Source organism: Histidinibacterium lentulum (assembly GCF_003789055.1).
Lineage (GTDB): Bacteria > Pseudomonadota > Alphaproteobacteria > Rhodobacterales > Rhodobacteraceae > Oceanicola > Oceanicola lentulus.
On the sequence record NZ_ML119083.1, the window covers coordinates 109,778 to 332,490 of the forward strand.

211 protein-coding genes, 3 tRNA genes and 1 pseudogene (2 of these 215 running past the window's edge) are annotated in these 222,713 nt (G+C 68.3%); 80 read left to right on the top strand and 135 right to left on the bottom strand.

Going from position 1 to position 222,713, the window contains the following annotated elements:
• Positions 1-373, top strand: the 3' portion of a protein-coding gene (locus EAT49_RS06410) for an ABC transporter ATP-binding protein (RefSeq protein WP_123641477.1). Its footprint begins 305 nt before the window's first position; 373 of the gene's 678 nt are visible here — the last part of the coding sequence; its start codon lies off the left edge, out of view; its stop codon occupies positions 371-373.
• Positions 373-1,680: an ABC transporter permease gene (locus EAT49_RS06415; RefSeq protein ID WP_342773819.1), complete on the top strand. Its 1,308-nt coding sequence runs from the start codon at positions 373-375 to the stop codon at positions 1,678-1,680. The genes EAT49_RS06410 and EAT49_RS06415 overlap by 1 nt, the downstream gene beginning before the upstream one ends.
• Here EAT49_RS06415 and EAT49_RS06420 read toward each other — a convergent pair.
• Entirely contained in the window at positions 1,670-2,692 is a 1,023-nt protein-coding gene (locus tag EAT49_RS06420) for a LacI family DNA-binding transcriptional regulator (protein WP_123641479.1), read from the bottom strand. The genes EAT49_RS06415 and EAT49_RS06420 overlap by 11 nt on opposite strands.
• 115 nt (positions 2,693-2,807) lie before the next feature.
• Between EAT49_RS06420 and EAT49_RS06425 the strand changes: the two genes are divergently transcribed.
• Positions 2,808-2,884 (top strand) — tRNA-Arg (locus tag EAT49_RS06425).
• Positions 2,885-2,910: 26 nt separating this feature from the next.
• Here EAT49_RS06425 and EAT49_RS06430 read toward each other — a convergent pair.
• From EAT49_RS06430 to EAT49_RS06465, 8 genes are all read right to left on the bottom strand, one after another.
• Positions 2,911-5,010 carry a bifunctional sugar-binding transcriptional regulator/dihydroxyacetone kinase subunit DhaK gene (locus EAT49_RS06430; RefSeq protein ID WP_123641480.1) on the bottom strand — a complete coding sequence of 700 codons (2,100 nt, stop codon included), beginning with the start codon at positions 5,008-5,010 and terminating at the stop codon, positions 2,911-2,913.
• On the bottom strand, positions 5,010-5,669 hold the full coding sequence (dhaL, locus tag EAT49_RS06435) for a dihydroxyacetone kinase subunit DhaL (protein ID WP_123641481.1): 660 nt from the start codon (positions 5,667-5,669) through the stop codon (positions 5,010-5,012). The genes EAT49_RS06430 and dhaL (EAT49_RS06435) overlap by 1 nt, the downstream gene beginning before the upstream one ends.
• A 47-nt stretch (positions 5,670-5,716) precedes the next feature.
• Positions 5,717-6,346: a dihydroxyacetone kinase subunit DhaL gene (dhaL, locus tag EAT49_RS06440; protein ID WP_123641482.1), complete on the bottom strand. Its 630-nt coding sequence runs from the start codon at positions 6,344-6,346 to the stop codon at positions 5,717-5,719.
• Positions 6,343-7,347 carry a dihydroxyacetone kinase subunit DhaK gene (locus EAT49_RS06445; RefSeq protein WP_123641483.1) on the bottom strand — a complete coding sequence of 335 codons (1,005 nt, stop codon included), beginning with the start codon at positions 7,345-7,347 and terminating at the stop codon, positions 6,343-6,345. The genes dhaL (EAT49_RS06440) and EAT49_RS06445 overlap by 4 nt, the downstream gene beginning before the upstream one ends.
• A gap of 31 nt (positions 7,348-7,378) precedes the next feature.
• A complete protein-coding gene (locus EAT49_RS06450; protein WP_123641484.1) occupies positions 7,379-8,128 on the bottom strand; it encodes a GolD/DthD family dehydrogenase in 750 nt (249 codons plus the stop codon).
• A 61-nt stretch (positions 8,129-8,189) separates the two neighbouring features.
• Positions 8,190-9,179: a substrate-binding domain-containing protein gene (locus tag EAT49_RS06455; RefSeq protein ID WP_123641485.1), complete on the bottom strand. Its 990-nt coding sequence runs from the start codon at positions 9,177-9,179 to the stop codon at positions 8,190-8,192.
• 61 nt (positions 9,180-9,240) lie between these two features.
• Complete coding sequence (locus EAT49_RS06460; protein WP_123641486.1) at positions 9,241-10,269, bottom strand: ABC transporter permease; 1,029 nt, start codon at positions 10,267-10,269, stop codon at positions 9,241-9,243.
• A gap of 36 nt (positions 10,270-10,305) precedes the next feature.
• Positions 10,306-11,787, bottom strand: a complete 1,482-nt coding sequence (locus EAT49_RS06465; RefSeq protein ID WP_123641487.1) for a sugar ABC transporter ATP-binding protein — start codon at positions 11,785-11,787, stop codon at positions 10,306-10,308.
• Positions 11,788-12,114: 327 nt separating this feature from the next.
• On the opposite strand from EAT49_RS06465, the gene EAT49_RS06470 reads away from it, so the two are divergent.
• Complete coding sequence (locus EAT49_RS06470; RefSeq protein ID WP_123641488.1) at positions 12,115-12,474, top strand: hypothetical protein; 360 nt, start codon at positions 12,115-12,117, stop codon at positions 12,472-12,474.
• A gap of 154 nt (positions 12,475-12,628) precedes the next feature.
• Here EAT49_RS06470 and EAT49_RS06475 read toward each other — a convergent pair whose 3' ends face one another.
• A complete protein-coding gene (locus EAT49_RS06475) occupies positions 12,629-13,330 on the bottom strand; it encodes a winged helix-turn-helix domain-containing protein (protein ID WP_123641489.1) in 702 nt (233 codons plus the stop codon).
• Complete coding sequence (locus EAT49_RS06480; protein ID WP_123641490.1) at positions 13,302-13,589, bottom strand: hypothetical protein; 288 nt, start codon at positions 13,587-13,589, stop codon at positions 13,302-13,304. The genes EAT49_RS06475 and EAT49_RS06480 overlap by 29 nt, the downstream gene beginning before the upstream one ends.
• A gap of 162 nt (positions 13,590-13,751) precedes the next feature.
• On the opposite strand from EAT49_RS06480, the gene EAT49_RS06485 reads away from it, so the two are divergent.
• The 4 genes from EAT49_RS06485 (at position 13,752) to EAT49_RS06500 (ending at position 16,984) form a co-directional block, all read left to right on the top strand.
• Positions 13,752-14,276, top strand: a complete 525-nt coding sequence (locus EAT49_RS06485; RefSeq protein WP_123641491.1) for a hypothetical protein — start codon at positions 13,752-13,754, stop codon at positions 14,274-14,276.
• 112 nt (positions 14,277-14,388) lie between these two features.
• On the top strand, positions 14,389-15,018 hold the full coding sequence (locus EAT49_RS06490; RefSeq protein ID WP_123641492.1) for a ribonuclease HII: 630 nt from the start codon (positions 14,389-14,391) through the stop codon (positions 15,016-15,018).
• Between the two features lie 87 nt (positions 15,019-15,105).
• Positions 15,106-16,209 carry a site-specific DNA-methyltransferase gene (locus EAT49_RS06495; protein WP_123641493.1) on the top strand — a complete coding sequence of 368 codons (1,104 nt, stop codon included), beginning with the start codon at positions 15,106-15,108 and terminating at the stop codon, positions 16,207-16,209.
• Positions 16,210-16,348: 139 nt separating this feature from the next.
• Positions 16,349-16,984, top strand: coding sequence for an NAD(P)-dependent oxidoreductase (locus tag EAT49_RS06500; protein ID WP_123641494.1), 636 nt, complete (start codon positions 16,349-16,351; stop codon positions 16,982-16,984).
• A gap of 62 nt (positions 16,985-17,046) precedes the next feature.
• Here the strand turns inward: EAT49_RS06500 and EAT49_RS06505 are convergent, their stop codons facing one another.
• The gene (locus EAT49_RS06505; RefSeq protein ID WP_185020681.1) at positions 17,047-17,292 is read right to left on the bottom strand and encodes a hypothetical protein; all 246 of its coding nucleotides are present in this window, start codon (positions 17,290-17,292) and stop codon (positions 17,047-17,049) included.
• Between the two features lie 339 nt (positions 17,293-17,631).
• Here EAT49_RS06505 and EAT49_RS21795 point away from each other — a divergent pair, with 339 nt between their 5' ends.
• On the top strand, positions 17,632-18,033 hold the full coding sequence (locus EAT49_RS21795) for a type II toxin-antitoxin system PemK/MazF family toxin (protein WP_123641496.1): 402 nt from the start codon (positions 17,632-17,634) through the stop codon (positions 18,031-18,033).
• Positions 18,034-18,190: 157 nt separating this feature from the next.
• Here the strand turns inward: EAT49_RS21795 and EAT49_RS06515 are convergent, their stop codons facing one another.
• Positions 18,191-19,330 (bottom strand): alkane 1-monooxygenase, encoded by a 1,140-nt coding sequence (locus EAT49_RS06515; protein ID WP_123641497.1) that lies wholly within the window; start codon positions 19,328-19,330, stop codon positions 18,191-18,193.
• 55 nt (positions 19,331-19,385) lie between these two features.
• A complete protein-coding gene (mutY, locus tag EAT49_RS06520) occupies positions 19,386-20,444 on the bottom strand; it encodes an A/G-specific adenine glycosylase (protein ID WP_123641498.1) in 1,059 nt (352 codons plus the stop codon).
• A 74-nt stretch (positions 20,445-20,518) separates the two neighbouring features.
• Between mutY and EAT49_RS06525 the strand changes: the two genes are divergently transcribed.
• Both EAT49_RS06525 and EAT49_RS06530 read left to right on the top strand, forming a co-directional pair.
• Positions 20,519-21,025 carry a DUF721 domain-containing protein gene (locus tag EAT49_RS06525; protein ID WP_123641499.1) on the top strand — a complete coding sequence of 169 codons (507 nt, stop codon included), beginning with the start codon at positions 20,519-20,521 and terminating at the stop codon, positions 21,023-21,025.
• A gap of 28 nt (positions 21,026-21,053) precedes the next feature.
• A complete protein-coding gene (locus EAT49_RS06530) occupies positions 21,054-21,722 on the top strand; it encodes a DsbA family protein (RefSeq protein ID WP_123641500.1) in 669 nt (222 codons plus the stop codon).
• 557 nt (positions 21,723-22,279) lie between these two features.
• Here EAT49_RS06530 and lpxK read toward each other — a convergent pair.
• From lpxK to EAT49_RS06545, 3 genes are read right to left on the bottom strand one after another with little or no spacing between them, the layout of a single operon-like run.
• Positions 22,280-23,284: a tetraacyldisaccharide 4'-kinase gene (gene lpxK / locus EAT49_RS06535; protein ID WP_123641501.1), complete on the bottom strand. Its 1,005-nt coding sequence runs from the start codon at positions 23,282-23,284 to the stop codon at positions 22,280-22,282.
• The gene (locus tag EAT49_RS06540) at positions 23,284-24,411 is read right to left on the bottom strand and encodes a 3-deoxy-D-manno-octulosonic acid transferase (protein WP_148078730.1); all 1,128 of its coding nucleotides are present in this window, start codon (positions 24,409-24,411) and stop codon (positions 23,284-23,286) included. Before EAT49_RS06540 ends, lpxK begins: the two co-directional genes overlap by 1 nt.
• 41 nt (positions 24,412-24,452) lie before the next feature.
• The gene (locus tag EAT49_RS06545) at positions 24,453-24,698 is read right to left on the bottom strand and encodes a DUF4170 domain-containing protein (protein ID WP_123641503.1); all 246 of its coding nucleotides are present in this window, start codon (positions 24,696-24,698) and stop codon (positions 24,453-24,455) included.
• A 137-nt stretch (positions 24,699-24,835) separates the two neighbouring features.
• Between EAT49_RS06545 and ribA the strand changes: the two genes are divergently transcribed.
• Positions 24,836-25,918 carry a GTP cyclohydrolase II gene (gene ribA / locus EAT49_RS06550; protein WP_123641504.1) on the top strand — a complete coding sequence of 361 codons (1,083 nt, stop codon included), beginning with the start codon at positions 24,836-24,838 and terminating at the stop codon, positions 25,916-25,918.
• A gap of 84 nt (positions 25,919-26,002) precedes the next feature.
• Here the strand turns inward: ribA and EAT49_RS06555 are convergent, their stop codons facing one another.
• Genes EAT49_RS06555 through EAT49_RS06565 form a run of 3 tightly spaced genes read right to left on the bottom strand, consistent with a single transcriptional unit; the run spans position 26,003 to position 27,229 of the window.
• Positions 26,003-26,227, bottom strand: coding sequence for a hypothetical protein (locus EAT49_RS06555; RefSeq protein WP_123641505.1), 225 nt, complete (start codon positions 26,225-26,227; stop codon positions 26,003-26,005).
• Positions 26,212-26,862, bottom strand: coding sequence for a hypothetical protein (locus tag EAT49_RS06560; protein ID WP_123641506.1), 651 nt, complete (start codon positions 26,860-26,862; stop codon positions 26,212-26,214). The genes EAT49_RS06555 and EAT49_RS06560 overlap by 16 nt, the downstream gene beginning before the upstream one ends.
• 4 nt (positions 26,863-26,866) lie before the next feature.
• Entirely contained in the window at positions 26,867-27,229 is a 363-nt protein-coding gene (locus tag EAT49_RS06565) for a spore germination protein GerW family protein (protein WP_123641507.1), read from the bottom strand.
• A 177-nt stretch (positions 27,230-27,406) separates the two neighbouring features.
• On the opposite strand from EAT49_RS06565, the gene EAT49_RS06570 reads away from it, so the two are divergent.
• Positions 27,407-27,913, top strand: a complete 507-nt coding sequence (locus tag EAT49_RS06570; protein ID WP_123641508.1) for a L,D-transpeptidase family protein — start codon at positions 27,407-27,409, stop codon at positions 27,911-27,913.
• Here EAT49_RS06570 and EAT49_RS06575 read toward each other — a convergent pair.
• A complete protein-coding gene (locus tag EAT49_RS06575) occupies positions 27,910-28,569 on the bottom strand; it encodes a YggS family pyridoxal phosphate-dependent enzyme (RefSeq protein ID WP_123641509.1) in 660 nt (219 codons plus the stop codon). The genes EAT49_RS06570 and EAT49_RS06575 overlap by 4 nt on opposite strands.
• A 182-nt stretch (positions 28,570-28,751) precedes the next feature.
• On the opposite strand from EAT49_RS06575, the gene EAT49_RS06580 reads away from it, so the two are divergent.
• The 5 genes from EAT49_RS06580 to holA all read left to right on the top strand — a co-directional run bounded on the left by EAT49_RS06580 (position 28,752) and on the right by holA (position 34,787).
• Positions 28,752-29,978 (top strand): porin, encoded by a 1,227-nt coding sequence (locus EAT49_RS06580; protein ID WP_246003777.1) that lies wholly within the window; start codon positions 28,752-28,754, stop codon positions 29,976-29,978.
• A 167-nt stretch (positions 29,979-30,145) separates the two neighbouring features.
• Positions 30,146-30,625, top strand: a complete 480-nt coding sequence (locus EAT49_RS06585) for a DUF3576 domain-containing protein (RefSeq protein ID WP_123641510.1) — start codon at positions 30,146-30,148, stop codon at positions 30,623-30,625.
• Positions 30,626-30,704: 79 nt separating this feature from the next.
• Positions 30,705-33,281: a leucine--tRNA ligase gene (leuS, locus tag EAT49_RS06590; protein ID WP_123641511.1), complete on the top strand. Its 2,577-nt coding sequence runs from the start codon at positions 30,705-30,707 to the stop codon at positions 33,279-33,281.
• Entirely contained in the window at positions 33,268-33,762 is a 495-nt protein-coding gene (lptE, locus tag EAT49_RS06595; RefSeq protein WP_123641512.1) for an LPS assembly lipoprotein LptE, read from the top strand. Before leuS ends, lptE begins: the two co-directional genes overlap by 14 nt.
• Positions 33,759-34,787, top strand: coding sequence for a DNA polymerase III subunit delta (gene holA, locus EAT49_RS06600; RefSeq protein ID WP_123641513.1), 1,029 nt, complete (start codon positions 33,759-33,761; stop codon positions 34,785-34,787). Before lptE ends, holA begins: the two co-directional genes overlap by 4 nt.
• A 97-nt stretch (positions 34,788-34,884) precedes the next feature.
• Here holA and EAT49_RS06605 read toward each other — a convergent pair whose 3' ends face one another.
• From EAT49_RS06605 to EAT49_RS06620, 4 genes are all read right to left on the bottom strand, one after another.
• Positions 34,885-35,142, bottom strand: coding sequence for a hypothetical protein (locus EAT49_RS06605; RefSeq protein WP_123641514.1), 258 nt, complete (start codon positions 35,140-35,142; stop codon positions 34,885-34,887).
• Between the two features lie 107 nt (positions 35,143-35,249).
• A complete protein-coding gene (locus tag EAT49_RS06610; protein WP_123641515.1) occupies positions 35,250-35,501 on the bottom strand; it encodes a hypothetical protein in 252 nt (83 codons plus the stop codon).
• Between the two features lie 90 nt (positions 35,502-35,591).
• Positions 35,592-36,248, bottom strand: coding sequence for a YjbF family lipoprotein (locus EAT49_RS06615; protein WP_123641516.1), 657 nt, complete (start codon positions 36,246-36,248; stop codon positions 35,592-35,594).
• Positions 36,245-38,374: a YjbH domain-containing protein gene (locus tag EAT49_RS06620; RefSeq protein WP_123641517.1), complete on the bottom strand. Its 2,130-nt coding sequence runs from the start codon at positions 38,372-38,374 to the stop codon at positions 36,245-36,247. Before EAT49_RS06620 ends, EAT49_RS06615 begins: the two co-directional genes overlap by 4 nt.
• 218 nt (positions 38,375-38,592) lie before the next feature.
• On the opposite strand from EAT49_RS06620, the gene EAT49_RS06625 reads away from it, so the two are divergent.
• Both EAT49_RS06625 and EAT49_RS06630 read left to right on the top strand, forming a co-directional pair.
• The gene (locus EAT49_RS06625; protein ID WP_123641518.1) at positions 38,593-39,177 is read left to right on the top strand and encodes a glutathione S-transferase family protein; all 585 of its coding nucleotides are present in this window, start codon (positions 38,593-38,595) and stop codon (positions 39,175-39,177) included.
• The gene (locus EAT49_RS06630; protein ID WP_123641519.1) at positions 39,177-40,073 is read left to right on the top strand and encodes a glutathione S-transferase family protein; all 897 of its coding nucleotides are present in this window, start codon (positions 39,177-39,179) and stop codon (positions 40,071-40,073) included. The genes EAT49_RS06625 and EAT49_RS06630 overlap by 1 nt, the downstream gene beginning before the upstream one ends.
• Here EAT49_RS06630 and EAT49_RS06635 read toward each other — a convergent pair.
• A complete protein-coding gene (locus tag EAT49_RS06635) occupies positions 40,054-41,244 on the bottom strand; it encodes a TIGR03862 family flavoprotein (protein WP_123641520.1) in 1,191 nt (396 codons plus the stop codon). The genes EAT49_RS06630 and EAT49_RS06635 overlap by 20 nt on opposite strands.
• A gap of 38 nt (positions 41,245-41,282) precedes the next feature.
• Here EAT49_RS06635 and EAT49_RS06640 point away from each other — a divergent pair, with 38 nt between their 5' ends.
• Positions 41,283-41,588, top strand: a complete 306-nt coding sequence (locus tag EAT49_RS06640; RefSeq protein WP_123641521.1) for an HNH endonuclease family protein — start codon at positions 41,283-41,285, stop codon at positions 41,586-41,588.
• A gap of 70 nt (positions 41,589-41,658) precedes the next feature.
• Here the strand turns inward: EAT49_RS06640 and EAT49_RS06645 are convergent, their stop codons facing one another.
• Entirely contained in the window at positions 41,659-42,411 is a 753-nt protein-coding gene (locus EAT49_RS06645) for an SDR family oxidoreductase (protein ID WP_123641522.1), read from the bottom strand.
• 127 nt (positions 42,412-42,538) lie between these two features.
• Between EAT49_RS06645 and EAT49_RS06650 the strand changes: the two genes are divergently transcribed.
• From EAT49_RS06650 to EAT49_RS06705, 12 genes are all read left to right on the top strand, one after another.
• Entirely contained in the window at positions 42,539-44,056 is a 1,518-nt protein-coding gene (locus EAT49_RS06650) for a DUF2125 domain-containing protein (RefSeq protein ID WP_123641523.1), read from the top strand.
• A gap of 76 nt (positions 44,057-44,132) precedes the next feature.
• Entirely contained in the window at positions 44,133-45,695 is a 1,563-nt protein-coding gene (locus EAT49_RS06655) for a hypothetical protein (protein WP_123641524.1), read from the top strand.
• 70 nt (positions 45,696-45,765) lie between these two features.
• Complete coding sequence (locus EAT49_RS06660; RefSeq protein WP_123641525.1) at positions 45,766-47,109, top strand: TldD/PmbA family protein; 1,344 nt, start codon at positions 45,766-45,768, stop codon at positions 47,107-47,109.
• Positions 47,096-47,878, top strand: a complete 783-nt coding sequence (locus tag EAT49_RS06665; protein ID WP_123641526.1) for a 3'(2'),5'-bisphosphate nucleotidase CysQ — start codon at positions 47,096-47,098, stop codon at positions 47,876-47,878. The genes EAT49_RS06660 and EAT49_RS06665 overlap by 14 nt, the downstream gene beginning before the upstream one ends.
• Before the next feature lie 124 nt (positions 47,879-48,002).
• Positions 48,003-48,689 carry a response regulator transcription factor gene (locus EAT49_RS06670; protein ID WP_123641527.1) on the top strand — a complete coding sequence of 229 codons (687 nt, stop codon included), beginning with the start codon at positions 48,003-48,005 and terminating at the stop codon, positions 48,687-48,689.
• A gap of 285 nt (positions 48,690-48,974) precedes the next feature.
• Positions 48,975-51,038, top strand: coding sequence for a calcium-binding protein (locus EAT49_RS06675; RefSeq protein WP_123641528.1), 2,064 nt, complete (start codon positions 48,975-48,977; stop codon positions 51,036-51,038).
• 130 nt (positions 51,039-51,168) lie between these two features.
• Complete coding sequence (gene rfbC / locus EAT49_RS06680) at positions 51,169-51,741, top strand: dTDP-4-dehydrorhamnose 3,5-epimerase (protein WP_123641529.1); 573 nt, start codon at positions 51,169-51,171, stop codon at positions 51,739-51,741.
• Complete coding sequence (rfbB, locus tag EAT49_RS06685) at positions 51,738-52,778, top strand: dTDP-glucose 4,6-dehydratase (RefSeq protein ID WP_123641530.1); 1,041 nt, start codon at positions 51,738-51,740, stop codon at positions 52,776-52,778. The genes rfbC and rfbB overlap by 4 nt, the downstream gene beginning before the upstream one ends.
• Entirely contained in the window at positions 52,775-54,433 is a 1,659-nt protein-coding gene (locus tag EAT49_RS06690; protein ID WP_123641531.1) for a class I SAM-dependent methyltransferase, read from the top strand. Before rfbB ends, EAT49_RS06690 begins: the two co-directional genes overlap by 4 nt.
• Positions 54,430-55,290, top strand: a complete 861-nt coding sequence (gene rfbD, locus EAT49_RS06695; RefSeq protein WP_123641532.1) for a dTDP-4-dehydrorhamnose reductase — start codon at positions 54,430-54,432, stop codon at positions 55,288-55,290. The genes EAT49_RS06690 and rfbD overlap by 4 nt, the downstream gene beginning before the upstream one ends.
• A 33-nt stretch (positions 55,291-55,323) precedes the next feature.
• The gene (rfbA, locus tag EAT49_RS06700; RefSeq protein ID WP_123641533.1) at positions 55,324-56,199 is read left to right on the top strand and encodes a glucose-1-phosphate thymidylyltransferase RfbA; all 876 of its coding nucleotides are present in this window, start codon (positions 55,324-55,326) and stop codon (positions 56,197-56,199) included.
• A gap of 45 nt (positions 56,200-56,244) precedes the next feature.
• Positions 56,245-56,910, top strand: a complete 666-nt coding sequence (locus EAT49_RS06705) for a sulfotransferase family 2 domain-containing protein (protein WP_123641534.1) — start codon at positions 56,245-56,247, stop codon at positions 56,908-56,910.
• Here EAT49_RS06705 and EAT49_RS06710 read toward each other — a convergent pair.
• Positions 56,880-57,656, bottom strand: coding sequence for a sulfotransferase family 2 domain-containing protein (locus tag EAT49_RS06710; protein WP_185020682.1), 777 nt, complete (start codon positions 57,654-57,656; stop codon positions 56,880-56,882). The genes EAT49_RS06705 and EAT49_RS06710 overlap by 31 nt on opposite strands.
• A gap of 306 nt (positions 57,657-57,962) precedes the next feature.
• On the opposite strand from EAT49_RS06710, the gene EAT49_RS06715 reads away from it, so the two are divergent.
• Positions 57,963-61,139: a glycosyltransferase gene (locus EAT49_RS06715; protein WP_185020683.1), complete on the top strand. Its 3,177-nt coding sequence runs from the start codon at positions 57,963-57,965 to the stop codon at positions 61,137-61,139.
• Positions 61,140-61,169: 30 nt separating this feature from the next.
• Positions 61,170-61,871 (top strand): sulfotransferase family 2 domain-containing protein, encoded by a 702-nt coding sequence (locus tag EAT49_RS06720; protein ID WP_185020684.1) that lies wholly within the window; start codon positions 61,170-61,172, stop codon positions 61,869-61,871.
• 58 nt (positions 61,872-61,929) lie between these two features.
• On the opposite strand, the gene EAT49_RS06725 is transcribed toward EAT49_RS06720, so the two are convergent.
• The 5 genes from EAT49_RS06725 to EAT49_RS06745 all read right to left on the bottom strand — a co-directional run bounded on the left by EAT49_RS06725 (position 61,930) and on the right by EAT49_RS06745 (position 69,300).
• Positions 61,930-63,597 (bottom strand): glycosyltransferase 61 family protein, encoded by a 1,668-nt coding sequence (locus EAT49_RS06725; protein ID WP_123641538.1) that lies wholly within the window; start codon positions 63,595-63,597, stop codon positions 61,930-61,932.
• A 70-nt stretch (positions 63,598-63,667) separates the two neighbouring features.
• A complete protein-coding gene (locus tag EAT49_RS06730) occupies positions 63,668-64,327 on the bottom strand; it encodes an ABC transporter ATP-binding protein (RefSeq protein WP_123641539.1) in 660 nt (219 codons plus the stop codon).
• Between the two features lie 20 nt (positions 64,328-64,347).
• Positions 64,348-65,595 carry a KpsE/RkpR family capsule polysaccharide export protein gene (locus EAT49_RS06735; protein ID WP_123641540.1) on the bottom strand — a complete coding sequence of 416 codons (1,248 nt, stop codon included), beginning with the start codon at positions 65,593-65,595 and terminating at the stop codon, positions 64,348-64,350.
• 94 nt (positions 65,596-65,689) lie between these two features.
• Positions 65,690-66,889: a glycosyltransferase family 61 protein gene (locus EAT49_RS06740; protein ID WP_123641541.1), complete on the bottom strand. Its 1,200-nt coding sequence runs from the start codon at positions 66,887-66,889 to the stop codon at positions 65,690-65,692.
• Positions 66,886-69,300 carry a sulfotransferase gene (locus tag EAT49_RS06745; RefSeq protein WP_185020685.1) on the bottom strand — a complete coding sequence of 805 codons (2,415 nt, stop codon included), beginning with the start codon at positions 69,298-69,300 and terminating at the stop codon, positions 66,886-66,888. Before EAT49_RS06745 ends, EAT49_RS06740 begins: the two co-directional genes overlap by 4 nt.
• Before the next feature lie 113 nt (positions 69,301-69,413).
• Between EAT49_RS06745 and EAT49_RS06750 the strand changes: the two genes are divergently transcribed.
• The gene (locus EAT49_RS06750) at positions 69,414-70,343 is read left to right on the top strand and encodes a glycosyltransferase (protein ID WP_123641543.1); all 930 of its coding nucleotides are present in this window, start codon (positions 69,414-69,416) and stop codon (positions 70,341-70,343) included.
• Here the strand turns inward: EAT49_RS06750 and EAT49_RS06755 are convergent.
• The 4 genes from EAT49_RS06755 to EAT49_RS06770 form a co-directional block, all read right to left on the bottom strand.
• On the bottom strand, positions 70,340-71,467 hold the full coding sequence (locus EAT49_RS06755) for a polysaccharide biosynthesis/export family protein (RefSeq protein WP_123641544.1): 1,128 nt from the start codon (positions 71,465-71,467) through the stop codon (positions 70,340-70,342). The genes EAT49_RS06750 and EAT49_RS06755 overlap by 4 nt on opposite strands.
• 154 nt (positions 71,468-71,621) lie before the next feature.
• Entirely contained in the window at positions 71,622-72,362 is a 741-nt protein-coding gene (locus EAT49_RS06760) for a CatB-related O-acetyltransferase (protein ID WP_123641545.1), read from the bottom strand.
• Positions 72,363-72,423: 61 nt separating this feature from the next.
• Entirely contained in the window at positions 72,424-73,689 is a 1,266-nt protein-coding gene (locus EAT49_RS06765; protein WP_246003778.1) for a CAP domain-containing protein, read from the bottom strand.
• Positions 73,690-73,847: 158 nt separating this feature from the next.
• On the bottom strand, positions 73,848-76,364 hold the full coding sequence (locus EAT49_RS06770) for a glycosyltransferase (RefSeq protein ID WP_123641546.1): 2,517 nt from the start codon (positions 76,362-76,364) through the stop codon (positions 73,848-73,850).
• A gap of 189 nt (positions 76,365-76,553) precedes the next feature.
• Between EAT49_RS06770 and EAT49_RS06775 the strand changes: the two genes are divergently transcribed.
• Complete coding sequence (locus EAT49_RS06775; RefSeq protein ID WP_246003779.1) at positions 76,554-77,375, top strand: ABC transporter permease; 822 nt, start codon at positions 76,554-76,556, stop codon at positions 77,373-77,375.
• Positions 77,376-77,378: 3 nt separating this feature from the next.
• Here the strand turns inward: EAT49_RS06775 and EAT49_RS06780 are convergent, their stop codons facing one another.
• From EAT49_RS06780 to EAT49_RS06790, 3 genes are all read right to left on the bottom strand, one after another.
• Positions 77,379-80,144 carry a calcium-binding protein gene (locus tag EAT49_RS06780; protein ID WP_123641547.1) on the bottom strand — a complete coding sequence of 922 codons (2,766 nt, stop codon included), beginning with the start codon at positions 80,142-80,144 and terminating at the stop codon, positions 77,379-77,381.
• 118 nt (positions 80,145-80,262) lie between these two features.
• A complete protein-coding gene (locus EAT49_RS06785; RefSeq protein WP_425459513.1) occupies positions 80,263-82,221 on the bottom strand; it encodes a polysaccharide biosynthesis protein in 1,959 nt (652 codons plus the stop codon).
• 161 nt (positions 82,222-82,382) lie between these two features.
• Complete coding sequence (locus EAT49_RS06790) at positions 82,383-83,168, bottom strand: DUF2793 domain-containing protein (protein WP_123641548.1); 786 nt, start codon at positions 83,166-83,168, stop codon at positions 82,383-82,385.
• Between the two features lie 179 nt (positions 83,169-83,347).
• Between EAT49_RS06790 and EAT49_RS06795 the strand changes: the two genes are divergently transcribed.
• Positions 83,348-84,136 (top strand): exodeoxyribonuclease III, encoded by a 789-nt coding sequence (locus EAT49_RS06795; protein ID WP_123641549.1) that lies wholly within the window; start codon positions 83,348-83,350, stop codon positions 84,134-84,136.
• A 28-nt stretch (positions 84,137-84,164) separates the two neighbouring features.
• Here EAT49_RS06795 and EAT49_RS06800 read toward each other — a convergent pair whose 3' ends face one another.
• From EAT49_RS06800 to EAT49_RS06825, 6 genes are all read right to left on the bottom strand, one after another.
• Positions 84,165-85,154: an ABC transporter ATP-binding protein gene (locus EAT49_RS06800; RefSeq protein WP_123641550.1), complete on the bottom strand. Its 990-nt coding sequence runs from the start codon at positions 85,152-85,154 to the stop codon at positions 84,165-84,167.
• A complete protein-coding gene (locus tag EAT49_RS06805; protein WP_123641551.1) occupies positions 85,147-86,139 on the bottom strand; it encodes an ABC transporter ATP-binding protein in 993 nt (330 codons plus the stop codon). Before EAT49_RS06805 ends, EAT49_RS06800 begins: the two co-directional genes overlap by 8 nt.
• On the bottom strand, positions 86,136-87,050 hold the full coding sequence (locus EAT49_RS06810) for an ABC transporter permease (RefSeq protein ID WP_123641552.1): 915 nt from the start codon (positions 87,048-87,050) through the stop codon (positions 86,136-86,138). Before EAT49_RS06810 ends, EAT49_RS06805 begins: the two co-directional genes overlap by 4 nt.
• A complete protein-coding gene (locus EAT49_RS06815; RefSeq protein WP_123641553.1) occupies positions 87,047-88,030 on the bottom strand; it encodes an ABC transporter permease in 984 nt (327 codons plus the stop codon). The genes EAT49_RS06810 and EAT49_RS06815 overlap by 4 nt, the downstream gene beginning before the upstream one ends.
• 55 nt (positions 88,031-88,085) lie before the next feature.
• A complete protein-coding gene (locus EAT49_RS06820; protein ID WP_123641554.1) occupies positions 88,086-89,669 on the bottom strand; it encodes an ABC transporter substrate-binding protein in 1,584 nt (527 codons plus the stop codon).
• 314 nt (positions 89,670-89,983) lie between these two features.
• Positions 89,984-90,068, bottom strand: a tRNA-Leu gene (locus EAT49_RS06825).
• Positions 90,069-90,191: 123 nt separating this feature from the next.
• Here EAT49_RS06825 and EAT49_RS06830 point away from each other — a divergent pair.
• A complete protein-coding gene (locus tag EAT49_RS06830) occupies positions 90,192-91,190 on the top strand; it encodes a complex I NDUFA9 subunit family protein (protein ID WP_123641555.1) in 999 nt (332 codons plus the stop codon).
• Between the two features lie 153 nt (positions 91,191-91,343).
• Here the strand turns inward: EAT49_RS06830 and EAT49_RS06835 are convergent, their stop codons facing one another.
• Positions 91,344-92,147, bottom strand: coding sequence for an undecaprenyl-diphosphate phosphatase (locus tag EAT49_RS06835; protein ID WP_123641556.1), 804 nt, complete (start codon positions 92,145-92,147; stop codon positions 91,344-91,346).
• Between the two features lie 223 nt (positions 92,148-92,370).
• On the opposite strand from EAT49_RS06835, the gene EAT49_RS06840 reads away from it, so the two are divergent.
• From EAT49_RS06840 to pncA, 13 genes are all read left to right on the top strand, one after another.
• Positions 92,371-93,861 carry an NAD(P)-dependent oxidoreductase gene (locus tag EAT49_RS06840; protein WP_123641557.1) on the top strand — a complete coding sequence of 497 codons (1,491 nt, stop codon included), beginning with the start codon at positions 92,371-92,373 and terminating at the stop codon, positions 93,859-93,861.
• A gap of 97 nt (positions 93,862-93,958) precedes the next feature.
• Positions 93,959-94,654 (top strand): hypothetical protein, encoded by a 696-nt coding sequence (locus EAT49_RS06845; RefSeq protein WP_123641558.1) that lies wholly within the window; start codon positions 93,959-93,961, stop codon positions 94,652-94,654.
• Positions 94,651-95,340: a hypothetical protein gene (locus EAT49_RS06850; RefSeq protein WP_185020686.1), complete on the top strand. Its 690-nt coding sequence runs from the start codon at positions 94,651-94,653 to the stop codon at positions 95,338-95,340. The genes EAT49_RS06845 and EAT49_RS06850 overlap by 4 nt, the downstream gene beginning before the upstream one ends.
• Positions 95,337-96,059 (top strand): hypothetical protein, encoded by a 723-nt coding sequence (locus tag EAT49_RS06855; protein ID WP_123641559.1) that lies wholly within the window; start codon positions 95,337-95,339, stop codon positions 96,057-96,059. The genes EAT49_RS06850 and EAT49_RS06855 overlap by 4 nt, the downstream gene beginning before the upstream one ends.
• Positions 96,059-96,490: a GFA family protein gene (locus tag EAT49_RS06860; protein WP_123641560.1), complete on the top strand. Its 432-nt coding sequence runs from the start codon at positions 96,059-96,061 to the stop codon at positions 96,488-96,490. The genes EAT49_RS06855 and EAT49_RS06860 overlap by 1 nt, the downstream gene beginning before the upstream one ends.
• Before the next feature lies 1 nt (position 96,491).
• Complete coding sequence (gene gltB / locus EAT49_RS06865; RefSeq protein ID WP_123641561.1) at positions 96,492-101,030, top strand: glutamate synthase large subunit; 4,539 nt, start codon at positions 96,492-96,494, stop codon at positions 101,028-101,030.
• Positions 101,031-101,567: 537 nt separating this feature from the next.
• Positions 101,568-102,194, top strand: coding sequence for a monofunctional biosynthetic peptidoglycan transglycosylase (gene mtgA / locus EAT49_RS06870; protein WP_342773820.1), 627 nt, complete (start codon positions 101,568-101,570; stop codon positions 102,192-102,194).
• A gap of 93 nt (positions 102,195-102,287) precedes the next feature.
• Complete coding sequence (gene fzlA / locus EAT49_RS06875; RefSeq protein WP_123641563.1) at positions 102,288-102,953, top strand: FtsZ-binding protein FzlA; 666 nt, start codon at positions 102,288-102,290, stop codon at positions 102,951-102,953.
• A 110-nt stretch (positions 102,954-103,063) separates the two neighbouring features.
• A complete protein-coding gene (gene queG, locus EAT49_RS06880; RefSeq protein ID WP_123641564.1) occupies positions 103,064-104,155 on the top strand; it encodes a tRNA epoxyqueuosine(34) reductase QueG in 1,092 nt (363 codons plus the stop codon).
• Between the two features lie 56 nt (positions 104,156-104,211).
• Complete coding sequence (locus EAT49_RS06885) at positions 104,212-105,402, top strand: PQQ-dependent sugar dehydrogenase (RefSeq protein ID WP_123641565.1); 1,191 nt, start codon at positions 104,212-104,214, stop codon at positions 105,400-105,402.
• A 104-nt stretch (positions 105,403-105,506) separates the two neighbouring features.
• Positions 105,507-106,436, top strand: a complete 930-nt coding sequence (locus tag EAT49_RS06890; RefSeq protein ID WP_185020687.1) for an App1 family protein phosphatidate phosphatase — start codon at positions 105,507-105,509, stop codon at positions 106,434-106,436.
• 9 nt (positions 106,437-106,445) lie between these two features.
• A complete protein-coding gene (locus EAT49_RS06895; protein ID WP_123641567.1) occupies positions 106,446-107,369 on the top strand; it encodes a DMT family transporter in 924 nt (307 codons plus the stop codon).
• Positions 107,370-107,404: 35 nt separating this feature from the next.
• Positions 107,405-108,004, top strand: coding sequence for a bifunctional nicotinamidase/pyrazinamidase (gene pncA / locus EAT49_RS06900; protein ID WP_123641568.1), 600 nt, complete (start codon positions 107,405-107,407; stop codon positions 108,002-108,004).
• 131 nt (positions 108,005-108,135) lie between these two features.
• Here the strand turns inward: pncA and mtaB are convergent, their stop codons facing one another.
• A complete protein-coding gene (mtaB, locus tag EAT49_RS06905; RefSeq protein WP_123641569.1) occupies positions 108,136-109,389 on the bottom strand; it encodes a tRNA (N(6)-L-threonylcarbamoyladenosine(37)-C(2))-methylthiotransferase MtaB in 1,254 nt (417 codons plus the stop codon).
• Positions 109,390-109,392: 3 nt separating this feature from the next.
• Complete coding sequence (gene dapF, locus EAT49_RS06910) at positions 109,393-110,241, bottom strand: diaminopimelate epimerase (RefSeq protein ID WP_246003780.1); 849 nt, start codon at positions 110,239-110,241, stop codon at positions 109,393-109,395.
• An 84-nt stretch (positions 110,242-110,325) separates the two neighbouring features.
• Between dapF and EAT49_RS06915 the strand changes: the two genes are divergently transcribed.
• A tRNA-Lys gene (locus tag EAT49_RS06915) sits at positions 110,326-110,401 on the top strand.
• A 127-nt stretch (positions 110,402-110,528) separates the two neighbouring features.
• On the opposite strand, the gene EAT49_RS06920 is transcribed toward EAT49_RS06915, so the two are convergent.
• Positions 110,529-111,539, bottom strand: coding sequence for a GlxA family transcriptional regulator (locus tag EAT49_RS06920; protein WP_123641570.1), 1,011 nt, complete (start codon positions 111,537-111,539; stop codon positions 110,529-110,531).
• Between the two features lie 167 nt (positions 111,540-111,706).
• Between EAT49_RS06920 and EAT49_RS06925 the strand changes: the two genes are divergently transcribed.
• Positions 111,707-112,003: a DUF4242 domain-containing protein gene (locus EAT49_RS06925; RefSeq protein WP_123641571.1), complete on the top strand. Its 297-nt coding sequence runs from the start codon at positions 111,707-111,709 to the stop codon at positions 112,001-112,003.
• Between the two features lie 123 nt (positions 112,004-112,126).
• On the opposite strand, the gene EAT49_RS06930 is transcribed toward EAT49_RS06925, so the two are convergent.
• The 7 genes from EAT49_RS06930 to EAT49_RS06960 all read right to left on the bottom strand — a co-directional run bounded on the left by EAT49_RS06930 (position 112,127) and on the right by EAT49_RS06960 (position 118,884).
• Complete coding sequence (locus EAT49_RS06930; protein WP_123641572.1) at positions 112,127-113,404, bottom strand: hemolysin family protein; 1,278 nt, start codon at positions 113,402-113,404, stop codon at positions 112,127-112,129.
• A 97-nt stretch (positions 113,405-113,501) separates the two neighbouring features.
• Positions 113,502-114,470: a DUF6635 family protein gene (locus EAT49_RS06935; RefSeq protein ID WP_246003781.1), complete on the bottom strand. Its 969-nt coding sequence runs from the start codon at positions 114,468-114,470 to the stop codon at positions 113,502-113,504.
• A 141-nt stretch (positions 114,471-114,611) separates the two neighbouring features.
• Positions 114,612-115,331, bottom strand: coding sequence for a sulfate/molybdate ABC transporter ATP-binding protein (locus EAT49_RS06940; protein WP_123641573.1), 720 nt, complete (start codon positions 115,329-115,331; stop codon positions 114,612-114,614).
• Positions 115,332-115,346: 15 nt separating this feature from the next.
• Positions 115,347-116,210, bottom strand: coding sequence for a sulfate ABC transporter permease subunit CysW (cysW, locus tag EAT49_RS06945; RefSeq protein ID WP_425459514.1), 864 nt, complete (start codon positions 116,208-116,210; stop codon positions 115,347-115,349).
• Positions 116,203-117,042 carry a sulfate ABC transporter permease subunit CysT gene (gene cysT, locus EAT49_RS06950; RefSeq protein WP_123641574.1) on the bottom strand — a complete coding sequence of 280 codons (840 nt, stop codon included), beginning with the start codon at positions 117,040-117,042 and terminating at the stop codon, positions 116,203-116,205. Before cysT ends, cysW begins: the two co-directional genes overlap by 8 nt.
• A 3-nt stretch (positions 117,043-117,045) precedes the next feature.
• The gene (locus tag EAT49_RS06955; RefSeq protein WP_123641575.1) at positions 117,046-118,239 is read right to left on the bottom strand and encodes a sulfate ABC transporter substrate-binding protein; all 1,194 of its coding nucleotides are present in this window, start codon (positions 118,237-118,239) and stop codon (positions 117,046-117,048) included.
• A 177-nt stretch (positions 118,240-118,416) separates the two neighbouring features.
• A complete protein-coding gene (locus EAT49_RS06960) occupies positions 118,417-118,884 on the bottom strand; it encodes an RrF2 family transcriptional regulator (protein WP_123641576.1) in 468 nt (155 codons plus the stop codon).
• Between the two features lie 171 nt (positions 118,885-119,055).
• Between EAT49_RS06960 and EAT49_RS06965 the strand changes: the two genes are divergently transcribed.
• Positions 119,056-119,547, top strand: a complete 492-nt coding sequence (locus tag EAT49_RS06965) for an Lrp/AsnC family transcriptional regulator (protein WP_123641577.1) — start codon at positions 119,056-119,058, stop codon at positions 119,545-119,547.
• 58 nt (positions 119,548-119,605) lie between these two features.
• Here EAT49_RS06965 and EAT49_RS06970 read toward each other — a convergent pair whose 3' ends face one another.
• The 18 genes from EAT49_RS06970 to EAT49_RS07055 all read right to left on the bottom strand — a co-directional run bounded on the left by EAT49_RS06970 (position 119,606) and on the right by EAT49_RS07055 (position 137,818).
• On the bottom strand, positions 119,606-120,601 hold the full coding sequence (locus EAT49_RS06970) for an ABC transporter ATP-binding protein (RefSeq protein ID WP_123641578.1): 996 nt from the start codon (positions 120,599-120,601) through the stop codon (positions 119,606-119,608).
• Positions 120,602-120,603: 2 nt separating this feature from the next.
• Positions 120,604-121,431 carry a carbohydrate ABC transporter permease gene (locus EAT49_RS06975; protein ID WP_123641579.1) on the bottom strand — a complete coding sequence of 276 codons (828 nt, stop codon included), beginning with the start codon at positions 121,429-121,431 and terminating at the stop codon, positions 120,604-120,606.
• Entirely contained in the window at positions 121,428-122,297 is an 870-nt protein-coding gene (locus EAT49_RS06980) for a carbohydrate ABC transporter permease (protein WP_123641580.1), read from the bottom strand. The genes EAT49_RS06975 and EAT49_RS06980 overlap by 4 nt, the downstream gene beginning before the upstream one ends.
• A gap of 55 nt (positions 122,298-122,352) precedes the next feature.
• The gene (locus tag EAT49_RS06985; RefSeq protein ID WP_123641581.1) at positions 122,353-123,651 is read right to left on the bottom strand and encodes an extracellular solute-binding protein; all 1,299 of its coding nucleotides are present in this window, start codon (positions 123,649-123,651) and stop codon (positions 122,353-122,355) included.
• Between the two features lies 1 nt (position 123,652).
• Positions 123,653-124,507: an ROK family protein gene (locus tag EAT49_RS06990; protein WP_123641582.1), complete on the bottom strand. Its 855-nt coding sequence runs from the start codon at positions 124,505-124,507 to the stop codon at positions 123,653-123,655.
• Positions 124,504-125,184: an N-acetylmannosamine-6-phosphate 2-epimerase gene (locus EAT49_RS06995; protein ID WP_246003782.1), complete on the bottom strand. Its 681-nt coding sequence runs from the start codon at positions 125,182-125,184 to the stop codon at positions 124,504-124,506. The genes EAT49_RS06990 and EAT49_RS06995 overlap by 4 nt, the downstream gene beginning before the upstream one ends.
• A gap of 49 nt (positions 125,185-125,233) precedes the next feature.
• A complete protein-coding gene (locus tag EAT49_RS07000; protein ID WP_123641583.1) occupies positions 125,234-126,010 on the bottom strand; it encodes a GntR family transcriptional regulator in 777 nt (258 codons plus the stop codon).
• Positions 126,011-126,274: 264 nt separating this feature from the next.
• Positions 126,275-127,087: a transglutaminase-like domain-containing protein gene (locus EAT49_RS07005; protein ID WP_123641584.1), complete on the bottom strand. Its 813-nt coding sequence runs from the start codon at positions 127,085-127,087 to the stop codon at positions 126,275-126,277.
• A gap of 174 nt (positions 127,088-127,261) precedes the next feature.
• Entirely contained in the window at positions 127,262-127,987 is a 726-nt protein-coding gene (locus EAT49_RS07010; protein ID WP_123641585.1) for a ThuA domain-containing protein, read from the bottom strand.
• A gap of 225 nt (positions 127,988-128,212) precedes the next feature.
• Positions 128,213-129,040, bottom strand: coding sequence for a 3-oxoadipate:acetyl-CoA acetyltransferase (locus EAT49_RS07015; RefSeq protein WP_123641586.1), 828 nt, complete (start codon positions 129,038-129,040; stop codon positions 128,213-128,215).
• Complete coding sequence (locus EAT49_RS07020; RefSeq protein ID WP_123641587.1) at positions 129,037-129,927, bottom strand: intradiol ring-cleavage dioxygenase; 891 nt, start codon at positions 129,925-129,927, stop codon at positions 129,037-129,039. The genes EAT49_RS07015 and EAT49_RS07020 overlap by 4 nt, the downstream gene beginning before the upstream one ends.
• An 11-nt stretch (positions 129,928-129,938) precedes the next feature.
• On the bottom strand, positions 129,939-131,696 hold the full coding sequence (locus EAT49_RS07025; RefSeq protein WP_123641588.1) for an FAD-dependent oxidoreductase: 1,758 nt from the start codon (positions 131,694-131,696) through the stop codon (positions 129,939-129,941).
• A 2-nt stretch (positions 131,697-131,698) separates the two neighbouring features.
• The gene (locus EAT49_RS07030; RefSeq protein ID WP_246003783.1) at positions 131,699-132,757 is read right to left on the bottom strand and encodes a branched-chain amino acid ABC transporter permease; all 1,059 of its coding nucleotides are present in this window, start codon (positions 132,755-132,757) and stop codon (positions 131,699-131,701) included.
• The gene (locus EAT49_RS07035; RefSeq protein ID WP_123641590.1) at positions 132,754-133,620 is read right to left on the bottom strand and encodes a branched-chain amino acid ABC transporter permease; all 867 of its coding nucleotides are present in this window, start codon (positions 133,618-133,620) and stop codon (positions 132,754-132,756) included. The genes EAT49_RS07030 and EAT49_RS07035 overlap by 4 nt, the downstream gene beginning before the upstream one ends.
• 229 nt (positions 133,621-133,849) lie before the next feature.
• The gene (locus tag EAT49_RS07040) at positions 133,850-134,647 is read right to left on the bottom strand and encodes an ABC transporter ATP-binding protein (protein WP_185020688.1); all 798 of its coding nucleotides are present in this window, start codon (positions 134,645-134,647) and stop codon (positions 133,850-133,852) included.
• On the bottom strand, positions 134,644-135,363 hold the full coding sequence (locus tag EAT49_RS07045) for an ABC transporter ATP-binding protein (protein WP_123641591.1): 720 nt from the start codon (positions 135,361-135,363) through the stop codon (positions 134,644-134,646). The genes EAT49_RS07040 and EAT49_RS07045 overlap by 4 nt, the downstream gene beginning before the upstream one ends.
• Positions 135,364-135,435: 72 nt before the next feature.
• Positions 135,436-136,713, bottom strand: coding sequence for an ABC transporter substrate-binding protein (locus tag EAT49_RS07050; protein ID WP_123641592.1), 1,278 nt, complete (start codon positions 136,711-136,713; stop codon positions 135,436-135,438).
• Between the two features lie 31 nt (positions 136,714-136,744).
• Complete coding sequence (locus tag EAT49_RS07055) at positions 136,745-137,818, bottom strand: maleylacetate reductase (RefSeq protein ID WP_123641593.1); 1,074 nt, start codon at positions 137,816-137,818, stop codon at positions 136,745-136,747.
• A gap of 87 nt (positions 137,819-137,905) precedes the next feature.
• On the opposite strand from EAT49_RS07055, the gene EAT49_RS07060 reads away from it, so the two are divergent.
• Positions 137,906-138,847 (top strand): LysR family transcriptional regulator, encoded by a 942-nt coding sequence (locus tag EAT49_RS07060; RefSeq protein ID WP_246003784.1) that lies wholly within the window; start codon positions 137,906-137,908, stop codon positions 138,845-138,847.
• 6 nt (positions 138,848-138,853) lie between these two features.
• On the opposite strand, the gene EAT49_RS07065 is transcribed toward EAT49_RS07060, so the two are convergent.
• From EAT49_RS07065 to EAT49_RS07080, 4 genes are all read right to left on the bottom strand, one after another.
• Positions 138,854-140,206, bottom strand: coding sequence for an amidohydrolase family protein (locus EAT49_RS07065; protein ID WP_123641595.1), 1,353 nt, complete (start codon positions 140,204-140,206; stop codon positions 138,854-138,856).
• A gap of 10 nt (positions 140,207-140,216) precedes the next feature.
• Complete coding sequence (locus EAT49_RS07070; RefSeq protein ID WP_342773821.1) at positions 140,217-142,064, bottom strand: TRAP transporter large permease subunit; 1,848 nt, start codon at positions 142,062-142,064, stop codon at positions 140,217-140,219.
• A 121-nt stretch (positions 142,065-142,185) separates the two neighbouring features.
• The gene (locus EAT49_RS07075; protein ID WP_123641596.1) at positions 142,186-143,271 is read right to left on the bottom strand and encodes a C4-dicarboxylate TRAP transporter substrate-binding protein; all 1,086 of its coding nucleotides are present in this window, start codon (positions 143,269-143,271) and stop codon (positions 142,186-142,188) included.
• A 252-nt stretch (positions 143,272-143,523) separates the two neighbouring features.
• A complete protein-coding gene (locus EAT49_RS07080) occupies positions 143,524-144,078 on the bottom strand; it encodes an NADPH-dependent FMN reductase (protein WP_123641597.1) in 555 nt (184 codons plus the stop codon).
• A gap of 197 nt (positions 144,079-144,275) precedes the next feature.
• On the opposite strand from EAT49_RS07080, the gene EAT49_RS07085 reads away from it, so the two are divergent.
• From EAT49_RS07085 to EAT49_RS07115, 7 genes are all read left to right on the top strand, one after another.
• A complete protein-coding gene (locus tag EAT49_RS07085; protein ID WP_123641598.1) occupies positions 144,276-144,887 on the top strand; it encodes a ribonuclease D in 612 nt (203 codons plus the stop codon).
• Positions 144,884-145,855: a KpsF/GutQ family sugar-phosphate isomerase gene (locus EAT49_RS07090; RefSeq protein WP_123641599.1), complete on the top strand. Its 972-nt coding sequence runs from the start codon at positions 144,884-144,886 to the stop codon at positions 145,853-145,855. The genes EAT49_RS07085 and EAT49_RS07090 overlap by 4 nt, the downstream gene beginning before the upstream one ends.
• Before the next feature lie 9 nt (positions 145,856-145,864).
• Positions 145,865-146,470, top strand: a complete 606-nt coding sequence (locus EAT49_RS07095) for a hypothetical protein (RefSeq protein ID WP_123641600.1) — start codon at positions 145,865-145,867, stop codon at positions 146,468-146,470.
• Positions 146,467-146,952, top strand: coding sequence for a lipopolysaccharide transport periplasmic protein LptA (lptA, locus tag EAT49_RS07100; protein WP_123641601.1), 486 nt, complete (start codon positions 146,467-146,469; stop codon positions 146,950-146,952). The genes EAT49_RS07095 and lptA overlap by 4 nt, the downstream gene beginning before the upstream one ends.
• The gene (gene lptB, locus EAT49_RS07105) at positions 146,949-147,713 is read left to right on the top strand and encodes an LPS export ABC transporter ATP-binding protein (protein ID WP_123641602.1); all 765 of its coding nucleotides are present in this window, start codon (positions 146,949-146,951) and stop codon (positions 147,711-147,713) included. The genes lptA and lptB overlap by 4 nt, the downstream gene beginning before the upstream one ends.
• A gap of 188 nt (positions 147,714-147,901) precedes the next feature.
• Entirely contained in the window at positions 147,902-148,480 is a 579-nt protein-coding gene (gene hpf, locus EAT49_RS07110) for a ribosome hibernation-promoting factor, HPF/YfiA family (protein ID WP_123641603.1), read from the top strand.
• Positions 148,481-148,513: 33 nt separating this feature from the next.
• Positions 148,514-148,978, top strand: coding sequence for a PTS sugar transporter subunit IIA (locus EAT49_RS07115; RefSeq protein WP_123641827.1), 465 nt, complete (start codon positions 148,514-148,516; stop codon positions 148,976-148,978).
• A gap of 10 nt (positions 148,979-148,988) precedes the next feature.
• Here EAT49_RS07115 and EAT49_RS07120 read toward each other — a convergent pair whose 3' ends face one another.
• From EAT49_RS07120 to cysQ, 9 genes are all read right to left on the bottom strand, one after another.
• Positions 148,989-150,410 carry a sulfotransferase family 2 domain-containing protein gene (locus EAT49_RS07120; RefSeq protein WP_123641604.1) on the bottom strand — a complete coding sequence of 474 codons (1,422 nt, stop codon included), beginning with the start codon at positions 150,408-150,410 and terminating at the stop codon, positions 148,989-148,991.
• Between the two features lie 3 nt (positions 150,411-150,413).
• Positions 150,414-152,120 (bottom strand): DUF5927 domain-containing protein, encoded by a 1,707-nt coding sequence (locus EAT49_RS07125; RefSeq protein WP_123641605.1) that lies wholly within the window; start codon positions 152,118-152,120, stop codon positions 150,414-150,416.
• A complete protein-coding gene (locus tag EAT49_RS07130) occupies positions 152,117-153,127 on the bottom strand; it encodes a glycosyltransferase family 2 protein (RefSeq protein WP_123641606.1) in 1,011 nt (336 codons plus the stop codon). The genes EAT49_RS07125 and EAT49_RS07130 overlap by 4 nt, the downstream gene beginning before the upstream one ends.
• A 54-nt stretch (positions 153,128-153,181) precedes the next feature.
• Complete coding sequence (locus tag EAT49_RS07135) at positions 153,182-154,372, bottom strand: glycosyltransferase family 4 protein (RefSeq protein ID WP_123641607.1); 1,191 nt, start codon at positions 154,370-154,372, stop codon at positions 153,182-153,184.
• Positions 154,350-155,339 carry a UDP-glucose 4-epimerase GalE gene (gene galE, locus EAT49_RS07140; protein ID WP_123641608.1) on the bottom strand — a complete coding sequence of 330 codons (990 nt, stop codon included), beginning with the start codon at positions 155,337-155,339 and terminating at the stop codon, positions 154,350-154,352. The genes EAT49_RS07135 and galE overlap by 23 nt, the downstream gene beginning before the upstream one ends.
• A gap of 15 nt (positions 155,340-155,354) precedes the next feature.
• Positions 155,355-156,251: a UTP--glucose-1-phosphate uridylyltransferase GalU gene (gene galU / locus EAT49_RS07145; protein WP_123641609.1), complete on the bottom strand. Its 897-nt coding sequence runs from the start codon at positions 156,249-156,251 to the stop codon at positions 155,355-155,357.
• Between the two features lie 149 nt (positions 156,252-156,400).
• On the bottom strand, positions 156,401-157,645 hold the full coding sequence (locus EAT49_RS07150) for a glycosyltransferase family 2 protein (RefSeq protein ID WP_246003785.1): 1,245 nt from the start codon (positions 157,643-157,645) through the stop codon (positions 156,401-156,403).
• Entirely contained in the window at positions 157,642-158,442 is an 801-nt protein-coding gene (locus EAT49_RS07155) for a 3-deoxy-manno-octulosonate cytidylyltransferase (protein WP_123641610.1), read from the bottom strand. The genes EAT49_RS07150 and EAT49_RS07155 overlap by 4 nt, the downstream gene beginning before the upstream one ends.
• A 3-nt stretch (positions 158,443-158,445) precedes the next feature.
• Positions 158,446-159,246, bottom strand: a complete 801-nt coding sequence (cysQ, locus tag EAT49_RS07160; protein ID WP_123641611.1) for a 3'(2'),5'-bisphosphate nucleotidase CysQ — start codon at positions 159,244-159,246, stop codon at positions 158,446-158,448.
• A 142-nt stretch (positions 159,247-159,388) separates the two neighbouring features.
• Here cysQ and EAT49_RS07165 point away from each other — a divergent pair, with 142 nt between their 5' ends.
• Positions 159,389-160,210: an ABC transporter permease gene (locus tag EAT49_RS07165; RefSeq protein ID WP_123641612.1), complete on the top strand. Its 822-nt coding sequence runs from the start codon at positions 159,389-159,391 to the stop codon at positions 160,208-160,210.
• Positions 160,207-160,809: an SH3 domain-containing protein gene (locus EAT49_RS07170; protein ID WP_123641613.1), complete on the top strand. Its 603-nt coding sequence runs from the start codon at positions 160,207-160,209 to the stop codon at positions 160,807-160,809. The genes EAT49_RS07165 and EAT49_RS07170 overlap by 4 nt, the downstream gene beginning before the upstream one ends.
• 4 nt (positions 160,810-160,813) lie before the next feature.
• Here EAT49_RS07170 and EAT49_RS07175 read toward each other — a convergent pair whose 3' ends face one another.
• Positions 160,814-161,428, bottom strand: coding sequence for an alpha-ketoglutarate-dependent dioxygenase AlkB family protein (locus EAT49_RS07175; protein ID WP_123641614.1), 615 nt, complete (start codon positions 161,426-161,428; stop codon positions 160,814-160,816).
• Between the two features lie 193 nt (positions 161,429-161,621).
• On the opposite strand from EAT49_RS07175, the gene dnaK reads away from it, so the two are divergent.
• The 3 genes from dnaK to radC all read left to right on the top strand — a co-directional run bounded on the left by dnaK (position 161,622) and on the right by radC (position 165,653).
• Positions 161,622-163,532 (top strand): molecular chaperone DnaK, encoded by a 1,911-nt coding sequence (dnaK, locus tag EAT49_RS07180; RefSeq protein ID WP_123641615.1) that lies wholly within the window; start codon positions 161,622-161,624, stop codon positions 163,530-163,532.
• Between the two features lie 81 nt (positions 163,533-163,613).
• Positions 163,614-164,759, top strand: coding sequence for a molecular chaperone DnaJ (gene dnaJ, locus EAT49_RS07185; protein ID WP_123641616.1), 1,146 nt, complete (start codon positions 163,614-163,616; stop codon positions 164,757-164,759).
• Positions 164,760-164,900: 141 nt separating this feature from the next.
• A complete protein-coding gene (gene radC / locus EAT49_RS07190) occupies positions 164,901-165,653 on the top strand; it encodes a RadC family protein (RefSeq protein ID WP_123641617.1) in 753 nt (250 codons plus the stop codon).
• Positions 165,654-165,756: 103 nt separating this feature from the next.
• Here the strand turns inward: radC and EAT49_RS07195 are convergent, their stop codons facing one another.
• From EAT49_RS07195 to secA, 3 genes are all read right to left on the bottom strand, one after another.
• A complete protein-coding gene (locus tag EAT49_RS07195) occupies positions 165,757-167,343 on the bottom strand; it encodes a substrate-binding domain-containing protein (RefSeq protein WP_123641618.1) in 1,587 nt (528 codons plus the stop codon).
• Positions 167,340-168,587, bottom strand: a complete 1,248-nt coding sequence (locus EAT49_RS07200) for a hypothetical protein (protein ID WP_123641619.1) — start codon at positions 168,585-168,587, stop codon at positions 167,340-167,342. The genes EAT49_RS07195 and EAT49_RS07200 overlap by 4 nt, the downstream gene beginning before the upstream one ends.
• Before the next feature lie 154 nt (positions 168,588-168,741).
• On the bottom strand, positions 168,742-171,465 hold the full coding sequence (secA, locus tag EAT49_RS07205; protein WP_123641620.1) for a preprotein translocase subunit SecA: 2,724 nt from the start codon (positions 171,463-171,465) through the stop codon (positions 168,742-168,744).
• 192 nt (positions 171,466-171,657) lie between these two features.
• Between secA and EAT49_RS07210 the strand changes: the two genes are divergently transcribed.
• The 4 genes from EAT49_RS07210 to EAT49_RS21090 all read left to right on the top strand — a co-directional run bounded on the left by EAT49_RS07210 (position 171,658) and on the right by EAT49_RS21090 (position 174,478).
• The gene (locus EAT49_RS07210; RefSeq protein WP_246003786.1) at positions 171,658-172,524 is read left to right on the top strand and encodes a peptidylprolyl isomerase; all 867 of its coding nucleotides are present in this window, start codon (positions 171,658-171,660) and stop codon (positions 172,522-172,524) included.
• 4 nt (positions 172,525-172,528) lie between these two features.
• A complete protein-coding gene (argJ, locus tag EAT49_RS07215; protein WP_123641621.1) occupies positions 172,529-173,743 on the top strand; it encodes a bifunctional glutamate N-acetyltransferase/amino-acid acetyltransferase ArgJ in 1,215 nt (404 codons plus the stop codon).
• A 1-nt stretch (position 173,744) separates the two neighbouring features.
• A complete protein-coding gene (gene mutT, locus EAT49_RS07220) occupies positions 173,745-174,164 on the top strand; it encodes an 8-oxo-dGTP diphosphatase MutT (RefSeq protein ID WP_123641622.1) in 420 nt (139 codons plus the stop codon).
• Between the two features lie 176 nt (positions 174,165-174,340).
• Positions 174,341-174,478, top strand: coding sequence for a hypothetical protein (locus tag EAT49_RS21090; protein WP_185020689.1), 138 nt, complete (start codon positions 174,341-174,343; stop codon positions 174,476-174,478).
• A 296-nt stretch (positions 174,479-174,774) separates the two neighbouring features.
• Here EAT49_RS21090 and EAT49_RS07225 read toward each other — a convergent pair whose 3' ends face one another.
• The 7 genes from EAT49_RS07225 to pip form a co-directional block, all read right to left on the bottom strand.
• Positions 174,775-175,695, bottom strand: a complete 921-nt coding sequence (locus EAT49_RS07225) for an aminoglycoside phosphotransferase family protein (RefSeq protein ID WP_123641623.1) — start codon at positions 175,693-175,695, stop codon at positions 174,775-174,777.
• A 137-nt stretch (positions 175,696-175,832) separates the two neighbouring features.
• Positions 175,833-178,187 carry a translation initiation factor IF-2 gene (gene infB / locus EAT49_RS07230; protein WP_123641624.1) on the bottom strand — a complete coding sequence of 785 codons (2,355 nt, stop codon included), beginning with the start codon at positions 178,185-178,187 and terminating at the stop codon, positions 175,833-175,835.
• Entirely contained in the window at positions 178,184-178,813 is a 630-nt protein-coding gene (locus EAT49_RS07235; RefSeq protein ID WP_123641625.1) for an RNA-binding protein, read from the bottom strand. Before EAT49_RS07235 ends, infB begins: the two co-directional genes overlap by 4 nt.
• A gap of 121 nt (positions 178,814-178,934) precedes the next feature.
• Complete coding sequence (gene nusA / locus EAT49_RS07240; RefSeq protein WP_123641626.1) at positions 178,935-180,722, bottom strand: transcription termination factor NusA; 1,788 nt, start codon at positions 180,720-180,722, stop codon at positions 178,935-178,937.
• Between the two features lie 3 nt (positions 180,723-180,725).
• On the bottom strand, positions 180,726-181,304 hold the full coding sequence (rimP, locus tag EAT49_RS07245; protein ID WP_123641627.1) for a ribosome maturation factor RimP: 579 nt from the start codon (positions 181,302-181,304) through the stop codon (positions 180,726-180,728).
• 126 nt (positions 181,305-181,430) lie between these two features.
• Positions 181,431-182,159: a periplasmic substrate-binding domain-containing protein gene (locus tag EAT49_RS07250; protein ID WP_123641628.1), complete on the bottom strand. Its 729-nt coding sequence runs from the start codon at positions 182,157-182,159 to the stop codon at positions 181,431-181,433.
• A complete protein-coding gene (gene pip, locus EAT49_RS07255) occupies positions 182,156-183,145 on the bottom strand; it encodes a prolyl aminopeptidase (RefSeq protein WP_123641629.1) in 990 nt (329 codons plus the stop codon). Before pip ends, EAT49_RS07250 begins: the two co-directional genes overlap by 4 nt.
• 64 nt (positions 183,146-183,209) lie before the next feature.
• Here pip and ubiG point away from each other — a divergent pair, with 64 nt between their 5' ends.
• Positions 183,210-183,971 (top strand): bifunctional 2-polyprenyl-6-hydroxyphenol methylase/3-demethylubiquinol 3-O-methyltransferase UbiG, encoded by a 762-nt coding sequence (gene ubiG, locus EAT49_RS07260; RefSeq protein WP_123641630.1) that lies wholly within the window; start codon positions 183,210-183,212, stop codon positions 183,969-183,971.
• Between the two features lie 39 nt (positions 183,972-184,010).
• On the opposite strand, the gene EAT49_RS07265 is transcribed toward ubiG, so the two are convergent.
• Genes EAT49_RS07265 through EAT49_RS07285 form a run of 5 tightly spaced genes read right to left on the bottom strand, consistent with a single transcriptional unit; the run spans position 184,011 to position 187,123 of the window.
• Positions 184,011-184,796, bottom strand: coding sequence for a GNAT family N-acetyltransferase (locus EAT49_RS07265; RefSeq protein ID WP_148078732.1), 786 nt, complete (start codon positions 184,794-184,796; stop codon positions 184,011-184,013).
• A gap of 60 nt (positions 184,797-184,856) precedes the next feature.
• On the bottom strand, positions 184,857-185,306 hold the full coding sequence (locus EAT49_RS07270; RefSeq protein WP_123641632.1) for a MarR family winged helix-turn-helix transcriptional regulator: 450 nt from the start codon (positions 185,304-185,306) through the stop codon (positions 184,857-184,859).
• Entirely contained in the window at positions 185,303-186,133 is an 831-nt protein-coding gene (locus EAT49_RS07275) for a carbon-nitrogen hydrolase family protein (RefSeq protein WP_123641633.1), read from the bottom strand. The genes EAT49_RS07270 and EAT49_RS07275 overlap by 4 nt, the downstream gene beginning before the upstream one ends.
• Positions 186,130-186,387 carry a glutaredoxin 3 gene (grxC, locus tag EAT49_RS07280; RefSeq protein WP_123641634.1) on the bottom strand — a complete coding sequence of 86 codons (258 nt, stop codon included), beginning with the start codon at positions 186,385-186,387 and terminating at the stop codon, positions 186,130-186,132. Before grxC ends, EAT49_RS07275 begins: the two co-directional genes overlap by 4 nt.
• A gap of 28 nt (positions 186,388-186,415) precedes the next feature.
• Positions 186,416-187,123 (bottom strand): ComF family protein, encoded by a 708-nt coding sequence (locus EAT49_RS07285; protein WP_123641635.1) that lies wholly within the window; start codon positions 187,121-187,123, stop codon positions 186,416-186,418.
• A gap of 29 nt (positions 187,124-187,152) precedes the next feature.
• Here EAT49_RS07285 and EAT49_RS07290 point away from each other — a divergent pair, with 29 nt between their 5' ends.
• Both EAT49_RS07290 and hemH read left to right on the top strand, forming a co-directional pair.
• Positions 187,153-187,986, top strand: coding sequence for a methyltransferase domain-containing protein (locus EAT49_RS07290; protein WP_123641636.1), 834 nt, complete (start codon positions 187,153-187,155; stop codon positions 187,984-187,986).
• A 62-nt stretch (positions 187,987-188,048) separates the two neighbouring features.
• On the top strand, positions 188,049-189,122 hold the full coding sequence (gene hemH, locus EAT49_RS07295; RefSeq protein ID WP_123641637.1) for a ferrochelatase: 1,074 nt from the start codon (positions 188,049-188,051) through the stop codon (positions 189,120-189,122).
• 48 nt (positions 189,123-189,170) lie between these two features.
• On the opposite strand, the gene EAT49_RS07300 is transcribed toward hemH, so the two are convergent.
• Together EAT49_RS07300 and EAT49_RS07305 are read right to left on the bottom strand one after the other, a co-directional pair.
• Complete coding sequence (locus tag EAT49_RS07300) at positions 189,171-189,362, bottom strand: hypothetical protein (protein ID WP_123641638.1); 192 nt, start codon at positions 189,360-189,362, stop codon at positions 189,171-189,173.
• Between the two features lie 45 nt (positions 189,363-189,407).
• Positions 189,408-189,989: a L,D-transpeptidase gene (locus EAT49_RS07305; RefSeq protein ID WP_123641639.1), complete on the bottom strand. Its 582-nt coding sequence runs from the start codon at positions 189,987-189,989 to the stop codon at positions 189,408-189,410.
• A gap of 163 nt (positions 189,990-190,152) precedes the next feature.
• Here EAT49_RS07305 and dalA point away from each other — a divergent pair, with 163 nt between their 5' ends.
• Positions 190,153-190,707 (top strand): divisome-associated lipoprotein DalA, encoded by a 555-nt coding sequence (gene dalA / locus EAT49_RS07310; RefSeq protein ID WP_123641640.1) that lies wholly within the window; start codon positions 190,153-190,155, stop codon positions 190,705-190,707.
• A gap of 4 nt (positions 190,708-190,711) precedes the next feature.
• Here dalA and EAT49_RS07315 read toward each other — a convergent pair whose 3' ends face one another.
• The 9 genes and pseudogenes from EAT49_RS07315 to hslO all read right to left on the bottom strand — a co-directional run bounded on the left by EAT49_RS07315 (position 190,712) and on the right by hslO (position 199,513).
• On the bottom strand, positions 190,712-191,206 hold the full coding sequence (locus EAT49_RS07315) for a L,D-transpeptidase family protein (RefSeq protein WP_123641641.1): 495 nt from the start codon (positions 191,204-191,206) through the stop codon (positions 190,712-190,714).
• A gap of 77 nt (positions 191,207-191,283) precedes the next feature.
• Positions 191,284-192,492 carry a class I SAM-dependent RNA methyltransferase gene (locus EAT49_RS07320; RefSeq protein WP_246003787.1) on the bottom strand — a complete coding sequence of 403 codons (1,209 nt, stop codon included), beginning with the start codon at positions 192,490-192,492 and terminating at the stop codon, positions 191,284-191,286.
• Positions 192,489-194,342, bottom strand: a complete 1,854-nt coding sequence (locus EAT49_RS07325) for an ABC transporter ATP-binding protein (RefSeq protein ID WP_123641642.1) — start codon at positions 194,340-194,342, stop codon at positions 192,489-192,491. Before EAT49_RS07325 ends, EAT49_RS07320 begins: the two co-directional genes overlap by 4 nt.
• Positions 194,339-196,189: an ABC transporter ATP-binding protein gene (locus tag EAT49_RS07330; RefSeq protein WP_123641643.1), complete on the bottom strand. Its 1,851-nt coding sequence runs from the start codon at positions 196,187-196,189 to the stop codon at positions 194,339-194,341. The genes EAT49_RS07325 and EAT49_RS07330 overlap by 4 nt, the downstream gene beginning before the upstream one ends.
• Before the next feature lie 39 nt (positions 196,190-196,228).
• The gene (locus EAT49_RS07335) at positions 196,229-196,804 is read right to left on the bottom strand and encodes a LysE family translocator (RefSeq protein ID WP_123641644.1); all 576 of its coding nucleotides are present in this window, start codon (positions 196,802-196,804) and stop codon (positions 196,229-196,231) included.
• Positions 196,801-197,472 carry a tRNA nucleotidyltransferase/poly(A) polymerase-related protein gene (locus EAT49_RS21800; RefSeq protein ID WP_425459516.1) on the bottom strand — a complete coding sequence of 224 codons (672 nt, stop codon included), beginning with the start codon at positions 197,470-197,472 and terminating at the stop codon, positions 196,801-196,803. The genes EAT49_RS07335 and EAT49_RS21800 overlap by 4 nt, the downstream gene beginning before the upstream one ends.
• Before the next feature lie 84 nt (positions 197,473-197,556).
• Positions 197,557-197,949: pseudogene (locus EAT49_RS21805) on the bottom strand (CCA tRNA nucleotidyltransferase); the annotation flags it as partial.
• Positions 197,946-198,530 (bottom strand): CoA pyrophosphatase, encoded by a 585-nt coding sequence (locus EAT49_RS07345; RefSeq protein ID WP_123641646.1) that lies wholly within the window; start codon positions 198,528-198,530, stop codon positions 197,946-197,948. The pseudogene EAT49_RS21805 and the gene EAT49_RS07345, both read right to left, overlap by 4 nt.
• Positions 198,527-199,513 (bottom strand): Hsp33 family molecular chaperone HslO, encoded by a 987-nt coding sequence (hslO, locus tag EAT49_RS07350; RefSeq protein ID WP_123641647.1) that lies wholly within the window; start codon positions 199,511-199,513, stop codon positions 198,527-198,529. Before hslO ends, EAT49_RS07345 begins: the two co-directional genes overlap by 4 nt.
• A 69-nt stretch (positions 199,514-199,582) precedes the next feature.
• Here hslO and EAT49_RS07355 point away from each other — a divergent pair, with 69 nt between their 5' ends.
• The gene (locus tag EAT49_RS07355) at positions 199,583-200,035 is read left to right on the top strand and encodes an NUDIX domain-containing protein (RefSeq protein WP_123641648.1); all 453 of its coding nucleotides are present in this window, start codon (positions 199,583-199,585) and stop codon (positions 200,033-200,035) included.
• A 12-nt stretch (positions 200,036-200,047) separates the two neighbouring features.
• Here EAT49_RS07355 and EAT49_RS07360 read toward each other — a convergent pair whose 3' ends face one another.
• On the bottom strand, positions 200,048-200,848 hold the full coding sequence (locus EAT49_RS07360) for a hypothetical protein (RefSeq protein ID WP_123641649.1): 801 nt from the start codon (positions 200,846-200,848) through the stop codon (positions 200,048-200,050).
• Between the two features lie 126 nt (positions 200,849-200,974).
• Here EAT49_RS07360 and EAT49_RS07365 point away from each other — a divergent pair, with 126 nt between their 5' ends.
• Positions 200,975-202,198: an argininosuccinate synthase gene (locus tag EAT49_RS07365; RefSeq protein ID WP_123641650.1), complete on the top strand. Its 1,224-nt coding sequence runs from the start codon at positions 200,975-200,977 to the stop codon at positions 202,196-202,198.
• Positions 202,199-202,237: 39 nt separating this feature from the next.
• Here EAT49_RS07365 and EAT49_RS07370 read toward each other — a convergent pair whose 3' ends face one another.
• The 3 genes from EAT49_RS07370 to EAT49_RS07380 form a co-directional block, all read right to left on the bottom strand.
• Positions 202,238-202,654, bottom strand: coding sequence for a DUF7282 domain-containing protein (locus EAT49_RS07370; protein ID WP_123641651.1), 417 nt, complete (start codon positions 202,652-202,654; stop codon positions 202,238-202,240).
• A 74-nt stretch (positions 202,655-202,728) separates the two neighbouring features.
• Positions 202,729-203,436: a sulfotransferase-like domain-containing protein gene (locus tag EAT49_RS21095; RefSeq protein ID WP_185020690.1), complete on the bottom strand. Its 708-nt coding sequence runs from the start codon at positions 203,434-203,436 to the stop codon at positions 202,729-202,731.
• 67 nt (positions 203,437-203,503) lie between these two features.
• Complete coding sequence (locus tag EAT49_RS07380; RefSeq protein ID WP_123641652.1) at positions 203,504-204,406, bottom strand: aminotransferase class IV; 903 nt, start codon at positions 204,404-204,406, stop codon at positions 203,504-203,506.
• A gap of 124 nt (positions 204,407-204,530) precedes the next feature.
• Between EAT49_RS07380 and msrA the strand changes: the two genes are divergently transcribed.
• Entirely contained in the window at positions 204,531-205,205 is a 675-nt protein-coding gene (msrA, locus tag EAT49_RS07385; RefSeq protein ID WP_123641653.1) for a peptide-methionine (S)-S-oxide reductase MsrA, read from the top strand.
• 3 nt (positions 205,206-205,208) lie between these two features.
• Here the strand turns inward: msrA and EAT49_RS07390 are convergent, their stop codons facing one another.
• From EAT49_RS07390 to bchF, 16 genes are all read right to left on the bottom strand, one after another.
• Positions 205,209-205,967 carry a glutaredoxin family protein gene (locus EAT49_RS07390; protein ID WP_123641654.1) on the bottom strand — a complete coding sequence of 253 codons (759 nt, stop codon included), beginning with the start codon at positions 205,965-205,967 and terminating at the stop codon, positions 205,209-205,211.
• Positions 205,968-206,116: 149 nt separating this feature from the next.
• A complete protein-coding gene (locus EAT49_RS07395) occupies positions 206,117-206,593 on the bottom strand; it encodes a c-type cytochrome (protein WP_123641655.1) in 477 nt (158 codons plus the stop codon).
• 85 nt (positions 206,594-206,678) lie between these two features.
• A complete protein-coding gene (gene hemA, locus EAT49_RS07400) occupies positions 206,679-207,893 on the bottom strand; it encodes a 5-aminolevulinate synthase (RefSeq protein ID WP_123641656.1) in 1,215 nt (404 codons plus the stop codon).
• A 17-nt stretch (positions 207,894-207,910) separates the two neighbouring features.
• A complete protein-coding gene (gene puhE / locus EAT49_RS07405) occupies positions 207,911-208,693 on the bottom strand; it encodes a putative photosynthetic complex assembly protein PuhE (protein ID WP_123641657.1) in 783 nt (260 codons plus the stop codon).
• A 157-nt stretch (positions 208,694-208,850) separates the two neighbouring features.
• Positions 208,851-209,984, bottom strand: coding sequence for a magnesium-protoporphyrin IX monomethyl ester (oxidative) cyclase (gene acsF, locus EAT49_RS07410; RefSeq protein WP_185020691.1), 1,134 nt, complete (start codon positions 209,982-209,984; stop codon positions 208,851-208,853).
• A complete protein-coding gene (locus EAT49_RS07415; protein ID WP_123641658.1) occupies positions 209,981-210,277 on the bottom strand; it encodes a hypothetical protein in 297 nt (98 codons plus the stop codon). Before EAT49_RS07415 ends, acsF begins: the two co-directional genes overlap by 4 nt.
• Positions 210,278-210,341: 64 nt before the next feature.
• On the bottom strand, positions 210,342-210,800 hold the full coding sequence (gene puhC, locus EAT49_RS07420; protein ID WP_123641659.1) for a photosynthetic complex assembly protein PuhC: 459 nt from the start codon (positions 210,798-210,800) through the stop codon (positions 210,342-210,344).
• Positions 210,801-210,806: 6 nt separating this feature from the next.
• A complete protein-coding gene (gene puhB / locus EAT49_RS07425; RefSeq protein ID WP_123641660.1) occupies positions 210,807-211,448 on the bottom strand; it encodes a photosynthetic complex putative assembly protein PuhB in 642 nt (213 codons plus the stop codon).
• Positions 211,449-211,532: 84 nt separating this feature from the next.
• Positions 211,533-212,312 (bottom strand): photosynthetic reaction center subunit H, encoded by a 780-nt coding sequence (gene puhA / locus EAT49_RS07430; RefSeq protein ID WP_123641661.1) that lies wholly within the window; start codon positions 212,310-212,312, stop codon positions 211,533-211,535.
• A 21-nt stretch (positions 212,313-212,333) separates the two neighbouring features.
• Positions 212,334-213,755, bottom strand: a complete 1,422-nt coding sequence (locus EAT49_RS07435) for a PucC family protein (protein WP_123641662.1) — start codon at positions 213,753-213,755, stop codon at positions 212,334-212,336.
• Positions 213,752-214,441 carry a magnesium protoporphyrin IX methyltransferase gene (gene bchM, locus EAT49_RS07440; protein WP_123641663.1) on the bottom strand — a complete coding sequence of 230 codons (690 nt, stop codon included), beginning with the start codon at positions 214,439-214,441 and terminating at the stop codon, positions 213,752-213,754. The genes EAT49_RS07435 and bchM overlap by 4 nt, the downstream gene beginning before the upstream one ends.
• Positions 214,441-215,343 carry a ferredoxin:protochlorophyllide reductase (ATP-dependent) iron-sulfur ATP-binding protein gene (gene bchL, locus EAT49_RS07445; RefSeq protein ID WP_123641664.1) on the bottom strand — a complete coding sequence of 301 codons (903 nt, stop codon included), beginning with the start codon at positions 215,341-215,343 and terminating at the stop codon, positions 214,441-214,443. The genes bchM and bchL overlap by 1 nt, the downstream gene beginning before the upstream one ends.
• A gap of 67 nt (positions 215,344-215,410) precedes the next feature.
• Positions 215,411-218,941 carry a cobaltochelatase subunit CobN gene (locus EAT49_RS07450; RefSeq protein WP_123641665.1) on the bottom strand — a complete coding sequence of 1,177 codons (3,531 nt, stop codon included), beginning with the start codon at positions 218,939-218,941 and terminating at the stop codon, positions 215,411-215,413.
• Positions 218,931-220,475 (bottom strand): ferredoxin:protochlorophyllide reductase (ATP-dependent) subunit B, encoded by a 1,545-nt coding sequence (bchB, locus tag EAT49_RS07455; protein ID WP_123641666.1) that lies wholly within the window; start codon positions 220,473-220,475, stop codon positions 218,931-218,933. The genes EAT49_RS07450 and bchB overlap by 11 nt, the downstream gene beginning before the upstream one ends.
• Before the next feature lie 112 nt (positions 220,476-220,587).
• A complete protein-coding gene (locus tag EAT49_RS07460) occupies positions 220,588-221,871 on the bottom strand; it encodes a ferredoxin:protochlorophyllide reductase (ATP-dependent) subunit N (RefSeq protein ID WP_123641667.1) in 1,284 nt (427 codons plus the stop codon).
• Positions 221,868-222,356 carry a 2-vinyl bacteriochlorophyllide hydratase gene (bchF, locus tag EAT49_RS07465; protein ID WP_123641668.1) on the bottom strand — a complete coding sequence of 163 codons (489 nt, stop codon included), beginning with the start codon at positions 222,354-222,356 and terminating at the stop codon, positions 221,868-221,870. Before bchF ends, EAT49_RS07460 begins: the two co-directional genes overlap by 4 nt.
• A gap of 287 nt (positions 222,357-222,643) precedes the next feature.
• Between bchF and EAT49_RS07470 the strand changes: the two genes are divergently transcribed.
• Positions 222,644-222,713 carry the start of a cobalamin B12-binding domain-containing protein gene (locus EAT49_RS07470; RefSeq protein WP_123641669.1) on the top strand. Its footprint extends 746 nt past the window's final position, so the window shows 70 of its 816 coding nt (coding positions 1-70); the start codon lies at positions 222,644-222,646; the stop codon falls past the right edge of the window.

Genomic DNA, 222,713 nt, shown 5'->3' on the forward strand with positions numbered 1-222,713 from the left:
CGAGGCCAACGCCGCGATCCTCGCCAGCTTCACCCCGCGCACCGGACGGGGCGCCATCCGCGGGCAGGCGCGTGACCTTCTCGACCGGCTCGGCGTGCCGCGCGCGGCACGCACCGTCGCCAGCTATTCAGGCGGCGAACGGCAGCGCGTGGCCGTGGCCCGGGCGCTCGCTCACGACCCGATGATCGTCATCGCAGACGAGCCCACCGCCGCCCTGCACCGGCAGGCCGCCGACGCGCTGACCGACGACCTTCTGACCGCCGTGCGCGAACGGGGCCGCACCCTGATCGTGGCGAGCCACGACGAGCGGCTCCTCGCCCGGATGGACAGGAGGCTGCGGCTGGTGGACGGCGCCCTGGCGGAGGCCGCGTGATGGACTGGTGGCGCAGTCTTCCGGCAGGCGGGCAGGACACGCTCATCGTGGTGGCGCTGCTGCTGCCCTCGCTGATCGTGGCCGGGCTCGTGCTGTCGCGCCTGACGCCCTGGCCGCTGGTCCGGGCGCTGCTCTGGCGGTTCCGCTGGGCCAACGGCGTCTTCGTGGCGCTGATCGCGATATCCGTGGGCATGGGGATCGGCCTCATCGCGCAGGAGCGGGGGCTGCGGCAGGGCACGGCACAGGCCGCGGACAAGTTCGACATGATCGTCTCCGCCCCCGGATCCGAGCTGACGATGATGCTGGCAGCGGTGTTCCTGCAGCCCTCCGACGTGCCGCTGCTGGACGGCGAGATCTACAACGAGGTGACCAACCATCCCCGGGTCGACGTGGCCGCACCCCTCGGCTTCGGCGACAGCTACGAGGGCGCGCCGGTGATCGGCACCATCGCGGACTTCGTGACCTACCTCAGCGACGACCGCATCGAGGGCCGGATGTGGCAGGACCCGTTCGAAGCCATCGCCGGAGCGGCGGCGCCCGTGGACATCGGCGATGTCTTCGTGCCGGCCCACGGCCACGGCGCCTCGGCCGATCCGGACGCCCACAGCGACGAATACACCGTCGTGGGGCGCATCGCCCGAACCGGATCGCCCTGGGACCGGGCGATCATGGTCCCGATCGAAAGCGTCTGGGCCGTGCACGGTCTGGCGGACGGCCATGCGCCCGAGGACGAGGAACGGCTCGGCCCGCCCTACGACGCCGCCTATTTCCCCGGGACCCCCGCCATCGTGGTGCGCGCCGAGAGCCTGCCCGCGACCTACGCCCTGCGCTCCGAGTTCAGCCGCGACAGCGAGACCATGGCGTTCTTTCCGGGCACCGTCCTGTCGAACCTCTACCGGGTGATGGGCGACGTGCGGCAGGCCATGTCGATCCTGACGCTGGTGACGCAGATGCTGGTGGCGGCGAGCGTGCTCCTGGGCCTCTTCATCCTCTCGCGCCTCTTCCGCCGACAACTGGCCCTGTTGCGGGCCCTGGGCGCCCCGGCGAGGTTCGTGCTGGCGGTGGTCTGGTCCTATGCCGCGTCGCTGCTGGTCACGGGCGCGGTGCTGGGGCTGGCGCTGGGCTACGGCACGGCGGCGGTGCTCAGCCGCATCGTGACCCAGCGGACGGATATCCTCGTTCAGGCCAGCATCGGCTGGACGGAGATCCACCTCGTCGCGGCATTCCTGTCGGCCACGCTGCTGCTGTCGCTGATTCCCGCCTGGTCGGTCCTGCGCACGCCGGTGATGTCGGCGCTCAGGTCCTGAGGAGCGTGTCGCCGGGGTCGAGCGAGGGCTCGAGCTCCACCACTTCGGAGGCGAGCGTGGCGTCGAGCTGGCGGGCGAGCACCATCTGCGCCGCCCTCTGCCCGATCTCGCGGCGGCAGGCGTCGGTGGTTGCGAGCCGGCGCGGCAGGCCCTCGAGCAGCTCTACCCCGTTGAACCCCGCGAGGCCCACGCGGCCCGGGATGTCGATGCCCTTCTCCAGGAGGTAGAGCAGCCCGCCCGCGCCGATCATGTCATTGGAATAGTACAGGAAATCGAGATCGGGCGTGCGCCCCAGCATGGCCGCGGTCATCTCCCGGCCCTTGGCCAGCGCCGATCCGCCGGAATAGAACTCCTGGTCCGCCATCTCGATTCCCGCCTTGCCCAGCGCCCGGGTGAAGCCCTCGAAGCGCTTGCGGGCCCGGTGGTCGAGCGGCATCTTCGTGCCCATGAAGCCCACGCGGCGATAACCTTGGGCGATGATCGCCTCCGCCATATGGCGGCCGGCGCGGCGGTGCGAGATGCCGACGCAGCAGTCGATGGGCTCGCCGTCGGTGTCCATGATCTCCACCACCGGGCAGCCGGCGTTGTGCAGCATCGCCTGGGCGGTTTCGGAATGCTCGAGCCCCGCCACGATCACGCCGGCAGGGCGCCAGGACAGCATCTCGAAAAGGACCTTCTCCTCCTTGTCCTGCCCGTAGTCGGTGACACCCACCACGGGTTGCAGTGCCGTGGTCTCGAGCGTTTCCGAGATGCCGGAGAGGACCTCGGGAAAGACCATGTTCTTCAGCGAGGGGATCACCACGGCCACGAGGTTGACCCGGCTCGACGCCAGCGCGCCCGCGATCTTGTTGGGCACGTAGCCCAGCCGCTTCGCCGCCTCCTGCACCCGGGCGCGGGTGGCCTCGCTCACGTCGCCCTTGTTGCGCAGCACCCGGCTGACGGTCATTTCGCTCACCCCCGACGCTTCGGAGACGTCGCGCAGGGTCAGCGGTCGGCGGGGGGGCGTTGTCACGGTCGTGCGTCTCCGGTGGCCTCTGCGCAAGAGTGTTACGCCCTCGCCCGCCGATCTCCAACCCGTTCCCGCCGCCGTTGACCGCAGGCGCCCGAGAGGGCAAGACCAGGGAGACGACCCCGTGGCTCAACTGGATAGAGCAGCCCCCTCCTAAGGGGCAGGTTGCAGGTTCGAATCCTGCCGGGGTCGCCATCTTCCCCCTCGGCCGGAGCGCGGCCTCAGCCGACCGACAGCGCGAACCCCGCACAGGGGTGGTCGAGCAGATCCAGAAGCTCGTCGTCGAGCTTCATGAGGGTGATCGACGCGCCCACCATGTCGAGCGAGGTGCAGTAATGGCCCACGAGATTCCGGACGGCCACAGCCCGGCGCGCCGAAAGCCGCTCGTGGACCCGGCGCGCCATGATCAGAAGCTCCATCATGGGCGTGCCGCCGAGCGAGTTGACCAGCAGCGCGACCCGGTCGCCGGCGGAGAGGTTCATCTCGGAGAAGAGCCGGTCGCAGATGTGGTCCACCGCCAGATCCGCGGCCGTGATGCCTGTCCGGAGCACGCCGGGCTCCCCGTGGATGCCGATGCCCACCTCCATCTCGTCCGCGCCGATCTGGAAGCTCGGCCGCTGCGTCTCCGGCAGCGAACAGGATTCGAGCCCGATCCCCATGGTGAAGGTCGCGCCGTTCGCCTTGCGGGCGAGGCGTTCGCATTCGTCCAGCCCGTACATCCGGTCGCAGGCCGCGCCCGCCACCTTGAAGACGAAGACGTTGCCCGCGGTTCCCCGCCGCCCCTGGCGCTGTTCGGGCGGGGAGGAGGCGACGTCGTCTGTCGTGAGGATCGTGCGCACGTCGATTCCGTCCGCGGCAGCCATCTCGGCGGCCATCTCGAAGTTCATCACGTCGCCGGTGTAGTTGCCGTAGATGTAGAGGACGCCGGCGCCGGCAGAGGCGGCGCGGGTGCAGGTCAGCACCCGGTCCGGCGGGGGGGAGGCAAAGACGTTGCCCACGGCCACGGCATCGGCGAGCCCCTTCCCGACATACCCCAGAAAGCAGGGTTCGTGCCCGGCGCCGCCGCCGATGACGAGGCCGACCTTGCCCTCCCGCGGGGCTGCGCAGGACCGGATCGCCCGCAGCGAGCCGTCGATCGGCTCGATGACCTCGGGAAAGGCCCTGAGCGCCCCGTCGAGGGATTCCGAGACCGCATCTCGCGGCGCGTTGAGAAACTTCTTGATGACCGTGCGCGGCGCGATCTCCGGCCTGTCGGTCCGGGCCCGGCGGGCCGCCGAGGGGGCAGAGGTCTGGACCCCGTCCGCCCGCAGGATGCCCTCGCCCGTCGCGGCATCGGTCACCAGGATGCTGGCATACCCGCCCCGGAGAGCAGCCAGCATCGCAGGGACCTTGTCATAGCCGCCGGCCACCGCGATCCGCGTCCTGACCTTGCGCAGGCGGTCGAGGCCGATCCCGATGGTCCGGTCCCCCAGTGGCCCTTCCACGGGAGAGCCGTGGGCATCGATGAAGCGCCCCGCGACGGAACCCACCGCGCGCCTGTAATGGTCGTGCTGCTCGACCGAGTTCTCGAAGAATCCGCTCTGGTGGATCGTGGAATCCGGTCGCAGGGAGGAGATGCCGAAGACGATCCGGTTGACCGCGTCGAGGGCGGAGATCTGTTCCGACACGACGGGTTCGGCCAGCAGGATGCGCCGCGCCTGTGCCGAGGACACGATTGCCGGGGCGGAGATCGAGATACAGCGCGCCCCCAGCGACTCGGCAAGCTGCGTGGCGCAGGCCTCCGGCGTGTAGGGGATCACGGCCGTGGTCCCGCCGGTGGCCTGGACCACCCGCAGATCGCTCAGACCGCTGCGCCGCACGGCCCTGGCCACCGCCAGCATGGTCCGGCCCCAGGTGATGCCGACGGTGTCGCCGGAATGGACCAGCCGTTCCAGCGCCTGCGCCCCCGCCGCGCCCAGACGGTCGATCAGCGACCGCGCTCCGCCCTCGCCCGGGATCACGAGGCATTCCTCCAGGCCGAAATGCTCTTGCAGCTGCCGGGCGACCGAGAGCGACTTGAAGCGTTCGGCCGCGATGGAGATGTTGACGATCCCGGCGGCCCGGGCATCGGCGAGATAGCTGTTCACGGTGGGGCGGGAGACGTTCATCGCCTCGGCGATCTCGCCCTGGGTCAGGCCCTCCTCGTAGTAGAGCCAGCTGGCCCAGAGCAACGGGTCGTCGTTGAACCGCAGCGGCGGGCCGGCCTGTCCGGCGGCGGCAGACTGGGCTCCGCGCCCCCGGGTCGTCCCGGTCTTCTGCCGGCGCGTCGCGGACCCCGCCATCAGGCGCCGATGCCGGCAGGCCGCGGACCGACGGCCTCCGCGAATCCCTCGAGGATCAGCGCCGCCGAGACCGCGCCCGGATCGCGATGGCCAAGGCTCCGCTCCTTCAGTCGCGCGGCCCGGCCGCGGGAGGCGATCATCGTGGCCGTGGCCTCCGCGCCGGCGCGGGCGCTCGCGGCCGCCCGCCAGGCGGCCTCGGAAACGCTCGCCCCCTCGCGCAGCGCCAGCTCCGCCGCGTGAACGGCGGGCAACCAGGCATCCAGCATCGTCTTGTCGCCCGGCCCCGCCTTGCCGCGCCGCGCGATGCCCCCCGCCATGGCGGCGAGGAACTCCGGTGACCTGTCCAGCGGCAACGGCCCCCGGTCGAGCGCCTTGGCCGCGTCGAGCATGGCGGTGGCATAGAGCGGGCCGACCGTTGCGCCGACATCCCCCAGGAATGCCGCTGCGGCCTCCCGCATCAGCGCGGCCGGATCCTCCGGAACATGCCGCCCCCCCCGGACCAGAGCCGCGACGGCCGCGAATCCGTTCGCCATTGAGGAGCCGTGGTCCCCGTCTCCGATCTCCCCGTCGAGGTGACAGAGCTCGTCCCGCTGCGCGTCGAGCCGCGCGGCGGCGGCCTGGAAGAAGCGCGCGAGAAAGTCGGTATCGATCCGGCCCATGGCCATTTCATGAGCCAAATCGGCGCCCCCGACAAGGCGCGGGGGCATCAGCCGAGACGGCGGGCGACGCCGTCCGCAAGCGCGGTGAGGATCATGCAGCACGATGTCGCTCCGGCGTCGAGAACCCCGCGGGACCGCTCGCCGAGGCGGCTCGACCGGCCGACCCTGGCCACCATGTCCTTCGTGGCGTCACGCCCTTCGGCCGCGGCGGACTTCATCGCCTCGAGCTTCGCGGCAAACTCGCCCGCCGTACCGGCAAACGCATCGACCGCGGGACACAGCGTGTCGAGCAGCGTCTTGTCGCCGACCTGCGCCTCGCCGATGGCCATGACGCCGTCCCGGCCGGCCGCGAGCATTGCGCCGAAAGCCTCGGCATCGACGGTGTCCTGGCCGGCGATCGCGCTCGCCATGTCATCGAACATCATCCCGTAGAGCGGCCCCATGGACCCGCCGATCTCCGACATCAGCACGTCGGACAGCTTCGAGAACCCGGCATCCAGAGTATCGCCGTCCGCGACCCGCTCCGCGGCCCGGCCGAATCCCTTGGCCATGTTGTTGCCGTGGTCGCCGTCACCGATCCGGCCGTCGATTTCGGAGAGATACGCCTTGTTGGCCACGATCACCGCGGCGATCTCCCGCACGATCGCGCCGGCGCCGGCGTTGGCGAAACCGCTCATGCCGACACCCCCAGTCCCGGGCTTGCCGCCTCGGCCGCCAGGAGGGCCTTCAGGTCCTCGTCGAGCTTCATGACGGTCAGCGTCGCGCCCATCATCTCCAGCGAGGTGAAGTAGTTCCCGACGAAGGGCTTGTGGACCCGGATACGGCGCTCCGAGAGCTGGCTTTCGATCCGGTTGTAGAGGACATAGAGCTCGTTCACCGGCGTCGCGCCCAGACCGGAGACCAGGACGCAGACCTCGTCGCCCGCGCCGAGGTCGTGATCGTCGAGGACGATCCGCAGCATCTCGTCCGCAACCCCGTCGGCGGAGGCGAGGTCGACCACCTCCCGTCCCGGTTCGCCGTGATGCCCGATGCCGATCTCCATGCGACCCGCAGGGATCTCGAAGTTCGGCTTCCCGTTGGCCGGCAAGGTGCACGGCGCGAGCCCCACGCCGACCGAACGCGTGGCATCGAGCGCCTTCTGCGCCGCCGCCTGGACCTCGCGGACCGAGGCGCCCTGCGCGGCCTTCGCGCCGCCGATCTTCCACATCAGGATCTCGCCGGCCACGCCGCGCCGCTTGTCGCGCTCTTCCGGCGGGGCCGAGCAGATATCGTCGTTGGCGACGACCGTGAGCACCTCGATGCCCTCCTTCGCGGCCATGCGGGCGGCCATCTTCACGTTCATGTTGTCGCCAGCATAGTTCCCGTAGAGCACGCAGACGCCGCTGCCGCCGTCGGCCGCCCTGATGGCGTCGAGGAAGCTCTTGGCGGTCGGGGAGGAGAACAGCTCTCCCACCGCCACCGCGTCGACCATGTTGCGGCCGGTATAGCCGATGAAGGCCGGCTCGTGGCCGGAACCGCCCCCGGTCACGATGCCGACCTTGCCCGCCACCGGGGCGCCCTGCGCGACGACCACGCGCGCGTTTTCGGGGTGCTGCCGCACCAGATCGCCATGCGCCTTGACGAAGCCGCGCACGGTCTCGTCCACGATGTCGTCGGGGTCGTTGATGAATCTCTGCATTTTCCCTCTCGTATCCGGCCCACCCCCGGACTCACCTGACGGTGAACCCGCCGTCGATCAGAAGATCGGCACCGTTGATCATGTCCGCACCGCCCGACGCGAGGAACACCGCAGCCGCCGCGATCTCCTCCGGTTCGGCGAACCGGCCGGAGGGGATCTGGGCCTTCATCGCCTCGCCTTTCGGCCCCTCCCAGGCCTTGCGACCGAGTTCGGTGAGAACCACCGTGGGCGAGATCGAGTTGACGCAGATGCCGTGCAGTCCCCATTCGAGGGCCATCACCTTGGTCATCCCGAGGACGCCGAACTTCGAGGCGCAGTAGGCGAGGTGTCCCTCGATGGCGACGGTCGCAGCCTGGCTGGCGAGGTTGACGATCTTGCCGCCGCCCTGCGCGATCATCCGACGCGCCACGGCCTGCGCCATCAGGAAGCTGCCGGTCAGGTTCACGTCGAGCGTGCGCTGCCACGCGGCGAGGCCGAGCTCCTCGGCCGGGGCGAGATCCACGATCCCCGCGCTGTTCACGAGGATGTCGATGCGGCCGAAGGCGTCGGCAACTGCGCTCACGCAGGTCTCCGCGCTCACGGCCTCGGCCACGTTGCAGCCGAAGGCCTGCGCCGCCCCGCCGAGCGCCTCGGCCTTCTCGCGCGCGCGGGTCTCGTCGAGATCGCAGAGCGCGAGCTTCACGCCCTTGGCGGCATAGGCCTCGGCGATGGCCGCGCCGATCCCGGAGGCGGCGCCGGTGACGAGGGCGACCTTGCCCTCGAGCGGAAAGTCGAAATTCATCTGCCGGTTCTCCGTTGGGTGGCGGCCGGCCCGGGAAAGCCCGGGCCGGCCGCCATTGCCGTTACTGCCGCATCTCGAGGAGGGCGTCGACGTTGTCGAGCGTCACCGGGGTCCACGGCACGTTGTACTCGGCATCCGCGCCATCGTTCCACGGCATGTCGGGATACTGCTCCCAGATGTCGGACTGCGGCTCATAGCTCTCGTCCGCCGCCTTCAGCACGACGTCGAGAGCGCCCTGCGCCTGGGCTCGGGCATCCTGAAGGATCGAGGCCATGTCGCCCGCCTTCACCGCCATCAGCGCGTCTGTCACGCCATCGATGCCGGCGATGGCGAAGTCCTGCGGCTCGAGCCCCGCGCCCCGGATCGCCTCGATCGCGCCGAGCGCCATCTCGTCGTTCTGGCCGATCACCCCGTCGATCTGGTCGGGGTGCGCAGTGAGCCAGTTCTCCATGAGGGTCTGCGCCTCGGCGCGCGACCAGTTCGCGGTCTGCCGCTCCAGCACCTCGACGTCGGGGCACTCCTCGAGGGCCATGAGGTTGCCCTCGAGCCGGCTGATCTGGGCGGACTGTCCGATGGGCCCCTCGAGGATCACGACATTGCCCTCGCAGCCGATCTGGTCGAGAACGTAGCGCGCCTCCATGTAGCCGGACTGCACGTCGTCGGAGCCGACATAGGCCGTCAGCAGGTCGCTGTTGACCCGCGTGTTAGACCCCACGACCGGGATACCGGCGTCGGCCGCGGCCTGAACGGCCGTGGCGCCAGCCTCGATGTCGATGGGCACGAAGATGATCGCGTCGAACTGCTGCGTGATCATCGTCTCGAACTGCTCCTGCTGGACCAGGGCGTCGTAGCGGCCGTCGAAGATCGTCAGCTCGACATCGCCGGACTGCACCGCCGGGTGCTGTTCCAGCGCCTCGGACCAGATCTGCATGAACTCGGCCTGAAGCCCGTAGACGGCCGCGCCGACCCTGATCGGGTCGTCCTGGGCCATGACGGGAGCGGCCGCGAGGGCCATGGCGGTCGTCAGACCCAGCAGTTTCATCGTCTTCATGACAGGTTTCCTCCCTGGTTTCGAAAAGGTGCCCGGCCCCGCCGGACAGCAGGCGGCGCGCTCACGCCCGCCTGTTTCGCGACTGGTCGAGCAGCACGGCCGCCACGATCAGGACGCCTTTGATGACCTGCTGGTAGTAGGATTCCACTCCCATCAGATCGAGACCGTTGTTCACCACCCCAATCAGCAGCGCCCCGATCAGGGTGCCCCCGACATGCCCGACCCCGCCGGCGAGGCTCGTGCCGCCGATGACCACCGCGGCGATCGCGTCGAGCTCGTAGGCGATGCCCGCCTGCGGCAGCGCCGAGCCCGTCCGCGCGGCGAGGATCATCCCGGCGAGACCCGCCAGCGCGCCCGAGATGACGTAGACGGAAAAGCGGATGCGCGTGACGTTGATCCCCGACACGGTCGCGGCATGGGGATTGCCCCCCGCGGCATAGACGCGCCGCCCGAACCGCGTGGACGACAGCACGTACCACGACACGAAGAAGACCGCGGCGAAGATCACCACCGGCAGCGGGATCCCCCAGACGTCGCCCGTCCCGATCCAGCGGTAGCCGTCGGTCAGCGCGGGGATCGGCCGGCCGCCGGAGGCGAGGAGCGTCAGCCCCCGCGCCGCCGAGAGCATCCCGAGCGTCGCAACGAAGGCCGGGACATTGTAGCGCGCGACCAGCACCCCCGAGACCGCCCCGGCGCCCATGCCCACGCCGATACCGATCACCAGCGCGATCACCGCAGGATAGGGACCGCCTGCGATCGACGCGATGGACGAGGTCGTGGCGAACGTCGCCGAGACAACCCCAGCGAGCGCCACGACCGAGCCCACCGACAGGTCGATGCCCCGCGTCAGGATGACGAAGGTCATGCCGATGGCGAGGATGCCGTTGATGGAGGTCTGTCGCAGGACATTGACGATGTTGCGGGTCGTCAGGAAGTACTCGTTGGCGATCGAGAGAACCACGCAGAGGAGGACCAGCGCGATCAGGATGCCGAACCGCTGGACATAGGCGGACACCCGGGCCCGGTGGCCCGCGGCGTTCGTCGTCTCGGTTCCCGATCCGGCCGCCGCCGGCGTCATCTCTTCGCTCATCGCCTGTCTCTCCTCCCGGCCCGTCGGACCGCCTTGTCATGCGGCCAGATGGACCAGCTCTTCCGCCGTCATCGCGGCGCGGCTCAGCTCGCCCGCGATGCGCCCGTCCTTCATCACGATCACCCGGTCGGCCATGCCCAGCACCTCGTCGGTCTCCGACGAGATCATCAGCACGGTGCCGCCCGCCGCGGCGAAATCCGACATGATCCGGTAGATCTCGCGCTTGGCGCCCACGTCGACGCCCCGCGTGGGCTCGTCGAGCAGCAGGACCTTCGGATCGGTCATGAACCACTTGCCCAGCACGACCTTCTGCTGGTTGCCCCCCGACAGGCCCGACACCTCGAGCTGATCTCCGCTCGTCTTGACGCCGAAAAGGTCGATCATCCGCTGCGCCGCGCGCTTCTCCGCGGCAACGCTCATGTTGACCCCCCGCGACAGGGCCGGCAGGCTCGCCATGCAGAGGTTGTTCCGGACCGAGGCCAGGAGCACGAGCCCGCTCTCCTTGCGGTCCTCAGTGACGAAGGCCAGGCCCTTCGCGATGGCATCCGCCGGGGCGCGGACCCTGAGGTCCTCGCCATCCAGCCGCACCGTGCCGGCCCGGTGCGCGCTCAGCCCGAAGAGCCGCTCGAAGATTTCCGTCCGCCCCGACCCCATCAGCCCGTAGAAGGCGAGGATCTCCCCCCGCCGCGCTTCGAAGGACACGTCCCGGACGCCGTTCCGCCCGTCGATCCCCGAGACGGCCAGCGCGATCTCGTCGGTCGGCCGGTTCTCCTTGACGAATTCCTCGGTCAGCGGCCGGCCCACGATCATCCGGATCAGGTCGCCCTTGCCCACGTCGCCGATGGCCCCGTCCGCCACATAGGCCCCGTCGCGGAAGACCGTGTAGCTGTCCGCAATGTCGAAGATCTCCGACAGCCGGTGACTGACGTAGATCACGCCCTTGCCCTGCGCCTTCAGCCGGCGGATCGCGGCGAACAGGTGGTCCGCCTCGCTCTCGCCCAGGGCCGAGGTCGGCTCGTCCATGATGATGACCTCGGCGTCGTAGGACAGCGCCTTGGCGATCTCCACGAGCTGCAGCTTCGCGACGCTCAGGTCCATCATCAGCGCGGTCGGCGGAATGTCGAAGCCGAGCTGGTCCAGAAGCTCCTTCGCGCGGGCGTTCATGCTGCGGAAGTCGACACGCCCGAAGGCGCGCAACGGCTCGCGCCCGAGAAAGATGTTCTCGGCGACGGTCATCGCCGGAACCGGGCTCAGCTCCTGCTCGATGATCGAGATGCCGTTCTCGAGCGCCTCGCCGGGCGACGCGAAATGCACCTCGCGTCCGTTCCGGCGGATCGTTCCGGCGTCGCGCTGCTGGATCCCCATGACGATGGTCAGGAAAGTCGACTTGCCCGCGCCGTTACCGCCGCAGAGCGCATGGACGCTTCCCCGCTCGAGCCGGAAGCGGCCGTCCCAGAGAGCGGCCACGCCTCCGAAGGACTTCTTGAGACCGCTGACCTCCAGCAGAACGTCGCCCATGTTGCCTCCTCCCCGAGAACATGTGCCGATGCATCATTTGTCGCATCGCTTCTGACATTTGTCAAACCAACTTGGAGAGATGTAAGGGAAAGGTTCTTTTTAGATTTCCCATCAATTACTTACGCTCCCACTGCCGGACCCGTTCGGACGTGGGTCTGGCCGGCGGGCGCCTGTCCATGCCCGCCTGGGGGGCGCTCCGCCCAGTTTGGGCCGGCCCCCCCCCGGACGACGGTCCGCCCCTGCGGTCGTTAACCTGTTGTTAAGGTTTTGCGCGACGGCGCCCGAGCGGCGCGGTAAGGCGTCCCCGGCATGTCTGTCGGAGGTTCCATGAGTAACGCGCGCACAGCAGTGCTGGACGAGATGACCGAATTCGCCATCGAGGAGCTTCTGTCGGGGCGGCCCGAGCGACCCGCGGCGCTGGTGCGGCGCATGGCGGAGCGATGGCCGGAAGAGCCGGCGCTGGGTCTCGTCTTCGCCGTCACCTCGGCCGTCGCGGGGATCGAGGACAGCTTCGGAGGCGCCGCGCCGCAGGAGCCGGTGATCAGTCTCGGCTACCGGATCGCGGCCTTGGCGGCGGCGGATGTCCACGCGATCCAGGCCATGGGTCATGTCCCCGCCTTGGCGGAGGACCTCCTGCACTTCTGGCGTCGGTCCGATCCCGCCTATTTCGGCCCGAGGGGACGGTAGGTCGCGACGACCTGCGCCATGTCCGGGGCGGATGGTGTTGTGGGGGGTGCGGAGCGGAAGCCCGGCCCGCGGCTGAGAGGCGTACCGGAACGCCCGGGCAGGCCGGGCTTCTGCCCGGCACATGGCAAGGCGGGGCGCGCGGGTCAGAACGGTGTCACAGCACCCGGATCACGCTCTTGTCGATGGCCAGCATGTAACCCTGACGAGCGATGTTCTTGACCAGCAGCTCGGAGATCATCTGGTTCCCGAGGCTGTCCCGCAGGCGTTTGATACGCGTGGCCCCTGCCGCCTCGTCGCAGTCGTGGGCGGGACGGCCCGAGATGACCGCCTCGATCTCCGCGCCCGTCATCACCTCGTCGTCGAGCCGCGCCTCGGCCAGCACCGAGAGCGTTTCCATCGCAGCGGGCGTCAGCTTGAACTCGAAGTTGTTGAGATAGACGAGGTTCTGCTCCCGCGCGAGGGTCAGGGCATTCACCTCTATCCCCTTCTGGGCGATCTGCCCCATCCGCCGGTTCAGCGCGATCAGCATGACGACGAAGGTCAGCGCCGCGATCATCAGGCCCGATGCGAAGATCAGCAGCACGAAGATGATGTAGCGGTAGCTCGACAGCACGTCGGAAAACGCCTGGGACGAGCTGACCATGACCTTCATCAGCTCGAGCTCCGCCGGGCTGGTCAGATCGGCCTCCACCACGATGCGGTTCGCCAGCGCCTCGAAGGCGGTGGCGCTGGGCAGGCCCGTCAGCAGGAAGTATCCCGCCCCCGCGAGGATCAGCGCGATCGCGGCGAGGCCGATGGCGACGGCGCGGACGCCGGTCTGGCGGGTCTCAATAGCGGAGGTAGAAATTTCCCGCATCGGTTCTCCTCGATTCGGCGCCGGCACTGTCGAAGGTGCCGCGAACGACGAGGAGTTGCCAGCCGGCTTCGGCGAGACGGTCCCGAAGCTCCTCGGTGGCGGCGGGCACGGTGCAGTCGCCCCGGATCTCCGCCACACCGTAATGGAGGTCGTAGGGGTCCGATTGCGATGCGGTGTAATCGGCATAGCAGGAGGCCTGGGCCGCCGCCGATGAGGCGAGACCGAGGGCGAGCGCGAAGGCGAGGGCAAGACGTGTCATGACCGGACCCTGCGCCCGCGGAACGTGCTATTCAATAGCGGGAGATCCCCGCTGGCCGCCATCGCCCGGCAATCCGACGTTATTGCCCGGCAACGCCGGCGGGCTGCACCCTCGGTGCGCAATCCGCGTTCGACGAACGGACATGACCGAAAGGAGTCGCAGATGCTCAGAGAGGGACTTTCCCGCCTCACCGCTGTCGTCCTCAGCGCCGCCCTTGCCCTCGGCACGATGGCCCCCGCCCCTGCCGCCGCGGAGGGGCGAAGCGAGGACCGGCAAGGCGCGCAGGATACCGCCGCGCTTCTGTTCTTCGGGCTCGCGGCCGCGGCGCTGATCGCGCATCTCGCCAGCAAGGATGACGACGACCGCAAGGACGACGCGCCGCGCATCCGGATACCGCCCCCCGACGACCGCGGCGGGGACGGGTTCGGCGACCACGGGCCGGGCATCCATGTCCCGCCTCCCGACGACCGCGCGCTCCCGATCTCGTGCGTGAACCGCGTGCTGAGCCCCGATGGCACGATCACGCCCCTCTACATCCGCAACTGCCTCGCCCGGGAGGGTGTGGACGTGAACAGGCTTCCCCGGCAGTGCTACCGGGAGGTCATGGGCCGGCAGAACAACCTGCGTCACGGCTTCGTCACGCGGTGCCTTGCCCGCCACGGCTATTATTCGCCGGACCTGCAATAGTCCTTCGAGCAGTCGGCGCGCCAGGCATCGCGCCGGCAAAGGGGGCGAGGGTCGGATGCCCTCGCCCCCTTTTTGTCTTGCGGTCCGGAGCCGGGCGCGGTTTGCCTGAGGCATGACCGGGACAGCCGACTTCACGCGCGAGGCAGACGCCACGGCCCGCGGCTTTCTCGCCGTGGCGGGCGTGGACGAGGTGGGACGCGGTCCCCTGGCCGGTCCGGTGACGGCGGCGGCGGTGATCTTCGACCCGCGGCGCATCCCCGACGGCATCGCAGACAGCAAGACGCTCACGCGGCCGGCGCGGGAGAGGCTGGCGGAGGAGATTCGCGCGGTGGCGCGGGTCGCCGTCGCCCATGCCTCGGTGGAGGAGATCGACCGGCTCAACATCCTGCGCGCCGCCCATCTGGCCATGTGCCGGGCGATGCAGGCGGTGGGGGCGGATTACGCGCTGATCGACGGCCCGCACCTGCCGCGGGAGATGACCTGCCCCGGGGTCGCCCTGGTCAAGGGAGACGCGCTCTGCGTCTCGATCGCCGCGGCCTCCATCGTGGCCAAGGTGGCCCGCGACGCCCTCATGGTGGGTTTGGCGCAACAGCACCCCGGCTACGGCTGGGAGACCAACATGGGCTACGGTGCAAAGCGTCACATTTCGGCACTTCAAAATCTCGGACCGACCCCACACCATAGGCGGAGCTTTGCGCCGGTGCACAATATCTTGTGTCGAGACAATTCCATAACCGACTGATTCAAATATGTTTTTGACACCGAATCGCCACTGACTCATGTTTGACCTCAACCAAGAGCGGGGCACCCGCCGGGGACGAGGCAGAGAATGACGAAGACACTGACGACGGGCGCCGCGGCGCTCCCTCTCAACACGATCCTCGCGGGGGACTGCATCGAGGAGATGCGCCGCCTGCCCGAGGCGTCCATCGACCTGATCTTCGCAGACCCGCCCTACAACCTGCAGCTTCGCGGCGACCTGCACCGACCCGACAACAGCCTCGTCGACGCGGTGAACGACGCATGGGACCAGTTCACCGGCTTCGAGGCCTATGACGCCTTCACCCGCGCCTGGCTGACCGAGGCGCGGCGCCTGCTGAAACCCAACGGCGCGATCTGGGTGATCGGCAGCTATCACAACATCTTCCGCCTCGGGGCCGAGCTTCAGACCCAGGGCTTCTGGATCCTGAACGATGTCGTGTGGCGCAAGTCGAACCCGATGCCGAATTTCCGCGGCAAGCGACTGACCAACGCCCACGAGACGCTGATCTGGGCCAGCCGGGCGGAGGGCGCGCGCTATACGTTCAATTACGAGGCTCTGAAGTCCCTGAACGAGGGCATCCAGATGCGCTCCGACTGGGTGCTGCCGATCTGCACCGGCCACGAGCGGCTGAAGGGCGCGGACGGCCAGAAGGCCCATCCGACGCAGAAGCCGGAGGCGCTCCTGCACCGGGTTCTGGTGGGCACGACGAACCCGGGCGACGTGGTGCTCGACCCGTTCTTCGGCACCGGCACCACGGGCGCGGTGGCCAAGATGCTTGGCCGCGACTGGATCGGGATCGAACGCGAAGCGGCCTATCGCGAGGTGGCCGAGGCGCGGCTCGACCGCGTGCGCCGCTACGACCGTGACACGCTCGCCGTCTCCGCCTCGAAGAGGACGGAGCCGCGCGTGCCCTTCGGCCAGCTTGTGGAGCGGGGCCTCCTGCGGCCGGGCGAGATGCTGCGCTCGATGAACGGCAAGATCGCCAAGATCCGGGCGGACGGGACGCTGGTGGCCGACGATGTCACCGGGTCCATCCACCAGGTCGGCGCCCATCTCGAGGGCGCTCCCTCCTGCAACGGCTGGACCTACTGGTCCGTGCGCCGCGAGGGCCGCGACCTGCCCATCGACGTCCTGAGACAGCAGATTCGCGCGGAGATGCGCGACACCTGATAGACCGCCGGTGCCTGCGGCCAATGCCGCACAGGGCACGACTCCCCCCGCCGGCATCCGTCCGGCGGGGTTTTTTCGTCCGCGAGGCATCCGACCGCGTCTCTCGTGCGTTCCCCATGAAAGACAACGGGAGACGGCGATGCGACTTCTGGTGATCGGAGCGAGCCGCGGGATCGGGGCCGAGGCGGTGCGCCTTGGGTTGATGCGGGAGCACGAGGTCCGGGCCTTCGCCCGCAGCGCCATGAGCCTGCCCGAGGAACCGGGACTGGAGCGGATCGCGGGCGACGCCACGAAGGCCGGCGATGTGGCGGCCGCGGTGAACGGGGTCGATGCGGTCCTGCTCTGCCTCGGCCTTCCGAAGGGCGCCGGCGCGCTGGCCCGGCCCACGACGCTGTTCTCCTCTGCGACGGAGGTGGTTCTGGACGCGATGCGGGCGATCGGCGTGCAGCGTCTGATCGCCGTCACGGGCTTCGGCGCGGGCGACAGCCGGGCGGCGGTGGGGCGGATCATGGGCCTCCCGTTCGAGGCGGTGATGGGCCGGGCCTATGCGGACAAGACCCGGCAGGAGACGCTGATCCGGAACAGCGGGACGGACTGGACGCTGGTGAGGCCGGGCATCCTCACGGGCGGCGCGATGACCGGCCGCTACCGCGTGCTGACGGAGTCCCAGTCATGGCGGCTGGGCCTGATCGGCCGCCGGGACGTGGCGCATTTCATCCTGGGCGCCGTCGAGGCGGGTACCCATATCCACGAGGCGCCGGTGCTGATCCGCTAGGCGTCCACACGTGGAGCACCGTCAACCCGCTGACATAACTGGGATAATCGGAAAAACGCCCGTCAGAGCGGCGTGATCGTTCCGGTCATCGTCTCAGGGTCTCCGTCGCTGCCCGGGCCGGTCATGGTGATCCGGTCGCCGGAGACCGCCACGCGCACGCATTGCGGGGAGGGATCGTCGGACGGCATCCCCATGAACCTCACGTCCGTCTGGCACAGCTGGTCGCCCGTCGCCTGCCAGCGCGCCGTCAGGGTCAGGCCGGCCACCGACGTCTGGCTCGTGCCGTCGGCGTTGAGGAGCATCGTCATGGGTTCGGCGTCCCCGCCCTGCTCCCGCAGGTCGAGGCGGCTGCCAGACAGCCGCTCCTGCAGGGAGGCCGGCGCCGGGGCCGTCCCCTGCGGCGGGGCGCCCGCCACCGGCTGAGCCACTGTCGGCCCGTCCGTCGGCGTCACACAACCCGCAAGAGCGGCCAGAGCAACTCCGACGAAAAGACATGAAATCCGCATGTTGTGATCCCTCCCACCTGATCGTGTGACTCGGAGAGTGGCATCCGTATCGGGAAGGACGCAACCGCGGTGTTTGGTGGGGCAGAGCGGTCGCCAAGAACCCGAGTGTTGCCGACCTCGATAGCAATCGTATGGTGAAGCATGACTGTAGTCTTGCACCCCAGCCCAGGTACGATTGTTCGGGTTGACCTTTCCCAAGGCTTCAGAAAGCCCGAGATGGTCAAACGGAGACCAGCAGTCGTCCTATCGCCTCTGCTTCCCGACCGCCCCCAGCTTTGCACCATCGTTCCGATGAGCACCACACCTCCCAAGAAGGTTCAGGCTCACCACCTAAAGCTGACTTTCCATCCTCCGCTTCCATACCCTTATGATGCGCCCGAAGCTTGGGTAAAGGGGGACATCGTCCTCACAGTGGCCTTCCACCGACTCCGGCTTCTCTTCTCAGGTTGGGATCAAGGTCAGCGAGTCTACGACGTACGCTTCCTAGACGACGCCACACTAGAAAAAGTGCGCGATTGTGTCCGAGCAGGGTTGGGATTGTGATTTGCAATTTCCGCGGGAGCGCCCATATCTGGTCCGTCGCCGGTAGCACCGGCACTTAAGTCCAGGTTAGGAGCCTGGCCGCCAGGTTTGGTGATCGCAAACTCGGCCTGGTGTCAGTAAGGCCCCGCCTTGGCGGGGCCTTATGCTTTGGACCAGCTCACCGCGGCTGCGGGAGGGAGAACGTCTTGTAGGGGCCCCAGTCCCGGATCTCGGGATAGAAGGTGCGCCGCCACGCGCGCACCCTCGGGTTCATCACCCGGCGCCAGAGCGGCGGGATCATCGCCAGCATCGCCATCACGGGGTAGCCGTAGGGCAGCTGCGGCGCCTCGGTCTCGGCATAGCTCTGCAACAGCGGAAACCTGCGGTCGGGCTTGTAATGGTGGTCCGAATGGCGCTGCAGGTTGATCAGCAGCCAGTTCGAGGCGCGGTGACTTGCGTTCCAGGAGTGTTGCGGCTGCACATGCTCGTACTTGCCATTGCCCAGGTGCTTTCGCGTCAGGCCGTAGTGCTCGACGTAGTTCGTCAGCTCCAGCGCCCAGATGGCCGTGCCCGCCTGCACGAGGAACAGCCCCAGCCCGATCCATCCGCCGATGAGCAGCGCGAGCAGAAGCGCGCCCGCCTGCAGCGCCGCATAGAGCCAGAACGGATTGGAGCGGTGCCACCATGGCAGCCCCTTGCGCGCCAGCATCGCCCGCTCGGCGCGGAAGGCCGAGGGCGGGCATTGCAGCAGGACGCGGGGGTAATAGCGGTGGAACCCCTCGTTGTACCGCGCGGTCACGGGGTCGCGGCCCGTGCCGACATAGCGGTGATGGACCAGCAGGTGCTCCGACCGGAAATGCGAATAGAGCACCATGGCCAGCAGCAGATCGCCCAGCCACCGTTCGAGCCGGTTCCGCTGGTGCAGGAGCTCGTGCGCGTAGACGATGCCCACGGTGCCCGAGATCACCCCCATGCCGAAGAACACGCCGACCTTTTCCCAGCCGGAGAGGTGCGGGGCATCCGGCACATAGGCCAGCAGGGACACGATCAGACCGAACTGCACCGGCGCCCAGAGCATGACCACGAGGCGGTACCAGAAGAGCTGGTCCTCGCCGGTCGCGGGATCGGCGTTCTCCTCGTTCAGCCCGGTGATCGCGTCGAGCAGGGACACGATGTACCAGGTGCAGACGGGCGCCAGCGCCAGCGCCCAGCCGCCGTAGAGCGCGCCGATCCAAGGCAGCGGGGCGAGCGCCATGGAGAGCCAGAACGGCAGGGCGTTCGACAGGCGCGCGACCGGGGATGAAGCGGGGGTGATCATGGGGCCTGTCTACCGGGCGATTCCGGCAAATGTTTAGCGGCGCCGGGGCGGGCCCTCAACGCGGCGGAACAGCACTGCGGGCGAGGTCGAAGACCTTGCGCATGAGCGTGGGCAGATCCGAGGGGCGGACGCTGGCGACGAAGGCGCCCCGGTCCGGCACGGAGCCCTCGGGCACCTCCGCCACCAGAATGCGCAGCCGCAGGTGGAAATGGGTGAAGGTGTGCCGCACCTCCTCTCCGGTGTCCCGCCAGTCCGCGTCCATCGGGGGGTCGTCCGAAGGGGCTTCGGACCAGTCCGAGGTCGGCCAGCCGGTCATGCCTCCGAGAAGCCCCCTGTCGGGACGCCGCTCCATGAGCCAGGCGCCATCGGCGCGGCGGGCGACATAGGCGATGCCGAGGCGGACGGGTTTCGGCTTCTTCGGCGACTTCCGGGGCAGCTCCGCCGCGATGCCCGCGGCCCGCGCCACGCAGGGCGCCCGCCAGGGGCAGAGACCGCAGGCGGGGTTGCGCGGCGTGCAGATCGTGGCGCCGAGGTCCATCACCGCCTGGGCATGATCGCCGGGCCTCTCCTGGGGCGTCAGGGCGGCGGCGAGCGCCGTCAGTTCCTTCTTCGCGGCGGGCAGCGGCGTCTCGACCCCGTGCAGTCGGGCCATCACCCGCTCCACGTTGCCGTCCACCACCACGGCGGGCCGGTCGAAGGCGATGGCGGCGACGGCGGCCGCCGTGTAGGGGCCGATGCCCGGCAGGGCGCGCAGGCCCTCGACGGTGTCGGGAAAGTCGCCGCCGTGCTCCCGGGCCACGACCCGGGCGCATTTCAGCAGGTTGCGGGCGCGGGCGTAGTAGCCGAGGCCCGCCCATTCGGCCATGACCGCGTCGTCCTCCGCCTCCGCCAGCGCCTGCACCGTGGGCCAGCGCTCGGTGAAGGCGCGGAAATAGGCGCGCACCGCGGCGACGGTGGTCTGCTGGAGCATGATCTCGCTCAGCCAGACGCGGTAGGGATCGGGCCGCACCCCCGCCCGGCGCTCTTCCGGCCCCGTGCGCCAGGGCAGGACGCGGGCATGGACGTCGTACCAGGCGAGAAGGTCTCCGCTCGGCCCGTCGCTCGCGTCACGCATTCTTTAGCGTTCCTTTCATCCCCGGGGCTGGTCCCTGCCGCGCGTTTCCCTAGAGTGTAGGGCGAGAGAGAGCCATGCCGACCAGAGAGAGCACAACCCGCGGCTTTGCCCGCGCCTCCGGCCTGATGCAGGGCCGCATCCGCGCGGCCACGCAGTCGCGCGGCTTCGCCGTGTCCCGCCTGCTGACCCACTGGGAGGAGGTGGCGGGCGCCGAGATCGCCGCGATCTGCCGTCCCGTGGAGGTGTCCTACGGACGGCAGGGCATGGGCGCCACCCTTTGCCTGCTGACGACGGGCGCCCAGGCGCCCATGCTGGAGATGCAGAAGGAGCGGATCGCGGAGCGGGTGAACGCCTGCTACGGATACCGCGCCATCACCCGCATCCGCATCACCCAGACCGCGGGCACCGGGTTCTCCGAGGGGCGCGCCCTGTTCGGTCGCGGGGCGGCCCGGCCGACCGAGCCGCCCCGCGACCCCCTGCCCGAGGCCGCCGAGGCGGCCCGGGACGTCACCGACCCGGGGCTGCGCGATGCCCTCGAACGGCTCGGCACGGCGGTTCTCGGCCGCCGCGCCCCGCGCTGACCCCTCCCCGTTTCACGAAAGGCAGACCATGACCCGCACCTTGCCCACGCTTCTTCTCGCCGCGGCCTTCGTTGCCGGAGGCACCTGGTTCCTCACGCGCCCCGGCGGCGGGGAGGAGAGCCTCGAGATCGGCGCGGCCTTCGCCCAGGATGACGCGGCGGAGATCGACACCTCGGCGATCCCCGACATGGTCAAGGGCTCGGCCGACGCGCCGGTGACGGTGATCGAATACGCCTCCTTCACCTGCCCCCATTGCGCGACCTTCCACAACGAGATGCTGGCCGAGTTCGAGGAGACCTACATCGACACCGGCGAGGTGCGCATGATCTACCGCGAGGTCTATTTCGATCTGCCGGGCCTCTGGGCCTCGATGATCGCGCGCTGCGGCGGGGAGGAGCGGTTCTTCGGGATCACGGAGATGATCTACGAGCGGCAGCGCGACTGGACCCAGGGCGACGGGGCCGCGATCGCCGAGAGCCTGCGGCAGATCGGCCTCGCCGCCGGGCTGACCGGAGAGCAGGTGGACGCCTGCTTCACCGATGCCGAGAAGGCGCAGACCCTCATCGCCTGGTACGAGGAGAACGCGGCGGAGGACAACGTGACCTCCACGCCGTCCTTCGTGATCAACGGGGCGAAGTTCGAGGGCAACTGGTCCACCGGCCTGATGGATGCCGTCGCCGCCGCCGTCGGCGAGTGACCTGACCCCCACAAGGCGGGTATCCGACCCGCCTTGCCGCCCTGCGGCCCCGCCGCCGCAGGGCGGGTTTCCACCCCACCGCAAGCCGCAACGCCGCCGGACGGGTTTCCAACCCGCCACACCCCACCGCAAGCCGCAACGCCGCAGGGCGGGTTTCCAACCCGCCACACCCCACCGCAAGCCGCAACGCCGCAGGGCGGGTCTCCAACCCGCCACCCCCCGCCGCAAGCCGCAACGCCGTAGGGCGGGTTTCCAACCCGCCACACCCCACCGCAAGCCGCACCGCCGTAGGGCGGGTTTCCAACCCGCCGCACCCCACCGCAAGCCGCACCGCAGTAGGGCGGGTTTCCAACCCGCCACACCCCACCGCAAGCCGCACCGCCGCCGGACGGGTTTCCAACCCGCCACCCCCCACCGCAAGCCGCACCGCCGCCGGACGAGTTTCCAACCCGCCACCCCCCACCGCAAGCCGCAACGCCGCCGGACGGACTTAAATCCCTCTCACCCGCGGGACACCGCGGGGCCCAAAGCGGGCTTGAGCCCGCCCCGCCCGCGCCTCACCCCCTGCCGAAGAGCGCCTCGAACCGCGCGTCGAGCGGCGCAGGATCGTCGAGCGCCAGACGCACCGGCAGGGTCAGGACCTTCGACCGGAAGGCCGTGGGCAGCCTCACCGCATCTTTCTCCGTGGTCACGAGCTGCGCCCGCGCGGCCTTGGCGTCCCGCTCGAGCCGGGCCATCAGGGCAGGCGTCAGGGGCTGGTGATCCGACAGCGGCACCGCGCGGACGATCTCGGCGCCAAGGCCGCGCAGGGTGGCGAAGGCTTTCTCCGGATGCCCGATCCCGGCGAAGGCCAGCACCCGCATCCCCGCCCAGGGCATGCCCGTCGCGAGGGGCTCGAGCCTGCCCGTCAGATGGGGGAGACCCGGGGGGATCGCCCCGCCCCAGCGCGAGAGGAACCCGGCCTGCGCCCTCGCATCCCCCAGCGACAGCAGCAGATCGGCGCGCGCAAGGCCCGCCGCGACGGGCTCCCGCAGGGGACCCGCGGGAATGCAGAGCCCGTTGCCGAAGCCGCGGGCGGCGTCGACCACCACGAGGGAGAGATCCTGCGCGAGGGCGGGCGACTGGAAGCCGTCGTCCATCAGGATCGCCCCTGCCCCCTCCCGCACCGCCGCCGCGGCCCCCGCCGCACGGTCGCGCGCGACCCAGACCGGTGTGAAGGCCGCAAGGAGAAGCGGCTCGTCGCCCACGTCGGCGGCCCGGTGCCGGATCGGATCGACGCGGACCGGGCCGGCAAGCCGCCCGCCATATCCCCGGCTCACGACATGCACCGCGACGCCCCTTTCGGTCAGCCTCTGGACGAGGGCGATGGCGGTGGGAGTCTTGCCGGTGCCGCCCGCGTTGAGATTGCCCACGCAGATCACCGGCACGCCGGGGCGCACCGGGCTGGCTCCTGCCAGCCGCCGCGCCGTGGCGCGGGCGTAGAGGAGACCGAGGGGCGCCAGCAGGCGCGCGGCGAGGCCGGGCGCCCGGGGCGGCGCGGACCAGAAGCGCGGCTCGCGCATCAGATCCCCGCCTCGTCGAAGATCTCGCAGATCAGGTCCATCAGCCGGTTCGTCACCGGCGCCCCGGCCGAGAGGGTGCTCCAGGCGGCATGGGCGAGGGCGGCGGAGCGGTCCGGCGCGAGGATCTCTCCGAGCGCCGCGCCGAGCCCGCGCGGATCGGTGACGGATCTCGTCGCCCGGCCGCGCATCAGCCTCCGGTAGGCGCCGTCGTGGGGGGCGGTCATCGGCCCGTGCAGCACCGCGGACCCCAGCGCCGCGGGTTCATAGGGGCTGCGCCCGCCGCCCGTCTCGAAGGTCCCGCCCATGCAGGTGACCGGCGCCAGGCGATACCATGTCCCCAGTTCGCCCTCGGTATCGACCACGAAGGCCTGGTGCATCTCCGACGGCAGTCCCGTGCCGGTGCGGGTGCCGCCGCGCAGCCCGGCCTGCCGCAGCGCCCCCGACGCGGTCGGACCGGGCACGCCGCCCGCGGGCTCCACCACCAGCAGCAGGCGGTGCGACCGGCGGCTCGCTGCGAGATGCGCCTCCGCGAGAATGCGGAACTCCGTCATCGGCGCCGCGGGCACGAACCAGACCGGCCGTCCGGAGAGCGCCTCGGCGATCTCGCTCCGCAGGGGCTCCCGGCCCGGCAGGGTGACGGCGCCCTCGTTCAGGGGACCGGTGACCTCGATCCGGGCCGACGGCAGCCCCAGCCGACGGAGCCGCGCGGCGGAGGCCTCGTCGAGCGCCAGCGCATGGCGGAACCCGTCGATCGGCCCGCGCCGCATCTTGTCGCGCCAACCCGAGCGCAGCAGCGCCAGATCCCGGTCGTCGGCATCCACCAGAAGCCGTGGCACGTCCCGCGCATCCACCTCCGACAGGAGGCTCCCGAGGAACCCGCCCTGCATCCAGATCACCAGATCGGGCCGCCAGTGGTCGAGGAAGGCCCGCGCCGAGGACGGACTGTCGGGCGGTTGCGGCACAGCGACGAGCGGCGGCGGCAGCACCGGATCTCCCCCGGTGCAGACCCAGAACGCCTCGCGGTCGTCCTGGGCCATGCGCTGCGCCAGCGCGGCCAGCGCCTCGGTGTCGCTCTGGGGGCCGAGATGCAGCCAGATCACCGGGCCCGCGGCGGGCCGGGGCGGCATCGGGGCCGTCACGGCCCCGCGCCAGGGCCGCGGGACGCGTGTCAGTCGCCCAGCTCCTCGGTCGGGGAGGCCTCGGCCTCCTCGTCCCGGAGCCGGTGGATATGCGCGATGAAATAGCGCATGTGGGCATTGTCCACGGTGCGCTGCGCCTCCGCCTTCCAGGCGTTGTAGGCGCTGGCGTAATCGGGGAACATGCCGACGATGTGGATGTCGTCCACATTCTTGAAGGCGTTCTTCTGCGGATCGATGAGCTCTCCGCCGAAAACGAGGTGAAGCCGCTGGGTCATGGGGTCTCCGGGGTGGCGGGTATCGCCCGTGGCTTACGGGCTGGCGGGCGGGAGGGTCAAGCCGGGCCGGGGCTTGCGCCCGGGGCCGAGGCAGGAAAAGAACCTGCGCGAAGACAGCCGAGGCGGCAGGGGCGAGGATGGGGCTGAAGCCGGATCCGACGGAGCGACTGGCCCGCGCGCGGGGCGACCTGCGCATGGGGGTTCCGGTCGTGCTGACCGCGCCCTCGGGCGCGGCGCTGGTGCTCGCCGCCGAGACGCTGGGTCCGGGGCGGCTCGCCGCGGCGCGGGCGCTGGGACCCGCCGTGCTGGCGATCACTGGCCGGCGCGCGGCGACGCTGAAGGCGCGGGCCTATGACGGCGATCTTGCCCGGGTGATCCTGCCCGGCGACGCGGATGTCGCCTGGGTCTCGGCGGTGGCGGACCCGAAGGACGACCTGACCGCGCCGATGAAGGGACCGCTGACCACCGAGAGGGGCGGGGCGGCCGAACTGCACCGCGCGGCGCTGGCGCTCGCGAAGGCGGCGCGGCTCCTGCCCGCCGCGATCGTGGTGCCGGTCGCCGATGGCGCGGCCCTCGCCCGGGCGGAGAACCTGACGCTGGCGGAGATCGGCGAGGTCGTGCCCGTGGCCGTCTCGCCTTTCGCGCCGGTGGTGTCGGCCCGGGTGCCGCTGGAGCTGGCCGAGAGCGCGCGGCTGCATGTCTTCCGCCCGGCCGACGGGGCGGAGGAGCACTACGCCATCGAGATCGGAGATCCCGACCGGGACCGACCGGTTCTGGCGCGGCTCCATTCGGCCTGTTTCACGGGCGATCTTCTGGGCTCGCTCAAATGCGACTGCGGGGCGCAGCTGCGCACGGCGCTGGCGCAGATGGGGCAGGAAGGCGCGGGCGTGCTGCTCTACCTCAACCAGGAGGGGCGCGGGATCGGGCTCGCCAACAAGATGCGGGCCTATTCGCTGCAGGATCTCGGCTTCGACACGGTGGAGGCCAATCACCGGCTGGGGTTCGAGGACGACGAGCGGGATTTCCGCATCGGCGCGGCGCTGCTGGAGCGGCTGGGGTTCGGCTCGGTGCGGCTGATGACCAACAATCCCGCCAAGGTGGAGCGGCTCAGAGGCTGCGGGATCGAGGTGGCGGAGCGGGTGCCGCTGAAGGTGGGGGAGACCCGGTTCAACCATCACTACCTCGCCACGAAGGCGCGGAAGTCGGGGCATATCCTGTAGAGGCCGGGCGTCGGGGAGCCGGCGGGTCGGTGCGTGTCATGGTGACGCCGTGCCGGGGGCGGGCGAGGCTGCGGACGGACCGGGTCAGCCGGAGAGCGCGCCGAAGCTTTCCTCGATCGCGCGACGGTCCGCGGACCCGATGCCCGGCTGGCGCAGCACCACCACCTCGCCCCGAAGGCGCATGGCGATGGGCCGCTTGGAGGCCGTGGCGCGCAGGCCGTGGCGGGAGACGCTGACGACGTGCTCGACCCGGCAGAGCACCTCGAGCTCGGTCCGGTCCGGCGCGGTCTCGATCACGTAGCGGACCACGGGCGCCTCCCCCGGAGTGCGGCGGTCCGGCGGCGCAGACCGGACCCGAGCCCGGCCATCGCCTCGCCGGTCGCGAAGCGAAGCGCCGGACCGATCAGCCAGAGCGGCCAGAGCCGCAGCGTCAGCGCCCCCTCCCCGTCGAACCGCTCGCCGTCGAAATCGGGCGCGAGATCGACGGCACCGCGCAGGGCGGGAGAGGCCCAGAGGAACGGGCAGAGCCGCCCCCAGAGCATCCCGGTCTCCGCCGGATCGGCGAGCCCGAACCGCCCGGAGAGGTGCAGGGAGATCACCTCGACGCCGCGCAGGCTGTCCGCGATCAGGTCGGGCAGCGCCCGCAGCAGGCGGGGGAGGAGCCTGCGCGGGCGGTCGGCGTGGCGATTTGCCTTGCGGGCGTGCCGACCGGGCGCAACCTCGGCTTTCTTGCGCGGCGTCGGCGCGCGGCGCGGCCGGGGCCAGGACAGGCGGAGCAGCGCGGGAGCGCAGGCGGAGCCGGGCCTAAGGACCAGCCGGCCGAACGGCGCGGGCATGGTACCGCCCGCGATCTCGAGATGCCACGGCAGGAGCAGCGCCAGCAGGACCAGCGCCGGACCGGCCGCGAGAAGCGCCGACAGAAGCCAGCCCAGCGCCTCCGGCACGGGATCAGCTCGCGTCGTCGGAGGCGGTGCTGGCGGCCCTGCGACGGGCCATGGCCTTCGCCGCCGTCTCGGCGACCATGTCGGCGATGGTGGTGACGGCGCCGCGCACCTCTTCGACCCGGGCGCCGTGATCGTCGATGATGATGGCGCCCACCGGCTTCACGCCGCCGCCCGCGCCCGTGCCGCTCGAGCCGCCGGATGTTCCGGTCCCGGCCGATCCACCGGCGCCGAACCCGAAGCCGAAGCTGACGAGCGGGATCACCGTGGCCCCGTCGCGCTCGATCGGCGCGCCGAGCACGTTCTTGGCATTGAGCAGACGGTCGAGTTCCTCCACCGTGCCCTTCAGAAGCTTTTCGATGTCGTCCATGGCTGCCTCCCCTGCATGCGGCTCACGGCGCGAGCCTGAACCGGCCCGCGTGTCCTCACCTTGACGTCAATCAACTCCGATGGGCAGAGGAAACGGCCTTCGACGGACCGAAGAGAGGCCCGCGACGGGCCGCGGCGTCTTGCGCAACACGGCCCGCCGCGCGACACCTGCCCCAGCATGACCGCCGCACCCCGCTCCTCCGATCTCGTTCTTGCCCCGGGGCACCTGCGCTTCATGGGGCGACGGTTTCCCTGCGTGACGGGACGGGGCGGCGTGACCGGCGACAAGCACGAGGGCGACGGCGCCACGCCGCGCGGCGTCCACGGGATCGTCGGAATGTTCTACCGGCCCGACCGCATCGCACGGCCCGCAGACTGGGCGGTGCCGATCCGGCCGGGCGACCTGTGGTCCGACGATCCGGCGGACGAGGACTACAACCTCATGGTCCGCGCCCCCTACGCTCCGAGCCACGAACGCCTGCGCCGCCCCGATCCGCTCTATGATCTCGTGCTGATCACCGACTGGAACTGGCCCCGCGCGCGGCGCGGCCGCGGCTCCGCGATCTTCCTGCACCGCTGGCGCAAGCCGGGCCATCCCACCGCGGGCTGCGTGGCGCTGGCGCCCGCGCACCTGGCCTGGATCGCCCCCCGCCTGCGCCACGGCGTGCGGCTGATCGTGGGCTAGCCCCCGGGCCCCGGCCTCTCGCCGAAGATCGCAGAGCCCACCCGCACATGGGTCGCCCCGAGCGCGACGGCCGTCTCGAAATCCCCCGACATGCCCATGGACAGCCCCGCGAGACCGTTCCTCTCGGCGATCTTCGCCAGCAGCGCGAAGTGCAGCGCGGGCTCCTCCTCGGCGGGCGGGATGCACATGAGGCCCACCACGGGCAGCCCCAGCCCCCGGCATTCGGCCACGAACCCGTCCGCCTCCCCGGGCGCGACGCCGGCCTTCTGCGGCTCCTCGCCGGTGTTCACCTGCACGAAGAGGTCGGGACAGGCCCCGAGCTCGTCGGCGAGCCGCGCGATCGTGGTCGCGAGTTTCGGACGGTCGAGGGAATGGATGACGTCGAAAAGCGCCATCGCCTGCCGCGCCTTGTTGGTCTGCAGCGGGCCGAGAAGATGCAGCTCCACCCCCTCGTAGCGGGCCGTCCAGGCCGGCCATTTTTCCGCCGCCTCCTGCACCCGGTTCTCGCCGAAAACCCGGTGTCCGGCGTCGAGCACGGCGGCCACCCGGCCGGGGGGCTGGAGCTTCGAGACGGCGATCAGGGAGACCTTTCCGGGGGGCCGTCCGGCGGCGATTTCGGCGGCCTCGAGACGGGCCCTGATCCCTGCGAGCGACATACACGATCCCCTTTGCTTTCCAACAGTTTGGACATATTTCGTGAAGCGGCCCGACTCCCTCGTCCGGAGCTGCCCGAAGGCGCGCATCTGTGTGGCGTTACTGCATCATTTGCAGGGCACTGTCCAAGGCCCCGACCCTATGGACTTGAGTGTTCCGGGGCATCGGCGCAAAGACATTCTCAATGCTGGTGCAACTGGCATTCTCGGGAATGCAAACACGAGGGAATATCATGAAAAGCATCCTCCTCGCTTCCGCCTCGATCGTGGCCTTCACGATCGCGGGTGCGGCAGCGGCCGAAGTTTCCTTCGGTGGCGAAGTGACCCTGGGCTTCAACGACGACGACGACGACGTTAACGACGACGCCGACGGCTTCTACTTCGACGGCAACATCGCCGTGACCCTGTCCCAGGAACTGGGCGCCGGCCTGACCGCCGCCGCCACGTTCGACTTCGATTTCGTCAACGTCGCGAGCGAAAACGGCGTTGCCGACACCTCGGGTCTCGGCCTCGACCTGGAAGCCGGTGGCTTCCTGCTCAGCCTGACCTCCGAAACCGCCGGCCTCTTCTTCGGTGACACCTCCTTCGCCGCCGAGGACTACTGGTCCGGTGTGGGTGAGATGGCCAACGACAGCTTCTCCGAAGCTGACGGCGAAGTGGTGCTGAAGGGCACCGGCACGTTCGGCACGGTTTCGGCCGGCGTTTCGTACGTGATCGCCGACGTCGACGGCAACCTGGTCGGTGACGATCCGACCGTCGACGGCTCGCTCGACCAGATGTCGGTCGGTGCCACTGCCGAGTTCGGCCAGTTCACCGTCGGCATGGCCTACCAGGCCGAGTCGGACGCCACCGCCGGCGGGTCCTACGACCCGACCGCCAACGGCGACTTCAACACCGACGAAGTGTTCGGCATCTTCGCCGGCACCACGCTGGCCGGCGCCGACCTGTCGTTCGCCTACGCCAACAACCTGACGATCGAGGAAGACTCCTTCGGCGTCGGCGTCTCCTACCCGATCGGCCCCGTCACGCTCGGCGCGACCTACGCGTCGAACTCGGACGTGCCGGATGTGTACGAACTGTCCATCGCCTACGCGCAAGGGCCGTTCACCATCGCGGGTGAGTACCAGGATGACACCGACGACGCGACCGACGCGGTCGAGTTCTCGGTCGACGCCACCTACGCGGCCTTCGAGGGTGTGACCATCCTCGCCGGCTTCAACGGCGGCGACGGCAACCTGAAGGCCAACGGCGACGAAGGTCTGGACTACTACATCGGTGCTCAGGCCTCCCTGGGTGAAGGCGCGACCCTCACCATCTCCTTCGCCGAGGACGAGGACGACTCCGAGGAAGACGAGATCGGTGCGCCCGAGTTCCAGGAAGGCACGACGATCGAAATCGGCTTCACCTTCTGATCGGTTGCGATCGACAAGATTGGGGGCGGTCCTTCGGGGCCGCCCTTTTTCGTTGCCGCCCTGCACGGCGGTCCCGGCCCCGGGGTCGCGACACTTGTGACGCCCGCCCGCAGCGGCTACACAATCCCGCAGAGAAAAGACGGTCACGGGGCACGGGGGACGAACCCTTGAGCAGAGAATTCAGCCACTTCCGCGCGGGCCTTGCTGCCGTGCTCTGCCTCGCGCTCGCGGGCTGCGGCGGGTCGCTCGGGTCACGCCCCTTCGCCTCGCTCGGCGGTGGCTCGCTGGGGTCCGGCGCGGCGCCCGCGGCAGCGGCCACGAGAGAGGCCTCGCGCACCCGCGGCGCCGAGCAGGTGGCGGTGAACCGCTATCTCTGGCAGGCCTCGCTCGACGTGCTGTCCTTCCTGCCGATCCAGTCCGTCGACCCCTTCACCGGGGTGATCGTGATGGGCTACGGCACGCCGCCCGGCACCGGCCAGACCTACCGCGCCACGGTCTACGTCTCCGATCCGGCCCTTGACGCGCGCTCGCTGAACGTGGCCATCGCCACCCGCTCCGGCCCCGTCGCGGCGGAAACGAACCGCGCGGTGGAGGATGCGATCCTGGCACGCGCACGCGAGCTGCGGATCCGCGACGGCCGTCTCTGATCGGCGGAGCGTCCTCCGCTCTGGAAAGTCGCATCCCGCCAAGCTATCCCCCGGAAGCAATCGCATCCGAGGACGCCCCATGTCGCGCTACGACCCTTCCCTGATCGAGCCCCGCTGGCAGAGCGAATGGGACGAGGCCGGCACGTTCCGCGCCACGACGGAGGGCGACAGGCCGAAGTACTACGTCCTCGAGATGTTCCCCTACCCTTCGGGGCGCATCCACATCGGCCATGTCCGCAACTACACGATGGGCGACGTGATCGCGCGCTACAAGAAGGCCACAGGGCACAACGTGCTGCATCCCATGGGCTTCGACGCCTTCGGGATGCCCGCGGAGAACGCCGCCATGGCCTCGGGCGGCCATCCGAAGGAGTGGACCTACGGCAACATCGCGGACATGGTCGCGCAGATGAAGCCGCTCGGTTTCGGCCTCGACTGGTCGCGCATGTTCGCCACCTGCGACCCGGAGTATTACGGCCAGCAGCAGGCGCTCTTCCTCGATTTCCTCGAGGCCGGCCTCGTCTACCGCAAGAACGCGGTGGTGAACTGGGACCCGGTCGACATGACCGTGCTCGCCAACGAGCAGGTGATCGACGGCAGGGGCTGGCGGTCCGGTGCCGAGGTGGAGCGGCGCGAGCTCACGCAGTGGTTCTTCCGGATCGGCGATTTCGCCGAGGAGCTGCTGGAGGCCATCGACGGGCTCGACGACTGGCCCGCGAAGGTCAAGCTGATGCAGGCGAACTGGATCGGCCGGTCGCGCGGGCTGCAGTTCGCCTTTTCCACGGTGAACGCGCCCGAGGGATTCGACCGGATCGAGGTCTACACGACCCGCCCCGACACGCTGATGGGGGCGAGCTTCGTCGGCATCTCCCCGGATCACCCCCTGGCGAAGCATCTCGAGCGGCACGATCCGAAGGTGGCCGCCTTCTGCGCCGAGGTCCGCAAGGGCGGCACCACCGAGGAGGCGCTGGAGAAGGCCGAGAAACGCGGCTTCGACACCGGGCTGAAAGTGCGTCACCCCTTCGACACCTCCTGGGAGCTGCCGGTCTGGATCGCCAATTTCATCCTGATGGACTACGGCACCGGCGCGATCTTCGGCTGCCCCGCCCATGACCAGCGCGACCTCGATTTCGCGCGCAGGTATGGCCTGCCGGTGATCTCCACGTTCGAGCCGGTGGCGGCCTCGGATCATGTCCGACCAGAGGACGGCGGCGAGGCCTTCGTTCCGCCCAAGTCCGAGAAAGTTCGTTATATCAACGGCTTGAAGGGCGTTACATCGTGTAACGGCGACGAGGCGGTCGAATCCGCCATCGCGCTCTGCGAGAAGAACGGCGTCGGCCAGGGCGTGACGAAGTACCGCCTGCGCGACTGGGGCCTCTCCCGCCAGCGCTACTGGGGCTGCCCGATTCCCGTGGTCCATTGCGAAACCTGCGGGGTGGTGCCCGAGAAGAAGGAGAACCTTCCCGTCCGCCTGCCCGACGACGTCACCTTCGACGTGCCCGGCAACCCGCTGGACCGTCACCCGACCTGGACCAAGACCACCTGCCCCCGCTGCGGCGCCGCCGCCCGGCGCGAGACCGACACGATGGACACTTTCGTCGATTCGTCCTGGTATTTCGCCCGCTTCACCGCGCCCCACGCCGACACGCCCACCGACATGGAGGCGGCCAGCTACTGGATGAACGTCGACCAGTACATCGGCGGCATCGAGCACGCGATCCTGCACCTGCTCTACTCCCGCTTCTTCGCCCGCGCGATGCAGCAGACCGGCCACCTTCCCGAGAGCGCCATCGAGCCCTTCGACGCGCTCTTCACCCAGGGCATGGTCACCCACGCGATCTACCAGACCCGCGACCCCCAGGGCCGCCCGGTCTACCATTTCCCCGAGGAGGTCACGCTGCGCGACGGCGGCGCTTTCCTCGCCGACGGCACCGAGGCGGAGATCGTCCCCTCGGCGAAGATGTCGAAGTCGAAGAAGAACGTCGTCGATCCCGCCGACATCGTCAGCCAGTACGGCGCGGATACCGCGCGCTGGTTCGTCCTGTCCGACAGCCCGCCCGAGAGAGACGTGGAATGGACTGCGGCGGGGGCCGAGGCCGCGAACCGGCACCTCGCCCGGGTCTACCGGCTGGCGGCGGAGGCGGCGGCGGAGGACCCTGCCGAGGCGCGCTCGCAAGAGAGCGACGAGGCGCTGCGCAAGGCGCTGCACCGCTGCATCTTCGACGTGACGCAGGGCATCGAGAGCTTCGGCTTCAACGCCGCCATCGCCAAGCTCTACGGCTTCACCAACACCCTCGCCAAATCCGACGCAGGCGCCCCCTGCAAGCGCGAGGCGCTGATGGTGCTGGCGCAGCTGATGGCGCCGATGACACCGCATCTGTCAGAGGAAATCTGGCGCATGCTGGGCGGCGCGGGCCTCGTCGCAGAGGCGCCCTGGCCCGTGGCAGATGACCGGCTGCTGGTGGAGGACACGATCACCCTCCCCGTGCAGGTCAACGGCAAGCGGAGGTCGGAGATCACCGTGGCGAAGGACCTTCCGAGATCCGAGATCGAGGCCCTCGCCCTCGCCGACGAGAGCGTGGCGCGGGCGCTGGAGGGCGGCCCCCCGAAGAAGGTGATCGTCGTGCCGGGGCGGATCGTGAATGTGGTGGTCTGAACCACCGATACCGACGCGGCGCGCGCTGCTTCTCGGGGCCGCGGCCCTGCTGGCCGGGTGCGGGTTCCAGCCGGTCTACGGGCCGGACGGACCGCTCGGGCGCCTTGCCGGGACTGTCGCGGTGGAGGCTCCGGCAACGGATGCCGGTTTCGTCCTGCGCAACCGGCTGGTGGACCGCCTCGGCATCGCCGAAACGCCGCGGTACCTCCTCGAAACGGACATCGTGATCCGGGGCGCTGCGGTCGCCGTGACCACGGAGCAGGAAACGACCCGCTTCAGCCTGCCGGGTGAGGCGGAGTACCGGCTCCTCGAGGTGGCCACAGGACGTGTCCTCGCCGAGGGCAGGGTGACGAGCTTCAGCAGCTATTCCGCGACGGGAACGGCGGTCTCGACCTTTGCGGGCCGGGAGGATGCCCAGGAACGGCTGGCGATCGCGCTCGCGGACCAGATCCTGATCCGGCTGACGGCACAGGTGACATGAAACTGCCTCCGCGCTCGGCGTCGGCGTATTTCCGCTCACCTGACCCGGCGCGGCCCGGCCTGCTGATCCACGGTGGCGACGCGGAGAGGATCACCGCCCGGCGGCATGAGGTCGTTCAGGCGCTGATCGGCCCTCAGGGCGAGGCCGAGATGCGGCTGACTCGACTCGCCGGGGCGGAACTGCGGAAGGATCCGGCGGCGCTGCTCGACGCGGTGACGGCGCAGGGATTCTTCCCCGGCCTGCGGGTCGTGCTGGTCGACGAGGCGGGCGATGCCGCGACACCTGCCATGGCCGTGGCGCTGGAGGAGTGGCGCGAGGGCGACGCGGTGATCGTGGTCACCGCGGGCCAGCTCAATGCGCGCTCCAGCCTGAGGAAGCTCTTCGAGGGCCATAAGACGGCCTATGCGGCGGCGATCTACGACGACCCGCCCAGCGCCGAGGAAATCGGCAGGCTCTTGCGGGAGGCCGGTCTGACCCGGCTCTCCGGGGAGGCGTCGGAAGCATTGGAGGCGCTGGCGCGCGATGTGGCGCCCGGCGATTTCCGGCAGACGCTGGAGAAGCTGGCGCTCTACATGCTGGGAGAGGACCGGGAGGCCACCGGCGAGGACGTGGCGCTGGTGAGTCCGCTGTCGCCCGATGCGGAGCTCGACGACGTGCTGGAGGCGGTGGCCGCGGGCGACCAGGGCGCGCTCGGCCCGATCCTGCGGCGGCTCTGGGCGCAGGGAACGACGCCGGTATCGCTGTGCATCGGGGCGACGCGCTACTTCCGTCAGCTGCATCTGGTGGCGGCGGACCCGGGTGGCCCGGAAGCGGGGATCGGCCGGATGCGTCCGCCGGTCTTCGGCCCGAGGCGGGAGAGAATCGTGCGGTTCGCTCGCCGGTGGGGGATGTACCGGCTGGAGGAAGCTCTGGGGATCCTGACCGAGACCGACCTGCAGCTGCGCTCGGTCTCCATGGCGCCGCAGGCCTCGGTCATGGAGCGGAGCCTGATTCGGCTCACGATGCTGGGCAACGCGCGCCGCTAGCGCGTCGATCCGAGTGCCCGCGTTCAGGCGCACCCGAAAGAGAAAAGGACGGGCCTGAGCCCGTCCTTTCCCGGATGTCTTCACATCGAGGGATGTATCAGTCCTCGACGGTGGTCTCTTCCGCGTCGTCGTCATCGTCGTCCTGCGAAGCGGCGAGGACGGCGAGCAGGGCAACGGGGCCGAGGATGGCAGCGGTGCCACCGAGGCCGCCGAGCGAGCCCAGCGAACCGGCCGGAGCCGGCTCGACCGGCAGCGGCTGGGGAACGGGGATGACGATCTCGTCGTCGAAGCCGCCGGCGAACGCCGACCCGGAAACGGCAACGAGAGCCGCGGCGATGATAGTGGTGATGCGCATTTCTAGTCTCCTGCAGCTTAGGTTTGTCTCACGCGGGGCGGCTGCGCTCCGCCCTTGCGTCCACTTGATCCGATTTATGTTCCGAGGTCCACCGATTAGCCAACTCGCTATTCAGTCGTTTCGGAAGGTGTGTCGTCCTCGTCATCATCCGCGCTGGCTGCGGCTGCGATTAGGGCGAGCGGAAGAAGAACGCCAGCAGCGCCACCTCCCAGGGAACCGAGCCCGAAGGACCCGGACGCAGCCGGTACGGGTTCGGTCACGATCACCGGCGGAACGACGATCCGATCGTCGAAGCCTCCGGCGTTACCAGCACCTGCAACGGCAACCGACGCCGCTGCGATGATGGTGGTGAAGCGCATTGTAATCGTCTCCAGCAAATGCGTCTTGTCTTGACCCTGCGTCTTATTCGGTCGGATCGCCGAAACACAAGATATATCGGGTAGTTCGCCCTATAGCCGTTCGCTGTCAAGATAGCCGACAGGTGGGGAAATCAACTGTCGCGACTTCCACACAACACCCCCTGCCCCGATCCAGTAGGTGTTGGTGAAGGTCTGCGCGCCACGTCGGCAGGTTTCTTCATACTTTTCCGTGTTATAGCTGCGTTCGTAGATGGTGATCCGCTCGGTTCCGGCACGTTCGACGCGGCAGGCATAGTCGTGCCGAACCATCTGGTCGTTGCCATCGAGATATTCGTGGACCCGGGTCGCGTCGCCGCCGCCGCGCGCCACGGCCGCAAGGACGCCGGAGACGTCGGCGGCCATCAGGTCGGGGCCGAGACCGCGCGTCGCGACGAGGAATCCGCGCTCGTAGGTGACCGAGACTCCGTCCTCGGTGAGCCAGGTCTCCTCGGGTCCGTTCTGCCCGGCACGCTGTAGCAGGGCTGCAACACCGCGTTGCGGGACGGAGGCCAGAACGAAGTCCTGCCCGGTCTCCTCGATCGCCGCGCGGGAGAATTGCGGGCGCTGGACCGGGGCCGTTTCGCGCCCGATCGACAGGAACGAGCCCGCGACGGCCTCGATGACCATGCGGGATTCGCTGACCTCATCGCCGCATCCAGCCAGCAGCAGGGTCGATGCGCAGGCGGCGGCCAGTCCGATCGACCTCATCTCCAGTATCTCCCCCAGGTCGATTCGAGCTCCGGCGCATGGGCGTCGCGGACAACTCCGTAGAGACGATCCTGCACGCTCAGCCGCGCGCCGCCGTCCCTCTGGAGGGACCGAAGGTCGAGGGTGAAGGCCTGCCGGGTCGGCGTGCCGATGGTCCAGTCCGTCGGGATCGTGATGCGCAGGCCCTTGTCGAAGGAGCCTTCGCCGAAATCCTCGAAGCTGATGTCCGTCCGGGTGGCGAAGGCGCCGACACGCCAGCCGTTCTCGAACTCCCGATCCAGGGAGATCGTGGCGCCCCAGTCGCCGGCAAGGTAGCGGCCCACGTCGAGCTGGGTGTGGTAGCCGTTTCCGAGGTCGTAATAGGCCGAGGCATGGCCGGTCCAGACGTCGTAGTCCCGGAACCCGAGGCCGCCGTCGAAGGCGCGCTGCTGCACATAGTTGACCTCTGCCCCCAGGGCGAGGCGGCTGTCCACCGGCTTCCACAGGAGTTCGGTGGAGACACCGGCATACATCCGCTCAAGATAACCCACGGTGACGCGGCTGTAGAGGTCCGTCCCGGGCCGGCCGAAATGCGCGAGGGTCAGGCGAGAGATGTAGGGATTGCCCTCGTCGTTGTAGCGGTCGCCGTCGGTGCGCACCGGATAGACCGCCGGCGTCGAGCTGTCCGTCGGTTCGGGCGCGTCGGTGAGTCGCCACTGGGCGACGCCGTCGAAGACGAGGTTCGGGCTGAACCTGTAGCTCACGCTGGCACGAACGCCGACGTCGATGTCGATGGGCCGGTCGGGGTCAAAGTAGCGCGTGCTGAGATAGGGCCTGACCCCGTAGGAGAGCGCTCCCTCTTCGGGGGGAATGCGGACGAGGCCCGCTTCCGTTCCCGCGGCATCGGTGATCGCGGCGCGGGCGAAGCTCGCCTCGGTCGCTCCGACCTCGTTCTCGAGCTGCTCCACGTCGGAGCGCCTGATCACGATACGGGACAGGGGAATCCCCTGGCGTTCGGGCTCGAAGATGAAGTCTTCGATGGCGGGCGGCATGGACTGGGTCAGGATTCGGCTGATCCGGCCCATGGGCTGCGACTCGGTCCGGTAGCGCGTGTTGGCGTAGCGGATCCGCACCGAGCGGTCGGTGAATTCCACGGCCTTGACCTCCACGCCCTCGGTCTCGAGCGCGGTCACCACGAGGTCGCGCAGCGCCGTTTCCGCGGCGGGAGACCGGTTCCAGCTTGCGGCGGCGCGCGCATCCGGCGGCCGCACGGCCACCGGGATCGGCGCGGGATCGAGGCCGCTGACGGACAGGCGGTTCGTCGGGTCGATGGTGAAATGGGCAGAAAAGGCCAGCGTCTCGCCCTGAAGCACGGAGGCGGAGAGCTGGTATTCGTCGCGGGGCTTGTAGACCACGCCGACGTTGTAGGGCGACGAGGGCTCGAACGTGCCGAGCCTGTCCTCGCGGACATAGGCATCTCCCGAATATTCGACGATGCCGGTGAGACGGTCGCTGAACCGATACTCCACCCCGCCGAAGAGCGAGGCATCGCCGCGGAAGAACACATCGGTCGCCACCGTTCCGCCCTGGCCGAAATCTCCGCCGGTGCCGAAGGGGTTGGTGGGGCGGGTCTCGAAGCGGTCGTCGATCTGCGCAAGTGGGTTGTCGATGGGGTTCTGCGTCCCGAGTCGCCCCCAACCGAGGCCCGCGGTCACGCGCAGGTTCTCGCCGAAATGCTTCGTCGCGACGACGTATTCGCCGGAGTAGAGCCCGGTTCCCAGAAAGTCCTGAAGGCCGACGGTCACCGCTGGGAGATACCGCCCCTCGTCCACCAGCCGGAAGCGGATGTCGAAGCTCCGGTCGAAGGTCGGATCGGTTCCGGGACCAGTGTTCTCGCCGATGCGGCTGTAGCGGAAGCTGCCGCCCAGACGGTCGCTGATCTGGAAGCTGAGCGTGGCACGCTGGTGGTTGCCGAAGCCGCCGTAGCTGAGCGTGAACTGGCCCGAGGGATCGCTGAGGCCGGAGGGCATCTCGATCAGGCCGGGCGTGCCGTAGGTGGTATAGGTCGGCCTCCAGTCCTGTTGCGCGCTGGCCGCCGTTGCAAGCAGGGCAAGACCGGTCAGGATCGTGGTCGATTTCAAACGCATCGGCAGTCCTCGCGGCCTGTTCTGGCCTCGTGTCGTGACTACTGTACGGGCCTTCAGGAGAGAAGGCACGCCCCCATTGACCTCGCGCTATGTCGCCGATGTTGCGTTTGGGCAACCTCCGGGGGCAAGCTGTGCCCCCGGAGGTCGGGTTCGCGGGTCTTCCCTGCTTGAATCGGGGGCTCCTCGCGCGCCAGTGTCGAGCCAGGGGAGGATCGTCGATGCGTGACCTCTACGGCTCCGTCCGCAGCCGCGCGTTCCGCGTGCGCTGGATGCTGGAGGAACTGGGGCTGGACTATGCCTACCACCCCGAACCGCCCCGATCGCGGACGGTGGTGGCGCTCAATCGGTCGGGCCGGGTCCCGGTGCTGGTGGAGGACGGCGCGGTGATGACCGATTCGGTGGCGATCATGACCTTCCTCGCGGATCGGGCCGGACGGTTCACCCATCCGGCGGGCACCGTGGACAGAGCCCGGCAGGACGCGCTGACCTTTCGCGTGATCGACGACATGGACGCCATTCTCTGGACCGCCGCGAAGCACAGCTTCGTCCTGCCCGAGGACTGGCGTCAGCCGGAGATCAAGGAGACGCTGAAACTGGAATTCGATCGGAACGCCAGGGCCCTGGCGGAGGAGCTGACGGGCGACTACCTGACCGGTGACAGCCCCGTGATCCCGGACTTCCTGCTCGCTCATTGCTGGGAATGGGCCGGGCTTGCCCACATGCCGCGCCATGCGCCCGCCTTCGACGCGCTTTCCGCGCGGATGCGTGCCCGTCCCGCCTTTGCGCGGGCGGAGGCGGAGTGATGGGGGAGATGATCGAGGGACGCTATCACGTCGAAGGCCGGCCCGCCGACACCACGGTGGACGGCGCGTTCCGGCGGGAGCCCTCGGTGCTGCGGGACTGGATCGGGACCGAGGCGCATCCGGCGGACCCGGGACGCTATCACCTCTTCGTCGCGTGGAACTGCCCCTGGGCGCATCGTGCTCTGCTGGCGCGGGAGGAACTCGGGCTGAAGGACATCACCGTGTCGTATGCCCTGCCGCGGCGGACGGAGGAGGGATGGGTCTTCGGCGAGGAGTCCGAACTGGGTGTCTCGGCGCTGCACGAGGTCTATGCCCGCCAGCCCGAGCCCTATACGGGCCGGGTCACGGTACCGGTTCTATGGGACCGGGTGGCGGGGCGGATCGTGTCGAACGAATCCGCCGACATCGTCCGCATGTTCGGCCGGTTTCCGGGCGTGCCGGACCTCTGCCCCGGGCCGCTCCGGGAGGAGATCGAGCGCTGGAACGGGGTAATCTACGAGACCGTCAACAACGGGGTCTACCGGGCGGGCTTCGCGCGGACGCAGGCGGCCTATGACGCTGCGGTGACGGAGGTCTTCGCCACGCTGGACCGGATCGAGGCGCATCTCGAGGGGCGGGACTGGCTGGCGGGGGACGTGTTCACCGAGGCCGATCTGCGGCTTTTCCCGACGCTGGCGCGGTTCGACGTGGCCTATCACTATGCCTTCAAGTGCAACATCCGGCGGCTGACCGACTATCCGCGGCTCTGGGACTATGCGCGCCGGATCTACCACCGCCCCGGGGTGGCGGGGACGGTGCGATTCGACTTTTACAAGCGGGGCTATTTCTCGCCCTCGGAGCTGCGCAATCCTCTGGGGATCGTGCCCGCCGGGCCGGTCATCGACTGGTCGCTCTGAGCATGGCGGCACGGGCGGCATGGCGCCCGGTGGCGAGGCAGGCGGTGATCAGGTAGCCGCCGGTTGGCGCCTCCCAGTCGAGCATCTCGCCCGCAACCCATGTGCCCGGGTGCGCGCGCAGCATGAGCGTGTCGTCCACCGCGTCCAGCCGCACGCCTCCGGCGGTGGAGATCGCCTCGTCCATGGGCCGCAATCCCGCGTGGCGAATGGGGAGCGCCTTGACGAGGGGCGCGAGATCGGCAGGCAGCGGGCGGGCGAATTCGTTCAGGAGAGCCTGTTTCGCCGGATCGAGGCCCAACGTGCGGCGCAGGTGGTTGGCGAGGCTGGCCTTGCCCCGGGGCCGCGAGAGGCGGTCGGTCACGGCTTCGGGCGACAGGTCGGGGCAGAGGTCGAGAATGAGGGAAGCACCCGTGCGGAGGGCGGGGGTCAGCGGGTAGAGCCCGCCGCCCTCGAGCCCGCGGGCGGAGATGGTGCATTCGCCGCGGCTGACGAGATTGCCCGCGTGGAGGGCGCAGGACTTGAGCGGGCTGCCGAAATGGCGCGCCATATGCGCGGACCACCGGACGGAGAGGCCGGCGTTCGCGGGGGCGAAGGGGGTCAGCTCCGCGGTGTCGAAGGCGGAGACCCAGGCGCCGTCCGACCCGAGGCGGCGCCAGCTTGCGCCGCCCATGGCGAGGATAGCGACGCGGGGCGAGAGACGGACCGGACCTTCGGGCGTGCCGAAGAGATGGGCGCCTTCCTGCCAGCCCTGCCAGCGCCAGCGGCGGCGGAGGTCGACGCCGCGGTTTTCGAGACGGACGAGCCAGGCGCGCAACATGGGGGAGGCCTTCATCGCCACCGGGAAGACCCGGCCGGTGGAGCCGGTGAAGAGCTCCTGACCGAGGCCCCTGGCGAAGGTCATGGCCTCGGTCGGGCCAAAGGCGGTGAGGATGTCCGCGAACCACCCGGGGAGGGAGCCGAACGCGGCGCGCCAGGCCTCGGGCGGTTCGGCCTTGGTGAGATTGAGGCCGCTCTTGCCGGCCATCAGGAACTTGCGCCCCGGGGAGGGCATGGCCTCGGCCATCAGCACAGAGAGGCCCGCGGCGGAGAGGGTGTCGGCGGCCATCAGGCCGGCGGGGCCTGCGCCGACCACGAGGGCGTCCGGGGCGGGCTTGCCGTCTGGCTGGGTCATGCCAGTCTCCTGACCTGTCGGGACAAGGAGGGCAAGCGATGGAGAAGGGCGACGGCTGGCCTGTCTGCGGCCTCTGCGGGCGGCCGATCCCGCCGGATGTGCCGCAATCGCTCCACCATCTCGTGCCGAAGCTGAAGGGCGGCAAGGGCGGGCCGACGGTGCTCTTGCATCACATCTGCCACAAGGAGATCCACGCGACGCTGACGGAAGCCGAGCTGGCAAGGAATTACGCGACGGTGGAGGCGCTGAGGGCGCATCCGCGGCTGGAGCGCTTCGCCGCCTGGGTTAGGCGGCGGCCGCCGGGGTTCGGCTCGAAGGTCCCGGGGCGCAGGGGACGGCGGTGACAGACGGGGGGGGGGGCCGGACGGTGCAGGATGGGTTGGCAAGCCACCCTGCAGGCGAGCGGCCGCCGGGCTAGGTGACGAGACCGATGGCGCGGCGGATGTCCTCGTCGCGCAGGCTGATGTCCTCGCCGAGCCAGCGGTCGGCCTCCGGTCTGCACATCCAGACGAGGGCGCGGGCGGGCCAGTCGGGAGGAATGTGATCGGACCAGTCGAGCTGGCTCACGGGATTGATCCCCGAGGCCTTGATCTCGCGCTGCATCTCGGTCGCCACGGTGCCCGGCGAGAGGCCCAGCGCGCGGATGCCCGAGGCACCGTATTCCTTGTGGCACATCCGGGTGAGCATGTACGCCCCGGCCTTTGACGCGCAGTAGGAGGACCAGCCCTCGACGGGGCCATGGGCCGCCCCCGAGGAGATCGTGATGATCGTGCCGCCGCCCTGTTCGAGCATGACCGGGAGCGCCGCGCGCATGCCATGCAGGACGCCCTTGAGGTTCACGTCGACGGCGGAGGACCATGCGACGGGATCGACATCGGCAAGACGGGCGATCGGCTCGATCACGCCGGCATTGCCCACGACCACGTCGAGACGGCCGAATGTGCTCAGGGCGGCGCCGACGGCTGCCTCTACCTCCCAGTAGCGGGACACGTCGCAGGGCACCGCGAGGGCGTCATGTCCGATCTCTCCGGCGACCTCCGCCACGCGCTCGCCGTTCCGGGCCAGCAGCACAACCCGCGCTCCGGCCTCGGCGAAGCGATACGCGGCGGCGGCGCCGATCCCGCGGCTCGCCCCGGTGATCAGAACGACCTTTTCCGACAAATCCATGAGCCCATCCATGATCAACAATTACCGCGACCCTGCCATTTGGGTCTGTCCCAAGTGTTCGCCACCTTGACCTGACGCGTACAGAAGGGAAACTGCGCCTGCAATTTGCAACAAGGAAGGGTCTGATATGACCATATTTGCCCGGACCGGCCAAACCGCTCTCGCCGCCACACTGATGGTCGGTACAGCGGCGCATGCCGACGTCAGCGCCCAGCAGGTCTGGGATTCATTCAAGGAGAACATGGCCCTCTATGGTGAGAGCAGCCTCAGCGTCGGGTCCGAGGAGATGTCGGGCGACACCCTGACCGTCTCGGACGTCGTTCTGACCATCAGCGATGCCGAGACGACCGTCACCTCGGACCTGGGGACGTTGACGTTCACCGAGACGGGGGATGGCACGGTTTCGGTCGGCATGCCGACGACCACACCGCTGACGATCCGGATCGAACCGACGTTCGGGACCCCTGCCACGCTCAACGCCTCCGTTACCCAGGAAGCGATGGACCTGATTGTCGGCGGCACCCCCGAGGAGATGACCTATGACATCTCGGCGGCGCGCTACGTCGTTTCGCTCGACAGTGTCGAGGGAGAGGAGGCCGACGTCACCCTGAACGCCGCGCAGTTGGCGATCTCGGATATCGCGGGCACCTATCAGATCACGACTGACGAGGCGCTGCAGACCATCGAGTCGGCACTTGCCGCAGGGTCGGTGACGATCGCCGTGGACATTGCCGAGACCGGCGGCCCCGGGCTGTTCCAGTTCATGGGCACGATCGACGGCCTCGAGACCACCGGGACCGTTTCGCTGCCCGTGGATATGGACATGGAAGCGCCCGAGATGGCCTTCGTCGACGGGCTTCTGGTCGACGCGGGTTACGAGTTCGGCGCCTCCAATTACGCCTTCAGCTTTGCCGAAGAGGGCAATACGGCCGAGGGGACCGCGAGCGCCGAGAGCGGCAGCATGGCGGTCTTCATGGACGCCAGCGGGTTTAGCTATGCAGGCGGCGCGACGGCGCCCAGCGTTTCGATCTCGGGAAGCGACCTGCCGTTCCCGGTGGAAGTGTCCATGGCGGAATACTCCTACGGCATCTCCCTGCCCCTCGCGGCAACCGATTCGCCCGAGGAATTCGGTGCGGATCTGCTGATCTCCGAGCTGTCCGTCAATGACGCGGTCTGGAGCATAATCGATCCGCGCGGCGTGCTTGACCATGGCCCCGCCACGATCAGCCTCGACATCTCCGGCCTCGTCGCGCTGGCCTATGACGTGCTCGATCCCATGCAGATGCAGGCGATGATGATGGCCGACGTGCCGGGTGAGCTCTACGAGGTGATGATCAACGACCTCACCGTGCGGGCGGCGGGGGCCGAGATCCTGGGGTCCGGCGGGTTCACCTTCGACAACACGGACCTCGATACCTTCGGCGGCATGCCGCGCCCGGAAGGCTCCGCAGCCGTGGAAATCACCGGCGCCAACCAGCTGATCGACAAGCTGGTCCAGATGGGTCTGGTCCCCGAGGAGCAGGTCATGGGCGCGCGGATGATGATGGGCATGTTCGCCCAGGTCACCGGCGACGACCAGATGCGGTCCGAGCTGGAGATCAACGAGCAGGGCCATGTGATCGTGAACGGCCAGCGCATCCAGTAAGCGCGGCGGTACTTGCCATCGGGCCGCGCGATCGAGGTCGCGCGGCCCTTTCCGGGGTCCCTTCGAGGATACAGCCATGCGTCGAGTTCCCACGACTTTCGCCGCCATGATGTCCAGTGCAGCCCTGTCGCTGCCAGTGTCGGCGCAGGTCACTCCAGAAGATGTCTGGGCGATACAGAGGGATTTCTACGCCGCGACCGGGCTTCAGGTTTCCGCTCAGGAGAGCCGCTCCGGAGATACGCTGACCCTGTCCGACGTGACCGGAACGGTCGTGCTTCCGCAGGGGCTGGGCACGATCAGCGCGATCCTCGGTCCGGTCGACCTGACCGCGCAGGATGACGGGTCGGTCACGGTCGCCTACCGGCAACCGTCGCAGGTGCGGCTCGTCGTGGACGTGATGTCGGGGACCCCGGACGAGCTCTATCTCGACGTGGCCCTGACGGGGACACAGGAGACCGCCTCGACACTGGCCACCGGAAGCCCCGATGCCATCGTTTTCACCACCGAGGCGGGCCGCACCACGGTGAGCCTGACCGGGATCGAGGTACGGGGCGCGCCCGACATCGAGGGGATGGACCTGAGCGGCATCACCGCCGTCATCGACATTCAGGACACCGTGAACGTGGCCACGGTGACGCGGGACGAGGCGACCCTGACGATGGATGTGCAGTCCGTTTCGGGACCCACTGCCAGCCTCGTCCGGGTCGACATGCAGTCGGACATCGGGTTCCTGTTGGACAACTCGGGCAGTTCGGCCTCCGGCGTCTATTCGGGCCGTGCTGTGGTACCGGCTGCGGGGATCGACTACGTCGACCTCGCGTCATCGATCCGGGCCGGGCTTTCCCTGGATGTCACCACGCGGTCCGAGGGTCTGTCCTCGATCTCGATCACCTCGGACCCGATGAACGGCGAGTCGCGACAGGTCAGCGAGACGGCGACGAGCGAGGGGCGCGTGAGCCTCGGCGAGGCGGGCCTGTCCATCGAGGGCTCCACAGGCGAAGCGAGCCTGGAATACGAGGACACGCTCCTGATCCCCTTCACGATCCGGGCCGGCGTGCTCGGCTCGCAATTCCTGATGCAGATGCCGCTCCTTGCCTCCGATACACCGCAGGGCGCGCGGCTTGCGCTGGCCTTCGAGGGGCTTTCGCTGGACGAGCGCCTGGTGCGGCTGCTCGACCCCTCGGAGCTGCTGCCGCGCGATCCGATATCCTTCGAGTTCGACATCGAGGGAGAGATGATGGTGCTGGCCGATCTGGTGGATTTCCTCACCTTGGGCGAGATGATCAACGGGGGCGTCTCGCCGGTGGAACCGACCAGCGTGACGCTCAACTCCGGCGCGTTTTCAGGTGCAGGTGTCGGGCTGACCAGTTCGGGCAGCTTCACCATCGATCTGAACGACCCCACCTTCCTCGACGGGTTGCCCTTCCGTCCCACGGGCTCCGCGCAGGCGCGGGCGACGGGTGTCAACGGGCTGATCGACACGCTGGTGACAATGGGCCTTGTCGCCGAGGAGGATGCGGGAATTGCCCGGCTGGGGCTGGGGATGTTCTCGCGCAATCTGGGGGACGACGTTCTGGAGTCGTCGCTGGAGGTGACGCCGGAAGGGTCGATCACGGTGAACGGAAACCGCATCCGCTGAGTCGGAGAGTTGCGGCGGCGGGCGGGGCGGACTAGGTGCCGGGGACCGTCCGCTGTTCCGGAACATCTTCATGGCCCATGATCTCTCCGCCCTTGCCGACCAGATTCTGACAGCCGCGCGCGCCGCGGGGGCGGAGGCTGCGGATGTGGTCGCGATCGGGGGCACCTCACTCTCGATCGACGTCCGGGGGGGACGGCTGGAGGAGGCCCAGCGGTCCGAGGGGATCGACCTTGGACTGCGCGTGCTGATCGGGCGGCGGCAGGCCTGCGTGTCGGCCTCGGAAACCGCGCCGGACGTGCTCGTGCAGATGGCCGAGCGGGCCGTCGCCATGGCGCGGGAGGCGCCGGAGGACCCGTTCATCGGTCTCGCCGATGCGGGTCAGCTGTCGAAGGTGCGCGACGCCGAGGGGCTGGAGCTATTCGACCACGGCCCGGAACCGGAGCCCGCCGCGCTGGAAGAGGCCGCGCGGGAGGCGGAAGCCGCGGCGCTGGCGGTGGGCGGCGTCACGCAGGTGCAATCGTCCGCGGCCTACGGGCGCAGGCGCATCCACCTCGCGGCGAGCAACGGGTTTTCCGGGGGATACCAGCGGACGGATCGGAGCCTGTCGTGCATGGCCATCGCGGGCGAGGGCCTGAAGATGGAGCGGGATTACGACTATGACAGCCGCGTCTTCGCCGAGGACATGCGGAGCGCCGCGGAGATCGGCGGCCGCGCCGGGGCACGGGCGGTGGAGCGCATGGGCGCGCGCCGGCCGAAGACCGGCGCCTATCCGGTGCTCTTCGACGAGCGGATCTCGTCCTCGCTGATCGGGCATCTGGTGTCCGCTTCGAACGGGACGATGATCGCCCGCGGTTCGTCCTGGCTGCGCGACCGGCTGGGCGAACAGGTTCTCCCCGAGGGCCTGAGCCTTATCGAGGACCCGCATCGGCCGCGCGTTCCGGGTTCGCGGCCCTTCGATGCCGAGGGCCTGAGGACGGAGCGGCGGGCGCTGGTGGAAGCGGGCGTGCTGACGGGCTGGACGCTCGATCTGGCGACCGCGCGCAAGCTGGGGATGGAGAGCACGGCCAATGCCGCGCGGGGACCTTCGGGGCCGCCGTCGCCCTCGGTTTCCAACCTGGCCCTGACGCAGGGCGAGACGAGCCGTGAGGCGCTGATGCGGCAGATGGGCACCGGGCTTCTCGTGACCTCGATGATCGGCTCCACCATCAACCCGAACACCGGGGATTATTCCCGGGGCGCGAGCGGTTTCTGGGTGGAGAACGGCGAGATCGCCTATCCGGTGAACGAGATCACGGTGGCGGGCAACCTGCGGGAAGTCCTGCTGCGGATGACACCGGCCAACGACGCGCGGACCCATTTGGGCCGGGTCGTGCCCTCGCTGCTGGTCGAAGGCCTGACGCTTGCGGGAGACTGACGCCGAGGACCTGTCGCTGATCATTGCGGCTGCCGAGGCCGCGGGCGAGATCGCCTGCCGCCACCATGGCGCGGCGCCGAAGACCTGGGACAAGGGCGACGGGCAAGGGCCCGTGACCGAGGCGGATCTCGAGGTCGACGCGCTTCTGAAGGAGCGGTTGACGGCGGCGCGGCCCGGCTATGGCTGGCTGTCGGAGGAATCGGCGGGCGGGCCGGACCGGCTTACATCCCCGCGGCAGTTCATCGTGGACCCGATCGACGGCACCCGCGCCTTCATCGAGGGCGGGCGGGACTGGTCCCATTCCATCGCAGTCGCCGAGGGCGGGCGGATCGTAGCCGCCGCCGTGTTCGTGCCGATGCGGGATGCGCTGTATTCGGCAGGTCTGAACGGAGGCGCCGCGGTCGGCGGCACGCCGCTGCAGGTCAGCGACGAGTCGCGGCTTGGTCGGGCCAACGTCCTGGCGAACCGCCCATCGATGGCGGCGGAGCACTGGGCGGGGGGCGAGGTGCCCCCCGTGAAGCGGCATTTCCGGTCCTCGCTGGCCTACCGGCTGTGCCTTGTCGCCCAAGGCCGGTTCGACGCCATGCTGACGCTGCGGCCGACGTGGGAATGGGACGTGGCGGCCGGCAGCCTGATCGTGGAGGAGGCGGGCGGCACGGTCAGCGACCGCACCGGCGGGCGTCCCGAGTTCAACCGCGCGGTGCCGCAGATCGACGGGATCGTGGCGGCGGGCGCGGTTCACGGGGGCCTGATGGCCGCACTGGCCTGAAGACGCGTCACATTCTGAAACATCGCCGCAGGGCAACACACGACCGCGTGAGGGGATTGCTACATTTCTTGCCCGTGGCGATTGAGCCTCACATCTCCCTCAGACGTGAAGTGGAGGACGCCCGATGGGACAACTGAAGAAGATCCTGCTGGTCGATGACGACGACGACCTCCGTGAGGCGTTGAGCGAGCAGCTTGTGATGACCGAGGATTTCGATGTGTTTGAAGCCGGCAACGGCGCGGAAGCGATGACGCAGGCCAAGGCCCAGCATCATGACCTCGTCATCCTTGACGTGGGCCTGCCGGATACCGACGGGCGGGAGCTCTGCCGGCTGATGCGCAAACAGGGCGTGAAATCGCCGATCATCATGCTCACGGGTCATGATACCGACAGCGACCAGATTCTCGGGCTGGATGCGGGCGCGAACGACTATGTCACGAAGCCGTTCAAGTTCCCGGTTCTGCTGGCCCGGCTCCGGGCGCAGCTGCGCACTCATGAGCAGAGCGAGGACGCAGTGTTCCAGCTCGGCCCCTACAGCTTCCGTCCTGCGCAGAAGCTGCTTCTGACCGAGGATGAGAAGAAGATCCGCCTGACCGAGAAGGAGACGAACATTCTGAAGTTCCTCTACCGCTCGGCCTCCGGCGTGGTCGCCCGGGACGTCCTGTTGCACGAGGTCTGGGGCTACAACGCCGGCGTGACGACGCATACGCTGGAGACGCACATCTACCGGCTGCGCCAGAAGATCGAGCCCGATCCGTCGAACGCGCGTCTTCTGGTCACCGAGAGCGGCGGGTACCGGCTCGTTTCCTGAGGCGCCGATCCGCTTGCCGAAAACCGCGGAGGCCCGGGCATGAATGCCCGGGTCTTTTCTTGACGCGATGGAAGCATCTGCACCGTCCGGGACGGCGCACGCCTGGACACTGCAGAACATTGATTATGCCGAACATTGCGCCCGATCATGTCGAGTGCCGACAGCGGGCGAACATGATTTGACCTTGGCGGTTTGTCGGTCCAGCCTGAAAGCAGGTCCTCGGCCCGATGATCGTTACGGGGATGGCGGAGACCCCCGGGCCGGTTTCAAGAACTGGAGATTCTCATGCCCGCGACACCGGTACCCTGGATCGAGCCGATCCGCCTGAATCCGAACCTCGGGGGAGATCAGGAGAATCCCGAGCTGACCCAGCTGACCAACGGAATGGTCGTCGCCCTCTGGGAAGACACCGCAAGGGGGGGACCCGCCAAACCGCCGGGTCGGGACATCGTGGGGCAGCTCTACGATGTAGCGGGAAACAAGGTCGGCCGCCCGTTCATTGCCAACGGCACGACCGCGAACAACGAACGGGGGTTCGACGTCGCGGCGCTTCCGAACGGGGGATTCGTGGTGGTCTATCTCGACGAGCCGGGCCAGCCGACGGAGAGGCTGATCCGGGCCACGGAATGGCAGACGGACGCTTCGGGCGTGACGAGTTCCACCAACCGGATGATCGCGTCGACCCCGCGGCCCGGAGATGTCGTCAACCATGTGTCGGTCGATGGGTTCGGTGACGGAAGTTACCTCGTGGCCTATTCCCACCGGGACACCAGGGACGCGAACCCGTTCGAGATCAGGACCAAGGTCGTTTCGGCCGACGGGAAGGTCAGCTTTGCCAATTTTGCCGACACCGGGTCGAGACAGGCGACCACCGCTACGGATACGGCGCTCCTGTCCAACGGCAACATGGTCGTCGCCTACGATTACACGGGCAGCAACGGCGACCGGGAGATCGCCTTCCGGATCGTCACGCCGGGCAACGACAACGTCGGCCCCTCCCGGACGATCGTCGCGGCCAACACCAGCAACATCGGCGACGTGGACCGGGATGCGACGGTCGTCGCGCTGGCCGGGGGCGGATTCGTCGTGGCCTGGACGGAAGTGGATACCGACAGCGACATCCTCTTCGTCCGTTACAACAATGCCGGCACTCCGCTGGGCCGTGTGCAGTTCGTCAACGCGGCCGGGGTCGACAACCATGACGAGCCACATCTCATCGCGCTGGCCGATGGCGGCTTCGTCATCGTCTACAACGATCAGGCCGACAGAACCGTCGTGTTCCAGCGTTACGATGCCTCGGGCAACAAGATCGGCAGAGAGGTCACCATCGCCGAGAACGTTCGAGAGGACAGCACCGATCCCGGCGGCATCGGCCTTGCGGACGGGCGTTTCATCGCGGCCTACGAGACGAGCGCCACCGGCAACGAGGATTCCTGGGCCCACTTTCTCGATCCGCGCGACAGACCCAACGACCCGGGCGTCTATGCGCCCACGCCGGTGATCGTCGGCACCATCGGTGACGACAGGATCAAGGGGACGGGTCTGAGCGAGAAGATCTACGGCCATTTCGGCAATGACACGATCGACGGCGGGCGCGGCTTCGATTTCATCGACGGCGGACCCGGCTTCGACTTCATTCTCGGGAGGGGCGGAAACGATACGATCCTCGGCGGCGCAGGCTTCGACGCGATCAGCGGCAATGCGGGCAACGACAGCATTCAAGGCAATGCCGGTAACGACACGATCGACGGCGGCATCGGCAACGACACGATCGACGGCGGCATCGGCGCCGACGTCATCATGGGCAAGGGCGGCAACGACACGATCTTCGGGTCCGACGGATTCGACGTCTTGTCGGGCAACAACGGCAATGACCTCATCAAGGGCAACGCGGGGAACGACTTGATCTTCGGCGGGCTGGGGAACGACCGGCTCGACGGGGGGATCGGCGCCGACACGCTGTTCGGAGGATCGGGGTCCGACAGGCTGTTCGGCAAGGCCGGATTCGATGCGCTGAACGGCGGCAACGGGAACGACACGCTCTACGGCAATGCCGGCAACGACACGCTGAACGGCGGCGCCGGAAACGACCTGCTCTACGGCGGCCTCGGCGCGGATACCTTCGCCTTCTTCAAGGGCAACGGGCGGGATACGATCATGGACATGCAGGAGGTCGACACGATCCTCCTCGAGGCCACGGCCTTCGGGATCACCTCCGCACAGCAGCTGAACAATCGCACGACGGAAACCGCATCGGCCTATGTCCTCGATTTCGGCGGCGGGGACGTTCTGAAGATTCTGAAGACACCGGGTTTCAATCTCGACATCGGGGATTTCAATTTCATCTGACCTTCGGGACAGGGCGGTCGTCTCCGCAGTGCTGCATCCATGACCCGACGCCGCCGCATCCTGCATGGCGAGCGGTGACACTGGGGCAGAGCCTTGCTAAGGCCTCCGCGACACGGACGCGGAGGTGGCGGTGGAGATCGAGCGAACGGCTCTCGAGGGGGTGGTCATCCTGACGCCGCGGCGCTTTGGCGATCATCGCGGCTTCTTTTCCGAAAGCTACAGTCGGCGGGCCTTTGCCGAGGCGGTGGGACGGGATGTCGAGTTCGTTCAGGACAACCACTCGCTTTCGGCGAAGGTCGGCACGATCCGGGGGCTGCATTTCCAGGCGCCACCCCGCGCGCAGGACAAGCTGGTGCGCTGCGGCAAGGGCGCGCTGTTCGATGTGGCGGTGGATATCCGCAGGGGCAGCCCGACCTACGGGCAGTGGGTGGGGGTCGAGCTGAGCTTCGAGAACGGGCGCCAATTGTTCGTGCCGGCCGGGTTCGCCCACGGGTTCGCCACGCGGACGGCGGACACCGAGATCATCTACAAGTGCACCGACTATTACGCGCCCGAGACGGAGGGCGCCCTGAACTGGGCCGATCCGGCCGTCGGCATCGACTGGGGCCTGGGCGGAGTCGAGCCCGTGCTGTCGGAAAAGGACGCCGCGGCGGGTGGGCTTCATGGGTTCGAGACACCGTTTGCCCGGAAGGAGGACAGATGAAGCTTCTGATCACCGGCGGCGCGGGGTTCATCGGTTCTGCCGTGGTGCGGATGGCGGTCGCGCGCGGGCACGAGGTCGTCAATGTCGATGCACTCACCTATGCCGCCTGTCTCGACAACGTGGCGGAAGTGGCGGAGAGCCCGCTCTATGCCTTCGAACGGGCCGACATCCGCGACCGGGCGGCGCTGGACCGGATCTTCGCCGCACATGCGCCGGATGCGGTGATGCACCTCGCGGCCGAGAGCCACGTCGACCGGTCCATCGACGGCCCCGCGGATTTCATCGAGACCAACATTACCGGCACGTTCAACATGCTGGAGGCGGCGCGCAGCTTCTGGACCGCGCGGGGCCGGCCCGAGAGCTTTCGCTTTCACCATATCTCCACGGACGAGGTGTTCGGCTCCCTGGGGCCCGAGGGCCGGTTCACCGAGACTACGCCCTACGATCCCCGCTCGCCCTATTCGGCGTCGAAGGCAGCCTCGGACCATCTGGTGCGGGCCTGGCACGAGACCTATGGCCTGCCGGTGGTGCTGACCAACTGCTCCAACAACTACGGCCCCTACCATTTTCCCGAGAAGCTGATTCCGGTGGTGATCCTGAACGCCCTCGCAGGCGCGTCGATCCCGGTCTACGGCAAGGGGGAGAACGTGCGGGACTGGCTATATGTCGAGGATCACGCGGATGCGCTGCTGCTTGCGGTGGAGAAGGGCGAGGTCGGCCGATCCTACAACATCGGCGGCGAGAACGAGCGGCGGAACATCGAGGTGGTGGAGACGATCTGCGGCATCCTCGACCGGCTGAAGCCGAAGAACACGCCGTATTCCCAGCAGATCACCTTCGTCACCGACCGGCCGGGCCACGACGCGCGCTATGCGATCGATCCCTCTCGCATCCGGGACGAGCTGGGCTGGCAGCCCTCGGTCACGGTCGAGGAAGGGCTGGAGAAGACGGTGCGGTGGTATCTGGACAACGAGGCCTGGTGGCGCGCCCTGCAGGGCCGTGAGGGCGTGGGCAAGCGGCTGGGGACAGGGACATGACGATGACGAGCGACGACCTGCCTGCGACTATCGCGACGCTGCTGGAGCGGCCCTACATGGAGCTCAGCGGGCCGGAGCGCAAAGCGCTGCGCAGCCACTTCGACGGCAACGCCTATTCCCGCAGGTTCGACTGGAACTGGCGCGAGATCCACATGAACCGGATCGCGGCCATCAACCGGATCGTGGACACGCTACCCGGGGATGCCGCCTATCTGGAGATCGGGTGCGACGCGAACACGCTCTTCGACGCGGTGCCGCTGGCCGACAAGACAGGCGTCGATCCCGCGAGAGGCGGGACGCACCGGATGACCTCGGACGAGTTCTTTGGGCAGAACGACCGCAAGTTCGACCTGATCTGGATCGACGGGCTGCACGAGTACCACCAGGTGCACAGGGACGTGGAGAACGCGCTGGCGGCGCTGAAGCCGGGGGGCTGGATCGGACTCCATGACATGCTGCCGCTCGACTGGCTGCAGGAGCACATGCCGCGCATCCATCCGGGCTGGACGGGCGATGTCTGGAAGGTGGCGTTCGAGATTGTCGCGACCCCTGGGCTGGAGTTCCGGATGGTGACGATTGACCACGGTGTCGGCCTTCTGCGCTCGGCCGAGGGGGCGGCGCCGCTGGCATACATGCCCGACACGCTGTCGGATGTCCGGTTCGGCTATCTCTATGAGAACATCGGCCAGCTTCAGCTTGTCGATTGGGCCGGGGCGGAACACTGGATCGCGGGCGGTGCGCCTGCCTCCGCGCGCGCGGAGGCGCCGAGGGCGGTCGCGGCACCGGCCGGGCTTGCCCCGGCGAAGGCCCCTGTACCGGCGGCGCCCCCCGCCCCGGAGCCGCCCCGGGCACAGGACGGGTTCCTGTCTCGCCTGAAGCGGCGGCTTCGGAAGGAACCGGGGCCTGCGCCGGTGTCGAAGCCCCCGGAGCCCGAGACGGGCGATCTGCTGTCCAGGCCGTTCGAGGACCTGACGGAGGAGGAGCGCAAGACGCTGCGCAAGGCCTATGCCGCGAACCGCGATACGCGGAAGTTTCCGTGGAAATGGCGGCAGACCCATTTCAACCGGGTGGCCCTCATGAACCACGTCCGGCGGACGCTGCCGGCGGATGCGGCCTATCTGGAGATCGGCTGCGGGTCGAACGCACTGTTCGACAGCGTCGCGCTGACGGACAAGACCGGGGTGGACCCGTTCAAGGGCGGGACGGTGCGGCTGACCTCGGACGAGTTCTTTGCGCAGAACGACCGCAAGTTCGACCTGATCTGGATCGACGGGTTGCACGAGTACCACCAGGTTCATCGCGACGTGGAGAACGCGCTGGCGGCACTGAAGCCGGGGGGCTGGATTGGACTGCATGACATGCTGCCGCTCGACTGGCTGCAGGAGCACATGCCGCGCATCCATCTCGGCTGGACGGGCGATGTCTGGAAGGTGGCGTTCGAGATCGCGGCCACGAGGGGGCTCGATCTAAGGGTGCTGACCATCGACCAGGGCGTGGCGATCCTGCGAGCGGGTGACGGTCATGCGCCACTGGCGGACCTGTCGGCGGAGCTGTCGGACAAGCGGTTCGGCTATCTTTACGACAATATCGGCGGACTCCCTGTCGCCTCCTGGGAGGAGGGGACTGCCTGGATCGACGGTCAGGCCGGACGATGAGGATCGCGCTGTTCGGCAGGACCGGCCAGGTCGCGACCGAGGTGCAGCGGCGTCTGCCCGAGGGCGCGACGCTGGAGGTGCTGGGGCGCGAGGAGGCCGATTTCGGCCAGCCCGGGCAGGTGGCCGAGGCGGCGCGAAAGCTGCGGGCAGATGCGGTGATCAACGCCGTCGCCTACACGGCGGTCGACCGGGCGGAGACCGAGACAGAGCTGGCAGAGGCCGTCAACGGCGGGTCAGTGACGGCGTTGGCCGGGGTCTGCGCGGATATGGGCCTGCCGCTCGTGCATATCTCGACCGATTACGTCTTTACCGGTGACGGCACGCAGGCGTGGCGGCCGGGCGACCCGACCGGGCCCCTTGGCGCCTATGGCCGAAGCAAGCTGGCCGGCGAGGAGGGCATCCGGACCTCGGGCGCGCGGCATGCGATCCTGCGGACGTCCTGGGTGTTCAGCGCCCATGGGGCGAACTTCGTCAAGACGATGCTGCGGCTCGGGGCGGAGCGCGAGGAGCTGCGGATCGTGGCGGATCAGGTCGGCGGGCCTACGCCGGCAGCGGACATCGCCGATGCCTGCCTGACGCTCGCGCGCGGGCTGGCAGAGGGGCGCGAGGGCGGCACCTTCCATTTCTCCGGACAGCCCGATGCGAGCTGGGCGGACTTCGCGCGGGAGATCTTTGCCCAAGCGGGCCTGCCCACGCGGGTGATCGACATTCCGACCTCGGACTATCCCACCCCGGCGCGGCGGCCGCTCAATTCGCGGATGGATTGCAGCACGCTCGAGGTGGCGTTCGGCATCGCGCGGCCCGACTGGAGAGCGGGCCTGCGGGAGGTGCTGGCAGAGCTGGGTGCGGCGCGGTAGGACCGGATCAGGACAGGCGGAGGTGACGGCGTCATGACCCAGCGCAAGGGCATCATTCTGGCGGGCGGATCGGGCACGCGGCTCTATCCCGTGACCATCGGCGTGTCGAAGCAGCTTCTGCCGGTCTACGACAAGCCCATGGTCTATTACCCGCTGACCGTGCTGATGCTGGCGGGCATCCGGGAGATCGCGGTGATCACGACGCCGCAGGACCAGGACCAGTTCCGGCGGACCCTGGGCGACGGCAGCCAGTGGGGCATCGCGCTGACCTATATCGAGCAACCGTCGCCGGACGGGCTCGCGCAGGCCTATATCCTTGCCGAGGATTTCCTCGCCGGGGCGCCTTCGGCGATGGTGCTGGGCGACAACATCTTCTTCGGTCACGGGCTGCCCGAGATGCTGGGCGCGGCGGATCGGCGGACGGAGGGCGGCACCGTCTTCGGCTACCATGTTTCGGATCCCGAACGGTATGGCGTGGTGGCCTTCGACGGGGACGGCCGGGTGACGACGATCATCGAGAAGCCCGACGTGCCGCCGTCGAATTTCGCGGTGACCGGGCTCTATTTCCTCGATGGCACGGCGCCCGCGCGCGCCAAGGCGGTCGAGCCTTCCGCCCGCGGGGAGCTGGAGATCACCACGCTGCTGGAGAGCTATCTGGCCGAGGGCCTGTTGTCGGTGGAACAGATGGGCCGCGGCTATGCCTGGCTCGACACCGGGACCCATGCCTCGCTCCTCGATGCGGGGAATTTCGTGCGGACGCTGGAAAGCCGGCAGGGCCTGCAGACCGGCAGCCCGGACGAGATCGCCTGGCGCCAGGGCTGGATCGACGCCGACGCCTTGCGGGAGCGGGCGGCGCGGTACAGAAAGAATGGGTATGGAGCCTATCTGCTCGGACTGGTCGGGTCCTGACAAACCGCGAGCCTGCGCTTCCCCGGGTCGAAAAAGGGTGATCTGATGCCTCTGTTTCGTGCCTCGGGGAAACTTGTCTACTTCGCCCATGTGCCGAAATGCGGTGGAACCTCGGTCGAGCATTACCTCTCCGCCCGGTTCGGTCCTCTCGGATTGTGGGACCCGTTCTTTGCGCTCCGGTCCAGGGCCGCGGCGTGGAGCCGGTCGCCGCCTCAGCACATGCCCGAGGCCGTTCGGCGGGATCTGATCCCCGACGGGCTGTTCGACGCAAGTTTCGCGCTGGTGCGGCACCCGGTTGCCCGTCTGAACAGCGTCTTCCTGTTCCAGAGCGAGATCGAGAAGGCTGTGCCCAGGGCCGTGACTTTTTCGCGGTGGCTTGATCTCGTGGAGCGGGAACTGGAGACCAATCCCTATCAGCTTCACGGGCATCTTCTGCCCACGGGCCATTTCGTGCCCGAGACGGCGACCGTGTTCCGGCTGGAGGACGGGATCGACCGGATCATCCCCTGGCTCGACAGGCTCTCGAATACCGTCGATGGGCCGCGATCGATGCCGCGGTCCAACGTGCTGATTGACCGTCTTAAGCACGAGGGGGCCGACCCTCCGCAGCGCGCGGGTCCGAGCACGGCGGACATCGAGAGGATCGGCCGGCTCTATGCGGAGGACTTCGCCCGGTTCGGCTACGGTCCGGACCCGGACAGGGTGGACTGACGGAACGCCAGACGCTCCATGAGGTCCTGATCGACCTCGACGAACTCTTCGAGCCGCCGCCTGTTGCGGTCATCCTCGAAGAGATCGAGCAACGCCTGCCATCGACTCACACGGGCATCGAGCGGGCCGGTGTTGCTGCGTTTCTCCGCAATCCGGAGTCGTTGTCCCGTCAAGTGCTCCATATCGTCCTCGAGCGGTTCGAAGTCCCCGAACCGGTAGATCGCCGTCATGGCCCCGGCGTTGGCGAGAGCCTGGGCCAGCAGGTCCCCTCGGGAGATGTCGAGATGGCGCGGGGCGCGGCTGAGGCTTCGGAAGGCGAAGAAGTTCGAGGTCACGTTGACCCAAGTCTGGCGGATGCGGCGACGGGCCGCGTCGTCTTCGGGAAAGAAGAACGTTTCTGCAGGGCCAAGCATGGCGGCCTGATGGGAAGTGAGGGCCTCCCGTCCCAGGTCCTGCGCCCGGCGTTCAAGAGTGGCGCGCATGTAGAAGTAGAACGACCCGAGGCGTTCCCGGGGGTCGCGCAGCACGGTGAAGACGAAGGGATCGCCCCCCACCTCGTTCAGCCGCCGCCAGTCGAGATGGCCGGAATGAAAGAGGTAACCGGACGGAAAGGGGCCCTCAGGCCCGACCTCGCTCATTACGCGGATCGGGCTGCGTTCTTCGGGCGCGAAGGTCGAGGCGACGGCGTGGTGAATGGTCTGTCCACCGGTCTTCGGCAGGTGAAGAAACACGATCGGTCTGCGCATCTGCACCTCAAGCCCCTTATCGGATGGCAAAGCTGGACCACCGCGCCGATGCAACCACACCGCGGCGGAGTCCGGTCGCGGCGTGATAATCTGGTCGATGCCTTCTAGATCGGCTAGGAGCGTGATGGAAGTGACGCGGGAACGTGAGGCAATGGACGACACCGGGGACATGTCGGCACGTTCGTCCGGAAGCGCCGGGTTCGGACCGGGTTGCGCTTTCCCCATCAGAGGCGCGGGGACGGGATCATGAAGAATGTCTTGCTTGATCGGATCCGGTCGCGAGGTGGCGCGAAGCAGGGGAATGCCATGGCGGAGAGTCTATTTTTGGGAGTGGCGCGCATTCTCGTCTCGGACGGCGCCGTCTGCGCCCAGATGACCCCAGAAACCGCCGCGACGATGCCGTCCATCTCGATCGGCAACAGGGTCTCGGCAATGGTGCCGATGGACCCTGCCGACGCCTCCGATCTCGTCATGTCGCTCGATTACAGGCCCTGGTTCGACCCGGCGAAACTCATCGATGCGGGCGAGGCTCGTGGCGCGGCGGTGGCGGAACTGAACGGGCTGAAGGAGTGGGGCCTTCCCAATCGCGACACGCTTCAGCTGCGCCTGAAAGACTGGTCGCGTCCCGTGTCCATGCGGGTTCTCGCACCGATCCAGGTTCCGGCCTTCGACCGGACGATGCAGTTCTCGGTCGGTCTGGCGGCCCATCGCGCCGGGGCGCGTCTCGTGGTCGAACGAAGGAGAGAGGATACCGGCGCGGTACTCGAGCGGATGGAAGCGGAGTTCAGCGTCGCCTTCGCGGGCGGCGTCAGCCCGCAGAGTTACCTCTGGCCCGAGATGGCGCTCCAGCCCTGCCCCGCATCGAGCCGGATTGAGATGACGGTCCTTTTCGACCGGTACGACGGCGAAGGCGATCCTCCGTTCCTGTTCGTCAGCGATCCCCTGGTCAAGCAGCAGCACCGCGACCTGCAGCTCGCGCCCATCCGAGAACTCTACCGTCAGTCCTTCAGGGGCGACCTGAGCTGGTACCGGGCCGACCTGCCGCAGGAGATGTCGGGCGGCGAGACGCTCGTGCTGCGGCTGGGGGAGGAGCGGCACGACCTCCTCAGGGCCTCACCGGACCTTAAGGTCACACTGGAGGAGGAGCATGGCCATGCTCTTGTTCTGCGGGCGACGGAGCCGGATGTCTATCAGGTCCATGTGGACGGCCGGTACGCCTGCAAGGCCCATCTCGGGCCTGAGCCGGGCTGGGTGCATCTGCCGGCCGTCGTGCAGAACGGCGGCCTGCGGCGGTTGACGGTGAAGGACTGCGGGGGCCTGCGGTCTCTCCTGTCCGCGATGGTGCACATGCCGAGAATGACGATCCCCCTCGAGGCCCTCCAGGCCGAAAGCACCTCGCCGTTCCCGGGACCGCTCATGCTGCAGGCGGGCCACCGCCACGAGAGCCTGAAGGCCCGGATCGCGAGCGGGGCGGAGAGAGAGGAGATGGCCGAACTTCTCCGGTTAATCGGAGTACTCGAGGGAGGCTACGCTAACGGGCGTCTCGAGCCGCTGGCCTTTCCAGAGGTGGAAACCCCGCGCGTTTCTATCGTCATCCCTGCACACAACAAGGTGGCGGTCACCTATTTCGCCCTGTGCAGCCTGCGTCTGGCGCATAACATCACGAGTTTCGAGGTAATCGTCGTCGATGACGGCTCGACCGACGAAACGGCCCGGCTTTCTGACTGGGTGAGCGGCATCACGATCATCCGGCACGACACTCCGCAGCGTTTCATCCGAGCCTGCAATTCCGGTGCGGCGCGGGCACGGGGCAGCTTCATCGTGCTTCTGAACAATGATGTCGAGGTCACTTCCGGCTGGCTCGACGAGATGGTCGCGGCTTTTGAACGGTTCCCCGGGGCCGGCCTCGTCGGTGCGCGCCTGATCTATCCCGACGGACGGCTCCAGGACGGCGGCGGGCTCGTCTTTGAGAACGGCGAACCATGGAACTACGGCCAGGGCTGGTCGCCCTGGGACCCCAGGGTGAGCTATGCCCGGCAGGTCGACTACCTGTCGGGCGCGGCCCTCATGATCCCGGCGCCGGTCTGGGAGGATGTCGGGGGGCTCTCGGCCTATCTCGAGCCGATGTACTATGAGGACACGGACCTCTCGTTCAAGGTGCGCGAGGCGGGCTACGAGACATGGTATGTGCCGTCCTCCATCGTCTACCATTACGAGGGGACGACTGCGGGCCGCTCTCTGGTGGATGGCTTCAAGCGCTACCAAGACGTCAACGCGCCGAAGTTCAAGCAGCGCTGGACGAAAGCGTTCCGGGGACTCGGCCGGGAGGACGATGGCCCCGACCTACTGAAGGACCGCAACATCGAAGGGCGGATCCTGTTCGTCGATGCCCAGGTGCCGCGTCCCGACCAGGAAGCGGGAGCCTATGCCGCCGTGCAGGAAATGCGGCTCGTCCAGTCGCTGGGGTACAAGGTCACCTTCCTGCCGCAGAACCTCGCCCATCTGGGCCACTACAACGATGCGCTTGAACGTCTCGGCGTAGAGGTCATCTACGCCCCGTACTGGCTTTCCATGCGGGACTTCCTGAAGGAGCGGCTCTCCGAGTTCGATGCGATTTACATTACCCGCTATTATGTGGCGCAGGTGATCCTCGACATTCTCCAGGACCTCGACGTCGAGAAGCCCATCCTGTTCAACAACGCGGACCTGCATTTCCTGCGCGAGATGCGGGCAAGCCGGGCTGCGGGCGATGCCGAGATGATGGCGCGCGCGCGCCGGACACGGGACGCGGAGCTGGCGGTCATGGAGGCGGTGGATGTCGTCCTGTCCTACAACGAGGTCGAGCATGCCGTGATCGAGGCCCAGACCGAGGGCACCGTCCGCGTGGCGAAATGCCCGTGGGTTCTCGATATACCGGAGACCGTTCCGGGCCCCGAAGACCGCACCGGTCTGTCCTTCCTCGGGAACTACCGGCATCCGCCCAATATCGAGGCCGTGGAGTGGTTCGTCCGCAACGTCATGCCGAAGGTCCGGGGTCCGCGTCACGGCGATCCGGCTTTCCACGTCTATGGGGCGGGAATGGGACCGGAGGTCCATGCCCTGTCTTCCGAAAGGGTCCACACCATCGGATTCGTCGAGGATGTCGCGGATGCCTATGACCGGCATCGGATCTTCGTGGCGCCGCTGCTGTCGGGCGCGGGGATCAAGGGCAAGGTTCTGGCCGCCCTCGCCCATGGCATCCCCTGCGTGCTCAGCCCCATCGCGGCCGAGGGGATCGGGCTCCGGAACGGGCATGACTGCCTGATCTCGGAGACGCCGGAGGACTGGGCCGACGCGATCCGACAGCTCGGCAAGGACAAGCTCTGGAGACAGGTATCGGCGAATGCACGGGCCTTCGTGACGGAGGCCTATTCCTTCGAGACGGGCCGCAGGATGATGCGGGAGGCGCTTGTCGCTGCGGGCCTCTATGCGTTCCGTGACTGACCCGACCGCTTTAAAATGAAAGACCCCGGAATGGCCGACCGTACCGTCATCCTCCACTACCACCTGTTCAAGAATGCCGGGACCTCGCTGGACCGCATCCTCCAGAAGAACTTTCCCGACGCCTGGGAGACGGAGGAGTTTCCAGCGATGGGGGGGAACAACAGCGACCTCGTGGCGGAATGGATCAAGCGGAACCCGGACGTCGTAGCGTTTTCCTCCCATACCGCGAACGGACCGGTGCCGCGCGTGCCGGGGGTGAACGTCGTCTCCATCCTCTTCCTGCGCGACCCCATCGCCCGGATCCGGTCGGCCTATCATTTCGAGAAGAGCCAGAAGGCGGAGACCTGGGGCGCCAATCTCGCCCGGAGCACGGATCTGGCGGGATATGTGCGCACGCGGCTGTCCACGCCCCACGACCGGCAGTGCCGGGATTTCCACGTCGCGCGACTTGCGACGCTCGTGCCGGGCCCGAAGGAACGGGAGTTCGAGAGGGCGGTGGAGGGGCTGTGCAAGCTCAGCGTCGTGGGTTTTGTCGAATCGTTCGACGAGTCGATCGGCCGGTTGAAGGCGGCCCTGGGGGGGAGTTATCCGGAGTTCACCTGGGAGCCTGTGCATGCCAATGCGTCGAACCCGGATGCGGAGATCGGGGCCGACCTCCGGGCGGAACTGGAGGCGGCGAATGCCGCGGATTATCGGTTGATCGAACTTTGCCGTAGATCGGTCGGCGCGTAGCGGACGGTCGAACCGGCGGCCCTGACGGACCGCTTCTCTGTCCCGCCGGAAGCACGCGTTATCCCGAAAGTGCCGCTTCGAGGACGTCAAGCGGGACAACGATATCCTCCCGGTTGATCTCCTCCCGTTCCCCGACAGCCGATTGGTGGTAATCGAGCGCGTTCTTTCCTGCGTCATTCATGCAGGGAACAGACGAATAGGACTGCCCGCGATCCCGGGCGAGATAGTAATACTGCGGCGTGTAGTGAGAGCCGAACAATTCGATGATCCGGGCGTTCGCAGGGCAGAATATCAGGTTGGCCAGTCCCGCGCCGTGGGGAGACAGAAGGACCTCGGTCTTCCGGAGTGCGCTGGCCAGGACTTGGGGAGGATGATCCTCGGCAAAGACCTCCTGGAACCCTAGCGGCTTCAGGATCTTCATCACCTCCTCATGGTTGACGATCCGGCGTCCCTGCGCGCGTTGCCTGCTGATGTAGACCCGGGGCGACAACTCCAGGTTTTCCGATTGCGCCGGATCGGCGTCGCCGGCGAATACCCGGTCCAGAAAGTCGTAGACCCATGCAGGTGTAAAACGACCAGCACGGACGGACTCAAAGCCGATCATCCTTTCCGGACCGAAGGCCGGAGTTCGCTGACTGAATGCAACGATATCCGGAGCCTTACCCTTGCACGCCAAGGCGACAAGGCTTCGGGCCCAAGGCGCGCCGGAATTGATCAGGATGTGATCGATATCTTCGAGGGTGAGGCCGATCTCGCCAATCAGATCCAGTTTTGGCAGCGAACTCAGAAGGAAGAACGCGAATCGTCCGGCGCCGGGAGCGGACAGATCGAGCGTCAGGCCTGAAAGCGGGGTCACCTTGCCAAAGGGCGGTGGCTTCTTGGCGACGGTGAACGGCTCGCCTGCTCCGTTGGTATAGACGGCGCCGCGATGAGCGACGAATTTCCTGCCCTGGTCGATCCGGATCATCGGATTGTCGAACCTGAACACGTGCGGTGCGGTATAGGACGCCTCGCCTGCAATGTACCCCAGTTGACGAAGCCTCCTGATCGTAGGGTCGTTCTCGACGAGAGGTTTCCTCAGAATGTAGCCGGGACCAACATGATCGGATCGCGCGTGCAGGTCCGGGACAAGAATCGTGCCGGGACGGGGATGATCCCAATGCGCTGCATCCGGAAAGGTCTTCGCAACGAACCGCTGGTCCTGATCTGCCGAGGCAAGGTCCCAGATGACGGTGCTGCGGGCCCTGTCTTCGAACATCGTGCTGCGGACATGGGCGAGCGCCCGAAACGCGGGCCAGTATCGGCTTCGCTGGGCGTCGTCGAGCAACACGAGACCGTCCGGCGCAACCAGCGGCAACGCGGCCTTCAGGCAATCGACCCGCTCACGCCCGTCGACGAGAAGAATGTCGAATGTCGTTCCCCGCGCGAAACTCTCGACGACGTTCGCGTAGGGACGGTCTCGCAAGAGCAAACGGAGGTTCTCCCCGAGGCCGAGCGACGCCGCCTTCGCCTGAAGGCTCTCGGCCCAGCCCGGATGATGCTCGACAGACGTCACCTCGGCACCTTGCTTCAGCAGGAAGATCGTCGAACCTCCCGAGCCGAACTCGAGGACCTTCACCGGCTTTTCGCGGTCCGCGATGAGACCCGCCAGATGCTTGATGGCTCCGCGCGCCCACAGCGGAACCCGGGCAACATTGATCTCGGCGGACTCAGGCTGCTGGTGCATCGCTCACGTTCTCTCTTGTCCCCGGCGTCCCATCATTCGAGATGTGGCCGGTCGCAACACCAAAGTGCCGCTACTTTCGCTTCATATTCGCGTCGTGCACCTCTAGGGCCTCTTCGAGGTCGTCGTAGTATGTCAGTTTGCCGTTCTCGAGCAGCGCGCCAGCGGTGCAGATTTCCCGGGACGCGCCGGGGGAGTGGTTCACGAAGATGGCGCCGGCCTTCTCCAGCCGGCTGCGGAAGACGTCGGTGCTCTTCTTGCGGAAGGAGGCGTCGCCTGTCGCCGTCACCTCGTCGATGAGATAGGTGTCGAACTCTATCCCCATGTTGATCCCGAAGATCAGACGCGAGCGCATGCCCGAGGAATAGGTGCGAACCGGCATGTGGAAATGGGGGCCGAGCTCCGCAAAATCGCGCACGAATTCCACCAGATCGTCCGTGTCGACGCCGTAGACCCGCGCCACGAAGCGGGTGTTCTGGGCGCCGGTCATGTTGGCGTTGACCGAATTGGCGAGGCCCACCGGGAAGGAGATGTTGCCGTCGCTCAGGATCTCGCCGGAGGTGGGAGAGGTGTTTCCGGCGATCATCTGCAGGAGCGTGGACTTTCCCGCGCCGTTGCGGCCGAGAAGGGCGACCGCCACGCCCGACGGAAAGACCGCGTTGATGTTGTCGGCCACGACCTTCCGTTGGTTTCCCGCCCGGAAGACCTTGCAGAGGTTGCGCATCACGATCATCGCTCGGCCCCCGGCGTCCCTTACCTCCGGTCCCGGAGAGCGTAGCCCACGAGCACGAGAAAGGCCCAGGTGAGCATCGAGAAGGTGAGAACAAGCCCCACGACCGTGAGGCGTTGCGGGTATGTCGGCGCCTCGGCCACGGTGGGCCGCACATGGGCCGCCAGATAGCGGCTCTGGCGGCGGGCCTCGCCGACCGCCGCCTCGAAGGAGGCGCGGGCCGCAGCGTAGGAGGCCTCGGCGAATTCCCGTTCGGCAAGAAGACGTTCGTACTCCCCGACGAGGTCGGCGAAGGCTTCGCCCTGCGGACTGGTCGACTGATCGGTCGAGCCGAACCCGAACTTGGCCCGCTCGAGCTCGATCCGGTCCTCGATCGCCTCGATCCTGCGCTGGGTCTGGGAGATCCTCGGGTCCCCGGGGCTCGTGGATTGCTCGAGCAGGTCGAGATCGACGAGGGCCTGGGCCAATTGGCCCTGGAGCTGGCTGATGATTCCGACCTGGCTTTCGATGGAGGCCTGTGGATCGACGATCTGGGTCCGGTTCCGGAACCGGGTCAGCGCCTCCCGGGCCGCGGCCACGCGCTCCTCCGCTTCGTCGAGATCGGCGCGCGCATAGCGGGTCGCGTCGTCCCTCGCGATGGCGGACAGCTCGTTGATCATCGAGGAGCTTTCCTCGTAGATGACCTCCGACAGCAGCAGGGCATCATCGGCCGAAAAGGCCTGGACCTCGAGATCGATGAGCCCCGCGCCGTCGGAATAGACCTTCACCATGCGCCTCCAGTAGGCGACCAGATCCTCGATCGTGCCGGGCGGATGGTAGGCATAGATCGGATCGACGGCGGGATCGGCCTTGGCCCACATGGCGCGCAGATCGACGCGGCTGTCGACGGTGCGCACGAGATCGGGGCTGGTGATGAAGCGGTAGAGGATGTCCGTGTCCGAGGACGAGCTTCCCGACATGCCGCCCAGGGCGCCGAAGAGGTTGGCGATGGCCGGTCCCATTTCCTCGGTCCGCACCGAGAATCCCGCCTCGGAGACGTAGCGGTCGTATGCCCGGTTCCACAGGTACCACGCCGACACGGCGGTTGGGCCGACGACAAACAGGAAGAAGGACAGGAAGGCCATCAGGTGGCGGCTGCGCACCCGGGCCTGGCGCACGGGCCGGGCGGCCGGCGCGGGAGGGGCCACCGGCTTCGGCTGCTCCTTGCGAGGTTTCTCCTGTTGCGCCTCGTCGGCCACGGCGGGTCGCACGACAGGATCCGCGTCAGGCACGGGCGCGATCTTCTGAGTTCGGGGTGAGGTCACGCCTGTCTCGCTGCTCTGTCCTGTTGCGCGGCTTATACAGGTTCGGCAGGTCCTTGGAAAGCTAAGCTACGGGAACGTGTCCGCCCCTGCCGGGGACCGCCGAGGGCCTTCCCCGCCGGTCGAGGATCCGCCGTTGCTCGTCCAGCACTTCGGTATTGGTCTGCCGGCACCGGGACAGATCCTCGAGTTCGGCCGCATAGTAGGCTTCGGGGTCGAACGCCTCCTGCACGAGGCCGCGGCGCTGGAGTTCGTGGAACACCGCGGCCGGGTCGGCGTAGATCGCCAGGCAGCCGGCAGAGGAGGTCTTGCCGTACCTGTCGGGCAGCACGATGATCCCGTCGGGCGGGGCGAGATTGGCAAAGCTGCGGGCCCGCTGCGTCAGGGCGTCGCCATAGATCTCGTTCTTCACGCGGCGGGGGAACATCAGGTAATCGGTTTCGACACGGCTGAAGACCTGCGTCGGATGGAGGGCGCTGCCCTCGTCGGCGACCACGGTTTTCGCGCCGAGGAGGTTCGCGATCTGCACTTTGAAGCCGAGGTCCTCCGGACGCGAGGTGGAGAAACCGGCCCGGCCGAGCACACTCTCAAAATACGAGCAGCCGAGCGCACCGCCCTTGTGGATGATGTGGCTGCGCCCGAGGAAAAGCCGCTCCGGCGCCTGCCTGATCTGGTCCGCCAGGGTCCGTTCGAGCGTCTCCTGGTACTTGTCGAGATAGTAGCGGTAGAACGGCGCGATGTTGGCCCGGGGCGCAGTGCCCAGCCGCGGAACGTCGAGGGTCTCGAAGGTCGCCGGTTTCGTCAGGTAGATGACGGGCAATTTCGGAAGGCCGATCAGTTCCATCAGTTCGAACGCATAGCCAGGAGGCTTCGACGCCTCGAGCCGGGCGGGGGTATTGAGCCCGATGAGCCCCTGCACGCCGCAGAAGACGATGCCGTCGTAGGACCGGCTCCCCTCGAGCAGCGCCCATAACCGGTGGATGCAGTCCACCATGACATGGCCGAAGTGATTCCAGAGCGGACCTGCGTAGAGATAGCGGCCCTTGTGATGCGGGATCGGGACGCGGCGGCGGAAGAACCCGCCCTTCGTGAAACGCTCCACCGCGAAGGGCGCGCAATGGGCGGCGGGACCGCGACGGATGCGGGCGTGTTCGGGCGCGATCGACACGTCGATGCCGCCGTGAAACACCGGGCGACGCCAATGGTAGGGCGCGACGGGCGCATCGGTCAGGGTGACGATATGCTTCTCGGCATGAACGCTCATGACGGAAGCCCGAGCCGTTGCATCAGCAGGATGTCGGCTTCGACGAAGCTCTCGAGCCTATGCACGTTCTTCGGGTTCTCGAACAGGGCCACGAGGGCATCCCAGCGCTTCGCCTGCTTGGCCTCGGGACCGGCGTTGCGGTAGTTGCCCACGAGCTTCACCGGCTTGCCGAGGACGCGGTTCAGGTCGGTCTCGAGGGGCGAGAGATCATCGACCGAATAGATTCCGTCGAGCACCTGAGCCGCTTCGATGGCGGCAGTGGCGAGAGCGTCGGCGTCCATGTCCTTTACCTGCTCCGATCCGCGGATCCGGCGAGTGACAAGATAGGTGCAATAGAAATTGTCGTAATGGTCGTGGATGAACCGCTGCCAGCCCTTCGGACCGCCGAAGAAATAGTCGTCGATCGAGTTCGTCAGCACCATTCGCATGTTGGTGCGCTCGCCGGTGGCCAGCTCCGCCTCGCTCAGCTTCTTCGCTTCACGCTGCAGGTAGAAATAGAACGAGGCGATACGCTCCTTCGGGTCGCGCAGGACGGTGAAGGCGAAGCGCGGCTCGGGGATCGTCTCGAGGTCGACCCAGTCGATGTGACCAGCGTAGAAGCGGTAGCCGGGCGGCATCTGCGCGTCGGGCTCCGCCTGGGCATGGGTGCGGACGGGGGAAAAGGCCCGTTCGCCCACGACGCGGCGGACCTCGGCGGTGATCGTCTGACCGGCGGTCTTGGGGATGTGGAGGAAGGCGATGTTCGGACCCTCGGCGGGCTTGCGGAGGAGCGGCAAACGACGCTGGACACCACGGGCGAGCCTCTTGTGCCAGTCGCGAGGCACGGCATCGCCGAACCGCTGCATGGCAAAGGCGTACTGGGGCTTCAGCGCGTCGATCATCATCTTCTCTACGTCCTCGGGAAGGGCGGCGGTTCGCCCGCGCTTTCCCGGCGTCTCCGGGAGCGGGCGTCGGGAGATGCCCAGGAAATCACAGATCTCGTCGGCGGTGGACTGGATCATCAGAGGCCGGTGGAAGGCATAAAGGATGCGCTCCGGCGGAACCGCCGCCTCCAGTGCACGCACAGTGCGCTCGTAATCCACCCGGTGCACCGTGCCAAGACGCCCCTCGGCCTGCATTCGCCTCGCGTGGTCCGCACAGGCGGCCTCGTACTCGGCATCGCCGAGGCCCGGCTTTTCGCTGCGCACGAGCATGCGGATTTGCGACCAAAGCCGGTCTACAGGCTCGCGCAGCATGAAGATGAAACGCGCATCGCCGATCGCATCCATCTCCTTGAAGCCCTCGGGGTCGAGGATGGCATAGGACGGCGTGATGTCGCAGAGGACCGGCTGGCCGGAATGGGCGGCGGTCATGTAGTCCATGTAGCCGCCGTGGTCCCCCGGTCGCCGCGCGTAGATCATCAGTTGCCGCTGCCGGAGCCCGATCTTCTGCAGGCATTTCAGCAGATCCTCGCCCGGCACTTCCGGCGCGAGATCAGCGGCCTCGCGCATCCATCGGACGCGGTTCCGGACGTGCCCCCTCTCGGACGGCGCGTGGAGGACGTCGAAGTAGTGCAGTTCCTTCAGTTCCGGAACGCAGACCTCGGGATGGGTCGAGAGATAGTCGTAGAGCCAGCTCGTGCCGGCCTTCTGGGCGCCGATGCCGTAGGCGATGCGGGTCCCGGCGGGCAGCAGATCACGGCTTGCCGGGGCGGGGCCCTCGACGAACGAGGCGATGGCATCGGCCATGGTCGCGTCGTGGGGCGCGCGATTGAAGAAGCCGTGGCCCGCGCCCTCGACGGCGTGCACCTCGCAGCGGCCCGGCGCCCAATGGCGCGAGAGCCGCCGGCTTTCGGACAGGGGCACCACCTCGTCGGCAGTGCCATGCGCCACGAAGAGTCGCAGCCGTCCCCGGAGGGGCGAGTCCGCGAAGCGCTCGACGGGGCTGAGCCCGCCATGGCCGGCGGTCAGGACGCGGTTGCAGAAGCCCTCCGCCCCGGTGTGCACCACCGGGTTCAGCAGGATCAGCCCGGCGGGGCGGAACGCGATCCAGGCCTCCGCGTTCAGCACCGCGTCGAGCGCGAGAAAGCCGCCGAAGGACGCACCAAGCACGAAGAGCCGCGCTTCGGGCTCGAGCCCGGTCGCGGCCCAGTGCAGGGCCGCGGCGGCATCGGCGCGCATGTCGTCGAGGCCCGCGCCGTCGCGGTTCAGCGTCCTGTAGCTGGCGGCGATCACCCGTACGCCGGGACGGGCCAGCAGGCGGGCGAAGGGGGCGAGCATCGACGGCTCGCCATCGACGCCGCCGCCCCCGTGAAAGGCAAGGATGCGGATGCGTTCGGGGCCGGGACCCTCGGTCAGCTCGGCCCATCGTCCGGACCCGCCGATCTGGACCCGGGACGCCGCCCCGGCCGCGTGTTCCGTCCGTTCCGCCACTCTCTGTCCCGCCGGCCGAGGATCGTCCCCGGGGTCGTTGGCACCGGGAGGGGGCATGGTCAAGCCCCACTCGGCGCAGTAACCACGGCCTGAAACAAGGGAGAAACAGGACCGTGACGCGCCCTGACGGACCGGACCATGTGCAGATCCTCATGGCCACGCGCAACGGCGGGGAGTGGCTTGCCGGGCAGCTCGGGTCCTTTGCGGCGCAGAGCTACGGGAACTGGTCGCTTCTCGCGGGCGACGATGCCTCCACCGACGGGACGCGGGAGTGTCTCGATCGGTTCGCGGCGGCCCATCCTGGCCGCGTGGCGTGGCGCGAGGGGCCAGGACGCGGCTCCGCCGCGAACTTCCTGACGCTCGCCCAACGGTCGAGTCCCGGGTCATGGGTCGCCTTTTCCGATCAGGACGACGTCTGGAACCCGGACCGGCTGGAGCGCGCACTGGCCGCGTCGGCACCGGTCAGGCCGGAGGAGCCGGTCGTCTATGCCAGCGCGACATTGCTCACGGATGCGGCGCTGCGCCCGCTCGGACCCTCGTCGCTGCCGCCGCCCAGGGGGGTCTCGTTCGGCAATGCGCTCGTTCAGAACGTGCTGGCGGGGAACACGCTGGTGCTGTCCCCCGGCGCGGGCGCGTTGCTGCGGCAGGCGGCGCCCGCTGCTCTTGCCGCCGATGTCCCCTTTCACGACTGGTGGATCTACCAGTTGATGACCGGAGCGGGGGTGCGGATCGTCTATGACCCCGAACCCGGGCTGATGTATCGCCAGCACGGCGGGAATGTGCTCGGCGCCCATCGCGGCATCGCCGCCGGGCTTTCGCGGGCGGGGCAGATCCTGCGGCGGGACTATGCCGGGTGGATAGACCGCAACACCGCCGCCCTGGCCGCTGTCGAGAGCGTCCTGACAGACGATGCCCGCCGATTGCTCGGGGGATTCGCGGCGGCGCGGCGCAAGCCCGAGGCCCTGCGCGCGCTGGGCATATGCCGTCAGACCAGGGCGGGGGACCGGGCCCTCACCGCGATGGCGAGGACCGGGCGGCTCTAGTTGTTCTCGAGAACGAGGTTCGCCTGGCGTGCAGCGCCGAAGGCCGACGCGACGATTGCCACGATCGAGTCCGCCGCGGTGAGGGGGCTCTCGGCGACATAGACCAGATCCCCGGACTCGATCTCGAACCGCCGGGCAGAGAACAGGCCGTCGGCGGATGTCAGATCGATCGTGAAGACCATCCGGGTGTTGTCGGGTCCGCTCCCGTCATAGCGCACCGCGCTCTCCGGATATTCCCGAAGGATGAGGATGCCCTGCGGATCGGCCCTCGAATCCTGCAGGCCGCCGATGATCGACATCGCATCGAGCGCGCTGAGAGAGTCCTTCGCGAAGGGATGGAGCTGCTCCGACCCGGCCGCGCCAAGCGAGAGAAAATAGCGCTCGTCGGATTCCACATAGACCTTGTCCCCGCCGACCAGCGTCGTGTCGAGCGCCGGATTATCCAGCAGCGCCGACGCGGAGGTTCCGTAGAGATTGCTTCCGCGCTGCAACCGGACCTGGGGGTTGCGGAGTCCCTGCTGGATTCCGCCGCCCTCCGCGATCAGGTTCATGACGGTGAAATCCCGGTCGGGCAGCGGATAGACGCCCGGTCCCACGACACCGGAGACGAGGCTGACCGTGTTGGCGCGCCCCTCGGTCATCTCGAGCTGGACCTGGGCCGAGGGCGTGACCACGAGGTACTGTTCCTCGATCCGCGCCCGCGCCGTCTCGGGTGACATGCCGGCGACGCGGATCGTGCCGATATAGGGCAGAAACAGCGTCCCCGACGAGGACACGCGCATCTGGGGCATGCTGACGAACCGCTGTCCGGGGGCTGTCAGAAGCCCGTTGTCCTCGGTCGACCAGATGGTGATCGAGATCGTGTCACCCGCCGCGATGATCCGGTTGTTCGGCTGGTCGATGCGCCTGATCCAATCCAGCCCGTGATGGTCCACATCGGGCCAGGCAGCGAAGGTGGCGAGGTTCTCCCGGACGACCGCCGCGACCGAGAAATCCATGGGCGTCTCGGCGCTTGCGGAATGTTGCTGGTTCAGAATCTCTCTCTGGAGGCCGGCCCCTCTTGGCAGAAAGGTGCAGGCGCCAAGCATGAGCGCCATGCCGAGCAGCATGATCAGTCTTCGCATGTGCCCCCCAAAGCCATACTTGCAAGCTTCATACCGGTGTCGCGCAGCAGAGAAAACCATATTGCGCCCGGGGTGACCGTTTCGTCCGCATGGTGTGCCCCGCGGGAACGGGAGCCGGCAGGCCGTCGCCGCGGCCTGCCCGCGACCTGGGCGTTCATCCCGGTTGACCGGACCGAAGGTCGATGACGTCCGGGCGGAACGGTTCGACATCCTCCATCCGCTCGACGCCCGTCACGAAGGGTTCCGGGTCCGAGGGGTCGAGGTGGGTCAGCTGCCACGGGGCGAATCGCCACCAGCGGCTCCGCTGCATGCGGTCGGCAAGCTCCTCGGGCAGGCGGCTGCGCTTGACCCGTGCGGGGTTGCCCGCGACGATGGCATAGGGCGGGACATCGCGGCTGACCACGGAACGGGCCGCGACGATGGCGCCATCGCCGATGGTCACCCCGGCGCAGATATAGGCGCCGTGCCCGATCCAGACGTCGTTGCCGATCGTCGTGATCCGGAGTTTGGTGGGGGGCCGGTTCTTCAGCTTGAACCGGTAGTCCGAGAACTGCTCCGCGCCCTCGAAACCGCCCTCCAGCCCGAACAGCCGCGGGCCGCCGAGATAGAACGCGGGAGAAGAGGAGGCCCATGCGATCGGGTGGTTCTGGCGCCCGATCTGGACATCCTCGCCGAACGAGCAGTAGCGGCCGACGCGAACCGCGAAGGCATAGCCCGAGACCTGGTAGGAGAAGGCGCCGAGCTCGACCGAATGATCGTAGCCCGTCCATTTCAGGCTCGACGGCGCCTCCAGGACGGTATGCGTCGGCAGCGTGATCTCCGGGCCTCCGCGCGGCAGCACTTCGATTCCCCTGCGCCCGAGGTCTTCGATGGAAAGCGTGACGGTGGTCCTCATGCCGGCGAGTTGTTTCCGATGCCGACGGCGTTGTCCATCGGCCCCCGGCGAGAAGGATGCGTCAGATGAAGGAGATGTTGTCCTCGAGGCCGTCGGTGTTCCGGACCCCCAGCAGCAGAAGCGAGTCGCCGCCGAATTCGAAGAGCACGCCGTCGCCGGTCACCCTGGCCGCATCGACGAGGGACCTGGCCGATCCCGACCACAGCGACCGGTGGAACTCGATCAGGTCGGCATTCTCGAAGTCGAGGATCGTGTCGTTTCCGTAGAATTTTCCGAAGACGAACGTGTCGGCGTTGCCTCCACCAACGAGCTTGTCATTCCCGCCGCCGCCGTCGAGCCGGTCCTTGCCACCGCCGCCGATCAGAAGGTCGTCGCCGCCGCCGCCATAGAGTCTGTCCGCGCCGGCATGGCCCTGCAGGATATCGTTGCCCGGACCGCCGTTCAGGACATCGTTGCGACCGCCGCCCAGGAGCTTGTCGTCGCCGGCACCGCCGATCAGGGTGTCGTCGCCGCCGCCGCCGATGAGCGCATCGTCGCCGCCGCCACCGTTCAACAGGTCGCTTCCGCCCTGGCCCTGCAGGAAATCATTCCCCGCGTTGCCGAGCACCTTGTCGTCGCCGGCGCCGCCGAAGCCCCGGTCATTGCCGGCGCCGCCCACCAGCGCGTCCGAACCGCCGCCGCCGATCAGGGCGTCGTTGCCGGCACCGCCCTTCAGGACATCGTTGCCGCCGAACCCCTTCAGCACGTCGTGACCCGCACCGCCCTTGAGGATATCGGCCGTGGCATTGCCCTTGAGGATCTGGTTGCCGGGCGGCGGGGCGGTTTTCGAGGCTGTTTGCGACGCCGTGAGACCGAGGCCGGGATCGAGATCGACCTGTCCGGTTGTCCAGCCGAAGTTCTGGGTGGCGGCGACCGTCGTGTAGGTCGTGCCCCCCGTTGTATAGGCGCCGATCACGACACCCACGCCGATCAGATCGTAGTTCCCGAGGATGTTCGCCTTGTGCCCCGGGCTGTTCATCCAGCCCTCGTGGATCGCGTCGAGTTCGTCGTAATATCCCGCCGGTCCTCCGACGGACTGGATGCCGAGGTTCTCGCCCGTGCGCCAGGATTTCGACATGTCGAACCCGGCGTCGCGGATCCGCTCGTCATGGGTGGAGCCGCCCGCCCCGGTATGTGAGAAGACGTCCGCGTCCAGCATCCACTGGCTGTGGATTTCCGCCGAGCGATTCAGGTTCACCTCGATCCGGACGGGATCGAGACCGCGGGACACGCGCTCCTCGTTCACCAGTTTGACGACGTAACGCTCGAGTTTCGATGCAATGCTCATCTTGACCCACTTCCGTTTTCCGGCGCGATTCCCCGGAAGGCAGCTTCGTGAAGTGGCGCAGGGCCCCGGCCCCGACGCCTCGGGAGGTCATGGCTTGCAGGAGCGGAGTGGCAGAATTGCGCTGATACCGGTTCGGCTTTGCGGAAATCGGCCGGGAATTATGGCAACTCGGCGCGATCCACTGCGCGGCGGACCTGGTCTGCGAGAGTGGCGACCTCTCCGTCGCCGAAAGGCAGGACCAGGCCGTTGGGCGCATCGCGTACGGCCGCACCTTGAGCGCCGAGGTCGAAGGCCATGACCGGCAGGCCGGTCGCGATGGCTTCGTGGGTCGTGTAGGAAAAGGTCTCCGGCCAGATCGACGGGATCAGCCAGTGCGTGATGCGGTTCAGCGTCGCGAGGTTCGGGATGTCGGAAGGCTTGTAGGTTCCGGTCACCTTGACCGATCCGGGCAGCGCATAGGCCGGGTCGATGTTGCCGACGATCACGAGGCTGACGTCGCCGCGGCGCGCAAGGGCCTGAACGACCGCGGCCCCCTTCTGCACCCCGATGTTGCCCAGGACGCCGATCACGGGCTTGGAGCCGGGCGGCGGCGGCTCGACGGGCCGGGGCGGCGGCATCGCGTGGGGGCGGACGGAGATGCGTTCCGCCAGGTGCGGCCAGACCGCGGCCACCTGCATCGCGCTGTCCTCGGAGAACACCCGCAGTTCGGTGGCGAGGTCGGCAAAGCGCCGCCATGCGCCCTGCCAGTCCTCCAGCGAGGCGAGGCTGCCGTCAGGACGGCGGTAGAGATGGGCGCGATCGCTGCGCGGCCCCGAGAGCGGCCCCCGGTAGCGCCCGTCCGCATCGAGGAGCGTGTAGGAGGGCGAAAGCGGAAAGAAGTCGTGAAAGAGCACGCGCGCCCGGTCTTCCGGACCCGAGGCGAGGTCGGCGAGAAGGTCGGGCAGTTCGATCGGATTGTCGTCGCCGACGCCGCAGGAATAGACGACCTCCCGGGCGGGCATGAGCGCGAGGAGATCGCGCACGAGCTCCGTGCGGTCGGTCATGCCGCGCAGCACGCCGGCGGGCGTATGGACGCCCAGGTCCCAGCGGGTAGGTCCGCCGACGCGCAGGACGGTTGAGGGCCGGCCGTCGGCGAGATCGGCGGCGATCTGCGCCATGAGGTAGCTTTCGGCACCGCCCCCCATCGTATGGGCGAGGTAGACCGGCAGCCGCGGCTGTTCCGGGATCGAGGCGGCCCAGCCAAGCGCCAGCGCCATTCGGCAGGTCAGGAGGGGATCCGCGGCGATGAAGTCCTGGACCTCGCGGTCATAGGGGGGATAGCGGGACGAGACGATGGCGTTGTTGCGCGCAACCCGTTCCAGCTTCTCTTGGGAGCCGAAGCTCTGACCGCCGCGATGCTCCACGAAGACGCCGCCATGGCCGAGGTGCCGCCCGCCCCTCGCGCGGATCTTCTGGCACCAGTCCACTTCTTCGCCATAGCCCCGGCCGAACACCGTGTCGAAAGCGGGCTCCTTGGCCAGCCACTCCCGCGAGATCGCCATGCAGAAGCCGACGCCGGTCGGCGCCTCGGCCAGCACCGCCGTGCCCGTGAGCCCGCGCGCCACGGCGTCGATGGCATCGCCCTGACCCGGCGCAATGGGTGTCTGCACGCAGATCGACGGGACCGAGAAGATCTCGGCATCGTTGGACATCGCGGTGACGCTGGCGACCGCGCTGTCGGCCAGCGGAGCAAGGAGCCGTTCGTCCCATCCTTCGGGCAGGAAGGCATCGGAGTTCAGGAGAACGACCGGGCCGGCCCCCTCCGCCAGCGCCAGGGCGAAACCGCGGTTCACGGATCCGATAAATCCCAGGTTCTCCGCGTTCTCCAGAAGATCGACACGGTCGAGCCGCGCCGCTTCGGGCCCCGCTGCCCAGTCGCGCAGGAAAGGGCGAACCCGCGCGTCGGAGGAGCCGTCGTCGACCAGGATCAGCCGCGTCCTGCGGGTGGTGTGGCGGGACACGCGCGCTAGCATCTCGGCGAGGAGATCGAAGGCGTTGTAGATCGGAACGATGATGGTGACAGGATCGTCTCCCGGCAGCCGGTCGGGAGTACTCCCTGCCCCGGCATCGGCGAAGACCTCGGGGGTCAGGCGACCCGCGCGGGGCGCGAGCTGCAGCCGCAGACGGTCCTTGATCCGCTTGCGATAGCGCGGGTCGCCGGTGACGAACCAGCCGATCGCGGCCGGAAGCGCGCTTGCGGAATAGAACACGAAGCCGGGCGCCAGCGACAGGATGGCGGCAAGGCGCAGACGGCGACGCGGAAAGATCACGGACAGGATCTGACGGCCACCGACGCGCGGCTCGGCCACGAGGCCCATGCGGCGCGGCTCGCACAGCGTGTAGTAGGAGCAGGGGAGCGCCACGAAGAACCCGACCTCGGCCTCGCTGCCCGTCTTTCCGGAGACGTCCTCGCGGCGCTTCAGGGGCGTCGTCTCGACCTCGTCGCCGCCTGCGAAGAGCGTGACACGCGAGGCGCGCGCCCAGCCCTCGACGCGCAATTCGCCCTGTTCTATCCGGATGCTCTCGAGGTAGCCCACCAATGTGCCCGCCGTATCGACAAGCTGGCGCGACCGGACCCGCCGGGCCAGCTTGACCGTCGCGTAGCGCGCGAAAAGGGCCCTTATCTGGCGGATCATGTATCGTAGTCCTCGTTCCCCCGGTCATCCATCATGGTGGCGAGGAGGGCGCAAGACCTGTCGCTCCTGAAGGCGCAGCATGTGAAACTGTGAACGCTCCACGCTTCTCGTTCACGGGCATCGGTGCTAGACGGTTTGCCGGACGCGGCCGACGCCGCAACGAGAGAGACGGACGCAGCGTATCCGCCGATGACCGACAGCCCGAACATGGACGAGGTCCTGCGTAACCTGAAGCCGGTCCGGCCGCCGCGCTTCGCGTCCGTCCGGTCGATCGTCGCGCTGATCCTCCGTGAGATGTCCGCGACCTATGGCCGGTCCCCCGGCGGCTACATCTGGGCCGTGCTGGAGCCAGCGCTCGGCGTGGCGCTGATGGCCGCGATCTTCTCGGTCGGTTTCCGCTCTCCGCCGCTCGGGACCAACTTCCCGATCTTCTACGCCACCGGCCTTCTGCCGTTCTTCCTCTATATCAACGTCTCGACGGCGGTGGCGCAGGCGATCAACCAGTCGCGGCAGCTTCTGAACTACCCGCGCGTGACCTTCATCGACGCGATCCTCGCGCGGTTCATTCTCGCGACGCTGACGCAGCTTCTGGTAGGTTACCTGCTGCTGACCGGCATCCTGATGGTGTTCGAGACACAGACCATTCTGAACCTGCCCATGATCCTGCTTGCCTATTCGATGGCAGCGGTGTTGGCGCTGGGCGTGGGACTAATGAACTCCGTTCTCATGACGCGATGGGCGATCTGGCACACCGTCTGGTCGGTCTTCAACCGGCCGCTCGTAATCGTGTCGAACATCATCTTCCTCGTGGACGAGATCCCCGAGCCGTTCCGCAGCTGGCTGATGTGGAACCCCATCGTCCACATAGCCGGGCTGATGCGACACGCCTTCTACTACAGCTACGAGGCCGCCTATGTGGACGTGATGTACGTCTTCCTCGTGGCTCTCATCCTCGGGACCATCGGGCTGCTCTTCCTTCGCCGCTACTACCGGGATTTCCTCGAGCTCTGAGCGTCAGGCCAGTCCGATGTCATCGGACAGGGCACCCGGCGAAAGACCCGTTATCGTGACGCTGTCGTTGCCGAAGGTGAACACCGTGCCGCCGGGCGTGGCGCGGGCCTGATCCATGATCCAGGAGAGCGGCCGTGCGCCGCCGCCCCACAGGCCGGCGGAAAAGAGGAGCGTGTCCACGTCATCCTCGAAATCGGCGATGCGGTCCCTGCCGGACGAGAAGACGAAGCGGTCCGCCATCTGACCGCCGAAGAGCAGATCGTTTCCGGAACCTCCGTTCAGGACATCGGACCCGGAATTCCCGTAGAGCGTGTCGTTGCCGGGGCCACCGTAGAGGGTGTCGCGACCGCTGTCGCCTTGCAGGACATCGTTGCCGGAATCGCCAAGGAGGACATCATCGGCCTGCCCGCCGAAAAGCCGGTCGTTGCCGCTGCCGCCGGACAGGCGGTCGAAGCCGGAGTTGCCCCAGAGACGGTCGTCCCCCGGTCCGCCCCAGAGCTGGTCGGGACCCGCCTTGCCCCAGAGCCTGTCGTCGCCGGTCCCGCCCCAGAGCCGGTCGAGGCCGAGGCCGCCGTCAAGGATATCGTCGTGGCTGTCGCCCCAGATCCTGTCATTGCCGTTGTTGCCCCAGAGCCGATCGTTGCCGGTCCCGCCGAAGAGCGTGTCGAACCCGTCGAGCGCCTGCAGACGATCGTTACCGGAGCCGCCGAACATGGTGTCCCATCCGATCCCGCCGACCAGCCGGTCGGCGCCCTCGTTTCCGAAGAGACGATCATTTCCGGCGCCGCCGAAGAGCACGTCGTTGCCGGGGCCGCCGTAGAGCGTGTCGAACCCTCCCAGCCCCTCGATCGTGTCGTTGCCCGAGTTGCCATAGCCGACGTCCGCGCCGGACAACAGCATCAGCCTGTCGTTTCCGGCCCAGCCGCTGAGCGTGTCGTTGCGGGGTGTGCCGGTCAGGATATCGTTGCCCGAGGTCGGCCCGGACCCGTTTCCCCCACCCCCGGATCCCCTGCCCGCTCCGCTTCCGCCTCCACCGCCGCTCCCGCCACCGCTTCCGCCTCCGCCACTTCCGCCGCCGTTTCCGACGAACTCATGAAAGCTGGGCCAGCTCGGTATGAACGGATCGATATAGGCCGGCGGGCCATTCGGACCGGTGTCCACCTGCCACCAGTGAGTCCGGTCTTCCCATCCGGAGACCGGAGGCCATCCGCTCGTTTGCGCCTCGCCGGCGCGGGAGATGAGGTCCATGGACCAGCCGGGGTCGAATCGGTTCGGTCCGATCACTCCACGTCCGGCGACATCGGCCAGCGACAGCGGCCCGCCTCCGGCGCTCCGGATCACCAGCAACTCGTCGATGTAGCGCAGCTCGATGCCGCCCGCGACAGGCGTTGCCGTCAGCTGCCCGGCAGACCGCAGGAAGGGCCAGGCGGACAGGTCGAGGCGGTCGAGGCCCGGCTGGAAATCCTCGATCCGGTCGGTCTCCCCGTCGTTGGCCAGGACGAAGATGTCGGCGCCGGGACCGCCGATCAACGTGTCGGACCCGAGCCCGTCGATCAGGATGTCGCTGCCTCCCTGTCCGCGCAGCACATCGGCGCCCGCACCGCCGATCAGCAGATCCGCCGCCGCTCCGCCGGTCAGGGTCTGACCTGTGTCACCGGCCTGCCGGGTCACGCCGACCGGATCGGGGCTGTAGCGGAACCGACTCAGACCGTTCTCGAAACTGCTCGCGGTCACGATCTCGATGGCGCCCCCGACCGCCTCCGCGCTGATCGCGTCGACGTGCTGCAGCGCCGTGTCGAGCCGGTCCTCGACGGTCCGGAGGTGCAGGAGCCGTCCCTCGGGCAGGAGCCTGAAGAGACTGAAGCCGCTATCTGTCCCTGCGGCGATCAGGTAGGGGACGCCGCCGATGGTGGCCGTCTCGAGATGGGGGGCACCCGCGAACCTCGTGTCGAGGGAGTCGAGCAGGTGATCCGTCAGGCGCATCCGGCCGTCGTCGGACAACTCGAAGACGCTGAGGGTTCCGGTGCCGCGCCCGGCAACCACGACGTAGGTCACCCCGCTTTCGATCAGGGTCACCACGTCGCCGGGGGCGGCGATGCCCGGCCCCCCGACCATCGCGACACGGTCCGTGAGCGAGAGCGACCCGGAGGGCGTGACGCGGAACACCTGGAGCGTGTCCGCACCACCCGTTGCCACGATCACATGAGCCGCACCCGCGAGGTCCGTCACGGCAAGGCCCGCGAGGGGACCGGAGACCGGTGGTCCCGTCCGGTGGGATCCTGGCGTTCCCGAGTTGTCGAGGGTCCAGATGTCGAGGCGGTCGCGCAGCGGCGAGGCCCCGAACAGAAGGCGGCCCGCAATCGTATCCGCCGTCTCCAGCCTGTCGATGCCGGCCGTGCCCTGCCCCATCGCCACCGGCGCGCCCGGACGACCGGAACCGTCGAGGGTCAGGCGCGCGAGTGGCTGGGCGCTCGAGCCCGTGGCGAGAAGCCTGTCCGGGCCGGTGTCCTCGAACAGGAGCCGCCCCGGGAGTCCCGGAACCGGATCGCCGGGCAGATCCCGGGCCGCGAGCCTGTTCGGCAGACCTCCGGAGGGAGAGGACAGCGGGCCGAGGTCATAGGCGACGACGCCCGCGCCACCGGGCCGGCTGGTGGTGTAGAGCATGAGCCGACCGGAGACCCCGACCAGAAGGACATCCCCGATCGCCGCCCTGTCACTGCCCGTGCCACCTGCCAGCATGGCCAGGTGAACAACCGTCGCTCCGGCCATTCCGCACTCCGCCTGCCCGATACCTCGGGGACGGAATGGCGCGAGAGCGCAGCCTCAACTGGGACGGGGGATGGTCACGCCAAGGCGCTTCGCTTCAATTCGAGCGATCAAGGTGATGTCAGCGCCCGGGCGACGCCGGGCCGGAGAGCCTCCTGCCCGCACCGTCCCGGGGCAGAGGCAGTTCGGGAATGGCGGTGGTGACCGCGGTGCCGCCGGCATAACCGTCGACCCAGCGCACCAGAACCTGCCGGGCGGCATCGGGATCGCCCGCCTCGATGGAGGCGCGCAGATCGCGGAGCGCGGTCGCCACCTCGATCTGCGACAGATGCGCCTCGTGCGCGCGCAGGATCTTGGGATGAGGTGTGCGTTCCGAAGCGGTGCCGATCAGGAGTTCCTCGTGCAGTTTCTCGCCCGGACGCAACCCGGTCACGACGATCTCGATATCCCCATCCGGCGTCGCCTCGTCGCGCACGCGGTAGCCCGCGACCTCGATCATCTGGCGCGCGAGGTCGCGGATCGCGACCGGCTTGCCCATGTCGAGAACGAAGACGTCCCCGCCCTCGGCATAATGCCCGGCGAGGAGCACCAGCCGGCTCGCCTCGCCGATGGTCATGAAGTAGCGCGTCACCTCGGGGTCGGTCAGGGTGACGGGGCCGCCGCGGGAGATCTGTTCCTGGAAGAGCGGCAGCACCGACCCGGAGGACCCGAGCACGTTGCCGAACCGGACCATGGAATAGCGCGTGCCCTGCGTCCGGTTGGCGAGATCCTGGATGATCAACTCCGCCAGCCGCTTCGAGGCGCCCATGACGTTGGTCGGCCGGACGGCCTTGTCGGTGGAGACGAGGATGAAGAGCTCCACTCCGGCGGCCTCGGCGGCCTCCGCGAGGATGCGGGTGCCGAGAACGTTGTTCGAGAGCCCGACCAGGGGATTCGTCTCGACCATGGGCACATGCTTGTAGGCGGCGGCATGGAGGACGATGCGCACCTCGTGTTCGGCCATGACCTGGGCGACGAGCGCCTCGTCGGTCACCGAGCCCAAGCGCACCACGAGATCGGTGTCGAACCCGAGATCCCGAAGCTCCCGCTCGATCTGGTAGAGCGCATGTTCGGAGATTTCATAGAGAACCAGCCGCGACGGACGGCAGGCCAGCACCTGGCGGCAGAGCTCCGAGCCGATGGATCCGCCCGCCCCGGTGACCATGACCGACTTGCCGCGGTAGAGGTCGCGGATGCGGTCGAAATCGCAGTCGAACCCTTCGCGGTTCAGATAGACATCGGGGTCGATCGGCTGGATCCGGTCGAGCAGCCCCCCCTCGCCCACCAGCGTGGCGAAGGACGGCAGGGTCCGCACGTCGCAGCCGTAGCTCTTGAGTCGGGCAGCGAGCCGCGCCTGTTGCGGCCGGCCGATGGAGGGCATGGCCAGCAGCACCCGGTCGATCTGCATCTCGCGGATCATGTGCTCAAGCCGCAGCGGAGGATGCACCGGCAGGCCCGCGACCGTCATGTTCTGAAGGGTCGGGTTGTCGTCGATGAAGGCCACGGGCAGGACCGTGTCGTCGGTTTTCAGCGCCGCGGCGAGCTGCACCCCGGTCTTGCCGGCGCCGTAGATCAGCACGCGCTGGCGCCGCATTCCGCGGAGGTAGATCTGGATCAGGAAGGCCTTGAGCGTAAGCTTCATCGCCGTGGTCAGCACCATCAGCGTCATCGAGAAGAGGACGAAGGTCGAGGTGGAGGGCACGCCCGCCTGCAGGATCGGCAGGGCCAGGCCGCCGGTCAGGCCCACCATCGCGGCATAGGCGGCGGTTCGCAGGATCGCGTTCTGCTCGAAGGCCTTGAGCTGAATCCGCGGCATGTCGAGGAGCTGCGAATAGATCGTCGCGGCGCCGATCATGATGGCCACGAGGAGGAGCGTTTCGCTGGTCCCCTGCGCCAGCCGCGCGAGGCCCTCGCTGCCGTCCTGGAGCCACAGCGTCAGCGCCAGCGCCGGAAGCACCAGCGCGACGTCGATGGCCAGTAGCGCCATCTGCTTCTGCCCGCGGGACAGGGATGTCACGAGTCGAAGGAGGAAGCTCAGCACGGCGGTCTCTTCGGTCGGGTCGCCGGGGTTCCGCACACCGCGGTGCGCGCACCTTTCCGGATCGCACCGGACCTTAGCCGGACAGCGCCGCCGCTAGAACCCCGTCCGCCCCAGGCGCACACCGGGTGCGCCATCCGGGCAACGATTGGCCGCGGCTTTCGTCAGACCTGCGTATTGTCGCGGCAGCGGCGCCAGAGGGTGCCGTCGCTCCAGACCGGGCCGTCCGTGGCGAGACAAACCAGCGCACCGGCCCCGGCCACGGCGGGGTCGGGCAGCGTGGCGGCGGCGTGGACCGGAAGCCGAAGGGCAAAGCCGATGGCGACGGAGCCGCTCGCCGCCTCGGCCGTCAGCGCGGTCAGCCAGCCGGAACCGCTGCCCGAGACCTTGATCGAGAGATCGTCGCTTCCTGCCGTTCCGATCTCGGCCCGGCCGGACCAACCGGTCTGGAACAGGAGACTCGCCGTATCGCCGCCTGCGGCCTTGTTGAGCTTCATCCGGTGCCCGCCGCCGTCATGGGTGAACAGGCTCGTCTCGGCCGCGACGGCCAGTCGCTCGGTCTCGGAGGCCGTGGCATTGATGCCCAGACGATCCGCCGAGATGGCGGCATCGGCGCGCCATTCCGCGCCGTCATGGAGCACGCCCCTCTCCTCGTCCGCAACCCAGGCCCGCCAGCCTGCGGCTGGGGCGAGAAACAGCCAGCCTCCCCCGGCCTCGGCCACGGCCAGGTGGCCGTCCATACCCGACCATGTGCCGCTGGCGCCACCGGCGACGATGTAGCGGTCACCGGGTACGGGCGCGGAGGGCGGGGCGGAGAGGGCGCGGGAAAGGACGCTCAGCTGGACCACGGCATCGAGCCGCGAGAGCGCCTCGTTCACGGTGACATGTTTCTGCGCCTGTCCGGGTAGCAGCAGGGGCAGGGCGAGGTGGTCTGTCGAATCGGTCGGCATGGCGTGCGCTCCGTCGGGCTCAAAGGCCAGCGCACCATAGGGGCGACGGTTTAACGGTCGCCGGATGGCGCGCACGCGCGCAACGGGTACGCTGGACCCCCTGGCCCGCACGGCTTAGGACCCATCCGTCTGGTCATGGACGCCCCGCCGCAACACCTGCCCAAGAAAGCGACCCGCCGATGCCATTCACCCTCGCCACCTGGAACATCAATTCGGTTCGACTGCGCGAAGCGCTGGTGACGCGCCTCCTGCGCGAGGAAGCGCCCGACATCCTGTGCCTGCAGGAGTGCAAGGCCCCGGTGGAGAAGATGCCGCTCGAGGCCTTCGCTGCGCTGGGCTATCCTTGGTACGTCGCGCGCGGGCAGAAGGGGTACAACGGCGTCGCCATCCTGTCGAAGCTGCCGCTGGAGGAAGCGGGGGCCGCGGATCATGCGGGCCTCGGCCACGCGCGACATGTGGCGGCCCGGCTGGAGAACGGCGTGGTCATCCACAATTTCTACGTGCCGGCCGGCGGCGACACGCCGGATCGCGAGGTGAACGTGAAATTCGGCCAGAAGCTCGACTACCTGACGGCGATGCGCGACGCGTTTCACGCGGACCGGCCGGAACGGGCGATCCTCGTGGGCGATCTCAACATCGCCCCGCGCGAGGACGACGTCTGGAACCACAAGCAGTTGCTGAAGATCGTCAGCCATACGCCCATCGAGGTGGAGCACCTCGCCCAGGCCCAGGACGCCGGCGGCTGGATCGACGTCACGCGCGCGGACATTCCCGAGGGGCTGCTCTATTCGTGGTGGTCCTACCGGTCTCCGGACTGGGACGCCGCCGACAAGGGGCGCAGGCTCGATCACGTCTGGGCCACGCCCGACATCGCTGCCGCGGCCCATTCAAGCCGCATCCTGCGTGCCGCCCGTGGCTGGACGCAGCCTTCGGATCATGCGCCGGTGTTCGCGACATTCGATCTTTGAAAGGCCCCGAGCGGAGCGTCTCCGGACCTCAGGCGGTCACGGGCTCCACCGCGAAGCAAGCCGCCTCGCCGCCGCGCGTCGGCCGCATGTCCGGGGCCTCGCGGCGGCAACGATCCATCACCAGCGGGCAGCGGGGGTGAAAGCTGCATCCGGGCGGCGGCGAGATCGGATTGGGGATCTCCCCCTCCACCCGCTGGCGGCGCTGTCCCGACAGCGCGAGGTCGGGCACCGCCTCCAGCAGCATTCGCGTGTAGGGATGCTCGGGCTCGCGGAACAACGTCTTGCCCTCCGCAGTCTCCACCAGCCGCCCGAGATAAAGCACGCCCACGCGGGTCGCCATGTGGCGCACCACCGACAAGTCGTGGCTGATGAAGAGATAGGTCAGGCCCATCTTGTCCTGAAGGTCGCGCATGAGGTTCAGGATCTGGGCCTGCACGCTGACATCGAGGGCCGAGGTGGGCTCGTCGCAGACGATGAATTCCGGATTCGTGGACAGCGCGCGTGCGATGGCGATGCGTTGGCGCTGGCCGCCGGAGAACTCGTGCGGGTACTTTCCGCCGTCCTTGGCCGAGAGACCCACGGTATCGAGGAGTTCACCCACCCGTGCCTCGACCGCGGCCCCTTTCAGCAGGCCGAAATGGTGGATCGGTTCCGCAATGATGTCGCCCACGCGCCAGCGCGGATTGAGGCTGGCGAAGGGATCCTGGAAGATCATCTGGAACCGCCGCCTGAGCGCACGCATCGTCGCGCCGTCGGTGCCGTTCAGAAGCTTGCCGTCGAAGCGGATCTCGCCGGAGGTGGGCGGCAGCAGGCCCACGATCATCTTGGCGATGGTCGACTTGCCCGAGCCGCTTTCGCCGACGAGTGCGAAGGTCTCGCCCCGGGCGATGGTGATGTTCACATCGGCCACGGCGGTGAGGAACTGCCGCTCCTCGCGCTCGAGCACGCGGTTCAGCCAGGGGCGCGAGACGTCGAAGCGGCGGCCGAGCCCTTTCACCTGCAACAGCGGCTCAGTCATTGACGGCCTCCTTCGTCCGGGTGTCGTAGAGCCAGCACGCCACTTTCCGGCCTTCCCCACGGTCGAGCGGCACCGGCCGATCCACCCGGCAGCGGTCGAACACCTCGGGGCAGCGCGGATTGAAGGCGCAGCCCGGCGGGATCGCGTCGAGCCGCGGCATTGCGCCGGGAATCTGCACCAGACGGTCGCTTTCCTGCGTCAGCGTGGGGATCGAGCCCATGAGCCCCTTGGTGTAGGGATGATCGGCAGCGGTGATGACCTGCCGCACCGGTCCCACCTCCGCCAGCCGCCCGGCATACAGGACGGCCACCCGGTCGGCGGTCTCGGCGATCACGCCCATGTCGTGGGTGATCAGCAGCACCGAGGCGCCGCGCTCGGCGCAGATTTCCTTGATCAGGTCGATGATCTGCGCCTGCACCGACACGTCGAGCGCGGTGGTGGGCTCGTCGGCGATCACCAGTTCGGGCTCGGCGCAGAGCGCCAGCGCAATCACCACGCGCTGCCGCATTCCCCCGGAGAACTGGTGCGGGTAGTCGTCGATCCGCCGCGCCGCTGCCGGGATGCCCACGCGGTCGAGAAGGGCCACCGCCCGTTTGCGCGCCTCGGCCTCGCTCACGCTCATGTGGGTCAGGATCGTCTGGGTCAGCTGGCGCGAGACCGTGTAGAGCGGATTGAGGCTGGTCAGCGGATCCTGGAACACCATGCCGATACGCCGCCCCCGGACCCGGCGCATCGCCTCGGGGCTGAGATTGTCGATCCGCTCCCCCTTCAGCCGGATCTCGCCGCCCGCGATCCGGCCGGGAGGCTCCAGCAGGCCGATGATGGACGCGCCGGTCAGGCTCTTGCCTGCGCCGCTTTCGCCCACCATGCCCAGCACTTCGCCCGCGCCGATGTCAAAGGACACGCCGTCGAGGGCGCGCAGCGTGCCGCGCCGGGTGGGAAACTCGACCACGAGGTCGCGGACGGACAGGAGCGGAGCGGTCATCTGAGCCTCGGGTTCAGCACGTCGCGCAGCCAGTCGCCGAGCAGGTTCACCGACAGCGCCAGCGCCAGCAGCGCCATGGCCGGGAAGAAGAGGATCCACCACTCGCCCGAGAAAAGGAACTGCTGGCCGATGCGGATCAGCGTGCCCAGCGACGGCTGGGTCGGCGGCACGCCGACGCCGAGGAAGGACAGCGTCGCCTCGGCGATGATGGCGAGCGCCAGACCGATCGTGGCGATCACAAGGACCGGCCCCATGACGTTCGGCAGGATGTGCTGCAGAACGATCCGCACCGGGTGGACGCCGATGACCTTGGCGGCCTGCACGTATTCGCGACCCATCTCCACCATCGTGGCGCCGCGCACCACGCGCGCGTATTGCACCCATTCGCTCAGCCCGATGGACAGGATCAGCACCCAGATCGCCGCCTGTTCTCGCTGGCCCGGAGGGATGAACCCCCGCGCCACGCCGAAGATCAGCAGGGCGATCAGGATCGACGGAAACGAGAGCTGCACATCGGCGATCCGCATCACCAGCGTGCCGACCCAGCCGCCCTTCCACGCCGCCAAAAGGCCCAGGGAGATGCCGAGGACCATGGCGAAGATCACCGAGGCGAAGCCCACGAAAAGCGAGATCCGCGCGCCGTAGAGGATGGTCGACAGGATATCCCGCCCCTGGTCGTCGGTCCCGAGAAGGAAGGTATTCCCGGTAAAGGCATTCGGCGTTCCCGGGGGAGTGAACCCGTCCATGAGGTTCAGGCTCGCGGGATGAAAAGGATCGGAAGGTGCGATCCACGGCGCGAAGATCGCGGCGAAGATCATGCCGACCGCCACCACGGCGGCCACGATCGCCACCGGCGAATGACGGAAGGACCAGGCGATATCGCTGTCCCAGAGGCGCGCGAGACGGTTCATGCGCGGGCCGGCGTCCGCTCGACCCGCAGGCGCGGATCGACGGCGAAATAGAGGAGGTCGACGATGAGGTTGATGATCACGAAGACGAGCGCGATCAGCATGAGGTAGGCGGCCATGACAGGCACATCCACGAACTGCACCGACTGGATGAAGAGTGCGCCGACGCCCGGCCACTGGAACACCGTTTCGGTGATGATGGAAAAGGCGATGATCGAGCCGAGCTGCAGCCCGGTGATGGTGATGACCGGAACCAGCGTGTTCTTCAGCGCATGGCCGAAATGGACGACCCGGTTCGAGAGGCCCCGGGCGCGCGCGAACTTGATGTAGTCGGCGCGCAGCACCTCCAGCATCTCGGCCCGGACAAGGCGCATGATCAGCGTCATCTGGTAGAGTCCAAGGGTGATCGCAGGCAGGATCAGCGAGGCCCGGCCCGAGGGCGTCAGAAGGCCCGTGCGCCACCAGCCGAGGTCCACGACCTCGCCCCGGCCGAAGGATGGCAGCCACTGCAGTTCGACGGCGAAGACCCAGATCAGCAGGACGCCGATCAGGAATGTGGGCAGCGACACGCCGATCAGAGACACGGTCATGATGGTGTTCGACAGCCAGCCCCGGCGATTGAGCGCGGTATAGACCCCGAAGGCCACGCCGAAGACGAAGGCGAAGAAGCCCGAGATGAGCGCCAGCTCCAGCGTCGCGGGCAGGCGCGAGAGGATCAGCTCGCCCACGGGCTGCTGCAGGCGGTAGGAGATCCCGAAATCCCCCTGCAGCGCACGCGACACGTAGCCCGCGAACTGCACGAGGACCGGGTCGTTCAGACCGAGCCGCTCACGCAGGGCTTCGCGGTCGGCCACGCTCGTCTCCTGCCCCACGATGCTGGCGACCGGATCGCCGACGAAGCGGAATAGGGTGAACGAGATCAGCGCGACGACGAGCATCACGACGACCGACTGCGCAATGCGCCTGAGGATGAACGCCAGCATCGGGGGGAAAGACGGTGCGGCCGCGCCCCGGACAGGAGGCGCGGCCGCCTTTGCCTCAGTCGAAGGTGACCCGGGTCATCGACGGCTGGTTCTCGGGGTCGACGTCGACGTTCACGCCATCCCGGGCCGCATAGGCGAGGACCTGGTTGTGAACCATCAGGAAGACCCGGTCCTCCTGCACCTGCTGCCAGATCTCGGCGATGGTCGCGTCACGGGCCTCGAGGTCGGTTTCGGTGGCCAGCGACTGGATCTTGGCGTCGAGTTCCGGGTCGGAGTAGTTCGAGCCGTTCCAGCCGCCGCGCGCGCCCTCGGTGCTGTGCACGAGGAAGTCGAAGACATACTGGCTGTCGAAAGGCGGCACGCCCCAGCCGAGCAGGTAGAAGTCCGACTCATCGTTCTGGATCAACGGGAAGTGCAGGCTGCGCGACTGCGACACCAGGTTGGCGTCAATGCCGATCTGCCCCAGCATCCCGACGAAGGCCTGGCAGATCGCCTCGTCGTTCAGATAGCGGTCGTTGGGGCAGTTGAGATCGACGGAGAAGCCGTCCGCATAGCCCGCCTCGGCCATCAGCTCGCGCGCGCGCTCCGGGTCGGGCGGCCCGTAGGCGTCGAGCTCCGCATCCCAGCCGTTCACGAAGGGCGGCACGTTCTGGGCGCCGGGCACCGACTGGCCGCGCATCACGACCTGCTGGATCGCGTCGCGGTCGAGGGCGAGATGCATCGCCTCGCGCACCAGCGGATCGGCGAAGGGGTTGCCCTCCACGCTGGCCGAGCGGAGGTCCTCCGACCCCATGTCGTAGGCGAAGAAGATCGTGCGGTTCTCGGGGCCGGTGGTGACCGTGATCCCCTCGGTCTGCTCCAGCCGCGCGATGTCCTGCACCGGCACGTCCTGCACGAAATCGACCTCGCCGGACAGAAGCGCGGCGATCCGCGTCGCGTCCTCGGTGATCGGCGTGTAGATGATTTCCGTCACCTCGGGCGTCTCGTCCCAGTGACCCTCGAAATGCTGCAGGACCGAGCGGACCTCGGGATCGCGCGAGGCGAGCTGGTAGGGACCGGTGCCCATGGCATTGCGCACGGTGAAAGCCTCTTCGCCCGCGGCATAGTCCTGCGGCGTCTCTGCGCCGTTCTCCTCGGCCCAGTCGCTATCCATGATGAAGAAGTTCGTCAGGTTCTGCGGATAGAGCGGCGACGGCCCGTCCATCTGCACCCGGACCGTGTAGTCATCGACCGCTTCGGCGCCCACGACATTGGCGTGCAGACCCTTGAAGTCCGAGGATTCCTTGCGGACCCGCTCAAGGCTGAACACCACGTCCTCGGCGGTGAAGGCGTTGCCGTTGTGGAAGGTGACCCCCTCGCGGAGCTCGAAGATCCAGACGGTCGGATCCTCGGGGTCGATCATCCAGTCCGTTGCCAGACGCGGCGCCAGGCTGCCGTCGAGCTCGCGGCTGACCAGCGTTTCGTAGACGTGGTGCAGGAAGGTGCTGGTCGGCCCCTCGTTCTGGGAATGCGGATCCATCGTCAGCGCGTCGGCCACACGGGCCCATCGCAGGGTTTCGGCGTTGAGCGCCGTCGCGGCGAGCGCGAGGGCGGCGCCGCCCAGCAGGACGGTCCTGGTCGACTTGAACAGATGTGTCATGATGATTTCCCCGTTGGTCGTTTTTTTGGGTCGCGCCGAGACGCGACAACTGGGGCCATGCTGACAGCTTGGCGCCGATGCCTCAAGCCTGCAGCGCCCCGGGGCCGTCAGGTCACTCCGGGGATCCGGCACGCGAGACCATGCCCGCCTGCTGGTCTGAGGCCGGGCAAGGGAGAGGCGAGGCACGCCGCTCCTGCGGTTCGCGGCGTTCGTTTCCTTCGGAGTACCGAGTGCTCGGAGGCACCTGCCCCTGCGGTCGCGTCCGCTCCTGCTGCATAAGCAAGCGGACGGTCGATCAATGTCGGGTGGGGTAGTGGTGCCCAGGAGAGGACTCGAACCTCCACGACCGAAGTCACTGGTACCTGAAACCAGCGCGTCTACCAATTCCGCCACCTGGGCACAGGTGCGGGGGCTGCATTAGGACTGTCCGGGAAGGGTGTCAACGGCTGTCGCGCGGCCATATGCGCCTTGTGTGACGGTTGGGGCGGCGGTAGACCCGGCGCGATCCGTCAGGAGGCGCCCATGTCCAAGCTCGTCACCATCTTCGGCGGCTCCGGCTTCGTCGGCCGGCATATCGCGCGGCGGCTGGCCAAGGCCGGCTGGCGCATCCGGGTTGCTGTCCGCAACCCGAACGACGCGGGCTTCGTGCGGCCCTACGGTGTGGTCGGGCAGGTCGAGCCGGTGTTCTGCAATATCCGCGACGACGAGAGCGTGCGCGCCGTCCTTCGCGGGGCGGATGTGGTCGTGAACTGCGTCGGCGTGCTGGACGAGCGCGGCAAGAACACGTTCCAGGCCGTGCAGTCGGACGGGGCGGAGCGGATCGCGCGGATCGCGGCGGAGCTGGGCGTGGCGCGGATGGTGCAGATCTCGGCGATCGGGGCGGACCCTGCGTCCGACAGCGTCTATGCGCGCACGAAGGGCGAGGGCGAAGAGGCCGTCAGGCGGCACATGGCGGACGCTGTGATTCTGCGCCCGTCGATCGTGTTCGGGCCGGGGGACAGCTTCTTCAACCGGTTCGCGGGGATGCCGGGGCCGGTGGTGCCGCTGGTGGGACCGGACACGAGGTTCCAGCCGGTCTATGTCGAGGACGTGGCCGCGGCCGCGGAACTGGCGGTCGTGGGCAAGGCGCCCGCGGGGACCTACGAGCTGGGCGGGCCCGACGTGGACACGTTCCGGGAGCTGATGGAGCTGATGCTGAGGGTGATCCAGCGGCGGCGCTGGATCTTCGCCATGCCGTTCTGGATGGCGCGCCTGGCGGCGGGGGTGTTCGCCGTGCTGGGGAAGGTGACCTTCGGCATGGTGAAGGGGCCGATCACGGGCGACCAGGTCCGGCAGCTCCGGCGGGACAACGTGGTGTCGGAGGGAGCGAAGGGATTCGCCGAGCTGGGGATCCAGCCGGCCGCGATGGAGGCGATCCTTCCGGAATACCTGTGGCGGTTCCGTCCCTCGGGGCAGTACAGCGCGGTGAAGGCCTCGGCCCAGAACCTGAAGGGCGGGTCGGGCCGGGCGGGGTTCTCCTGAGCGTCCACGCGTGGACGCATGGTCAAGTATTTGATTTCTTTTATATAACGACGCAACGGGGTTTCGGGACGGGGCGGTCATGAATTGTTCGGGCATTTCTGCAGTGCGTCCGCAGACGGTCTGGTGCGCGTGGACGGGCAGCCTGCGGGTGCTTCAGCTGTAGGCGATCCAGAGCAGCACCACACCCAGCGCACAGCGATAGACGACATAGGGCGTGAAGCTGACCGAGCGCAGGAGCCGCATCATCACCGCCAGAGCCGCGAGGGCCGCGGCGAAGGCGAAGACGGCGGCGATGGCGCCGGCGCGCAGGAGAGCCATGTCGCCCTCCGCCACCACGTCGACGGTCAGCAGGGAGCCCGAGGCGAGGATCGTCGGGATCGACATGAGCATCGCCAGTTTCGCGCCGGACCGGCGGTCATAGCCCAGCTGCCGCGCGCCGGTGATCGTGATGCCGGAGCGCGAGGTCCCCGGGATCAGGGCAAGCATCTGCCACAGGCCCATGATCAGCGCGTGCTTCATGGTCCATTGCGCATCGGTGCGGGTCTCGGGGCCGGTCTGGTCGGCCCAGTAGAGGACGATGCCGAAGATCAGCATGGTCCAGCCGATCACGGCGACGGAGCGCATGGCTTCGTCGAGGCCGGTCACCTTGATGATCAGGCCGGCGATGACGACGGGAATCGTGGAGATCACGAGGCAGAGCGCGAGGAAGGCACCCTGGGTGTCGATCTTGCCGCGAAGAAGGCGGCCCAGCCCGATGACGGCCTTCGACACGTCTGACCGGAAGTAGAGGATCACCGCCCCGAGGGTGCCGACATGGACGGCGACGTCGATGGCGAGGCCCTGGTCGGTGAGGCCCGTGAGAAGCGGGAAGAGGATCAGGTGGCCGGAGGAGGAGACCGGCAGGAATTCGGTGATCCCCTGGATGACCGCCACGAGGATCAACTGGAAGAGGGGCATCGGCGGGCCTCGCGAATCGGACTTGCGGGACACTATCCGCGGCGCTGGCGCGCGAAAGGGTGGATATAGGGATGCATCCGGTCCTAATTTTTGATCGAACGATGAACGAAGCACGTCGGGCGGGCGCAGTTTTCTCGGTTTAGGTCAGTAGTAATGACTTTTCTTTGCGCCGGGATCGGAGTATCTCCGCGCTTCAGTCGGAGTTCCGAGGGAGGCTCAGCCGATGGCGTCTCAGAAAATGCTGAAGTTCGTGACGGTCGAGCGCGACATGCCGGACAAGCGTCCGCCCAACCTGCGGCGGGAAGATTTCCATGAGATCTACGCGGAGTACGCGCGGGAGAAGGCGGCGGAGCAGGCCGGGCGCTGCAGCCAGTGCGGCGTGCCCTACTGCCAGACCCATTGCCCGCTGCACAACAACATCCCCGACTGGCTGCGCCTGACCGCCGAGGGCCGCCTGCAGGAGGCCTACGAGGTCAGCCAGGAGACCAACACATTCCCCGAGATCTGCGGCCGCATCTGCCCGCAGGACCGCCTGTGCGAGGGCAACTGCGTCATCGAGCAGTCGGGCCACGGCACGGTCACCATCGGCGCGGTGGAGAAGTACATCACCGACACCGCCTGGGACGAAGGCTGGGTGAAGCCGATCAGGCCGGCGCAGGAGCGGACCGAGAGCGTGGGCATCATCGGCGCGGGACCGGGCGGGCTTGCCGCGGCCGACCGGCTGCGGCGCGCGGGCGTGCAGGTGACCGTCTATGACCGCTACGACCGGGGCGGCGGGCTGATGACCTATGGCATCCCCGGCTTCAAGCTCGAGAAGGACGTGGTGATGAAGCGCATGGCGCAGCTCGAGGAAGGCGGCGTCACCTTCCGGCTGAACTGCACCGTGGGCGTTGACATCGGCTTTGACGAGATCCGGGGCGCGCATGACGCGGTGCTCGTCGCCACGGGCGTCTACAAGAGCCGCGACCTGCAGGGCCCGGGATCGGGCAGCGCAGGCATCGTGCGGGCCATCGACTATCTGACGGCGTCCAACCGGGTCGCCAATTTCGGCGACAGCGTGCCGGAATACGAGAGCGGCGAGCTCAACGCGAATGGCAAGAGCGTCGTCGTGATCGGCGGCGGCGACACGGCGATGGACTGCGTGCGCACCGCGGTGCGCCAGGGCGCGACCAGCGTGAAGTGCCTCTACCGGCGGGACCGGGCGAACATGCCGGGAAGCCAGCGCGAGGTGGCCAATGCCGAGGAGGAGGGCGTCGAGTTCGTCTGGCTGTCCTCTCCCAAGGGCTTCACCGCCGGGGGCGGCCATGCGGGCGCGGTGAAGGGCGTCGCGGTCGAGGGCCCGGCCGAGGGCAAGGTCGCGGGCGTCATGGTCCAGAAGATGCGGCTGGGTGCGCCCGATGCGACGGGGCGGCAGGCGCCCGAGCTGATCGACGGGTCGGACTATGTCGAGGAGGCGGATCTGGTGATCAAGGCGCTCGGGTTCGAGCCCGAGGACCTGCCGAAACTCTGGGGTGTCGAGGGCCTCGAGGTCACGCGCTGGGGCACGATCAAGGCGGAGTTCACCACCGGCGCGACGAGTCTGCCCGGCGTCTATGCCGCGGGCGACATCGTGCGGGGCGCGAGCCTTGTCGTCTGGGCGATCCGCGACGGGCGGGACGCCGCCGACGCGATGCTGGAGTACCTGAGCCAGGGCGCTCAGGTGGCGGCGGAGTAGGCCGCGCGAACCTGTGCACAGGGCGTGCACCGGACGTGCACCGAAAGAGAATGGACCCGCCCGCGGCCATGCCGGGCGGAAGTCTGAAAGGACAGCGATGCTGACGGTTCGTCTTCTCACCCTCGGGGCGCTCGCCGCCCTGCCCGCCGCGCCGCAGGCGGCCGCGCAGGCGTTCGGCCTGCCCGAGGGGTGCGAGGGCGTGCTGACCGTGCAGCACCGGTCCTGCCTCGTGACCAATGTCTGGACCTGCGCGGGCGACGCGGAGGGGCTGCAGTGGGTGGCGCTCTTCGACGAGGAGGGGCCGATCCAGGTCAAGCAGGTGGACGCCGAGTTCCAGTGGCTGACGACCTGGTACTTCTCTCCGTCCCAGGTGCGGACGATGGAGACCCCCTCGCCCGATCCGGCGAGCCTGTCGGAGCTGTTCGGGACGGGGTTCGACACCTACGATTTCACGGTGGTGCCCGACGACGGCAGCGTCCCGCTGCGCTATGAGGGGTTCGACCGGATCACCGGGGAGACGGTGATCGACGGCGAGCCGCTGGCGACCACGTCCTTCGGGTTCTCGGTCACCGATCCGGAGGGGCGCGTGCTCTATTCGCTGGAAGGGCGGCAGTTCGTGTCGGAGCGGCACCGGATGTTCTTCCTCGGCGAGAGCTGGGACCCGGCGAACATGGCGCGGGCGGAGGACGCCTCTCCGGTGGCGTTCATCTACCCTGAGGAAGAGGGGTTCATGGCGGCGGAACCGCGATATGAGTGTCAGGCGATCCTGTCGTCATTGGAGACCCAGCCGTGAGATCAGCCCGTCTGTTTCCCGTCCTTGCCCTCCTCGCCGCGCCCGTCGCGGCGCAGGAGACCTTTGTCCTGCCCGAGGGCTGCGAGGCCTATGTCACGATCCAGAGCCGCGAGTGCACGGTGAGCCATCATTTCACCTGCACGGGCGATGCCGAGGGGGTTCAGCGGCGGGTGGACCTCGGCGAGGAGGGCGTTCTCTACGCCGGGGCGATCGACGCGGAGACGCAGTGGATCGAGAGCTGGTTTCCGAACACCGGCCATTCCGAGCGGCTGGAGGAGAGCCCCGCGGACCCGGCCTCGTTCAGCGAGCTTCTGGCGACGGGAGAGGATACCTACGATTTCGTCACGCTGTCGGACGAGATCGGGCCGACGCGCTATGTCGGACGCGATGCGCTGACGGGCGTCACGGAGGTGATCGACGGGGTGACGCTGCGCCAGACGGAGTATTCGATCCGGGCCTACGGGCCGGAGGGCGAGGAGGAATGGCGCTCGAAGGGGAACGAGTGGATTTCCGAGGATTTCCGCATGTTCATCTCGGGCACCTCGACGATCACGACGCCGGACGAGACCTGGCAGAGCGACGAGTCGCCGGTCGAGTTCATTTTTCCGGGAGAGCCCGGTTTCCTGTCCGCCAATCCGAAGTACGACTGCGGGCTGATGATGTCGAAACTGGAGTTCCGCCCATGATCCGCCTGACGATCCCGATGTGTCTTCTGGCCGCCCCCCTCGCCGCGCAGACCTGGACGCCGCCCGAGGGCTGCGAGGGGTTCCTGACGGTGCAGCAGAGGGGCTGCATGCTGTCGAACCATTACATCTGCGAGGACGATCCCGAGGGCGACCAGTGGCGGGTCGATTTCGTCGAGCAGGGGCCGATCTTTGCCAGCCGCATCAACTACGAGACGGAATGGGTCGAGAGCCTGGGCCTGATCACCCAGACGCAGACGCTGCTGGGCGACGACCCGGAGGACCGGGCGAGCCTGACCGAGCTTCTGGAGACGGGGATCGACACCTACGATTTCACCACGATCACCAACGGCGAGGAGGTCACACGATATCGCGGCGCCGACGTGCTGACCGGGGAGACGGTGGAGATCGACGGGCACGAGTTGCTCGTCATGGAATACACGACCGAGGTGGACGAGCCCGAGGGCGGCAGGAGCCGGCAGGAGGGGATCAACTACGTCTCCGAGGAATTCCGGCTGTTCCTGCCCGGCGCCACGGCCTCGCTGAACCCGGACGGCAGCGTGGCGAACGAGCGGGACAACACGCCGGTGGCGCTGATCGAGCCGGGGGAGCCCGGATTCTTTGCCACGACGCCGATCTACGATTGCGGCGTGCAGGACATTTCCGCGCCGGGCGGCACTCTCGCCGCGCCCTTGCGGACGCGTCTCGAGGCGCTGCGCTGATGCGGACGGGCGGCTGCCTCTGCGGGGCGGTGCGGTTCGAGGCCGCGCGGCTGGGTGACTTCGGCGTCTGCCACTGCACGCAGTGCCAGCGCTGGGCCGGCGGCGCGTTCCTCGGCGTGAACGTGCCCGAGGACGCAATGCAGCTGCCCGAGCGGGCGCCGGTAGTGACCTTCCGCTCCTCTGCCCGGGCCAGCCGGAGCCACTGCGGCACCTGCGGCAGCCCCCTGTGGTACCGCCACGACAGGGGCGCGGACGGCACGGGCGACTACGAGGTCGCCATCGGCCTGTTCGACGACGGGAACGGTCTGGAGCTGAAGAGCGAGATCTTCATCGACCGCAAGCCCGACAGCTTTGCCCTGGCAGGCGACCATGCGCGCCTGACCGAGGCCGAAACACTCGCCCGCCACGGCGGCGACAGCGAAGGAGCCTGAGATGACCAAGTTCGATGCGGATTGGGCGCGGACCGAGGCGGAAAAGCGGGCCTGGATGGCCGAGCATTCGCTGTTCCGGGAGGACCATGAGCACGCCTCCTGCGGCGTGGGCCTTGTCGTGTCCATCGACGGCGCCCGGTCGCGGCAGGTCGTCGAGAAGGGCATCAAGGCGCTGAAGGCGGTCTGGCACCGGGGCGCTGTGGACGCGGACGGGCGCACGGGCGACGGCGCGGGCATCCACGTGCAGATCCCGGTGGAATTCTTCTACGACCAGATCCGCCGCACCGGGCACGAGCCGCACATGGACCAGCTGATGGCCGTGGGGCAGGTGTTCCTGCCGCGCACGGATTTCGGCGCGCAGGAGACCTGCCGGACAATCGTCGAGACCGAGGTCCTGCGCATGGGCCACCACATCTACGGCTGGCGGCATGTGCCCGTCGACATCTCAGTGCTGGGCGAGAAGGCCAACGCCACCCGCCCCGAGATCGAGCAGATCCTGATCGCCAACGGCAAGGACATCGACGAGGAGACCTTCGAGCGGGAGCTTTACGTCATCCGCCGCCGCATCGAGAAGGCGGCGGCGGCGGCACAGGTGCCGCAGCTCTACCTCTGTTCGCTGTCCTGCCGGTCGATCATCTACAAGGGGATGATGCTGGCCCAGGACGTGGCCGAATTCTATCCGGACCTGAAGGACGAGCGGTTCGTCTCGGCCTTTGCCATCTACCACCAGCGCTATTCGACCAACACCTTCCCGCAGTGGTGGCTGGCCCAGCCGTTCCGGATGCTGGCCCACAACGGCGAGATCAACACGCTCAAGGGCAACATCAACTGGATGAAGTCCCACGAGATCCGGATGGCCCATTCGGCCTTCGGAGACATGGCGGGCGACATCAAGCCGATCGTGCCGCAGGGATCGTCCGACAGCGCCGCGCTCGACGCGGTGTTCGAGGTGCTGGTGCGCTCGGGCCGCAACGCGCCCATGGCGAAGACCCTGCTGGTCCCGGAAAGCTGGTCGAAGCAGGCCGAGGAGCTGCCGAAGGCCTGGCGGGACATGTATGCCTATTGCAACGCCGTGATGGAGCCCTGGGACGGCCCCGCCGCTCTGGCGATGACGGACGGGCGCTGGGTCTGCGGCGGGCTCGACCGGAACGGGCTGCGGCCCATGCGCTATGTCGTGACGGGCGACAACCTGCTGATCGCGGGCTCGGAGGCCGGGATGGTGCCGGTGGACGAGAAGACCGTCCGCGAGAAGGGCGCGCTCGGACCGGGGCAGATGATCGCCGTGGACATGGCCGAGGGACGGCTGTTCCACGACGTGGAGATCAAGGACAAGCTGGCCGCCGCCCAGCCCTTCTCCGAGTGGGTGGGGGAGATCAACGAGCTTGACGAGCTGCTGGACGGGGTGACGGAGAAGGCCGTCTTCTCGGGGGCCGAGCTGCGCCGCCGCCAGATCGCCGCGGGCTACACGGTCGAGGAGATCGAGCAGATCCTCGCGCCCATGGCCGAGGACGGCAAGGAGGCGCTGGCCTCCATGGGCGATGACACGCCCCCCGCGGTGCTGTCGGAGAAATACCGGCCGCTGTCGCACTATTTCCGGCAGAACTTCAGCCAGGTCACGAACCCGCCGATCGACTCCTTGCGCGAATTCCGGGTGATGAGCCTGAAGACGCGGTTCGGGAACCTCAAGAACGTGCTCGACGAGGATTCGAGCCAGACCGAGATCCTGGTGCTGGACAGCCCCTTTGTCGGCAATGCCCAGTGGGAGGCGATGACCGGCGCCTTTACCAGCGACTGCGTCACCATCGACTGCACCTTTGCCGCCGATGGCGCGGAGGGCGCGCTGCGCGACGGGCTGGACCGCATCCGGGCGGAGGCGGAGGACGCCGTGCGCTCGGGCGCGGGGCACATCATCCTGACCGACGAGACGCAGGGCGAGGACCGCGTCGCGATGCCGATGATCCTCGCCACGAGCGCGGTGCATTCCTGGCTGACGCGCAAGGGGCTGCGGACCTTCTGTTCGATCAACGTGCGCTCGGCGGAATGTATCGACCCGCATTATTTCGCCGTGCTGATCGGCTGCGGCGCGACGGTGGTGAACGCCTATCTCGCCGAGGACACCCTTGCCGACCGGATCGAGCGGGGGCTGATCGAGGGGTCGCTGACGGAGGCCGTGGCCCGGTACCGGAACGCCATCGACCAGGGGCTGCTCAAGATCATGTCGAAGATGGGGATCTCGGTGATCTCCTCCTATCGCGGCGGTCTGAACTTCGAGGCGGTCGGGCTCTCCCGGGCCATGGTGGCGGAGTATTTCCCGGGGATGCACAGCCGCATCTCGGGGATCGGCCTCAATGGCCTGCAGAAGAAGGCGGAGGAGGTGCATCGCCTCGGCTTCCGTGGGGGCCGCGACGTGCTGCCCATCGGCGGCTTCTACAAGGCGCGGCGGTCGGGCGAGACCCATGCGTGGCAGGCGACGAGCATGCACATGATGCAGTCGGCCTGCGACAGGGCGTCCTATGAGCTGTGGAAGCAGTATTCAAGGATGATGACCGGCGCGAAGCCGATCCATCTGCGGGACCTCCTGTCGATCAAGCCCATGGGCGGGCCGATTCCGATCGAGGAGGTCGAAAGCATCACCTCGATCCGCAAGCGGTTCGTGACGCCGGGGATGTCGCTGGGGGCGCTGAGCCCCGAGGCGCACAAGACGCTGAACGTGGCGATGAACCGGATCGGGGCGAAGTCCGACAGCGGCGAGGGCGGCGAGGACCCGGCGCATTTCGTGCCGGAGCCCAACGGCGACAACCCGTCGGCGAAGATCAAGCAGGTGGCCTCGGGGCGCTTCGGCGTGACGGCGGAGTACCTGAACCAGTGCGAGGAACTGGAGATCAAGGTGGCCCAGGGCGCCAAGCCCGGCGAGGGCGGGCAGCTTCCGGGGATGAAGGTGACCGACCTCATCGCGCGGCTGCGGCATTCCACCAAGGGGGTGACGCTGATCTCGCCGCCGCCGCACCACGACATCTACTCGATCGAGGACCTCGCGCAGCTGATCTACGACCTCAAGCAGATCAACCCGCGCGCCAAGGTGACGGTGAAGCTGGTGGCCTCCTCGGGCGTCGGCACCATCGCCGCGGGCGTGGCGAAGGCGAAGGCGGACGTGATTTTGATCTCCGGCCATAACGGCGGGACGGGGGCGTCGCCTGCGACCTCGATCAAGTATGCCGGTTTGCCGTGGGAGATGGGCCTGACGGAGGCGCATCAGGTTCTGGCGATGAACAACCTGCGGGACCGGGTAACGCTGCGCACCGACGGCGGGCTGCGCACCGGCCGCGACATCGTCATGGCCGCGATGATGGGGGCCGAGGAATACGGCATCGGCACCGCGGCGCTGATCGCCATGGGCTGCATCATGGTGCGGCAGTGCCAGTCGAACACCTGCCCGGTGGGCGTCTGTACCCAGGACGAGGCGCTGCGGGCGAAGTTCACCGGGAACGCGGACAAGGTGGTGAACCTGATCACCTTCTACGCCACGGAAGTGCGGGAGATCCTCGCCTCCATCGGCGCGCGGAGCCTCGACGAGGTGATCGGCCGGGCGGACCTGCTGACGCAGACCTCGCGCGGCGCGGCGCATCTGGACGATCTCGACCTCAACCCGCTGCTGATCACAGTCGACGGGGCGCATCACATCACCTACGACCGCACCAAGCCGCGGAACCCGGTGGACGACACGCTGGATGCCGAGATCATCAAGGACGCCGCGCGCTTCCTCGAGGACGGCGAGAAGATGCAGCTGCAATATGCGGTGCAGAACACGCTTCGGACCATCGGCACGCGCACCTCGAGCCACATCGTGCGGAACTTCGGGATGCGGAACGACCTGCAGCCCGACCACCTGACGGTGAAGCTTAACGGCTCCGCCGGACAGTCGCTGGGCGCCTTCGCCGCGCCGGGGCTGAAGCTGGAGGTATCCGGCGACGCCAACGACTATGTCGGCAAGGGTCTCTCGGGGGGCATGATCGTGGTCAGGCCGCCCATGGCCTCGCCGCTGGTGGCCTCCGAGAACACGATCATCGGCAACACGGTGCTTTATGGCGCCACGGCGGGCTATCTCTTCGCCGCGGGCCGGGCGGGGGAGCGGTTCGCCGTGCGGAACTCGGGCGCCCATGTGGTGATCGAGGGCTGCGGGTCGAACGGCTGCGAATACATGACCGGCGGCGTTGCGGTGATCCTCGGCTCCGTGGGCGCGAACTTCGGCGCCGGCATGACCGGGGGGATGGCCTATCTCCATGATCCGGAGGGCACGTCCCTGCCGCTTCTCAACATGGAGACGCTGGTGACCTGCCCGGTGACGGTGGACCACTGGCACGACCAGCTGAAGGGGCTGATCGAGCGCCACCTCGCCGAGACCGGGAGCCGCAAGGCCGCCGAGATCCTCCAGCACTGGGAGGAGGAGCTGCCGAATTTCGTGCAGGTCTGTCCGAAGGAGATGCTGGACAAGCTCGCGCATTCCATCGGCATCGAGGAGGCCCGCGTTCCGGCGGAGTGAGCGAGAGTCAGGGATCGGCGCGGCCTTGCCGCGCCGACACGCGGGGGCGCTGCCCCCGCACCCCCGGGATATTTCCGGCCAGAAGAACGGGAGGCTCGGCGCCGCGGGACCGGCGGCGCGCCCATTGATGGCGCGATTTGTGGAGTTCCGCCCCGGCGAGAAAGCAATTCTCGCCCGATGCGAGGCGTTGGACCGGACCTGACGTTGCGTCCTCCCGGCGGCCCGGATCCGGCGCCCGGTCAGCCCCGATTCGGTCGTTATTGTTTCCAAGTCGCGCCCAATTTACCGGGAATTGTCTCTCTGTCGGAGTATCCGGTTGGGCGAGGCGGGGATGGTCAGGTTACGGGCGGAGTGCAAGACAGGGGCGGAGCGGCGAATCGTGACCTTGATGCTACGTCCGAAGAGAGCACCACGGGAATCATGGCAGCACGGGCAAAAAAGAGTCGCCGATCAACGGCTTCTGGCGGCAAATCCGTCACAGGTGGATCGTTTGCCGCGCTCCGCCGTTGGACGTTCAGGCTTCTGGGGGGTGCTGTGGTGCTGACGTTCATGTTCGTGTCTCTCTTCGCGATGGTCGATCCGCCGACCACGCCGTACATGTATTCCGAGAGTCGCAGGCTCGACGGGGTGCAGCGGGAGTGGGTGCCGATCGAGCAGATCGCGCCGGTCATGGCCCGCGCGGCCGTGGCGGCAGAGGATGCGGATTTCTGCGAACACTGGGGCCTCGACCTGAGCGCCATCCGCGCGGCAATGAAATCCGGCGGACAGAGGGGCGGGTCCACGATCAGCCAGCAGGTCGTCAAGAACGTCTACCTCTGGCATGGCCGGTCCTACCTGAGGAAGGCAATGGAAGCGGTTCTGACCCCCGTCATGGAGGCGGTCTGGTCAAAGCAGCGCATCCTGGAGGTCTATCTGAACGTGGCGGAGTTCGACGAGGGCGTGTTCGGCGTGGAAGCGGCCTCGCGGCATTACTTCGGCATCAGCGCCGCGGAGCTGTCGCCGATGCAGGCGGGGCTTCTGGCCGCCCTTCTGCCCTCTCCCAAGACACGCTCGGCCTCGCAGCCCTCGTCCTACATGCGTCAGCGGGCGCAGGACATCGTCAACGGCGCGGCGACCATCGAGCGGGACGGCCGGTCCGCCTGTTTCGAGACACGGGCGGGCTGACACGCGGCGGCGCGACAGGCATGTGTCGCGACGCACGCTGTTGAACCGGCCCGCACTTCACGGCATGGAAGGCGCGAGGAGTGCCCCTGGTCCATGAACCGACTGTTCCATTATCCGCTGTCCCCGTTCTCGCGGAAGGTCCGGCTGACGCTGGCCGAGAAGCGGATTGAGGTGGATCTCGTGGAGGAGCGCTACTGGGAGCAGGACCCCGATTTCCTGCGGCGCAATCCCGCCGGAAAGGTGCCGGTCCTGCGCTACGGCAACCGGATCATGGCCGATTCGACGGCGATCTGCGAGTATCTCGAGGAGGTGCAGCCCAACCCGCCGCTGATGCCGCGCCTGCCCGAGGCGCGCTACGAGGTCCGGCGGCTGGTGGCCTGGTTCGACGACAAGTTCCATGCGGAGGTGACCTGCAAGCTTCTGGGCGAGCGGGTGTTCCGCAAGGTGATGGGGACCGGTTACCCCGACTCGGCGAACGTGAAGGCCGGCGCGCGGGCGATCAAGGAGCATCTCGATTACATGACGGCGCTGCTGGAGCAGCGGCGATGGATCGCGGGCAACGACCTGAGCCTGGCCGATTTCGCCGCCGCGGCGCATCTGTCCTGCCTCGACTACATCTCGGACGTGGACTGGAACCGGTCGGAGACGGTCAAGGACTGGTACGCCAAGATCAAGTCGCGCCCGGCCTTCCGGTCGATCCTTGCGGACCAGATTCCGGGCTTTCCGCCCCCCGCCCATTACGCCGACCTGGATTTCTGACGGCGCGCGGATGTCGTCCGAGAGGTCGGCCGGGGCGCTGCGGGCGCCGGTGTCGGTCGGACCAGTGGCGGCCCGATGGAGAGCCCGGGACGTTTGGAGCCAGAAGGACCATGGGCGATCTCAAGGAGAGACTGCGGGAGCGCGCCCTTGCGGAGGGCTTCTCCGCCATGGGCGTCTGCCGTCCCGATGCCATTCCGGAGGCGGCGGGGCGGCTCCGGGCCTTCGTCGAGGCGGGGCGGCACGGGCAGATGGGCTGGATGGCCGAGCGCATGGGCTGGCGCGGCGACCCCGCGGCGCTGTGGCCGGAGGCCCGGTCGGTGGTGATGCTGGCGGAGGTCTACACGCCCGGGCACGATCCCATGGCGGTGCTGGACAGGCCCGAACGGGGAGCGGTGAGCGTCTATGCCCACGGGCGGGACTACCATGATCTGGTGAAGAAGCGGCTGAAGCGGGTCGGGCGGTGGCTTCTGGAGGAGGCGGGGTCCGGTTCCGGACCTGGCGAGCGGGTGCGGCTCTCGGCGAAACCGGAGGTTTCGCCGGAAATCAAGGTCTTCGTGGATACGGCGCCAGTGATGGAGAAGCCGCTGGCGCAGGCGGCGGGGCTGGGCTGGCAGGGCAAGCATACGAACCTTCTGTCCCGCGATCTGGGCAACTGGTTCTTCCTGGGCGCGATCTTCACCACCATCGCGCTCGAGCCCGACGCGCCGGAGGAGGAGCATTGCGGTTCGTGCCGGCGCTGTCTCGACATCTGCCCGACGGACGCCTTTCCCGCGCCGTTCCAGCTCGATGCGCGGCGCTGCATCTCCTATCTGACGATCGAGCACGAGGGACCGGTGGACGCGGCGCTCCGGCCCGGAATCGGGAACCGGATCTACGGCTGCGACGACTGTCTGGCGGTCTGTCCCTGGAACAAGTTCGCCCGGGAGGCGCGGGAGACGCGGTATCTGGGCGACCCGGAGCCGCCGCTTCTCGCGGATCTGGCGGCGCTGGACGATGCCGCGTTCCGGGCGCGCTACGCCGGCAGCGCGATCAAGCGGATCGGGATCCGGCGGTTCCTGCGCAATGTGCTTTACGCGATCGGAAACTCCGGAGAGGTCGGCCTCGCGCCCGCGGCGGCGGCGCATCTGGACCACGAGGACGCGACGGTGAGGGACGCCGCGCGGTGGGCGCTCGGCCGATTGGGGAACCGGGGGGGCGACTGACGGGTTTTCCGCACCATATGCCGATCAACGGCCCGACCCAGCCCCAAGGAGATCCCATGCGTCTGTCCCTGTCCGCCCTCGCCCTTTGCATCGCGGCGCCCGCCCTCGCCCAGGACCCCGTCGACCAAGGTGCGGCCAATGCCGCGTTCGAGCCGGCCTTCGAGGGTCAGACCCGCGCGCCGGCGCTCGAGGACACGGCGGTGACGGTGGAGACCTTCGCCGAGGGGCTCGAGTTTCCCTGGGGCATCGCGGCCTTGCCGGAAGGCGGGTTTCTCGTGACGGAGCAGCCCGGAACCCTTGTCCATGTGAGCGAGGACGGCACGGTGTCGGAGCCCATCTCGGGCGTGCCTGAGGTGGACTACCGTCAGCAGGGCGGGCTTCTCGACGTGGCCGTTGCGGAGGATTTCGCGGAGAGCCGCCGGTTGTGGCTGAGCTTCTCGAAGCTGACCGAGGCGGGCACCCACACCGCCGCGGTGACCGCGACCCTGTCCGAGGACATGCGCGCGCTCGAGGACGTGACGGAGATCTTCCTGCAGATGCCGGCCTCTCCGAACCCGATGCATTTCGGAAGCCGCGTTGCGCCCGAGCCCGGCACGTCCAATGTCTGGATCACGACGGGTGAGCATTTCAGCCAGGCCGAGCGGCTGCTCGCCCAGGATCTGGAGACGACCTATGGCAAGGTCGTGCGGGTCGACGGCACGAGCGGCGCGGCGCCCGAGGACAATCCCTTCGTCGGCGAGGTGGCGATCAACTCGATCTGGTCCTACGGTCACCGGAACGTGCAGGGGGCCGCGGTCCATCCCGATACCGGAGCGCTCTGGACGGTCGAGCACGGGCCGCGCGGCGGCGACGAGGTGAACCGGCCCGAGCCGGGCGAGAACTACGGCTGGCCGGTGATCTCCTACGGGATCAACTACAACGGTTCGGACGTGGGCAGCGGCGAGGCGGTGCGCGAGGGCATGGCGCAGCCGGTGTACTACTGGGATCCGGTGATCGCGCCGGGGGGCGCTGTGTTCTACGAGGGCGAGATGTTCCCCGACTGGCAGGGCGACCTCCTGATCGGCGGGCTGGTGGCCGCGGCGCTCGTGCGGCTCGAGGTCGATGCCGAGGCCGGACGCGTCACCGGCGAGGAGCGCGTGGCCGAAGGGATCGGCCGGGTGCGGGACGTGGTGGTGGCCTCCGACGGGGCGGTCCTCGTCCTGATCGACGCGGAGCAGGGCACGATCCAACGTATCTCGGCAGAGTGATGATGCGGTCGCGGCCAGCCCGGGCGCTGTCGCGCCTCCTCGCCGCGGCGGAACAGCTGCTTGACCGGCTCCGGGGACGGCACCGTCCCCGGAAGGAACCGCCGGTGCTGGAGCCTTACCTTGGCTATGCAACGCCGGAGCGGCTGGTTCTGCGCGGGAGATTCCTGAGCGCGCTGAAGCGGGCGACCCCGCAACCCGACCAGAGCCGCTGGACCAACCTGCGGCAGATGGTGCGGCTGTTCCTGACCGACGAGGTGGCGGGCGTGCCGGTGAGCGCCCGCGGCGTGCGCGCATTGTCCGACGACGAGGGCTATGTCCGGCTGGAGGTGCCGCGACACCGGTCGGACCGCGGTTGGGCCCGGGTCGTCATCGCTCGCGAGGCGGAACCGGAAGGCGTTCCGGCGGAAGAGGCGCAGGTGGGCCTGAGGGCGCTGGTGCCGCGGAAGGATGCACGGCTTGGCGTCATCTCGGATATCGACGACACCATCTTGCACACGGGCGCCTGGCGACCGGTGCGCATGTTGTGGATCTCGTTGACCGGGAACGTCCTGACCCGGCAGGTGTATCCCGATGCGGCCGCGCTGCTTCGGAGCCTCTGCGAGAAGGGACGGAATCCCGTCTATTACGTCAGCTCCAGCCCGTGGAACCTCCATGACTTCCTCGGGCATCTGTTCCGGCGCGCGGATCTGCCGGAAGGACCGATGATGCTGCGGGATTTCGGGCTGTCGGAAGGCAGGATCGTCTCGGACAGCCATGGCGCCCACAAGGGCGCGGCGATCGACGCGCTGCTCGCCGCCAATCCGCGTCTGCCCTTTGTTCTGTTGGGCGACACCGGCCAGCACGATGCGGAGATCTACCGGGCTGCAGCGCGGCGGCATCCGGGCCGGATGCGCGGCGTGGCGCTGCGCACGCCGGGGCACGGGACCGACGCCGCCGACGAGGTGCATATCCGCGCCCTGCGCGAGGACGGCATTCCGGTTCACGTCGGGCGAACCTTCACGGGTGCGCTGGAAGCCCTCGGGGAGACCGGATAAGCCTCCGCCATGGCGCCCCAGCCCGGCCCCGCGCGGGGCATCCTCCTGATGATGGCGGCGATGACCGTCTTCACGCTGATGTCGGCCTTCGTGAAGGCCGCGGAGCGCGTGCCGGCGGGCGAGACCATGTTCTTCCGCTCCGCCCTTGCCGTGCCGGTGGTCTTTGCCTGGCTCTGGGCCACGGGCGGGCTGAAGGGCGGGGTCCGGACCACGAGCTATCGCGGTCACGCCTTTCGTGGCATCGCGGGAGCGACGGCCATGGGCCTCGGCTTTGCCGGACTGAAGTTCCTGCCGCTGCCGGAGGTCACCGCGCTGAGGTTCATCACGCCGGTGATCATCGTGGTGCTGGCCGCCCTGATGCTGGGCGAGCGGTTCCGGCTGGTGCGGCTGGGGGCGGTGGTCATGGGCCTTGTCGGGGTGACGATCATCACCCTGCCCCGCTTCACCGCCGGATTCGGGACGGCGGAGGCGCTGGGCGCGGTCCTGACGCTTGGATCGGCGGCGATGGCGGCGCTGGCACAGATCTTCGTCAAGTCGATGTCCGGGCGGGAGTCGACGGCGGCCATCGTGTTCTATTTCTCGATGACGGCGGCGGTGCTGTCGCTGCTGACCCTGCCCTTCGGCTGGGTCTGGCCCCGGGGCCTGGACTGGATCTGGCTGATCGGCTGCGGGCTCCTCGGCGGGGTCGGTCAGATCCTCCTGACGGCCTCCTACCGCCATGCGGATGCGGGGGTGCTGGCGCCCTTCACCTATGTGACGATGCTCTGGGCGGTGGTGATCGGCTATGTCTGGTTCGGCGAGGTGCCGACCTGGACCATGCTCGGCGGCGCCGCTCTGATCATCTCGGCGGGCATCGTCATCGTCTGGCGCGAACGGCAGCTCGGCCGGGAGACGACGGCAGAGCGCAAGGTGGTGGCGAAGGGCTATCAGTAGGCTAGGGTCTGCCCCGGCTGATACCGGAGGATGACATGACCGATACCGCGCTGCTCGTGATCGACGTGCAGAACGATTTCTGCCCCGGCGGGGCGCTGGCCGTGGGCGGGGGGGACGAGATCGTGCCGGGGATCAACGCGGCGATGGCGGAGTTCGGCGCGGTGGTGCTGACGCAGGACTGGCATCCGGCGGGGCATTCCTCCTTTGCGTCAGAGCACGACGGAAAGGCGCCGATGGAGATGATCCGGATGCCCTACGGGCCGCAGGTGCTCTGGCCCGATCATTGCGTGCAGGGCACGGAGGGTGCGGCGTTTCATGCAGGGCTCGCGACGGACCGCGCGGACCTGGTGATCCGCAAGGGGTTCCGGCGGGAGATCGACAGCTATTCGGCCTTTTTCGAGAACGACCACAAGACGCCGACAGGCCTGGAGGGGTACCTCAGGACGCGGGGAATTTCGCGGGTCGTCTGCGTGGGGCTGGCGACGGATTTCTGCGTGAACTTCTCGGCAGTGGACGCGGCGCGGCTGGGGTTCGAGGTGGAGGTCAGGACGGCGCTCTGCCGGGGGATCGACCTTGGCGGGTCGCTCCCGGCAGCCTTGCAGGGGATGAAGGACGCGGGCGTCCGGGTGGTGTGAGGGGCGTGGTGGGTTGAAAACCCACCCGACCCTGCCCGGTGCGGGCCGGTTCACGGGGGGTGTCCGGGTTGGCCGCGCTGAAGCCCGTCCTACGGCGACGGGGGCCTTGTGCAGCGAGTCGCGAAGCAGGGTCAGGCGGCGAGGCGGGGGCCGTCGACCGAGCGGATCGTGGCGGGGATGATGCGGCTCTCGGGCTGGTCGGTGGTGAAGCTCACCTCGGCGAACTGTTCGGTCCGGCCGAGGCGCGGGCTTTCCATCAGCACGTTGTGGCGAAGGCCGACCTGGGCCGCGAGATGGCGGGCGCGCATCTCCTCGCCCAAGCTCCGCAGGCGGGCGGCGCGGGCGCGGATCGTGGCGGCATCCACCTGGGGCATCCGCGCGGCGGGCGTGCCGGGCCGCGGCGAATAGGGGAAGACGTGGAGCCAGGTCAGGCCGCAGGCCTCCACCAGCCGAAGGGAGTTCTCGAAGGCCGCCTCGGTCTCTGTGGGGAAGCCCGCGATGATGTCGGCGCCGAAGGTGATGTCGGGGCGCAGGCGCCGCGCCTCCTCGCAGAAGGCGATGGCGTCGCCCGATAAGTGGCGGCGCTTCATCCGCTTCAGGATCAGGTCGTCGCCGTGTTGCAGCGACAGGTGCAGGTGGGGCATGAGGCGCGGCTCGGTGGCGATGGCCTCCATGAGCGCGGGATCGACCTCGATCGAGTCGATGGACGACAGGCGCAGGCGCGGCAGATCCGGCACGAGGCGCAGGATGCGGCGCACGAGATCGCCCAAGGGCGGCGCGCCGGGCAGGTCGGCGCCCCAGCTTGTCAGGTCGACGCCGGTCAGCACCACCTCGGCATAGCCGCGATCCACCAGCCGCCTGATCTGGTCGACCACGACGCCCGCGGGCACGGAGCGGGAATTGCCTCGGCCGAAGGGGATGATGCAGAAGGTGCAGCGGTGGTCGCAGCCGTTCTGGATCTGCACATGGGCGCGGGAGCGGGTGCCGAACCCGTCGATCAGGTGGCCTGCGGTTTCGCGCACGGACATGATGTCGTCCACCAGAACGCGCTCGGTCTCGCCGATCAGGTCGGGGGCGAGGCGGGTCCAGGTGGCGGGGTCCATCTTCTCGGAATTGCCGATGACGCGGGTGACCTCGGGCATGGCGGCGAAAGTCTGTGGCTCCACCTGGGCCGCGCATCCGGTGACGATGACGGGCGCGCCGGGGTTTTCCCGCGCGAGACGGCGGATGTCCTTTTTTGCCTTGCGCACCGCCTCGGCGGTCACCGCGCAGGTGTTCACGACGACCGCGCGCTCCAGCCCCGCGGCGCGGGCGAGTTCGGTCATGGCCTCGGTCTCGTAGGCGTTGAGGCGGCAGCCGTGGGTGGAGAAGACAGGGGCGTCCATGGACTAGCCCGCGGCCACCGGCGCGACGTGCCAGACGCCGGAGAAGACATGGGCGGTGGGCCCGGTCATCCAGACGCCATCGTCGGCCCAGCGCACGGTCAGCTCGCCGCCGTCGAGGACGACGGTCACCTCGCGCGAGGTGAGCCCGCGGCGGTGGGCGGCGACGGCGGTGGCGCAGGAGGAGGAGCCCGAGGCGAGGGTGATGCCGGTGCCGCGCTCCCAGACGCGCATGCGGATGCGGTCGGGGGCGATGACGCTGGCCACCTGCACGTTGGTGCGCCGGGGAAAGAGCGGGTGCAGCTCATGCGCCCGGCCGATGGCGGCGAGGTCCACGGCCTCGGCATCGGCGACGAAGAAGGTGCAGTGCGGATTGCCCATGCCGGTGGCGGTGGGCGCGCCCTCGATCGGCAGCTCCAGCGTGTCCATGGCATGGGAGAGCGGGATGTCCTCCCAGTCGGTCTGGGGGTGGCCCATGTTCACCGAGACCGCGCCCGAGGCGCTGCGCACCGCATGCAGGAGCCCGCGGTCGGTCTCGATGCTGAGGACCTTCGCGCCGATCTCCTGGAACACATGGGCGGCGATGCAGCGGGTGGCGTTGCCGCAGGCGGCGGACGGCGTGCCGTCGGCGTTCCAGAAGGCGAGGCGCAGGTCGGCGCCGGCGGCGGGCTGCATCACGGCGAGCTGGTCGAATCCCACGCCGCGGTGTCGGTCGGCCATCTGGGTCACGAGCGCGGCATCGGGCCGCATCGCCGCACGGCGCGCGTCGATCACGACGAAGTCGTTGCCGAGGCCGTGCATCTTCATGAAGGGAAGGCCGGCGGAAGGGGTCCCGTGGTCAGGCATGGGGCGCATATAGCCAAGGGCATGGCCGGGGGCCAGAGGGCGGCGGTTTCGGGGTTGACCGTCGCAGGGCCTTTTCCTACACGCGGGCTTCGTGGGCCGTTAGCTCAGTTGGTAGAGCAACTGACTTTTAATCAGTGGGTCGCAGGTTCGAATCCTGCACGGCTCACCACTGCAACCGGACTGTTCGAGATCCTCGCCGGGAACGCCGGATGGCCGCGCAAGCGTGAGCGGCGCGTTCGTCGGACGGTCGGCGGACCTGTCTGTCATTCACATGCCGCAGCCGGCGGACGCGACCGTCAACCTGGCGCCCCGACGGGGCGGCCGAACCGGGCGCGGTAGGCGGCGGGGGTGGTTCCGGTGTGGCGGCGAAAGACGGTCCGGAAGAATGCCGTGTCGGCATAGCCGACCGCCAGAGCCACCTGCGCGATGGAGGTGGCCCCGTCCTCCAGCATCGAACGGGCCGCCGCGACGCGGGGCATCTGGAGATAGGCCCCGGGGCGCGCGCCCGTGGCCTCCTTGAAGCGGCGGACAAGGTTCCGGCGGCTCATGCCGACGAGCGCGGCGAGCTCTTGCGTGTGCACGTCGCGGTGGAGGTTCGCGACCAGATGCTCCTCCGCCTGCTGCACCTGCCGGTCGGCATGGGGGCGCGACAGCGGCAGGATGGCGTAGCCCGACTGGCTCGGCCTCGGCATTTCGAGAAGCAGGGCCCGCGCCGTCTCGACGGCGACGCGGTGCCCGCAGAACCGTTCGACGAGGTAGAGGCCGAGATCGGAGGCCGCGTTGACGCCGCCGCCGCAGAACAACCCGGCATCCTCCGTGATCAGCAGATCGGTGCGCCAGCGGACCCGCGGATAGCGGGACCGGAAGGCCTCCGCCACACCCCAGTGGGTGGTGGCCCGGCGCCCGTCGAGCAAGCCGGCTTCGGCGAGGAAGGCCACACCCGAGCAGACGCCGGCGACGAGGGTTCCCTCCGCGTATCGGTCGCCGATCCAGGGCGGCAGCGCCGCGTGACGCTGCATCCAGTCCTCGGGCATCGGCCCCGAGGCCGAGACCATCGCCAGATCGACCGGACCGAGATCGGCGAGCGCGTGGTCCGGGGCGATCCTGAGGCCATAGGCGCTTTCAACCGGCCCGCCGTCGATGGAGGCGGTGGTGACCTCGAACCGGGGCTCCGGCGCCGTCCCGCGCATCTCGTTCCACATCGCCCCCGCCGAGGCAAAGACCTCGAGCGGACCGACCGCCGTCGAGGCGTAGCCCTCGTTCACGAGGATGATCGCGACCTTCTGTCTGCCTTCGGCGTCCGTCATGCTCCTCTACCCGCCACGGGCCGTCATGGTGACGGACCCGCGCCGGATTTTCCACCCGCGGCGGGGTCCGTGGCGCGTTCGTCCCCCGCCTCTGGCACGATCACCGGCTTTCTCAAGGCCCCCGGCGTCGCCATTTTCCGGGGACCGCAGATCGAAAGGAGCAAGCCATGGACCTCTACATCATTCGTCGCCACGGCCCCTGGGCCGACGAGGCGGAACTCGAGAAGGCCACGGAGGCATCCCTGCAAGTGGGCGCGGACATGCAGGACCGGCTGCGCTGGATCCGCAGTTACGCCGTCACCGAGGAGGACGGGCGCCTGGGGTCGCTCTGCATCTACGAGGCGGCGGACGCCGACGCGATCCGGGAGCACGGGCGGCGCATCGGTGCACCGACCGAGGATTTCCAGATGGTGCGGGGCACCGCGATCAAGCGCACCGACCCCGATCCGATCCAGCGGGTCTGACCCCGCCGGGTCGGCACGCCTGCCGGGTGCGCCCGGCAGGCTCTCCGCCGGCAGGCCCTGCGCAGGGGTGCCGGCAGCGCGGGGCGACCGTTCCGCGGCGGACAGGGGCGGCGGGGGTGCGCCTCAGGTCGCCCGCATGACGAGAAGCTTGTCGATCCTTCGCCCGTCGAGATCCACGACCTCGATGGTCCAGCCCTGCAGATCCATCCGCTGTCCGACCTCGGGCAGCTGTCCCATGCCGTCCAGAACGAGGCCCGCCACGGTTTCGTAGTCGCGCCCCTCGTCGAGCTGCAACGACAGGAGGTCCGCGAACTCGTCCACGGGCATCCAGCCCGCGACGAGGTAGGAGCCGTCCTGCCGGACGACCACCTTGGGTTCGTCCGCGGCGTTGTCCGGAAACTCGCCGGCGATGGCCTCGAGCACGTCCATGGGGGTGATGATGCCCTCGAAGTGGCCGTATTCATCGTAGACCAGCACCATGTGGGCCGGTGCTGTCCTGAGCCGGTCCACGACCTCGAGCGCGCTCTGTCCGTCCCGGACCACGGGCGCCTCGCGCAGCAATCCCCGCAGGTCGAAGGGCGCGTCCATCAGGGCGGGTGCCAGCATGTCCCGTGTGGTCAGGACGCCGATGACGTTGTCGGGCTCCCCCTCCCAGACCGGCAGCCGCGACCTGCTGAGCGCGTGCAGCTGTTTGAGGAGGTCCGCCCTGTCGCTTCCGGCCTCGAGCGTCGCCACTTCGTGGCGGGGCGTCATCAGACCGCGCGCCGTCCGGTCCGCGACCCGCATGACGCCTGCGATCATCCGGCTTTCGGCCTGTTCCATGGCACCCGAACTCGTCGCCTCGGCGACGATCAGGCGGACCTCCTCGTCGCTGACGCCCGTCGACTGCGATCTCGACTGGCCGAGCAGGGCAAGCACGGCCTTGCCCGACCGGTCCAGCACCCACACGAGCGGGGCCGCGACGCGGGCGATCCCGGCCATCATCGGCGCGACGCGCGCGGCGACGGCTTCGGGTGCTCGCAGGGCGATCTGCTTGGGGACCAGTTCGCCGACGATCAGCGAGAGATAGGTGATCGCCACGACGACCGTTCCGACGCCCAGGGATTGCGCGAGCGCCTGCGACATGCCGGCGTCCGCGAGGGTCGCCGCAAGACGCGCGCCCAGGGTCGCGCCGGAAAACGCGCCCGCGAGAATGCCGACCAGGGTGATGCCGATCTGCACGCTGGACAGGAAGCGACCGGGATCCTCTGCCAGTCGCATGGCGGTCGCGGCCCCGCGGCTGCCCTTGTCCGCCAGAAGCTTCAGACGCGCGGGCCGGGACGAGACGATGGCGAGTTCGGACATCGCCAGCAGGCCGTTGATCAGCGTCAGAAGGATGACGATCGCAATCTCGAGGTACATTTTCTCCAACTCTTGCCGGGTGTTCCGGCCATGTGACGAAACGAGGGTGTATCCTGTCGCGGCGTCGGTTGCCATGGGCCTCCGCTCGCGCGGGCCATCAGTTCCTGAGGATGCGGACAGCGCTCGCTGCGGCGTCCCAGAGGTCGAGGACGCGGGCATAGACGTGTTCGCGCGCGACGAAGGGCCTGTCGCCCTGCCCGGCGAGCTCTTCCTCCACCGCATCCAGCAGGCGTTGCAGGCGCCTGCGGTGAATGCCGAGACGGCCCTGCACGGGATCCGCGAGGATCCCCGCGAAGGCGGCGACGACGGAGCCGATCATCACCAACCCGGCCACCGTCGCTCCCACCAGCCACGGGGAGGCATCGACCGCGAAGGTGCCGTACCACATCCCGCCGAGCGTCTGGCCGAGCGGGAACGTCGCGATGGCGTTGGTGCGGGCCATGGCGTCGGCCACGCCCGGCGCCATCGAGATCATGCCCGGCGTCAACGCCTGGAAGGCCACGGCCCCGAAGGCGAGGACACAGAGGGCGGTGGTCATCTCCGCGACGGCCGACCGGGTGCCGGCGTGTTCGCCCAGGGTGCCCGCGATGCGCTGGGCAAGGGCCTCGGCCTCGGCGGCGCTCGCGCGTGAGCGGATCATCTCGCGAAACTGCGGCGCGGTCAGGACGGCGCGCGCCAGTGCGTCACGGTCCCGGGCGGCGCCCCTCGGATCGAGCGGCAGGTCGAGGATCTCGGTCGCGACAAGCCTTTCGACGCGCCGGCCCACGGAGGTTCGCAGCAGGACCCGGCGTCCGGCGAGCCAGGTGGCGGCCCCGCGCCAGCCTGCGCGGCGACATCCCCAGGCGGTGATTCGGGTCAGCACGAGAACCGGCGAAAGTGCGACGTTCACGGGGGCCCGCAGGATGTCCCACCCGAGGGCCGCGGCATGGAGCCGGAGCGTTCCGGGCCATTCGAAGTGCCGCGCGACGAACCCGTCGATCCTCGTCCGGCGACTGTCGAAGTCGTCACGGCAGGCCGTGCCGCAGGGTCCGTCGGGGGGCAGCGCGTTGGCCGATGATGAGTCCATGGCGGCGACCCACCATCTCCTTTCCGCAAGCGCCTCGAGCGCGGTTGAACCTTCGACCTCGGATGTCGTCGCGGGATGGCGCGACTGCAAGGGTCCGGGGGCGGTTTCTTTCGCGGCGGCGATCGTGCCGCGGACACCTGGTCAGGCCGCGGTGAAGTCCCGCACGAAATCGCTTGCGGGCGTGGCGCGGATCTCGGCCGGCTTGCCGACCTGCTCGATGCGACCCATCGACATGACGACGACCAGATCGGCCAGTTCCATCGCCTCTTCCTGGTCGTGGGTCACGAAGACGGTGGTGAGGCCCGTGCGGTCGTGGATCTCGCGCAGGCCCTGGCGCAGTTCCTTGCGCACCTTGGCGTCGAGCGCGCCGAAGGGCTCGTCCAGCAGCAGCATCCGCGGCTCGATGGCGAGCGCGCGGGCCAGCGCCACGCGCTGCCGCTGCCCGCCCGAAAGCTGGTTGGGATAGCGGGTGCCGATGTCGGGGAGCTGGATCAGGTCGAGAAGCCGATTCACGCGTCGGCCGATCTCGCCCTCGGTCGGGCGCTCCTTCCGGGGCCGCGCGCGCAGTCCGAAAGCGATGTTCTCGAACACCGTCATGTGCCGGAAGAGCGCGTAGGACTGGAAGACGAAGCCCGCGCGACGCTCCTGCACGCTCAGGCCCGTGGCGTCCTGCCCGCCGAAAAGCACCCGGCCGGAGGTCGGAAACTCCAACCCGCCGAGCACGCGCAGGAGGGTGGTCTTGCCCGAACCCGACGGACCCAGCAAGGCCACCAGCGCGCCCGAGGGGATGGAGAGCGACACGGGATGCAGCGCCCGCGTGGTGCCGAATTCCTTGGCCAGCTCCTCGATCTCGATGTTCATGGGACAGGTCCTTTCTCAATGACGCCGCGTGGCCGCCAGCAGGTCCGCATGGCGCCATTCGAGCAGGGATTTCAGGAGGAGGGTCAGGAGGGCGAGCATCGCCAGGACCGCGGCGAGCGAGAAGGCCGCGACCGAGAGGTATTCGTTGTAGAACATCTCGACCATGGTGGGCATGGTCGCCGTCTCGCCCCGGATCTTGCCCGAGACGACGGCCACCGCGCCGAATTCGCCCATGGCACGCGCGTTGCAGAGAAGCACGCCGTAGAGCAGCGCCCAGCGGATGTTGGGCAGCGTCACCGTGAAGAAGATGCGCCAGCCCGAGGCGCCCAGCGTGAGCGCGGCCTCTTCCTCGGCGCGGCCCTGTTCGATCATCACCGGGATCAGCTCGCGCGCCACGAAGGGGAAGGTCACGAAGAGCGTGGCGAGCAGGATGCCCGGAAAGGCGAAGACGATGCGCATGTCGTTCGCCATGAGCCAGGCGCCGAGCGACGAGTTCGCGCCGAACAGGAGCACCAGCATCAGGCCCGCGACGACCGGAGAGACCGAGAACGGCAGGTCGATCAGGGTGATGAGGAAGGCCTTGCCGCGGAAGTCGAACTTGGCGATGGCCCAGGCGGCGGCGATGCCGAAGACCGCGTTCAGGGGTACGGCGATGGCGGCGATGGTCAGCGTCATGCCGATCGCCGCGCGTGCATCCGGCAGAGACAGGGCGGCAACAGCCCCGCGCCAGCCCTCGGCCAGCGCCTCCACGAAGACGGTGACGAGCGGGGCGAAGAGGAAGAGCGCCACGAAGACGATGGCGAGACCGATCAGGAACGCGCGGGCGAGCACCGGTTCCGTGGTGACGGGCACCGGGGGCAAGAGGGCGATGTCAGACAAGACCGATCCTCCGTCTGCTCCAGATCTGGATGGCGTTGATGGCGAGCAGCATGGCGAAGGAGATCACGAGCATCGCGATCCCGATCGCGGCGGCGGCGTCGTAATTGTATTCCTCGAGCCGGATCACGATCAGGAGCGGCGCGATCTCGGTCACGCCGGGAATGTTGCCCGCGATGAAGATGACCGAGCCGTATTCGCCCACCGACCGCGCCAGTGCGAGCGCGAACCCCGTGAGCAGCGCGGGCGCGAGACTGGGCAGGATCACCCGGCGCAGGGTGTAAAGGCGTCTGGCGCCGAGCGTGGCGGAAACCTCTTCGAGGTCTGGCTCCAGCTCCTCGATGACCGGCTGCACCGTGCGCACCACGAAGGGCAGCCCGATGAAGACCAGCGCGACCCAGATCCCCACCTCGTTATAGGCAACCTGCAGGCCCAGCGGCGCCAGCGCCTGCCCGAAGACGCCGTTCGGGGCGTAGAGTGCCGTCAGCGCGATCCCCGCCACCGCCGTCGGAAGGGCAAAGGGCAGGTCCACGGCGGCGTCGATGAAGCGGCGGCCCCAGAACCGGTAGCGCACCAGCACCCATGCGAGCAGGAGCCCGAAGACGAGGTTGAGGAGCGATGCGATGAGGGCCGCGCGAAAGGACAGGGACAGCGCCGACCAGATCCGGCGCGAGTTCACCATGTCCCACAGCTCGGCTGGGCCGATCATCAGGCCGCGGCCCAGAAGCGCCGCGATGGGAAGAAGGACCACGATGGAGAGCATCGTCATCATGATCCCGAAGCTCAGCCCAAACCCCGGCAGGGGTGAGGGCGAGCGGAGGATGCCCGCCCTCATGGCCTATTCCTCGTAGATCTGGTCGAAGATGCCGCCTTCGCCGAAATACTCGGGCTGAACGACCGGCCAGCCGCCGAAATCGCCGATGGTGACGAGCTCGAGATCCGGAAAGCGCGCCGCATCCTCGGGGTCAGCCAGGGAGCTGTCCCAGGCGCGGTAGTAGTGGCGGAGCGCCAGCGCCTGCGCCTCGGGACTGTAGAGATGCTGAAGATAGGCCTCGGCCGCCGCGCGCTGCGTATCGGAGGTGATGTTGCCGTCGACCATCGCCACCGGCGGCTCTGCGAGGATCGAGACCGAGGGCACGACGATGTCGAAGGCATCCTCGCCAAGTTCCGCAAGCGCGAGGAACGCCTCGTTCTCCCAGGCGAGCAGCACGTCGCCGATGCCGCGCTGGGTGAAGGTCGTCGTCGATCCGCGCGCCCCGGTATCCAGCACCGGCACGTTGCGGTAGAGCGCCCCCACGAACTCGGCCGGATCGAGACCGTTGCGTTCGGCATAGGCCCAGGCGGCGAGGAAGTTCCACCGCGCGCCGCCGGAGGTCTTGGGGTTCGGCGTGATGACCTGCACCCCTTCTGCGACGAGGTCGTCCCAATCCTCGATGTTCTTCGGATTGCCGTCGCGCACCAGGAACACGATGGTCGAGGTGTAGGGCGAGGAGTTGTGCGGCAGGCGCGACTGCCAGTCGGCCGGCAGCTTGCCGGTGCGCTCGGCGATCTGGTCGATGTCGGCCGACAGCGCCAGCGTCACCACCGTTGCATCGAGCCCGTCGATCACCGCCCGCGCCTGCGCTCCGGCGCCGCCATGGGATTGCTGGACGGTGACCGGCGCATTGCCTTGCGCGGTCCACCACGCGTTGAAGAGCTCGTTGTATTCCCGGTAGAACTCCCGCGTCGGATCGTAGGAGACGTTGAGGATCCCGACGCTCTCCTGTGCCTGCACGGGGGTCGTCCCGCCGAGGGCGAGGCCGAAGGCGACGACAGTCGCGAGCAGGCCGCCGCGGACATGCCCGCCCGCCAGCGCCTTGCAGACCGCGGCGCGGAAGTCCGCAATACGGACCTCCGGCGGGTCGTCGGCCGGGACCGGGCGGCCCGACAGTCGCGCATGGCCTGCGTCGATCTCGATACGGCCGTCACCGAAACTTCGGATGAAGGTGCCCTGGGCGAGCGCATGCGCGCCGATCCGGATGGTACGAAACATGGCCTGTCCTCTGCTGATGCCTGTCGAACTCTCGTGCCAGGTCGGCGGGGCTGCGCGGCGGGCGCGGAGTGCCCCGCCCGATCGTGCAGCCAGCGCCGCCTGACATCTAAATAACGACAGGCTTAGTCGTGTTTGCAAAGGAATAATCACGCTCTTTTTGGTCGTGATTTCGGAAGATCATTCTCCGGCGGCGGGGTCCGGCAGCCCGAAGCTCTCGAGGGACCGCGCATCCCTCTGAAGATCGGCGACCGTCAGCGATTCGATCATCAGGATGTAGGTCGCGTAGAAGCTGCCGAAGACGGCGCGCACCCGGCAGGTCTGTTCGTCCTTGCAGTCCTCGCAGCGCTGATAGGCCTTGCGCGACAGGCAGGGAAGCGGGGCCATGGGTCCGTCGATCAGGCGCAGAACCTCGGCCAGCGAGACCTTCCTCGGCTCCTTGATCATCTCGTATCCGCCCTTGCGCCCCCGGCGGCTGCCGATCAGGCCGGCGCGCTTCAGATCGAGCAGGATGTGCTCGAGGAACCGTTTCGGCGCACCTGACCGCTCGGCGATCTCCTCGATGCGCAAGGCGGCGGCATCGCCCGCCTTCTCGTCGGCGAGTACGGTCAGCGCCTTGAGGGCATACTTCGTCTTCTGCGTGATCATCTGGCGAACAGGGGTCCGGAATGTGCGATCAACAAGATCGACATTATCAGGATCGGCGGGAAAAGCGACATCGGGATGAAACACGATAAACCCTGTCAACTTTTAGTGGAAACATGTCATCCTGCGTCCGACTCGGCGCCCGGCTTCAGCCGGGGAGTGGGAGACGGCGCGATGAACCTTGACCGGATCGACCTGAAGATCCTCGACATCCTGCAGCGCGATGCGACCGTCCCGGTCGCCCGGATCGCCGACGAGGTCGGCCTTTCGCAGACGCCCTGCTGGAAGCGCATCCAGAAGCACGAGGAGGCCGGGGTGATCCGCTCCCGTGTCGCGATCCTCGACCCGGACGCGTTCGGCCTGGGCATGACGGCCTTCATGATGATCGAGGCCGCGGAACAGACGGCGGACTGGCGAAGGGACTTTCTGTCCGTCGTCGAGAGCCTCGAGCCCATCCGGGACATCTATCGCCTGGCGGGCAGCTTCGACTTCATGCTGCGCGCGGTCGTGTCGGACATGGCGGCGTTCGACAGGCTCCATGCGGAGCTCACCTCCCGGATCCGGCTGCGCAGCGTGAACTCGGTATTCGCGCTCGAACGCGTGAAGGTCTCCACGGCCCTTCCGATCTCCGGCCTGCCGCCGTCGCAGCGCCCTGCTCGTCCCTGAACGGGCCGGACGACGGCAGTCAGGGACAGGACCGTCCCGAGTCCGATCCGCGCCGGTGCTAGCCGATCCGGAGGCCGGCCCGGAAGCGGTGGAGGGTGCCGGGGTCGTAGCCGAGAGTGAGGGTCTCGCCGGGCACCATGGGGGCGCGGCCGGGGAGGCGGAGGGCGAGGCGGCCGATCTCCCCGACATCGACATATCCGATCGTGTCGACGCCCAGGTATTCCACATGCGCCACCGTCCCGGTCCAGGGTCCGGAAGGATCGGCGCGGAGGTGCTCGGGGCGGATGCCCAGGGTCTCGGCGCCCTCGGCCTCGGCGGCCGCGCCGCGAACGAGGTTCATCGACGGGGCGCCGAGGAAGGTGGCGACGAACTCGGTGGCGGGCCGCTCGTAGAGGTCGGCGGGCGGGCCGACCTGTTCGATCCGGCCGGCATTGAGCACGACGATCCGGTCCGCCAGCGTCATCGCCTCCACCTGGTCGTGGGTGACGTAGATCATCGTCGTGCCGAGTTTGCGGTGCAGCGCCGCCAGTTCGATCCGGGTTTCGGCGCGGAGGCTGGCGTCGAGGTTCGAGAGCGGCTCGTCGAAGAGAAAGGCCGCAGGCTCCCGCACGATGGACCGGCCGATGGCGACGCGCTGGCGCTGGCCGCCCGACAGATCGGAGGGACGGCGGTCGAGCAGCGGCTCGAGGCGCAGCATCCGCGCGGCCTCGGCGACCTTGCGCGCGACCTCGGCGCGCGGCAGGCGGGCGGTCTCGAGGGCGAAGGCGATGTTCTCGCGCACGGACATGTGCGGATAGAGCGCGTAGGACTGGAACACCATCGACAGGCCCCTGTCGTAGGACTCGAGCGCGGTCACGTCGCGGCCCGCGATGCGGATGCGGCCGGCGCTCACCTCCTCGAGCCCCGCGATCAGGCGCAGGAGCGTGGACTTCCCGCAGCCCGAGGGGCCGACGAGGACGCAGAATTCGCCCTCGGCGATGTCGAGGCGGATGTCGCGCAGGACCTCCACCTCTCCGAAGGATTTTCCGACGCCGTCGAGCTCTACCGTTCCCATCTCTATCCCTTCACCGCGCCGCCGAGCATCGAGCCGCCTATCCGGCGGTACATGACCACGCCCAGCACGAGGGGCGGCAGGGCCGCCACGATCATCACCGCCGCCGCCACGCCCCATTGCACTCCGCCGCCCGAGGTGGCGAAGAAGAAGGACGCGCCCACGGTCACGGGCACCGCCTTCTGAGTGGTCAGCATCAGCCCGAAGAGGAACTCGTTCCAGGCGGTGATGAAGCCGAAGATGAAGGTGGTCAGGAAGGCCGGCCGGCAGAGCGGCAGCACGACCCGGCGCAGGATGCGCGGCAGGCGCGCGCCGTCCATGCGGGCGGCCTCCTCCAGCTCCAGCGGGATCGCCTGGATGGCGTTCACGATCAGCAGGAAGGCGAGCGGCAGGTTCACCACGGCGAGGATCAGGCCGAGGCCGACCCGCGTGTCGAGAAGCCCGAGCGTGGCATACATGATGTAGAGCGGGATCGCGAAGATGATCAGCGGCAGCGCGCGCAGGTTGACCACGAGCGGAAACAGCACCGCCCGCCCGGTGCCACGCCGGGCCAGCGCCCAGGCGACGGGAAAGCACAACAGGATGGGCAGGATCGCCCCGATCAGCGCGGCGGTCAGGGAATTGAAGAGATAGGCATAGATGTTGAGCCGGTCGCTGACCGTCAGGACGATGGCGAAGTTCTCCAGCGTCGGCGACTCGATCCAGAGGGAGGGGTTGCGCGTGACCTCTCCGGGCGGCTTCAGCGCGGTCACCAGCGTGGCGAGGATGGGGAAGTTCATCACGAAGGCCGCGACGGCGAAGACGGCCCAGCGCAGGACGGAATGGAGCTTCATGCCGCGCGCCTCCGCCGGCCGAGGCGCTGGGCCAGGGACAGGAGCGTGAAGGCCGCGCCGAAGAGCAGGATCGCGGCGGCGAGCGCGCGGCCGATGTCGCCCTGCCGGAGGAAGGCCTCGTAGATGTAGATGGACATGGAGGTGGTGATCCCGCCGGGCCCGGAGCCCACGAGCGTGTAGATGTTGTCGAAGACGCGGAAGCCGTCGATGAACCGGATGAAGAGCGCGATCCAGAGCGTCGGCATCAGGAGCGGCAGCTCGATCTTCCAGAAGAGCCGCCAGGGGCGGGTGCCGTCCACGCGGGCGGCCTCGGCCACGTCCCGGGGCAGGGTCTGGTAGGCTGCGAGGAGCAGCAGGAAGGCGAAGGGCGTCCATTGCAGCGTCTCGGCCACCACGACGGTGGCGAAGACGTTCCGCGCATTGAGGAACGCGGGGCTCCAGCCGAACCACTGCCACATGTAATGGGGGATCGGACCGGCGAATTCGTGCAGGGACAGGCGGTACATCAGCCCCATCATGGCGGGGGCCACGACCATGGGCATGATCAGCACGGCCACCGTCCAGCCGTGCCGCGCAATGAGCGGAGCGAGGTAGACCGCAAGGAAGAGCCCCAGTGCGCATTGCAGCACGGCGGTGATGACGCCGAATCGCAGGGAGAACCAGGCCGCCTGCCAGAAGCGGTCGTCGGCGATGACCCGGGAGAAATTGTCGAGCCCGGTGAAGCTGGGGCTGCGGAGTGTCTGGAAGGTCGTTTCCGACAGGCCGTAGACCACGCTCAGGATCACCGGAAAGCCCAGGATCGCCAGCAGGAACAGCACCAGCGGCGCTGCCAGGACGGCGGTCTCGCGGCGGGTGTGTCTGGGCATGAGGGCTCCGGCGGAGGGGTCGGGGCCGGCGGGAGGGCCGGCCCCGGTCAGGGGATCAGTTCAGCAGCTCGTCCATCGAGGCCGTCACGTTGGCGATGGCGGTGTCGAGGTCCTGGGTCCCGGCCCAGTAGCCGGTGAACTCCTGCGCCTGGGCCTCGTAGACCGAGAGCGCGCTCTCCGACGTGGCGCCGTTCATGACGAAGCCGTAGTTCGAGGCATAGTCACCCACCTGCACCAGGTCGGGACGCTCGTCTGCGAGGGCCTGCGCGGTGTCGCCGGCAAGACCGGGCGCGCCGCCCGAGCGGGCATAGGCGAGCGCCGCCTCCTCGGTGGACAGCCATTCGAGGAAGGCACGGGCGCCGTCCTTGTTCTCCGCCGCGGCGTTCAGGCCGAGGCCGAGGCCGTGGATATGGGTGAAGCGGCCCTCGGGGCCGGCGGGCGGCGCGATGGCCACCGTCTCGGGCTGGGCGCCGGTCAGTTCGGTCGCCGCGGCGTTCCACTGCACCATCGCCGCCACCTGACCGGAGGAGAAGGCGGTGTTGGCCTCGGCATATTCGTAGGAGGTGGAATCGGGCGGGGTCGCGCCCGCGTCATAGAGCAACTTGGCCGTCTCCAGCGCTTCGCGCCAGGCCGCGCTGTCCATGGTCAGGGCGCCCTCGGCATCCATCCAGTCCGCGCCGTAGGACCGCGGCCAGGAGTGGAAGACCATCATGTTGAACAGAAGGTTCTTCATCTGGATCACGGTGCCGTAGCGCGTGGGGCTGTCCGGGTTCACCGACTGGCTGAAGTAGAGCGCGTTGGCGGCGAAATCGTCCCAGGTCCACTCCTCGGGGGATTTCGGCGCGAGACGCTCGCCAAGGAATTCCTCGGAGATGTCGCCATAGAGCTCGGCGGCGGCCTCGTCGGCCAGCAGCGCCTCAATCAGGTCACCGCGGTAGTAGAGGAAGTGCAGCGAGAGGTCGGTCGGCACGCCGTATTGCTCTCCGTCGAACTGCATGGTCGAGAGCACGGTCTCGCCGAAGACGTCCTGGGCCTCGTCCGAGAGGGTGATCGGCTCCATGAAGGGGGCGTAGCGGCCGATGGAATAGGTGGCGATCAGGTTGGCGTCGAAGGCGGTAGATCCGGCGGCGAGGTCCACCTGCAGCTTGTCGAAGAAGCCGTCGCGGGAGGTGAAGAGAAGCTCCACCTTGTCCTCGTCGGCCACGTCCTCCCGGGCGTTGTACATCTCCGCGACGGCGCGCAGGGCGGTCTCCTCCGGCCCACCGGGCCAGCCGAGCACGGTCACCTGCGCCGCGGCGGGACCGGCGAGCAGCGCCGCGGCGAGGGCGGCCCCGGTCAATCTGTGTCTGGTCATGTCAGTCACTCCCTGTTTTCAGTTCGGTTGCGAGTGCGGCCATTCCGATGATCCCCGCCTCCGGCCCCAGTGCCGCACGGGCCAGGGTCGGTCGGACAGGCGGGGGGAATTGTCCGAGGATCGCTGTCACCCGGTCGAGAAAGCCGGGGGCGAGGCCCACACCGCCGCCGAGGACGATCACCTCCGGGTCGAGCAGGCATTGCAGGTCCGCGCAGAGTCGCGCGAGGCGGGCGGCGGACAGCGCCACGATCTCCTCCGCCCAGGGCGCGCCCACGGCCGCGGCGTCGAACACAGCGCGGGCGTCCGACGGATGGCCGGCAGCGGCGGCGGCGGAGGCGATCCAGGTGCCCGAGGCGAGGTTTTCCACCGGCCCGCCGTCGAGGGCCATCTGTCCGACATGCCCCGCAAGACCGCCGCGCCCGGTCAGGAGTCGGCCGTTCAGCACGACGCCGCCGCCGATGCCGGTGGAGACGGTGAGAAACACCATGTCACGGCCCGCCCCCGCGCCGTGGCGGTATTCGCCCCAGGCCGCGGCCTGGGCATCGTTGGCAAGGGCGGCATCGAGGCCCAGCGCCTCGCGGGCGCGGGCGGCGAGCGGAAAGCCCTCCGGCACCGCAAGCGTCTTTCGGTTCATCGCGGACCAGCGGCCGTCATGGACGCGGCCGGTCACGCTGAGGCCCGCTGCAGAATAGCGGCCCCGCCAGGGCGCGGACAGTGCGGCGATCTGGGTGAGCCAGGCCTCTGGGCCGCCCTCGCGGTCGGTCTCGGTCCGGGACCGCGCGATCACCTCGGCCCCCGCAACGAGCGCGGCGAGGATCTTGGAGCCCCCGAGGTCGATCGCGAGGGTGGCGGTCATGGCGCTCCCTCTTGCCGTGCGTCCGCGATGGCGCGGGCGAACCAGCCGGTGACATGCTCGGGCCGGGTGATGGCGGAGCCCACGACCACGGCATCGGCTCCGGCCCGGATCGCGGTGGCCGCATCTGCAGGAGCGTGATAGCGCCCCTCGGCGATGACGAAGGCGCCGGTCTTGGCCAACCGGGACACGAGGGCCAGGTCGGGGCCCGACGGCACCTCGCCGCCGGTATAGCCCGAGAGCGTCGAGCCGAGGATAGCGCAGCCCAGCGCCGCCGCACGCGCGCCGTCTTCGGCGGTGGCGCAGTCGGCCATGGCCAGCGCGCCGGCGTCGTGGATCGCGGCGACCAGGGCCTTGAGTGGATCGGGGCGGGCGCGGTCCGTGGCGTCGAAGGCGACGATGTCGGCCCCCGCCCCGGCGAGCGCGCGGGCCTGTTCGGCGCGAGGGGTGATGAAGACGGTCCCGTCGTCCGCTTCGGTCTTCAGAAGGCCGATGACCGGCGCGTCCGTGGTGGCGCGGACCGCGCGCAGGTTCTCGAGCCCCTGGATACGCAGGCCGGCCGCGCCGCCGTCGAGCGCCGCGCGGGCGAAGGCCGCCACGATGGCGGGGGTGTCCATCGGCCCTCCGATCACCGGCTGGCAGGACACGATCAGGGCGCCCTTGAGCTTGTCGAGAATCACGATGTCCCCTCTGCGTCGGGGACAGGGTGTCCGATGGCGCTATCTGGTATCAAGCCATTTCTGACTGGTATGTACCATTCTGGGGCTGAAGTTCCGTGAGGAAATCGTAGCTTTCGCCGTCATAGCGGGTCTCGGTGAACTCCACCGGCCTGCCGTCGGCGAGAAAGCAGCGGCGCTCGACGATCAGCAGCGGCGCGCCGGGGCGGCTGTCGAGGAGCTCCGCGTCGCGGCCCGACATCAGACCCGCGCGAATGCGCTGAGCGCCGCGCACGGGGGGCGTTCCGCCCTCGGCGAGGATCGCATAGAGGGAATCGCCCACCAGCCCCGGGTCCGGCAGATAGGCCAGCGGCACCGCGGCACGCTCTATGGCGATGGGATGCCCGTCGGCGAGGCGGACCCGTTCGAGCCGCGCGATCTTCTCTGCAGGCGCAAGATCGAGGGCCAGGGCCTCGGAGGGTGCGGGCAGGACGACTTGCCGCGACAGCCAGCGCTGGCCTGGCCGCATGCCGCGGTTACGCAGCTCGTCGGAAAAGCCGGTGAGGCTGGAAAGCCGTTTTTCCAGCCGCACCGCGGCGGCGCTGCGGGCGCCCCTCCGGCGCAGCACCAGCCCCTCGGCGGACAGCTCGTCGAGCGCGCGGCGCACGGTGACGCGGCTGATGCCAAGCTCCCGCGCCAGCCGCCGCTCGCTCGGCAGGCGGGTGCCGGCGGGGCCCTGGCGCAACTCGCGGGCCAGCAGATCCGACAGGCGGCGGTAGATCGGCCTTCGGTCCGAGGGCGAGACCTCCGCCAGCGCCGCCCCGATCCGCGCGATGAGGTCCTCGGCCATCCGTCGCTCCTGCCAGTCCGGCCTGGTACATACCAGTCCGGCCCCGCGACGGGCAAGCGGCCTGGCGCGGGATCAGGCCGGTCAGCGCGGCATGAAGGAGCGAATGGTTGGCGCCGACGGGATGGCCGAAGATGCCCTACGTGCGGACCATGGCGCCGGTCTCGGCCCGATGCAGGTCGGGATCATCGTGGAGCCGACCCGACGATCCCGCTCGTGACACCGCGATGCGCGCCTGCCGGATCCTCGCCGCCGCTCTGTCGCGCCTCATCGCTGATCCGCAGGGCCGATCCGGCCACCCGGCGCGCAGCGGGAAACCGCGATGCTCAACTCGAGGAGCGTCGCTTCCTCCTCGGTCTCCATGAACGGGGCATCGCAGGCATCGCGCCCGACGCCGATGACCACCAGCTCGTCCGGCGCCGACATGCCGGTCGCATCCACGAGATGCCATCCGCCGCCCAGCCACACTTCGGCGACGGCATGGAAATCGGGAGGATCGACGCCCGGACCATAGGCGGAGACGTAGCGGGCCGGGATGTTCGACGCCCGTGACAGGGCGCAGACCATGTGGGCGAAGTCCCGGCAGACGCCCTCGCGGCGCGCGAACGTGTCCAGTGCCGTGGTCTGCGCGTCCGACGTCGCCTGCAGATAGCTGATTTCCCGTGCGACCCAGTCGCGGATCGCCACGACCTTCGCGGTCCCGTCGAGTCCGCCGAACCGTTTCCTGACGAAGGCGGTGAACGCGTCGGACGGGCAGAACCGGGACGGGCGCAGGTAGGTCAGGGCCTCCGCCGGCAGATCGTGCATCGCGGTTGCCTCCCGGCAGTCCGGCAGGGCCCTCCTGCGCGTCACCTCGACCTCGGCCCGGTAACGCAGGCTCAGATCCTCGGTCTCGGGCCAGGCCCAGATCCGCGTGCCGATCCCGCTTTCCCCATCGATCCGCACGAGGCCCGCCCGGTCGATCGACACGTCGTCGCTGACGACGGTCTGCCCGCCGTACCGCGCCGCCTCGATCGCCAGCATGGCGGCCCGGGAGCGACCGATCTGGTAGGACAGGGTCACGTCGATCGACAGGCGCACGGCTGGCTCCGGGTCCGGGGGTCAGGCATCGGCGTGCGGGGATGGACCGATTCCCGGTCGGCGTCGACCGCGAATGACCCGAACGGAGTTCCGTGGAGGCGATGCGGCGACAGTTCTTCCGAATGCGGCACGGCTTTGCCCCCCCGTGGCGACCCCGAGCGGGTCACGGCGGGTTCAGAAATGCTTCCCCGGGTTCTCGTACTCCGCGAACCGGCGCCCCTCCGCGCGCGCCGCCTCCTTGCTGCGGGCCGCCCAGAGCAGGCCCCGGCGGAGCATCTCGTGTGGCGCGCCGCTTTCGATCACGTTCGCCTTGTGCCCGAGCGCGTTGTAGTAGACCCGCCCAAGCCCCCACATCCGCGTCCATGCGACCGGGACATGCACGGGGCCGTTCGCGCTGTGATACCAGGTGACCGTGGGAAACCGGGTCGTTGCGAGGATGTGGTTCGCCGCATCGACCTGCAGATAGTACTGCTCGGTCGCCACCTCGAAATCCTCCAGCCCCTCGGTCAGTTCGTGCTCCCGGTCCTTGATCTCGACCGTATACCGCACCCCGTCGCCGCCCGGATGCGCCACCCAGTTGGCCCCCGTCATGAACTGCCAGAGCACGTTCTCCCGAAAGGCGTCGCACATCCCGCCATGACAGCCGGCAAGCCCGGTGCCCCGCGCGACGGCCTCGGAGACGTTCTCGGCCTGATGCTTCTCGATCCGGCTCATCGTCCAGATCGGCACGACAAGATCGTAGGCGCAGAGCGCCTCGAAATCGTCGAAACAGGAGAGGGTGTCGCGGATGTCGACGCCGACCCCCTCCTCCCGCAGCAGCCCGGCCATCAGATGCGCCACCTTCTCGGGCTCGTGGCCGTCCCACCCACCCCAGGTTATCAGCGCTGTCGAGTCCGCCATCGGGTTCCTCCCCTCGAGTCTGTCGGCGCGCCCGAACGGGCGCAGTCATGCGCAGCGCGTCGCGGCTCGGGCGCCTTGCCGGAACCCGTGGACGTCATGGTTCAACGCCCGGGCGCTCACGGGCTTGCGCCGGCTCCGGGAGCATCGGCCGACACCCGGACCCTGCGCAAGACCTTGGCGGGGACGGGACACCCGGACCCCGTCCGCCCCGGTCCCTGTCCGGTCTCAAGCGGCGAGGCCGAGAATGCGGCGCGCCTCGGCGGGGGTGGCGACGGGGCGCCCGTGCCGCTCGCAGATCTCGGCGGTGATGCGCACGAGCGCGGCGTTCGACGGCGCGAGGGTGTCGCGGTCGAGCCGGATGTTGTCCTCGAGCCCGGTCCGGGTATGGCCGCCCGCGGCGATGGCCCATTCATTGAGCTCGCGCTGGTGCCGGCCGATGCCGGCGGCGCACCATTCGGCGTCCGGCGCGAGACGCTTCAGCGTTTCGACGAAGAAATCGAAGCTGGGCTTGTCGGCGGGCATCGCGTTCTTCACGCCCATCACGAACTGGACGTAGAGCGGCCCGGTGATCCGCCCGTCCTGCGCCATCTTCACGGCCTGGAAGATGTGGCCGAGGTCGAAGGCCTCGATCTCGGGCTTGATGCCGTAGGTCTTCATCTCCGCGGCGAGCCAATCCACCAGATCCGGCGCGTTCTCGTAGATGCGCGTGGGAAAGTTGCAGGAGCCCACCGAGAGCGACGCCATCTCGGGACGCAGGGACAGCATCCCGCCGCGCTCGCGCCCCGCGCCGGAGCGCCCGCCCGTCGTCAGCTGCACGATCATGCCGGGGCAGTGCTTCTCCAGCCCCTCCTTAAGGCGGGCAAAGATCTCGGGGTCCGCGGTCGGCGTCTGGTCGGGCTTGCGGACATGGCAATGGACGATGCTCGCGCCCGCCTCGAAAGCCTCGTGCGCGCTCTCGATCTGCTCCTCGACCGAGATCGGCACCGCCGGGTTGTCTTCCTTGCGCGGCACGGAGCCGGTGATGGCCACGCAGATGATGCAGGGTTTCGTCATGCCGCTTTGTCCTCCCGAGCCAGCACGAAATCGAACTCCACATCCCAGAACGGACCGTCGAAGCCAACGGCTTTCGCACGCTCCGGATCATCGACGAGATTGAACTCCGCCAAGAGGCTCTCCTTCACGCCAAAAACCGCGTCGGAATTGATGTACGGATCGTCCGGATCGAAGATATGCGTGGTCAGTTGATCGTAGCCCGGCGCGGTGACGATGTAGTGCAGATGCGCCGGACGGTAGGGATGGCGGCCGAGGTCGTGCAGCAGCTTTCCCGCGGGGCCATCGTGGGGGATGGGGTAGAACTTCGGCTTCACCGCCCGGAACCAGTACCGGCCGTCCGCCCCGGTGGTGAAGACGCCGCGCAGGTTGAAATCGGGCTGATAGCCCTTTTGCTGGACGTCGTAGAAGCCTTCGTCGTTGGCCTGCCAGACGTCGATCCGCGCGCCCTCCACCGGGTTGCCCTCCGTGTCGAGGATGCGGCCGCGCACGACGATGTCCTCCCCTTTCTGGTCGAGGCAGATGTTGGCGCCCATCTCGTATTCGGGCGCCCCGTCGAGGTGGAACGGCCCCAGGACGGTGTTCTCCGACGCGCCGGAGGGCCTGCGGGAGTTGATCGCATCGACCAGCATCGACACGCCCAACGTGTCCGACAGCAGGATGAATTCCTGCCGCCAGTCGGTGCACATGTGGCCCGTTTCGGTCAGGAACCTGATTGCCGCCATCCATTCGTCCTGCGTCGGCTCGATCTCCTTCACCGCCTCGTGCAGCTTGCGGACGACGACCTCCATCACCTCCTTCAGCCGCTGGTCCTTCGCCTCGGCAAAGCGCGCGGTGACGACCTCCACCGAATTCTCCTCGGTGAAGAAGCCCTTCATATCGCTGTCCATCTCGCCCTCCCTCAGCGGTTCAGAACGGTCCTGAGCACCCGGCGCAGCTCCGCGCCGGGATCGCCGGATACGGTTTCCGCCCGCCAGGCGACATGCTGGTCGGGCCGGACGAGCAGGCAGCCCGAATCGCCGATCTCCCGCGCCCGGGCCCAGTCGCCGGTATGATCCACGATCTTGCGCCGGGGGCCAATCAGATGCACCCCGATGTCCAGCCCGAACTCCGGCCCCACCTCGGCCGCGGCGGCTTCCCAGCCCTCACCGCCGATGCCGGTGAAGATCGTGAACCGGCCCTTGCCGCAGAGATCGAGGGTGGAGTGCTTCTCCCCGGTCAGGTGGTCGAAGAGCCAGACATGGGGGATGCGCGCCCCGGGCCATGTGGTGGGTTGATAATGCAGATCGGCGTCGAGCTCGAAGGCCGGCTCGATCTGGCCGTCCGTCGCCACGGCGCAACTGCGGTAGCGCTGGTTCATCTCGACGCCGTGGGCGTCGAATTCGTACTTCTTGAAGGCGATCGCCTCGCGGATCGCCTCGCGCTGCTTCTCCGCCTCGGGGCCGGTATCGCAGCGGGCCTCGAGGTTCTTCTGCATCACCTCGGGCTTCACCCCCTCGGCCATGCCCAGCGCCTGGAAGATCGGGCCGAACTCGCCGATGGACTGGTTCGCGCGGGTGACGATCTGCTTCGCCACCGGCGCGCGCTCCTCGGAATAGCTGTCGAGAAGGCCCGGCCCCGCCTGCCCCTTCAGCACGGCGGCCAGTTTCCACGCGAGGTTGAAGCCGTCCTGAATCGAGGTGTTGGACCCCAGCCCGTTCGACGGCGGATGCCGGTGCGCGGCGTCGCCCATGATGAAGACGCGCCCGTTCTGCATGTGGGTCGCGTACATGTCGTTCACGGTCCAGACGCTGGCCCCCAGAAGCTCGATCTCCAGCTCCGGGTCGCCCACGAGCTGCCGCGCCACCTGCGTAGCCATTGCTGCGTCCACCTCGGGCGCGGGCTGGGTGATGTCGTAGCCCCAGACGATCAGCCACTCGTCCCAGGGCCGGACCATGCGCACCAGACCCATCCCGATCCCGCCCACGTCGGCGCCGGGCTGCATCACCCAGTAGAGCACGGACGGGCGATGCGCGACGAAACGCGAGAGATCCGCGCGAAAGAGGATGTTCATCGACCCGCCGACGCCCATCTTGCCTTCGAAGGGCAGGCCCGCGTGCTCCGCCACCGCCGAATTGCCGCCATCGGCGCCGACGAGGTATTTCGAGCGGATCGTCAGCGTCTCCCCGGTCAGCCGGTCCCGGCAGGTGGTCGTGACCCCGTCCGCGTCCTGCTCGTGGCTGACGTATTCCGTCGACATCCGCGCCTGCGTCCCGCGCGAACAGGCGGTCTTGAACAGCAGCGGCTCCATGTAGGTCTGCGGCAGGTCGTTCATGAAGGTGGGGCTCGACAGGACATGCTCCGCCTTCGACAGGGGATGGTTGCCCCAGCTCTTCATGCGCCCGATCTCTTCGCCCGCGAGGCTTTCGCAGAAGATGTTCTCGCCCATCAGCTCCTGCTGGGTGGCGTGCATGTAGGCCTCGTCCTCCACCTCGCGGCCGAGATCGCGCAGGACCTCCATCGTGCGCTGGTTGGTGATGTGCGCCCGCGGGGTGTTGGCGAGCCAGCGGTAGCGGTTGATCGCCATGTTCTCCACGCCGTAGCTCGACAGCAGCGCCGCGGTGGCGGATCCCGCCGGCCCGGTGCCGATGATCAGAACGTCGGTCTCTATTCTGGCCATGCTCAGCCCTCCCTGCCCTTCAGTGCCCCGCCGGCCAGCCTGCGCCGCACGGGAAAGAGTTGAATGCCCGTCCGTTCGGACAGCAGCCCCCAGAGCCCGCGCGGCGCGAACAGCATCACCCCGATCCCGATGAGCCCGAGCAGCATCAGGTACCAGGCGCCGTAATCGGCGAAGAGGCTCTGGAGGAGAAAGAACACGAGGACGCCGATGATCGGCCCCTCGATGGTGCCGAGTCCGCCGATCACCACGATGAAGATCACGTAGGCGGTCCAGTCGGTGACGCTGAAGGCGGCATCGGGGGAGATGCGGCCCTTCTGCAGGTAGATGAGCCCGCCCGCGAGCCCGGTGCCGAAGGCGGAGGTCAGGAAGACCACCCATTTCATCCGCCCCGCATCCACGCCCACGGACCGCGCCGCCTCCTCGTTGTCGCGCACGGCGGCAAGGGCGAGGCCCCGGCGCGTGCGCAGCAGCCAGTAGATGCCCGCGATGGTGGCCACGACGAGGATCAGCGCCAGCCAGTAGGCAAGGATGTCGCGCGCCTCGCTCGCCCGGACATCGAGGGCGGTCTCGATGGTCGGGACGAGCATCATCTCGGCCACCGCCTCGCGCGGCAACGAGGTGCCCGTACCGCCACCCACCGCGCGCCATTGCGCGACCGAGAGCCGGCAGACCTCGGCGATGACCCAGGTTCCGATGGCGAAATAGGCGCCCTGAAGGCGGAAGGCGAAGACGGAGATCGGCACGGCGAGCACCACCGCGACCAGCCCCGCGATCAGGATCGAGACCACCGGATCGACGCCATAGAGGATCACCGCGCCATAAAGCGCGTAGGCCCCGAGCCCGACGAAGGCCTGCTGTCCCACGGAGACGAGCCCGCCATAGCCCGCGAGCAGGTTCCAGAACTGCGCGAGCGTCAGCATGGTCAGGATGAAGAACAGGTCCTGGATCGTGCCGCGCCCCACGAAGAGCGGCGCGAGCGCCAGCCCCGCCACGAGGATGAGCGCGCCCCAGAAGGCCGTCCGCGAGGCGCGGGTGCGCGTGGTGACGGTATAGACGCTCACCGGCCGCCCCCCTGCGGGAAGAGGCCCCGAGGCTTGACGAGCAGGACGAGCAGGAAGGCGATGTGCCCCGCGAGGATCTGCCATTCGGGATTGATCGCCGCGCCCACGGTCTGCGCCACGCCGATGATGATGCCGCCCGCGAGCGTGCCCCAGAGGCTGCCGAGGCCCCCGATGATCACCGCCTCGAAGGCGTAGATCAGCCGCGCCGGCCCCGCCGAGGGATCGAAGTTCGCGCGCGTGCCGAGGTAGAGTGCGGCGATCGTGACGACGAGCATGGCGACGGCGGTCGCTGTTGCGAAGACCCGGTCGGGCCGGATGCCCATGAGGCTTGCCGTCACCTGATCGTCCGACGTGGCCCGGAACGCCCGCCCGATGGCGGTGCGATAGAAGAGCTGGTTCAGCCCGACGATGACGAGGACCGCCGAGGCGAAGGTGATCAGCGGCAGCACCCCCACCGTGACCGGCCCGAGATCGACAGAGGCGGTTTCCAGCGCGCCCATGGAGATGCGCTGGCTGTCGGCCGAGAAGGACTCGAGCAGGGCGTTCTGGATCACCACCGACAGTCCGAAGGTCACCAGAAGCGGCGGCAGGATGTCGTCGCCCAGGGTGCGGTTCAGCACGACCTTCTGCAGGAGCCACCCGAGGGCGAACATGACCGGCGCGGCCACGAGCGCGGCGAGGAACGGGTTCACCCCCAGCACCGAGACGACGACAAGGATCAGGTAGGCGCCGAAGACGATGAGATCGCCATGGGCGAGGTTCACGAGCCGCATGATCCCGAAGACGAGGCTGAGGCCGGCCGCGAAAAGCGCGTAGAGCCCGCCGAGGAGAACCCCCTGGACCAGGGTATCGAGGCCGATCATCGCACCTGCTCCCACGAGTTCCGTCTGGAGATGCCCCGGGGAGGTCCGGAGGGGCAACGCCCCTCCGGCGGGTCGGCGCCAAAGGCGCCGAAACCCTCATGCATCCAAGAGAAGCGGTTTCGCCGCGCTGCGCGCGGCGATCCGCCGGGGGCTCCGCCCCCGGACCCCCGGGATATTTCCGGCCCAAAGAAGGACGGGCGCGGGACATCGCACCGAACGGCGGGACGGATCATGCGGCGGCTCCGAAATAGGCGGCGTGGATGTCGTCGCGGCTGATCGTGTCGGGGCGGCCCTCGAGGGTCACGCGGCCCTCCATCATGCAGTAGACCCGATCGGCGACCGCGAGCGCCTGGCCGATGTCCTGTTCGACGATGATGACGCTGGCGCCGGTCTCGCGGATCCTCGGCAGGGCCGCGTAGATGTCGCGGATCACCACCGGGGCGAGGCCGAGGCTGATTTCGTCGCAGAGGAGGATGTCGGGGTTCGACATCAGCGCGCGCCCGATGGCGACCATCTGCTGCTGCCCGCCGGACAGAGCGGTCCCCGGGGATCGGCGCCTCTCGCGCAGGATGGGGAAGAGGTCGTAGACCGTCTCCAGCGACCAGTGGCCGCTGCCGTCGTGATCGCCCGCCATCGCGGCCGGATCGGGACCGCCGGTCAGCCGCGCGAAAAGGCTGTCGATCCGGTCGCCGAGGTCGCGGCCGCCCTTGTGCTGGGCGCCGATCAGGAGGTTCTCCTCGACGGTGAGCGACGGGAAGAGGCGGCGCCCCTCCGGCACCATCGCGATGCCGCGCTTCATGATCGTGTCGGCGGGCAGGTGGCCGATCCCGGTCCCCGCGTGCAGGATCTGGTCGCGCGCGCTGCGCAGCACCCCGGTGATGGCACGCATCAGCGTGGTCTTGCCCGCGCCGTTGGCGCCGATGATGGCCACCGTCTCGCCGCGCGCGAGGGTGATGTCGACGCCGAAGAGCGCCTGGAAATCGCCGTAGAAGGCGGTGAGGCCCCTGGTCTCGAGCAGCGCGGTCATATCTCGATCCCGAGGTAGATCTCGCGCACCTCGCGGCTGGCCATGATCTCCGCCGGGTCGCCGAGACCGATGACCCTGCCGAAATCCAGCACCAGCAGCCGTTCGACCACGCTGTTGAGCGCGTGCAGGACGTGTTCGATCCAGATGATCGTCACTCCCTCGGCGTGGATCGCCCGGATGGTGGCCACGAGCGCCTGGCATTCGCCCTCGGTCAGCCCACCCGCGATCTCGTCGAGCAGCAGGAGCCGGGGCCCGGTGGCGAGGGCGCGCGCCAGTTCCAGCCGCTTGCGTTCGAGGAGCGACAGCCGCCCGGCCTCGGCATTCGCCTTCGGCAGCAGGCCCGTGCGCTCCAGCACCTCGGCGCAGGGGTCGCGCATGTCGCGTTCGCGGGCCGCGCGGCCGTGGGTCGCGGCGACCAGCAGGTTCTCGAAGACGGTCAGCTTCTGGAAGGGCTGGGGAATCTGGAAGGATCGGCCGATCCCCGCGCGGACCCGGGCCATGGCGGGCTCGCGGGTCACGTCGCGGCCGTTGAGGCGGATGGTCCCGGCGTCGGGCAGGATATTGCCGGTCACGAGGTTGAAGAGCGTCGACTTGCCCGCGCCGTTGGGGCCGATGATGCCCAGCGCCTGCCCCTCGGGCACGTCGAAGGAGACGTCGTCGGTCACCTTCAGGGACCCGAAGCTCTTCGACACGGAGTCGAGGGACAGGACGGTCATGGGCTCTCCCGGCGGCCTCACGGCGCCGCTGATGGTCGGATGATCGCGCCCGGACCGAGCCGGGCGCGCAGGTCAGGCGGGGATCTCTTCCATCGTGCCGCCCGTGGGCACGTCCGGGGCGGTCTGGTTGTCGACGATCACGAGGTCGTAGCCGCCCCCCTCGCGCAGGCGCCACTGACCGCCCACGAGGGGTGTCTTGGCCACGTTCCGCGCCGCGAAGGGCGGCAGGCCCGCGCCGTTCCACGAGAGCGGACCGACGATGGTGGCCATGTCCGTCGCTGCGATGGCCTCGGACACGGCATCCGGATCGCCGCTGTCGGAGACCCGGCCCATGACGTTCGCCGCAACTTCGAACAGCGCGTGCACGAAACCGATGGGCTGCGTCCACTGGCGGCCGGTCGCCTCGGTGAAGCCCGTGGCGAGGTCGCCCGCCGACATGCCGTTGAGCGACGAGGCGAACGGATGCGAGGGCGACCACCAGACCTCGGACGAGAGGTTGTGCCCGGCGTCGCCCAGCGTTTCCACCGCCTGGGGAAACAGGATCGCCTTGCCGATGGAGGCGGCCTTTGGGGTGAAGCCCTGCTGCTTGGCCTGGGTCCAGAATGTCGTGAAGTCGGGCGGGATCACGACGCCCGTGACGATCTCCACCGCGTTGTTGCGGAAGGCGTTGATCTGGGCGGTGAAGTCGTCCGTCAGGTTCTGGTAGCGGCCGGTATCGGTCAGGGTGTAGCCGAGTTCGTCGAGCACCGGCGGGAAGCCCACCACCGGGTCGCCCCAGGCGTTGCCGTCGCCGTCGTTCGGGAAGAGTGCGCCCACCGATCTGTTGGTGTCGAGCTGCGCCCACATGTTGGTGAAGACGGCGATGACGTCCTCGAGGCCCCAGAAGAAGTGGTAGGAATAGTTGAACGGTTGCCAGGTCTCCGGCGCACCCGGGTTGCCCTGCTGGCCGATGAACCAGGGCTGCCAGGGCGCGACGGTGGAGATGCAGGGGACCTCCTCGAACTCGCAGGTGGTGGTCACCGGGTTCGTCGTCTCTGGGGTGGAAGCCACGAGCATCAGGTCGATGCCGTCGTCCACGATCAGTTCCTGCGCCACTTCGGCGGCCCGGTTCGGGTTCGACTGGCTGTCCTTGACGATTACCTCGAAGTTCTGGCCCGCCTCGGTGGCCGCGAAGCCGTCGAGGATGAAGCGGTCGGCCTCGGCGAAGGCGGCGAGGGGGCCGGACTGGGGCGTGACATAGCCCACGCGGATGCGGGCGCCCTGGGCGATGGCCGGCGCGGCCAGAGGGCCCGCGGCAAGCGCGAAGCCCGAGGCGGCGGTGCCCTTGAGCAGTTTGCGGCGTGTCAGCATCTCGTGTTCCTCCCTTGAGATGACTTGCGCGTCAGGTGCCCGGCGCGCGGCCGCCCCAGGCGGCGTCGAGCAGCGCCCGGATGCCGTCCCGGTTCACGGGGGCGGGATTCCAGTAGGGTTTCGTCACCGCGAGATCGGCGGCGCGGTCGAGATCGGCTTCGGAGAGGCCGAGGTCCCTCAGCGCGAGCGGGGCGCCCGCGCGCGTCGCGAAGGCATGGAGCGCGGCGCCGGGTTCCGTGCCACCGAAGATCCGGGCGACCGGCGCCAGCAGGTCCGGCACGGCCGCCGCATTGTAGGCGATGGCGTGGGGCAGGACGATGGCATGGGTTTCGGCATGGGGCAGGTCGAACGACCCCCCGAGCGTGTGGCAAAGCTTGTGGTGCAGCGCCATGCCCACCTGGCCCAACACCGTGCCGCAGAGCCAGGCGCCGTAAAGCGTCTCTCCCCGGGCGGCGAGGTCGTCCGGCGCCTCCAGCACGCGCGGCAGGGCGGAGGCGAAGGCGCGCATCCCCTCGACGGCGAGCGCGGTGGAGAGCGGATTGCGGTCCTGGGCATAGAGCGCCTCGGCCGCATGGGCGATGGCGTTGAGCGCGCTCGTCACGGTCATTGCGAGAGGCAGCGTCGCCACCAGCTCGGCATCGTAGAGGATCACCTCGGGCTGCACCTTCGCGTCGCTGAGCGTGGTCTTCACCCCGTTCTCGGTCTGGCCGAGGATAGGCGTCGCCTCGCTGCCGGCGTAGGTGGTGGGCACAACGATCTGCGGCAGGTCGGTGCGATAGGCGATGGCCTTGCCGAGCCCGATGGTGGAGCCGCCCCCGACAGCGACGACGCAATCGGCGCCGATCTCGGCGACATGGGCCATGGCCTCCTCGGTGACGGCGACCGGCGTGTGCATCGCTGCGCGGGAGAAAACGCCTGCGGCGCGGCTGCCCAGGTCCTCGGCGATCGCCATGGCACTGTCGGACTGGGGCGGCGTGGACAGCACGAGCGCGCGGGTCAGGCCCAGTCGGTCCAGTTCAGCCGCCACCTCGCGGCGCACCCCGGGCGCGAAGCGGACCCGCACGGCGGCGCTGCGCGCGGTGAATTCGGGCTGAAAGTAGGACATGATCGTCTCCCTTGACCGGCTGCTACCATGCAATTCGAGGGAACTTGATCCGATCTGTGCGGATCAATATACCATCGCGTTATGAAAATGGACCCGCGCCACCTCGAACTTCTGGCCGCGATCGTGGATCACGGCGGGTTGACGGAGGGGGCGGAGGCGCTGGGCAAGTCGCAGCCCTCGGTATCGCGGACGCTTGCGCAGCTCGAGGCGCGGATCGGCGCGCCGCTCTTCAAGTCGGGAAAACGGCCGCTGCAGCCTACCGATCTGGGCCTCGCGCTGGCCGAACAGGGGCGCGCCGTCCTGAAGGCCGACCGCGCCGCCTCGGAGATCGTCGACCGCTGGCGGACCGGCCGGTCCGGGCTGGTGCGGGCCGGCGGCACGCCCTTCTTCATGGACGGGGTGATCGCGTCGATGATCGCGCGGTTCCAGCAGACCATGACCGACGTGCGGGTGGACCAATCCTATGGCTACGGGCCCGACCTGATCGAGCGGGTGCGGAGCGGCGCGCTCGACATCGCCATCCTTCCCCTGCCGAAGGAGGACGTGCCCGAGGACCTGAGCTTTCAGCCGATCCTGCCGGGCCTCAACGTGATCGCCTGCCGCGAGGGGCATCCGCTGGTGCGGCGGCGACTGCTGACGCCGGGAGACATCGCCCGCTATCCGTGGATCGCGCCGCCCGCGGACAGCCCGCTCTACCGCGACCTGCGGCGGGCGCTGTCGAATATCGGGGCGGAAGACTTCCGGATCAGCTTCTCCGGCGGGTCGCTCGCCTCGGTGCTGAGCGTTCTGACCGGGTCGGACAGCTTGACGGTGCTGCCCTATTCGGTCGTGTTCATGGTCAAGGGGCGGGCGCCCGTCACGGCCCTGTCGCTGGAGATCGGGCATCCGAACAGGGTGCTCGGCCTACTGGTGCGGGCGGGGACGGAGCCGACCCCCGCCGCCCGCCGGTTCCGGGCGTTCATCGCGGCCGAGTTCGGGTCCCTCGGCCGCCGGATCGCCAAACACCAGACGGAGCAGATCTGGCGCTGAGTGCGATCAGTGCGCGGCCTGCTTGCCCCGGAATTCCTCGACCACGCGGCGGCCGCTGGCCTCGAGCCTGTCCGTCAGCGCCTCGAGATCGACGTTCAGCATCTTGCCCCCCTGCTTCACGAGGCGCCCGCCGACCATGACCGTGTCCACGTTCTCGGGCCGGGCGTGGAAGACGATGGTCGCCACCGGATCGTGGACCGGGCGCATGTTCATCGACCGCGTCTCCAGCAGCACGATATCGGCCTCCTTGCCCACGGTGAGAGACCCGATCCGGTCCTCCATCCGCAGCATCCGCGCGCCGCCCATGGTGGCCCAGTTCAGCGCCTGCCGGGTGCTGAATCCGATCACCTCGGGCGGGCCGCCGGTCTCGGCGCGCACGATGCGGGTATGGTGATGCCGCGCGGATTGCAGCGTGATGCGGGTGACGCCGAACATGTCGCCCGCGACACCCGACTCGACGTCAGACCCGATGGAGAGCTGATCGTCCGCATGATGGCTGACGATCCGCGTGAGCGGCTCGCCAAAGCCCATCTGCAGCTCGATCTCCGCGGTGACGTTGACCGTCGCGCCGTTGTCCAGAACGCGCTTCACCTCGTCGTCCGGAAGGCCGTTGCCATGCACGATGTTGATGTGCCGCCCCAGCAGGCCCTCCTTCTCCAGCTCGGCCCAGGCATCGCCCCAGAGCATGTTGCCCGAGACGTGCATGGAGGTGACGAGATCCATCTCCTGCGCCAGCGCAAAATCGGTGCGCACCACGTTCTCCACCGACATCTGCGGCCCGAGGATCGCCATGCCCATGGTGATGAGCGCGTCGTCGGACGCCAGCGGGCCGGTGCGCAGGCGCTCGATCTCGCCACGCGGCATGGGCACTTCGGAGAAATGCGGCTCGCCCGGTTTCGGATCGGGCTTGGGAGAGCCGTGCAGGAACTTCGCCCGGCCGCCGGCCTTGCGCAGCCCCTCGATGGCGGCGTCGGTATGGTCCGGCGTGTGGTTCGCGTGGCACCAGTCGGCGATGGTCGTGGCGCCGGAGGAGAGCTGGTGCAGCATCCCGACCTGGTTCGCGATCTCCATGTCCTCGGGGCGGAAACAGGTGGCAAGGCCCGCGTGCATCCCCTTGAAGTAGTCGAAGAGGGTCCAGTCCGCGGCCAGCCCGCGCAGGCCGGCCTGCCAGGTGTGGATATGGGCGTTCACGAACCCGGGCATGGCGATCATGCCGGTCGCGTCGATCACCTCGGCGCCCTCGGCGGCGAGGTCCGGCCCGAGCTCCGAGATCCTGCCGTCCTCGACCAGGATGTCGCCGGTATAATCCGGCCCGTCCATGGTGACGACGGCGGCGTTCTTTATCAGTGTGCGGGACATGTGTGCGTTCCTAGTAGACGAGAAAGAGCGTGATCGCGGGCACGAAGATCAGCAGCAGGGTCAGCAGCAGCATCACCAGGACAAAGGGCAGGGCCCCGGTGAAGATGTCCCCGAGGGTGACGAACCCCTTGGGAAGGGACCCCTTCACCACGAAGACCGACAGCCCGAACGGTGGCGTCAGCAACCCGATCTCGATGGCGATGATCGACACGATTCCGAACCAGATCAGATCCCCGCCCAGCGCCGTCACCAGAGGGATCGCGATGGGCAGGATCACCAGCATGATCGACACGGAATCGAGGATCATGCCGAGAAGGATCACCAGCACGATATAGGCCAGCATGAAGCCGATCAGCTGCAGGTCGTAGGCAGCCAGGAGGTTCGTCGCCTGCATCGGGATCGTGGAGAGCGCCAGCATCCGGGCATAGAGGTTGGCAGCGATGATCAGGAACAGGATCGAGGCGGTGATGTAGCCCGTCTCGAGGGCGATGGACTTGATCGCCGTCCAGTCGAGCTTGCGCCGCGCCCCGGCGACGACGAAGGCACCCAGGGCGCCGATCGCGCCGGCCTCGGTCGGGCTGAACAGGCCGCCGTAGATGCCGCCCATGACCAGCGCGATGATGAAGATCACGGGCACCAGTCGCCACGCCATCTCGCCGCCGCTCATCTGCTCCGTCTCGGCGGTGGGCTTCGGGTTGCCCACGAAGCTCGGAAACCATGTCGCCAGCCCGATGTTCAGGAGCGAGAACGCGACGGCGAGGATGATCCCCGGCACGATGGCCGCGATGAAGAGCGCGCCGACCGACACCTCGGCGATCAGCCCGTAGACGATCAGCAGCAGGCTCGGCGGAATGAGCATCCCCAGGACGGAACTCCCCGCGATCACCCCGGTGGAGAAGCGGCGGGTGTACCCCGCCTCGTCCATGGCGGGCACGGCGACACGGCTGAAGACGGCGGCCGAGGCGATGGAAGAGCCCGTGATCGCGGCAAAGATCGCGTTGGCGGCCACGGTGGCCACGCCCAGCCCGCCCCTGAGCTTGCGCAGCGCCACCACAGCCACCTGGAAGGCGTCGCGGCCCACGTCGGCGCGGTCGAGCACCAGCCCCATCATGACGAAGAGCGGCACCACGCCGAATTCCACCGACCGGATCGCACCAGAGGCCGCGAGGCCCAGCGAGTTCATCGCGACGGTGAGGTTGTCGCGGGTCAGCCAGACGCCGACGAAGGACATGGCCAGAAGGACGAAGGCCACGGGCATCCCGCAGGCGACGAGAACGAAGAGCCCGAGAAAGGCCATGAGCCCGACCTGCACCGGGCTCAGGTCGCCGCCGAACAGCAGCCCGAGAAACAGCAGCGCGCCGCCGCCCACCACGGCGAGCCCGGTCATCGACACCCGGTCCGGACCATGGGCGCGGATGCTCGCGGCAAAGTCGCGTGCGCCCACGAGCGTCAGCCGCAACGTCTCCAGCGTCGCCACCGCCGCGCCGAGGACGACGGCGAGCTTGAACGGCCAGAGCGGGATCCGGAAGGCGCCCACTGCGCCGGCGAATTCCGCCTCCCGGACCGACTTCATGAAATCGACCCAGAGCTTCTCCGTCGCCAGCATCATCAGGCCGGCGGCCACGGCGAAGAACAGGACGCTCGTGCCCAGCGCCAGCTGCGGCCGGTTCCTCTCCCAGCTCCCCATGAGGAAATCGGCGCGGATCAGTCGTCCGCTGCGGATCGTGCTGCCGAGCTGCCCGAAGACGCAGGCGACGATGGCGTAGGCCACGAAGTCCGACACGCCGTTGATCGGGATCTGGAAGACGCCGCGCATCACCACGTCCGCGGTGATCAGCATCATGAAGAACACGATCATGGTGGAGGCCGCGGCAGAGAAGACGCCCGAGACCCACCCGAGAGCCGCGTCAAGAGGTCCCCGGGGTCCGGCCGGGCTTTCGGCCGGACCCATGTTTTCTGTGTCTGTTGTCACGACAGGATCAGACGTCGGCCGCCCAGTCGCGCAGCGGCTCGGCGCCCTCTTCCTGCACCACTTCCATGTAGCGCTTCAGCATGGCGCGGGCAGGCACGCCGCGGGCCTCCTGCTCTTCGACCCAGACCTTGGCGAGATCGCCGAGGCGGTCGGCCCATTCCATGCGCTGCTCCTGCGGCATGTCGCTGATCGTGGCGCCCTCGTTCGCGAAGTTCTCGAAGAACACCGCCTCGCGCTCCTTGATGAGCCGCGCATTCTCGTGGCTGTACTCACGGCCCAGTTCGGCCAGCACCTGCTGCACGTCCTCGGGCAGGGCGTTGTAGACGTCCGAGTTGATGCCGAACCCGCCGAAGCTGATCGGGCCGGTGTCGACCTTGGTGATGTAGGGGGCGACCTCGTGCAGTTTCAGCGGATAGGCCCCGGTGCCGATGATCATCGTGCCGTCGCCGACGCCGGTCTGGATCTGGCCGTACATCTGCGGCAGGCCCGACGTCACCAGCGTGGCGCCCACCGGCTCGATCCAGGGGGCGATCGTCGGGACGCCGACCAGCTTGAGGCCCTCGAGATCGGCAAGGCTTTCGATCGGGCGCTTGGTGAACAGGTGGTAGCTGTCCGAGCCGCAGCAGCCGAAGTAGCTGATGTTCTGCGCCGCCCATTCGGCCTTGAAGGCCTCTTCCTCGTCGTTGAGCCGGTTCATCGAGTTGAACGCCTGCTCGACGGTCTGGGTGGTGAAGGGCGTCGGGAACTGGATGTTCTGCAGCGGCAGGGTCGACGGCTCCCAGAGGGACCCGATCCAGCCCATGTCCGTCAGGTTCTGGGTCACGGCTTCGAGCGTGTCCTGGAATCCGTAGAGCGACCCGCCGAAGGCTTCGGTCCAGTTGATCCGGTAGTTCGAGCCGCGTTCCTCGAGGAGCTGGTTGGAGCGGTCGACGACGACCGTCTTGAGCGGACCGACCCAGGCGATGGTCGTCGGGTGGCTCGACGACATCGTCAGGTTGATGGTCTCCTGCGCAAAGGCCGGCCGCGCGCCCAAGAGGGCGGGCGCGGTCAGGCTGATCATTCCGGCGACGGCTTGTCTGCGATTGAGCTTCATGTGCTTGGTCCCTCCAGTTGGCAGAGGTCGCGGTCTCCCCGCCGCACCCTCTGCGACACCCTCGTCCATGCTGCCCGCGATTCGCCGCGCTTGGCAAGCGAAATCAGAAAACGATTGCGAAAACCCCGCGTGGCCCAGCATTCCTTGCACCCAGAATTGGCAATCGTTTGCACAATCAGTGCGGTCGCGGACCTTGGGGCACCCTGTGGCGCCCGGTCGGTCCGCCGAGGAACGCAGCTGGTCCGGCGCGCCTCAGGACACCTGGTCGATGAACTCCGCGAAGGCCGCAAGCTGGGCCGCGACCGCATCGCGCGAGGGCTGGTCCGTCAGCCGCCCGCCCTCGACCTTCTGCATGGCCTGCGAAACGAAGACTTCGGGCCGGGTGAAGACGATGGCGTCGAGGAACACGAGCGTCTGCCGCAGGTGATACTGCATCCGCGCACCGCCGATCATGCCCGGCGCGGCGGACTGGATCGCCACCGGTTTCATCCTGAATGGCGGGTCGGGCAGACGCGACAGCCAGTCGATGGCGTTCTTGAGCGCGCCGGGGATCGAGTAGTTGTATTCCGGCGAGACGAAGATGACCCCGTCCGCAGCACGCACCGCATCGCCCAGCGCCGTGACACCCGCGGGAATGCCGCTCTCGGTGGCAAGATCGCCGTTGTAGTGTGGGAACTCCGCGAAAGAGGGTCCCTCGGCGAAGCGCATTCCCTCGGGTGCGAGCTCTGGCAGCGTCTCCATCAGCGCGCGGTTGATGGATGCCTTCCGCAGACTGCCGCAGATCGTCAGTATGGTCTTCTCGCGCATCGTCCCTCGCTACCCCCACCCCAGACGGTGCCGGGATCGTACAGGGCGCCTCCGGCGGAACAAGCGTCAAGAGCGTGGGGCCTTGCGGGGGCACATGTTCGCGGGCGCACCTGCGCGGTGCCGGGCGGGTTCGGTTGCGCCGCCAGCGACGCTGGAGTAAGGCCCGGCGACCCCGCTCCTCCGGTTCAGGACGCTCCATGGCCAACCATCTCTACCAGAACGACCTGCCCGACGGGCTCGACCTCGGGCCGGTGGTGGCCATCGACTGCGAGACGATGGGCCTCAATCCGCACCGCGACCGTCTCTGCGTCGTGCAGATGTCCTCGGGGGACGGCCATGCGCATCTGGTGCAGGTCGCCAGGGGCCAGACCGAGGCGCCGAACCTCACGGCGATGCTGGAGAACCCCGAAGTGCTGAAGCTCTTTCACTTCGGCCGGTTCGACATCGCGGTGCTGCTCCATGCCTTCGGGGCGATGACCGGGCCGGTCTACTGCACCAAGATCGCCTCGAAGCTGGTGCGCACCTTCACCGACCGCCACGGGCTGCGCGTGCTGCTGCAGGATCTGCTCGGGGTCGATATCTCCAAGCACCAGCAGCAGAGCGACTGGGGCGCGGAGGCCCTGACCGAGGCGCAGCTCGACTACGCGGCATCGGACGTGCTGCACCTTCATGCGCTGAAGGCGCGGCTGGACGAGATGCTGGCACGCGAGGGCCGGACGCTCATCGCCCAGTCCTGCTTCGATTTCCTGCCCACCCGGGCGCAGCTGGACCTCGCCGGCTGGCCCGAACTGGACATCTTCTCCCATTGAGCGCGGATCGGAACACCGTTCTTGCGACCGCGCGGCGGGTCATCGGGATCGAGGCGCGCGCACTTGATGCGCTCGCCGGTTCGATCGACGGCGCCTTCGGCGAGGCGGTCGACCTGATCCTCTCCGCCACCGGCCGGGTCATCGTCTCGGGCATGGGCAAGTCGGGCCATGTCGCGCGGAAGATCGCGGCGACCCTGGCCTCCACCGGCACGCCGGCGCATTTCGTCCATCCGGCGGAGGCAAGCCACGGCGATCTGGGCATGATGACCCGCGGCGACGTGGTGCTGGTGCTGTCGAATTCCGGCGAGACACCGGAACTCGCCGACCTGATCGCCTATACCCGCCGGTTCCGCATCCCGATGATCGGCGTCGCCAGTCGCGCCGATAGCGCGCTGATGCGCCAGTCGGATGTGCGGCTGGTGCTGCCCCCGGCGGAAGAGGCCTGCGGGACGGGCGTCGTGCCCACCTCCTCGACGACCATGACGCTGGCACTGGGCGATGCCCTCGCCGTCGCGCTGATGGAACACCGGCGCTTCACGCCGGAGATGTTCCGCACCTTCCATCCCGGCGGCAAGCTGGGCGCCCGGCTGTCGAAGGTGCGTGACCTGATGCACGCGGGCGAGGCCCTGCCGCTGGCCGCGCTCCGCACGCCCATGAGCGACGCGCTCCTGACCATCAGCCAGAAGGGCTTCGGCGTGCTGGGCGTACTCGACGACGATCACCGGCTGGCGGGCGTGGTCACGGACGGCGACCTGCGCCGGCACATGGACGGGCTGCTGGAGCGCACGGCGGGCGACGTGATGACGAGAGCACCGCGGACCATCGGCCCCGACGCGCTGGCCGAGGAGGCGGTGGCGGTGATGAACGAGAAGCAGATCACCTGCCTGTTCGTGGTGGACCCCGCCGGCTCGGACCGGGTCACGGGGCTTCTGCATATCCACGACTGCCTGCGGGCCGGCATCGTCTGAGGCGGGGAGGTGGACCGCCACTCCACCCTCGTCGTCTGGGCCAAGACATTGCTGCCGCTGGGCGCCATCGCGCTTCTCTCGACGCTCTTTCTCGTGTCGCAGCCCCGCGGGGTGGAAGACGCCGAGATTCCCTTCGCCGATCTCGACGCGCTGGCGCGGGACGAACAGGTGTCGGCGCCCTCGTTCTCCGGCGTGGCGGATGACGGTTCGGTGGTGGCGATCAGTGCGGACAGCGCCCGGCCGGCCGGCGACGCCCGGGACGGTCTTGTCCTGCAGGTCGTGCGGGGCACCGTCGATTCACCCGGCGGGCGGCGGCTCACCTTTGCCGCCGGCGACGGGCTGCTGGAGACGGAGGCCGGGACAGCCCGGTTCTCCGGTCCCGTCACCATCGAGACCACGGGCGGATACCGGATGGAGGCCGCCACGCTCCATGCCGATCTCGAGGCCGGGCGGCTGATGGCGCAGGGGCCGGTCACGGCGGAAGCGCCCTATGGCAGCCTCAGCGCCGGACAGCTGGTCGCCGAGACACCAGAGGGCGGCGGCGCGCGACTGGTTTTCCAAGACGGCGTCCGGCTGGTATACCAGCCGCAACCCGACGAAGGCACACCCCGATGACCTCTCTCCGACCATTCGTCCTGACCCTTCTGCTGGCCCTGCCCGCAGCTCTCCCGGCCCAGACCAGCATCGACCTCGGCGGCGTGACCGCCGACCCTGACGCCCCGGTGGAGATCACCGCCGACAGCCTGACCGTCAACCGCGACGACGGCAGCGCGGTCTTCGAAGGTGAGGTGCGGATCGGCCAAGGGGACCTGCGGATCGCCGCGACCCGTGTGGAGGTGCGCTACGACGACGCCACGGGCGACATCGCCCGGCTCGACGCCTCGGGCGGTGTGACCCTGGCCACGGCCGACGAGCAGGCGGAGGCGCAGCGGGCGGAATACGATCTGGTGGCGGGCACGCTGACGCTGATCGGCGAGGTGCTTCTGACGCAGGGCCAGAGCGCGCTCTCGGCGGAGCGCATGGTCGTGAACCTCGATGACGGGACCGCGCGTATGGAGGGCCGGGTGACAACGATCTTCCGCCAGGACGGTCAATGAGCGGGACGCGCCCGACCCTGACCGCGACCGAGGGCAGCGGCGGACTGAAGATCCGCCACCTGCGCAAGGGCTACCGCAAGCGGCCCGTGCTGCGGGACGTGAGCCTCGACCTCGGGCGTGGCGAGGTGGTGGCGCTGCTGGGGCCGAACGGATCGGGCAAGACGACCTGCTTCTACTGCATCGCCGGGCTTATCCAGCCCGACGCCGGTCAGGTTCTGGTGGACGGGCGCGACGTGACCGCGCTGCCGATGTACCGCCGCGCGAAGCTGGGGATCGGCTACCTGCCGCAGGAGATGTCGATCTTCCGCGGGCTGACGGTGGAGGAGAACATTCTCGCCATCCTCGAGATCGCCGAGCGGGACCGCACCTCGCGCCGCGAACGGCTCGAGGAGCTCCTGTCGGAATTCTCAATCGAACACCTGCGCCGCACGCCCGCGCTGGCCCTGTCGGGCGGCGAACGGCGGCGCTGCGAGATCGCGCGCTGCCTCGCCGCCGGGCCGCGCTATGTCCTGCTGGACGAACCCTTCGCCGGGGTCGATCCGATCTCGGTCGGCGACATCCGCACCCTCGTGTCTCATCTGTCAGAGCGCGGGATCGGCGTGCTGATCACCGATCACAACGTCCGCGAGACGCTGGAGATCGTGGACCGCGCCTATATCCTGCACGACGGCCGCGTGCTGATGTCCGGCAGCGCCGCCGATGTCGTGGCGGACGAGAACGTCCGCCGCGTCTATCTCGGCGACAGCTTCCGCGTCACCTGAACACCCCCGCGATTGGCCCGTTGACAGCCGAGTGCGGCGTGAGGCCAGATGACATCATGATGGCGCCAGGGAGGAGAAGATCGTCACGCATCGCACATCTTTCCGCGTCGTCCGGGACGACCGTCCCGCTGCGAACCGGCGCCCGGCGGGACCGGGCCGGCCGGCCTTGATATCGCGAAGGAGACTCCATGCGTTACCAGATCAGCGGCAAGCAGATTGATATCGGCGCGGCGCTACAGACCCATGTGGAAACCGAACTCGGAACGACGCTGGGCAAGTATGCCGGCCGCCCGACCGACGCCATGGTGGTCTTTTCGAAGTCCGGCCACGAATACGTCTGCGAAGCCGTCGTCCACCTGTCCACCGGGCTGACCGCCCAGGCAAAGGGCAGCGCGACGGAGATCTATGCCGCATTCGACAGCGCGACGGAGAAGATGGACAAGCAGTTGCGCCGCTACAAGCGTCGGCTGAAGGACCATCACAAGGAACGCGCCCAGCCTGTTGAAACCCTGGGAGCCGCCTCGTATATCCTCGCGCCGAGGGAAGAGGAGGACGACCTGCCCGAGGGCGAGATCGACCCGATGATCATAGCCGAAATGGAGACGCCGATACCGTCTTTGTCCGTCGGCGAGGCCGTGATGCAGATGGAACTTGCCCACGCACCCCTTCTTGTCTTCCGAAACGAGGGACATAGCGGCATCAATGTGGTCTATCGCCGGGACGACGGGAACATCGGCTGGATCGACCCCCGCAACACGAGCAGTTGACCGGCGAAGCCGGCACACAGGATTGGACACTTGATGCAGCTGGCAGAGATATTGCGCCCGGACGGGATCAAGCTCCTGTCGTCCTGTTCGAGCAAGAAGCGCCTGTTCCGCGATCTCGGCGACATGGCCGAGCAGGCGTTCGGCCTTCCCTCCAGCCGGGTGATCGAGGCCCTGCAGGAACGCGAGGGCCTCGGACCGACCGGCGTGGGGGGCGGCGTGGCCCTCCCCCACGCGCGTCTCGACGGGATCGACGCGGTGCGCGGGCTGTTTCTCAAGCTCGAGCGGCCGCTGGAGTTCGAGTCCGTGGACCGGCAGCCGGTGGACCTCGTCTTCGCCCTGCTGGCCCCCGAATCGGCGGGCGTGCAGCACCTCAAGGCGCTTGCGCTGGTATCCCGGACCCTGCGCGACCCCGCCATCTGCGCCAAGCTGCGTGCCAATTCCGATCCCGCGACCCTGCACACCATCCTGACCGAGGGCACCACCTCTCAGGCCGCCTGAGCGGCCGGGATCAGCGCCAGGGGCCGAAGCCGAACGCCAGATAGTCGCGCTGGTAGATGTCGGCGGCCATGGCCTCGATCTCCTCGTCGTGGATCTCAGCCAGCCGCGCCGCATGGGGATCTGTCTCCGACGGCGGCGGAGGCGCCGCGTCGCGGCCGATCTGCGCAGCCAGTTGCGCGCAGCCCGGCGCCAGCGTCTCCTCGCGCAGGATCATGTCGGGCAGCGTGAAGCCGGTCATGCCCTTCACCACCTCCACCTGCTGCGCCCACCAGGGATCGACGCGCACCGAGGTCTGGCCCCCGAGATTGGCCTTCAGGAACCGCAGGAAGCCCGTGAACGCCGCCCTGTGGGCGGCGGCATCATAGCTTTCATCAAGGCTCTGGCCCGGCAACGCGACCTTGAAGACCTGCCGAAGCGTCTTGCGGATCTCCTTGTAGCTGCCGGGACCGCCGGTCATCAGCTTCTCGCAGAAGGCCGCATGGGCCCGGGCGAGGGGATGGCGGACCACCGTGAATGCGCGATGACCCGGATGGTCGCGCATCCACTGGCGCAGGGTCTTCTGGGTGAAATCTCCGGGCAGGGCGTCTGGCTGCGCCCCGTCGAGCGCGGCGAGCCAGGCCCGCACGGGCTGCGTCGGCCCGCCGAAGACCGGCATGAACAGCAGCGGCGCCACCGGCGCCGTGACATAGGCCGGAACCGCGGCTCCGCGCCGGGGCTCGAAATTCGGGGTCCGGGTCAGGTTGAACCGGTCGAGACGGGCAAGGCTCGCCTCCATCTCGGCGAAATTCGTGACCTTGTCCTCCATCGGCTCGGGGTTCTGGCGCTTCAGCTTGCTGTCCAGCGCGTCGAGCCGATCCTCGACCCCCAGCCAGGCGGCGAGGCCGTTCATGACCTCGACGTCCTGAAGGTCCTCGTAGGCGACGTAGAACGCGGTCTGTCCGGTGGTTTGCAGCCCCTTCAACAGGCGCACCTGAAACGCCTGGAGCGCCTCCAGATGGGCCTCGAACTCGCCGGCGTCGAAGGTCACGGTATCGGAGCGTGCGTGCTTGACGTTGGTCAGCTTCCACTGACCGGTCGACTGGGCGATTTTCCAGCTGACATAGCTGTCCGCGGGATTTCGGGTCAGGATGATCTTGGCGCAGCGCGGGTCCGGCAGGGTGATCTCCAGCGCGCGCGGATCATGGTCGTTGAAGAAGCGAAAGCCGTTCAGCCCGGGCGCGGCCTTCACCGCGTCGATCAGGCCGGCGGGATCGGCCTCCCGGGTCACCTGGGTGAAGCCCAAAAGCTCGGCCCGGTTCGGATAGCCGATGAAATGCGGATTGAACGCCTCGCCGTGGCAGGTGACGCCGTCCAGCGCATTCAGATTGGACTCGAGAAAGTTGGAGCCGGTCCGCATTTCCGCGAAGACGACGAAATAGTCAAATAATGCCATGGGTTACCGGACGAGATAGCGCTTGCGACGGGGCGGTTCGTCCCGCCGGGGCGCGCCACCGGCATGGAAATCGCCCATGAGATAGGGATGCATCCCCTCGTTCTTGAGGTTCTGCAGGAACTGCCCGAAGCCGGTGAGATCGACCATCCTCGGCGTCTCGGTGACCCGGCGCGGGGTGCTGCCCGGGAACTCCTCGATCACGGTCTGCAGCGCCTCGAGGGGGGACTCGATGAACTCCGCCATGGTCCAGATGCGGATGCGCGCCTTGGCGTAGGGCGATCGGAGCGCCTTCAGATGCTCGGACTCGATCTTCTGGAGTCGCGCCGCCTCGGTCCTGAGCTCGGCGAAATCGCCGCCGCTGAGGAACAGTGGAACCGCCCAGGCGCCGGAAATGACGCTGATCTGCGCATTCGGATCCTTGGCGAGGTCCCAGGTTATGATCTGCTGGTCGAACGGCCCGAACTGAAAGCACTGCCGCTCTCCCCGGGTCATCCAGATGAGGGAGGTGAGAAACCGGCGGCTGTTGTAGTCCCGGATCGCGGCGGAGGCCGACAGTGCCCCGGCGAAACTGTCCTGCCGCCCCTCGAATTCTACACCGTGGGTCGCGAAGAGATGGCCGTGCACCCGCGCGCCCGTGGTCCGCGCCAGCCAGGGTTCGAAATCCTCGAAGAGGTCGGAGAACCCTTCGAAGACAGAATAGGGTGCGGAGGTGAACCCGTTCTCCCACCCCTCGTTCGGCAGCCGCGACTGCATGTAGAGACCGGGACGTCCGCGCGTCCGCCGTTCCACAGCCTTGGCGAAGATGCGGTCGATCTTGCCGGGGTTCGGCTCCGCTCCCTTCATCGCCTGCTCGGAGGGGTCGAGAAAGGCCTCGTAGAGCCGGTCCGCATGGGGCCAGATCTTGCGCGCGACGAAACAGTCCGACCGCCGCAGAGGCTGAAGGTGATCGTCGTAGAAGATGTGCGGCTTGCCCTGGAAATCGAACTTCGACAGCGTCAGGGACCGACTCTCGATGTTGCGGGCATAGAGGCGCGCGAGGGTCTGGAAATAGCTTTCGTCCGGGATCCAGACCAGACGGAAATAGGCGTCGTACCGGGCGCGCGCCGGGTCCTTGAGGATGCGTGTCATGGTCTCGCGGGTGAGACACCACCACTGGCTGCCCATGTGGGGTGTCAGCCCCTCGGGGATCTCCCTGTGCAGCCCGAACCGGCGCTGGATCTCGACCCAGCGGTCGAACAGGAACCTCTGGCGTTTCCACGAGAACGGAAAGCGCAGGACGAAGCGCTCCTCGGCAAGGCCGCCCGCGACCCAGGGCACATCGGCCGTCGTCGCGCTCTCGATGAAATCGACGCCCGGACGCTCCGCAAGATAGTCCACAAGCTCGCGCACAGGGCGCAGGGGCAGGCAGGACCCCGAGGCGAGGTAGACGTGCTGAACGCCCGGAAACCTCTCGAGCATCATCTCGGCGCCGGCCTGGCTGGCCGCGACGATGCCCCAGGTGCCCCATTCGCAGCGATGCCGCTTGCAGAAGAGCACAGAGCCCGTGAGATCGGACAGTCCGTGGACGAACCGGTCGTAGGTCTGCGGCCGCACCTTTGCGTCGACATGGACCACCACCGGACAGCCGCCGGCGACCCAGTGCCGGATCACCTGTTCCGCCCGATCGAACGCGGTGTGGATCAGGATGACGATGCCGACCGGACCGCTCATGCCCAGTTGCCCTTGGACATGAGGCCCAGGATCTCCAGCTGGCGCCAGTTGATGTATTTCTCCGACCACTTGCACCACAGATCGGGGTTCTGCGTCACCCCCTCTGCATAGGCGCGATACTCGCGGCCGGCGGCATAATGCTGCTTGCGGTCCAGTTCCTCCTGCGCCTTGGCCGCGAAGGTGGACAGGAATTTCGTATGGAGCAGGACGCCCGAGGCCTTTTCCCCGCCCCATTCGTCGTAGACGAGATTGAGTCCCCGCGGCAGCAGCGTGTGGGTCGAGGAATGATAGGCGTAATCGCGGTTCCACTTGACCAGCGGGATCTTGTTCAGCGCAGGCGCGCGCCACGGCTCATCGGCAAAGAAGACCCGCATCCGCGGCCCGCCCTGGATCCAGAGATTGCCGTATTTCGGATTGCGGTAGATCGAATAGTTCCCCGCGTCGAACCAGTTCGCGATTTCCAGAGGATCCTGCCCGGGCCGGTAGGCGACATCGTTGATCCCGCCCTTGGGATACATGTCCAGAAGCATCGCCGAGAACGACTTGATCGACGACGCCTCGAGCCAGTCCGTCAGCGCGCGCAGAGGCCGCGTATCGCAGAACGGGTAGACGAACAGCTCGTCGGGATCGACCACGAGCGTCCAGTGATTGTGGCCGTATTTCAGTTGCAGCCAGTTCAGCCAGTCGACCCCGAATCGCGCCCGCTTGTAGGAGGCGGTCGTGCTCCAGAGAGAGACGTCGGGCTGATCGGCCAGGAACGCGGCGCCGCCGTCGTCGCTGTCGTTGTCGACCATCAGGAAGTGGCCGACGCCCATATCCCTGTAATACTTCAGGAAATAGGGGAGGCGCATCGCCTCGTTCCGGAACGTGGAAAAGACGAGAATGTCATCCTCGCGGATCCGGTCGGTGCGATTGGCGACCCGGACCAGATTGCGCCGCTTGCGGAACGCCCTGATCCGCCAGCGCTTGCGCTCCAGTCTCAGCCTGTATGACTGCCAGACGCCCAAACTGCTCCCTTCCGTTCCAACCGGCCTCGCGCGACGGTCTGCGGCCTTCGGCTATCACGAAACGCTTAAGGCGATCCTGAAATGATCGGCCCAGCGCGGAGGCACGAAACGCGGAGGTGCGACAGGATGCTCGGTCAGTTCCCTGATCTTGTTGCGCCAAAGATAGGCTTTCCCGATGGGCAGGTAAATCCCGGCATCTCCGAGCACTTCGCGACAGATGGCGGATGGGCCACAAATGACGGGCGTTCCAAGGGCGAGGGCCTCGACGGGTGGCAGGCCGAAACCCTCGGCCAGAGACGGAAACAGCAGGGCCCGCGCCCCCGCGACCAGCGCGGTCCGGGCGGCATCGTCAAGGTCGGACAATTCCGTCACGCCGGTCACGCCCGCGTCGAGCCTCGCGAAGAATTCCGGGCTTTCCCAGCCGCGACGGCCCACGAGAAACAGCGACGGCGCTCCCGGGCCCAGCTCCTCCCAGATGTCGAGAAGAAAGCCGATGTTCTTGCGCGGCTCCAGCGTTCCGACCGCGACGAACCAGGGTTTCCCTCTCGGCGCCTCGGGCGGCAGGGCCTCCGGGTCGGGCCGGTGCAGATCGACACCCAGGGGCGCGGCCACGATCCCCGGGCAGGACGGGCCGAGATGGGCGCGGATGCGTTCGGCGGTCGCCTCGGCGGAGGTCAGGAGCAGGTCCGCCCTGCTGCAAAGCTCAAGATAGCGCCGCGCGCGCGGCACCGCCTCGGGCCGCACTAGGGCGGGATGATCGAGCGGGATCGTGTCATGGACGAAGACCGCGACCCGCCCCCCCGCGCCGCGCACGGCGGCGACCACCCGCGGTGTCAGGTTGGAGATGCCGAGGTTGAGATAGACCGCCCCCGTCGGCAGGCGCCGCCGCAACATCCGCCCGAGCATCGGCCTGGGTGCGCGGGCAATGGCCAGCTCCCGGCAACGCGACTCCAACGCCCTCTGCGCCTCGGGACGCCGCTTGCCGAGCCGGGAGAGAAGGCCCGGCAGCCCGAACGCGCAACCGTCGATACGCCGCAGCACATCCGCCGCGCCCGCCCGGTCCAGCATCAGATAATCCGCGGGCGTCCGCACCAGCGCGAAGAGCGGCGTCTGCCGGTTCAGAAGCTCGGCGAGATAGGCGCGTTCCACCCGGTCGACGCCGGTCAGCACGCGGCCCGCGCGCGAGACAAGCCGGGTCAGGTCGATCAGCCGCGCGGGCGGCTCATTCGCGGAAATGGGCGCCATGGTTCTGATGCCAGCGCCAGGCGTCGGCCACCATCGCGCCCATGGTCGACCGTTCAGGCCGCCAGCCCAGTTCCTCGGTCGCGCGCCTGCTGCCGGAGACGAGCTGCACCGCGTCGCCGGGGCGTCTGTCCCCCTCGATCACCGGTACTTCCCGGTTCGTGACGCGCCCCGATTCCGCGATCACCTCGCGCACGGAGAAGCCGGACCCCGTACCGAGGCAGAAGACGCGGCTGGCCTTGCCGTCCTCGAGCCATTTCAGGCCGAGCACATGGGCCTCGACGAGGTCCATGACATGCACATAGTCCCGGATGCAGGTCCCGTCGGGCGTGTCGTAATCGGTGCCGAAGATCGTCAGCGCCGACCGCTTTCCGTCGATGGCGTCGAGCATCAGCGGAATGAGATGGGTCTCGGGCTGGTGAAACTCTCCGATCTCGCCTTCGGGGTCCGCGCCTGCCACGTTGAAATAGCGGAAGATCACCGACCGCACGCCATGGGCCTGTCCGAAGTTCCCGATCATGTCCTCGATGGCGCGTTTCGTGGCGCCATAGGCGTTGATCGGCTGCTGCGGCGTGTTCTCGTCGAGGATCACCCCGTCATGGTCGCCGTAGGTCGCGCAGGTGGAGGAGAAGACGATTTTGCGGCACCCGGCTGCCACCGCCGCTTCCAGAAGGTTCAGCGACCCTCCGACATTTGCGCGCCAGAACGTGGCCGGGTCCTTCATGCTGTCGCCCACGAGGCTGAGCGCCGCGAAATGCATGACCGCGCTCGGGCGCCAGGTGGCGAAGACCTCGTCGAGACGGGCGCGGTCGAGAAGGTCCCCGTGCTCGAACGGGCCGAACCGGACCGCGTCGCGCCAACCGGTTCCGAGGTTGTCATAGGTTACGGGTGTATACCCCGCCGAGGCGAGAACCTTGCAGGCATGACTGCCGATATAGCCCGCCCCGCCGGTGACGAGGATCGTCGTCATCGGGACACCCGCAGCCTACTGGGCCGCGTTCCGGGTCATGGCGAGCTCGTCGAGATACTGCTGCAGTTCGTCGCGCAGGTCGTCTCGGGCGAGGCCATAGGCCACCGTCGCCTGCAGGAAACCCGCCTTGGAGCCGCAGTCGAACCGCTGCCCGCGGAAGCGGAAGCCGTAGACACCGCGCTCTTCGGCGATCTCCATGGCGATGGCGTCGGTCAGCTGGATCTCCCCACCCGAGCCTTCCTTGACGCGGCTGAGGTTCTTCATCACCGACGGCGCGAGGATGTAACGGCCGATGACGGCGAGGTTGGAGGGCGCATTGTCCGGCTCCGGCTTCTCGACCATCCCCCTGACCGAGACGAGAGAGCCCATGTCCTCGGCACAGTCGAGGATGCCATAGGATTTCGTCTTCTCGTGGGGCACTTCCATCGCGGCGACCATGCTTCCGCCGGTCTGCTCGTAGGCCTCGACCATCTGCTGAAGGCAGGGTTTCTCGGCCGCGATCACGTCGTCGGGCAGGATCACGGCGAAGGGCTCGTTGTCCTTGAGCAGGCGCCGCGCGCACCAGACCGCATGTCCGAGACCCCGCGCCTCGTTCTGTCTGATGTAGGCGATTCCGCCCGATTCCATGTTGGTGGACTTGAGCGTTTCCAGAAGGTCGGCCTTGCCTTTCTTCCGCAGCTGCGCCTCCAGTTCCGGCGCGCGGTCGAAGTAATCCTCGAGGGCGGACTTGCCGCGCGCGGTAACGAAGATGAATTCCCGGATGCCGGCCGCACGGGCCTCGTCGATCGCGTACTGGATCAGGGGACGGTCGACGAGGGTCATGATCTCCTTCGGGACGGATTTCGTCGCCGGCAGGAACCGGGTTCCCAATCCTGCAACCGGAAAGATCGCCTTCGTCACGCGCTTCGCCATAGTCACCGTCTCCAAATGATCAGCCGGGCTTGCCCAGTTGCCGAGTCCTGTCCGGGGCGGACCGGACGCCGGCACTATTCACCCCTTGTATGTCCGTCTCATGGCATGAACCGGACGGCCCTGTCTATCTGCGCCGAAGCAGGGGTTCCCTAGCCGGAAGGAGTTCCCCGCAGCGGAGCCACGCGTGCCGCTTCCTGCGCCACCCGCGATCTGAAACCGCGCAGTCTCACGACTTGTTCCTCCCGGTCCGCCCGTCCGAAGAGGCCACCGGATTGCACCCAGTATCCCATCGGATCGAACCAGGCGCGGTGCGGCCGGGCGGTGGGCGACAGCAGCAGAAGGGTCACGTCATGACCGTGCTCCGCGAGACGCGCGGCCTCTTCATGACGCTGCCGCGCCTGCCAGGATCGGCCCGCGACGACGACATGGCCGCGCCGCCTGCGGTCGGGCCGGTAGGGCAGGAACGGGCTACGCGCATCCTCGATCGGCGGAACGGGCTCCAGCGTCGCGTCGAGCCCATCGGCCCAGCCTTCGTCGAAGGTCCGCAGGAGACGGCCCACGTCCCGCGGCTCGATCCGCCCGGCCACCATGTGCGCCAGAAGGCCCGCCCTGCGCTCCGCCCGTTCCCGCCGCCCGATGGGAGAAATCGTCTCGCGCCGGCTGTGGCGCCGCAGGAACAGCGCAAGGCTGGCGCCCACGTCGAACAGGCTCAGCGGAACGCGGTCGGCCCTGCGCCGCTCGCTCGGCGCCACGCCGTGCAGCACCTGCGCCAGCGGCACGGCGGCGGTCAGCGCGCCGGTCGCCGCCAGCCGCATGTCGAGATCCGTCTCGTCGAGATAGAAGCGGTAGGCCGGATCGAACCCGTTCACCTCCTGGAGCGCGGACCGGCGGAAGGCCATGTTCGTCCCCTCGGTCTTGATCGCGCGCCCTTCGGAGGTCGCGACGATGCGCGGCTCCATCCCCTCCAGCGGAATCGGCCGCGGGTCCGCGTCCGGCCCGATGTCGGACAGCCGGTGCTGGTAGCTCAGCCCGTTGCGCCCGCGGACATAGCCGGTCGCCGCCGAGACCCGGTCGTCCTCGAAGACCTCCGCCAGATGCTCGAGCCACAGCGGCTCCGCCGCGGCGTCGTCGTCGATGAACGCGACCACCTCGCCCGCCGCCTGCGCGATGCCCGCGTTGCGCGCCGCCGAAACGCCTGGTTCGTCGAAGGCCACCACCTTGACCCGGTCGAAGAGCGCGGGGCTCCGGTCGATCCTCAGCCGCGCGTCGCGATCGGCCACCACGACGATCTCGAAGTCATCGTGGCTCTGCCGCACCAGCGAGGCGAGGCAGGTCATCAGCTGGTCCGGCCGGCCGCGGCTGACCACGACCACGCTGACGGGAAGCCCCGTCACGCGATCCCCGCGGCCTCGAGCATCGCCTCGATCCGGGGCACGTCCTCGGGGTTGTTCAGCTCCCAGAAGGGGCGGCCGCGGGCGTCCACCTCGACGCAGGTCAGGTGCACGCCGCGCTCCAGAAAGCGCAGCTGTTCCAGCCCCTCGAGCTGTTCCAGCGGCCCCGGCGGCCAGAGCGGATAGGCCGCCAGCGCCGAGGGCCGGTAGGCATAGACGCCCACATGGTGCCAGACCGGCGTCGGGTCGCCGTCCGGATAATCTCGCCCGGTATAGGGAATCACTTCCTTGGAGAAATAGAGCGCGGCCCGCTCCGCGCCGAACACCGCCGTCGTGCCGCCCACGCGCCCCGCCGCCCGATCCTCGCGAAAGCCCCTCAGCGCGCGCCCGTCGCAGCGCAGCACCGGCGTCGCCACCTCGGCCACCGGATGGGCGGCGAGATCGGCGATCAACGCCTCCACGAACCAGGGCGGCGTCAGCGGCGCGTCGCCCTGCAGGTTCACCACGATGTCATAGCCGCCGCCCAGCGCGTCCAGCGCCTCGGCCACCCGCTCCGTCCCGTTGCGCGCGGCCTCGGAGGTCATCACCACCTCGGCGCCGAAGCCCTCGGCCTCGGCCCGGATCCGGTCGTCGTCGGTCGCAACGACCACGCGGTCCGCGCCCGCGACCGCCTGGGCCGCGTCCCACGACCGGCGGATCAGGGTCTTCGCGGCACCTGTCGCGCCGCGCAGGGGGACCAGCGGCTTGCCGGGATAGCGCTGGGAGGCATAGCGCGCGGGGATCACGATGAGCGTGGCCATGGATCAGCCCGCCTTCAACTCCACGCCAGGGGCGTAGGCGATGAAGAAAGGGTTGCCGAAGCCCGGCTTGCCATAAGCCAGCGGCTCTTCCGGCGCGTCGAAGCGCACGACATGCCCGCCCGCGCCGCGCAGCACGGCATCGCCCGCCGCGGTGTCCCATTCCATCGTCCGCCCGAGGCGGGGATAGAGGTCGGCCTCGCCCGTCGCCACGAGGCAGAACTTCAGCGACGAGCCCGCCGAGGTCATGTCGCGCACCGAGTATTGCGCGATATAGGCATCGGTCGCGGCGTCGCGGTGGGATTTCGACGCCACCACCATCAGGGCCGAATTGTCAGGGTTCGACACACCGATCTCCCGCTCATCTCCGGGGGCATCCTTCACGAAGGCACCGGTCTCCTCGACGGACCGGCCATCCGCGCGCGTGTAGAAGAGCCGCCCCTTCGCGGGGGCAAAGACCACGCCCCGGGTCGGCACGCCGTCCTCCACCAGCGCGATATTGACGGTGAAGTCGCCGCGCCGGTTGATGAACTCCTTCGTTCCGTCCAGCGGGTCGACGATGAAGAAGGTCGCGGCCGTCACGTCATGGCTCTCGGCCTGCTCCTCGGTCACCAGCGCGATATCAGGAAAGGCCGCGCGCAATCCGGCGGCGATATGGGCATCGGCGGCCTCGTCGGCGGCGGTGACGGGGCTGTTGTCGCTCTTGGTCATCACCTCGAAATCGGGACCGTCGTAGATTTCCATGATCCGGTCCCCGGCTTCGAGCGCGAGCCGCCGCATTTCCCTCACAATCGCCGCGTATTCCATGCAAAGACCTTTCCGGGCGCCTGCGCCTATTGTTGAACGTGGGGACCGCGCTCCTTATGGTGCCGGCATCCGGATTGGGCAAGGCTGGGCGGCTCCGCCCCGGTCACGACGGTCACGCAGCGGAGAAGCGCAAGGGAGCGCCATGTTTCACGCACCCCAGGCCAGGACCGGAGCGCAAGGGGCGCTCCGCACCTTCGAGCTGATCTATCACTCGATCGTCCGCGACCTGCGCAAGAGCCACCGGCACGCCCTCATCGGACTGCTGCTCAACATCCTGCAGACGATCATCCTCGTGCTCACCTTCTACCTGATGTTCGTGGTGCTCGGCCTTCGGACGTCGGCGATACGTGGTGATTTCCTGCTCTTCGTGATGACCGGCATCTTCATGTTCATCAGCCACACGAAGTCGATGAGCGCCGTCCTGGGGTCGGAGGGGCCGACCTCGGCGATGATGAAGCACAGGCCGATGAACACGATCATCGCGGTCACCTCATCGGCACTCGCGGCGCTCTACATCCAGGTGCTCTCCGCCATCGTGGTGCTGTTCCTCTACCATGCCATCATCACGCCGCTCGAGATCCATCAGCCGGTCTACTGCCTCCTGATGCTGATCCTCGCCTGGTTCTTCGGGGTCGCGGTGGGCATGGTCTTTCTGGCGATGAAGCCATGGTTCCCGGAACTGACAAGCATCCTGTCGACGATCTGGACCCGGGCCAACATGGTCGCCTCGGGCAAGATGTTCCTCGCCAACACGCTGCCCGGTTTCATGCTGGACTGGTTCGACTGGAACCCGCTGTTCCACATCATCGACCAGGTCCGCGGCTTCGCCTTCATCAACTACAATCCGCATTTCTCCAGCCTGACCTATCCGATCATCGCCAGCTTCGTCCTGCTGATGATCGGCATGATCGGCGAGAGCTATACCCGCAAGAAAGCGTCCGTTTCCTGGAGTGCCGGCAAATGATCCGCATGATGGCCCTGTTTCTGTTCCTGCTCCCCGCCGCCGTGGCGGCCCAGGAGTTTCCCGCGCGCTACAACGTGACCGGCGTGGCATCGGACGATGTTCTCAACGTCCGCGCAGGCCCGGGCGCCTCACATCCGATCATCGGCGAACTGGCACACGACGCCGTGGATGTGGAGGTCGTGGCCCGCGCCGACGGGGCGGACTGGGGCCTCGTGAACGTGGGAGAACGCTCCGGCTGGGCGTCTCTGGCATTCCTCGCGCGTCAGCCCGGCGAGTGGAACTCGGCCCCCACCGCCATCACCAGCTGTTTCGGCACCGAACCGTTCTGGGACATCACCGGCCTGAACGGCACGCTCGATCTCCGGAACTTCGGGGAGCCCGTCTTCTCGGCCCCGACCTCGGGGCCGATGGCCGCGCCATGGGCCGGTCGTCTCGGCGTCACCGCAAGCGGGCCGGACGGACATCTCTCCGTCGTCGTCCGGGGCGAATCCTGCAACGACGGCATGTCGGACCAGGCCTACGGTCTCTCGGCCACGGTCATTTCGGAGGTCGAAGGTGCATCGGAGATGTGGCTCGGGTGCTGCTCGGTCGGACGCTGAGGGCTCAGGGATCGACCACGCGCAGCGTCAGGTTGATCCGCCCGCCACCCTCGAGCAGCGTGGAGCTTCCCGGTCTGATCCGGTCGATCCCGTGATAGACCAGGCGTGCCGGCCCCCCCATCACCGCGACATCGCCCGAGCGCAGCCAGACGCTCTCGGTCCGGCCGCCGCGCGTCAGGTTGCCGATCCGGAACAGCGCCTCGTCCCCGAGCGAGATTGACAAGACGGGATGATCGAAACTGCCCTCGTCCCGGTCCTGGTGCATCCCCATCCTCGCATCGGCATCGTAGTAGTTCACGAGGCAGCACTCCGGCGCCCGCACCGTGTCGGCGACCGCCTCCCAGACTGCCAGGACCGAGGCCGGGATCGGCGGCCACGCCATGCCCTCGGGATGCCGCGGCTCGTACCGGTAGCCGCGGCGGTCGGTGATCCAGCCATAGCGTCCCGCCGCGGTCATCCGCACGCTCATCGGCCGGCCCGAGGGCGTCACGGGCCGGAACAGCGGCGCCCGCCGCACCACCTCGCGCAGGTCGGCAACCATGGCCCGTTGCGCTTCGGGCGTCAGGAACCCCTCGTGGATCGCCACGTCGCGGACGGTCAGCGTGGGTCCTTGCGTCATCCTCACCCCCTGTCCCGGACGGGACACTTTTGCAACATCGGGTGCGGTCCGGGCCGTTGCAGCCCCTCGGACCCCTGCCTATATACCCGCGAGATCGGCGGTCCGACAGCGGTCCGCCCCAAACCATCCCGGCCACGGGCGCCATTCTGGGCCCGGACCGTTCAAACCGCCTGAAGAGAGGGATTTGAGAGACATGGCCAAAGTCATCGGGATCGACCTCGGCACCACGAACTCCTGCGTCGCCATCATGGACGGCAGCCAGGCCCGCGTGATCGAGAACGCGGAAGGGGCGCGCACCACGCCCTCCATCGTCGCCTTCACGGAAAACGAGCGCCTCGTCGGCCAGCCCGCCAAGCGGCAGGCAGTGACCAACCCGGAAAACACGATCTTCGCCGTCAAGCGCCTGATCGGCCGCCGCACCACGGATGCCGAGGTGACGAAGGACCAGAAGATCGTCCCCTACAACATCATCGACGGCGGCAACGGCGACGCCTGGGTCGAGGCGCGCGGCGAGAAATACTCGCCGAGCCAGATCAGCGCCTTCATCCTGCAGAAGATGAAGGAAACCGCCGAGAGCTATCTCGGCGAAGAGGTGACGCAGGCCGTCATCACCGTGCCCGCCTATTTCAACGACCAGCAGCGCCAGGCCACGAAGGACGCGGGCAAGATCGCCGGTCTCGAGGTCCTGCGCATCATCAACGAGCCGACCGCCGCCGCGCTGGCCTACGGTCTCGACAAGAAGGAATCGAAGACCATTGCCGTCTACGACCTCGGCGGCGGCACCTTCGACATCACCATCCTCGAGATCGACGACGGCCTCTTCGAAGTGAAGTCCACCAACGGGGACACGTTCCTCGGGGGCGAGGATTTCGACATGCGGATCGTCAACTACCTCGCCGACGAGTTCAAGAAGGAGCACGGCGTCGACCTGACGAAGGACAAGATGGCGCTTCAGCGCCTGAAGGAAGCCGCCGAGAAGGCCAAGATCGAGCTCAGCTCCTCCAGCCAGACCGAGATCAACCAGCCGTTCATCTCGATGGACAAGAACACCGGCACGCCGCTGCACATGGTCATGAAGCTGACCCGCGCGAAGCTCGAAAGCCTCGTGGGCGACCTGATCAAGAACTCGATCAAGCCCTGCCAGGCGGCGCTGAAGGACGCGGGCCTCTCGGCCTCGGACATCGACGAGGTGGTGCTCGTCGGCGGCCAGACCCGGATGCCGAAGGTCGTGGAAGAGGTGACGAAGTTCTTCGGCAAGGAGCCGCACAAGGGCGTCAACCCGGACGAGGTCGTGGCCATGGGCGCGGCGATCCAGGCCGGCGTGCTGCAGGGCGACGTCAAGGACGTGGTGCTGCTCGACGTCACGCCGCTGAGCCTCGGGATCGAGACACTGGGCGGCGTCTTCACCCGGCTGATCGACCGCAACACCACGATCCCGACGAAGAAGAGCCAGATCTTCTCCACCGCCGAGGACAACCAGAACGCGGTGACGATCCGGGTCTTCCAGGGCGAGCGCGAGATGGCCGCCGACAACAAGATGCTCGGCCAGTTCAATCTCGAGAACATCCCGCCCGCGCCCCGCGGCATGCCGCAGATCGAGGTGACCTTCGACATCGACGCCAACGGCATCGTGTCGGTGTCCGCCAAGGACAAGGGCACCAACAAGGAGCAGAAGATCACCATTCAGGCCTCGGGCGGCCTGTCGGACGACGACATCGAGCGCATGGTGAAGGACGCCGAAGAGAACGCGGACGCCGACAAGAAGCGCCGCGCCCTCGTCGAGGCGCGCAACCAGGCAGAAAGCCTCATCCACTCGACCGAGAAGTCGATGGAAGAGCATTCCGACAAGGTCGACCCGACAACGATCGAGGCGATCGAGCTTGCGATCGCGGCGCTGAAGGACGACCTCGAGACGGAGAATGCCGACAAGATCAAGTCGGGCATCCAGAACGTCACCGAGGCCGCGATGAAGCTGGGCGAGGCGATCTACAAGAGCCAGGCCGAGACCGGAGAGGACGGCCCGTCCGAGGCCGACCGCGGCCCGGGCGAGGACGACATCGTCGATGCCGATTTCGAAGATCTGGATGACGACAAGCGCAAGTAAGCGCGGCTGAACCCGGGCGAGACCGGCCCGCTCCTGCGCGGGCCGGTCTTTGCGTTCCCGCCAGAAAGGGGACTGAAGTAGATGGCGAAACGCGATTTCTACGACGTGCTCGGGGTGGCCCGCGGGGCTTCGCCCGACGAGATAAAGAAGGCCTACCGGACCAAGGCCAAGGAACTCCATCCCGACCGCAACGCGGACAACCCGGATGCCGAGGCCAGGTTCAAGGAGGTCAACGAGGCCTACGAGGCCCTGAAGGACCCCGACAAGAAAGCCGCTTATGACCGCTACGGGCATGCCGCCTTCGACGGCGGCATGGGCGGCATGGGCGCCGGCCGTCGCGGCGGCGGCCAGCAGGATTTCGCGTCGGCCTTCTCCGACGTCTTCGACGATCTCTTCGGCGATTTCATGGGCGGGCGCCCCGGCGGCGGCCGCAACCGGGCGACCCGCGGCAACGACCTGCGCTACAACCTGCGGATCAATCTCGAGGACGCCTATTCGGGCCTCCAGAAGACGATCACCGTGCCGACCGCCGTGCCCTGCACCGTCTGCAACGGCACCGGAGCCGAGGGCGGCGCGGAGCCCGCCACCTGTCCGACCTGCTCGGGCATGGGCAAGGTGCGCGCACAGCAGGGCTTCTTCACGGTCGAGCGCACCTGCCCCACCTGCAACGGCGTGGGCCAGACCATCAAGAACCCCTGCAACACCTGCCACGGCGCGGGTCGGGTGGAGAAGGAACGCCAGCTTTCGGTCAACATCCCCGCCGGGGTGGAGACGGGCACCCGCATCCGTCTGGCCGGCGAGGGCGAGGCCGGACTGCGCGGAGGGCCCGCGGGCGATCTCTACATCTTCATCGAGGTGAAGGAGCACGAGCTCTTCCAGCGCGACGGGCAGCATCTCTTCTGCCGGGTGCCCGTGTCGGTGGCGACCGCGGCGCTGGGCGGCGACATCGAGGTGCCGACCATCGACGGCGGCCGCAGCCGGGTAAAGATCCCCGAGGGCAGCCAGACCGGCCGCCAGATGCGCCTGCGCAGCAAGGGCATGCCCGCGCTGCGCGGGGCAGGATCCGGCGACATGTTCATCGAACTGGCGGTGGAGACCCCGGTGAACCTCTCGGCGCGGCAGAAGGAGCTTCTGCGCGAATTCGAGAAACTCTCGGAGAGCAACAACCCGCAGAGCTCGTCCTTCTTCTCCTCGGTCAAGAATTTCTGGGACCAGATGAAGGGATGACGGGTTTCGCCGCGCTGCGCGCGGCGACCCGCCGGGGGGCGCTGCCCCCCGGACCCCCCGGAGTATTTCCGGCCAGATGAATGAGAATTCGGGGCACCGGCGTTAACCGTTGCGCAAGAGGTGCGGCGCTAGCATGGCGCCATGACCCGCCAGCTGTCCGAAGCCTCCCTGCCGCTCTTTGCCCCCGCTGCCGCCGCGGGGCAGCGCGTGGCGCCGCCGCTTCCGTCCTATATCCGCGACCACCGCAAGCGGCTGCGCGCCCGGTTTCTCGAGGGCGGCGCGGCGGCGATGCCCGATTACGAGCTCCTCGAACTGGTGCTGTTCCGGGCGATCCCCCGCGCGGATGTCAAACCCCTCGCCCGGCGCCTGCTTGACAGGTTCGGCGACCTCGGCGGCGTTCTCGCCGCCCCGATCCCCCGCCTGACCGAGGTGGAGGGGGTGGGCGAGGCGGTGTCCCTCGAGCTGAAGATCCTCGAGGCGGCGGCGCAGCGGATGCGGCGCGCCCAGGTGCTGCGCAGGCAGGTGCTGTCCTCCTGGGATGCCCTGCTCGACTACTGCCACACGATCATGGCCCACCGGGAGACGGAGGCCTTTCGCGTGCTCTTCCTCGACCGCAAGAACGTGCTGATCGCCGACGAGGCCCAGGGCGAAGGCACCGTCGATCATGTCCCCGTCTACCCGCGCGAGGTGATCAAGCGCGCGCTGGAACTGGGGGCTTCGGCCCTTATCCTCGTGCACAATCATCCCTCGGGCGACCCGACCCCGAGTGCGGCGGATATCGACATGACGGCACAGATCGCCCGCGCCGCGGAGGCGCTGGGGATCACGATCCACGATCACCTCGTGATCGGCAGGTCGCGTGAGCTGAGCTTTCGATCGGAGGGGTTGCTGTGACCCTCGCGGGCGCGTTCCGCCGCGGTGTCGCTCTGCCCGTCATGCTGCTTGCCGGGGGTCGTCCGCGGCGCATGCGCCTGCATCGGCCGCCGCGCCGCCCGGTTCAGCCTTCGACCCAGAGCTCGACCCTGCGGTTGATCTGGCGACCCCATTCCGTATCGTCGCATCCCATCGGCAGCGCCTCGCCGAACGCCACGGTCCGGACCCGGACCTGGCGCGGCAGACTGCCGCCCAGGGCGTCCACCAGGGCCCGCAGTACCGTCTCGGCGCGCGCGGCGGCAAGGCCGCGATTGGCCGCCGCGGGTCCGACCCCGTCGGAAAAGCCCGCGAGCATCAGCACGTCGCCGTCATGCACCCCGTCGAGGATCTCCCGCGCCAGCTGGTAGACGTTGGACCGGGACTGCGCGTCGAGCCTGGTCGAGCCCAGCTCGAATCGGAAGGTGGTGGTCAGCCTTTGCCGCGTCCCGAGGGTGCGCACCATCTGCTGCAGATCGGCGAGCCCCACCTCCGGACCGGCCTCCGCGATCGCGGCGGCGAAGCGCTCTCCCTGAGCGGCCACCGGGATCGGCTCCGTGCCCAGATCGGCGAACCCCGCGCGCCGGACGATGAACTGCGCCGGGGCGCCGCGCAGCCAGGCGACGAAGTCCGCCGCGACCGGCGGCAGCCGCCGCTCCGGCAGGTAGAGAAAGAGCGGCATCGTCAGCGGATAGTCCTCGGTCTTCAGGCTCCGGAGATCGGCCGACATGGCGCGCCCGCAGGAGCCGCTGATCGCCAGCTGCCGCGCGTCGCCGCCAAGACGATAGGGCACGATGCCGAGAGCGCCCGGATCCCGCGCCACGGCCTCGGCCACCGACAGGGCATCCGGGTGATGCACGACGCCGGGGGAGAGCTCCCTGCCGGAGAGGCGCAGCACTCGGTCGACGAAGCCCTGCACATGCCCCTCTTCCGCGGGCGGCAGGTGCAGGGTCAGCGGAATGTCGGGACCGCCGATCCGGGACCAGCTGCCCACCTCGCCCGCAAACGCGGCCGCGAGATGCGCGATGTCGATCTCGGTCCGGTCCTGCGCGGCGGAGACGACCGGCACGAGACCATCGAGCGCCACGATCCGCGCCCGCTCCGGCGCACCGAGATCGCCGAGCCCCGCCTCCAGCGCCGCCTGCCGCTCATCCGGACGAATCTCGCGCACCGCCATCGCCACGTCCGCCCGTCCCGACAGCAGGTCGGCAAAGCCGCCGTCGGTGTCGGAAAGGCGGAACTCGATCCGCAGGAGGTCGGCTTCCCTGTCGGGATCGGCCAGCACATAGTCGAAGTCGAGCGGACCGATCTCCTCGCGCCGCAGCCCGTAACCCTCGGACTGGGCGAATCCCTCGACCAGCGCAGGCAGCAGGACCTCGCCCATGCGCGCCGTACCCACGAGCCGCCACCGGGCACCGGCCTCCGGATCGGGACAGCCGACGCCTTCGCAGGTGACGCCGGAATACGCCATGGTCACAGGACCCGCCGCGGTCTCGACCCGCAGATAGGTGCCGTCAAAGCCGAGGTACCGACCGGACACGACGATCCCGCCGCCCTCGCTCGACAGGGTCAGCTCTTCGGCGACGGAGGGGGACGCGCAAAGACAGAGCGCGGCGAGAAGACCCGCCGCGCATCCTGTCTTGGGGATTCTGAACCTCGCTTGGCGGGCTGTCATCTCGCCGCGAGTGTCAGGTCCTCGAGCATCGTGTTCAAGACCACAAAATCACCCACGGCGTCGCAGCCCGGCAGCGTCATCACGAGATCGAGCGCGGAAGGGGCCGAGCCGGGTCTGATCTGGATCGACTGGGCCGAGACCTCGCGGCCACAGCTCGCCTCGGTGATCTCCGCCTCGACGGTCAGGAGCACCTCTCCGCCCCTCTGGACCGTGGCCGAGGGGAAGGTGTAGACCTCCGCAAAGAGCGGGGCGGGGCCGCTGCCGTCCCCGAGGCGGGTCAGGAAGCCGCCTTGCCCGGCAATGGCCTGCTCCTCCGCCCGGGCGGAAGCGAGCCAGACGTGGCCCTCGTCGCCGTAGTTCGCGCCGAATTCGCGGGCATGAAGCTGGAGCGACGCATCGCCCTGCCACTGCAGCACGGCGCGGTCGTAGTTCGCGAGCGCAGGCACCTCGACGGCGGCGACAGCACCGTCGCCGTCATTCGCGAAGGAGGCGATGAAGATCGCCGTCGTGTCGAGCGCGGGCACATCGGCCTCGACGCGGCCGCTGGCGTCGGTGGAAAGGGTGAACATCATACCCTGATGGTGCAGCGTGACCTGGGTCTCCGGGTGGCACGGCGCAGAGAGCGTCAGGGTCACCATCGCCGCCCGTCCGGCCACCGCGTCCATCGTGGTGGCACAGGCTTCGGCCTGGGGCGTCGCGGCCATCGAGGCGGGGGTGGCGGGAATGAGGTCGCCCGCGCGGCTCGCCAGACCGGTCACCAGCGACGCGATCTCGAACGGATCGGGAAGGCCGCCCGCGGCGAGGTTCCCCGGTACCGGGACCTCGTCCGAGGCCGGTGCATCGGCGCCCGGCCCGGCCGCCACGGGCGCGACCTCGGCATCATCGGGCGCAGCGGCATCGGGCGCGCGGTCGGACGGGGGCGCGGAAAGGAAGCGAATCGCCGGAAGTTCGTCGGCGGTGGCATCCGCCCCGGCCTCTGCAGTCGCTTCCGGCTCCATGGGCGCCCCTGCGGCAGGTTCCTCCTCGGCGGGCTCGACGAAGTTCGGATCCTCTGCGAGGCCAGCCATCGCGGGGGGCGTCTCGATGGGGGGAGAGACGGGCCCGCCGAGGTCATCGCCCTCGATCACGGGCACGTCGGTGCCGAACCGGGCCGCCATGACGTCGCCGTTCTGCATCACGAAGCCGATGGACAGAGCCACCCCGAAGGTACCGCCGGCCATGGCGATCTTGCGAATCCGAGACATGGACTGTCTCCCCTGAACCTCGTTCGGGAGACACGATCCGCTCTGCCTGTGGCCTCAACAGGACGGCACGGCGGAATTCCTGCGTCGGAAATCGGGCACGAAGGTGGTCGACGGTCGGACGTGGCGGCGCGCCGGGCGGCGCACCGCCTGCTGGTCAGGCGAGGCGGCCGTGACAGTGCTTGAACTTCCTGCCCGATCCGCAGGGGCAAGGATCATTGCGTCCGGGATTGCCCCATGTGGTCGGGTCGTCCTCGACGAAGCCCGCCGCCGCGGCCTCCGGGGCCGCAGCCGCAGCTCCGGCCGCGCCGGCGCCCACGGGTTCGGGCGTCGCCTGTTTCGCGGCCTGCTGCATCTGGCGTTGCTGGGCGAGGAGGCGCTGCATCATCGCCTGCTGCTCCTCCTCGGTCATCGGACGGATCTGGGCGAGCTTCTCCGTCACCTCGGCGCGCAGCCCGTCGAGCAGGCTTTCGAAGAGCTGGAAGGCCTCGGTCTTGTACTCGTTCAGCGGGTCACGCTGGGCATAGCCGCGGAACCCGACGACCGAGCGCAGATGCTCCAGCGTCAGCAGATGATCCCGCCATTTCTGGTCGATGGTCTGCAGCAGCACCTGCTTCTCGATGTTGCGCATCGTCTCCGGACCGAAGGCCGTGGCCTTCTCCTCCATGAACTTGTCGCTCTCGGCCTCGAGCCACTCGCGCATGACCTCCTCGTCGACGCCGTCCTCCTGCGCCTTGGTGATCACGGGCACGTCGATCCCGAGATGCTTGATCACATCGGCATAGAGCGCCTCGGTCTCCCACTGGTCGGCGTAGGAGTTGGGCGGCATGTGCTCGATCACGAGATCCTCGATCAGCTGGTAGCGCATGTCCCGGGCGATCTCGCTGACGTCCTCGGCCTCCATGATCTCCCGGCGCTGGGCAAAGATCACCTTGCGCTGGTCGTTCATCACGTCGTCGAACTTCAGGAGCTGCTTGCGGATGTCGAAGTTGCGCGCCTCGACCTTGCCCTGCGCGCGCTCGAGGCTCTTGTTCACCCAGGGGTGCACGATCGCCTCGCCCTCCTTCATGCCCAGGCCCGACAGGACCTTGTCGAGCCGCTCGGATCCGAAGATGCGCATCAAGTCGTCCTCGAGGCTCAGGAAGAACGAGGACCGCCCCGGATCGCCCTGCCGGCCCGACCGGCCGCGCAGCTGGTTGTCGATCCGCCGGCTCTCGTGCCGTTCGGTGGCGAGCACGTAGAGCCCGCCCGCGGCGAGCACGTTCTTCTTGTCTTCCTCGTGCTCCGCCTCGATCCGCTTGCGGACCGCGTCGGGATCGGCCTCGGGATCGGCGGCCAGCGCCTCCAGAACCTTCATCTCGACATTGCCGCCAAGCTGGATGTCGGTGCCGCGCCCCGCCATGTTCGTGGCGATGGTCACCGCGCCCGGCTTGCCCGCCTCGGCGATGATCTGCGCCTCCTGCTCGTGCTGGCGCGCGTTCAGCACGTTGTGCGGGATCTCGGCCTTCTGGAGAAGCTGGCTCAGCGCCTCGGACTTCTCGATCGAGGTCGTGCCCACGAGGATCGGCTGGCCCTTGGCGTGGGCCTCGCGGATCGCCTTGAGGATGCCGTCATACTTCTCCGTCGTGGTCCGGTAGACCTGATCGTCCTCGTCCTGCCGCGCGATGGGCTTGTTCGTCGGCACCTCGACCACGCCGAGGCCATAGATCGACTGGAATTCCTCCGCCTCGGTCGAGGCCGTGCCGGTCATGCCCGCCAGCTTGTCGTAGAGGCGGAAATAGTTCTGGAACGTCACCGACGCGAGCGTCACGTTCTCCGGCTGGATCGCGCAGCCTTCCTTGGCCTCGATCGCCTGGTGCAGACCGTCCGACAGGCGCCGGCCCACCATCATCCGCCCGGTGAACTCGTCGATCAGCACAACCTGCCCGTCGCGCACGATGTAGTCCTTGTCCTTCTGGAACAGGACATGGGCGCGCAGGCCCTGGTTGACGTGGTGCACCACGGTGGTCGATTCGGGATCGTAGAGCGACTGCTCCTCCGGCAGCAGCCCCGCCGCCCGGAGACGCCGCTCGAGGAACTCGTTGCCCTCGTCGGTATAGGTGACGTTGCGCGTCTTCTCGTCGAGCTCGTAATGCTCGGGCGTCAGCTCGGGAATGATCTTGTCGATCTTGACGTAAAGCTCGCTGCGGTCCTGGCTGGGGCCCGAGATGATCAGCGGCGTCCGGGCCTCGTCGATCAGGATCGAGTCGACCTCGTCCACGATGGCGAAGTTGTGCCCCCGCTGGGTCATCTGGTTCAGCTCGGACTTCATGTTGTCGCGCAGGTAGTCGAAGCCCAGCTCGTTGTTCGTGGCATAGGTCACGTCGGCCTTGTAGGCCGCGCGCTTCTCGTCCTCGGGCTGCTGCGGCACCACGACGCCCGTGGTCAGGCCGAGCGCGCCGTAGACCTTGCCCATCCATTCCGCGTCGCGGCGGGCGAGGTAGTCGTTGACGGTGACGATGTGCACGCCCTTGCCCGTCAGCGCGTTGAGATACGCCGGGAAGGTCGCCACGAGCGTCTTCCCTTCGCCGGTCTTCATCTCGGAGATGTTGCCCTGATGCAGGAAGATGCCGCCCATCAGCTGCACGTCGAAGGCGCGCAGGCCCAGCGCCCGCCGCGCCGCCTCGCGGCAGTTGGCGAAGGCCTCGGGCAGGAGCGCGTCGAGGCTCTCCCCCGACATCGCCCGCTTGGCGAGCGCTTCGGTCTTGTCCTTCAATCCCTGGTCCGACAGGGCCTGGAACTCTGGTTCCAGGGCATTGATCTTCTCGATCAGCGGGCGGGTGGCCTTGACCTTGCGGTCGTTCGGCGACCCGAAAACCTTCTTGGCAATACGTCCGAGCATGGTCTCTCTCTTCAGGCCGCGCGCAATGCGTCGAGCGGCTGTCTGTCTCGTGAGAGGAGGCCTGTTGCCCCTTGCGGGCACGGCCCATAGAAGAAGGCCAGAGAGGCCCCCCCCGGAGCCTGCAAGGGTAGGTAAGGGGGGGACAACACACTGTCAACGTCGCGCCCCGCCGCGGCAGATCAAGGACGCTCCGTGACCTATCCCATGACCCGCACCGCGATCTCCCTCCGCACGCTCCTTCTTGCCACGGCCTTGGCCGCCGTCACGGCGGCCCCCGGGCTGGCCCAGAGCGCGGATGACGTGGTGGCCACCGTGGACGGAACCGACATCACGCTCGGCGAGATGATCGTGGCGCGAAGCCAGCTTCCGCAGCAATACCAGCAGCTTCCGCCCGAAGTGGTGTTCGACGGCCTGCTCCAGCAGCTGATCCAGCAGCAGCTTCTCGCGGATGCGCTGGACGAGGTGCCGCCCCGCGTCGGCATCGCGCTGAAGAACGAGGAGCGCAGTCTGCGCGCCGGCGAGGAAGTGACCCGCGTGGCCGAGGAGGCCGTGACCGAGGAAGCGCTGCAACAGGCCTATGAGGCGCGCTTCGCCGAGACCGATCCGGTGACGGAGTACAACGCCAGCCACATCCTCGTGGAGACCGAGGAAGAGGCGCAGGCGCTGGTGGAGGAAGCCCGCGCAGAGGGCGCCGATTTCGCTGCACTGGCCCGCGAGAACTCCACCGGCCCCTCCGGCCCGTCGGGCGGCGAACTGGGCTGGTTCGGCCCCGACGCCATGGTCGCCCCCTTCCAGGAGGCCGTCGCCGCGATGGAACCCGGCACCGTCTCGGAGCCGGTGCAGACCCAGTTCGGCTGGCACGTCATCCGGCTGAACGAGACCCGGATCGCCGAGGCGCCGCCCCTCGAGGCGCTGCGCACGGAACTGACCCAGCAGCTGCAGAGCGAGGCCGTCGAGGCGCGGCTCGAGGCGCTGGAAGAGCGGGCCGAGATCAGCCGGCCGGAGACCGGGGCGTTCGACCCGATGGTCCTTGGCGACCTCTCGATCCTCGAGAACTGACGCCATGGCCGTCTCGCCGCTGGCGCCGGAGTCCTTTCCCGTCATGGCCCCGGTCGCCGGGGTCCGCTTCGCCTCCGCCGAGGCCCATGTCCGCTACGCGAACCGGCGCGACGTGATGCTCGTGCATCTCGCGCCGGGCACGGCGGTGGCGGGGGTGTTCACGACCTCCGCCACCCGCTCCGCCCCGGTGCGCGACTGCGAGGAGAAGCTCGGCGGAGATCCGTCACCGGGCGCCGCGATCCTCGTGAACTCGGGCAATTCCAACGCCTTTACCGGCCGGGCGGGAGAGGAGGCGGTGGCCGAGCTGACCCGGCGCGTGGCCGAGGTGCTGGAGGTCCCGCAGGCGCGCGTCTTCACCGCCTCCACCGGCGTGATCGGCGAACCTCTTCCCCATGAGCGCATCGCGGCGAAACTGCCGGACCTCGCCGCCGCCCTCGCCGAGGACGGAATCGAGGGCGCGGCGCGGGCGATCATGACCACTGACACCTTCCCCAAGGCCGCCATGGCCGAGGTGGAGGCGGACGGCGGGACGGTGCGGATCGCCGGCATCGCCAAGGGCTCGGGCATGATCGCGCCCGACATGGCCACCATGCTCGTCTACCTTTTCACGGATGCGAAGATCGCGCAGCCCGACCTTCAGGCGCTGGTCAAGGCGCAGTGCGATCTGACGTTCAACTGCATCACGGTGGACAGCGACACCTCCACGTCGGACACGCTGATCATGGCGGCGACGGGCGCTTCGGGCATCGACGTGACCGACAGCGTCGCCTTCAACGACGCCCTGCATGCCGTGATGCTGGATCTCGCGCACCAGGTCGTCCGCGATGGCGAGGGGGCGACGAAATTCGTCGAGGTGCGCGTTTCGGGCGCAGCGACCGACGCCGACGCGCGTCGCGTGGCCCGCGCCATCGCCGACAGCCCGCTGGTCAAGACCGCCATCGCCGGAGAGGACCCGAACTGGGGCCGTATCGTCATGGCCGTGGGAAAATCGGGCGCGATGGCCGACCGCGACCGCCTGTCGATCCGGCTGGGAGACATCCTCGTCGCGGAGAACGGCTTTCGCGCGCCGGGCTACACCGAGGATCAGGGCGCGGCATACATGAAGCGGCAGGAGATCGTCATTGCCGTGAACATGGGGCTTGCCGGGGGAATGGCGACCATGTGGACCTGCGACCTGACCCACGCCTACATCTCGATCAACGCGGATTACCGGTCATAGGATGGAGGAGACCTCCCCTCCCGCCCGGGTGGTTCTGGTGGCGGCCGTCGCGCTCATCGACGCAGACGGCCGTGTCCTGCTGGCGCAGCGTCCCGAGGGAAAATCCATGGCGGGGCTGTGGGAGTTTCCCGGCGGCAAGGTCGAACCGGGCGAAACCCCGGAGGCGGCGCTGATCCGCGAGCTCGACGAGGAGCTGGGGATCGCCACCTGGAACAGCTGCCTCGCACCGCTGACCTTCGCCAGCCACGGCTACGAGAGCTTCCACTTGCTGATGCCGGTTTTCGCGTGCCGCCGCTGGGAGGGGCAGCCGCAAAGCCGCGAAGGGCAGGAGCTGGCCTGGGTGCGACCCGCCGATCTGCGGCGATACCCGATGCCACCGGCGGATCTGCCGCTGATTCCCGTCTTGCGCGACTGGCTCTGACGCTGCCCGGCAGCAAGGGGACTGTTGCCGCACGAGCCGGATTTGCCGGGAATGTGACGAATATGCGTGCGAGTTCTCTCGAAATTGTATCCGGATGCTCGTCTTTGAGACATCGGATTCAGGAATTGCCGACTATATTGGAACCAGTCCCTGTCTTGGTCGCCCCCGGAGGCCCCATGTTGAAAACGATCCTGATCGGCACCTGCGTTTCCATTCAGGGCGTCGTCGAACGCACCCTCGCGAACGGCCTCGTGGTCGTCCGCGTCGGGGAGAAGACCTACACCGGCCGCGCCATCCCCGCCCGCCCCTCCTGAGGCGCGTCCTTCCCCGACGCGCGTAGGCCGCGCTGAAACCCGACCTGCGACCGGGCCCTCTCCTGCGCGCGCTTTCTCACTGCTTCCCCAACGAAAAAGGGCGCCGGTGACGCCAGCCCTTTGCATTTCGTGTTGCAGTTCGATCGGAGAATCTGTCGCTCGGCCCACTGATCAAGGACGGGTGGCGAGGAATGCCTCCCGAATATGTCTTCGGGAGCCCTTGGCGACCATAAGCGCAGCATGGACGGAGGCCGTGCGGACAAACCTGCCGCTCGCTTCCTCTCCAGCTTTGAACACTAAAGCAGCAGTCCGAGCCGGGAAAGGGTCAGTCGTGACTGCCGGCACAGCGATTCATTCCTGCCGCCTCGATAGTAGCTCAACGCGATGATCGCGCCGTATAGAGCCCAACCCTTCGCCCTGAGCCAGTCGCTATCATCCAGATTCAGGTGGTCGCGGAACGCCGCGCGCGCCGATGGATCGATCCAGAACCACGCGGTCGCGTGGTCGGCTGCGGGATCGCCCACCGCCGACAATCCCCAGTCTATGACGCCACTCAAGACGCCGTCCCGGACAATCAGATTGTCAGCCTTGAGATCGCCATGCAGCCAGACGGGCGGCCGAGAAGACTCCTCGGCGCAGGCCTTGTCCCAAAGCGCATGGGCACCTTGCGCATCTATCTCGTCGGCAACGATGTCGATGGCGGGCAGCGTCGCCTCGGTCAGGGCGCTCAGCGCGACACCCCGCCTGCTATTGCTCGCGCCTGCCGGCGGTGCGCCGTCGGTATCCTTCAGGTGCAGTGCTTTCAGGAAATCTGCGAGGGCGAAGGCCGCGCCCTGCCAATCGGCCAGATGCTCGGGAATGGCGGTCTGGCCCTTGATCCAGTCAAGGACGCCGAAGCTGAAGGCAAGGCCAGCCTCAGCGCGTCCACGGAACCTCAACGCCGGCACCTCGAGCGGCAAGCCTTGAAGACGCGGAAGCCAGTCGAGCTCCTTTGAAATTAGAGCTACGGCAGAGGGGCGTCGGGGCACCCTGACCGACAATCGGTCACCAAGCCGGAAAATCGCGTTGTCCGTCCCCGATGACGCGATGCGCCGAAGCGGAAGGCCGGCCCATTGAGGCGCCTGCGCTCGGATCAGGCCCGCGACAAAGGTCTCGTCTACGGGAATTTCGTCGGGATGTGGTGTCATGGCTGTTGTGCTGGTCAGATTTGGCAACATCGGTCGCCCCTTGGGCAAGGCCTCAAGGGTCCGAAGCGGTCGGTGCCCTCTGACCTTTCGTCCTCGCCTGCAACACGAAATGCAAAGGGCGCCGGTCACGGCGCCCTTTGCTGTTTGTCTCTTCCGCAGGTGAAGGATCAGAGCGTGCGCTCGACCTCTTCCCGCTCAAAGATCTCGATGACATCGCCGGGACGGATGTCTTCGTAATTGTCGAAGGCCATGCCGCATTCCTGGCCGGACTGCACCTCGTTGACTTCGTCCTTGAAGCGCTTGAGCGTCTTGAGCGTGCCCTCGTGGATCACCACGTTGTCCCGCAGCAGGCGCACGCCCGCCGACCGGCGCGCGATACCCTCGGTCACGAGACAGCCCGCGACGTTGCCGACGCCCGAAACCTTGAAGACCTGCTTGATCGTCGCATAGCCGATGAAGTTCTCGCGGACCTCGGCAGACAGCAGTCCCGAGGCCGCCGCCTTCACGTCGTCCACGAGATCGTAGATCACCGAATAGTACCGGATCTCCACGCCCTTCTGGTTCGCCGTGTTCCGGGCCGAGGCATTGGCCCGCACATTGAAGCCCATGATCGGCGCGTTCGACGCCTCGGCGAGGCCCACGTCCGTCTCGGTGATCGCGCCGACGCCGGAGTGCAGCACGCGCACGCGCACCTCCTCGTTGCCGATCTTGGCCATGGCCTGGACGATCGCCTCGGCAGACCCCTGCACGTCGGCCTTCACCAGGATCGGAAGCTCCGCCACGTTCTCGTCCGCCTTGGCCTTCGCCATCAGCTGCTCGAGCGTGGTCGCCGCCCCGGCCGCCGCGCGCTTTTCCTTCGCGGCGTTGGAACGGTACTCCGCGATCTCGCGTGCCTGCGCCTCGGTCTCCACGACGTTCAGGACGTCGCCCGCCTCGGGCGTGCCGTTCAGGCCCAGCACCTCGACGGGGACCGAGGGACCGGCCTCCTTGATCCGCTGGCCCTGGTCGTTCTCCATCGCGCGGACCTTGCCCCACTGCTCGCCGACGACGAAGATGTCGCCCTGCTTCAGCGTGCCGCGCTGCACGAGCACGGTGGCCACCGGCCCGCGGCCCACGTCGAGCTGCGCCTCGATCACCGCGCCGACGGCGGCCCGGTCGGGGTTCGCCTTCAGCTCGAGGATCTCCGCCTGCAGCGCGATCGCCTCCAGCAGGTCGTCGAGACCCTGCCCGGTATGGGCCGAGACCTCCACGTCCTGCACGTCGCCCGACAGCTTCTCCACGATGATCTCGTGCTGCAGAAGCCCGGTCCGGACCTTGTCGGGATCGGCGTCGTACTTGTCGATCTTGTTGATCGCCACGATCATCGGGACCTTGGCGGCCTTGGCGTGATTGATCGCCTCGATGGTCTGCGGCATGACCGCGTCATCGGCCGCCACCACCAGTACCACGATGTCCGTCACCTGCGCGCCCCGAGCCCGCATGGAGGTGAAGGCCGCGTGGCCGGGCGTGTCGAGGAAGGTCAGCGTCGAGCCGCTCTCCGTCTGCACCTGGTAGGCGCCGATATGCTGGGTGATGCCGCCGGCCTCGCCCTGCACCACGCGCGCCTTGCGGATCGCGTCGAGGATGGAGGTCTTGCCGTGGTCGACATGGCCCATGATCGTGATGACGGGCGGACGCGGCTGCAGATCGGCGGGGCTGTCCTCCTCGATCTGGATCACGTCCTCCACATCGGCATCGGAGACCCGGCGCACCTTGTGGCCGAACTCCTCGATGATCAGCTCGGCCGTGTCGGCGTCGATGGTCTGGGTCTGGGTCGCCATGATCCCGGCCTGCATCAGGGCCTTGACCACGTCAGCCACGCGCTCGGACATGCGGTTGGCCAGCTCCGAGACCATGATGGCCTCGGGAAGGCGCACCTCGCGCACGACCTTCTCGCGCTCCACAGGGCCGCCCATCGCCTTCTGGCGGGCGCGCTCCTGCTTGCGCTTCATGGCGGCGAGCGACTTCTGGCGCCCGCCCTCGCCCGACATCGCCTGGTTCAGCGTCAGCTTGCCGGCGCGGCGTCCGCCGCCGTCGTCGGCGCGGGCCTTGCCGCCCCGGGGCTTGGCGTCGTCACGGGTGTCGCGGTCGCGGTCCTTGCGGACGGACCGCGGGCCGCCCGGACCGGGCTCGCCCGGAACCGCGGCCGGATCGGCGGCGGGGGCCGCGGCCTCGGCCTTCGGACGGCGCTTCTCTTCCTCGGCACGCTTCTTCGCGTCCTCGGCCTCGCGGGCCTTGGCCATCGCGAGAGCCTTCATGCGGCGCTCGAGTTCTGCCTCCGAAATGCCTGCAGGCCGCTTCGACGGGTCGCCGCCACCCTGCGGCCCGGACGACTTCGTCCCGGCGGCGGGTTTCGAGACCACGCGCTTGCGCTTCGTCTCCACCACGACGCTCTTGGTCCGGCCGTGGCTGAAGCTCTGCTTCACGCTGCCCGACCGGGGACCACGCACACCAAGTTTGTTGTTGTCGCCGGTATCGCTCATGTAGTCGTCTGATCCTTCCGGGCAGCCCCCTGGCCGCCGCCACTTGCACGCAAGCCCTTAAGTCTTGCGGCTTCCTCTACAACACGGTCGCTGAGTCCACCAGTGCAGAGCGCGCCGTGTATCACACTTTCCCGACCGAAGGCCATGCCCAGTTCCGAGGCCGTCAGGCAATCGAAATACCGGGCCCCGGTGGGCGTCCAGAGCTTGCCCTTTCCCCGGACGGACCCGTCGCTGGCCTGGAGCAGGACGCGCACGGGCTTGTCCGCGAGCCAGCTCTTGACCTTCTCGAACCCCACCGTCGCCAGACCCGCCTTCCGCGCGAGGGCGATCAGGTCGATGACCCGTCGCACGAGCTGACGCTCGATCTCGGCGGGAAGCCCTTCGGGCACGGAGACCTTTTCTTTCGCGGCGCGGCTGAATTGCGCCTGGCCGGCCTTCTCGAGGGCCTGCCTGTCGGCGCTGACCCAGATCCCGCGTCCCGGGAGTTTCTCCAGCACATCGGGAACGATGATCCTATCTGGGGTCGCCACGAAACGGATCAAGTCCCCCTTCGGCCGGACCTCGCCCGTGACGATGCAGCGCCGCTCGCTGACCTCGCGGTCCTTCTGGCGTCCGCCCCGGCTCATTCGGACCATGCCCCCTTGATGCGCGCACCCCGACCAGTCACCGTAGGGTGGGTTTCCAACCCACCGCCTCCGTCCAAGGTGTGCGCCCGGTTCGCCAACGATCCCTCCGTCCGACCGGGGCTCAGGCCCCGGCCTCCTCCTCTGCTTCGGCGTCGGGCTCGTCGCCCTCGGCCTCGTCCTCGCCCTTCGGCATCAGGTCGTCCGGATCGACCCAGCCCAGCAGGACGCGCGCGGTCATCACCATGTCCTGCGCTTCCTCGAGGCTGACCTCGAACCGCTCGAGAATGCCGTCGTCCTTCACCCTTTGCCCGTTCTCGGTGGTCCAGCCGCCGGCCAGCTCCCAGTCGGCGCAGGTGGCGAAATCCTCCAGCGTCTTGATCCCCGACAACGCCAGCGTCAGCACCATGGCGGGCGTCAGACCCTCGAAGCCGATCAGCGCCTCCTCGACCCCCATCTCGCGGGCCTTCTCCAGCGCCAGCTTGTTCTGCGCGTCGAGATATTCGCGCGCCCGGGTCTGAAGCTCGAGCGCGGTATCCTCGTCCACGCCGTCGATCACCAGAAGCTCGTCCTGATCGACATAGGCCACCTCCTCGAGGTTGGTGAAGCCTTCGGCGACCAGAAGCTGGGCGAAGAACTCGTCGAGGTCGAGCGTGTCCATGAAGAGCTTTGTGCGCGCCTCGAATTCCTTCTGGCGGCGCTGGCTCTCCTCCTCTTCGGTCATGATGTCGATGTCGAGCCCGGTGAGCTGGCTCGCCAGCCGCACGTTCTGGCCGCGCCGGCCGATGGCGAGCGACAGCTGCTCCTCGGGCACCACCACCTCGATCCGTTCGGCATCCTCGTCGAGCACGACCTTCGACACCTCGGCGGGCTGCAGCGCGTTCACGAGGAACGTCGGCATGTCCTCGTTCCACGGGATGATGTCGATCTTCTCGCCCTGAAGCTCGTTCACCACCGCCTGTACGCGGCTGCCCCGCATCCCGACGCAGGCGCCCACCGGGTCGATGGACGAATCATAGGAGATGACGGCGATCTTGGCCCGGCTGCCCGGGTCGCGGGCCACGGCCTTGATCTCGATGACGCCCTCGTAGATCTCCGGCACCTCCATCTCGAAGAGCTTGGCCATGAACTCCGGCGCGGTGCGGCTGAGGAACACCTGCGGCCCCCGCGGCTCCCGGCGCACGTCCTTGATGTAGACCCGGATGCGGTCGTTGGGGCGATAGCTCTCGCGGCCGATCTTCTCGTTCCGGCGCAGGACGCCCTCGCCGGGGTTCAGGTCCACGATGACGTTGCCGTATTCCTCGCGCTTGACCTGCACGTTGATGATCTGGCCGACCTTGTCGCGGAACTCCTCGTACTGCTTCTCGCGCTCGGCCTCGCGGACCTTCTGCAGGATCACCTGCTTGGCGCTCTGCGCGGCGATCCGGCCCATCTCCACCGGCGGCACCTCGTCCACGAGTTCGTCGCCGATCTGCGGCGGGGTGTCCTGGTCGACGGCGGCAGCCTGCGCCTTCTCGGCCTCGGTCGGGTTGCGCAGCACGAAGCGGCGGAAATCCTCGCTGCCGCTGACCTGGCCCTCCTCGTCGTAGAGCTTGCGGCGCCCCGGCAGCACGATCGTCCCGGTCCGCACCTGGCCGAGGATGACCGCCGCCTGGTCCGGCGAGACCTGCGCCTGGTTCACCTCGATCATGTCCTCGGCCGTCACCGTCCGCACGCGCGTGAACGTCGCCCGCCCGGTCTTGCGGTCGATCTTCACGCGAATGTCCATCTCCGAGCCGTAGCGGCTCTTCGCGGCCCGGGCGAGGCTCTCCTCCATCGCCTCCACGACAAGCGTGGGGTCGATCATCTTCTCCCGCGCCACCGCCTCGGCGGTCTGCAACAGTTCCAGCTGGTTGGCGGATGTGATCGCCATGGCTCAGGTCTCCTCTTCCGGACCGTCCAGAACGGTCTCCACCTCGTCGAATTGGCTCTCGTCGATCTGGCCCGCGTCCTTGCGGCCCTTCAGGACGTCACGAATGAGTTCATCGGTCAGCACCAGCTTGGCGTCGCTGATCCAGTCGAATTCCAGCCCGATCGTGCCCTCGTCGATCTCGATCAGCACCTCGGACCCCTCGATGCCCGCCAGGATGCCCTTGAACCGCCGCCGCCCGTCGATCATCTCGTCGGTCTCCAGCTTGGCGACATAGCCCTCCCAGCGGTCGAAATCCTTCAGCCGCGTCAGCGGCCTGTCGATCCCCGGGCTGGAGACCTCCAGCGTGTAGGCGTCGAGAATCGGGTCCTCGACATCCAGCGCCGCACTCACGGCGGTGGAAATCTGCGCGCAGTCGTCCACCTCGATGGTCCCGTCCGCGCGCTGCGCCATGATCTGCAGCGTCTGGGTCTTGCCGCTCATCAGCCGCACCCGCACCAGCTCGAACCCGAGATCCGCGATCACGGGCTCCACGATTTCCATGACGCGGCGGTCCATGGCGGTCTTTGCGATCATGTCAGGCATCGGGCATCCAGGCACAAAAAAACGGGCCAGCGGCCCGTTGCACTTTCCGGTGGTGCGCCCGGGGCGAACCCCCGGCGAACCGCTGTTGAGGGCCAGATACGCCCGCCTCCCGGGATTTGCAAGCCCTCAGGCGAGAGACCAGCGCTCGACGAACCCCGCGTCGTCCATGCCCACGGGCGCCGCGATCCGCAGCGAGACGGCCTCGAGCCCGTCCGCACGCTCCGCCAGCCCGTGCTCGCCCCCCGCGCGCAGCATCCCCGCGGCATGATCGCCCAGCCCGCTCGCCGCGTCCACGAGGCCCGAGCGCAGCGCCGACAGCCGCGCGCCGGCGGGATCGCGCGCCAGCAGCTCGACCTCCTCGAACCAGCCCGCCCGGCCGTCCTTCCAATGCGCGGCGACCCGGCGCAGCGTCACCCGCCCGTCGCCCCGGCGCAGCTCTTCGTAAAGGCCGGCCCCCGGCACGACCAGCGCCGCAAGGCGCAGCGGCAGGTCGGGGTCCGCGGCCTCCAGCGCGAGACGCGCCCGCAAGGGCGCGACGAGCGCCGCCTCCCCCAGCACGCCCAACGCCGCCACAACCTCCTCGGCCCGCTCCCGCAGCCGCAGGTCCCAGACCCGTGCGCCGCGCACCGGCTCCCAGCCGGTCACCAGCCCGGGGCCCAGCGTGCCGTCCGCCGCCACCTCCGTCAGCGCGCCCCCCGTGGCCCGCGCCACCACCGCCGCCACCCGCTCCGGCGCCATGGCGACGCGCAGCATACCGCCCCGCCGCGCCGCAGACACCGGCAGGCCCGAGGCGGCAAAGACCGCCGCCGCCAGACCGCTCGCCAGAAGTGCGCGTCGTCCCGCCAGCCCGCTCATGAGAACCCCAGCGTCTCGGGCCGGGCGGCGAAGCCGTCCATCACCCGCACCAGCTCCGAGGAGATGCCGGGCTCCGACAGCGCATGACCCGCCCGCGGGATCATCTTCAGCCGTCCCTTGGGCCAGCCCTGCGCCAGCGCCCAGGCCGCCTGGGGCGGGCAGATCATGTCATACCGCCCCTGCACGATCACGCCGGGCACATCCGCAAGCCGGTCCAGCCGGTCGAGGATGCGCTTCTCGCCCAGGAACCCGCCGTTGGTGAAATAGTGATTCTCCAGCCGCGCGAAGGCCCTCGCGTAATCCGCCGGGCTGTCGCCGCCCGCCCCGTCGTTCATGATCGAGGCCAGCGCGTTCTCCCAGCTCGCCCAGGCGCGGGCAAAGCGGGTCTCCTGCATGATGTCGCCGGAAAAGAGCCTGCGGTTGTAGGCCGCGATCAGGTCGCCCCGCTCGTCCTCGGGAATGAGGCCCGAAAACCGCTGCCAGAGCTCGGGAAAGAACCTCCCCGCGCCGCCGCCGTAGAACCAGTCCAGCTCCTCGGGCGTCATCAGGAACACGCCGCGCAGGGCCAGCGCCGCGGCGCGATCGGGATGCTCCTCGGCATAGACCAGCGCCAGCGTCGCCCCCCAGGACCCGCCGAAGACGATCCAGCGGTCGATGCCCAGAACGCCGCGGATGCGCTCGATGTCGTCCACCAGATGCCAGGTTGTGTTGGCCTCCACGCTCGCATGGGGGCGCGACCGGCCGCAGCCGCGCTGGTCGAACAGCACCACGCGGTAAGCCTCGGGATCGAAGTACCGACGCATCGCCGGAGAACAGCCGCCCCCCGGCCCGCCATGGAGCACGACGACGGGAATACCCGCCGGGTTGCCGCATTGCTCGACATAGATCCGGTGCCCGTCGCCCACGTCCAGCATCCGCTGATCGAACGGGTCGATCGGCGGGTACAGATGCGGGCTGCTACGTTTTTGACCGGAGACCTTGTCCATGTCCGTCATATATAGGGGCCGAACGCGGGATGCACCCGCGAGTTCTGACAGTCCGGAGAGCGCGATGCAAACGACCGCCGAGACCGCCGCAAGAAGCACCGTCGATCCCGCCGAAGTGGCAAAGTTCCAGGCGATGGCGGATGAATGGTGGGACGAGACCGGCAAGTTCAAGCCGCTGCACATGCTCAACCCCTGCCGGCTCGACTACATCACCCGCCAGATCGCCGCGGAGTTCGGTCGTGACCTCGACGCGGCCGCGCCCTTCGAGGGCCTGCGTCTGCTCGACATCGGCTGTGGTGGCGGCCTGTTGTGCGAGCCCATGGCCCGCCTCGGCGCCAGCGTGGTCGGCGCCGACGCCGCAGAGCGGAACATCCCTGTCGCTCGGCTTCACGCCGAACAGTCGGGCCTCTCCATCGACTATCGCCATACGACGGCGGAGGCCCTCGCGGAGGCCGGGGAGAGGTTCGACGCCGTGCTGAACATGGAGGTGGTCGAGCATGTCGCCGACCCCGCCGCCTATCTCGCGGCCTGCGCCGACCTCCTGCGGCCCGGCGGGCTTCACATCTGCTCGACCATCAATCGCAACCCGAAAAGCTACGCCATGGCCATCGTCGGCGCCGAGAATGTCATGCGCTGGCTGCCGAAGGGCACCCACGACTGGTCGAAGTTCATCACGCCCGATGAGCTTTACGACCTCTTGCGCGGCGCGGGCCTCGACCCCGTGGACCGCATGGGCTTCGTCTTCAACCCGGTCACCTGGTCCTGGCGACTGTCGGACCGGGACCTCTCGGTCAACTACGTCACGGCCTCGACGAAACCGGCGTAGGGTGCGCATTCACTGCGCACCAAACCCCGTCACCCCCGCTCACTCCGGCCGCCGCACCGCCGACAGGATCGTCTCCGCCAGCCCGAACCCGGCCCGGTGGTAGATCCGCCCGGCCGCGCTCCCGCTCTGGGCCACGATCACCAGCACCGCCCCGGGCGCGCGCGCCCGCGCCCAGCCGCCCGCCTGGGCCAGAAGCGCCGCGCAGAGGCCCCGGCGGCGGTGGCTGGCCCGCGTCGCCACGGTCTGGAACCGGGCAAGCCGGGCGCCAAGGACGATCCCCATGTCCGCGACCAGAAGATCGTCGTCGAACGCGCCGAACCGCGCCCCGAGTCCCTGCTCCGCCTGCCGGCGCGCATTGGCATACCTGCGCGCGAGGAAGGGGCGGTGCGCCGCGTCCTCATGGCCCTCCTCGAGCCCGACCTCGAGTTGCAGCGCCAGGACCTGTGCCCAGTCGCCGTCGTTCTCGATGCGGCGCAGGACGATCCCCGCGGGCGGCGGCGGCCCGTGCGGCGCGCCGTCCAGCGTCAGGACGTCGTCCCGCTCGACCTCCAGACCTTCGGTCTTGAGCGCGGCTGCCTCGGCCGCGTCCGGCTCCAGCCCCGGTGCGTCCCATTGCAGCACTACATGACGGGCCTCCGGAAGGTCCTCGCGGGACTGCGCGACCTGCACGGCCGGGTCGATCCGGCCATGGCGAAAGATCACGAGATTGCCGAACCAGTAGTCCGGCTCGCTCGGCGTGCGGACCACGATCCGGTCCGCATGGGTCTCGACCCGCTGAAGACCGGTCATCGACACAAGATCGCTCTCGAGGCCGAGGGACTTCACCGCGTTAACGATTTTTCTTCATTTTATCAGATACTTGCGATCCGTTTCATCGTGTAACGCTCACTCGCCGCCCTGCAGCTTCAGCCGCAGTTCCCGCAGCACCGGCAGCGCCGCCCGCACCTTCTCGGCGCCCACCGTCTCCACCACGTCCGCGATCAGCGGCACGATCGTCTCCAGCGCCGCATTCCGCGCCGCCAGCCCCGCCGGCGAGACCCTGACCAGCTTCTGCCGCGCGTCGTCCCAGTCGGGCCGGACATGCACCCAGCCCTGCCATTCGAGCTTTCTCAGCGTGTTCGTCATCGCCCCGCGGGTGAGGTGAAAGCTCCGCGCCAGCTGCGCCGGCGTCCGCTCGAGCCCGGTATGGGCCAGATGATTGAGAACCGCGAACTGGCTCAGCTCCATCCCCTTCGGCAGCACCCGCGCCACCGAGGTCCGCGCCAGCTGCTCCACCGTCAGGATCTCCGAGAAGAGAGAGACGGCCAGACTGTTCGTCGCGGTGCTCGCCGTCACGGACCCCGAAGCTCCCTGTCATGTCCCAGCGACGGTATCCGCTCCCGCGCCGCCCTGACCTCGCGCAGGTCCAGCTCCACATAGCCGATCCCCGGCGCCGTGCCCATCTCCAGCCGTACCTCTCCCCAGGGCGAGACCGCCATCGAGTGCCCCCAGGTCCGGCGCAGTCTGCCCGAAACCGCCGGATGCTCCCCCGTCTGCGCCGCCGCAAGGACCCAGGCCCCGCATTCGATCGCCCGCGCCCGCAGAAGCGGCTCCCAGTGCGCCGCGCCCGTCGCGGGTGTGAAGGCCGAGGGAATCAGAAGCACCTCCGCGCCCGCCTGGGCAAGACGGCGGTAGAGATAGGGGAACCGCAGATCATAACAGACGCTGAGCCCGACCCTGCCGAGCGGCGTCTCTGCGAGCGCCAGGGTTCCGCCGGGCCGGAACCCGGCGCTTTCCCGGTAGCTCTCCCCGTCCGAGACATTCACGTCGAACATGTGCGCCTTGTCGTAGCGCACCGCGATCCCGCCATCCGGACCCACGAGGAGGGATCGGTTCGCGAACCGGCCGCCGGGATCGTCGGTGGTCACCGCGACCGACCCGAGAGCCACCCATATGCCGGACCGCGCCGCCTCGTCGCGGACCATCGCAACGACCGGGTCCTCGGACTCGTCCACGAGTACCGAACGCTGGCGGTCACGGCTCAGGCTGACGCAATTCGTCACCTCCGGCGTGGCGACGAAGCCGGCCCCCTCCGCCACGGCCTCGCGCAGAAGGATGCGTACGGCTTCGGAGTTCCGGGCCGGATCGTCGGTGCTCGTCAACTGGAGAAGGGCGACCCTCACGCCGACAGGAGGCTGTCGAGCTTGCCGGCACGATCGAGCGCGTAAAGGTCGTCGCACCCGCCGACATGGACGTCGCCCACGAAGATCTGCGGCACGGTCCGGCCGCCGTTGGCGCGCCTGACCATCTCGGCCTTCCTGTCCGGCGCGCGCAGGACGTCGATCTCGGTGAAGCTCACGCCCTTCTGGGTCAGGAGCCGTTTCGCCGCGTGGCAGAAGCCGCAGATCGGGGTGGTATAGATTTCGACCGGTTTCATGGGTTTCCCTCACTTCGTCGGAGGGAACCTAAGCATCTTTGGCGGCGCGGGCCAGTATCGCCACATCGACGCGGGCCGCCCCGGCCGCATGCAGCGCCTCCGTAGCGGCAGCCAGCGTCGCGCCCGAGGTCATGACATCGTCGACCAGCAGCACTGGCCGACCCTTCAACCGGTGCGCGCCGCGCGGCACGAGGGCCTGTTCGAGCTCGCGGAAACGCTGGTCCCGGGATTTGCCGCCAAGCGGGGCTGTCCGGACGCGGCGGGTCAGAAGATCGGGGATCACCGCATGGCCGGTATGGCGCCCCATGGCATTCGCCAGCAGCGCGGACTGGTTGTAGCGGCGGCTCAGGAGTCGGGTCCAGTGGAGCGGGACCGGCACGATCACCGTATCCGGCAGGAGAAGCGGCGCCGCGGCGCCGGCGATCCATCCCGCTGCGGGGCGCGCGAGATCGGTCCGGTCCCCGTGCTTGAGCGCGAGCACGATCTTGCGGCCGACACCCGCATAGAGCATCGCGGCCCGCCCGTGTCCCCAGGGCCGGGACACGGCAAGGCAATCGTCGCAGAGCACGGCCGCCGCCTCCTCCCCGGGAAGGGGCAGGCCGCAGTGATCGCAGGCGAGACCCGTGACGAAAGGTGTCTCTGCCCAGCAGGCGCCGCAGAGGGCGAAATCCGTCTGCGTCCGTGCGTCGCACATCAGGCAGCGGGCCGGGTAGAGCACGCGAAGCGCACGTTGCATCCCTCGCCCATCCATCTAGTTAACCCTGCATGAACGTACCGCCTCAGCTCTTCGACAGGGCGGCCCTTGCAAGGCATCGCGCCCGCGCCGCGGCCTCAGGCCCGGCCCTGTTCCTGCATGAGGCCGTCGCCGACGAGATCGAGGATAGGCTCGCAGAGGTTAACAGGTCATTTATCGAGCCAGCCGTCGTCACCCCCTGGCCGGGGATCTGGGCGCAACGGCTCCCCGGCGCCGCGATGTCGCCGGACGACGAGACCCTGTCGTTTCAGCCCGACCGGCACGACCTCGTGATCCACGCGCTGGCCCTGCACTGGGCCAACGATCCGGTCGGCCAGCTCGTGCAATGTCGGCGCGCGCTGAAGCCGGACGGGCTGCTGATCGCGGCACTCTTCGGCGGGCGCACGCTGCAGGAGCTGCGTGGCTGCCTCACGGATGCTGAAGCGCGGGTGACGGGGGGGCTGTCGCCACGCGTCACGCCGATGGGAGAGATCCGCGACCTGGGCGGGCTGCTTTCGAGGGCCGGCCTCTCGCTGCCGGTCGCCGACAGCAACTCGATCCGGGTCAGCTATGACACGCCCTTTCACCTGATGCGGGACCTGCGCGCGATGGGAGAGACGAACGCGTTGTGTGCCCGACTCCGGCATGCCAGCGCGCGAGAGATGCTGGCGGAAGCAGCGCGGCTATATGCCGAGCGACACTCGGAAGATGACGGCCGGGTCATCGCCACATTCGAAGTCGTCACGCTCACGGGTTGGGCCCCGGCGCCCGATCAGCCCCGGCCGCTGCGCCCTGGTTCCGCGAAGGTGCGGCTGGCCGACGCACTGGGCGCGACCGAAACGCGCCTCGATCCGAACGAGAATTGAACTTCTGGCACGATGGGCTATCTCGCGATCATACTTAGCAGATGACCGAGAAGGTTCGCCAGATGTTTGACGCCAAAGCGGACGCCGCCGTGCCGGCCGAGTGCCCGGTCCACGCGCCCGAAGGTCATCCGAAGATCAAGCCGGCGCGGATCGGGGTTCTGCTCGCAAATCTCGGCACCCCCGACGCAACGGACTATTGGTCAATGCGGCGCTACCTGAACGAGTTCCTCTCGGACCGCCGCGTCATCGACTACAGTCCATGGATCTGGCAGCCGCTGCTGCAGCTTGTCATCCTGTCGAAACGGCCGTTCAGCTCCGGCGAGGCGTACAAGTCGATCTGGAACGAGGAAAAGAACGAAAGCCCGCTCATGACCATCACCAAGGATCAGACCGCCGCCATCGCGGCGCAGGTCCGGGAGAGGTTCGGCAATGAGGTGCGCGTCGATTTCTGCATGCGCTACGGCAATCCCTCAACGCCGTCCAAGGTGCGCGAGATGGTCGAGGCCGGGTGCCGCAAGATACTGTTCTTCCCGCTTTATCCGCATTACGCGGGTGCCACTTCCGCCACGGCGAACGACCAGTTCTTCCGCGCGCTGATGAAGGAGAAGTGGCAGCCGACCGCCCGCGTGGTCGATCCCTATTACGACCGACCCGACTATATCGAGGCGCTCGCCCAGTCGGTCGAGCGCGCCTATGCCGGGCTCGAGAACCGGCCGGACGTGCTGGTCTGCTCCTATCACGGCGTGCCGAAGCGCTATCTCGAGGAAGGCGATCCCTACCATTGCCAGTGCCAGAAGACGACCCGCCTCCTGAAGGAGCGGCTGGGCTGGGCCGACACGGAGATCACCACGACCTTCCAGTCGAAATTCGGCCCGGAAGAGTGGCTGAAGCCCTACACGGTCGAAGAGGTCGCGCGGCTGGCGGAGGCCGGAAAGAAGCGGATCGCGGTTTGTGCGCCCGCCTTTTCCGCCGACTGCATCGAGACGCTCGAGGAGATCAACGAGGAGATCCGGGAGAGCTTCGAACATGCGGGCGGCGAGGAATTCACCTATATTCCCTGCCTGAACGACGACCCGGCGCATATCGACGCGCTGGTGAACGTGATCGAGGAGAACCTGCAGGGCTGGACCCGGTAGACGGGCCGGTCCCCTGCCTGTCTGCGGGGCCTTTCGGACCCCGCATGATCAGTTACCGTCGATTGCCGCAGCAATGATGGCGATGACCACGGCGGTCACCACCATCTCCAGAGGGAACGACCCTCCCATGGTCTGACGCTGGATCATCTCGGGACGCGGCTGAGTCTCTGCCTGGCCCTCGGCATGGGACGCCACACCGGAGGCGAGCAGGAGGGCGGCTGCGAGGGCGAAAGGCTTCATGACACTCTCCGGCTTGATCTGCCGAACCTTCGCCCGCGCCATCCGTCAGATCAAGAGCACCTGGGTCCCCACGTTGGTCAGGCGGTAGAGTTCGGCGATATGCTCGTTGTAGAGCCCGATGCAGCCGTTGGACGACCGGCGCCCGATCTTGCGCGTGTCGTGGGTGCCGTGAATCCGGTAATACTGCCAGGTCAGGTGCAGCGCATGGGTCCCGAGCGGGTTGTCCGGGCCGGGCGGCACGAATTCCGGCCATTCCGGGTTCCGTTCGCGCATCGCGGGAGTGGGAGACCAGCTCGGCCCCTCGACCTTGCGGATGATCTCCGTCCGACCGGTCCGGGTCAGGTCCTCGGTCAGCGGCACGGAGGTCGGGTAGAGCTTGTAGATCGACTGATCCTCGGACCAGAAGTGCAGCGCGCGGGAGCGGATATCCACAAGGATCGCGCCGTTGCGGGTCGAGTCGAAAAAGGGCTGCCAGTCGAGCGACCGGAAGGACGAGACGTTGCGCGGCACGGCGCTCGAGATATCGGCCTCGATCTCGGTGGTGTTGCGCGTCTGCGCCAGCGCGGGCGTCGCCAGGACGGCGGCACCGGTGGCGAGGAAGGCACGGCGGGACAGGGGCTTGGGCATGGAACGGACTCCGGACTGCTCACTTTTCAAAGTCCGATACGACGCGACGGCATTTCGGGCAATTCACGCTTTCCGGAGACCGGCGGCTTCGTGCCGAAGTATGTTTGAAACGTCACGCGCAAGCGGGTAAGCGAAACGTCGACCTTACGCAGGACCAGACGACATGCGCGCGATCCTCCTTTCCGTCTCTCTTCTGGCTGTGGCCGCCTGCGGACCGCGGCCACAGGTGCAGATCAGCCCGGAAGGCCAGCCCCTTCAGGCGGGCTACCGTATTTCGCCCGAAGAGACGGATGCCGTGCAGATCCGTATGCTCGACAGCGTGAACACGCTGCGGCAGGCGGCGGGGCTGGTGCCGGTGGCCTATGACAGCCGCCTCAACGCTGCCGCGGCGACCCACTCGCGGGACATGGCGCTTCAGAACCGGCCCTGGCATTTCGGCTCTGACGGCTCGTCGCCGCTCGATCGGGCGCGGCGGGTCGGATATCCGGGCCTGATCCTGGGCGAGACGATCTCCGAAAGCTACGAAACAGAGCTTCAGACTCTGGGCGCCTGGATGGAGCGGCCAGAGACCCGGGAAATCCTGCTCGATAGGCGGGCCCGCCAGATGGGCTTTGCCTGGTTCCAGGAGGAGTCGGGCAAGCTGTGGTGGACGCTGGTTCTCGGGACCACGGCGATCACCGCGCCGGCCGTGGCGCCGCTGCCGCCGACGGAAAGCTGACGCCTCAGGGATAGATCGCGATCCGCGTTCCGGTCTGCACCATGGCGTAGATCTTCTCCATGTCGCGGTTCGACACGGCGATGCATCCTGCCGTCCAGTCGGCCTTGCCCTGGAACATCCGCGGCGTCCCGTGGATGAAGATGTCTCCGCCCGGATCGAGTTCCATCTCCAGTGCGCGGGCGAGATCTTCCGCGTCCGGATAGGATATGCCGAGCGACAGGTGGAACTCGCTGTTCGGGTTGCGCCGGTCGATGAAGTAGTAGCCCTCGGGCGTGCGGCCGTCGCCCTCGAAGAGCTTGTGTCCCGTGGGCGCGAAGCCGAGCTCGAACTCGAAGGTCTCGAGCACCCGGTTATGATGCATCAGCTGCATCGTCCGAGACGACTTGTACACGTTGATCTGCGTGACCTCTGGACCGTTGTAGGTCCGGAACTTGGAGTTGGAGCACGACGCGACGCCGAGAAACAGCGCCAGAATGATAAGCACGCGTAAGCCGCGCATGGGAACTGCCCTCGCCCTGAGTAGGTCTTTGAGGAGCCTTACTCCAAAAACGGCATCCGCGGTAGCTGACCCGGGGTTCACGAGCGTGTGAAGGCGGAGATCAGCTCGACATGCGGCGACCAACGGAACTGGTCCACCACGGTGACCGGACCCATGGAAAACCCGGCATCGACCAGACGGCGCGCATCTGGCGCGAAGGTGGCGGGCGCGCAGGAGACCATCACGACGCGTCGGATGCCCGAGGCGGCGAGCGCCTCCACCTGAGCACGGGCTCCGGCGCGGGGCGGATCGACGACCGCCACGTCGAAGCCATCGAGCTCCGGTCCGACGAGCGGATCGCGAAACAGGTCGCGGCGCAGAGTGGTGACCCGCTTGAGGCCGGTCGCATGGCGCCAGCCGCGGTCAAGGGCGGCGAGCATCGGCGCAGAGGCCTCCACTGCCTGAACCTCGACGGCCTCGGCAATGGAGAGGGCGAAGGTCCCCGAACCGGCAAAGAGATCGAGCATCCGACGCGCGCCGCTGGTCGCGGCGCGGACACCGTCGACCAGCGCGGCTTCTCCCTCGGGCGTGGCCTGAAGAAAGGCGCCTGGCGGTGGCGCCACTTCGGCGCGGCCGAACCTCTGGACCGGGGGCAGGCGCGTGGCGATCGGCTCTTCGCCACAGGTCAGGCGGGACAGGGACAGCTTCTCCGCCAGGGCGGCGAGGCGCTGGCGCAGCGGCGCCGTCAGGGGCTTGCCGCCCTCGATCATGAGGTCGGGGCCGTTCGCGGTGGTGGTGACGGAATAGGCCACCTCCCCCTTGCGGCTGGCGATCTCTCGCGTGAGATCCCTCAGGGCTGGCACCAGGGCCAGGAGCGAGGGATGCAGCACGCGGCACTCGGGGATCTCGACGATCTGGTGGGTCCGCCGCGCATGAAACCCCACGAGCGCGCCGGATTTCGTCCGCCGACCAGCAAGTTTCGCCCGCCTGCGGGAACCGATCGGAGACGTCACGACGCCGGCGATCTCGGCCTTCAGCCCGGAGCGGGTGAGGGCATCGTGCACCACCTCCGCTTTCCAGTCCGCGACGAAGGCGTCCGAGGCATGTTGCAGGACACAGCCGCCGCAAGTGCCGAAATGCGGACAGGGCGGTGTTACGCGGTGGGGGGACTGCGTCAGCACCTTGCCTGTCGGGCTGACCGTCTCTCCGGTCAGCACATAGGGCACTGGCCCTCCCGCAGCGGTCTGACCAAGGCCCCCCGGTGTCAGGTGCAGCACCTCGGAGGCGACAGGAGCAAGGTCGCTCACTCCGCCGCCTCGCGGGCGAATCCGCCGGACTGCCTGTCCCAGTACCGCGCATAGAGCCCGCGCCGGGAGAGCAGCTCCTCGTGCGTGCCTTCCTCCACGATCTGGCCGCGGTCCAGCACCACGATCCTGTCCATGTCGGCGATGGTGGACAGGCGGTGCGCGATGGCGATGACGGTCTTGCCCTCCATTGCACGGTCGAGCGCGGTCTGAATCGCCGCCTCGACCTCGCTGTCGAGTGCGCTTGTCGCCTCGTCCAGAACAAGGATCGGCGCGTCCTTGATCATGGCGCGGGCCAGGGCGATGCGCTGGCGCTGGCCGCCCGAGAGTTTCACGCCGCGCTCGCCGAGGAAGGCGCCATAACCGGCGCGCCCCCGATGGTCCTTCATGTCGAGGATGAACTCGTGCGCCTCGGCCTTCTCGGCGGCGGAAATGAGGTCGTCCTCCGTGGCATCGGGCCGCCCATAGATGATGTTGTCCCGCGCGGTTCTGTTGAACATCGCGGTTTCCTGCGTGACCATGCCGATGGCCCGGCGCAGGCTTTCCTGGGTCACAAGCGCGATGTTCTGCCCGTCGATCCGTACCTCACCCTCCTCGGGGTCATAGAGCCGGAGGAGCAGCGCGACGAGCGTGGACTTGCCCGCCCCCGAGGCGCCGACGATGCCCAGCTTTTCGCCGGGCTTCACGCGCAGGTCGATCCGCGAGACGCCGCCGACATCGCGCCCGTATCCGAAGGACACCTTGTCGAAGACGATCTCGCCCTCGGTTACGGTGAGGTCCGTCGCGCCTTCGGCATCCGTCAGCGTATGGGGCGGGGTGAGGGTGTTCATCCCGTCCTCCACCTCGCCGATATGGCCGTAGATGGCGAGCAGGGTGAAACTGATCCAGCCGGTCATCTGCGACAGCCGGATCGCCACCGCGCCCATGGCCGCGATATCGCCCGCGGTCACGCCGCCTGCCGTCCCGATGCCAAGTCCCGCGCCCACGAGCGCCAGAGGCAGGATGCCCGCAAGGAACGTCAGCCCCAGACGGAACAGCGCGGAAACCCTGCCGAAGCGGACGGCAGTGTCCTCGAACGTGCGCATTGCGCCCAGCGCCGCCTCGTCCTCATGCTCGGCCCGGGCAAAGAGCTTCACCGTCTTGATGTTGGTGATCGTGTCGACGACCTGGCCCGTCACCATGGCGCGGGCCGCGGCGCGTTCCTTTGACCGCGCGCGGATCCGAGGGAGGAAGTACCACAGGAACCCGGCATAGGCCGCGAACCACAGGACGAGGATCGGCACCAGCCAGAGGTTCACCGCGCCCACGAGAATCGCCGCCCCCAGCACCGAGGCGAGACCGAAGAGCACGGCGTTCACCGTCTCCACAACCGCCTCGGTCAGGGACCGCGCCGCCTGCATCTGCTTCTGCGCGAGCCTGCCGGCGAAGTCGTTGTCGAAGAAGGTGACCGCGTGGCCCAGCGTCCAGCGGTGCAGTCGCGCCAGCGTCAGGGTGAAGACGGAAGGGCTGATGACCACGGCCTGAAACGTCGCCGAGGCGCCGAAGAAGATTGGCCGCAGGATCAGCATGACCACCACGGAGAAGATCACGAGCCAGGCGTGATCGGCCCAGAACGCCGCCCAGCCGGTCGCGGCGGCATCCACCGCCCGGCCAAGCAGCCACATTGTCAGCACCTCCGACGCGCCGGTGAAGGCGGAGATGAAGGTCGCGAGGGCAAGGATCGGCCAGGATCCCTTGAGGCACCAGCCGACGAACCGCCAGAGCGTGCGCGGCGGCGGACCGTCCGCGGGCTGGACGCTCTCGATCAGGCCGGCGGCCCACTCGATCCAGCGGTCGTAGGCGCGTGCGATCATTCGGCTGCAGTCTCCGCGGTATCGCCGAGGAACCCGCCCGACTGGCGGGACCAAAGCCGGGCATATAGCCCGCCCTGCCTCAGAAGCACGTCGTGTGGCCCGTCCTCGATGATCCGGCCGCGATCCATGACCACGATCCGGTCCATCTGCGCGATGGTCGACAGGCGGTGCGCGATGGCGATGACGGTCTTGCCCTGCATCATCCCGTAGAGTGTTTTCTGGATCGCCGCCTCCACCTCGCTGTCGAGGGCGCTGGTCGCCTCGTCGAGAACAAGGATCGGGGCGTCCTTGAGCATGACCCGCGCGAGCGCGATGCGCTGACGCTGTCCGCCCGAGAGTTTCACCCCCCGCTCGCCAACCTGCGCGTCATAGCCCGACCGGCCCGACTGGTCCGCCAACCCCTGGATGAAGTCGTGCGCCTCCGCCTGCCTTGCCGCGGCCAGAACCGCCTCCTCGGCGGCGTCGGGATTGCCGTAAAGGATGTTCTCCCGGACCGAGCGGTGCAGCAGGGCGCTGTCCTGCTGCACCATGCCGATGGCCTGCCGCAGGCTGTCCTGTGTGACGTTCCGGATGTCCTGCCCGTCGATCAGGATGCGCCCCGCCTCGGCGTCGTAGAACCGCAGGAGCAGCTTCACCAGCGTGGACTTGCCCGCGCCGGACGGACCCACCAACCCGACCTTCTCGCCGGGGGCGACGGTAAGCGAGATGCCGTCGAGGCCGCCCATGTCCTTGCCGTAGTGGTGGCTCAGCCCGTCGATCTCGATCCGGCCCTCGGTGACGCGGAGCGGCTTTGCATCCTGTGCGTCGGTGAGAGCGACTGGCTGGCTCAGTGTCTGCATCCCCTCGGCCACGACGCCCAGTTGCTGGAAGAGATTGGTAACCGCCCACATGATCCAGCCGGTCATCGCCGACAGCCGCAGCACCAGCGCAGCGGCGGCCACGACGATCCCCACGGTGGCCTGACCGGACAGGTAGAGCACCAGGGCCCAGCCCACGAGGCCGACCGTCAGGAGCCCGTTCAGGAAGGTCAGGCTGCCGTCCATGATCGTGTAGATCCGCATCTCTCGGGCGAAGGTCTGGCGCACGTTCTCGATGGCTTCCTTGGCGTAGGCGATTTCGCGGTCGTGATGGGCGAACATCTTCACGGCATGAATGTTCGTGTATCCGTCCACGACGCGGCCGTTCAGCTCGGACCGGGCATTGCTGGAGGCCTTCGAGGCCGGGCCCACGCGGCGGATCGTCCAGACCATCAGCCCGGCATAGAGCCCGAGCCAGAGCAGGAGCGGGATCAGCAGGCGCGGGTCGGCGCCACCCAGCAGGATCGCCGCGCCCACGGCATAGCTGAGCGCATAGGTCACGGCGTCGAAGACCTGGAAGATCACCTCGTTCGAGGCGGAGGGCGTCTGCATGATCCGGTTGGCGATGCGCCCGGCGAAGTCGTTCTCGAACCAGCCCACGGACTGCCGCATGACGTGGCGGTGCGTCCGCCAGCGGATCAGCGTGCCCCAGGCCGGGCCGATCGCGTTGTTCAGCAGCGCGACGTCGAACGCCTGGATCACCGGCCGCAGGAACAGCAGGAATACCGCCACAGCGATTAGCTCCAGCCCGTGGATGGACCAGATGTCCGCGCGCGGCGTCTCGGACAGGAAATCCGTGAGCCGCCCGAGATACCAGATCAGCCAGAGCTCGATCCCAGCGACCGCGACCGAGAGAATCGCGGACACCACGAAGAGGCGCCGGAACGGCGGCACAAAGGTCCACAGGAACGGCAGAAGCCGCTGCGGCGGGGCGTCGGTCTCCTGATACGGCGTATAGGGATCGACGAGGCTCTCGAACTTGCGGAACATGGCGCACCTCGTTGCCGGGTGCATATAGCCGCTTTGGCCCTAGAGGAAAACAAGGACAGAGAACGCCGCGAGGGCAACCGCCATGCCACGCATGAAGAGCCGCCAGCGCAGCGGGTCGGCGAGCAGGCGGGCAAGCAGCGCCCCCGCGGAGGTCCAGAAGAGACAGACGCCAAGGTTCAGCACCGAGAAGGTCAGCGCCAGCGTGACCGCCTTCGCCCCGGGTGCAAGTTCTGCAACGAAGGCCGTGGCGGCAAGTGCCACAGCCCAGACCTTGGGATTGACCCACTGGAACAGCACCGCCTCAAGGAGCGTGAAGGGCCGAGCGCGCGCATCCCGGGTGACCGGGTCGGACAGCCAGAGAGCGCGGGCCATCCAGAGGATCCACGCGCAGGCCGCGATCTTGAGCACGAGGGTCAGCCCGGGACGGGCCAGCAGCAGCGCACCCACGCCGAGTCCGGTGACTCCGGCGGTGATCCCCACGCCCAGCGCCACGCCGAGGATATGTGGCACCGTCGCACGAAAGCCGAAGCGCGCGCCGGAGGCGGTCAGCAGGATCACGTTGGGACCGGGAGAAAAGAGGCCGAGAAAGACGAACCCGGCGAGGGCCGCGGTCATCGCAGCAGCGCCTCCTTGCCGAGGGTGAAGCCCGATGCGATCCAGCGCGCTTCGGCCTCCTTCAGCGCCCGCCCGAGGGCAGGGCCGGAATGGCGATCCGCGAGGTCGGCGGCCCGGAGCGGGAAACTCTGGCCCGCGCCATGCCGGGCCGTTCGGGCAGCCTCCTCGTCCCACGGCGTGACCATGAGCGCGGACCGCAACAGCAGCACATCCCGTGCGGCCTCGGCGCCCAGCCGATAGCCCAGTTCACCCGGCCCGGTGTCCGCGCCCTGTGCCTCGGTCAGAATTGCCAGCCCGCGGGCCTCGGACTTCGACAGGCGTAGCGCCTCGGCGGGGTCGGGTCCGCCCAGCGCGGCGAGACGGCGGAGCCAGACCGGCGTGGCGCCGGCCTCTCCTTCGAGATGGACCATGACCGCGAGCCGCCCGGACGAGGACCCGGGCAGCACGCGCATCAGGACACCCGCCGCCTCCATCGCGGCGACCGAGGGGGCGGGATCGGGGGCGGCGAGAAGGCGGCGCATCTCGTGGCCGATCCGTTCGCGCGACAGCTCCCTGATGCCCTCGGCCAGTTCAGCGCAGGCGGCGAGGCCCTCCGCGTCGAGCGCGTCGCCGCCGTACCAGGCGTGAAAGCGGAAGAACCGCAGGATCCGCAGGTAATCCTCGCGGATGCGCGCCCCGGGATCGCCGATGAACCGCAGGCGCCGCGCGCGCAGGTCCGGCAGTCCGCCGATCGGATCGACGAGAGTGCCGTCCGGCGCGGCATAGAGCGCGTTCATGGTGAAATCGCGCCGACGGGCGTCCTCCTCCGGCGTGTCGGCAAAGGCGACGACAGCGCGGCGGCCGTCGGTTTCGACATCCTTGCGGAAGGTCGTGACCTCGAAGGGTCGCCCCCCGGCAACGACGGTCACGGTGCCGTGATCCACCCCCGTCGGGACCGCCTTCAGCCCTGCGGCGCGGGCCAGCGCGATCACCCGTTCGGGACGGGCATCGGTGGCGATGTCGAGATCGGACACCGACTCGCCCAGAAGCGTGTTCCGCACGCAGCCGCCCACGAAGAAGGCCTGGTGCCCGGCGTCCGTCAGCATCGCGCAGACCGCCCGCGCGGGCGCATCGGTCAGCCAATCCGCGTCGATCCGCTCCGTCATGACATCCGGTCCGCCAGGGCGCGCAGCATCCGCGCTGTAGCGCCCCAGATGTAGTAGGGACCCCAGGGCACGGCGTAGTAGCGGCGGCGGCGGCCGCGCCAGCGGCGACCCTCGATGCGGAAGGAGGCGGGGTCGGCGACGTGAGAGAGCGGCACGTCGAACACCTCGTCCACCTCTCCCGCCTCGGGCACGGGGGTGAAGCCGGGCTCGATCAGGGCGACATGGGGCGTCACGAGAAAGGACGTCACCGTCTCGTGGGGTGGCAGGCTGCCCAGCATGTCGACCCGGTCCCGCGGCAGTCCGATCTCCTCCTCGGCCTCGCGCAGCGCACAGGCGCCGAGGTCGGCATCGCACTCGTCGCGCTTGCCGCCGGGAAAGGCGATCTGCCCGGGGTGATGCTTCAGCCGGGAGGACCGCTTCGTGAGGATCACCCGTGCATCCGGCGTGACCGCGATCAGCACTGCCGCCGGCCGCAGGACGCGGTTCGGCGGCAGGTGGATATCCGGGTTCAGGTCATGGTCCGTCGAGGTCTCGCCGGGCCGCGCAAGCGCGCCGAGCAAGCGGGCGCGCAGGTCCGTCACGGGGTCTTCGAGGCTTCGAACCCGAGGGTCCCCGGGTCGAATTCGTAATGCGCCCCGCAGAATTGGCAGTCGGCGGTGACGATGCCCTCGTCCGTGGTCATGTAGGCGATGTCCTTGGCCGAGTAGATCGACAGGCTCTCGCGCACCCTCTCGGCCGAGCAGGAACAGCCGAAGGCCACGGGCTGAGGGTCGAAGACGCGCGGCCCTTCCTCGTGGAACAGGCGCACAAGAAGCTCCGTCGGCTGCACCGTCGGGCCGATCAGTTCGAGATCCTGCGCGGTGTCGAGCAGAATGTTGGCGCGGCTCCAGTTCTCCTCGTCGTCACCCTCGAGAATGTCCCCGGGCACCAGAAGTCCGCTTTCCCCGCTGCCACCGCCCGACGCAAAGGGCGAGGCCTCGGGCATCACCTGGAGCATCACGCCGCCCGCACGCCAGCCTTCCGCACCGCCAGGCATCAGGTTCTGGCCGAAGGACAGCTGAAACCGCGTGGGAATCTGCTCCGACTGGGCGAAATAGGTCTCGGCACAGGCCGCGAGGGACCCGCCCGCGATGGGCGTGATCCCCTGATAGGGGGTGGTCCCCTGCCCCTGGTCGATCAGGATCGCGAAATAGCCTTTGCCGATCAGCGAGAAGGCCTCCGCCCCCTCGGTCAGCCGCTCTTCGTCGAAACTGGCATAGGCGCGGATTCGGGCCGGCTCGCCCTCGGACCGGGGCGCGTAGTAATCCGTCGCGATCAGCCGCGCCGGACCGTCGCCGCGCACCTGAAGGCTCAGCTTCCAGCGCAGCTTCATCGTCTGCCCGATCAGCGCGGTCAGCAGGGTCATCTCGGCCACCAGCGCCTCGATCTGCGAAGGATAGGCGTGCTGGGCGAGGACCTTGTCGAGCACCCCATCGAGGCGCGCGACGCGGCCGCGGATATCCGAACGGTCGAGCTGGAACGGCAGCACCGTGTCGTCCCAGGCGATCTGAGAGCCGAGGGTCATGACTTTCCCAATCTGTCGGGGCTTGGCATACCGGGTCCATATAGGCACGGCAACGAGGCAGCAAACCCAATGATCCGCCGCTACGGCGCTCCGGTCAAAGCCGGTATTCGCTATCGTTCCCGGCCCGGCGTCCATGCGCTGCTGCCCCTGGGCGGGCGTCTTCTCGTGACGTTTCAGGCCGAACCGGAGCCCGAGTGGCAATGTCCCGGCGGTGGCGTCGACCCGGGCGAGAGCCCGGTGCGGGCGCTGCATCGCGAGGTCTACGAGGAAACCGGCTGGCTGATCGCGAAGCCGCGAAGGATCGGGGCCTTCCGCCGTTTCGCCTACATGCCGGAGTACGATCGCTGGGCGGAGAAGATCGCTCATCTCTACGTGGCACGCCCGGTCCGGCGACTTGGACCGCCGACGGAGCCCGGGCATACGGCGGCCTGGCTCGACCCCGACGAGGCGCTCGCAAGACTGGCCAACGCCGGGGAGCGCGCCGCGCTGGACCGGCTGATGCGGGCGGGCCTGCAGGCCTAGGTTCTGCCGGGATCACTCGGCGAGCGGTCGTCCTTCGACAAGATGCCCGTAGAGCGTGGTCAGAACGGACAGGCCCACCATCAGCGTGAACCAGTTGATCACCATGTCCACGATCAGCGCGACGAAGGTCTCCCCGAACAGCAGGGCGATCAGGCCAAGGACGTAGTTCAGGAGGATCACGAGGACGGATACCGTCCAGATCGTGCCGGACAGGGGTTTCGTCGCGTCCCAGCTTTGCGAGAGGGTCATGCCCTCGCCCACCGCCGCCGAGGGCAGCACCAGCGCCCAGCGGAGCCAGAAGTAGCCGAAGACGAGTCCGAGCAGAATCGCGCCGACGAGCCCCGCGAGAAACGGGCTGGCCATGGCCACCGGACCGAGCGCGAGACTGGCCAAGATCACGATGGGAATGAAGACGACGATCAGCACCACGGCGAGCCAGACCGACTTGCCGATGTAGGGCCAGACCGGTTTGCCGGACAGTTCGGGGAGCGGGCCGGGATATTCCTCGAGCAGGATGAAGCGATGCCAGGCCACCGCAACCCAGGCGAGAATGAAGAGCGAGATCAGCGCCGCGCAGAGGCCGAAGAGCGCGAGCCCCCCGGCATTCGGCGGCAGCTGCTGCGCCATCGGCTCGCCGGTATCGGTGAAGACCGGCTCCCGCGAGAGGATCAGCGAGAGATCGACCTGCAACAGGAGCGCCAGGCCGAGCGCCAGCGCGAGGCCGATGGCGATGGGGCCGAGCGACGCCTTCAGCGCATTTTGCCAGTTGTTGAGCACCATCAGTATGGCGTGTCGCACGATCTGAAGTGCCATCCCCGGCTTTTCCCTGTGAACCCTCATTGCGCGACCGTGAGGGGCGCTGCGGTCATGGTCAAGCCGCTCGCTTGCGGGCTCGGGGGAATGGCGCTAGGCCAGCGCGCGACAAGTGACGGAGGCCCCATGTCCGCGCCGAAGAAAGTCGTCCTCGCCTATTCCGGCGGTCTCGACACCTCGATCATCCTGAAGTGGCTGCAGGTGGAATACGGCTGCGAAGTCGTGACCTTCACTGCCGATCTCGGCCAGGGCGAGGAACTGGATCCCGCACGCCAGAAGGCGGAGATGCTGGGGATCAGGCCCGAGAACATCTTCATCGACGACCTGCGCGAGGAGTTCGTCCGCGACTTCGTGTTTCCGATGTTCCGGGCCAATGCGCTCTATGAGGGGCTGTATCTGCTTGGCACCTCCATCGCGCGGCCGCTGATCTCCAAGCGGCTGGTGGAGATCGCCGAGGAGGTCGGCGCCGATGCGGTCAGCCACGGGGCTACCGGCAAGGGCAACGACCAGGTCCGGTTCGAGCTGTCCGCCTATGCGCTGAACCCCGGGATCCGGGTGATCGCGCCGTGGCGGGAGTGGTCCCTGTCGAGCCGCACGAAGCTGCTGGAATTCGCCGAGGAACACCAGATTCCCATCGCCAAGGACAAACGCGGCGAGGCGCCCTTTTCCGTGGATGCGAACCTCCTGCACACCTCGTCCGAGGGCAAGGTGCTGGAAAACCCGGGCGAGGAGGCGCCGGATTACGTCTACCAGCGCACCGACGATCCCGAGACCGCGCCCGATACGCCTCAGATGGTGGAGATCACCTTCGAGAAGGGCGATGCCGTGGCCATCGACGGCGAGGCGATGTCGCCCGCAGCGCTGCTGACGCGGCTCAACGAGCTGGGCAAGGTGCACGGCATCGGTCGGCTCGATCTCGTGGAGAACCGCTTTGTCGGCATGAAGTCCCGCGGGGTCTACGAGACCCCGGGCGGCACCATCCTGCTGGAGGCCCATCGCGGGATCGAGCAGATCACGCTCGACAGCGGGTCGGGGCACCTCAAGGACAGCCTGATGCCGCGCTACGCGGAGCTGATCTACAACGGCTTCTGGTTCTCGCCCGAGAGAGAGATGCTGCAGGCGGCCATCGATAAGAGCCAGGAGCATGTGACTGGCACGGTACGGGTGAAGCTTTACAAGGGCCTGGCGCGAACCGTGGCGCGGTGGTCGGAGCATTCGCTCTATTCCGAGGCCCATGTGACCTTCGAGGACGATCTCGGCGCCTACGACCAGTCCGATGCCCAGGGTTTCATCCAGCTCAACGCGTTGCGGCTGAAGCTTCTCGCGGCGCGCAAGCGGCGGATGGGCTGAGGGTGAGTGCCGGGCGGGGATCCCCCGCCCGGCGAAAGCTTACTGCGCGGTGATGACCGTCATGACGAGGTCGCCGTCGAGACGGATCGGGCCGTCCTCTGTTGCGCCCAGCGTGTATTCGAAGACGCCGTTCGACATGCCGCCCTCCTCGCCATGGACCATCAGCATCAGCATCTCGCCCGAGGCCACATCCTCTTGCAGGATCGCGGCGACATCCGCGGTCTCTCCCATCCTCAGCGGTGCGTAGCCCACGACGGGACCGGGGGCCATGTCGGCGTCCGTGCGGTGCACGACGAGCCAGCCGTTCGCCGGCGCGGTGACGCTGTCAGCGGTGACGACGCCGCCCGAGACATCCTGGTCCATCGCGGTGACGGAGGGCGTCGCGGCATGGGAGTCCGCCAGCGCGGCGACCGGCGCGAGAGTGGCGAAGGCTGCGATAAGTGTGGAACGAAGCATATGATTTCTCTCCTGTTTCTTCCAACCCCGTCAGCCGGGGATGCCCAACACACGATGGCCGCGGGCGGAGAGTTTCAGTCTGCGGGGATCTTTTTTGCCTCGAGGGCGCGGTAGTACGGCAGCGCCTCTTCGGCGAGGGCGGCGTCGGGGCCGGTGAGCTGGGGAAGGGGGCCCTCGGGGCCGGCGAAGCCGGTGCTGGCGTGGAGGGCCTTGTACCAGTGCGGGGCCCAGGCGCCGTCGGCGGGGTGGCCGCCGGCGGACCATGAGAGCATCGCCGCATCGAACGGCAACCCGATAGAGGTGCAAAGCCTTTCCAGCATGTTCCGGGGGTTGGCGCGGATGTCGCTGCCGTCGATCACGTGTCCCCCGGTTTTCTTCTGAATGTCCAGCTGTTGCTGAAAGCCGATGTCGTGGGCGGTGATGCCTTGGCGGCGGCCGCCGTAGCTCGCCACGACGCGGGCGGGGTGGCGGATCAGGTGGATGTGGGTGCAATCGGCAAGCCAGCCCGTGGGAAAATTGTCCAGCAGATGCAGAGCGATATGCTTCATGTACCAATGCGTCTTCCCCTCCGGAACAGGCCCCGCGCAGATGCTCCCGACGGCTTCGGGGTCGGACTCGTGGCGGGCGAGGATCTCCTCTCTCAGGGGATCGGGGCGGCCTGTCGCGACGAGGTAGGGGGCATAGAATGGCTCGTCCCAGACGGCGCAATCCGTGCGCCGGGCGAAAGCGTACATCATCGCGGTGGAGATGTTGCGCGGCCCCGACCAGGCGGCGATCTTCATGTGATGCACCGCGTGCACCGGGCGTGCACAGGCCCGGACCGCACGCGAGGGACAGACGCCATTAACCTCATGCCGACACCAGCCGGCGATAGGCGGCGCGGATCCGCTCCGTGACCGGGCCGCAGCCCTCGGCCGGGCCGATCCGCCGCCCGTCGATCTCTCCCACCGGGGTCTGCGCCCCGAAGGTGCCGGTCAGGAAGGCCTCGGCGGCGGAGTAGGTCTCGACGAGGCTGAAGTTCTTCTCGAAGATCGGGATACCCTCGGCCCGGCAGAGGTCGATGACCTTCTGACGGGTGATGCCCTTCATGCAGTAGTCGCCCGTGGAGGTCCAAACCTCGCCCCGGCGGACGATGAAGAAATTGCAGGCGTTGGTCGTGTTCACGAAGCCATGCACGTCGAGCATCAGCGCCTCGTCGGCGCCGGCCTTTTCGGCGGCGATGCAGGCGAGGATGCAGTTGAGCTTGGAATGGCTGTTGAGCTTCGGGTCCTGGGTCATCGGCAGGCCGCGCAGGTGCGGCACGGTGGCGAGACGGATCGGGCGCGGGATCGCCGGGCGGGAATGCTCCATGATGATGACCACGGTAGGACCCGAGCGGCTGAGGGCGGGGTGCTGGAACGGGCGGTGTTTCAGCCCGCGCGTGACCATCAGCCGGGCATGGGCGTCGGTCTGCATCCCGTTGGCGGCGCGGGTCTCTTCCAGCGCGGCGGCAAGAGCGGCGCGGTCCCTGCCGATATCGAGGTCGATGGCCAGCGCCGCCTCGAACAGCCGGTCGAGATGCTCGTCGAGGAAGGCCCAGCGCCCGTCATAGAGGCGCAGCCCCTCCCACACCCCGTCGCCCAGCATGAAGCCCGAATCGTAGACGTTGACCACGGCCTCGGGCCTGGGGCGCAGCGCGCCGTTGACCCAGACGAGGATACCGGCGTTGCGGGCGTCCTCCTCGGCGGCGTGAGTGCTGACCTCGTGGTTCATGGGGGCACGCTAGGCGCGGGGGGGATTTGTTCCAAGCCCTCAAACCCGCGTGACGGAACCCCCGCAGAGGTGGACGCAAGGACAGGGAGCCGCAAGGTTAGGTGGCGAAACTGGAGGATTCCCGATGGCGACCCGGATTGCGACCCTGAAGACCCTGACCCTGATCGCGGCGATCGCGATGGCTCTCGGCCTCAAAGCCGGGCCGGCGCAGGCCCAGCGGCAGGAGGTGCTGACCGTGGCGGGCGGCTGTTTCTGGTGCGTCGAGGCGGATTTCGAGCGCGTGCCCGGGGTGGGCGACGTGGTGTCGGGCTTCACCGGCGGGACCGTGCCGAACCCCAGCTACCGGCAGGTGACCGGCGGCGGCACGGGGCATTACGAGGCGGTGGAAATTCCGTTCGATCCCTCGGTCGTGTCGCGGCGGCAGCTCCTCGACCTCTTCTTCCGTTCGATCGACCCGACCGATGCGGGCGGCCAGTTCTGCGACCGGGGCGAGAGCTATCGCACCGCGATCTTCGTCAACGGCCCCGAGGAACGGGCGATGGCAGAAGCCGCGAAGGCCGCCGCGGCGGAGGAGCTGGGGCAAGAGATCGTGACACCCATTCTGGACGAGGCCACGTTCTACGAGGCCGAGGATTACCATCAGGACTACTATCGCAAGGACGGTCGGGGCGACGTGATCCTGACCCGCGCGGGTCCGCAGACGAAGGCCGAGGCCTACAAGTTCTACCGCGATGCCTGCGGGCGGGACCAGCGGGTGCGCGAGCTCTGGGGCGACGATGCGCCGTTCGTCGGCGGCTGACGGTCAGAGCAGGATCATGCGGGCCGGCATCCAGAGACCCATGCCCACCATGATGAGGTTCTCGGTCAGCGACACGAATCCCAGCGGCACGTTGCTGCCTCCGCCGACGCAGGCGCATTTCAGTTCGCGCTTGTCGATGTAGACGGCCTTGAAGACCGAGACCGCCCCCACGGTGCCGATGAAGAGAGCGACCGGCGCGGCGATCCAGATCAGTGCGCCCGCGATCATCAGCAGACCGGCGAGGGTTTCGCCGAACGGGTAGAGATAGGCGTACCGGACCCGGCGCCGGGCCAGCAGATCGTAGTTCAGGAACATCGTGCTGAAGCTTTCCACGTCCTGCAGCTTCTGGATGCCGAGCAGGGTCATGGCGATGGCGACGAACCATTCGACGGCGCGGATGGTGAGGATCGTGCCGAGGGCCGCCCAGCTGACCGCGAGACCCATGAGGAAGGCCACGGAGAAGATGGCGATGACCGGCTGATAGCTGGTGTCGTCCTCCGACTTCAGTGGCTTGCCGAAATGGGCGCGCAGATCGTCGTAGCCGCCGATCCTGTCGCCTCCGATCCACGTCTGGGGCGTCGTCTCGACCCCGTGGCGCTCCATGAAGGCCTCGGTTTCGTCGCGGGTCTCGAGCCAGTGATCCTCGACCTCGTAGCCCCGCCGTTCCAGCAGGGCCTTCGATTTCAGGCCGAAGGGGCAGAGATGGCCGGGCATGACCATCCGGTAGAGGGTCGCGGTGCGGGCAGTGTCGTCGAGCGGCATGGGCGGATCCTCCTCGGCCCGGGGCAGGCGCTGGAGGAAAACGAGGAACCCCGGAGGAGAGGTTCCCCCCGAGAGCGCAAAACGCAACGGCCGGCCCGAGGGCCGGCCGTGTCGAAGCCGTCAGGGCCGGAGGGACCGGCCGTCTTTCGTCAGCTGTCGCTGGCTTCCTCTTCCATCGCCTCGCCCTCTTCCGGCGGAGCGAGCGAGTAGAGGTAGGCGTAGAGGTTCACCGCATCCTCCTCGGAGCGGACCTGGTAGGCCATGTTGCCCCGGGCGCGGCGATCGTCGAGCGCCTCGCGCAGCCAGCCGGTGGGATCCTGAACGTAGCCGACGAAGTTCTCTTCGTTCCAGACGGCACCGGTCTCGCCCAGCTCGGAGAGCGAGGCGGAGTAGCGGAAATCCTCGACCGAGGCGATCTGCTTCATCGCGACTCCGTACAGGTTCGGCCCGGTGTTGGCACGGCGGCCGGCAAGGGTTTCGCCGTCGGGCGTCTCGACCACATGGCAGGCGACGCACTGACGCTCGAACTGTTCGGCGCCGGCGTCGGCGTCACCGGCAGGCATGTCCTGGGCAAAGGCGGGTGCCGCCAGCATCGCTGCCGCTGCGGCAAGGGTGAACTTGTTCATGGTTGTCCTTCCTGTTTTCCTGAGATGTCGCGACTCCCCAGTCGGAGCGGATGGTAGGCTTTGGCGCGCGCGCGTAAACCCCCTTTTACGCCACGGCGTGGGCAACGGCGCACTGTTTCCACAGGTGGGACAGGGCCGCGACCAGCCGCTCGATGTCCTCGTCCGAATGGAGCGGCGAGGGGGTGAAGCGCAGGCGCTCGGTTCCCTTGGGGACGGTCGGATAGTTGATCGGCTGAACGTAGATGCCCCATTCGTCCATCAGGTAGTTGGCGAGCATCCGGGTCTTCACCGGGTCCTTGATCATGACCGGCACGATGTGGCTCGGGTTGCGCATGTGCGGAATGCCGGCGCGGTCGAGGGCGGCGCGGAGGCGCGCGACCTGCTGCTGGTGACGCAGGCGTTCGCTGTCGCTTTCCTTGAGGTGGCGGATCGAGGCGCGGGCCGCGGCGGCCACGGCGGGCGGAAGCGCGGTCGTGAAGATGAACCCGGACGCGAAGGAGCGGATGAAGTCGCAGAGCGCGTGGGAGCCGGTGATGTAGCCGCCGACGACGCCGAAGGCCTTGCCCAGCGTGCCCTCGATCAGGGTGATCCGGTCGGCGATGCCGTCGCGTTCGGAGATGCCGCCGCCGCGGGGGCCGTAGAGGCCGACGGCGTGGACCTCGTCGAGATAGGTCATGGCGCCGTATTTCTCGGCCACCTCGACGATCTCGCGGATCGGGGCCACGTCGCCGTCCATGGAATAGACGCTCTCGAAGGCGACGATCTTGGGCGCGTTCGCCGGGCAGGCGGCGAGCTTCTCCTCGAGGTCGGCGACATCGTTGTGCTTCCAGATCACCTTGTGGGCGCGGGAATGGCGGATGCCCTCGATCATCGAGGCGTGGTTGCCCGCGTCCGAGAGGATGATGCAGTCCTTCAGGCGGCTGCCGAGGGTGGAGAGCGCGGCCCAGTTCGACACGTATCCGCTGGTGAAGAGAAGCGCCGCCTCCTTGCCGTGCAGATCGGCCAGTTCGCGCTCCAGCAGCAGGTGGTCGTGATTGGTGCCCGAGATGTTGCGCGTGCCCCCTGCCCCGGTGCCGCAGCGCTCCACGGCTTCGCACATGGCGGCGATCACCTTGGGGTGCTGACCCATGCCGAGGTAGTCGTTGGAGCACCAGACGGTGACGTCGCGCACGCCGTCCGCATGGTGGTTGGCGGCGCGCGGAAACTTGCCGCACTGGCGCTCGAGCTCGGCGAAGTAGCGGTAGTTGCCTTCGGCCTTGAGCGCGTCCAGCTGCTCCGAGAAGAGGGCGTCGAAGTCCATGTGTGTCCCCTTTGGTCTTAGTCTTGAGTTGGGCGCGCAGCGGGAAGCATCCAGCGCCAGAGGCGGGCGTCGGGCAGCGGAAGCACCATGAACCAGTGCTCCAGCAGCGCGAGACCCGAGATTGCGGTGAGTAGGGCGAACTTGATCTCCGCTCCGGCGGTCTCGGCGGCGATCAGGCGCTCGGCGAAACAGCCCGTGGCAAAGGTCAGGGCGGTGATCGCCAGCGGAAAGGCGAAGGTGACGGGGCCCTGCCGCATGTGGCTCTTCACATGGGTCAGGGTCGAGGGGACGAACTCCAGGTTGATCCGGGGCACGCCGTAGAACAGGTTCAGCTTGGCCGCGATGCGGGCGAAGAAGAGGATCGTGTAGGTCCAGAGGCCGGTCGTGTTCTCCGCCCCGGCGTTCAGCCCGACGACAAGGGCGAGGCCGAGGAGCAGCAGGATCTCGTGATGGGCCACCGCGCCCCAGGCGGCGGCGAAGCGGCGCAGGCCGGTTGCGCCCTTGGGCGCCGGCCGCTTGTCCGGGCCGGTGACGACGCCCGACAGGAAGGTCAGCTCGATCCAGCCCCAGATCGCCAGCGCGCCCATGAAGGAGACGTAGACGGCCGAAACGGAGGTGTCGCCGCCGGTCACGATCAGGGCGGCGGTGCCCAGCGCGAGCGCGGGCACGCCCAGCACCACCGACAGGAAATGCGCCTCTCCCCCGGTCCGGTCGGATCGCCGCACGACGAGCAGGATCACCCCGGTGGCGAACCACCAGATGAAGAGCGCGGTCAGGGCGGCGATCCAGGGAGAGGTCATCTTGCGCCCGCCCCTGTCTTTTCTGGCCGGAAATATCCCGGGGGAGTCCGCGGAACGCGGACGGGGGCAGCGCCCCCCGTCCCGATTCCCACGACGCGCAACGTGTCGTCGTCGCGCGCGCGGGCCGGGCCGGACAGGGGGAGCGCCGCCGGTCCCATCAGTAGGCGGGCTCCAGCCGCGAGGTCTCGGGGACCTCGTTCGGGATCGACGGGATCGTGAGCAGCGACAGGAAGGCCGCGCCGGCCCTGGCCGAGCCCCACCACTGCTTGAGCTTGCCACCGATACCGCCCTGCCGCTTTGCCGCGGCGATCTGGCGGTTGGCGCGGTCGAGCCGCTCCAGCCCCGGGATCCAGCGCGGGTGGTCGATGTCCAGCACCATCGGGAAGACCTGGCGCGAGATGTCGGAGGTCTTGCGGAACACCTCCTGCCCGTACCAGGCCGGATCCACGCCGAGCGCCTCGTGGAATGCGGGGCGCTGGTGATCGCGGACCCACATGGTGGAGAAGACGGCCGTCAGGAAGAACTTGATCCAGAGCCTGTTCATGCGGCTCTGGGTGATCTCGGGGTCGGTCCGCATCAGCAGGGCGAAGGCCTCGCCATGGCTGAACTCGTCGTTGCACCACTCCCGGAACCACTTGAAGATCGGGTGGAACCGCTTGTCCGGGTTGGCCTCCAGGTGGCGGTAGATTGTGATGTACCGCGCGTAGCCGATCTTTTCGCTGAGGTAGGTGGCGTAGTAGATGAACTTCGGCCGGAAGTAGGTGTATTTCTTGGCCTGCGTGAGGAAGCCGAGGTTCACCGCGATCCCCGCCTCGCGCAGGGCGTCGTTGATGAAGCCCGCGTGGCGGGCCTCGTCGCGGGCCATGAGCTGAAAGAGACCCGTTACATCGGGGTTCTTCCCGCGGCGCTTCATCTCCTTGTAGAGCACGCAACCCGAGAATTCGGCCGTGCAGGAGGAGATCAGGAAGTCGATGAACTCCGCCTTCAGGGCGGGGTCCATACCGTCCCAGTCGATATGGTCCCAGTCGGCGTTCTTCTTGAAGTGGCCCTTGTTCGGGTCGGCCTTCATCTGCGCGATGAGGAGATCCCATTCCGCGCGCACGGGCTCGACGTTCAGGCTGTCGAGTTCGTCGAAATCGGTGGTGTAGAACCGCGGTGTGAGCAGCGTGTTCTGCATCGCGATCTCGGTGGCGCGGGTGCTGTCGACGGGAGTGTCGAAGTTCTGGGCGGCGAGGCCCTCTTCGGCGGTCTTCGCGTCGGCCGAGTGGTTCAGGGGGGTCTGGACGTTCATGACAGCGCCTCCTCGGAGAAGGAGAACTCGCAGAGTTCCATGAATTCGAAATCGCCGGTGGCGCGGGTCCACATCCGCTCGAGCCCCGAGGCGCGGGTGATGACGGCGGTGCGTTCCTCGGAGATCACCTCTCCGTAGGGCGCCATGATCTCGGGGCCCTGCACCTCGACGGTGTCGCCGGGGTTCACCACGGCGCCGTTGAGGAACTTGACGTGGGCGGAGAGTTCCTCGAAGCGGTGCGAGATCGTGACCTCGCAGGGCGCCGTCTCCTTGGTTCTGGTCAGAAGTCCCATAAGGTGTTCCCTTCCTTTCGGGTGACGGGCGCGGGGCTGGCTAGGCCCCTGCGCCCCGGTGGTTTCAGTCGAGCAGCCGGGCGAAGGCGGCGATGTTGTCCTTGCCGTAGCCGATCAGCTCGATGGTGAAGCTCGTGGACGGATCGAGCACGGCGATATTGCCGTTCTCGCGCCGCACCACGTCGATGGGCGGATTGCCCGCGACCTGGTGGACGATTCGGCGGCGGTCGATGACCTTGCCGATCACCGCGTAGAACCCGCCCTTCTCGTCGGTGGAGGCGGCGATCACCTCGCCGTTCTCGAGGAGAACGTAGTTGTTCATGCCCGAGGGCTCGATCGTCACGCTGCGGCTCTCGACGACCGGCGCCTCCTGGAGGACTCCGACATGGGCGGCGCCCGAGAGCTGCGCGAAGCTGACGATGGCCAGGGCGAGACCCATCAGGGTGAACATGCCGATCACGAGGAAGCGGGGGATCATGTCGCGGTCGCGATACCGCATCTGGTGCTGAAGCTGGGTGGTCATCGGGGTCTACTCCGCGGCGATTGTGTCAGCGGCCCCGCCGGTGGCGGGAGCCTGGGAAAGCCTGGGCTGGCTGACGCGGGCCTCTGCGGCCTCGGCGAAGATCGCCGCCACTCTTTGAGCGTCGGGGATGCAGCGCAGGGCAGGCTGCGTGCGGAAGTACCAGGGCCGGACATGGGGCCAGGTCATCAGGTAGCTGATGCGCGCGTCGCCGATGGTCTCGAAGGCGATGGTGCCCGTGCCGTCCCTGCGCAGCTGCAGGTCGGCATTGCCGATCTTCACGTAAGGCACGTTGAGCGTCATCGTCAGCGCCGCGCCGATCCGCATGGCCACGCGCTTGTTCGTCAGCGTGTAGACGGTGGACCGGGCCTGCATGTAGGCGATGCCGTAGAGGATCCCGGCGGTCACGACGGCGGCGATGACGAAGGGAACCGCATGGGTCAGCGCCACGGGGAAGCTGACGAGGGTGCTGCTGACGCCGACGCGCCAGACGATCAGGATCGCGAAATAGGCCATGATCCAGTCGAGGGCGAGCGCCTCGCGCGCAAGGCGCCGGGGCTCGGGCGCGCCCTGCCAGAGGATGTGCTCGTCGGGCGGGAGCGCGGCGGGAAGGCCGCGGACCGGCTCGAAGTTGAAATCGTCGTGGTGCATGGGCGTTCCCCTCTCGATCTGTCCGGGCCGCTGGCGAGACGGCGCGGGTGGAGGCGCCCCGGGCAGCCCGGGGCGCCGGTCGCGTCAGAGCTGCGGCTCGAGCCGGCTCGGGTCGGCGTAGAGCTTGCCGCCGGCGTAGTAGGCGGTGATCTTCTCCTCCTCGAGGAGGGTGACCTCGCTCGCGGATTTCGTCGTCGGGATGTCCGCGAAGTTCTTCGCGTAGAGCGAATGGACGAAGACGCGGTCCGACCTGATCCGGCAGAGGTTGATCGGGATCAGCCGGGTCTGGCCGGAACCCTCGGGATTGAGGTCCATGACGAGGTAGCGGACCATCTGCTCGGGCACGTCCACGAGCATATCGGTCACGCGGCCGACCACCTCGCCGTCGGCGGCCTGCACCGGCTTGCCACGCGGATCGCGCCCGGCGGAGACGAAGAAGTCCTCGAGGCTCGAGAGCGGCTTGATCTTGGCATGGCCGTGGGCGTCGAGTTCGGGCGCGTCGCGGCGCGGGGCCCAGGAGGCGGGGCCGACGCCGTCCACCATCGGGTTGCCCGTGGGTTCATAGGGCGCGCCGTTGTAGACCGAGGTCCGGGCGAGGGCGAGATCGGTGCGGTCGTGCGCCGCCTCGTTCTCGGGCGAGGGGACGGTGACGGTGCCGCGCTCGTGCGGCAGCTCGAACGTCTTGGGCGCGGGCAGCGGCCAGCCGGAAATGCCGGTGTCGCGGCCGTCGTCATCGACGAGCGGATAGCCCTCCCGCATGTTCTCGCGCTGGATGTAGATGATGAGACCGGCGAAGAAGATCCAGAAGAGCCAGATACTTATGCTCGCCAGATCGACGTTGCCCCAGAAGGTGACTCCAACCATGTCGATGGTCCTTTCCTTGGGTCAGGTTGGGAAATCGGCAAGACCCATCTTGACCGGTTCCCGAGGGGTGAGGGCCCGCGTCCGCACCAGCGGGCCGAGAGCGATGAGGGTAAGGAAGATCAGCGCGATCTCGGTGTGGTAGACGACCGAGTAGCCGATGGCCGGCGCGGCGAGGGTTTCGGAGCCTGTCGCCCAGTGGTTGACGACATCGCGCAGGCTGCCGCCGATGAAGATGGAGAGGCCCGCCGCCGTGGCCTGCGCCGCGCCCCAGGCGCCGAGCGCCAGGCCTCGCCCGGCGCTGGAGCCGGTGGGCATCGTCATGGCCGCGGTCAGCGTGGAGACGGCGAACATGCCCGCCCCCATGCCGATCAACGCAGCGCCGGCATAGAACAGGACGTTGGCCTGAAGCGGCGCGGCGAAGATCACCGCGGAGAACGCGACGAGACCGATCAGGAGCCCGGTGCCGGCCATGCGGTGCGGATCGCGGCCCTGGGCCAGCCAGCGCCCGGCGAGGCCGAAGGCGACGAGCGCGCCGCCCGCCCAGAGGGCCGTCAGGAGCGTGGTGGCGGAGACCGAAAGGCCCATGACCTCGCCGCCATAGGGCTCGAGCAGGACGTCCTGCATGTTGAAGGCCATGGTCCCGAGGAACACGACCGCGAGAAGCCGCCCGGCATCGCCTCCGGCCATGTAATCGGCCCAGGCGGCACGGAAGCTGGGCCGGGGACCGGCGCGTTCCTCGCGGCTCATGGGCTTCACACGCTCCTGTTTCCAGAGCGCGATGACGTTGAGAACCAGAGTGACCACGGCGGTGCCCTGGATTACCTGAACCAGCCGCAGGGGCGAGAAGTCGCGCAGGAGCCAGCCGACGACGACCGCGGCGAAGGCCATGCCGACGAGGAAGCTGACGTAGAGCAGGGCGACGACCCGGGGCCGCGTCTCTTCCGTCGCGCGGTCGGCAGCGAGCGCGAGACCGGCGGTCTGGGTCATGTGCATCCCGAGGCCGGTCAGCAGGAAGGCGAGGCCCGCGCCCAGGTAGCCGGCCCAGTCAGCGTCGATGGTCCGGTCGCCGGACAGCACGAGGAGCGCCATCGGCATGATGGCGAGGCCACCGAACTGGTAGAGAGTTCCGAACCAGAGATAGGGAATGCGCTTCCACCCGATGGCGGAGCGGTAGGTATCGGAGCGGAACCCGAGGAGGGCGCGGAAGGGCGCCACCAGAACGGGAATCGCGATCATCAGGGCGACGACCGTGGCGGGCACCGAGAGCTCCACGATCATTACGCGGTTGAGCGTGCCGAGGAGCATCACCGTGGCCATGCCGACGGAGATCTGGAACAGCGAGAGCCGCAGGAGCTGGCCGAGCGGCAGGTCGTCGGAGGCCGCATCCGAGAAAGGCAGGAAGCGGATGGTCATTTTCTTGACGAAGCTGCGGGGGACGATCATCGCGCGGCCTCCGCGGGATCGTGGGTGAACGCGGTCGAAATGTAGAAGCCGCTGGTGACGCGCTCGCGTTCGGCAAGGCGGCCCGGCACGCGCTCGGCGCGAAGGGCCGAGGCGACGCGGGCGGAGGAATGAGGGACCATGACCGGCGAGCGGTCGGAACGCGGGAACATCTTGCCCATGCGCCACATCGCCATCAGCAGGGGCGTGCGCGGCGGCAGGGTGAAGGCGATGGTGCGCGAGGTGCGGGCGCGCAGCAGACCGAGGAGGTGCGCAAGCTCGGTGTCCGTGTAGTAGATCAGGCTGTCCATGGCGACGACATGGTCGAAGCAGCCGAGCCCGGGATCGGCGAGATCGCCGGCGCGAAAGTCGATGCCGAGGCGGGCGGGCACGCGGGCCTTCGCGATCTCGATGAGGTTCGGCGCGATGTCGACGGCGACCACCTCTGCGCCGCGCTTCGCCAGCTCCTCGGCGAGGGCGCCGGTGCCGCATCCCGCGTCGAGCACCCGGGCGCCGGTGAGGTCGGCGGGCAGGCAGCCGAGGAGGACATTCCGCATCCGGTCGCGGCCCACGCGCACGGTCGCGCGGATGCCCGACACCGGCGCGTCCGAGGTCAGACGTTCCCAGGTGCGGGTCGCGGTGCGGTCGAAATAGTCCTCGACCCGGGCAAGGGTGCCGTGGTGGCGCATCAATCGAATCCCAGAAGCTCGAAGATCTCGCGGTCGGGCAGCGGCTCGGGGGCCATGTCCTCGGTGCTGTTCCAGAGGGCCTCGGCGAGGCGGATGTATTCGGCGCGGCAGCGGACGATGTCCTCGTCGTCGTCCATCTCGAAGAGGGTCTTCTTCTTGAGGCGGCTGCGGCGGATGGCGTCGACGTCGGGCATGTGCGCGATGCGCTTGAAGCCCACGACGTCGCAGAAGCGGTCGACCTCGTCGGTGTCCTTCGACCGGTTGGCGACGCAGCCCGCGAGGCGGACCTTGTAGTTCTGGCTCTTGGCCTGCACGGCGGCGATGATCCGGTTCATCGCGTAGATCGAGTCGAAGTCGTTGGCGGTGACGATCACCGCCTTGTCGGCATGCTGGAGCGGCGCGGCGAAGCCGCCGCAGACCACGTCGCCGAGCACGTCGAAGATCACCACGTCGGTCTCGTCGAGCAGGTGATGCTGCTTCAACAGCTTCACCGTCTGGCCGACGACGTAGCCGCCACAGCCCGTCCCCGCGGGGGGGCCGCCGGCCTCGACGCAGAGAACGCCGTTGTAGCCCTCGGTCACGAAGTCCTCGGGCCGCAGTTCCTCAGGGTGGAAGTTCACCTCTTTCAGGATGTCGATGACGGTAGGCTGCAGGTGGCCCGTAAGGGTGAAGGTGCTGTCGTGCTTGGGGTCACAGCCGATCTGCAGCACCCGGCGACCGAGCTTGCTGAACGCCGCCGAGAGGTTCGACGAGGTGGTGGACTTGCCGATGCCGCCCTTGCCGTAGACGGAGAAGACCTTGGCCCCCTCGATCTTCATCGAGGCGTCCTGGTGCACCTGCACCGAGCCTTCGCCGTCCTCTCCCTTGCGGAGATTCGGGATCGTCTCGTCACGTGGGCTCATGATGGCCTCCGGTTCGTCTTGTGGCGAATCTTCGAACGAAAATTCGGTCGGTTGGCGGAAGGGGCGGTCATTCTGCGGCGATCCCTTCCATGCGGTCCTCGATGGCGTCGGCGGCGTCCTGGAGCGCCGCCAGCGTCGCCTCGTCGGGCGTCCAGTAGGCGCGGTCCGACGCCTCGAGCAGGCGGCCGGCCATGCGGGCGCTGGCCTTGGGGTTCAGCTCGGCGAGGCGCTGGCGCATCTCGGGGTCGAGAAGGAAGGTCTCGCTGAGGCGCTGGTAGACCCAGGGCTCCACCTCGCCGGTGGTGGCGGACCAACCGAGGGTGTTGGTCACCGTCGCCTCGATCTGGCGCACCCCCTCGTGGCCGTGCTTCAGCAGCCCTTCGAAGTACTTCGGGTTGAGCGAGCGGGCGCGCGTCTCCAGCGCGACCTGCTGCTGGAGCGTGCGGACCTTGGCGGCGCCGCGGGTCTGGTCGCCGATGTAGACCGGCGCCGCACGCCCCCCGCGCGCCCGGCGCACGGCGCGGGCGATGCCGCCCAGCGTGTCGAAGTAGTGATCGACGGTGGTCACGCCCAGTTCCACCGACTCGAGGTTCTGGTAGGCGAGGTCCACGGTGGCGAGCGCGGCCTGAAGCAGCTCCGGCCGGGCGGCGGGCTTGCCGTCGCGGCCGTAGGCGAAGCACTTGCGCGTCTGATAGGCGTCGGCGAGCTCGTCCTCGTCGCCGAAGGCCGAGCCATCCACCAGAGCGTTGACGTTGGAGCCGTAGGTGCCCTCGGCGTTGGAGAACACCCGCAGCGCCGCGGTTTCGAGATCGCAGCCGGTCTCGCGGGCGTGGGCCAGCGCGTTGGCGCGGACGAAGTTCCGCTCCTCGGGCTCGTCGGCCATGGCGGCCTTCCACGCGGCCTCGGCCAGGAGACGGGTCTGGAGCGGCAGGAGATCGCGGAAGATGCCCGAGAGGGTCATGACCACGTCAATCCGGGGGCGGCCCAGTTCGCTGAGCGGGATCAGGTCCGCGCCGCCGAGCCGGCCGTAGCTGTCGAACCGCGGCCGTGCGCCGATGAGCGCGAGGGCCTGGCCGATGGGCGTGCCGTCCGACTTGATGTTGTCCGAGCCCCAGAGGACCAGCGCCACGGTGCGCGGCAGGCTCCTGTGGGTGTCGAGGAGGAGCTGCGCCTGTTTCGCTCCGTCGGCCAGCGCATAGGCGGTGGGCATCCGGAACGGGTCGAAGGCGTGGAGGTTGCGGCCCGTGGGCAGGATCCCGGGTGAGCGGATCAGGTCGCCGCCCGGCACCGGGGCGATGTAGCGCGCGGAGAGAGCGCGCATCAGGGCGGGCAGTTCGCTGTCCTGCTGCAGGAGCGCGCGGGTGCGGCTGCGGTCGGAGCCCGTGGGCATGAGGTCCAGCATCTCTTCCAGCGCGGCACCCGAAAGGGGGCGACCCATGACGTGGAGCCCGTCCGGGATCAGCGCGCCCTCGGTTTCCAGCACGATCTTCCAGAGCGTGTCGGGATCGCCAGAGAGGTCCACCGCCTCGGCCTGGTCGCGGATCAGCGTCTCGAGCTCGGCGTCGGGCTCTTCGGACCGGCGCCAGCGGGCGAGGCTGTCCTTCAGTTCGGCAAGGCCCTTGTAGAGACCGGCGGCGGCAAGCGGCGGGGTCAGGTGGCTGATGGTGATGGCGCCCGACCGGCGCTTGGCCAGGCTCGCCTCGGAGGGGTTGTTGGCGGCGTAGAGATAGATGTTCGGCATCTCGCCGATCAGCCGGTCTGGCCAGTCGCGGGCGCCGAGGCCGGCCTGCTTGCCCGGCATGAATTCCAGCGCGCCGTGCATCCCGAAATGCAGGATCGCGTCGGCCTTCAGCGTGTTGCGGAGCCAGAGGTAGAAGGTGACGAAGGCATGGGTCGGCGCGAAGCCCTTGTCGAAGAGGAGGCGCATCGGATCGCCCTCCCAGCCGAAGCCGGGCTGCACGCCGACGAAGACCTTGCCGAAGTGACGGCCGAGAACGAAGACGCCGCGCCCGTCGGACTGCACCCGGCCGGGGGCCGGGCCCCAGATCGCCTCGATCGTCTTCAAGGGCGGGGTCTGGCGGACGATGGTGTCGGCATCCACATGGGCCGCGACGTTGGCGTCCTGGCCGTATTGCGCGGCATTGCCGTGGAGGACCATGTCGCGCAGGGCGTCGACGCTCTCGGGGACCTCGACGTCGTAGCCCTCGGACTTCATCCGGGTCAGGGTGTTGAACAGGCTTTCGAAGACCGAGAGATAGGCCGCCGTCCCGGTGGCCCCGGCGTTGGGCGGAAAGCCGAAGAGCACGATGGCGACGGTCTTCTCGGCATTCCTCTTGCGACGCAGGGCAACCATGCGCCCGACCTTCTCTGCCAGCGAGTCGATCCGCTCGAGGCAGGGGGACATGGCCTTCGGCTCCGCCGGAGCGCCGCAGGCATGGGCACAGCCCTTGCAGCCCTCGGCGCCGTGCCGCCCGCCGAAGACCGTGGGGCAGGCGGCGCCGTCGATCTCGGGCAGGGCGATGAGCATGGTGGTCTCGATGGGGCCGAGCCCCTGCCCGTCCGCGGCCCATTGGCCGAGGGTCTGGAACTCCAGTGGCTGGGCGGAGATGTAGGGCACGTCGAGGCGGTTCAGGGTCTCCACCGCCGCGGCGCTGTCATTATAGGCAGGCCCGCCCACGAGGCTGAACCCGGTCAGGGAGACGAGCGCGTCGATGCGGCCTTCGAAGAAGGCCTCGATCGCGGGGCGCCCGTCGAGGCCGCCGGCGAAGGCCGGCAGCACGCGCAGGCCCTGCGCCTCGAGTCTGCGGATCACCGCGTCGTAATGGGCACAGTCGGAGGCGAGGATGTAGGAGCGCATCATCAGGAGGCCAACGGTGCCTGCGGCGCCGGGCGGGCCCTTGATGGCGGCGGGATCGGTGGTGATGCGGGTGCCGGGCAGATCTGGGTGGTAGAGGCCGACATCGGGGTAGTCGATGGGCGCGCGGGCCTGACGGCCGCCGAACTCGGGCCGGTGGCCGTAGCGACCCACGAGGAAGCGCAGCATCTCGGCGATGTTGTCATCCGACCCGCCGAGCCAGTACTGCATCGACAGGAACCAGGCGCGCAGGTCCTGGGCCTTGCCGGGGATCAGCTTCAGGATCTTCGGCAGGCGGCGCAGAGTGCGCATCTGCCTGGCGCCCGAGTTGCCGCCCTGTTTCGAGGCGCCGCGCAGCTTCTTCATCAGCGCGGCGAGGCCCGAGGGCGGGGCGGACATGTCGAGATCGCCCATCTTCGTCAGGCGCACGATCTCCGGGGCGGCGATCAGGCCGACCAGGGCATCCACGCTGTCGCGGCGGGCGTGAAGATCGGGGAGAATCGCCTGCACATGCTCCTCGAGGAAGAGCAGGTTCGCGACGATCAGGTCGGCGCCGGCGAGGGCCTGTTTTGTCTCGGCGAGGCGGTGCGGCTGCTGGTGCCATTCGGCGGCAGCGAAGATCTCGACGTCGAGGCCCGGGAAATCGGGCGCGAGGCGCGAGGCGGCACGCCGCGCCGGGCCGCAGGCGTGGGCGTCGAGCGTGAGGATCACCACGCGGTAAGGGCGGATCACCTCATCGCGCATAATGGGCCTTCGCCTCGTAGAGGGTATCGACGCTGATTTCGCGCACGCCTTTCCGGGCAGCGAATGTCTCCGTGTTGCGGCGCGCCTTGCCGCGGACGAAGAAGGGGATCTTCTTCAGCTCCTTCTCGGCAGCGGGAAGCCAGACGATGTCGAAGCTGCTCTCGGCGGCGGGCTGCTCGTCCGCCCTTTCGGGCGGTCTCGCGGACTCCTCGGTGCGGGCCTTGGCCTTGTGGCCATGATGGCTGGCCCCGGCGTCGTCGTGGAACTCGAAATCCTCGCGGAACATGGCGAGGAGATGCTCCTCGAGGCCCATCACCAGGGGATGCACCAGCGTGTCGAAGAGCACGTTCGCGCCCTCGAAGCCCATCACGGGAGAATAGCGCGCGGGAAAGTCCTGCACATGGACGGGGGCGGAGATCACGGCGCAGGGGATGCCGAGGCGCTTGCCGATGTGGCGCTCCATCTGGGTGCCGAGGATCATCTCGGGGGCGAGGCGCTCGATCGCCTCCTCCACCTCGAGGTAGTCGTCGGTGATCAGGGCCTCGACGCCGTAACCTTCGGCGCATTTGCGCAGGGCGCGGGCCTGTTCGCGGTTGTAGCAGCCCATGCCCACGACCTCGAAGCCCATCTCGTCGCGGGCGACGCGGGCCATGGCCATGACGTGGGTGCCGTCGCCGAAGAGGAAGACGCGCTTGCCGGTGAGGTAGGTCGAATCGACCGAGGCCGACCACCAGGGCATCCGGAGGTGGGTCTCGTCGGGGCGGGTGCCCAGCCCAGTGATCTTCTGCACCTCGGCGACGAAATCGCGGGTGGCGCCGACGCCGATGGGGATGGTTTTCGTGAAAGGCTGGCCGTGTTCCCTTTCGAGCCAGCGCGCGGCGGTCTCGGCCGTCTCGGGGTAAAGGAGCACGTTGAAATGGGCCGCCGGAAGGCGGGCGAGGTCGGCGGGCGTGGCATCGAGCGGCGCGGAGACGTTCACCTCGATGCCCATGTCGGCCAGCAGCCCGGTGATCTCGCGGATGTCGTCGCGGTGGCGGAAGCCCAGCGCGGTGCCGCCGAGGATGTTGCAGGTGATGCGCGGCGTGCGGTCCTGCGGCCGGGCGAGGGCGCGGCAGAGACGGTAGAAGGTCTCGTCGCAGCCGTAGTTTTCCTTGCGCTGGTAGGAGGGCAGTTCCAGCGGGATCACGGGGATCGAAAAACCCATGGTTTCGGACATGCCGCCCGGATCGTCCTGGATCAGCTCGGCGGTGCAGGAGGCGCCGACGATGATCGCCTGGGGATCGAAGCGCGCGACCGCGTCGCGGCAGGCGGTCTTGAAGAGGCCGGCGGTGTCGGCGCCGAGATCGCGGGCCTGGAAGGTGGTGTAGCTGACCGGCGGGCGGTGGTTGCGCCGCTCGATCATGGTGAAGAGAAGGTCCGCGTAGGTGTCGCCCTGGGGCGCGTGCAGGACGTAGTGCAGGCCCTTCATCGCGGTGGCGATGCGCATGGCGCCGACATGGGGCGGGCCTTCGTAGGTCCAGACCGAGAGCTTCATGGCCGGCCTCCGGGGGCGCTGCCCCCGGACCCCCGGGATATTTCCGGCCAGAAAAGGGAGGGGGCCGGGCCGGTGCAGGCGACCGAGAGCATGGGGCGGAGGGCGGGAGGGGTCATTCGGCGGCCTCGAGCTTCAGCAGGGCCTTGCGGCGCAGGGGGCGCGCGAAGAGCGCGGCGAGGTCGCCGGCCTGCTCGTAGAAGTGGACCGGGGTGAAGACGAGCTCGATGGCCCATTTCGTGCTGAGGCCCTCGGCCTCCAGCGGATTGGCGAGGCCGAGGCCGCAGACCGTGAGGTCGGGACGGTCGGCGCGGACGCGGTCGAGCTGGAGGTCCACGTCCTGCCCTTCGGCGATGCGGGGACCGGCGGGCAGGAGGTCGAGGTCGGGACCGTGGATCGCGTCGTGGATGTAGGGCGAGGCCACCTCGACGGGCGTCATGCCGCATTCGCGGGCAAGAAAGCGCGCGAGCGGGATCTCGAGCTGGCTGTCGGGCAGGAAGAACACCGTCTTGCCCGAGAGCGTCCGGGCGGCGGCGGCCACGGCCTTGCGGGCGCGGGCGCGGGGGGCGGCGGTGACGCGCTCGAAGGTCTCGGCATCGACGCCGAACTCGCGGGCGATGGCGGCGAGCCAGGCGGTCGTGCCCTCCTCGCCGAAGGGGAAGGGCGCCGCGAGGTGGCGGGCGCCGCGGCGCAGGAGGGCGGCGTGGGTCTCGCCGAGGAAGGGCTGGGCGAGGGCGAAGACGGTGTTCGGGCCGACGGCGGTCTCGTCGTCGATGCGGCGGGCGGGCAGGAGGCGGATCGGGCCGATGCCCATGGCCTCCAGCAGGCCGACCATCTGGTCCTCGACCACGTCCGGAAGGGCGCCCACGACGAGGAGTTCGCGCGCCTCGGTCCGGGGCAGGACGGGGACCATGGAGGCGAGGCAGGCGTCCTCGCCTTCGGTGAAGGTCGTCTCGATCCCGCTGCCCGAATAGTTCAGCACCCGCACCCGGGGGGCGAATCGCTGGCTGAGCCGTTCGGCGGCCTTCGAGAGGTCGATCTTGATGACCTCGGAGGGACAGGAGCCGACGAGGAAGAGCTGGCGGATGTCGGGGCGGCGGGAGAGGAGCTTCGCCACCTCGCGGTCGAGCTCCTCGTGGGCGTCGGCCATGCCGGCGAGATCGCCCTCCTCGAGGATCGCGGTGCCGAAGCGGGGCTCGGCGAAGATCATCACGCCGGCGGCGGCCTGCAGGAGATGGGCGCAGGTGCGCGAGCCCACGACGAGGAAGAAGGCGTCCTGCATCTTGCGGTGCAGCCAGACGATGCCGGTGAGGCCGCAGAAGACCTCGCGCTGGCCGCGCTCCTTGATGACGGGGGCGGTGCGGCAGCCGCCGCCGGAGGGCAGGCCGGGGGCGGTCATGCGCGGCCCTCCTCGGAGAGGCGGGCGTGGCGCAGTTTCAGCAGGAACTGCGCGGCGTTGACCACATAGAGGCCGTAGGCGACGAGGGCGACCGCCACGAGCGTCGCCGGGTCCCAGCCGCCCGTCATCAGGCCGTAGAGATAGGCCGTGTGCACGGCGATCACGGCGAAGCTGACCATGTCCTCCCAGAAGAAGGCGGGGGCGAGGAGGTACCGGCCGAAGACGACCTTCTCCCAGATCGCGCCGGTGACCATGATCGTGTAGAGGATCAGCGTCTTCAGCACGATCGAGACGGTCGCGGCGCCGTAGCCCTCGCCGGTCCAGAGATAGCGCAGCACGAGCGCCAGAGAGACGAGGAACACCAGGAACTGCACCGGGGCCAGCACGCCCTGGACCGTCGTCCAGACGGTGGCGTCCCGGCGGGCGCGTTCCTCGGGCGTGTAGAGCGCCTGTCTCTGGGGGGCCGCCGCGGTGGCAAAGGCCATGTCAACGTCTCCTGACAAAATCTCCTGTAAAGATAGACAGTCGAGTCGGGCGGTGTCAACTTTCCTTTACATGTTCCTGTCGGCCGTCGAGTCCCTTGTCCAGCCCCCGCGAGCGGGCGCTTCGGATCATGATAATAGGGACTTTTTCAACGCCGTGCCGCGAGGCGCATGGGCAAGTGTCAATTTACTTTGACAATGTGTCCGAGTTCTCTGACAATGCCTCCATCCGTCCGACGGTATGGCCGGGCCCATGGGGGGCCGGGCCGTCGGCGGCGGAGGTCGCGTAGATGGCACAGTCGCTCGGTTCCCAGGCCATCCGCCACGGTCCGGACCCTGTGCCTCACGGACCTGACACGC

Excerpts from the sequence above, each read along its gene's own strand:
- EAT49_RS06415 (WP_342773819.1), top strand. The coding sequence starts at position 373 with ATGGACTGGTGGCGCAGTCTTCCGGCAGGCGGGCAGGACACGCTCATC.
- EAT49_RS06430 (WP_123641480.1), bottom strand. The coding sequence starts at position 5,010 with ATGGCGGGGTCCGCGACGCGCCGGCAGAAGACCGGGACGACCCGGGGG.
- dhaL (WP_123641481.1), bottom strand. The coding sequence starts at position 5,669 with ATGGGCCGGATCGATACCGACTTTCTCGCGCGCTTCTTCCAGGCCGCC.
- dhaL (WP_123641482.1), bottom strand. The coding sequence starts at position 6,346 with ATGAGCGGTTTCGCCAACGCCGGCGCCGGCGCGATCGTGCGGGAGATC.
- EAT49_RS06445 (WP_123641483.1), bottom strand. The coding sequence starts at position 7,347 with ATGCAGAGATTCATCAACGACCCCGACGACATCGTGGACGAGACCGTG.
- EAT49_RS06450 (WP_123641484.1), bottom strand. The coding sequence starts at position 8,128 with ATGAATTTCGACTTTCCGCTCGAGGGCAAGGTCGCCCTCGTCACCGGC.
- EAT49_RS06455 (WP_123641485.1), bottom strand. The coding sequence starts at position 9,179 with ATGAAGACGATGAAACTGCTGGGTCTGACGACCGCCATGGCCCTCGCG.
- EAT49_RS06460 (WP_123641486.1), bottom strand. The coding sequence starts at position 10,269 with ATGAGCGAAGAGATGACGCCGGCGGCGGCCGGATCGGGAACCGAGACG.
- EAT49_RS06465 (WP_123641487.1), bottom strand. The coding sequence starts at position 11,787 with ATGGGCGACGTTCTGCTGGAGGTCAGCGGTCTCAAGAAGTCCTTCGGA.
- EAT49_RS06470 (WP_123641488.1), top strand. The coding sequence starts at position 12,115 with ATGAGTAACGCGCGCACAGCAGTGCTGGACGAGATGACCGAATTCGCC.
- EAT49_RS06475 (WP_123641489.1), bottom strand. The coding sequence starts at position 13,330 with ATGCGGGAAATTTCTACCTCCGCTATTGAGACCCGCCAGACCGGCGTC.
- EAT49_RS06480 (WP_123641490.1), bottom strand. The coding sequence starts at position 13,589 with ATGACACGTCTTGCCCTCGCCTTCGCGCTCGCCCTCGGTCTCGCCTCA.
- EAT49_RS06485 (WP_123641491.1), top strand. The coding sequence starts at position 13,752 with ATGCTCAGAGAGGGACTTTCCCGCCTCACCGCTGTCGTCCTCAGCGCC.
- EAT49_RS06490 (WP_123641492.1), top strand. The coding sequence starts at position 14,389 with ATGACCGGGACAGCCGACTTCACGCGCGAGGCAGACGCCACGGCCCGC.
- EAT49_RS06495 (WP_123641493.1), top strand. The coding sequence starts at position 15,106 with ATGACGAAGACACTGACGACGGGCGCCGCGGCGCTCCCTCTCAACACG.
- EAT49_RS06500 (WP_123641494.1), top strand. The coding sequence starts at position 16,349 with ATGCGACTTCTGGTGATCGGAGCGAGCCGCGGGATCGGGGCCGAGGCG.
- EAT49_RS06505 (WP_185020681.1), bottom strand. The coding sequence starts at position 17,292 with ATGACGATGCTCCTCAACGCCGACGGCACGAGCCAGACGTCGGTGGCC.
- EAT49_RS21795 (WP_123641496.1), top strand. The coding sequence starts at position 17,632 with ATGACTGTAGTCTTGCACCCCAGCCCAGGTACGATTGTTCGGGTTGAC.
- EAT49_RS06515 (WP_123641497.1), bottom strand. The coding sequence starts at position 19,330 with ATGATCACCCCCGCTTCATCCCCGGTCGCGCGCCTGTCGAACGCCCTG.
- mutY (WP_123641498.1), bottom strand. The coding sequence starts at position 20,444 with ATGCGTGACGCGAGCGACGGGCCGAGCGGAGACCTTCTCGCCTGGTAC.
- EAT49_RS06525 (WP_123641499.1), top strand. The coding sequence starts at position 20,519 with ATGCCGACCAGAGAGAGCACAACCCGCGGCTTTGCCCGCGCCTCCGGC.
- EAT49_RS06530 (WP_123641500.1), top strand. The coding sequence starts at position 21,054 with ATGACCCGCACCTTGCCCACGCTTCTTCTCGCCGCGGCCTTCGTTGCC.
- lpxK (WP_123641501.1), bottom strand. The coding sequence starts at position 23,284 with ATGCGCGAGCCGCGCTTCTGGTCCGCGCCGCCCCGGGCGCCCGGCCTC.
- EAT49_RS06540 (WP_148078730.1), bottom strand. The coding sequence starts at position 24,411 with ATGCCGCCCCGGCCCGCCGCGGGCCCGGTGATCTGGCTGCATCTCGGC.
- EAT49_RS06545 (WP_123641503.1), bottom strand. The coding sequence starts at position 24,698 with ATGACCCAGCGGCTTCACCTCGTTTTCGGCGGAGAGCTCATCGATCCG.
- ribA (WP_123641504.1), top strand. The coding sequence starts at position 24,836 with ATGGGGCTGAAGCCGGATCCGACGGAGCGACTGGCCCGCGCGCGGGGC.
- EAT49_RS06565 (WP_123641507.1), bottom strand. The coding sequence starts at position 27,229 with ATGGACGACATCGAAAAGCTTCTGAAGGGCACGGTGGAGGAACTCGAC.
- EAT49_RS06570 (WP_123641508.1), top strand. The coding sequence starts at position 27,407 with ATGACCGCCGCACCCCGCTCCTCCGATCTCGTTCTTGCCCCGGGGCAC.
- EAT49_RS06575 (WP_123641509.1), bottom strand. The coding sequence starts at position 28,569 with ATGTCGCTCGCAGGGATCAGGGCCCGTCTCGAGGCCGCCGAAATCGCC.
- EAT49_RS06580 (WP_246003777.1), top strand. The coding sequence starts at position 28,752 with ATGCTGGTGCAACTGGCATTCTCGGGAATGCAAACACGAGGGAATATC.
- leuS (WP_123641511.1), top strand. The coding sequence starts at position 30,705 with ATGTCGCGCTACGACCCTTCCCTGATCGAGCCCCGCTGGCAGAGCGAA.
- lptE (WP_123641512.1), top strand. The coding sequence starts at position 33,268 with ATGTGGTGGTCTGAACCACCGATACCGACGCGGCGCGCGCTGCTTCTC.
- holA (WP_123641513.1), top strand. The coding sequence starts at position 33,759 with ATGAAACTGCCTCCGCGCTCGGCGTCGGCGTATTTCCGCTCACCTGAC.
- EAT49_RS06605 (WP_123641514.1), bottom strand. The coding sequence starts at position 35,142 with ATGCGCATCACCACTATCATCGCCGCGGCTCTCGTTGCCGTTTCCGGG.
- EAT49_RS06610 (WP_123641515.1), bottom strand. The coding sequence starts at position 35,501 with ATGCGCTTCACCACCATCATCGCAGCGGCGTCGGTTGCCGTTGCAGGT.
- EAT49_RS06615 (WP_123641516.1), bottom strand. The coding sequence starts at position 36,248 with ATGAGGTCGATCGGACTGGCCGCCGCCTGCGCATCGACCCTGCTGCTG.
- EAT49_RS06620 (WP_123641517.1), bottom strand. The coding sequence starts at position 38,374 with ATGCGTTTGAAATCGACCACGATCCTGACCGGTCTTGCCCTGCTTGCA.
- EAT49_RS06625 (WP_123641518.1), top strand. The coding sequence starts at position 38,593 with ATGCGTGACCTCTACGGCTCCGTCCGCAGCCGCGCGTTCCGCGTGCGC.
- EAT49_RS06630 (WP_123641519.1), top strand. The coding sequence starts at position 39,177 with ATGGGGGAGATGATCGAGGGACGCTATCACGTCGAAGGCCGGCCCGCC.
- EAT49_RS06635 (WP_123641520.1), bottom strand. The coding sequence starts at position 41,244 with ATGACCCAGCCAGACGGCAAGCCCGCCCCGGACGCCCTCGTGGTCGGC.
- EAT49_RS06640 (WP_123641521.1), top strand. The coding sequence starts at position 41,283 with ATGGAGAAGGGCGACGGCTGGCCTGTCTGCGGCCTCTGCGGGCGGCCG.
- EAT49_RS06645 (WP_123641522.1), bottom strand. The coding sequence starts at position 42,411 with ATGGATTTGTCGGAAAAGGTCGTTCTGATCACCGGGGCGAGCCGCGGG.
- EAT49_RS06650 (WP_123641523.1), top strand. The coding sequence starts at position 42,539 with ATGACCATATTTGCCCGGACCGGCCAAACCGCTCTCGCCGCCACACTG.
- EAT49_RS06655 (WP_123641524.1), top strand. The coding sequence starts at position 44,133 with ATGCGTCGAGTTCCCACGACTTTCGCCGCCATGATGTCCAGTGCAGCC.
- EAT49_RS06660 (WP_123641525.1), top strand. The coding sequence starts at position 45,766 with ATGGCCCATGATCTCTCCGCCCTTGCCGACCAGATTCTGACAGCCGCG.
- EAT49_RS06670 (WP_123641527.1), top strand. The coding sequence starts at position 48,003 with ATGGGACAACTGAAGAAGATCCTGCTGGTCGATGACGACGACGACCTC.
- EAT49_RS06675 (WP_123641528.1), top strand. The coding sequence starts at position 48,975 with ATGCCCGCGACACCGGTACCCTGGATCGAGCCGATCCGCCTGAATCCG.
- rfbB (WP_123641530.1), top strand. The coding sequence starts at position 51,738 with ATGAAGCTTCTGATCACCGGCGGCGCGGGGTTCATCGGTTCTGCCGTG.
- EAT49_RS06690 (WP_123641531.1), top strand. The coding sequence starts at position 52,775 with ATGACGATGACGAGCGACGACCTGCCTGCGACTATCGCGACGCTGCTG.
- rfbD (WP_123641532.1), top strand. The coding sequence starts at position 54,430 with ATGAGGATCGCGCTGTTCGGCAGGACCGGCCAGGTCGCGACCGAGGTG.
- rfbA (WP_123641533.1), top strand. The coding sequence starts at position 55,324 with ATGACCCAGCGCAAGGGCATCATTCTGGCGGGCGGATCGGGCACGCGG.
- EAT49_RS06705 (WP_123641534.1), top strand. The coding sequence starts at position 56,245 with ATGCCTCTGTTTCGTGCCTCGGGGAAACTTGTCTACTTCGCCCATGTG.
- EAT49_RS06710 (WP_185020682.1), bottom strand. The coding sequence starts at position 57,656 with ATGCGCAGACCGATCGTGTTTCTTCACCTGCCGAAGACCGGTGGACAG.
- EAT49_RS06715 (WP_185020683.1), top strand. The coding sequence starts at position 57,963 with ATGGCGGAGAGTCTATTTTTGGGAGTGGCGCGCATTCTCGTCTCGGAC.
- EAT49_RS06720 (WP_185020684.1), top strand. The coding sequence starts at position 61,170 with ATGGCCGACCGTACCGTCATCCTCCACTACCACCTGTTCAAGAATGCC.
- EAT49_RS06725 (WP_123641538.1), bottom strand. The coding sequence starts at position 63,597 with ATGCACCAGCAGCCTGAGTCCGCCGAGATCAATGTTGCCCGGGTTCCG.
- EAT49_RS06730 (WP_123641539.1), bottom strand. The coding sequence starts at position 64,327 with ATGATCGTGATGCGCAACCTCTGCAAGGTCTTCCGGGCGGGAAACCAA.
- EAT49_RS06740 (WP_123641541.1), bottom strand. The coding sequence starts at position 66,889 with ATGAGCGTTCATGCCGAGAAGCATATCGTCACCCTGACCGATGCGCCC.
- EAT49_RS06755 (WP_123641544.1), bottom strand. The coding sequence starts at position 71,467 with ATGCGAAGACTGATCATGCTGCTCGGCATGGCGCTCATGCTTGGCGCC.
- EAT49_RS06760 (WP_123641545.1), bottom strand. The coding sequence starts at position 72,362 with ATGAGGACCACCGTCACGCTTTCCATCGAAGACCTCGGGCGCAGGGGA.
- EAT49_RS06765 (WP_246003778.1), bottom strand. The coding sequence starts at position 73,689 with ATGAGCATTGCATCGAAACTCGAGCGTTACGTCGTCAAACTGGTGAAC.
- EAT49_RS06770 (WP_123641546.1), bottom strand. The coding sequence starts at position 76,364 with ATGATCCGCCAGATAAGGGCCCTTTTCGCGCGCTACGCGACGGTCAAG.
- EAT49_RS06775 (WP_246003779.1), top strand. The coding sequence starts at position 76,554 with ATGACCGACAGCCCGAACATGGACGAGGTCCTGCGTAACCTGAAGCCG.
- EAT49_RS06780 (WP_123641547.1), bottom strand. The coding sequence starts at position 80,144 with ATGGCCGGAGCGACGGTTGTTCACCTGGCCATGCTGGCAGGTGGCACG.
- EAT49_RS06790 (WP_123641548.1), bottom strand. The coding sequence starts at position 83,168 with ATGCCGACCGATTCGACAGACCACCTCGCCCTGCCCCTGCTGCTACCC.
- EAT49_RS06795 (WP_123641549.1), top strand. The coding sequence starts at position 83,348 with ATGCCATTCACCCTCGCCACCTGGAACATCAATTCGGTTCGACTGCGC.
- EAT49_RS06800 (WP_123641550.1), bottom strand. The coding sequence starts at position 85,154 with ATGACTGAGCCGCTGTTGCAGGTGAAAGGGCTCGGCCGCCGCTTCGAC.
- EAT49_RS06805 (WP_123641551.1), bottom strand. The coding sequence starts at position 86,139 with ATGACCGCTCCGCTCCTGTCCGTCCGCGACCTCGTGGTCGAGTTTCCC.
- EAT49_RS06810 (WP_123641552.1), bottom strand. The coding sequence starts at position 87,050 with ATGAACCGTCTCGCGCGCCTCTGGGACAGCGATATCGCCTGGTCCTTC.
- EAT49_RS06815 (WP_123641553.1), bottom strand. The coding sequence starts at position 88,030 with ATGCTGGCGTTCATCCTCAGGCGCATTGCGCAGTCGGTCGTCGTGATG.
- EAT49_RS06820 (WP_123641554.1), bottom strand. The coding sequence starts at position 89,669 with ATGACACATCTGTTCAAGTCGACCAGGACCGTCCTGCTGGGCGGCGCC.
- EAT49_RS06830 (WP_123641555.1), top strand. The coding sequence starts at position 90,192 with ATGTCCAAGCTCGTCACCATCTTCGGCGGCTCCGGCTTCGTCGGCCGG.
- EAT49_RS06835 (WP_123641556.1), bottom strand. The coding sequence starts at position 92,147 with ATGCCCCTCTTCCAGTTGATCCTCGTGGCGGTCATCCAGGGGATCACC.
- EAT49_RS06840 (WP_123641557.1), top strand. The coding sequence starts at position 92,371 with ATGGCGTCTCAGAAAATGCTGAAGTTCGTGACGGTCGAGCGCGACATG.
- EAT49_RS06845 (WP_123641558.1), top strand. The coding sequence starts at position 93,959 with ATGCTGACGGTTCGTCTTCTCACCCTCGGGGCGCTCGCCGCCCTGCCC.
- EAT49_RS06855 (WP_123641559.1), top strand. The coding sequence starts at position 95,337 with ATGATCCGCCTGACGATCCCGATGTGTCTTCTGGCCGCCCCCCTCGCC.
- EAT49_RS06860 (WP_123641560.1), top strand. The coding sequence starts at position 96,059 with ATGCGGACGGGCGGCTGCCTCTGCGGGGCGGTGCGGTTCGAGGCCGCG.
- gltB (WP_123641561.1), top strand. The coding sequence starts at position 96,492 with ATGACCAAGTTCGATGCGGATTGGGCGCGGACCGAGGCGGAAAAGCGG.
- fzlA (WP_123641563.1), top strand. The coding sequence starts at position 102,288 with ATGAACCGACTGTTCCATTATCCGCTGTCCCCGTTCTCGCGGAAGGTC.
- queG (WP_123641564.1), top strand. The coding sequence starts at position 103,064 with ATGGGCGATCTCAAGGAGAGACTGCGGGAGCGCGCCCTTGCGGAGGGC.
- EAT49_RS06885 (WP_123641565.1), top strand. The coding sequence starts at position 104,212 with ATGCGTCTGTCCCTGTCCGCCCTCGCCCTTTGCATCGCGGCGCCCGCC.
- EAT49_RS06895 (WP_123641567.1), top strand. The coding sequence starts at position 106,446 with ATGGCGCCCCAGCCCGGCCCCGCGCGGGGCATCCTCCTGATGATGGCG.
- pncA (WP_123641568.1), top strand. The coding sequence starts at position 107,405 with ATGACCGATACCGCGCTGCTCGTGATCGACGTGCAGAACGATTTCTGC.
- mtaB (WP_123641569.1), bottom strand. The coding sequence starts at position 109,389 with ATGGACGCCCCTGTCTTCTCCACCCACGGCTGCCGCCTCAACGCCTAC.
- dapF (WP_246003780.1), bottom strand. The coding sequence starts at position 110,241 with ATGCGCCCCATGCCTGACCACGGGACCCCTTCCGCCGGCCTTCCCTTC.
- EAT49_RS06920 (WP_123641570.1), bottom strand. The coding sequence starts at position 111,539 with ATGACGGACGCCGAAGGCAGACAGAAGGTCGCGATCATCCTCGTGAAC.
- EAT49_RS06925 (WP_123641571.1), top strand. The coding sequence starts at position 111,707 with ATGGACCTCTACATCATTCGTCGCCACGGCCCCTGGGCCGACGAGGCG.
- EAT49_RS06930 (WP_123641572.1), bottom strand. The coding sequence starts at position 113,404 with ATGTACCTCGAGATTGCGATCGTCATCCTTCTGACGCTGATCAACGGC.
- EAT49_RS06935 (WP_246003781.1), bottom strand. The coding sequence starts at position 114,470 with ATGGACTCATCATCGGCCAACGCGCTGCCCCCCGACGGACCCTGCGGC.
- EAT49_RS06940 (WP_123641573.1), bottom strand. The coding sequence starts at position 115,331 with ATGAACATCGAGATCGAGGAGCTGGCCAAGGAATTCGGCACCACGCGG.
- cysT (WP_123641574.1), bottom strand. The coding sequence starts at position 117,042 with ATGAGGGCGGGCATCCTCCGCTCGCCCTCACCCCTGCCGGGGTTTGGG.
- EAT49_RS06955 (WP_123641575.1), bottom strand. The coding sequence starts at position 118,239 with ATGTTTCGTACCATCCGGATCGGCGCGCATGCGCTCGCCCAGGGCACC.
- EAT49_RS06960 (WP_123641576.1), bottom strand. The coding sequence starts at position 118,884 with ATGATCACGCAGAAGACGAAGTATGCCCTCAAGGCGCTGACCGTACTC.
- EAT49_RS06965 (WP_123641577.1), top strand. The coding sequence starts at position 119,056 with ATGAACCTTGACCGGATCGACCTGAAGATCCTCGACATCCTGCAGCGC.
- EAT49_RS06970 (WP_123641578.1), bottom strand. The coding sequence starts at position 120,601 with ATGGGAACGGTAGAGCTCGACGGCGTCGGAAAATCCTTCGGAGAGGTG.
- EAT49_RS06975 (WP_123641579.1), bottom strand. The coding sequence starts at position 121,431 with ATGAAGCTCCATTCCGTCCTGCGCTGGGCCGTCTTCGCCGTCGCGGCC.
- EAT49_RS06980 (WP_123641580.1), bottom strand. The coding sequence starts at position 122,297 with ATGCCCAGACACACCCGCCGCGAGACCGCCGTCCTGGCAGCGCCGCTG.
- EAT49_RS06985 (WP_123641581.1), bottom strand. The coding sequence starts at position 123,651 with ATGACCAGACACAGATTGACCGGGGCCGCCCTCGCCGCGGCGCTGCTC.
- EAT49_RS06990 (WP_123641582.1), bottom strand. The coding sequence starts at position 124,507 with ATGACCGCCACCCTCGCGATCGACCTCGGGGGCTCCAAGATCCTCGCC.
- EAT49_RS07000 (WP_123641583.1), bottom strand. The coding sequence starts at position 126,010 with ATGGCCGAGGACCTCATCGCGCGGATCGGGGCGGCGCTGGCGGAGGTC.
- EAT49_RS07010 (WP_123641585.1), bottom strand. The coding sequence starts at position 127,987 with ATGGCGGACTCGACAGCGCTGATAACCTGGGGTGGGTGGGACGGCCAC.
- EAT49_RS07015 (WP_123641586.1), bottom strand. The coding sequence starts at position 129,040 with ATGACGAAACCCTGCATCATCTGCGTGGCCATCACCGGCTCCGTGCCG.
- EAT49_RS07020 (WP_123641587.1), bottom strand. The coding sequence starts at position 129,927 with ATGGACAGCGATATGAAGGGCTTCTTCACCGAGGAGAATTCGGTGGAG.
- EAT49_RS07025 (WP_123641588.1), bottom strand. The coding sequence starts at position 131,696 with ATGGCCAGAATAGAGACCGACGTTCTGATCATCGGCACCGGGCCGGCG.
- EAT49_RS07035 (WP_123641590.1), bottom strand. The coding sequence starts at position 133,620 with ATGATCGGCCTCGATACCCTGGTCCAGGGGGTTCTCCTCGGCGGGCTC.
- EAT49_RS07040 (WP_185020688.1), bottom strand. The coding sequence starts at position 134,647 with ATGACCGCGCTGCTCGAGACCAGGGGCCTCACCGCCTTCTACGGCGAT.
- EAT49_RS07045 (WP_123641591.1), bottom strand. The coding sequence starts at position 135,363 with ATGACCGTCCTGTCCCTCGACTCCGTGTCGAAGAGCTTCGGGTCCCTG.
- EAT49_RS07050 (WP_123641592.1), bottom strand. The coding sequence starts at position 136,713 with ATGCTGACACGCCGCAAACTGCTCAAGGGCACCGCCGCCTCGGGCTTC.
- EAT49_RS07055 (WP_123641593.1), bottom strand. The coding sequence starts at position 137,818 with ATGTCCTACTTTCAGCCCGAATTCACCGCGCGCAGCGCCGCCGTGCGG.
- EAT49_RS07060 (WP_246003784.1), top strand. The coding sequence starts at position 137,906 with ATGGACCCGCGCCACCTCGAACTTCTGGCCGCGATCGTGGATCACGGC.
- EAT49_RS07065 (WP_123641595.1), bottom strand. The coding sequence starts at position 140,206 with ATGTCCCGCACACTGATAAAGAACGCCGCCGTCGTCACCATGGACGGG.
- EAT49_RS07070 (WP_342773821.1), bottom strand. The coding sequence starts at position 142,064 with ATGATCGTGTTCTTCATGATGCTGATCACCGCGGACGTGGTGATGCGC.
- EAT49_RS07075 (WP_123641596.1), bottom strand. The coding sequence starts at position 143,271 with ATGAAGCTCAATCGCAGACAAGCCGTCGCCGGAATGATCAGCCTGACC.
- EAT49_RS07080 (WP_123641597.1), bottom strand. The coding sequence starts at position 144,078 with ATGCGCGAGAAGACCATACTGACGATCTGCGGCAGTCTGCGGAAGGCA.
- EAT49_RS07085 (WP_123641598.1), top strand. The coding sequence starts at position 144,276 with ATGGCCAACCATCTCTACCAGAACGACCTGCCCGACGGGCTCGACCTC.
- lptA (WP_123641601.1), top strand. The coding sequence starts at position 146,467 with ATGACCTCTCTCCGACCATTCGTCCTGACCCTTCTGCTGGCCCTGCCC.
- lptB (WP_123641602.1), top strand. The coding sequence starts at position 146,949 with ATGAGCGGGACGCGCCCGACCCTGACCGCGACCGAGGGCAGCGGCGGA.
- hpf (WP_123641603.1), top strand. The coding sequence starts at position 147,902 with ATGCGTTACCAGATCAGCGGCAAGCAGATTGATATCGGCGCGGCGCTA.
- EAT49_RS07115 (WP_123641827.1), top strand. The coding sequence starts at position 148,514 with ATGCAGCTGGCAGAGATATTGCGCCCGGACGGGATCAAGCTCCTGTCG.
- EAT49_RS07120 (WP_123641604.1), bottom strand. The coding sequence starts at position 150,410 with ATGGCATTATTTGACTATTTCGTCGTCTTCGCGGAAATGCGGACCGGC.
- EAT49_RS07125 (WP_123641605.1), bottom strand. The coding sequence starts at position 152,120 with ATGAGCGGTCCGGTCGGCATCGTCATCCTGATCCACACCGCGTTCGAT.
- EAT49_RS07135 (WP_123641607.1), bottom strand. The coding sequence starts at position 154,372 with ATGGCGCCCATTTCCGCGAATGAGCCGCCCGCGCGGCTGATCGACCTG.
- galE (WP_123641608.1), bottom strand. The coding sequence starts at position 155,339 with ATGACGACGATCCTCGTCACCGGCGGGGCGGGCTATATCGGCAGTCAT.
- galU (WP_123641609.1), bottom strand. The coding sequence starts at position 156,251 with ATGGCGAAGCGCGTGACGAAGGCGATCTTTCCGGTTGCAGGATTGGGA.
- EAT49_RS07155 (WP_123641610.1), bottom strand. The coding sequence starts at position 158,442 with ATGGCCACGCTCATCGTGATCCCCGCGCGCTATGCCTCCCAGCGCTAT.
- cysQ (WP_123641611.1), bottom strand. The coding sequence starts at position 159,246 with ATGGAATACGCGGCGATTGTGAGGGAAATGCGGCGGCTCGCGCTCGAA.
- EAT49_RS07165 (WP_123641612.1), top strand. The coding sequence starts at position 159,389 with ATGTTTCACGCACCCCAGGCCAGGACCGGAGCGCAAGGGGCGCTCCGC.
- EAT49_RS07170 (WP_123641613.1), top strand. The coding sequence starts at position 160,207 with ATGATCCGCATGATGGCCCTGTTTCTGTTCCTGCTCCCCGCCGCCGTG.
- EAT49_RS07175 (WP_123641614.1), bottom strand. The coding sequence starts at position 161,428 with ATGACGCAAGGACCCACGCTGACCGTCCGCGACGTGGCGATCCACGAG.
- dnaK (WP_123641615.1), top strand. The coding sequence starts at position 161,622 with ATGGCCAAAGTCATCGGGATCGACCTCGGCACCACGAACTCCTGCGTC.
- dnaJ (WP_123641616.1), top strand. The coding sequence starts at position 163,614 with ATGGCGAAACGCGATTTCTACGACGTGCTCGGGGTGGCCCGCGGGGCT.
- radC (WP_123641617.1), top strand. The coding sequence starts at position 164,901 with ATGACCCGCCAGCTGTCCGAAGCCTCCCTGCCGCTCTTTGCCCCCGCT.
- EAT49_RS07195 (WP_123641618.1), bottom strand. The coding sequence starts at position 167,343 with ATGACAGCCCGCCAAGCGAGGTTCAGAATCCCCAAGACAGGATGCGCG.
- EAT49_RS07200 (WP_123641619.1), bottom strand. The coding sequence starts at position 168,587 with ATGTCTCGGATTCGCAAGATCGCCATGGCCGGCGGTACCTTCGGGGTG.
- secA (WP_123641620.1), bottom strand. The coding sequence starts at position 171,465 with ATGCTCGGACGTATTGCCAAGAAGGTTTTCGGGTCGCCGAACGACCGC.
- argJ (WP_123641621.1), top strand. The coding sequence starts at position 172,529 with ATGGCCGTCTCGCCGCTGGCGCCGGAGTCCTTTCCCGTCATGGCCCCG.
- mutT (WP_123641622.1), top strand. The coding sequence starts at position 173,745 with ATGGAGGAGACCTCCCCTCCCGCCCGGGTGGTTCTGGTGGCGGCCGTC.
- EAT49_RS21090 (WP_185020689.1), top strand. The coding sequence starts at position 174,341 with ATGTTGAAAACGATCCTGATCGGCACCTGCGTTTCCATTCAGGGCGTC.
- EAT49_RS07225 (WP_123641623.1), bottom strand. The coding sequence starts at position 175,695 with ATGTTGCCAAATCTGACCAGCACAACAGCCATGACACCACATCCCGAC.
- infB (WP_123641624.1), bottom strand. The coding sequence starts at position 178,187 with ATGAGCGATACCGGCGACAACAACAAACTTGGTGTGCGTGGTCCCCGG.
- EAT49_RS07235 (WP_123641625.1), bottom strand. The coding sequence starts at position 178,813 with ATGAGCCGGGGCGGACGCCAGAAGGACCGCGAGGTCAGCGAGCGGCGC.
- nusA (WP_123641626.1), bottom strand. The coding sequence starts at position 180,722 with ATGGCGATCACATCCGCCAACCAGCTGGAACTGTTGCAGACCGCCGAG.
- rimP (WP_123641627.1), bottom strand. The coding sequence starts at position 181,304 with ATGCCTGACATGATCGCAAAGACCGCCATGGACCGCCGCGTCATGGAA.
- EAT49_RS07250 (WP_123641628.1), bottom strand. The coding sequence starts at position 182,159 with ATGAGCGGGCTGGCGGGACGACGCGCACTTCTGGCGAGCGGTCTGGCG.
- pip (WP_123641629.1), bottom strand. The coding sequence starts at position 183,145 with ATGGACAAGGTCTCCGGTCAAAAACGTAGCAGCCCGCATCTGTACCCG.
- ubiG (WP_123641630.1), top strand. The coding sequence starts at position 183,210 with ATGCAAACGACCGCCGAGACCGCCGCAAGAAGCACCGTCGATCCCGCC.
- grxC (WP_123641634.1), bottom strand. The coding sequence starts at position 186,387 with ATGAAACCGGTCGAAATCTATACCACCCCGATCTGCGGCTTCTGCCAC.
- EAT49_RS07285 (WP_123641635.1), bottom strand. The coding sequence starts at position 187,123 with ATGCAACGTGCGCTTCGCGTGCTCTACCCGGCCCGCTGCCTGATGTGC.
- EAT49_RS07290 (WP_123641636.1), top strand. The coding sequence starts at position 187,153 with ATGAACGTACCGCCTCAGCTCTTCGACAGGGCGGCCCTTGCAAGGCAT.
- hemH (WP_123641637.1), top strand. The coding sequence starts at position 188,049 with ATGTTTGACGCCAAAGCGGACGCCGCCGTGCCGGCCGAGTGCCCGGTC.
- EAT49_RS07300 (WP_123641638.1), bottom strand. The coding sequence starts at position 189,362 with ATGAAGCCTTTCGCCCTCGCAGCCGCCCTCCTGCTCGCCTCCGGTGTG.
- EAT49_RS07305 (WP_123641639.1), bottom strand. The coding sequence starts at position 189,989 with ATGCCCAAGCCCCTGTCCCGCCGTGCCTTCCTCGCCACCGGTGCCGCC.
- dalA (WP_123641640.1), top strand. The coding sequence starts at position 190,153 with ATGCGCGCGATCCTCCTTTCCGTCTCTCTTCTGGCTGTGGCCGCCTGC.
- EAT49_RS07315 (WP_123641641.1), bottom strand. The coding sequence starts at position 191,206 with ATGCGCGGCTTACGCGTGCTTATCATTCTGGCGCTGTTTCTCGGCGTC.
- EAT49_RS07325 (WP_123641642.1), bottom strand. The coding sequence starts at position 194,342 with ATGATCGCACGCGCCTACGACCGCTGGATCGAGTGGGCCGCCGGCCTG.
- EAT49_RS07330 (WP_123641643.1), bottom strand. The coding sequence starts at position 196,189 with ATGTTCCGCAAGTTCGAGAGCCTCGTCGATCCCTATACGCCGTATCAG.
- EAT49_RS07335 (WP_123641644.1), bottom strand. The coding sequence starts at position 196,804 with ATGACCGCGGCCCTCGCCGGGTTCGTCTTTCTCGGCCTCTTTTCTCCC.
- hslO (WP_123641647.1), bottom strand. The coding sequence starts at position 199,513 with ATGACCCTCGGCTCTCAGATCGCCTGGGACGACACGGTGCTGCCGTTC.
- EAT49_RS07355 (WP_123641648.1), top strand. The coding sequence starts at position 199,583 with ATGATCCGCCGCTACGGCGCTCCGGTCAAAGCCGGTATTCGCTATCGT.
- EAT49_RS07360 (WP_123641649.1), bottom strand. The coding sequence starts at position 200,848 with ATGGCACTTCAGATCGTGCGACACGCCATACTGATGGTGCTCAACAAC.
- EAT49_RS07365 (WP_123641650.1), top strand. The coding sequence starts at position 200,975 with ATGTCCGCGCCGAAGAAAGTCGTCCTCGCCTATTCCGGCGGTCTCGAC.
- EAT49_RS07370 (WP_123641651.1), bottom strand. The coding sequence starts at position 202,654 with ATGCTTCGTTCCACACTTATCGCAGCCTTCGCCACTCTCGCGCCGGTC.
- EAT49_RS21095 (WP_185020690.1), bottom strand. The coding sequence starts at position 203,436 with ATGAAGATCGCCGCCTGGTCGGGGCCGCGCAACATCTCCACCGCGATG.
- EAT49_RS07380 (WP_123641652.1), bottom strand. The coding sequence starts at position 204,406 with ATGAACCACGAGGTCAGCACTCACGCCGCCGAGGAGGACGCCCGCAAC.
- msrA (WP_123641653.1), top strand. The coding sequence starts at position 204,531 with ATGGCGACCCGGATTGCGACCCTGAAGACCCTGACCCTGATCGCGGCG.
- EAT49_RS07390 (WP_123641654.1), bottom strand. The coding sequence starts at position 205,967 with ATGCCGCTCGACGACACTGCCCGCACCGCGACCCTCTACCGGATGGTC.
- EAT49_RS07395 (WP_123641655.1), bottom strand. The coding sequence starts at position 206,593 with ATGAACAAGTTCACCCTTGCCGCAGCGGCAGCGATGCTGGCGGCACCC.
- hemA (WP_123641656.1), bottom strand. The coding sequence starts at position 207,893 with ATGGACTTCGACGCCCTCTTCTCGGAGCAGCTGGACGCGCTCAAGGCC.
- puhE (WP_123641657.1), bottom strand. The coding sequence starts at position 208,693 with ATGACCTCTCCCTGGATCGCCGCCCTGACCGCGCTCTTCATCTGGTGG.
- acsF (WP_185020691.1), bottom strand. The coding sequence starts at position 209,984 with ATGAACGTCCAGACCCCCCTGAACCACTCGGCCGACGCGAAGACCGCC.
- EAT49_RS07415 (WP_123641658.1), bottom strand. The coding sequence starts at position 210,277 with ATGGGACTTCTGACCAGAACCAAGGAGACGGCGCCCTGCGAGGTCACG.
- puhC (WP_123641659.1), bottom strand. The coding sequence starts at position 210,800 with ATGACCACCCAGCTTCAGCACCAGATGCGGTATCGCGACCGCGACATG.
- puhB (WP_123641660.1), bottom strand. The coding sequence starts at position 211,448 with ATGCACCACGACGATTTCAACTTCGAGCCGGTCCGCGGCCTTCCCGCC.
- puhA (WP_123641661.1), bottom strand. The coding sequence starts at position 212,312 with ATGGTTGGAGTCACCTTCTGGGGCAACGTCGATCTGGCGAGCATAAGT.
- EAT49_RS07435 (WP_123641662.1), bottom strand. The coding sequence starts at position 213,755 with ATGATCGTCCCCCGCAGCTTCGTCAAGAAAATGACCATCCGCTTCCTG.
- bchM (WP_123641663.1), bottom strand. The coding sequence starts at position 214,441 with ATGCGCCACCACGGCACCCTTGCCCGGGTCGAGGACTATTTCGACCGC.
- bchL (WP_123641664.1), bottom strand. The coding sequence starts at position 215,343 with ATGAGCCCACGTGACGAGACGATCCCGAATCTCCGCAAGGGAGAGGAC.
- EAT49_RS07450 (WP_123641665.1), bottom strand. The coding sequence starts at position 218,941 with ATGCGCGATGAGGTGATCCGCCCTTACCGCGTGGTGATCCTCACGCTC.
- bchB (WP_123641666.1), bottom strand. The coding sequence starts at position 220,475 with ATGAAGCTCTCGGTCTGGACCTACGAAGGCCCGCCCCATGTCGGCGCC.
- EAT49_RS07460 (WP_123641667.1), bottom strand. The coding sequence starts at position 221,871 with ATGACCGCCCCCGGCCTGCCCTCCGGCGGCGGCTGCCGCACCGCCCCC.
- bchF (WP_123641668.1), bottom strand. The coding sequence starts at position 222,356 with ATGGCCTTTGCCACCGCGGCGGCCCCCCAGAGACAGGCGCTCTACACG.